Here is a 227501-nt window from a genome sequence, read left to right as displayed (position 1 = left end):
AAGGAAGGGATGTTTCGCCTGCGCCGACAGGCCGCCGAGGATGTCGGGATTCTCGGCCAGCTGCAGCACCAGATCCGCGCCCGCCTTCTTCTTGAGCTTGCGCTCGGCCACTTCGAACGGCCGGTAATCGCCTACCGCCGCCGCACCGATGTAGATCTGCGCCTGCGCACACGCATCTAGCACCGCGGCATGCATCTGCGCCGCGCTGCGCACGTCGACGCGGTTCGCCACGCCCGGCGGCGTGACCATGCTTACCGGGCCGGCCACCAGGGTCACCCGCGCACCCGCATCCGCAGCGGCCTGCGCCACCGCGAACCCCATCTTGCCGGAGCTGCGGTTACCGATGAAACGCACCGGGTCGATGTCCTCGTAGGTCGGTCCGGCGCTGACTACCACGCTCATGCCGACCAGCGCGCCGCCGCCGAACGAGGCGGCCAGCGCGTCGCGCAACTCGTGCGGTTCCAGCATGCGGCCCGAACCCACATCACCGCACGCCTGCTCGCCCGCGGCCGGACCCAGAACCTGCACTCCGCGTTGGCGCAACAGACCGATGTTCGCCTGCACCGACGGATGCGCCCACATCTGCTGGTTCATCGCCGGCGCCACGGACAGCGGCGCGGCGCTGGCCAGGCACAGCGTGGTGAGCAGGTCGTCGGCATGGCCGTGCGCGAGCCTGGCGAGGATGTCCGCGCTGGCCGGAGCGATCAGGATGCGCTCGGCCCAGCGCGCCAGCTCGATGTGCCCCATCGCGGCCTCGGCGTTTTCGTCCCACAGCGTGGTACGCACCGGCTGGCCCGACAGCGCCTGAAAAGTGGCCGCACCCACGAAATGCTCCGCGCCCGCCGTCATCACCACGCGCACCTCGGCGCCCTGTTCGCGCAGGCGACGAACCAGTTCGCAGGACTTGTAGGCGGCGATGCCGCCGGACACTCCCAGCAGGATGCGGCGTTGGGCAAGACTCATGTAGGCAGGGCCTGACGTACGGGCAGACGGTTAGCTTACCGGAATCGTGCCGCGCGACTGCTGCCTCCGTCACTCCCACGCCAGCACGCTAGCGGCATGAGCATCCGTGACTGGCCTGTAGGCGAACGCCCCCGCGAAAAACTCCTGGCGCGCGGCAGCAGCGCCTTGTCCGACGCCGAACTGCTGGCCGTGCTGCTCGGCAGCGGGGTGCGCGGCAAGGACGCGATCGCGCTGGGCCGCGAGCTGCTGACCGGTGCCGGCGGCCTGGGCGCGTTACTGAGCCGGCCCGATGCTTCGGTGCGCACGACCGGACTCGGTCCGGCGAAACGCGCCCGCATCAACGCCGCGCTGGAACTGGCACGGCGCAGCCTTGCCGAGCGTCTACATCAGCAACCCGTACTCGCCAACCCGCGCGACAGCGGCGATTTCCTCCATGCCCGGCTGCGCCATCTGCCCTACGAGGTGTTCGCCTGCCTCTACTTGGACAACCGCCATCGCGTGCTGGCTTTCGAGGAGCTGTTCCGCGGCACGGTCGACGGCGCCAGCGTCCATCCCCGTGAAGTCGTACGCGCCTGTCTCGCCCACAATGCCTGCGCGGTGATCTTCGCCCACAACCACCCCAGTGGCATGGCCGAACCCAGTGCGGCCGACCGCGCCGTCACCTGCGAACTGCGCGATGCCCTGCAACTGGTGGGCGTGCGCGTACTCGACCATCTGGTGATCGGCCATGGCGTGCCGGTATCGATGGCCGCACGTGGCCTGATCTGAGCCAGCCGCAAGGCAACGCCACGGCAGCAGCCGAAGGGTGACCGCCAAAGTGGCGATCGCAAAAAAACGGCGCGGGATGAGCCGCGCCGTGGATGCCGATTCCGGGGAGGGGAATGTCCGGCATATCCGCGTGTCAGTTAGGAGGGGAGTTCCACCGACACCCGGGCAGTGTGGCCATGTTGCATGACAGCACCATGACGATGTTGCACTGCAGCCGTGACCGCCAAGTGACCCTTTACTTATGCACAACTGCATGGAGCGGGCACTTGCGGGCACCTGCGCAGCAATGGTCTTAAACATGCCTCACATTTAATTGATTTATAAATCTTTTTTCCAAAGAATGCCGCGTGGCTACACAGACGATGCCGCTGCAGTCGCCTTGGCCCGTTTTTTCCTCACAGACTTATCCACAGATACGCAGCCATACCGCGCTTTGGCTGTCGCGACTCCGCGGCGAGCCGCCCCGGCTGGCCTCTCTGCTAGGATTGCCGGTTCCGTTTCCCGAAGCCGCCGCGCACGTGAAAGCCCAGCTGCACGAACTGATCCTCGGGGCCATTGAGGCCCTGCAAACCCAGTCCGCCCTGCCCGCCGACCTGGCACTCCCCGGCTTCGTGATCGAGCGCACGCGCAGTCGCGAACACGGCGACTTCGCCTGCAATGCCGCCATGCTGCTGGCCAAGCCCGCACGTGCCAAGCCGCGCGAACTGGCCGAAAAGCTGGTGGCTGCGCTACCGGCCAACGATTTGCTGGCCAAGGTCGAGATCGCCGGCCCCGGTTTCATCAATTTCTTCCTCGCTGCCGACGCCAACCAGTCGCAGGTGCGCCGCATCCTTGAACAAGGCGCCGGCTACGGGCGCAACGCGCTGGGCGCGGGCCGCACGGTGGGCGTGGAGTTCGTTTCGGCCAACCCCACGGGCCCCTTGCACGTGGGCCATGGCCGCAACGCGGCGCTGGGCGACTGCGTGGCGCGCCTGCTGGAAGCCAGCGGCTGGAACGTGAAGCGCGAGTTCTACTACAACGACGCTGGCGTACAGATCGCCAACCTCGCCGTTTCCACGCAGGCGCGGGCGCGTGGCCTGGCTCCCGGCGACACCGGCTGGCCGGAAGACGGCTACCGCGGCGACTACATCGCCGACGTGGCCAAGGCTTATCTCGCCGGCAGCAGCGTCACCGTGGAAGGCCATACCGTCACTGGCGCGAAGGACGCGGAGAACCTCGACGCGATCCGCGCCTTTGCCGTGGCCAGCCTGCGCCACGAACAGAATCTCGACCTGCAGGCCTTCGGCGTGGGCTTCGACGTGTACTTCCTCGAATCCTCGCTCTACACCGACCGCAAGGTGGAGGAGACCGTGCGCGAACTGGTCGCCCACGGTCACACCTACGAGGAAGGCGGCGCGCTGTGGCTGAAGACCACCGACTTCGGCGACGACAAAGACCGCGTGATGCGCAAGTCGGACGGCACGTACACCTATTTCGTGCCGGATGTGGCTTACCACCTCAGCAAGTGGCAACGCGGCTACGGCAAGGCGATCACCGTGCTGGGCTCCGACCACCACGGCTCGCTGGCGCGCGTCAAAGCCGGCCTGCAGGCGCTGGATGCCGGCATTCCCAAGGGCTATCCCGACTACCTGCTGTACCAGATGGTCACCGTGATGCGCGGCGGCGAGGAGGTGAAGATCTCCAAGCGCGCCGGCAGCTACGTCACCCTGCGCGACCTGATCGACGAGGTGGGCCGCGACGCCACGCGCTACTTCCTGATCTCGCGCAAGGGCGACTCGCAGCTGGTGTTCGACATCGACCTCGCGCGCTCGCAGACCAACGACAATCCGGTCTACTACATCCAGTACGCCCATGCCCGCGTGTGCAGCGTGCTGCGCCAGGCCGGCGAGAAAGGGTTCACGCTGGATCAGGACAATGGCCTCAAGCAACTCGCGCGGCTGGACAACGAGCATGAACAGGTCCTGCTGACCGAGCTGTCGCGCTACCCTGAAGTGGTGGAAGCGGCGGCAGCCAATCTTGAGCCGCATCTGCTCGCCGTATGGCTGCGCGAACTGGCGAACGCATTCCACACCTACTACAACTCGCACCAATTCCTGGTCGAAGACAAGGATCTACGCGACGCCCGCCTCGCCCTCGTGGTGGCAACCAGGCAGGTATTGCGCAACGGTCTGGATTTGCTGGGCCTGGGCGCCCCGGAGAGCATGTGATGGCAGCACGCAAAGGCAAAGGTCGGCAGGCGGTACGCAACAGCGGCGGCGGGTTTCCCACCTGGGCCGCGGTGCTTGTCGGCGTCCTGATCGGCGCGGTGGCGCTGGCGGTACTCATGCGCCACTCGCTGATGCCGATGGCGCCGAAGGACGGTCCACAGGCCAATCCTCAGGCCACGGCCGCGGCGCCCAGCGACGCCGGCGCGGTGGCGCCGGGCAATGCCGAGAGCGCGCCGAAGAAGCCGCAGTTCGACTTCTACTCCGTGCTGTCGGAGAAGGAAGTGCGCATCCCGGATGCCGAGCTCAGCGCGCAGGCCAAGGCCGAGCAGCAACAGAAGCAGGCAGCGGCCACGCCGACGCCCAATGCCGCGCCTACTGCGCCGGCCGCCTCGCCCGCACCCACCGGCAATGCGCCGGTCGCCACCCAGAACGTGGTGGCGGCACCCGCTGCCGCCATACCGAAGCCTTCGGCGAGCAGCGGCTACTTGCTGCAAGTCGGTGCCTTCCCCAATCCCTCCGATGCGGAAACCATGAAGGCCAAGCTCGCCATGCAGGGCTTCGTGGCCAACGTGCAATCGGTCACCATCAACGGCCAGACCTTCCATCGTGTGCGATTGGGGCCGTTCCCCAGCGCCAGCGCGCTGGAGGCGACCAAGCAGCGCCTCAGCGGCGCCGGCATCAGCTCGATCGCGCTGAAGGAAGGCAAGTAAGCCACCCGCTTCGTCGAGGCACACCCGCATGAGCATCAAGACCGCCTGGATCACCGGCGCCACCGCCGGTTTCGGCGCAGCCACGGTGGAACGCTTCGTGGCCGGCGGCTGGCGCGTCGTCGCCAGCGGCCGCCGCGCCGAGCGCCTGCAGAAGCTGGTGGACGCGCATGGCGCCGACAAGGTGCATGCCGTCGCCTTCGACATCCGCGACGAAGCCGCGTTGCACACTGCCGTGGCCGGCCTGCCGGCGGATTTCGCCGATATCGACCTGCTGGTGAACAACGCTGGCCTCGCACTGGGTACCGCACCGGCACAACAGGCCGATCTTGCGCAGTGGAAGCAGATGATCGACACCAACGTCACCGCACTGGCGACGATGACCCATCTACTGCTGCCCGGGCTGATCGCGCGCCGCGGCGCCATCGTCAACATCGGCTCCATCGCGGGCACCTACCCGTACCGCGGCGGCAACGTGTACGGCGGCACCAAGGCCTTCGTCAGCCAGTTCACGCAGAACCTGCGCGTGGACCTGCATGGCACCGGCGTGCGCGTCACGGCCATCGAACCGGGCATGGCCGAAACCGAGTTCACGCTGGTTCGCACCGGCGGCGACCAGGGCGCCTCGGACACGTTGTACGCCGGCGCCCATCCCATCGTCGCAAGCGACATCGCCGAGACGATCTGGTGGATCGCCAACCTGCCGCCGCATCTCAACATCAACCGCATCGAGGTGATGCCGGTGAGCCAGTCGGCGGCGGGCCTGCAGGTGCATCGCGGCTGAGGCAAGCCTCGCACGGAAGTGTGCGCGACGACGAGTCGGCCACGGGAGCGGTGTTCCCTCGTCCTGTTCCGGTACGTGAATCCGATGCTCAACCAGAGCCGCGCTTTGCGCGGGTAATCGCGATCAGTCGATCTCGGCCACCGGAACTCCGTACTCAGCGCCCAGCGCACGATGATGATCCTTGCCCCAGGTCGCCAGTGCGTTTAACGCTGGCCGCAGGCTACGGCCGAATCCGGTCAATCGGTAGTCCACGCGTTGCGCGTGCGCATCGCGCACGCCGCGGCATATCAATCCGTCCGCCTCGAGTTGCCGCAACTGCTGGCTGAGCACCTTGTGCGCCACCTGCGGCATCGCCGCCTGAAAATCGCTGAAGCGACGATGCCGTGTCGACAGCAGCCACAGAATCATCGGCTTCCACTTGCCGTGAATCAGGCTCAAGGTCACGTCGACAGGACAGGCAAAGGTTTTTCTGCGGGTAGTGATCAAGCGAAACCCTCGTGATGGCGAGCAGGTAACTTTTCGGTGCGTATCTTTCCGCATGCAGGCGGACGGAGAATGCAACGCGGTTCCCACGATTCATCTGCGAGGGCAAAGCATGATCGTCGAATACATCCGCTACAAGATTTCCCCGTCGGACGCGCCACGCTTCGAACAGGACTATGCGGAAGCTGGACAGAGCCTGGATGCCTCCACGCACTGCCTGGGCTACGAGCTGGCGCGCTGCATCGACGAACCAGGCAGCTACATCCTGCGCATCCAGTGGGACTCGGTGGAAGGCCATATGCAGGGCTTCCGCGGCAGCCCCGAATTCCGCGCGTTCTTCGCGGCCATCAAGCCCTACGTCGGCATGATCGAGGAGATGCGCCACTACAACGTGACGGCGGTGCAGCGGGCGAAAGCGCCATGAGCGACGGCACGACTCCCACCCTCTACGAATGGGCCGGCGGCCTGCCTGCCCTGGAGCGTCTCACCGACATCTTCTATCAGCGGGTGCCGGACGATCCACTGCTGGCTCCCTTGTTCGCCCGCATGGATGCGCACCATCCACGCTTCGTGGCGCTGTTCCTGGCCGAAGTCTTCGGTGGCCCGGCGTCCTATAGCCAAGAGCGCGGCGGTCACCACGGCATGCTGTTGAAGCATGTGGGACGACACCTGGACGAGGCGCAGCGTGCGCGCTGGATGGCGCTGCTGCTGGAATGCGCCGACGCCGCCGGTCTGCCGGACGATCCGGAATTTCGCTCCGCTTTCGTCGGCTACGTGGAATGGGGCACGCGACTGGCCGTGCTCAACTCGCACCTCGACCAGGCACCAGCCGATCAGGCACCGATGCCCCGTTGGGGCTGGGGCGAGACCGGCGGTCCCTATCAGGGCTGATGCACGTCGTGTGACACGAACGGCTGTTCGGCCGCCGGCAGGTCCAGCCATCCGGGCTGCGCCAGGCTGCGGTGCATGTCGTCCAGCCCGCTCTGCCAATGGCTGCGCATGCTGGCGGCGCTGAACTCGTAATCCCGGTAATGCCCCTCGCAAGGCCGGTCCTGGTAGATCAGGTGGACCAGGTTCACCAATGCGCCGCGCGCCTCGCGTTCGGCGCGGCGATACTCGGGATCATCGCGACGCTCGGGCGGCACCAGCGCCATCAGCTCCTTCAGCAGGCGCTGGCGGCGGCGGTTCTCGCGCATGTATTCCGTCATCAGCCGGGTGCGGCTGGAATACTGGATCTCCTTGCTGCGCTCGGCCACCCCGGCCAGGTCACGCGGCAACTCGCCCTGCGCGCTCCACAGGTCGACCTGGAACACCAGCATGTCGCGCTGCGGCCGCTCGGTGAGCACCGCGTAGAGCGGTGTGTTGGACACCACGCCGCCGTCCCACCAGAACTCGCCGTCGATCTCCACCGCGGGGAAGCCCGGCGGCAGTGCGCCGGAGGCCATGAAGTGCTCCGGCCGCAGGCGTTCCTTGGTGTTGTCGAAATAGGTGAAGTTGCCGCTGCGCACGTTCACCGCGCCCACCGACACGCGCATCGCGCGCGCGTCGTTGATGCGGTCGAAGTCGGCCAGTCGCTCCAGCGTGGCGCGCAGCGGCGCGGTGTCGTACCAGCTCGCGGTGGCAGGCGTGGCATGCGTCTGCAGGAACGGCGGCGGCACGCGCGGATGGAAGAAACCCGGCTGGCCCTCGACCAGCGCCCGCCACGCGGCAAGACCGCTCAAGCCGCTCTGCAGCGGCAACGGCCAATGCCCGGCATCGAGCCATGGCGATGTCGGCCAGATGGCCGGCTGACTGATCGCGTCCCAGAACGCATGCAAGCATTCGACGCGGCGCTCCGGCGGATTGCCCGCGATGATCGCCGCGTTCAATGCACCGATGGAGATGCCGGCGATCCAGTCTGGGCGCAGCTGCGCCTCCTCCAGCGCCTCGACCACGCCGGCCTGGTAGGCGCCCAGGGCGCCACCGCCCTGCAGCACCAGGGCCACGCATGCATAGTCGCGCGCCACCTGTGCGGCAAGCGACTTCGCTACCCCGCCTGCCGCGCGGCTCACTGCATGTACCAGCCGTGGCTCACCACGATGCTCTGCCCGGTCAGCGCGGCGCTGGGAAAGGTGGCGAGGTAGAGCGCGGTCTGCGCGATGTCCTCGACCGTGGTGAACACGCCGTCCACGGTGTCCTTCAGCATCACGTTCTTGATCACCTCGGCCTCGCTGATGCCCAGCTCCTTCGCCTGCTCGGGGATCTGCTTCTCCACCAGCGGCGTGCGCACGAAGCCCGGGCAGATCACGTGCGAACGCACGTTGTGCGCCGCCCCCTCCTTCGCCAGCGTGCGCGCCAGGCCCAGCAGGCCGTGCTTGGCGGCGACGTAGGGCGCCTTGAGCTTCGACGCCTCGTGCGAGTGCACCGAGCCCATGTAGATCACGATGCCGCCGCGATCGCCCTTGTACATGTGGCGCAGCGCGGCGCGCGTGGTGAGGAAGCCGCCGTCGAGATGGATCGCCAGCATCTTCTTCCAGTCCGCGTAGCTGAACTGGTCGATGGGATTGATGATCTGCACGCCGGCATTGGAGATCAGGATATCCAGGTGGCCGAACGTCGCGACCACCTTGTCGGTACCGGCATCCACCGCGGCTTCGTCGGTGACGTCCATGGCGACACCGATGGCCTTGCCGCCGGCGGCGTTGATTTCCGCGGCAGCAGCGTCCGCAGCCTGCTGATTGATGTCGCAGATCGCCACCGCGGCACCCTGCTTCGCGTACAACTCGGCAATCGCCTTGCCGAGGCCGCTGGCCGCGCCGGTGATGAGGGCAACCTTGCCGTCGAGACTGCTCATGGGGGAACTCCGGGTGGGGGAGTCCGCATTGTAGGCAGTGTGTGTGACGGTGCCATCAGACTTTCGCGCAGGGACGCACGTCCTGCGACAGAGCTTGGCGTGGCCCATGGATCCGAGCCAGCGCGCATAGGGCGCACTCTATGGAGCGCGCCCTATGAAAACGGACTCAGTGCGTATCTTCGGCGAGATAGGTGTACGCCGTGAGGCCGCCGTCCAGCGTGGCGTACAGCGCATCGGCGTCGCTGCCCGCAATGCCGGCGGCGGCGATGCGCTCGCGGTAGCTGGCGCGCAACGTGGCGAGGTCGTAGCCCACGTAGTCCAGCATCAGATCGGTGGTGTCGCCGCGGCGCTTGTGCGCGAACACCCAGCCGTCGCCGTCCGCGCGCACGTTCACCGCGTCGGTGTCGCCGAACAGGTTGTGGATGTCACCCAGCGTTTCCTGGTACGCGCCGACCATGAAGATGCCGAGGCGGTAGCTCTCGCCGTCCTTCAGCGCGTGCAGCGGGAGCGAAACGTCCACACCTTCGGCGTCCACGTAGTGGTCGATGCGGCCGTCGGAATCGCAGGTGAGGTCGACGATCACGCCGCGTCGCGTGGGCTGCTCGTCCAGCCGCGCGATGGGCGCGATCGGGAAGATCTGCTCGATCGCCCAGATGTCGGGCACCGACTCGAACACCGAGAAATTGACGAAGTACTTGTCCACCAGCTTCTCGTCCAGCTCGTCCAGCGCGGCGCGATGCGAGCGTTCGCCGGGCAGCAGGCGCCCGCGCACCGCGTTGGCGATGGCGTAGTACATCTCGTCCAGCCGCGCGCGGTCGGCCAGCGTGAGTTGGCCCAGCGCATACAGCGCCTGGCCTTCGGCGAGGTGGTGCTGGGCCTCGTGGAACAGCTCCAGCGGCGGCCGCTGGTCGAATTCATCGTGCACTTCGCGCAGGCGACGCAGCACGGCCGGCTCGTCGGCGCCCGGCGCGGGGATCGCGCCTTGCGGCACCTCTTCCACCTCGCTCACGTTGACCACCAGCACGGCATGGTGCGCGGTCATCGCGCGGCCCGCCTCGGTGAGGATGTGCGGCGCCTTGAGGCCTTCCGCCTCCACCGCCTCGGCCAGCGACTGCACGATGGTGGCGGCGTACTGCTCGATGGAGTAGTTGATCGAATTGTGGCTGCGCGAGCGCGAGCCTTCGTAGTCCACGCCCAGGCCGCCACCCACGTCGACGATATCCAGCGGCACGCCCATGCGGGTGAGCTCGACGAAATAGCGGGTGGCCTCGCGCATGCCGTTGGCGATGTCGCGCACGTTGGAGATCTGCGAGCCCATGTGGAAATGCTGCAGCTTCAGCGTGTGCTTGAGGCCGGCCTGGTCCAGCCGCTCGATCAGGGTGAGCACCTGCGCCGGCGAGAGACCGAACTTGCCCTTGTCGCCGCCGGTGTTCTGCCACTTGCCGGCACCGATGGAGGCCAGGCGCACGCGCACGCCGAGCAGTGGCTCCACGCCCAGGGTCTTCGCCTCGGCGAACACGTGGTCGAGCTCCGATAGCTTCTCTATCACGATGTGCACGCGCAGGCCGAGCTTCAGCCCGATCAGCGCGAGGCGGATGTATTCGCGGTCCTTGTAGCCGTTGCAGATCACGATGGAGCCGGGCCGCGCCATCGCCAGCACGGCCATCAGCTCGGGCTTGGAGCCGGCCTCGAGGCCGAAACCCTCGGTCCCCGCGGCCACCAGCTCGCCGGCCACGCCGCACTGCTGGTTCACCTTGATCGGATAGATGGCCGTATAGCCGCCCGCATAGCCCCACTCGCCGATCGCCTTGGCGAACGCGGCCTGCAGGCGCGCAAGGCGGTCGGCGAGGATGTCCGGGAAGCGCACCAGTAGCGGCAGGCGCAGGCCCTCGGCACGGGCACGCTCCACGATGGCCGGCAGCGACAGCGCCGGGCCGCGCGCACCGTGCGGGCGTATCGCGATCTCGCCGGTATCGCCGACGTCGACGTAACCGTCGCCCCAGTGGGCCACGGCATAGGTGTGGCGGGCATCGGCCACGGTCCAGGGCTTCGACATGGGAAGTCTCCTTGTGCAAACGGAAAGAAGGCATGTCGTCGCAGCGGCGAGCCTTGACGCAGGTAAGCACGAAGGGCCGGAAGCCTCGCACGCCGCGGGGCCCATCGCACCAGCCGGCGCGCGCCGCGCACCGGAATCGCCATTGTAACAGCCCATCCACGACAGCTCGGCTACAATGGGCGGCCAAACTTCGCGTCCGACCCCAGGAACACCCATGTCGCAGCAGATCAGCTGGTTCACCGAGGCCCACCAGGCTTCCGGCTCCTCCATCGGTTTCCGCACCGAGCAACTGCTGCACGCGGAGAAGACCCCGTTCCAGACCATCGAGATCCACCAGACCACCGACTGGGGCAAGCTGATGGTGATCGACGGCTGCGTGATGCTGACCAGCCGCGACAACTTCCTCTATCACGAGATGATGACCCACCCGGCCCTGTTCACCCATGCGCGCGCCAAGCGCGTGGTGGTCATCGGCGGCGGCGACTGCGGCACGCTGCGCGAGGTGCTCAAGCACGAGGAAGTCGAGCACGCCGTGCAGGTAGAGATCGACGAGCGCGTCACGCGCCTGGCCGAGCAGTACTTCCCCGAGCTGTGCGAGTCCAACAACGACCCGCGCGCCGAGCTGCTGTTCATCGACGGCATCAAGTACATGGCCGAGGCAGAGCCGGAGTCGATCGACCTGGTGATCGTGGACTCCACCGACCCGGTGGGTCCGGCCGAAGGCCTGTTCAACGCCGCGTTCTACGCCAGCTGCTTCAAGGCACTGCGCCACGGCGGCCTGCTGGTGCAGCAGAGCGAATCGCCGCTGGCGCACATCGAACTCATCAAGTCGATGCGCGCGGCCATGCGCACCGCCGGCTTCAGCGCCGTGAAGACCCTGCCGTTCCCGCAGCCCTGCTACCCCACCGGCTGGTGGAGCTGCACCATGGCGCGCAAGGGCGGCGACCTCAGCGGCTTCCGCGAGCGCGGCGCGCTGAGCAAGAACTTCCCCACCAAGTACTACAACGCCGAAATCCACAAGGCCGCGTTGGCCCAGCCGGAATTCATGCGCGAAGCCCTGGGCGAATAAATCCGGGCGGGGCAAGTCCGCTCAGAACAGCTTCGCGCGCTCCTTGGGCAGCAGCACCAGAACCAGCGTCGCCAAGGGACCGAACAACAAGGACACCAGGAACCACAGCAGGCCGCTGCGGTTCTTGCCTTGGGCCAGTCCCGCGTTGATGAGCGCCAACGTGCCCCAGCCGGCAAACCACGGCGCGCCATCGGCAAAACTCGAAAAATGATCCACAGCTGTCCTCCGCCCCCTGTATGGGTGGAGCGCGCGTGTGCGCGAACGAGCGGCCATCCTAGCAACCAAGCCGCGGGCGAAGCCGCCATGCCCGACCGCGACTCAGAAACCGTTCAGAGCATCCTCAAGGCACCGCCGCTAAGCTGGCGGTTCCGTGATCGCTGGAGCACCTCATGCGTGGATGGCACCGCTTCGCCCTTGCCGGCGCCCTGTCGCTGATCGCCGCCACGGCGGCGGCGGACGATACGAACCCGCCCGCCGCGGCTTCGTCCCCGGCGCCAGCCGCCGGCAATGCGCGCGACCAGGCGTTGCAATCGTTCCAGCGCGACATGGTCAGCGTGCTGGCGCTGCGCGCCACGGCGCAGCCCCTGCTGGGCGCCGCCTTGCTGGCGCGTCCCTTGCCGAACCAGACCAAGACCAGCAGCTTCCACGCGCTGATCAACCGCGCCGCCGCCGCCAGCGACTCCGGCGCCCCCGTACAGTGGGTGCGCCTTGGCGACTGCGACTCGAAGGCAAACACCTGCCCCAATGACAGCGCGCTGCGCAAACTGACGGTGGAAGCGCCGGACAACGCCGCGGTGTGGCTGCTCAAGCTTGGCATCGACACCCGCGACATGAAGCCCGCCGCCGCGCGCGCCGACCTGGCCGCGGCCGCCGCCGGCAAGATCTACGACGACTACACCGGCAGCAGCATCGCCGCACTCGCCAGCGTGGTGGATGCGCTGCCGCCGCCACCGGCCACGCAGGGGGCAGCCGGCCCGGTCGGCGTGCAGGCCCTGATCGTGCTGGCCAACGCCCGGCTGCAACCGCAGCCCGCGCTGCCGCCGGTGGCCAAGATGTGCGAGAACGCCGGCAGCGACGCCGCGCTCAAGGCCGACTGCCTCAAGGTCGCCAAACTGCTCGAATGGGGCTCCAGCCCGCTGTCTCGCTCGCTGGGCCTGCATCTGTACGAGGTGCTCGGCGACTCGGCCGAACAGGCCAACGCCCAACAGCAGCGCCGCGACCTGATCTGGCAAGTGCAGAACTATTCCCAATTGGCGCTGCGCGCGCAGGACAACGCCGCGTTCGCCCAGCAATTGCTGGCCACCGCCAAGCTGGGGGGCACCGAAATGAGCCAGGTCATCGCCGTGCTGCGCGCCAGCGGCATCTCGACCACCGCACCCAGCAGCTGGCAACCGCCGTCGTCCGGAGCCGCGCAGTCCGCCCCGGCATCGGCACACTCCCCATGAGGAGCCGCACCAGTTAGGCTTGGCCCACCTTCGCGATGAGGTGACCCCATGCTTACGACGCTGGTGGCAAGCAGCAAGGGCGGGTGCGGCAAGAGCACACTGGTGACGCAGCTGGCGTCGCACTGGGCGCAGGCTGGGCAGAACACCGCCATCGTGGATGCCGACCGCCAGGGCTCCAGCTACCGCTGGGCCGGCCGCCGCCCCGACAACGTGCCCGGCGTGCTCGGCCTGGAAGGCGGCCGCAAAGGGCTGCAGAAGGTGCCTTCGGACACCCAGCAGCTGCTGATCGACACCCCCGCCGGCGTCAGCGAGCGCGAGCTGGAGCCCTTCATCGACGTGGCCAACGTGCTGCTGGTGCCGGTGCTGCCGTCCAGCTTCGATCTCGACGCCACCACGCATTTCCTCGGCGAACTGCAGGCCATCAAGCGCATCCGCAACGGCAAGCTGCCGGTGGCGCTGGTGGCGAACCGGCTCAAGCCGTGGACGCGGGCCAGCCAGGATGCGGTGGAGCAGCTGGCCGCCGAGTCGCCCTTCCCCGTCGTCGCCCAGCTGCGCGACAGCCAGGCCTACGTGCTGCTGGCCGCGCTGGGCAAGGGCATCTTCGATTACCAGTCCGAACAGGTGCGCAGCCACCAGGAAGACTGGAAGCCGCTGCTGCGCTGGATCAAGCGCCAGGCCTGACCCTCATTCACCGGAGCCATCCATGCACGAACTGATCCTCCTGCGCCATGCCGAAGCCTTGCCCGCCGACGACGGCGACGACTGCCAACGCCCGCTGAGCGAGCACGGCCGGCGCGAGGCGCAGGATGCCGGCACGTGGCTGGCCAGCCACGGCGCGCGACCACAGCGCGTGCTGTGCTCGCCGGCCCGCCGTACCACGGAAACCGCGCAGCTGGCACTGGCCGCCATGGCCAACCCGCCGTCGCTGCAGGAGGCCGCCGAAATCTACGACGCCACGCCCGGCGAACTGCTGGCCCTGCTCGACCAGCACGCCGATGCCGGTACCGTGATGCTGGTGGGCCACAACCCCGGCATCGAGCGGCTGGTGGCACTGCTGGTGGAAGGACGTTCGGACGAGTTCCGCGGCATGCCGCCGGGCGGACTCGCGGTGCTGCACCTCGGCAGCCCGCTGGAGCCGGCCTGCGCGCGGCTGGATGCGTTCTGGTCGCCGCGCTGAATCCTCCCCGCACCCTACGCGGAAAAGCCGTTCGCGCCGAACCCGGATGAACGGCATTCCACAAAATCGAAAGGCTGCCGCAACCCGCACTCTCGACCCTTCGATTGCCCACACTTGGCGCTACACCCAGGACGAACGGATTTTGGGATAGCTTCCACCCTACGCCCGGGGCATGACGCCTCGCCCATGCCATCGTTCATGTCGTTCCGCCGGTTACCGCTGCTTTCCGTCCTGCTGCTCGTCGCGCTGCTGCAAGGCTGCACGCTGAGCCGCGCGCACATCCGCGAGGCCGGCGACATCGTCGCCGCCAGCCCCGGTCGCGCGGACACCTGCCAGCAGGCCGACCGCTGCGCCAAGCCCTCGCCCCTGCTGGCCGCCGCGCAACAGGCGCTGGCCGATTCCACCCCCGACCACCCGGTCAACACCGTCGCCCTGCTCGATGACAGCGAAGCCGCGCTGGCCGCACGCATCAGCCTGATCCGTGCCGCGCAGCACAGCATCGACGTGCAGACCTACATCTGGGACGAGGACGACATCGGCCAGCTCGTGCTCGACGAACTGGTGCAGGCGGCCCGGCGCGGGGTCAGGGTGCGCATTCTCGCCGACCAGCTGTTCTCCTTCGGCGACCTCGCGCTGCTCGACCGCCTCGCCCGGGTCAGCCCCCATCTCGAGGTGAAGCTGTACAACCCCACCTTCCACGATGCGCAGACGCCCCCGCTGCAGTTCGCCGCTGGCGTCGTGTGCTGCTTCATGAAGTTCAACCAGCGCATGCACAACAAGCTGCTGCTGGTGGACGACACCATCGGTATCACCGGCGGCCGCAACTACCAGAACCGCTATTTCAACTGGGATCCCGACTTCGACTACCTCGACCGCGACGTGATGGCCGGCGGCCCGGTGGGCAGGGAAATGGCCGACAGCTTCGAGCTGTTCTGGAACCACAAGCGTTCGGTGCCGCTGATCCGCCTGCGCGACGTCAACCGGCGCATCCGCAGCGACGCCTCGCCGCCCGGCTGGCTCGCACCGCACTACACCGATCCCGTGCGCGTGGCGCGCGCGCAATCCGAGGCGGAAAACCCGGACTGGTTGGCCGCGTGGATCGGCGACGACACCTTGCGCGTGAGCCAGGTGAACTACTTCAGCGACCTGCCCGCCAAGACCGACGAACCGCACAAGCGCGATGCCCGCGACTTCACCGCCCAGCTGATGCACATGGTCGCGGACGCCAAGCACGAAGTGGTGCTGCAGACGCCTTACCTCGTGATGAGCCGCCGCGCGCAGGACATCTTCAAGAAACTGCACAAGCAGGACCCGGCGCCCGACATCATCGTCTCCACCAACTCGCTGGCCGCCACCGACGCGTTCGCGGTCTACGCGCTCTCCTACAAACACCGTCGCCGCTACCTCACCGAATACGGCTTCCAGATCCACGAACTCAAGCCGCATGCCGACAGCGCCGAGGAAGCGTTCGAGGAAGCCAACGAGACCGAAGACGACGGCCCCGCCGGCACGCCCCTCGCGCTGGCGGACAAGACGCGCCGCTACCCCGGCAACGAGCGCCGCCCCGGCGTGTTCGGCCGCGGCGGCAAGCGCAACCGCCCGGCTCCCCTCCACAGCGGCGGCCGCCGCTACAGCCTGCACGCCAAGTCGATGGTGGTGGACGACAGCTTCGCCATGGTCGGCTCGCACAACTTCGACCCGCGCTCCGACCACTACAACACCGAGGCCGGCGTGATCGTGCAGGACCCGCGTTTCGCCAGCGAAGTGCGCGACTCCATCCTCGACGACACCCTGCCGCAGAACGCTTGGACCATCGGCAAGCGCGAGCCCACCATTCCCGTCCTCGGCGACATCAGCCTGGCCATCGGCGACATCTCCGCGCGCCTGCCGCTGTTCGACCTGTGGCCGTTCCGCTACGCCACCAGCTACGAGATCAAACCCGGCTGCATTCCGCTCGCTCCCGACAACCCGAAGTTCCGGCAGTGCTACACGGCGGTGGGCGACTTCCCCGACGTGGCGATCTCGCCGAAGCTGATCTATACGCGGCTGATCACGGCGTTCGGGGCAGGCGTGAAGGGCGTTTTGTGAGGGGATAGGGCGGCTCCGGCGCCTCCCCTGCTTCGGCAGGCGGCTGGACGCCTGCCGCGGAGAATCCTTTGCCGCAAAGGGCAAAGTCACCCAGTCACAGCGCCTGGGCTACCTGCTGTCCGCTTCCCGTGGTGAACCGCATCGGCAGATCCCCGCTGAAGCCCTCCGGATGATCGGCCGGCACGGCGAAGCGCCAGTTGCGCACCGTGGCGAGGGCATGGGCGTCGAGCACCGGATCGCCGCTGGACTCGGCCAGCGACGCATCGATGACGCGGCCGCCGCCGTCGATGGCCAGATGCAGCAGCACGCGGCCCTGCAGATGGCCTTCCATCTGCGACCACGATGCCGCTACCTCCGGCATGGACACCGGCACCAGTTCCGGCGGCGGGACGACCGGCGCCGCCTGCACGACATCCACCACGGGCGGCAGCACGGCGCGGTGCACCACCGCCACGACATGCGGTTGGCTTGATGCGCGGCGGCGCGCCGCCCGCGCAGCCGCGATGCGATGCGCCGGAGGCGCAAAACCCGCCACGCGCTCGCTGGGACCGGACCAGCCGGTACCGAAACCGCTCAGCCATTGCGTGCCGGCGACGCCGACGCCCAGGGCGAGCAGACTCAAGGTGACGGTGGTTCGCAGACGCAACATGCGGCCTTTATGCCCCAGCGCGGGCTAATCGCGGCTGAAGGCGCCCCGCCGTCAGCGTTCGAGGATCGCCGTAACGCCCATGCCGCCTGCCGTGCAGATCGAGATCAGGCCGCGCCCCGAACCCTTCTGTTCCAGCATCTTCGCCAGCGTGGCGATGATGCGCGCGCCGGTGGCCGCGAACGGGTGGCCGGTGGCGAGGCTGGAGCCGTGCACGTTGAGCTTGGCGGGATCGATCGCACCCAGCGGCGCATCCAGCCCCAGGCGGTTCTTGCAGTAATCCGCGCTCTCCCATGCGCGCAGCGTGCACAGCACCTGCGCGGCGAAGGCTTCGTGGATTTCGTAATAGTCGAAATCCTGCAAAGTGAGACCGTTGCGCTTGAGCAGGCGCGGCACCGCCACGGTGGGTGCCATCAGCAGGCCCTCGCCGTGCACGAAATCCACCGCAGCCACCTCGGCGTCGCGGAACCAGGCCTGCACCTTGAGGCCGCGCTGCGCCGCCCACTCCTCGCTGGCCAGCAGCACGGCAGCGGCGCCGTCGGAAAGTCCGGTGGAGTTGCCAGCGGTGAGCGTGCCCTGGCCCGAGGTTTTGTCGAACGCGGGCTTGAGCGAGGCCAGTTTTTCCAGCGTGGTGTCGGGGCGCAGGAAACCGTCGCGCGCCAGGCCGCGGAACGGCACGATCAGGTCTTCGAAGAAGCCGGCCTCGTAGGCGGCGGCCAGCTTGTGGTGGCTGTCCAGCGCCAGCCGGTCCTGCGCCTCGCGCGCGACCTGCCACTGCTTCGCCATCTGCTCGCAGTGGTCGCCCATCGACTTGCCGGTGCGCGGCTCGGCCACGCCGGGAAAGGAGGGCTTGAGTTCCTTCAGCGAGAAACGATGCAGCGCCACCTTCAGCTTGTCCAGCGGCGTCTTGGCGCGGTTGATCGCCAGCAGGCGCTTGCGCAGCCGCGCGCCGTACACGATGGGCACATCGCTGGTGGTGTCCGAGCCGGCGGCGATGCCGGCATCGATCTGGCCCACCGCGATCTTGTTCGCCACGATGATCGCGTTGTCCAGCGAGGTGCCGCAGGCACGCGCCGTGGTGATGCCCGGCGTCGTGGGCGCCAGGCCGGAGGAAAGCAGCGCCTCGCGTGCGAGGTTCCAGTCCGAGGCGTGCTTGATCACCGCACCCAGCGCCACCTCGCCCAGCTCCAACCCATGCAGGCCGAAACGCTCCACCAGCGACCCCAGCACCTTGACCGACATGCCGAAGTTGCCCACGTCGGCGTAGGCGGTGTTGTTGCGACAGAACGGGATCCGCACGCCGCCGATTACGCCCACACGCCGTTGCATCTTTTCCATTCCGGAAATCCGCCAGAGATTGCCTGCAAGGCTAACGCGCCCCGCCACGACGCGGAAGCGCAACGGGCCACGCAAACGGAAATTCGTTCACCGGGCCCGATCGGCGCGCTACCGGGGCTTGGCGGGCCCGCTTGCTAGAATGGCCGTTTTCCCTCGCGGATTTCCCTGCCGTGGAAACCTCCCCTCTGATCGCCCTGCCCATCGTGCTCGCGCTGGAGCCCGTGGCCGGCAGCGCCCCCAGCGCCACCCTGAGCCGCGACGAAGCGGACGCGCTGGCCAGCCTGGTCGCCGCCGACCTGCATGCGTTGCTGCCGCAGGTGGAGCAGGCGCGGCTGGTGCTGGCCGGCGCGTTGTTCGATCCGGTGGAACTGCTGCGCCCCGGCTTTCCGGTATGGGCGACGCTGGACGAGCTCGGCCGCCGCGTGCCGCGCGCCGGCGTGGCGCAGGTGGTGGCGTTCGGCAGCCATGAGGGCCACATGCCCGCGCAGCCGCTGGAGCCCTCGCCGCATTACGCCGATGGCCCGATGCGCCTGCTGCCGCTGTCGCTGCTGGCGCCGCAGGAGCTGGCCGAGGAACTCGCCGAACAGATCGAAGTGCAGCTGGTCGGTCGCGGCGAAGCCGGCGCGCACACCGCCGACTGGCTGATGCGCACGCTGGGCGTGCGGCTGGAACACGCGCGCTACCTCAGCCGCAACGACCTGCTGGCGCTCACCTGCGTGCAGTACGAACACGTCAACCTCGCGCCGCTGTGGAGCCTGCTGGAAACGGCCCTGCTCACGCCGTACCGCGAGGAAAGCGTGCTCAGCGCACGGGGCCTGGCACTGCGCTACGAGAACGGCCGTGTGCTGGCGCAATCGCCCGCCGAATGGCTGGCGGCGCAAAGCGGCGACATGTCGGAACGTGCGCACGATTTCGCCGGCATCGTGTTCGAGCTGCGCCAGTACGCCGCCCTGCTGGACGCCCACGTGCTGCCGCTGTGTCTGCAGTCCACGCCGGACGGGAAAGGCGAAGCCGGTTGGCTGCTGGAACCCATGGCCGACGCCGACCCGCGCCACGAAGCGCCGCAGCTTTATGCCCATGAAGCACCCGGCCTCGGCGTGGTGGCCGTCACCGCGGCGCAGCGCGGCGAAGGCATCCGCCCCCGCGTGCTCGCCCACGGCTATCCCCTGCAGCCGCGCGCCCTGGGCCCGCTGCTCGCCGCGCTGACCACCCGCTACGGCTGCGTCGCCGAATTGCAGGCGACCGGCCGCATCGTGCTGGATGAGCATGGTCAGCTCGCTGCACCTTCCGCCTCGGTGCACTGAAACCGGACAGCAGCCCTCAAAGCACCTGCTCGTACATCTCGTAATGGCAGCGCCGCATGCCGAGCCGTTCGTAGGTCGCCTGCGCGCGCCCGTTCTCCGTTTCCACGTACAGCCGCAGGCTCGCCGCCTTCGCAGCACGGGCACGACGTTCCACTTCCGCGTACAGCGTACGGAATGCGCCGTCGCGCCGCGCGTCGGGCACCACGTACACGCTCTGGATCCACCAGTAGTCGCCGTTGCGCCAGTCGCTCCATTCGAACGTGACCAGCAGGCCGCCCACCGCTACGCCATCGCGCTCGGCGACGAGATAGAAGCCGCGCTGCGGCTGCTCGAACACGCCGCGCACCCCGCGCTCCAGTACCGCCGCGTCGAGTTCGAGACCTTCGGTCTCGCGCGCCATCGCGGCATTCCAGGCGCACAACGCAGGCGCATCGGCGAGCGTGGCGGGACGGATCGACAGTGTCATCGCGGCGTTTCCGGCATGGCAAGGTCTGCATCGTAACCTGCGCCGCGAACGACCCAGCCGCGGCCCATCAATCTGCTTCGCGCGGAAGAGACCTGAGTGCAATTCCCCGATGACTCTTGCATCCGACAGCTGGGTAACATGTTGCCCAGCTGCCCGTGCAAGGCAGCCGGCCCCGCCCAATCCCACCAGGCAACCCAGCCCATGTCCTCACCCGATCACGTTTCGGTGAATCCGCGCGGTATTGCGAGCTTGAACAGCCCGTTCTCCTTCCCCGTCACGGTGCAGCGCTTGCTCGACACGCTCGCCGAACATGGCATCAAGGTGTTCGCCACCTGGGATCAACAGGCCGAGGCGAACGCAGTCGGTTTGGCCATGCCGCCTACCACGCTCATCGTGTTCGGCAATCCCAAGGCGGGCACGCCGCTCATGCTGGCGCAACCGCAATCCGCTCTCGACCTGCCTCTCAAGGTTTTGGTGGTTGAGACAGCGGCCGGCGAAGTACTCGTTCACTTCAATACAGCCGAATACGTTATCCAGCGCCACGCCCTTCCGGAGCATTTGTCCGCCAATCTCGCGCCTGCGTTCGCGCTTATCGAGCGCGCGCTGCAATCGTAGGGCTCAATGGCGCCCAGTCATTCGGTGGCTGCGCTGCTCTAGGCCTCTACCGTTCGATCCAACGCAAACCGCACACCTCGGGAAAACCCATGTTTGACCACATCGTGTTCGGAGTCAGCGACTACGCCACGAGCAAGGCGTTCTTCCTCAAGGCGCTTGAACCGATCGGCATGACGATCGTTTCGGAGGGCCCGCTCGGAGTCGAACTCAGTGCGGATGGCAAGTCTTCGCTGTGCCTGCGCCGAATCGAGGAAAAGACTGCGCATCTCCACCTCGCATTCGTGGCCCAGAATCGCCAGCAGGTCGAGGCTTTCCATCGCGCGGCCCTGCAGGCGGGTGCCAAGGACAACGGCGCGCCTGGCCTGCGCCCGAATTACAGCGGGAGGTACTACGCGGCTTTCGTCATCGGCCCGGACGGGCACAACATCGAAGTGGTCTGCCACGAATCCGAGGCCTGACCGCTCGTCCCGGCAGGCCATCGCCGGGCATTTGCCCGCGATGACCATCCTGGCCCAGGTTGTTCGACCGGTCGTTCAAGGGAGGCGGCTTCGCCTCCGTTCCAGCGTGAGGTTCCTTTCATGCGCCTGTGGTCGCTGCATCCCCGTTACCTGGATCCGCAAGGGCTGGTCGCCTTGTGGCGTGAGTCCCTGCTGGCCAAGGCGGTTCTTCGCGGCGAGACGCGAGGGTATGTCCATCATCCACAGCTGTTGCGGTTCACGGAGCATCCCCAGCCGCGCTGGGCCATGAATGCGTATCTGGCGACGATCCACGATGAGGCCACGCGCCGGGGCTACCGCTTCGACCGCTCCAAGATCGGGCCGGTGCGGAAGGTTCAGCCGATCACGGTGACGTCGGGCCAACTCGCGCACGAATGGCATCACCTCCAGCGCAAGCTGGCGGCGCGCAGCCCTAACGTCCTGTCGCATTGGGCCGACGTGGCGACCCCGGGCTGCCATCCGCTGTTCCGGCGGCGACCCGGACTGATAGCCTCATGGGAACGGGCATCGGGCGAGGATTGATCCTTCACTTCTGCCCGATGCCGCGCCACTGTTCCACTCCCATGCCGGGTCCGCATGTTTCATCTGATCGTCACCATCGCGCCCAAGACTTCGGACGACGTCGTGCCGGTCTTCGACGCACTTTCGCGCAGGCGCGCTCTCTGCCTGTCGGAGCCGGGCTGCGTGCATTGGGAAGCCTACCAATCGCTGGATAGCCCGCAGGAATTCGTGCTAGTGGAGCACTGGGAGAGCCGCACCCATGGGGAAGCCCATGGGCATTTGCCGGCCATCCAGGACATCCACCTGCCGGAAGTGCTCCCGCGCGTCACCCGGATCGCCCGCCCATCGAAGCCACTGGGACACGCCGCATGACCTGCCGCTTACCGGCTCGGGCAGGATGAGCCGCTTCACCGTCATCTGATTCAAACTCCGGACGCAACAACCCATTCTTGTTGGAGGCGAGCATGAAACGAGTCACCGGCATCGGCGGAATCTTCTTCAACGCCAAGGATCCCGTGGCGCTGCGCGCCTGGTACCAGCGCCATCTGGGCATCGACGTGCAGAAGTGGGGAGGCGCGGCCTTCCGCTGGACGGACGGCTCGGGCAATCCAACGCACGGAACCACCGCATGGTCCATCGGCTCGGCGGACAGCGACCATTTCGCGCCGGGCACGGCGTCCTTCATGGTGAATTACCGGGTGGAAGACCTGGACGCCCTGCTGCAGGCGCTGCGCGACGAAGGATGCAACGTGCTGGAAAAAGGCGACGATTCCGAGTTCGGCAAGTTCGGCTGGGTCATCGATCCGGAGGGGAACAAGGTCGAACTCTGGGAGCCTCCGGCAGGGCAATAGCCCGGCCGGGTCCGGCCATTCGTTCAACACCCTGCGGCCGATCGTCGCGAAATTCCGACGCCCGGTCTCTCCGGCGTTTTGCGCAAGTTTCACCCCTCTCCCGGCAATCTGCCCTGCGCTGGTTCCCGCTTCCGCATCGTGAGAACCTGACCGCTTCGACACGCGCCGTCCGCGGCGCGACCTTCTGACAAGGAGCCGTTCCATGCCGAATCCCGCTTCCGACGCCCTGGTGTTTTTCGGCGCCACCGGCGACCTGGCCTACAAGCAGATCTTCCCCGCGTTGCTGGCGATGGTGGCGCGCGACGGATTGGCCGCGCCCATCATCGGCGTGGCGCACGCCGGCTGGTCGCTGGAGCAGTTGCGGCAGCGTGCGCACGACAGCGTGACGGCCGCGGCGAAGAGCAGCGGAGGCAGCGTGGACGAAGCCGCGTTCGCCAAGCTGTCCGGGCTGCTGAAGTACATCGACGGCGATTACCAGGACGCCGCCACCTTCACCCAACTCAAGCAGGCGCTGGGCAATGCGCAGGCGCCGCTGCATTACCTCGCGATCCCGCCGTCGCTGTTCGGCACGGTGGTGACCCACCTCAAGTCCGCGGGCTGCGCGGACAACGCACGGGTGGTGATCGAGAAACCCTTCGGCCACGACCTCGCCACCGCGCAGGAACTCAACACCACGCTGCACGAGGTGTTCCCCGAGCACGCGATCTTCCGCATCGACCACTACCTCGGCAAGGAGGCGGTGCAGAACCTGCTGTATTTCCGCTTCGCGAACAGCGTGCTGGAGCCGGTGTGGAACAACCGCTACGTGGACAGCGTGCAGATCACCATGGCCGAGCAGTTCGGCGTGGACGGCCGCGGCAGTTTCTACGAGGGCGTGGGCGCGATCCGCGACGTGCTGCAGAACCACCTGCTGCAGGTGACCTCGCTGCTGGCGATGGATGCGCCCATCGGCCACGACCCCGCCGCGTTGAACGCGGAGAAGCTGCGGCTGTTCCGCGCGATGCGTCCGCTACAGCCGCAGGACGTGGTGCGCGGCCAGTACAAGGGTTATCGCGACGTGCCCGGCGTGGCGCCCAACTCCGACGTGGAAACCTTCGTGGCGCTGCGCCTCGCCATCGACACCTGGCGCTGGTCGGGCGTGCCGTTCCTGATCCGCGCGGGCAAATGCCTGCCGCTCACCACCACGCAGGTGATGGTGGACATGAAGAAGCCGCCGATGTCGGTGTTCGACGACGTGAGCGCGCAGCAGTCCAACTACTTCCGCTTCCGGCTCAGCCCGCAGGTGGTGATCGCCGAGGGTATGCGCGTGAAGCGCGCAGGCGAGGCCATGCAGGGCAAGCCGGTGGAACTGGTCGCGCACCACCACCCCGAATCGGACATGTCGCCCTACGAACGCCTGCTCGGCGATGCGCTGCGCGGCGACAACTCGCTGTTCACCAGCGACGAATGCGTGGAAGCGGCGTGGCGCGTGGTGGACGACATGCTGGAACACGAGGACGCGGTGCACCTCTACGAACCCGGCAGCTGGGGCCCGGCCGAGGCCGCGGCATTGGCCGGCGACGAAGGCTGGCACGACCCGCAGCCGGAGGCCGCTCCGTGACGGGTGCCGAGCCGCTGGTCATCCTGCTCGACGTCGACGACACCCTGCTCGACAACGACCGCTTCGGCGCCGACCTGGGCGACGAGCTGGAACGGCGCTTCGGCGCCGCCGAGCGCGAACGCTACTGGAACATCTACAATGCGCTGCGCGAGGAGCTGGGCTATGCCGACTACCTGGCCAGCCTGCAGCGCTTCCGCAGCGGACTCGAGAACCACCCTGCGCTGCTGGACATGTCCGGCTTCGTGCTCGACTACCCGTTCGAGCAGCGGCTGTTTCCCGGCACGATGGAAACGCTGGCCCATCTCCGCACGCTGGGCCGCCCGGTGATCCTTTCCGACGGCGACGTGGTGTTCCAGCCACGCAAGGTGCACCGCGCCGGCCTGTGGAACGCGCTGCAAGGCGACGTGCTGATCTACCTGCACAAGCAGCAGATGCTGGACGGCATGCAGCAGCGCTATCCCGCCGCGCACTACGTGATGGTGGACGACAAGCCGCAGATCCTCGCCGACATGAAGCGCCAGCTCGGCGAACGCCTCACCACCGTGTGGGTGAAGCAGGGGCATTACGCTGCCGCCGCCGCAGGCCAGCGCATCGAACCCGCGCCCGACATGGCGATCGCGTGCATCGCCGAACTGCGCGGGCGTAAGCTTGAGGACTTCGTGCAAGCTTGAATGAATCGCACGCCGCGGCTCCGGCCGCGGCGATCAAGAATCCACCTCCACATCCCCGGGAGCCACCATGAAAGCAACCCAGCAACTCCACAATCTCGGCCAGAGCCTATGGCTGGACAACATCACCCGCACCCTGCTCGACAGCGGCACGCTGGCGCGCTACATCGCGGAGCTTTCGGTCACCGGCCTGACCTCGAACCCCAGCATCTTCGATGCCGCCATCGGCGACGGCGAGGCCTATGACGCCGGCATCCACGCCAAGTCGCTGGCCGGACTGTCGGGCGAGCCCTTGTTCATGGAGCTGGCGCTGGAGGATCTGCGCCGCGCCGCCGACCTGTTCAAGCCGGTGTTCGACGCCACCCACCAGGTGGACGGCTGGGTGTCGATGGAAGTGTCGCCGCTGCTCGCCGCCGATACCGACGGCACCATCGCCGCCGCCGAAGCGATCCACGCGCAGGCGGATCGACCGAACCTGTTCGTGAAGATCCCCGGCACGCCCGAGGGCATCCCCGCCATCGAGGAAGCCATCTTCCGCGGCATTCCGATCAACGTGACCCTGCTGTTCTCCTGCGAGCAATACCTTGCCGCGGCGGGGGCCTATCTGCGCGGCATCGAGCGCCGCATCGCCGCAGGCAAGGATCCACAGGTGGCCTCGGTGGCCTCGGTGTTCCTCAGCCGCTGGGACGTGGCCGTCAATCCGCAGCTGCCCGCCGATCAGCACAACCGGCTCGGCATCGCGGTCGCCAAGCAGACTTACCGCGCCTACCGCGAGCTGCTGGCTTCGCCGCGCTGGCTGACGCTCGCGGCCGCAGGCGCGCGGCCGCAGCGCGTGCTGTGGGCCAGCACCGGCAGCAAGGATCCCAACGCCTCCGATACGCTGTACGTGGATGCGCTGGGTGCGCCCGACACGGTGGACACCATCCCCGAGAAGACCCTGCTCGCGGTGGCCGACCACGGCAAGCCCGGCCCGGCGATGCCGATGGACGGCGGCGACGCGGAGGCGGTGCTGGCCTCGGTCACCGCTGCCGGCGTCGATCTCGACGCACTGGCGACGAAGCTGCAGCAGGACGGCGCCGCCGCTTTCGTGAAGTCATGGACCCAGCTTCTGCAGCGCATCGCCGATAAACAAGCTGCACTGTCGGCCAAGCACTGAGGAGCCGATGTCCCGATGAGCCGCGCCAACCTCACCCTGCTGCCCGAGTGGCAAGCCCTGCAGCAACACTGCAACCACGTCGAGACCCGCCACCTGCGCGAACTGTTCGCCGCCGACCCCAAGCGCGGCGAGCGCCTCGTCGCCGAGGCGGTGGGTCTGTATTTCGACTACTCCAAGCAACGCGTGGACGACGAAGCGCTGCGCCTGCTGCACGCATTGGCCGAGGCGCGCGACCTCAAGGGCCGCATCGCGGCGATGTTCCGCGGCGACCACATCAACACCACCGAGAACCGCGCCGTGCTGCACGTGGCACTGCGCGCGCCGCGCGATGAGCGCATCCTCGTCGACGGTCGCGACGTGGTGCCGGACGTGCACGAAGTGCTCGACCGCATGGCCGCATTCGCCGACGCCGTGCGCGGCGGCACGTGGAAAGGTCATACCGGCAAGACCATCCGCAACGTGGTGAGCGTGGGCATCGGCGGCTCCGACCTCGGCCCGGTGATGGCTTACGAAGCGCTACGCGACTACAGCCGGCGCGACATGACGTTCCGCTTCGTCTCCAACGTGGACGGCGTCGATTTCGCCGAAGCCGTGCACGATCTCGACGCCGGCGAAACGCTCTTCATCATCTGCTCCAAGACCTTCACGACGCTGGAAACGCTCACCAATGCGCACGCCGCACGCGCGTGGTGCGTCAAGGCGCTGGGCGACGACAGCGCGGTGGCCAAGCACTTCGTGGCCGTCTCCACCAACGACGAGGGCGTGGCGAAGTTCGGCATCGACACCGCCAACATGTTCGGCTTCTGGGACTGGGTGGGCGGGCGCTACTCGATGGATTCGGCAATCGGCCTGTCCACCATGATCGCCGTCGGGCCGGACTCTTTCCGCGACATGCTCGCCGGCTTCCACGCCATGGACGAGCACTTCCGCAGCACGCCGTTCGAGCGGAACCTTCCCGTGCTGATGGGCCTGATCGGCCTGTGGAACGCCAACTTCCTCGATGCCGCCACCGTGGCGGTGCTACCCTACGAGCAGTACCTCAAGCGCTTCCCGGCGTATCTCCAGCAGCTCACGATGGAGAGCAACGGCAAGCACGTCACGCTGGATGGCGCGCACGTGGACTATGCCACCGGCCCCATCTACTGGGGCGAACCGGGCACCAACGGCCAGCACTCGTTCTACCAGCTGATCCACCAGGGCACGCGGCTGGTGCCCTGCGATTTCATCGGCTTCGGCCAGACGCTGCAGGCCGTGCCCGCGCAGGGTGGCGGCGACCAGCACGACCTGTTGATCGCCAACCTGATCGCGCAGGGCGAGGCACTGGCTTTCGGCAAGACCGCCGAGGAAGTGCGCGCCGAAGGTACGCCGGAAGCACTGGTGCCGCATCGCACGTTCGAAGGCAACCGGCCCAGCACCACCATCCTCGCCGAGCGGCTTACTCCTTTTGCGCTCGGCAGCCTGATCGCGCTGTACGAGCACAGCGTGTTCGTGCAGGGCGCGATCTGGGACATCGACTCCTTCGACCAGTGGGGTGTGGAGCTGGGCAAGCAGCTCGCCAAGACCACCATCGCCGAGCTGGTGGCCAAGGACGAACCCAAGCTGGCGCACGACAGCTCGACCAACGCGCTGATCCGCCGCTATCGCCAACTCCGTGGAAACAACCCATGAGCCAGGAGATCAGTCCGCTTGCCGGCAAGCCGGCGCCGGCATCCATCCTCGTCGACGTGCCACGGCTGCTGGCGGCCTACAGCGAGTTGAAGCCCGATCCATCCGTGCCCGCGCAGCGTGTGGCGTTCGGCACCTCGGGCCATCGCGGTTCGTCGTTCGAGCGCAGTTTCAACGAGGACCACATCCTCGCGGTGAGCCAGGCGATCTGCGAATACCGCAAGTCGAAGGGCATCGATGGTCCGCTGTTCATCGGCGCCGACACCCACGCGCTGTCGCAACCCGCGTTCGAGAGCGCGCTGGAAGTGCTGGCTGCGAACGGCGTGGAGACGATGATTTCCGCAGGCGGCGAGTTCACGCCCACGCCAGCGGTATCGCACGCCATCCTCGTCCACAACCGCGGGCGCAGCACGGGCCTCGCCGATGGCATCGTCATCACGCCCTCGCACAACCCGCCGGCCGACGGCGGCTTCAAGTACAACCCGCCCAACGGCGGCCCCGCCGACACCGACATCACCAAGTGGGTGGAAAACCGCGCCAACGCGCTGCTGGAAAGCGGCCTGCGCGAAGTGCGGCGCGTGCCGTATGCGCAGGCACGCCGTGCCGCCACCACGCATGAACACGACTACCTCGACAACTACGTCGCCGACCTCGCCAACGTGGTGGACTTCGACGCGATCCGCAGCGCCGGCGTGCGCCTCGGCGTCGACCCGCTGGGCGGCGCGGGCGTGCACTACTGGGCGGCGATCGCCGAGCGCCATCGCATCCAGCTCGACGTGCTGAGCGAAACGGTCGATCCGCAGTTCGCTTTCATGAGCGTGGACTGGGATGGCAAGATCCGCATGGACCCTTCGTCCAGCTATGCGATGCAGCGCCTGATCGGCCTGCGCGACAAATACGACGTGGCCTGTGCCTGCGACACCGACCACGACCGCCACGGCGTGGTGACCCGCTCGGCCGGCCTGATGCCCGCCAACCACTACCTCACCGTGCTGGTGGACTACCTCTACCGCCATCGCCCGCACTGGAACGCACAGGCGGCGGTGGGCAAGACCGTGGTGAGCACCGCGCTGATCGACCGCGTGACACAACGCCTAGGCCGCAAACTCTACGAAGTGCCGGTGGGCTTCAAATGGTTCGCGCCCGGTCTGCATGACGGCTCGCTGGGCTTCGGCTGCGAAGAAAGCGCGGGCGCTTCCCTGCTGCGCATGAACGGCGGCACCTGGACCACGGACAAGGATGGCCTGGTGCCCGGGCTGCTCGCCGCGGAAATCACCGCACGCGAAGGCCGCGACCCCGGCGAAGTGTACGCGCGCATCGCCGACGAACTGGGCCGGCCGTACAGCCGCCGCATCGACGCCGCCGCCACGCCTGCGCAGAAAGCGAAGCTCTCGAAACTTTCGCCCGGCCAGCTCAAGGCCGAGAGCATCGCCGGCGACAAGGTCGTCGCCGTGCTCGACAAGGCGCCCGGCAACGACGCCGCCATCGGCGGCATCAAGATCGTCACCGAAGGCGGCTGGTTCGCTGCACGCCCTTCAGGCACCGAGGCGATCTACAAGATCTACGCCGAGAGCTTCAAGGACGAGGCGCATCTCGACAGCCTATTGGCGGAAGCGCAGTCGGTAGTGGACAGCGCACTGAACTAGATCTTCCCCTCTCCTGCGCCAGGGAACCAACCTGGGCTCACCTGCAGGCCAGAACACGCTGCCAGCATTTCCCTGTACGCAGAAGGTTATCGGTCTTCAGCGATGCAGCGCCCGATGCGCGATGTCGCGGCGGCAGAACGCGCCGTCGAAGCGGATCTTCGCCACCGCGTCGTAGGCCTTATCGCGGGCTGCGGCAATGTCCTTGCCCAGCGCGCACACGGTGAGCACGCGGCCGCCAGCCGTGGTCGCGCGGCCCTCGGCATCGAGTTTGGTGCCCGCATGGAACACCTTGGCGTCGGCGCCGAGGTCGCCGTCCAGGCCTTCGATCACGTCGCCGCTGCGCACCTTGCCGGGATAGCCGCCGGCGGCCATCACCACGCCGATGGACGGGCGCGCATCCCACTGCACGCGGGTGCGGTGCAGCTCGCCGTCCAACGCGGCTTCGACCAGCTCCACCAGGTCGGACTTCAAGCGCATCATGATGGGCTGGGTTTCCGGATCGCCGAAGCGCACGTTGAACTCGATGACCTTCGGGTTGCCCTGCTTGTCGATCATCAGGCCCGCGTAGAGGAAGCCGATGAAGGGCGCGCCTTCCATCGCCATGCCGTGCAAGGTGGGTTCGATAACTTCCTTGAGGATGCGCTTCTCCACCTCAGGCGTGACCACCGGCGCGGGCGAGTAGGCCCCCATGCCGCCGGTGTTGGGACCGAAATCGCCGTCGTCGCGGCGCTTGTGGTCCTGGCTCGACGCCATCGGCAGCGCGTGCTGGCCATCGCTCATCACGATGTAGCTGGCTTCCTCGCCGTCGAGGAACTCCTCGATCACCACGCGCGCGGACGCGTCGCCGAACTGGTGCGCGCCCAGCATGTCGTGCAGTGCCAGCTCCGCGTCGGCCTGCGTGAGCGCCACCACCACGCCCTTGCCGGCGGCGAGGCCGTCGGCCTTGATGACGATGGGAGCGCCGTGCTGCCGCACATAGGCCAATGCGGGATTCAACTCGGTGAACACCGCATAGCGTGCGGTGGGGATGTTGTGGCGTAGCAGGAAGTCCTTGGCGAAGGCCTTGGAACCTTCCAACTGCGCGGCGATGGCGCGCGGCCCGAAGATGCGCAGGCCGGCATTGCGGAAGCGATCCACCACGCCGGCCACCAGCGGCACCTCGGGGCCCACCACGGTGAGGTCGACTTTCTCGTCCTTCGCAAGCTTCAGCAGGCCATCGAGGTCGGTCACGGCCACGTCCGCATTGCGCACGCCGCGCTCGCGGGCGGTGCCGGCATTGCCAGGGGCCACGATCACCTCATCGACGCGGGGCGACTGCTTGAGCTTCCACGCCAGCGCGTGCTCGCGCCCGCCGTTGCCGATGACCAGGACCTTCATGCCGATGACTCCGTGGGACGTTGCCGCGTGGAAATGGACGGCCATTGTAGCGGCAGCGGCACGAAAGCCATGCCCTGCGGTAGAGTCCGCACGTCGTCTGTCTCCGCGTTCACCGAGAGGGTGGCGCTTTCCCGGGCGGCGGCGGGTTGTCGACTGCGCAGGTCATGTCTCCTGATTGAAAACCGAGGGTGTTTTCCTTGCCGCTTGCCTCGACCAGCCCATCGTTGATCCACCGGCTATCGCTCACCCTCTGGGGACTGTTCCTGGCGTTGCTGCTGGTGCTGTCGGTGCTGTGCTATGCCGCCCTGCGGGTGACGGCGGACCGGGTGGCACCGCTGGTCATCCAGCAATGGGTGCAGCTCAAGGCGCAAACCAACGAAGGCCTGCTCGTGCAGGCCGACGCCAGCGTGCGCCGCCTGCGCCAGACGCTGGTGCAGCGGCTGGACAAGGCTCCGCCGGATACCGCCGAGCGCTTCGACAAGCTGTTCGCGCGCAGCCCCGACGGATTGTGGCGCGTGCGTCCGGAGCTGGTGGATACCTATGCCACCCCCTTGCTGTACCTGCACGAGGGGCCGCATGGCCTCTCCGACTCGGTACGCCTGCGTGCGGTCGTCAGCTACGACCTGCTGCGCGAGCAGGGCCCGGCGCTGGTGCCGCCGTTTTTTTCGACCTACCTGGACTTCGCGGAAAACGGGCTGATGGAGTATGCCCACGGCGTCGACTGGGGCGGCAACGCCGGCATGCAGGCCGGCAACGCCAACTACCCGCCCATGCAGGGCGCCGACCCGCGCCGCAATCCCGCTCGCAAGGTGTTCTGGACGCCGGTGTACCTGGACGAACAGGCCCATACCTGGATGGTGTCCGTCGTCGCGCCCCTGGATTGGCAGGGCCACTGGGTAGGCGCGCTGGGACACGATGTGGCGATACAGGCGCTGATCGATTCCGTGAACGACATCCGCCATCATGCGGCCGTACAGCAGCTCATCATGGACAGCGAGGGCAACCTGATCGCGCATTCGAAGCTGCGCGACCGCATCGCCGCCGCACACGGCCAGCTGCAGATCACCACCTTGGGGAACCACGCGCTCGACCAGGTGTTTCGCACAGTGCTGGCGGCCCACTCCGACATGGGCACGGGCCGCACGGCCGACGGCAGCCAGTGGGTGGCCTGGTCGCGCATCCGCGGGCCGGGTTGGTTCCAGGTGAACGTGCTGCCGCAGAAGCGCGTGGATCAGTGGGTCATGCTGGGCTGGCTGATGATGTGTGCCGTCTGCCTGCTGATCCTGGGGCCGTCCCTCTGGCTGCTGCGCCGCCGCGTCCATGCGCTGGTGACCTCGCCCCTGCTGCACCTGACCCGTGCCGTGGATGAGCTGGGCCAGGGGCGCACGCCCCAGCCCATTGCGCTGGACAGCCCCGACGAACTGGGACGGCTGGCAAACGCCTTCGACGCCATGGTGGCCGAACTGGTGCAGCAGCGCGAACGGCTCACCACGCTGGCCGAATGCGACACCCTGACCGGTCTGCACAACCGCCATTATTTCGAGGCCGAGCTGGCCCGCTTCTTCCGGGGCGGCGTGCGCACCGCCCGCCAGGGCGCCGTGCTGCTCTTCGACCTGGACGAATTCAAATACGTCAACGACACCTTCGGCCACATTGCGGGCGATACGTTGCTGCTTCGCGTGGCGGCCGAAGTCAAGGCGTTGGTGCACGAGTCGGACACCTTGTGCCGCCTGGGCGGCGACGAGTTCGCCGTGTTCATGCCTCACGCCACGCTGAACAGCGCACTGGTGCTCGCGGAACGCATCGTGGGCAACCTGGGGCGGTTGGCGCTGGAAATCGAAGGGCGCCCTCTGCGACTGACCACCAGCCTGGGCGTGGCGCACTTCCCCGACCACGGCCAGAACGCCGAAGAACTCGTGTCGCACGCCGACATGGCGATGTACCAGGCCAAGCGCCTCGGCAAGAACCGCTGGAACATCTACCGCTCCGACCGCGACGCCATGCAGGCCGTGGCCGCACGCCTGGCCTGGAACGAGCGGATCGAGCACGCGCTCGAGCGCGGCCTGCTTCGGCTGCATTTCCAGGGCGTGTACGGCACGGTCAGTGGCGAGCTGACGCACCTGGAAGCCCTGGTGCGCATGGTGGACGAAGCCGATCCCACGCATTACATCGCGCCGGACCAGTTCATCGGCTATGCCGAGAAAAGCGGCAAGATCGTCGACATCGACCGCTGGATGGTGCGCGAAAGCATCGCGCTGCTGGCCGAGCACCCGCGGCTGCCGGCCCTGGCCATCAACATCTCCGGACGCTCGTTCGACGATCCCGACCTGCCCGGTTTCATCACCACCGAACTGGCCACGCACGGCGTGGCGCCGAAGCGCCTGCTGGTGGAGCTGACCGAGACGGCCGCCATTTCGGACCTGCGCGATGCCGAGCGCTTCATCGATGCGCTGCGGCATGCCGGCTGCAGCCTGTGCCTGGACGACTTCGGCAGCGGTTTCGCCTCGTTCGCCTACCTCAAGCGCCTCAAGGTCGACGTGCTCAAGATCGATGGCCTGTTCATCCGCAACCTGCCGCACGAGCGCGACAACCAGGTGTTCGTGCGCTCCATCATCGAGGTGGCCCGCGGCATGGGTCAGCGCACCGTGGCCGAGTTCGTGGAAGACGAGGAGACCCTGCGCCTGCTGCGGGAATTCGGCGTGGACATGGTGCAGGGCTATTACCTGGACAAGCCCCAGGCGGATCATCCGGCACTGCGCGAGTGACGCAAAAGCTTCGCGCGGTCAGCCCAGCAGCGCCAGCAACGCCAATCGCGGCAGCTTGCCGGTGTCGTTGCGCGGCAACGCCGGCACGCGACGCAGCGGACGCGGCAGGAACACCGGGTCGATGGCGCGACGCAAGGCTTCGAGGATCGCCGCTTCGTCCAGCGCCGGCGCCACCGCGAGGGCGGCGATGCGGCGCACGCCGGCGGCATCCGCCTCGTCGAGCTGGAACACGATGCCGTCCTCCACGCCGGGAATGGCCAGCAGGCGGCGGGTAAGGTCGCCCAGCGAGGCGCGCTTGCCGGCGATTTCCAGCAGATCGGTGTTGCGGCCGCAGAGGCGGAAACGGCGACCGGCGGCGTGCAGGCTCACGATGTCGGCCAGCAGCACGGGGGCATCGAGCTGCGGCGCGTCGACCAGGGTGCCGTCCGGCTGCGGGTGCAGGTGTACGCCGTCGAACAACGCCCAGTCGGCATCGGCCACGACGCGGCGGCTGGCGAAGGCGCAGGTCTCGGTGGAGCCGAACACTTCCAGCAGCGGCGCGCCGAACGCCTGCTCGGCGGCCTGCGCCAGTTCCGGCGGCATCGGCGCCGTGGCGGAAAGCATGGCCGCCAACGGCGGCAGCGGCGTGCCGGCGGCGACCAGCGCGCGCAGGTGCACCGGCGTGGTCACCAGCACGCGCGGCGCGGGCACCTCGGCCAGCGCGGCGGCCACGTCGGCCGGAAAGAACGGGCGCCCCGCATGCACGCCCACGTCGCCCAGCAGCGGCAGCAGCACGCTCATCTCGATGCCGTAGATGTGCTGCGGCGGCACGGTGGCCACCACGTTGAAACGCTCTCCGGCCACGCTGCCCAGCATCGCCAACGTGCCGGCGCTGCTGGCGCGCAGGTTGCGCCAGCTCTTGGCGTTGGCGCGCGGCGTGCCGGTGGAGCCGGAGGTGTAGCCGATCGCCACCGGCTGTTCGGCGGGAATCTCCGGCACCGTCGCAGGCGGCGCACCGGGGCAGGCGTCGAGGGCCGGCAGCTTGCGGTAGCCGTGCGGCGCGGGCGACAGCGCCAGCTCGCCCAGCGCGTAGCTGCCCGGATGCGCGGCCATCACTTCTTCCACCGCCTGCGGTGCGCGCGACGGCGGCAGCAGGTTGGCCTGGCCGCGGCACGCGATGGCGCAGAACGCGACGAGGAAGGCATAGCGGTCTTCGCACAGATTCACCGCGGCGGGCGCCTCGGGCAACAGCGCGGCGACCTCCGCGACGTGGACCAGGAACTGCGCCGCGCTCACCGCCACGCCGTGACGCCAGGCCACGACGCGCTGCGGGTCGCGCGCGTTCAACAGCGGCAGCACGGCTTGCGCCGGTTCGTATCTCAAGCTGTCGTATACGGTGGACAAAGCCATCCTGCTCCCAAATCCACGGCTGCACGCCGCTGACCGCCCGATATGGGCGGCGTCCATGATGCTAGGGATGCCCCTTGTGCGCGCCGCTGAACCGCAGGAAGCCCCGCCAACCGTGATTCACCGACAAGTCAGGCGCGGATGATAGCGCCGGTGAGCGCATCGCGGATGGTCGTGGGGCGGTCCTGCGCGCCCAGCGGGGCGGCCAGCACCCCGTTCAGGGCATCGCCGAAGTAATCGCACACGGTCTGCGTGCTCTTCGCAGGCGGCTCGCCATGGGGGTTGGCGCTGGTGGAAACCAGTGCACCGCCGAAGGCGCGGCACAGCGCGGCGGCGGGTTCATGGGCGGTGACGCGCAGCGCGATGCCCGCATGCGCACCCGCCACCCATTCGGGCACGGCGGCGCTGCGCGGGAAGATCCAGGTATGCGGCCCCGGCCAGCTCGCGCGCACCTGCGTGAGCACGGCATCGGGCACCTTGGCGAAGTCGATATAGCGTTCGACCTGGGCGAAGTCGGCGGCGATCAGCAGCACCCCCTGCGTCGCCGGGCGCTGCTTGAGCGCGAAGATCTTCGCGAAGGCTGTCTGGTCGTGCGGGTCGCAGCCGAGTCCGAACACCGCCTCGGTGGGATAGGCGATCACGCCGCCGTCGCGCAACAGCGCGGAGGCGGCATCGAGGTCGGCCAGGGTGAAGGTTTGCGGCATCGGGCCAATGCTCCAGGCTCAGGCCATTTCTTCATGAGCGCCATGCCCGCGAAAGCGGACATGGCGCCGTCGGCAGGCGCGGTTGGCGGGCATCAGGCCGGCGTCTTCTTCGCCGCCGCTTTCTTCGTGGCCGTTTTCTTGGCCGCGGTTTTTTTCGTCGCGGTCTTCTTGGCGGCCGTCTTCTTGGCCGGCGCCTTCTTGGCGGCAGCCTTCTTCACGGCCGTCTTCTTCGCTGCCGGTTCCTTCTTCGCCGCGCTCTTGCGCCCGAAGCGGCCGCCCTTCTTCGCGGGCGCGGCGGCAAGCAGTTCGAGGCACTGCGCCTCGGTGAGCTCCTTCGGCTCCTGCTCCTTGGGAATGCGCGCGTTCTTCTCGCCGTCGGTGATGTACGGGCCGTAGCGGCCGTTGAGCACCTGCACGCCGTTGCCAAAGTCGAGGATGACGCGGTTGGCGAGCATGGTGAGCTTGTCTTCCACCAGCTGCAGGGCTCGCGGCAGCTCGATGGTGTAGGGATCGTCCTCGGGCTTGAGCGAGGCGTAGGTGCTGCCCTGCTTCACGAATGGCCCGAAGCGGCCGATGCCCACGCTGACCTCGTCGCCGTTCGGCGCGGCGCCCAGCTGGCGCGGCAGCTTGAAGAGTTCCAGCGCCTCTTCCAGCGTGATGGTGTGCATGCTCTGGCCGGGGCGCAGCGACGCGAACTGCAGCTTCTCGTCGCTGTCCTTGTCGCCGATCGCGGCATACGGCCCGAAGCGTCCCAGCCGCACGAACACCGGCTTGCCGCTCTTGGGGTCGCTGCCCAACTCGCGCGCGCCGGTGGCCTCGCTGCGGTCCACCGACTCGGTCTTCTCCTCCACCTGCTGCTTGAACGGCTGCCAGAAGCGCTGCATCAGCGGCACCCAGGCCTCCTCGCCACGGCTCACTGCGTCGAGCTCGTCTTCGAGCTTGGCGGTGAAGTCATAGTCCACGTAGCGGGTGAAATGCTGGGTGAGGAACTTGCCCACCGCGCGGCCGATGTCGGTGGGCTTGAAGCGGCGGTTGTCCAGCAGCACGTACTCGCGGTTGAGCAGCACCTGGATGATGCTGGCGTAGGTGGAAGGACGGCCGATGCCGTATTCCTCCAGCGCCTTCACCAGCGAGGCTTCCGAGTAGCGCGGCGGCGGCTCGGTGAAGTGCTGGTCGGCGGCGATGTCGTGCAGCGGCACCTGTTCGCCCTTCTCCAGCCGCGGCAGGCGGCGGCCTTCGTCGTCGTCGTCCGCGTCCTTCTGGTCGCGGCCTTCCTCGTACACGGCGAGGAAGCCGGGGTCGACCACGGTGGTGCCGGTGGCGCGGAACGCGGCGGGACCGCCGGCGGCGTGCGGCAGGTCGAAATCCACCGACACGGTGTTGAGCGTGGCGTGGATCATCTGGCAGGCCACGGTGCGCTTCCAGATCAGCTCGTACAGCTTGCGCTGCTCGTCGTTGAGGAAGGCGGACACTTCACGCGGCGTGCGCATCGCCGAGGTGGGGCGGATCGCCTCGTGCGCTTCCTGCGCGTTCTTGCTCTTGGCCTTGTAGGACTGCGGGTGGTCGGGCAGCGCCTTCTGGCCGAAGTCGCGCGCGATCAGCGCGCGCAGTTCGCCCAGCGCGTCGTCGGACAGCGCCACCGAGTCGGTACGCATGTAGGTGATCAGGCCGACGTTGCCTTCGCTGCCCAGGCCCACGCCTTCGTACAGGCCCTGCGCCACCTTCATCGTGCGGCTGGTGGTGAAGCCGAGCTTGCGCGCGGCCTCCTGTTGCAGGGTGGAGGTAGTGAACGGCGGCGCGGGACGGCGCTTGCGCTCCTTGCTGCCCACTTCGCTGACGGTGAGACGGCCATGCGCGGCCTCCTTCAGCGCGGCGCGCGCGGCCATCGCATCGGCCTCGTTGGTGAGGTCGAACTGCTCGAACTTCTTGCCGTTGAGCTTGGTGAGCCTGGCGCTGAACTCGCCTTCGGCGTGGCGCAGCTGCGCCTGCACCGTCCAGTATTCGCGTGCGACGAAGGCCTCGATCTCCTCCTCGCGCTCCACGATCATGCGCAGCGCCGGCGACTGCACGCGGCCGGCGGACAGGCCGCGCTGCACCTTGCGCCACAGCACCGGCGACAGGTTGAAGCCCACCAGGTAATCCAGCGCGCGGCGCGCCTGCTGGGCGTCCACCAGGTCGTGCGAGAGCTGGCGCGGCGCGGCCACCGCGGCCTTGATCGCCTTGGGCGTGATCTCGGAGAACACCACGCGGTGCAGCTGCTTGCCCTTGGTGAGGCCGCGGTCCTTGAGGATCTCGCTGATGTGCCAGCTGATCGCCTCGCCTTCGCGATCCAAGTCGGTGGCGAGGTAGATGTCGTCGGCGACCTTGGCAGCCTTGGCGATGGCGTCGACGTGCTTCTCGTTGCGCTCGATGATCTCGTAGTGCATAGCGAAGTGGCGCTCCGGATCGACCGCGCCCTCCTTCGGCTTGAGATCGCGCACATGGCCGTAGGAAGCGAGGACCTGGAAGTCCTTGCCGAGGTATTTGTTGATCGTCTTGGCCTTGGCGGGCGACTCGACGATGAGCAGGTTCTTGGCCATGAATCTCTTTGGTGGGTGGAGCGAATTCATGCCGCACTGCGGCATGCCTATATATCTAGTCAGACCACGCCGACCGTTGGACTGTCAAGCCGGGCGGCGTGAAAGCGTGGTGCGGCGCGGGTTTGGGACGCCTGGCTAGCCGGGCATCCGCTGGTAACGGTTGCCCGGAAGGCCGGCCACGCGGCCGTCCAGTTCCAGCATCAACAGCATAGAGGACAGCGCCGCGGCAGCCAGTCCGGTGCGCTCGGCCAGTGCGTCCATGGTGGCCGGGTCATGGCCCAGTGCGGCGAGCAGGCGTGCGTAATCCGGATCATCGCCCGGGGCATCGGCACCCGCCGGCGCTGGCGTATCGGGGCGGCCCAGCCTGGCGGCCAGCTCCAAGCCCTGGGCACGTGCCGCAGGGACCAGCGCCTCGATCACCTCGCCCGGCTCTTCCACCAGCCGCGCACCGTCGCGGATCAACCGGTGGCAGCCGCGCGCCAGCGGATGGTCGATGGAGCCGGGCAGCGCAAAGACCTCGCGGCCTTGTTCGCCGGCCAGCCGTGCGGTGATCAGGGAGCCGGAGCGCAGGTCCGCCTCCACCACCAAGGTGCCCAGCGACAGACCGGAGATGAGGCGGTTACGGCGCGGAAAATGGTCGGCGCGCGGTGCGGTGTCCGGCGGAAACTCGCTGATCAGCACCCCCTGCGCCGCGATGCGATGCGCCAGCGCGTGATGCTTGCGCGGATAGATCCGGTCCGGCCCCGTGCCGACCACCGCGACGGTCGCGCAACCCGCATCCAGCGCGGCCTCGTGAGCGGCACCGTCGATGCCGTCGGCCATGCCGCTGGTGACGATGAAGCCCGCCAATGCCAATGCACGAGCAAAGCTGCGCGCATGGGCCAGGCCCGCCGGGCTGGCGCCCCGCGCGCCCACGATGGCCACCTGCGGACGAAGCAACAGCCCGGCGTCGCCGGCCGTGAACAGTACGGCGGGCGGTTGCGGAATGGCTTCCAGCAGCGGCGGGAAATCCGCCTCGGTGCAACGCAACAAGCGATGGCCGGGTTCGGCAAGCCACGAGAGATCGGCAGCAAGACGCGCCTCGTCGGGGGCATCCAGCCAGGCGGCCGCGCCTTCGTCCAGCGCCGCAGCTTGCCGGCGCAGCAGCGCGAGCGCGCCGTCGATGCGGCCGCCGGCCGCCACCAGCGCCTCGCGCAGGCCGCCCGGCCCCAACCCCGGGGTACGCAAGGCGATCAGCCACGCGCGCAGTTCGTCGGTTTCGCTCATGCGGCGACTCTAGCCAGCGCCACAAACGACAACGGCGCGGGATCGCCGCGCCGTTGTGTGAGCGAATGCCGCGAGGGTTATTCGGGCATCTGCAGCTGGTCGCCCTTCTTCACCGGACGCAGGCCATCCATCACCAGGGCATAGCTGACGTGGTCGAAAGTGCGGAACACCATCACGTGGCCGATGTACTCGGACGGCAGGGTCACGTGCGGACCCACGCCGCGGCGCCAGAAACTGCCGGCCACGTCGTCGTGCGTATAGGCGCCGGGCTCCCAGACCGCGAAGGTAGTGCCGTTGTCCACGCCGTCCTTCGATCCCACCGACAGCGCCACCACCTGGTGCGGGCCCACCGCGTCCATCGCGTCGGTGAACGCGATCACGCGGGCTTGCTTGGACAGGCTCTGCGGCGCATGCGGGAAGAAGTACGGATCGTAGGGGTTGTCGTCCACCGGCATGAGCCGGTCACCCTTGTGGACTTCGGTGGTGGAATCCAGCACCAGCAGGGTGGACGGATCACCCGTACGCAGCATCTGGGCGGTACCGATCACCTTGACCTCGAGCCCCATGTCGGTGCCGCGGAGGTAGTGGCCGGAACCGTTGTCGAAGTCCTCTTCCCACGGCGACTTCACAACCGCCGCGTTGGCGTACAGCTCATCGCCGTAGACCGCGTTGTTCTTGCCGCCGTCCGCATCGAAACCGCGGAACACGTGCTCGGGCCGCACGATCGCCCAGCGCTGGCCGGGCTGGCTGTCCAGGCCGCGCACGTAGATGTTCTGGCCCGAGGTGCCTTCCAGCTGGTCTTCTTCCAGACCGACCACGTAGGGAGCCTTGTCGACCACGCTGGAATCCATCACGCGCAGATCCTTCAGGAAGGTCTTCACGGCATCCAGCGGTATCGCCGGCACCGCATCGCCCTCGGGATGCAGGCCGGGCTCCAGCTTCATGCCTGCCCCTCCATTGATGAAGGACAGGTTGAGCACGTCGCCCGGATAGATCAGATGCGGGTTGCGCACCTGCGGGTTCGCCTGCCAGATCTCCGGCCACAGCCAGGGCTTGACCAGGAACTTCGCCGAAATCCCCCACAGCGTGTCGCCCCTGCGCACGGTGTAGGAATCGGGATGGCCGCTGCGCAGCTGGGCAGCGCCGGCGGCGCACACTGCCGCGGCAACCATGGTGCCAGCCAGCACCGTGAAAGCTTTTTTGAACATGGGTGGGACCCCCTTCCCGCGGTAAAGGCGAGTGTAACCGAAGCATTAAGCCGCGCAATCGGCAGCGCTTCGCAGAATTCGCAGCCATCGGCACGGCAGGCGGCGTATTAGAATAGGCGCATGTCCCTGCTCACCATCCTCGAATTCCCCGATCCCCGCCTGCGCACCAAGGCCGCGCCGGTCACCGTGTTCGACGCCCAGCTGAAACAGTTCGTCGCCGACATGTTCGAAACCATGTACGCCGCCAACGGCGTGGGCCTGGCCGCCACCCAGGTGGACGTGCACCAGCGCGTGCTGGTGATCGACATGAGCGACGAGCGCAACCAGCCGCTGGTGCTGATCAACGCCGAGATCGTGGAGAAGGACGGCGCCCAGGTGTACCAGGAGGGCTGCCTGTCCTTCCCCGGCCTCTACGCCGACGTCACCCGGGCGCTGAAGGTGAAGGTGAAGGCGCAGGACGCCGACGGCAAGGAATTCTTCTACGAGGCCGAAGGCCCGCAGGCCGTGGCGGTGCAGCACGAGATGGACCACCTCGCCGGCAAGGTGTTCGTGGACTACCTCTCGCCGCTCAAGCGCTCGCTGCTGCTGAAGCGCCTCGAAAAGCAGCGCAAGCAGGCGGCCAGCGCTTGATTGCACGGCCAATGCGGGTCGTCTTCGCCGGCACCCCGGAATTCTCCGTACCCTGCCTGGAAGCCTGCCGCGCCAGCGGCGCCGAGGTGGTAGCCGCCTATACCCAGCCCGACCGGCCCGCCGGCCGCGGCCGCAAGCTCGCGCCCAGCCCGGTGAAGCAGGCGGCGCTGGCCGCCGGGATCGCGGTCGAGCAGCCGGAAACGCTGAAAACCGCCGAAGCACAGGCCACGCTGGCCGCCTACCGGCCCGACCTGATGGTGGTGGTCGCCTACGGCTTGATCCTGCCGCGCAAGGTGCTGGCCATCCCGCGCCTCGGCTGCTGGAACGTGCATGCCAGCCTGCTGCCGCGCTGGCGCGGCGCCGCGCCGATCCAGCGCGCCATCCTCGCCGGCGATACCGAGACCGGCGTTGGCCTGATGCAGATGGAAGCGGGCCTGGACACCGGCCCCGTGCTACTGGAAAGGCGCACACCCATCACCCGCGACGACAGCGGCGGCTCGCTGCACGACCGGCTAGCCGCACTGGGAGCCGAGGCCCTGGCCGAGGGCCTCGCCCGCGTGCTGGCCGGCGAAACGCCGGCGGCCACGCCGCAGGCAGCCGACGGCGTCGTCTACGCGCACAAGCTGGACAAGGCCGAGTCGGTGCTGGACTTCGGCCGTCCCGCCATCGCGCTCGAACGCCAGGTGCGCGCCTTCGACCCCTGGCCCGGCAGCGATGCCGAGATCGCCGGCGAACGGGTGCGGATCTGGGCCGCACGTGCCATCGAGCACCCGCGCACTGCCGATGCCGGCAGCGTGATCGGCGCGAGTCGCGAAGGCATCACGATCGCCTGCGGTGACGGCGCTTTGCGCGTCACCGCGCTGCAGCGCGCGGGCGGGCGGCGCATCAGCGCGGCGGATTACCTCAACGCGCGTCCCGAACTGCGTTCCCCGCGCGCGTCATGACCGACACCCGCGCCCTGGCCGCGCAATCCCTTGCCGACATCGCCCTGCACGGCGCCTCGCTGCGCGAAGCGATGGACCGCCACGCGCAAAAACTGCCCGATGCGCGCGACCGCGCCCTGCTGATGGCGCTGGTCAGCGACGGCGCACGCTGGTGGCCGCGTTTCGACGCCGCGCTGGACCGCCTGCTGGACCGTCCCCTGCGCAAGAAGGAACCGGCCGTGCACGCGCTGCTGGTGCTGGGCCTGGTGCAGCTGGAAGTGCTGGAGCTGGCCGACTACGCCGCAGTGGCAGCCACCGTGGAAGCCACGCGCGCATTGAAGCGTCCGCAACTCGCGGGGCTAGTGAACGCGGTGCTGCGCCGCTGGCAGCGCGAGCGCAGCACGCATCTTGCCGCGCTCGATGCGCAACCGGAAACCCGCCATGCCCACCCGCGCTGGCTGGCCGAGGCCATCGCGCGCGACTGGCCGGCACAGGCCGAGGCGATCCTGGCGGCGGACAACCGCGAGCCGCCGCTGATGCTGCGCGCGAACCGCCGCCGCACCGACCGCGACACCCTGGTCGAGCGCCTGCGCCTGGACGGCCAGGCAGCCGAGCCGCATGCATGGCTGGCCGATGCCATCGTGCTGCCGCACAGTACCGACGTGACGCGCCTGCCCGGCTTCGCCGATGGCCTGTTCGCGGTGCAGGACGGCGCCGCGCAGGTCGCCGCCGACCTTGCCGAAGTACGCGCTGGCCAGCGCGTGCTGGACGCCTGCGCCGCACCCGGCGGCAAGGCCTGCCACCTGCTGGAACGCGCCGATATCGCGCTCACCGCGCTGGAGTTCGAGCCCAAGCGCGCCGGGCGCATCCGCGAAAACCTCGGCCGCCTGCATCTTCAGGCCAGCGTCGTCGTGGGCGATGCGGGCCAGCCTTCCGCGTGGTGGGACGGCCAGCCCTACGACCGTATCCTGATCGACGCGCCCTGCTCCGCGACGGGCGTGCTGCGCCGCCGCCCGGACGTGCGCCTGCACCGGCGCGCAGACGACATTCCCGCGCTGGCCGCGCAGCAGCAGCGTATCGTCGAAGCGCTGTGGCCCTTGCTCGCACCGGGCGGCCGGCTGCTCTACATCACCTGTTCGCTGCTGCGCGCGGAGAACGAGGCCGTGGTGGCGCCGTTCCTCGCCGCGCATGCCGATGCATGCGCCGTGCCGTCCACGCTGCCCGCCGGGCAGGCCGCCGCCGTGGGCTGGCAGATCCTGCCGGGCGATGGCGATCTCGACGGCATGTACTATGCGGTGCTCGAAAAGCGCTGATCCGTTCGCATCGCGCTCGCGCAGGAACGCTCCATGTCCGCTTTCTCCAAGGCCACTCCCGAGGAACGCCGCCGCTTCTGGCTGCTGCTGCTGATCGCGCTGGTGATCCTGGGCGCCGGCATCGGCCTGCGCGATCCGTGGCCCTCGGACGAGCCCCGCTTCACTCTGGCCGCGAAACAGATGGTGGAGAGCGGCGACTGGCTGTTCCCGCACCGCGGCACCGAGCTCTACGCGGACAAGCCGCCGATGCTGATGTGGACGGAGGCCGCCAGCTTCGAGTTGGTGCGTTGGTGGCGGCTGGCCTTCATGCTGCCTTCGCTGCTGGCCGGGCTGGGCACGCTGCTGCTGGTATACGACCTGGGGCGCCGCCTGTGGAACCGCCGCACCGGCCTGTACGCGGCGGGCGGCCTGCTGCTGGCGTTCCAGTTCGTCTACCAGAGCCAGCGCGCACAGATCGATCCGCTGGTGGTGTTCCTCATCACCGCGGCGAACTGGGGACTGCTGCGGCATCTGCTGGCGCCGCCCGACGGCGGCGCGAAAGCGAACTGGCCGATGTACTGGCTCGGTTGCTTCTGCGCGGGACTGGGCGTCATCACCAAGGGTGTGGGCTTTCTCGCGCTGCTGATGCTGCTTCCCTATGCCTGGGCAGCGTATCGTGGCTGGGGCGGCATCGCGCGACCGGGACGCGGCGCGTGGTGGCGCTGGCTGCTGGGCCTGGCAGCGGCGCTGGCCGCCATCGCGCTGTGGCTGGTGCCGATGCTGCTCGCGGCACGCGCGCGCGCCGGCGATCCCGCATATCCGGCCTACGTCAACGACATCCTGTTCCACCAGACCGCGAAGCGCTACGCGAACGCATGGCACCACATCCATGCGTGGTGGTACTACATCCCCATCCTGTTGTTCAGCTGGTTGCCGCTGTCGCTGCTTTACCCCGGCTGCCTGCCGCGCTGGCGGCAGGCATGGCAGCAGCGCGAGGCGCGCGTGCTGCTGCCGCTGGGCTGGGTGCTGCTGGTGCTGCTGTTCTTCAGCGCCTCGCCGGGCAAGCGCGACGTGTACATCCTGCCTGCGCTGCCGATGCTGGCGCTGGCCTGCGCGCCGTTCGTGGAGGAGCTTCTGCCGAAACGCTGGCTGCGCGTGGCGGGCCTCGTGTTCATCACCGTGCTGGGTACGGCGATGCTGGGCCTGGGCGGTTACGCGTTGCTGTCGCATGCACCCAGGGTGGCGCAGTTCGCCAGTGACCGCGATCTCGCCGATCGCGGCGCCGCGCTGTGGTGGATGTGCGTGGTGCTGGGCGTGGTGCAACTGGGCCTGGTGGTGGCGTTGCGCGTGCGCCGTGCCGTGTGGGCGGTGGCCGGCGGCATGGCCGCGCTGTGGCTGGCATGGGGGTGCTGGGCGGTACCGCTGCTCAATCCTTCCAGTTCCGCATCCGCGCTGATGGCCGAGGTACGCGGCCATCTCGCGCCCGGCGAGCAGCTGGGCCTGGTGGCGTGGACCGAACAGAACCTGCTGATGCTCGATCGTCCCGCCGTTGATTTCGGCTTCAAGCAGCCTTGGCATGTCCAGTTCGCCCGCGCGGTGCAGTGGCAGGCGCAGGCGCCCGCCACGCGCTGGCTGTTCGTGCAGCAGCCGGCGATGGGCGACTGCGTGGATCGCGCCAAGGCGATTTCCCTCGGCCATGCCAACCAGCGCGACTGGTGGATGTTCAAGGCCGATGCCCTGATACCGGGCTGCCTGCCCGGCGCCAAGGTGGATGAAGCGCCGGACGCCGATCCGGACGCCACGCCATGACGGCGCGCATCCAGCTGCTGGGCCGCGACAACGGTGCCGGCCTCAGCCGCGACATGGCCCTGCTCGCCTTCGCCTTGGGCGAAGCCGGCGCGCAGGTGACCGGTACGCCGCTGCCGCACCGCGGGCGCTTCGCCGAAGCACTGACGCGCCTGCGCCTCGCCCTGCGCGCTTCGGCCTTCGACGCGAACGTGATGCTGGAACGCGTGCGCCCCGAGTTCGCCCGCGCCGCACGTCGCAACGTACTGGTGCCCAATCCCGAATACTTCCGCACGCAGGACCGGGCGGCGTTGTCCTGCATCGACACGGTCTGGGCCAAGACCCGCCATGCCGAACGCCTGTTCGCACAGCTCGGCGTGCGCACGCGCTACATCGGCTTCACCAGCCCGGACCGGCTCGATGCGCAGGTGCCGCGCAGGCACGCCTTCTTCCACGGCCCGGGCCGCAGCGGCAACAAGGGTACGACGGCGCTGCTGCGGCTATGGGCCGCGCATCCCGAATGGCCCATGCTCACCGTGGCGTGGCGGCGCAAGCGGGTGGAGCTGGAGACGCTGCCCGCCAACGTGCGGCTGATCCGCGAACACCTGGACGACGACACCTATCGGCGTCTGCAGAACGAACATCGCTTCCACCTCTGCCCTTCGCAGACCGAAGGCTATGGCCACTACCTGGTCGAGGCGATGAGCTGCGGCGCGGTAGTGCTGACGCTGGACGCCGAACCGATGCGCGAACTGGTCACTCCGGCGCGCGGGGTGCTGGTGCCGGCGCAGGCCACGGGCACGCAGGACCTGGCCACGCTGTACGGCTTTCGTGACGAAGATATGGCGCGCGCCATCGAGCACTGCGTGGCGATGCCGGAGACCGAGGCCACCACGCTTGGCGCGGCTGCGCGGGCGTGGTTCGAGGCCGAGCGCGATACATTGCCGTTGCGGCTGCGCGAAGCGCTCGGCGCCATTTAGCCGTCCAGATTCTCCGCTGTCGCGAATTCTGCGAAATGGCCGTCGATACCGCGCTCGCAGCGCACGATGCCTTCGGTACGCGTGGCGTGGAACAGGCGATTGTTGGGCAGGCTCATGTCGTCCACGTCGGGCTGGGCGCGCGAGCGGTGCCACAGGTGCACGGCCAGCGCAGCCCACTTCAGCGCGCGGCGGTGCAGGCCGGCATTCTCCAGTCGCGCCGCCAGTTCGCGATCCTCGGCGCCGTAACCTTCCATGCGCTCGTCGAAGCCGTTGACGCGCAGCAGGTCGTCGCGCCAGAAACTCATGTTGCAGCTCATCACGCGGCCGCCGTTGCGCGAACGCGATTTCCAACTCGCCAGTTGCGGCTGGCGGAAGGCGTAGAGGCGCTTCGTGCCGTCGAATTCGTGGAAATCCGCGCGCGACCACGGCGCGAACACCGGCTTGCCGCCCGCCAGCAACTTCGCGGTTTCGTCGCGCGTGGCCTTGATCCGGCCGCCCTGCAGGAAGAACCCGCGTTCGGCCAGCATCAGGTGGTCGGCGATGAAACGCGGATGCAGCAGCATGTCGCCGTCGAGCAGGATCACGTAGTCGCCGCGGCTGGCGGCGATGCCGCGGTTGCGCGCGCGCGCGGCGCGGAAACCGCGATCGTCCTGCCAGACATGGCGCAGCGGCACCGGGAAATCGCGCGCCATGCGCTCGACCAGCGCGCGCGTGGCCTCGCCCGAACCGTCGTCGGCCACGATCACTTCGTCGGGCAGCCGCGTCTGCGCAGCCAGGCTGGACAGCAGGCGCTCCAGCGCCTCGGGCCAGTTGTAGGTGATCGCGACGACGCTGGTCTTCATGGCGCGGTCAACGCCCGCGCAAGCCACGGCGCAGGATGGACAACGCGCGCTCGGCACGCTTCCACCACGGCGACGGCCCGCGCATGGCGATGCCGGCGTAGCGGCGCGCCTCGGCCCAGTCGGGACGTTCGCGCGTCTTGAACTCGGCGCGCGCCAGGTCGAGCGCATGCGCGTCGAGATGCATGCGCTGCGCGTAGAAATTGATCAGGCAGCGCGAACGGAACTGCGCCGGGAACTCGCGCATGCGCGCCTGCTCGTGCCACCAGCCGTTGCGTCCGTGGATGCGGTAGTCGACGTTGCCGGTGGGCAGGAAATACTTGCGCGCGCCGAGGATGCTGGCGCCGAACACCAGGCAGTTGTCGGCGCTGATGCGCCAGTTCGCGGTGAACTCCGGCGGCAGGTCGAGCACGCGTTCGGCCAGCCCGCGGCGCAGTGCCAGCGCCGAGGTGGGCGCGCCGTACCAGCGCGCGAAGACCCAGGTGCCGAGCACGGTGTGGCCGAGGTCCGTCGCTTCCTTCGCATAACCCTGTACGCCGGATTCGTTGCCGACCAGGCGCACATCGGAAAACACGAAATCCACATCTTTGCGGGCGGCGAACAGCGCGGCGAGCTGGCGCAGGTGGTCCGGTCCCCAGCGGTCGTCGGCGTCGAGGAAGCACACCACCTCGCCGCGGGTCGCGGCGAGGCCGCGCTGGAAAGCGGCGAGCTGGCCGCCGTTCTCGCCGCACAGCAACTTCACGCGCGGCTCGTTGCCGTAGCGTCCGCGCAGGTAGTCGGGCGAGCCGTCGGTGGAACCGTCGTCCACCACGATCACTTCCAGCGGCGCGTGGGTCTGCGCCAGCGCGCCATCCACCGCCTCGGCCACGAAGTCGCGGTAGTTGTAATTGGTGACGACGACCGAGAACGTGGGCGCGACGCTCACCTCACGCCTCCAGCAACTGGCGGAAGTAGGCGATGGTTTCCTTCAGACCGTCCTCCAGCGCCACCTTGGGCTGCCAGCCCAGCTTCTCCTGCGCCAGCGCGATGTCGGGCTGGCGCTGGCGCGGATCGTCGGCGGGCAGCGGACGGAACACCAGCTTCGATTTGCCGCCGACCAGGGACAGCACCTTTTCCGCCAGCGCCAGCATGGTGAACTCGCCGGGGTTGCCGATGTTCACCGGGCCGGTGAAACCGCGCTCCGACTCCATCATGCGCACGAAGGCCTCGATCAGGTCGTCCACGTAGCAGAAGCTGCGCGTCTGGCTTCCATCACCGTAGATGGTGATGTCCTCGCCCTTCAGTGCCTGCACGATGAAGTTGCTCACCACGCGACCGTCGTTGGGATGCATGCGCGGGCCGTAGGTGTTGAAGATGCGCACCACCTTGATGTCCAGCTCGTGCTGGCGGTGGTAATCGAAGAACAGCGTCTCGGCACAGCGCTTGCCCTCGTCGTAGCAGGAGCGGAATCCGATCGGGTTGACCCGGCCCCAGTACTCCTCGCGCTGCGGGTGCACCTCGGGATCGCCGTACACCTCGCTGGTGGAGGCCTGCAGGATGCGCGCCTTCACGCGCTTGGCCAGGCCCAGCATGTTGATCGCGCCGTGCACCGAGGTCTTGGTGGTCTGCACCGGGTCGTGCTGGTAATGCACCGGCGAAGCGGGGCAGGCCAGGTTGAAGATGCGCTCCACCTCCACGTACAGCGGGAAGGTGACGTCGTGGCGCATCAGCTCGAAATACGGGTGGTTCAGCAGGTGCGCTACGTTGCGCTTGCTGCCGGTGAAGAAGTTGTCCACGCACAGTACGTCGTGGCCGTCGGCCAGCAGGCGGTCGCAGAGATGCGAGCCGAGAAAGCCGGCACCGCCGGTCACCAGTACCTTGTGCATCAGTCGTCGTTCCGCAAGGCGAGGCGCCTAGTGTAAGCGAGGCGCCCCGGTCGCACGGCGGCGCGCGTCCAGCTCCAGCCACAATGCCAGCGCCAGCGGCAGCCACACCAGCAGCCAGCCGGGGCGCGGGCTGTCCAGCAACTGCGGCATGTCGAATTGCAGCACCACGCTGGCATAGATCCACAGCGCCAGTACCAGCCGCCCGGTGGCCTCGCGCCGATGCCGCCAGCCCAGCCAGGCGGTCATCAGCCACAAGGCGACCAGCAGCAGCAGGCCGGGCAGGCCCAGCTCGATCGTCGTCTGGGTCAGCACGTTGTGGCTGTGCGTGTAGCCCTCCCCGGCCACGGTGAGCGTGAACGGCTCGCCCTGCCCCAGGCCCAGCCATGGATGCTGCGCGATCAGGTGCATGGACTGCATGAAGAGTTGCGGCCGCAGCGAAGCACCGCGTTCCATGAGCTCCTGCGAAGGCCAGAGGCAGCAGGCCAGCACGACGACCAGCATCGCGCCGGCCAGCCAACGCGCCACGCGCGCACGGCACCACAACGGCGCCGACAACGCACACAAGGTCAGTGCGAGCCACACGCTACGGGTATTGGTGAGGGCGATGAAAGCCAGCAGCACCAGCACGGCCAGCCAGCGCAACGCGGTAACTCGGCGGCCGGCAACCGGCAGCATGGCCAGCCAGATGCAGGTCGCACCCATCACCGCGGCCGCGTAGTTCGCGGTGGCGATCACACCCTCGCCCACGATGCGACCATCCGCCGGTGGCTGCCACAGGTATTGCAGGCAATAGAAGGCCGCGAACAGCGCGATGCCCAACCCACCCACCAGCAGCAGGCGCTGCCCGCGCTTCTCGTCGTCGCCCAGCCAGAGCGGCCATGCCAGCACGAAGGCCAGCACGCTCAGCAGGCGGCTGAACTCGTCGCCCACATGCCGCGCCTGCGTCCATGCCAGGGACAGCGCGGCCCAACCGAGCAACAGCAAGAAGATGCGGAATGCCGGCAGCGGCAGCAGCTGTCTCCAGGTCGCCGCACGCTGCGTCAGCGCAAGACACCAGGCCGGCAGGTACAGCAGTACGATCAGGATGCCTTGATACAGCTTGCCCGGGTTGTACGACACGCCCGACGGCATCGCGACGAGGCCGAGCATCATCCACACCAGGCCCGCGCCAAGCACGGCCCGCCAGAAGTTGCGACGCCGGAAAAACGCCGGTGCGACAGTCGGCTCGGCCGACGGCTGCGAGCTGGAGGGGAGATCCCGCGCTGGCGGGAGAGTGTGGTTCGTGTGATCCATGCAGCCTTCAAGAAGAACGATTCGCCACCGCGTTTCCTACGGGAACTCAGCATAAGCAGTGTGCCAGCAACGTCAATCCAACGGCGATCCTGCAGTTGGACCGGACTATGCCTACCCCATGCTTGCCCACGCCTGAAACGCGTATCACCCGTCGATGCCCGGTGCGGCGTGCGCCAACCCCATCACACGCGAAGGCGCGGCGCGGGCCAGTTAGAATCCGCTTATGCCCACCCTGCCTCTCACCTTAGCCGTCATTGCCCGCAATGAAGCCGCCGTGATCGCCCGCTGCCTGGACAGCGTGCCGTTTGCGGCGGAGAAACTGGTGGTGGATTCCGGCAGCGACGACGGCACCGTGGCCGTGGCGCAGACGCATGGCGCGCGCGTGGTGCACCAGGACTGGCTGGGTTTCGGGTTGCAGCGCAACTTCGCGACCACGCAGTGCAGCCACGACTGGATCCTGGTGCTGGATGCCGACGAATGGTTGTCGCCGGAGCTCGCCGCCGAGCTGGAGCGCGAGCTGCCCGCCTTGATGGCCAGCGACGCGGCCGGCGCCGTGCTGCGCCGGCGCACCATCTACATGGGCCGGCCGCTGCGCTGGTACCGCCCTAGCGTGGGCGAGAAGCTGGCGCGCTTCTATCACCGCGACCGCGGACGCTGGACGGATGCGCGCGTGCACGAATCGCTGCGCTTCGACGGTCGCGCGCCGGTGTTCGACGCGCCCTTCGAGCACGCCAACAATCCCACGCTGGTGCACAAGCAGCTCAAGGTGCTGCGCTACTCGGAACTGAAATGCCGCGACTGGCTGGACAAGCGCAAGCCGGTGCGGATGTGGCAGGCGCCTTTCGTGTACCTGCTGGCCTTCCTCAAGGACTATGTGTTCCGGCTGGCCTGCCTCGACGGCTGGCGCGGTTTCATGATCGCGCAGACGGCGGCCAGCTACGCGCTGTACAAGCGCATGCGCTACTACGAGATGGTGAACAACCCCGCGTCGGTCGCGGAAGCGACCGACGCATTGGAAAAACACCACATCGAGCGCTGATCGCAACGTGACCGCGAGGCTGGAGCCTGCGAACCGGCACGGCACGTTCGCCTCCTCTCCCCTCCGGGGAGAGGATTGAGGTGAGGGGTCAAGGCTTGCCTTGCCTTTGTCGAAGCGCGCTTTACTCACGATGAAAAGCCTTCGCTAGAACCGCCCCTCACCCCAGCCCTCTCCCCAAAGGGGAGCGGGAGACAAGCGCCAGCAAGCTAAGCTATGCGCATCATCTAGGCGCACGCCCCATGCCCAAGCACTACCTCCTCTACGGTTCCGAGCGCTACGCGCTGGCGATCCTGCGTCCGATCCAAGCGGCGATCCGCGCGCGCGGCGACGAGGCGGCATGGTTCTTCGACGGTCCGGGCGCGGAAGACCTGCACGCCGACGAACGCCTGCTGACGGTGCAGGAAGTGCGCGCGTGGAAGCCGCTGGCGGTGATCACCTCGTCCAACGCCGTGCCGCACTTCTTTCCCGGCGTGAAGGTGGAAACCTTCCACGGCTTCGACGCAGGCAAGCCACGACACATCTACGTGCGCGGCTTCTTCGACCTGTACTGCACCACCGGACCGCGCGACACCGCGCAGTTCCAGGCGCTGGCCGACCAGCTCGGCCACTTCAGCGTGATCGAGACGGGCTTCCCCAAGATCGACCCCTTCATGCGCGAACTCGGCGGCGCCATACCGCCGGTGCACGCGCCGCCGGTGATCCTCTACCACTCCACCTTCTCGCCCTCGTGGAGCGCGGCCGAGACGCTGTACGAGGAAGTGAAGCGGCTGTCGCGCGACGGCCGCTGGCGCTGGATCGTCAGCTTCCACCCGAAGATGAACCCGGAGACGGTGGCGAAGTTCAAGGCACTGCAGAACGAGTACCTCGCCTTCGCCGAGAACGACAACATCCTGGAACTGTTCGGCCAGGTGGACATGATGTGCTCGGACACCAGCTCCGCGCTCAACGAGTTCCTGCTCACCGGCAAGCCTGTGGTGACTTTCGACAACCGCCGTCCTGGCCCGCAGCTGATCGACATCCACGACGCGAAGGATTTCGAACCCGCCATCGAACGCGCCCTGAGCCGACCGCCCGAGCTGATGCAGGCGATCCGCGACTACGCCGACGCCATCCATCCGTATCGCGACGGCCGCTCCAGCGAACGCGTGCTGGATGCCATCGATACCTTCGTCGCCCGCGGCGGCAAGAACCGCCGCGCCAAACCGGGCAACCTGTGGCGCAAGCTGAAAATCCGTCGCCGCATCGGCTACTGGGGACCGGCACGCTGGCCGCGTTGAACCCGCCAGGGCACGGCCTGCACGAATACGGCGGCGCCTGATCACAACTGCACCGCCGCGTACAGAATGCGTTCCCGGCATGGCCTTGGCGGCTAGAATCGCGCCGTTCCCTCGCGCGAGCCTGCCCGTGACCCTCAGCCCCTACAGCCGCTCCGAACACCTGCGCTCGCTCTGGCCGTGGCTGCCGCTGTGGACGCTGGTGGCGCTGCTGGCGATCTTCGCGCATGGCCCGATGCCGCTGTATTCCACGCGCACGCTGGCGGTGGCCTGGGAGATGTGGCACGGCCACTACTGGCTGGTGCCGCACATCAACGGCGCACCGTACAGCGAAAAGGCGCCGCTGCTGTTCTGGCTGATCCATGCCGGCTGGTTCGTGTTCGGTGTGAGCGACGTGTGGCCGCGCGTGCTGGAGGTGATCTTCGGCGGTACCGAACTGGTGCTGATCTCGCTGATCGCGCGCCGCCTGTTCCCCAACCGTGCGTGGATGGCCAAGGCTGCGCCATGGACGTTGCTGGCGCTCGGCTACAACTTCCTGTTCGGCCTGCAGATCATGTACGACGTGCTGCTGGCCGTGTGGGCGCTGGCGGCCCTGCTCTGCCTCACGCCCACCGCGCGCCGCGAGGAGCCTCGCTGGTGGCTGTTCGGCCTGTGCATCGGCTTCGGCCTGCTCACCAAGGGACCGGTGATGCTGCTGCACGTGGCGTTCCCGTGGCTGCTCGGCCCGTTCTGGAGCGGTTTCGCGCGCACGAATCGCGCACGCTGGTACGGCCGCGGCGTACTGGCCGTGCTGTTGGGTCTGGCGATGCTGGTGGCATGGGCGGTGCCGGCAGGTTTCGCGGGCGGTCCGGCCTACATGCACCGGCTGCTCTTCAGCCAGACGGCGGCGCGCGTGATCCACGGTGTGCAGACGGCCGAACCGCTGCAAAGCCACGCCCGCCCCGTGCTGTGGTACGTACTGATGCTGCCCGCGCTGCTGTTCCCGTTCTTCGGCTGGCCGCGTGCGTGGGTGGCGCTCGCCACGCTGCGCAGGCCGCTGGAACCGGGCGTGCGCTTCGCGCTCGCCTGGGTGCTGCCCACCTTCCTGGTGTTCTCGCTGGTGCGCGGCAAGCAGATGTACTACCTGCTGCCGGAGCTCGCCGGCGCCATGCTGCTGCTCACCGCAGCCATCGCGGTACTGCGCGAACGCAGGCCGCGGCTTGCGAACACAGGCTGGCTGGGCACGTGGCCATTGGGCGTCGGCAGCCTCGCGTTCGCGCTGCTGCTCTTCGTGCTGCCAAACCTGGTGGCGGGCAACCACCTGCACGGCGAATGGCCCGATGCCTGCGCGCCGTACAGCCGCTACTTCGCCGTGGTGTTCCTGCTGCTGGGCCTGCTGCTGTTGCTGCGCGGGCGCGGCGAGCTGCGCCGCCTGGCGGTGGCCGGGCTGGTCGGCACGCTGGCGCTCAACACCTTGTTCACCCTCACCATGTGGCCGCGCTATGAGCTGCGTCCCACCGCACAGCTGCTCGGCGAGACGGAACAGGCGGGCCACGCCATCGGCTACATCGGCAACTACGAAGGCGAGTTCCACTTCCAGGGGCGGCTGACGCAGCCAGTGCAGGAGATGAACAACACTCCGCAGATCGCCGCTTTCGCCGAGGCCCATCCCGATGGCGTCATCGTGGAGCACCCGGAGAAACTCGACGCGCAGGCCCTGCGCTATGCGTTGCTGATCCAGCCGTTCCGCTCGTCGTGGATCGTGGTGTGGCCGGCCGCCGCCCTCGCCGATCTGCGCGGCGGCGCCAATCCGCCCGAGCCGTTGCAGCCGCCGCAGATCTATTCCGCCGACGGTACGCGGTCGCACTCGCTGCCGTGAACAGAGAGGCTCTGATCGCCAGCCTGCGCAGCCAATGCAACGGCCCGCGCGACGGCGCCTTGCTGCGCTACGCCCTGGGCGACGCATTGCTCGACAGCGGCGATGCCGCCACCGCCGCCGAAGAATTCCGCCACGCCCTCCGCTTCGACGCGCGCTACTCCGCCGCGTGGAAACTGCTGGGCAAGGCATGCCATGCCTTGAACGACCGCGAAGGCGCCGCCGCCGCATGGCGGCAAGGCATGGCCGTGGCGCAAGCGCGCGGCGACAAGCAGGCGGAGAAGGAAATGGCGGTGTTCCTGCGTCGGCTCGAACGCGCCGCGGAAAGCTGAGCCGCGGAACGGCTACCGGTCGATCTTCAGGCTCGCGAAGCGCTCGCGCAGCCATGTCGCGGCCGGCCCCGACGGTCGCTGCTTGTGCCAGACCACCTCGAGGGCCACCGGATGGGTGCCTTCGTCGAAGCTGAGTTCCGGCGTCGCCAGATGCTTCGCCAGCGGCGAATGCTCGACGATATGCGCCGGGATGAGCGCCCAGCCAATGCCCTGCCTGAGGATCTGCAGGATGAGCCAGTGGCTCTCCACCCACCACACCTCGGCGGCGACCCGCAATCGATGGCGCTCGGTGCCCTCGTTGCGCACCGTCACCATGATCTGGCGATGCCGCTTTAGCTCCTCCCACTCCACGCGCGTATTCGCGAGCGGGTGGGTCTTGCCGCAGACCAGCTTCAGCGGCACCCAGCCAATGGCCTTGAAGCCCAGCTCCGTCGGCAGGTCTTCCTGGCGCCACATCACGCCGACGTCGGCCTTGCCGTCCAGCACCAGCCGGCTGACGTCTTCCATGACGGGAACCAGCAACTCGACCTCGACGAAGGGAAAGCGCGCCGCGAACTCCGCGAGCAGCTCGCCGACCGCGCTCTCCGGGTAGAGCTCGTCGACAGCGATCACGATGCGTTTTTCGACGTGCGTTTCGAAACTGCCGGCCATGCCGACGAAGTGCGTGCGCCGTTCGAGGATCACCTTCGCCTCCGGCAGCAGGCGCACTCCGGCCTCGGTCAGGACGGGATTGCGCCCGACGCGACTGAATAGGGCGATGCCGAGATCCGTTTCGAGGTTCGACACATGGGTGCTGACCGCGGACTGCGCTTTCCTGAGCGCGCGCGCAGCCGCCGAGAACGAGCCGTGCTCCGCCGCGGCGACGAAGCACTCCAGTTGATCCATGGAAATATTCATCTATCTCTTTTCAAGATGGATTCCAACTTTCTCGTAAAATCCTAACAGATAGGATTTCGGCATCGATGACTCTATTGAGGGTTACATCATGCCCACGCGCACCTTCCCCGACCGCATCCGGCACGCCGTGCTGTTCGAACTGATCGGACTGGCGGCTTTCATCCCGGCGGCCGCGTTCCTGTTCGGCCAGCCGGTGGCCGACATGGGGGTGATCGGCGTCGTGGCCGCCACGGTGGCCACGGTCTGGAATTTCCTCTTCAACCTCGGCTTCGATCATGCCCTGCTGCGACTCACGGGGCGCATCACCAAGACGCTGCCGATCCGCATCGTGCATGCCGTGCTGTTCGAAGCCGTCCTGGTCGCGCTGCTGCTGCCGCTGTCGGCCTGGTATCTCGGCATCACGCTGTGGAATGCCCTGACGATGGATCTCGCCATCGTGGCCTTCTATCTGGTCTACGCCTTCGTCTTCAACATGGCCTACGACCGCGTTTTCCCGGTTCGACCGCGGACGGCGCCGCATGCCGTCCGCTCGATGCCAGCCTGAAAGGATGAACACACTGCGCCGACGGTTTGCGATGACCGCCATGCCGATGGCCGAAGTCGGATATCAGCGTTTGCGCTGGCGCGATGCACCCAGCTTGCGCGTGAGCGTATTGCGTCCCACGCCCAGCGCCGCCGCCGCGTTTTGCCGATGGCCGCCATGCGCGGCCAACGCAGCTTCCAGCAGCACGCGATCCAGCGCTTCGCGGGCACGGGCGTGGATGTCGGCTTCGGCATCGGCCAGGGCTTGTGCGGCCCAGCTGCGCAACATGTCGCTCCAGTCGCCCGTGGCACCGGATGTAGGCGATGTCCCGAGGTCGGCAGGCAGGATTTCCGCACCGGGGGCGATGACCGCGAGGCGCCGGCAGAGGTTTTCCAGTTCGCGCACGTTGCCGGGGAAATCGCGCTGCGCCAGCGCTTTCAGCGCGGCCTTGGCGAAGCGTTTGGGCGGCAGCTTGAGCTCCTGCGCCGCAGCGGCGAGGAAGTGCTGTGCCAGCAGCGGAATGTCCGCGCGGCGTTCGCGCAGCGGCGGCAGCGCGATGCGCACCACGTCGAGGCGATGCTTGAGGTCGGCGCGGAATTGGCCGCCGGCCACGCGCGCGTCGAGATCCTGGTGCGTGGCCGCGACGATGCGCACATTGCAGCGGATCAGCTCCCGTCCGCCTACGCGGTAGAACTCGCCGCCGGCGAGCACGCGCAGCAGGCGCGTCTGCAGCGTCAGCGGCATGTCGCCGATTTCGTCGAGGAACAGCGTGCCGCCTTCGGCCTGCTCGAAACGGCCCGCCACGCGCCGCGCGGCCCCGGTGAACGCGCCGGCTTCATGGCCGAACAGCTCGCTCTCCAGTAGTTCCGACGGAATCGCCGCGGTGTTGAGCGCCACGAACGGACGATCGCGCCGCGCGCTTTCCTCGTGCAGCGCGCGCGCCACCAGCTCCTTGCCGGTACCGGTTTCGCCGGTGATCAGCACGTTGAGGTCGCTGGCCGCCACACGGCCTATCAGGCGGAACACTTCCCGCATCGCCGCGCTTTCACCGAGCAGCGCATGCGTGGGCGTCGCCGCGCTGCCGGCGGGTTCCACCGGCTGAGCGCCGTCGGCCAGCGCGCGCCGCACGATCGCCACGGCCTGATCGAGGTCGAAGGGCTTGGCGAGGTAGTCCACCGCGCCGGCGCGATAGGCTGCCGCAGTGGTGGCCACATCGGTGAACGCGCTCATCACGATCACCGGACCGATGCCCTTTGCCCTGAGTTCTTCGAGCAAGGCCAGGCCGCTTTCGCCCGGCATGCGTACATCGGTGAGCAGCAGCGCAGGGCGCGATTTGCGCAGGGCGATGCGTACCGCATCGGTCGCATCGAACTCGCGTACGGCCAGCCCGGCATCGCGCAATGCCGCCGCCAGCACGAAGCGAACGCCGCGGTCGTCGTCGGCGATCCAGATCTCGTCATTCATGGCCACGCTCCAGCGGCAGGTACAGCGAAAACACCGTCTCGCCCGGGCGGCTGGTGCAGCGCAATTCGCCGCCATGCTCGAGGGCGATCTCGCGCGACAGCGCCAGGCCCAGTCCCGTGCCGTCGGCGCGACCGGACACCAGCGGCTCGAACAAGGTGTCGCGCAGCTCCGCGGCCACACCGGGGCCGTCGTCGATCACGTCCACGCGCAAGGCGCTGCGCAGCACGCGCGCCCCGGCACGCACGCCATGCTCGGCGCGCGTGCGCAGGACCAGCGTGCGTGCGCCCGCTTCCACCGCATTGCGCGCGAGATTGAGCAGCACCTGTTGCAGGCGGTCCGCATCGCCGTGCACGTCGGGCAGGCTGGGGTCGTAGTCGTGGCGCAGACGCGGCGGCGAAGGCTCCGCCTGCAGCAGTTCGCTCAGCCGGTCGAGTAACTGGTGGATGCCCACCGCACCCAGCCGCGCGGCGCCATCGTGGTGCAGCAGCCGGTTCGCCAGTGCGGCGAGGCGATCTGCCTCGTCGATGATCAGGCCCGCGAGTGCCTGCAGCTCCGCGCCATCGACGCGACGCTGCAGCAGCTGCGCCGCGCCGCGCAGGCCGGCCAGCGGGTTCTTCACCTCATGCGCGAAACCGCGCAGCGTGGCGGACAGCGGCGATGCCGTGCGCGACCGCTCGGCCAGCGCATGCACTTCGACCAGCAGGCCGCCATCGCCGTCGGGCTGCAGGGCGATATCGGCCTGCAGCATGCGCTCGTCGAACGTGGAGAGCGTGGCCTCGCGCAATTGCACGAAGCGCGATTCGACCAAGGCGCGCCGTGCCTGCGCCAGATCGTCCGGCGAACGCAGCCACAAGGCCAACGGCTGCCCGACCGCGCTGCGCATGCCGCTGCCCAGCCACTCGGCCAGCGCGCCATTGAGCCAGCGCACGCGCAGCCCGGCGTCGACCCGGGCCACCCCGGTCGCCAGCTGTTCTGCCCATGTCTGCCATGGCTGTCCGCTCATTGCACCATCTTGATGGTTGCCCCATTTTGGGGCAACAAGGGGCACGGCATTCCTCGCACCCATTGAAAAGACGAAGGGGAGGGCTCGCGCCCTCCCCTTCGCATGCTGTGCACGGCGCGCGCGTGCTTACAGCGCGTAGTACATCTGGAACTCCAGCGGATGCGTGCTGGCGCGGTAGCGGGTGACTTCCTGCATCTTCAGTTCGATGTAGGCGTCGATGAAGTCGTCGGTGAAGACGCCGCCGGCCTTGAGGAAGTCGCGGTCCTTGTCCAGCGCTTCTAGCGCCTGGTCGAGGCTGGAGCACACCTGCGGGATGTTCTTCTCTTCTTCCGGCGGCAGGTCGTACAAATCCTTGTCGGCCGGCGCACCCGGATCGATCTTGTTGAGGATGCCGTCGAGGCCGGCCATCATCAGCGCGGTGAACACCAGGTAGCCGGAGTTCATCGGGTCGGGGAAGCGCACCTCGATGCGGCGGCCCTTGGGGCTGGCCACGTAGGGGATGCGGCAGCTCGCCGAGCGGTTGCGCGCGGAATAGGCCAGCATCACCGGGGCTTCGAAGCCAGGCACCAGGCGCTTGTAGCTGTTGGTGGTGGAGTTGGCGAAGGCGTTGATCGCCTTGGCGTGCTTGAAGATGCCGCCGATGTACCACAGCGCGGTCTGGCTGAGGCCGCCGTACAGGTCGCCGGCGAACAGGTTCTCGCCGTTCTTCGCCAGCGACTGGTGCACGTGCATGCCGCTGCCGTTGTCGCCCACGATGGGCTTGGGCATGAAGGTGACGGTCTTGCCGTTCTGGTGGGCCACGTTCTTGATGACGTACTTCATCGTCATCAGTTCGTCGGCCTTCTGCACCAGCGTGTTGAACTTCACGCCGATCTCGCACTGGCCGGCATTCGCCACTTCATGGTGGTGCACTTCCACCACCTGGCCCAGCGACTCCAGCACCTTGCACATGTCGGCGCGCAGGTCGCCCAGCGTGTCCACCGGCGACACCGGGAAGTAGCCGCCCTTCACGCCGGGGCGATGGCCCATGTTGCCGTCTTCGTACTTGAAGCGCGTGCTCCAGGCGGCCTCGTTCGACTCGATTTCGTAGAACACGCGGCCCATGTCGTTCTGCCAGCGGACCGAGTCGAAGATGAAGAACTCCGGCTCCGGCCCGAAGAAGGCGGTGTCGGCGATGCCGGTGGACTTGAGGTAGGCCTCGCCGCGCTTGGCGATGGAACGAGGGTCGCGGCCGTAGGCCTGCAGGGTGCTCGGTTCCAGCACGTCGCAATGCAGGACCAGCTGGGTGTGCTGGCTGAACGGGTCGAGGTAGGCGGTGTCCGCGTCGGGCATCAGGATCATGTCCGACTCGTTGATGCCCTTCCAGCCGCTGATCGACGAACCGTCGAACATCTTGCCGTCCTCGAACGTGCTCTCGTCGATGGCGTGCGCCGGGAAGGTGACGTGATGGTGCTTGCCGAGCATGTCGGCAAAACGGAAGTCGACGAACTCGACCTCGTGTTCAACGATCAGGTCGAGCACTTTCTTGGCGGACATGGTGGAACCTCTGTGGTGGTTGATGTGCTGTGGAAGGCAAGGGTCGTGCCACACTGTAACCCATAGAAAAACAGTGACTTACTGGAGAGCCGGTTATCGCGAAAATCCATCGTGGAGCAAAAGGCAATGTATTTTGCACCATCCTGGACATCAGGCGCGCCCCGACATCCGATTCGCGGCGAAGCGCGCGGATCCCCGCACCGGGGACACCCTGAAGTCACGAACTGCCTCTAAGCTACGCCTCAATTTGCCGTGGCCTAGACGCGGCCCCACCGATGGAATCCATCCATGACCGATCTGCTCAACATCATCCTGCTTGGCATCATCGAAGGTATCACTGAGTTCCTGCCGATCTCCTCCACCGGCCATCTGCTGATCGCCGAGCATTGGCTGGGCGCGCGCTCCGACCTGTTCAACGTGGGCATCCAGGCAGGCGCGATCCTGGCCATCACGCTGGTGTACTGGAAGCGCATCTGGCAATTGCTGACGCAATGGCGCGACCCTGGCACGCGCGACTACCTTTTCAAGCTGACGGTGGCGTTCCTGATCACCTGCGTGCTGGGCCTGTTCGTCACGCATTACGGCTTCAAGCTGCCGGAAACGGTGACGCCGATCGCCTGGGCCTTGATCATCGGCGGCTTCTGGATGATCGGAGCGGAAGCGCTGGCCGCACGCCAGCCGGATCGCCGCGAGGTGACCTGGACGGTGGCGATCCTGGTGGGTATCGCGCAGATGGTGGCGGGCGTGTTCCCGGGCACCTCGCGCTCCGGCGCCACGATCTTCGCTGCCATGCTGTTCGGCACCAGCAACCGTGCTGCCGCCACCGAATTCGCCTTCCTGGTCGGCATCCCCACCATGTATGCGGCCACCGGCTACGAACTGCTGAAGGTATGGAAGAGCGGCGGCGCGGCGCACGAGGACTGGACCGCGCTGGGCGTGGGCTTCCTCGTCTCGCTGATCGTCGGCTTCATCGCGGTGAAGTGGCTGCTCGGCTACATCCGCACGCACCGCTTCACGGTATTCGCCGTCTACCGCATCGCGCTGGGCGCAGCCTTGCTGCTGTTGATGCCGGCTGGCATGTGAGCGGTATCGACATCGCCGGGCGCCTGGACGGCGCCCTTGCGCGGTAGCGCCATGCCCAGCTTGCACGCGGGCAGGTTGGTACGCTCGAACAGCTCGTGCACCCATTCCAGGAAGGCCTGCACGCGCGCGGAGAGATGCTTCTTCTGCGGGTAGACCAGCCACACCGGCGAGCCGGTGCAGATGGTGTCCTCCATGATCACTTGCAGCTTGCCCATGCTGATGGCGCATGCGGCCAGCCAGTGCGGCACCTGGATGATGCCCAGCCCGGCCATCGCCGCCTGGATCACCGATTCGCCGTCGTTGATCAGCAGGTGTGCGTCGATGTCCAGCGCGATGCGGCCGTCCGGCGTGTCGAATTGCCACTGGTAGGGGCGGCCACTGGTGGGATAGACGTAGTTGATGCAGCGGTGCTGCGCGAGGTCGGCGATGGTGACCGGCGCGCCATGGCGCTCCAGATAGGCAGGCGCGGCGCACAGCACGTTGCTGAAATAGCCGAGCTTGCGCGCGATCAGGTTGGAATCCTCCAGCTCGCCCATACGGATCGCGCAGTCGATGCCCTCCTCGATCAGGCCGATGTTGCGGTCGCTCATCGACAGCTCGAGCCGGATGTCGGGATAGCGCGCCTCGAAGTCGGCGAGGTTGGGAATCAGCGCGGCGCGCCCCACCGAGACGTTCACCGCCACGCGCAGCTTGCCCTTGGGCTTGTTGCGGGCGTAGTTAAGCGCATCCACCGCCTCGCCGAGGTCGGCGAGGATCGCCTTGCAGCGCTGATAGAACGATTCGCCGTCGTCGGTGAGCCGCAGCGCACGCGTGCTGCGGAACAGCAGACGTACGCCGATCTGCTCCTCCAAGCGCGATACGGCACGGCTCACCCCGGACGGGGTCATGCCCAGTTGCACGGCGGCAGCCGCAAAACTGCGGGCCTCCACCACGCGGACGAAGCTCGTTATTGCTGAAAAATCTTCCATGCCTGACATTGTGACGTCATTCGTGCCTGGCTGTCACGAGTGGAGTTCACGAAATAGGATTTTTCTGTACTAATCGGTACATCTATTATTCGCCTCCCCCATCGTGCTGCAACGCCGCACGACCCACTCCAGGGAGAGTGAACATGAAGAAGAATCTGATCCTGTCCGGACTCGTCGTTGCGACCGTCGCCGGCAGCTGGGCCCTGCTTGGCGAACATGGCGGCACCCACGCCCAGGACGTTGGTGCCGGTGCCGCCCTGCCCGAGGTGACTGTAGCCCGTGCCCTGCTGCGCCCGGTGAGCAACAGCGCCGACTTCACCGGCCGCGTGCAGGCGGTGGACAGCGTGGAACTGCGCCCGCGGGTGGGCGGCTACGTCGAATCCGTGGCGTTCAAGGAAGGCGCGCTGGTGCACAAGGGCGACGTGCTGTTCCGCATCGACCCGCGTCCCTTCCAGGCCGAAGTCGACCGCCTTACCGCCACCCGCACCCAGGCGCTGGCGGAACATGCATTGGCCGAGGTCAACGCCCAGCGTGCGCGCCGTCTGCTCGACCAGCGTGCGATCTCGCAGCAGGAAGCCGACAGCCTGGCCACGGCCGCACAAAGTGCCGACGCGGCACTGGCCGCCGCCGATGCCGCGCTCGCCACGGCAAAACTCAATCTCGGCTACACCGAGGTGCGCTCGCCCATCGACGGCCGCGTCAGCAACGTACGCATCACTCCCGGCAACCTGGTCGGCAGCGGCGACGTACTGACCAGCGTGGTCTCGGTGAACCCGGTGTACGTGTACTTCGACGTGGACGAACACACCTGGCTGAAGCTCGACCATGTGCGCGCCGATGCCACGCACGGCGGCAACAGCCCGCACATCGAAGCGGCGATGGAACTGTCCGACGAGAACGGCTACCCGCACGCCGGCCGCATCGACTTCGTCGACAACCAGCTGCATACCGATTCCGGCACCATGCGGCTGCGCGCGGTGTTCGACAACAAGGACAGCCTGTTCACTCCCGGCCTTTACGCGCGCATCCGCCTGCAGAGCGGCCAGCCCCAGCCACGCCTGCTGATCGACGATCGTGCGGTGGGCACCGACCTCGGCAACCAGTTCGTCTACGTGGTCGACACCCAGCACAAGGTGGAGTACCGCAAGGTCAGCACTGGCGCGCTGTTCCACGGCCTGCGCGTGATCGACAGCGGCCTGGCGCCCGGCGACGTGGTGGTGGTGAACGGTCTGCAGCGCGTGCGCCCCGGTGCCGAAGTGAATCCGCAGCAGGTGGCGATGGACTACCAGCTCGACAAGCAGGACAAGGCGGTAGTCGACGCGACCGCTCCCGCCTCGCACGACGCCGACACGGCGCAGGCCGGCCGAGCCGCAACCACTTCCATCGCAGCATCCCTCTCTTCCCGCGAGAGGGCGCCGGCAGGCGGATGAGGACAAGGCCAGCACGCCCCCTCGAAGCTTCGCCGAACCCTCATCCGCCCTGCAGGCACCTTCTCCCGACGGGAGAAGGACGGGCCCGTGCGGCGTGACCACAAGGTAATCCCATGAAAAACATCGCCCAGTTTTTCGTCGACCGGCCCATCATGGCCGCGGTGCTTTCGCTGCTGTTCGTCATCACCGGCAGCATCGCGGTCTTCCAGTTGCCGATCAGCGAATATCCCGAAGTGGTGCCGCCCACCGTGGTGGTGCGCGCCAACTATCCCGGCGCCAACCCCAAGGTGATCGCCGAGACCGTCGCCACGCCGCTGGAAACCCAGATCAACGGCGTGGAAGGCATGCTCTACACCTCCTCGCAAGCCACCAGCGACGGCGTGATGACGCTCACCGTGACTTTCGCGCTGGGCACCAATCTCAACGACGCCCAGGTGGAAGTGCAGAACCGCGTGTCGCAGGCGCTGCCGCGCCTGCCCGAGGAAGTGCAGCGCCTCGGCGTGACCACGCAGAAGAGTTCGCCCGACCTCACCATGGTGGTGCACCTCACCTCGCCCGATCAGCGCTACGACATGCTGTACCTGTCGAACTACGCACGGCTGCACGTGAAGGACGTGCTGAGCCGGTTGAACGGTGTCGGCGACGTGCAGATCTTCGGCGCCGGCGAATACTCCATGCGCGTGTGGCTCAACCCGGACCGGCTGGCCCAGCGCGGCCTCACCACCGGCGACGTGGCGAACGCGATCCGCGAGCAGAACGTACAGGTGGCCGCCGGCGCGCTGAACGCACCGCCGGTGCGCAGCAACGCCGACTTCCAGCTCAACATCAACACGCAGGGCCGCCTGAGCACGGTGGACGATTTCCGCAACATCGTGCTGCGCACCGACGCCGACGGCGCCGTGGTGCACCTGGGCGACGTGGCGCGGGTGGAGCTGGGTTCCGACCAGTACGCGCTGCGCAGCCTGCTGGACAACCAGCCCGCAGTGGCCATTCCGATCTTCGCGCGGCCCGGCTCCAACGCCATCCAGATCTCCGACGAGGTGCGCGCCACCATGGCGCAGTTGAAGAAGGAGTTCCCGCAGGGCATCGAGTACCACATCGTGTACGACCCCACGGTGTTCGTTCGCGGCTCCATCGAGGCGGTGGCGCACACCCTGCTGGAGGCGATCCTGCTGGTGGTGCTGGTGGTGATCTTGTTCCTGCAGACTTGGCGCGCCTCGGTCATTCCGCTGATCGCGGTGCCGGTGTCGCTGATCGGCACCTTCGCGGTGATGTACGTGGTGGGCTTCTCGCTCAACGCGCTGTCGCTGTTCGGCATGGTGCTGGCGATCGGCATCGTGGTGGACGACGCCATCGTGGTGGTGGAAAACGTGGAGCGCCACATCGAGCTCGGCCAGACGCCGAAGGAAGCCACGCGCAAGGCAATGCGCGAGGTCACCGGACCGATCGTGGCAACGGCGCTGGTGCTGTGCGCGGTGTTCATCCCTACCGCTTTCATCAGCGGCCTAACCGGCGAGTTCTACCGCCAGTTCGCGCTGACCATCGCGATCTCCACGGTGATCTCGGCGTTCAACTCGCTGACCTTGAGCCCGGCGATGGCAGCCATCCTGCTGCTGCCGCACGGTGCGCCAAAGGACCGCCTCACCCGCGCCATCGACCGCCTGTTCGGTTGGCTGTTCCGTCCGTTCAACCGCCTGTTCCATCGTGGCGCGGAGCGCTACGTGGAAGGCACGCGCAAGCTGCAGGGCAAGGGCGGGGCCGCGCTGGTGGTGTATGCAGCGCTGATCGCGCTCACCGCGTTCGGCTTCTGGCACGTACCCACCGGCTTCGTGCCGACGCAGGACAAGCAATACCTCGTGTCGTTCGCGCAGCTGCCTGACGCCGCTTCGCTGGACCGCACCGAAGACGTGATCAAGCGCATGAGCGCAATCGCGCTGAAGCAGCCCGGCGTGCAGAGCGCGGTGGCCTTCCCCGGCCTGTCGGTGAACGGCTTCACCAACAGCAGCAACGCCGGCATCGTGTTCGTGACGCTGAAACCGTTCGAGGAACGGCGCAGCGCGGACCTTTCCGCCGGCGCCATCGCGGGCGCGTTGAATGCGAAGTTCGCCTCCATCCAGGACGCCTACATCGCGATCTTCCCGCCGCCGCCGGTGATGGGCCTGGGCACGATCGGTGGTTTCCGCATGCAGGTGGAAGACCGCGGCCAGCTCGGCTTCGACGAGCTGTACAAGCAGACGCAGAACCTGATCGCGGCGAGCCGCAAGGACCCCGCGCTGGCTGGGCTGTTCTCCAGCTTCCAGGTCAACGTGCCGCAGGTGGACGTGGACGTGGACCGCGAGAAGGCCAAGGCCGAAGGCGTGAACCTGGGCGACGTGTACGAGACCATGCAGGCCTACCTCGGCTCGCTCTACGTCAACGACTTCAACCGCTTCGGCCGCACCTACCAGGTGAACCTGTCCGCCGAGCCCTCGTTCCGCCACGATCTCGAAGACATCAACCAGCTGAAGACGCGCAACGCGCGCGGCGAGATGGTGCCGCTGGGCTCCTTCGTCACCGTGGCGCACGGCGCGGGTCCCGATCGCGTGCAGCACTACAACGGCTACCCCACCGCCGAGATCAACGGCGGCCCGGCGCCGGGCTACAGCTCGGGGCAGGCGCAGGCGGCCATCGAGAAGCTGGCGCAGCAGATCCTGCCGAACGGCATGAGCTTCGAGTGGACCGACCTCACCTACCAGCAGATCCTCGCCGGCAACACCGCGGTGCTGGTGTTTCCGTTGTGCGTGCTGCTGGTGTTTCTGGTGCTGTCCTCGCTGTACGAGAGCTGGTCGCTGCCGCTGGCGGTGATCTTGATCGTGCCGATGGTGCTGCTCTCCGCGATCGCCGGCGTGTGGCTGTCGGGCGGCGACAACAACATCTTCACCCAGATCGGCCTGATCGTGCTGGTGGGCCTGGCCTGCAAGAACGCGATCCTGATTGTGGAGTTCGCCCGCGAACGCCAGCACGAAGGCATGAGCCGCCACGAGGCGGTGCTGGAAGCCGCCCGCCTGCGACTGCGCCCGATCCTGATGACGTCGATCGCCTTCATCATGGGCGTGGTGCCGCTGGTGACTTCGCACGGCGCCGGCGCGGAAATGCGCCACGCGATGGGCGTGGCGGTGTTCTCCGGCATGCTCGGCGTCACCCTGTTCGGGCTGATTTACACCCCGTTGTTCTACGTCGTGATTCGCGCGCTGGTGGAACGCCGCGAAGCGCGCAAGCACGCGCAGGCGAACGGCTTGCCGGCGCTGGAGGGACATTGAGATGAAAAGCTTGCTTCGCAATACCGCGTTGTTCGCCGCCCTGGTGCTGGCCGGTTGCGCCAGCATCGGCCCCGACTACAAGGCGCCGACCACGCCCGCGCCACAACTGCAGGGCATCGACGCGGCGCGCGAAAGCGCCACGCAGTTCCAGGCCCAATGGTGGAAGCAGTTCGGTGACCCGATGCTCGACGCGCTGATCCAGCGCGCCGCCGCCGGCAACCTCGATCTGCGCATCGCGCAAGCGCGGCTGGCCGAATCGCGCGCCCTCCTCGGCGGTGCGAAATCCCAGTACCTGCCCGACGTGCAGGCCGGTGTTTCGTACAGCCGCAGCCGTGAGCAGACGCCGGGCTTCGATACCCAGCGCAGCACGGTCACCGCCTACCAGGCCGGCTTCGACGCCAGCTGGGAAATCGACGTGTTCGGCGGCGTGCGCCGCTCGGTGGAAGCCGCGCACGCCGACCTCGGCGCCAGCGAAGCGGGACTGCAGGATGCGCAGGTGAGCCTGTTCGCCGAAGTGGCGCGCAACTACTTCGACCTGCGCGGCACGCAGCAGCGGCAGGCGATCGCCAACCGCGACATCGCCAACCAGCAGGACACGCTGAAGCTGATCCGCGCCCGCGCCGAAGTGGGCACGGCCTCCGACCAGGACGTGGCCAGCGCCGAGGCGCAGCTCAGCGCGGCACAGGCGCAACTGCCCCTGCTCGACATGCAGGCGCATGCCGACGAGTACCGACTCGCCGTGCTCCTGGGCGAACAGCCCGGCGCGCTGGACGTCGACGTCTCGCCGCAGACGTTCAAGCCCATCGATGCCGTGCTGCCCATCGGCGCCGCGGGCGACGTGCTGGCGCGGCGGCCCGACGTGCGCATCGCCGAACGCGAATACGCCGCCGCCAACGCGCGCATCGGCGTGGCCAAGGCGGATTTCTTCCCGCATGTCTCGCTGGGCGGCTTCCTCGGTTTCCTCGCCGGGCGCAGCAACGATTTCGGCGGCCCGTCTTCGCGTGCCTGGTCGATCGCGCCCAGCATCACCTGGAACGGCCTCAACGTGCAGCGGGTACGCAGCGAACTGCATGCCGCCGAAGCGCGCACCGATGCCGCGCAGGCCAACTACCAGCGCACCGTGCTGGAAGCCGTCGAAGACGTGGACAACGCCGTGGTGGGCTACAACCTGCAGCATGATCGCGTCGAGAAGCTGCTCGCGCAGGCACAGCAGAGCCAGCGCGCTGCCGAGCTGGCCAAGGTGCGTTACGAACAGGGCGCCACCGGCTACCTCGAACTGCTCGACGCCCAGCGCGTGCAGCTCGCCGCGGATGACGCGCTGGCACAGGCACAAGCTGCCATCGACACGCGTGCTGTGGCGCTCTACAAGGCGCTGGGCGGTGGCTGGCAGGCCTGCGGTGACGACGCGCATTGCGCGCCGGTCGCCACTCCGGTGGCCGCCGTGCCATGAGCAGGACGCGCCAGCCCGCGGCGCAGGACGCGCCGCCCATCTCCGGTGTACATCGCGTGGCCCTGGTCAGCGGTGCGAACCGCGGGCTGGGTTTCGAAGTGGCGCGCCAGCTCGCTGCGCGCGGCTACAGCGTGCTGCTGGGGGCGCGCGATCTCGCCAAGGGTCGGCACGCCGCGAAGCAGATCGCCGGTGACGTCACGGCCGTGCCGCTGGACATCACCGATGCAACGCAGATCGCCGAACTCGCCGCCTGGATAGAACGCGAACACGGCCGCCTCGATGTGCTGGTGAACAACGCCGGCGGCTACGCCGACAGCACCGCACGTGCCGAGAGCGCCGGGGCCACCGACGTTCGCGCCGCGCTGGAAACCAACCTGCTCGGCGCATGGCAGCTCAGCAGCGCGGTGCTGCCGCTGATGCGCCGGCACCGCTACGGTCGCATCGTCAATGTCACCAGCGGCTGCGCCGGCGTCACCGCACCCGACGCCATCGGCTATCCCGCCTACCGCGTCTCCAAGGCTGCGCTCAACGCCTATACCCGCGCGCTCGCCGCCGAACTCGCCGGCAGTGGCATCCTGGTCAACGCGGTCTGTCCCGGCTGGCTAGCCACCGGCCTCGGTGGCCCCGGCGGCGGACCGGTGGAACGCGGCGCCGCCAGCGTGGTCGCCGCTGCCTGCCAGCCCGAACCCGGCATCAACGGCGCGCTGCTGCGCGACGGCCAGCGCATCGCGTGGTAACACGCACCCTTTCCCACAGAGGAGCCACCCCATGCCGCAAACTCCCCAGGTCAATCGTCGCGTGCTGCTCGCCGCGCGTCCGCACGGCAAGCCCGCACCGCAGGATTTCCGTCTCGATGAAGCGCCCGTACCCGAGCCGCAGGACGGCCAGGTGCTGCTGCGCACCCTGTACCTCTCGCTCGATCCCTACATGCGCAACCTGATGAACGCCGCAGGCGCCAGCTACGCGCCCGCGGTAGCCGTGGGTGCGCCGATGGCGGGCGGTACGGTGAACCGTGTGGTGGTCTCGCGCCATCCGGATTTCCGCGTCGGCGACCTGGTACTTGGCAACGCCGGCTGGCAGGACTATGCGTTGTCCGACGGCAGTGGCCTCACACCGCTCGGCGACATGCCGCAGCCTTCGCTGGCACTGGGCGCACTGGGCATGACCGCGTTCACCGCCTATGTCGGTCTGCTCGACATCGGCCAGCCGCAGCCGGGCGAGACCGTGGTGGTGGGCGCCGCCACCGGTGCGGTGGGGGCCGTGGTGGGCCAGCTCGCCAGGCTCAAGGGCGCGCGCGTGATCGGCATTGCCGGCGGTGCGGACAAGTGCCGTCTCGCGGTGGAAGAACTGGGCTACGACGCCTGCCTCGACCGCCACGCACCGCAGTTGGCCAAGCGCCTCGCCGAAGCCTGCCCGGACGGCATCGACGTCTACTTCGAGAGCGTGGGCGGCGAGGTGCTGGACGCCGCGTTGCCCCTGCTCAACAACCATGCCCGCGTGCCGGTGTGCGGCATCATCGCGCACTACAACGACGACGCGGCGCCGGCCGGCCCCGACCATCGCCCCGCCCTGCTCTCCACCGTGCTGCAGAAGCGCATCCGCATGCAGGGCTTCGTGATACTCGACCACTACGCCACGCGTTTCGCCGATTTCCGCCGCGAGATGGGCGAGTGGATCGCGGCAGGCCAGGTGAAGACGCGCGAGGATGTGGTGGACGGCCTCGAGCAGGCACCGGACGCCTTCATCGGCCTGCTCGAGGGACGCAACGCAGGCAAGCTGGTGGTGCGCGTAGGCGGGGACTGAACCCCGCCGCGCTCAGCTCTTGCCGAGTTCCGTGTGCGCCGAATACAACGCGTGCCAGTGGCCGTCGACGTAGGTGAACACGTCCGAGGAATACAGCTTGCCCTTGGTCGCGGGCGCGTTGCTGACGAAGCTGAGGATCGCGGTATCGCCCTGCAGCGTCACCTGCTGGTCCACCGGATGCGCCTGCTGCCACGCTGTCACCTGCTGTTTCATCGCCGGCGAGCCGTGGTTCTTCGCGGCATGGGCCATGATGGCGGCCTTCGTGGCGAAGGTGCCGGTCACGCCCACCGACCGGTAGTCCGGCAGCAGCATGCCGTCGAGCCAGGCGGTATCGCCGCTCTCCTCGGCTTCCAGCCAGTGCTGGTCCACCGCTATCACGGCGGCGGCGGTGCGCGCGGTTTCGTCCGTGGCGGAAGTGCCGCCCTGCGGTGCCGCGATGGCCTGCGTACCAACCACGCCGACGGCTAGCAACAAACCGGCGCACGCAAGGCTGGTACGGAGGGGGTAATAAGTGCGGTAAGGCATGTTGTCGTCCCGTTGGCGCGGCGACAGTGCCGCAGGAGCAGCCTGCGCGGTGCATGCGGTGCGCGCTTCGGTTGCGGGGCGAGCGATGTCATCGCGGTGACGAACGGTCGCCATGAGTGTGTCGGCGGCGAGCGGGCACCTCCCGTCCGGCTGCGCATGCCGCTGGTCACGTCGAACGCCCCGGCCATCACATCCTGCACGACGGCCACGGATGCCTGCGCCAGCCTGCATCGATGGATGTGTCCACGCACGGGCACACCACCGATGAGGAGGGATGGCGATGCGCCTGTCGACAGCGTTCGCGGCATGGATGAGTTTTGCGCCGGTCGCGGCCATGACCAGTCACGTGCCGGCGCCAGTCGTGCCAGCGGTCTTTGCACCGGATACCGTTCCCGCTGACGCCGACGATGGCGCAGCCGCGTTTACGCCGGACGGTGCCACCGTCTATTTCATGCGCGGCACCGGTGACGGCTCGACGCTGATGGAATCGCATCGTCGCGACGGACGCTGGTCGTCGCCGACGGTGGCGCCATTCTCAGGCCACTGGCACGACCTCGACCCGGCAATGGCTCCGGACGGTTCTTTCCTCTTGTTCGCGTCCAACCGCCCGGCCACGCCGGGCGATCCGCCACTCGACGCGGTCCATGGTGGCAAGCGCCATGTCGGGCAAGGCATGAACCTGTGGCGGGTGGACTGGCGGGGCGACCACTGGAGCGCACCGGTGCGCCTGCCCGACGTCGTCAACCGCTGTTCGCTGATCGCCTCCCCGAGCATCGCCGCCGACGGCAGTCTCTACTTCATCGGCTGCGCGGGCCCGCACGGCGACTTCGCACTGCTGTACTCCTCCTATCGCGATGGCCATTACGCGACGCCCCGCGTGGTGCCGCTGGGCGATGCAAACGCCACCATCCGCGATCCCGCCATCGCACCCGACGGCTCCTTCATCGTGGTCAGCATCAAGCACAGCGCGCAGCAACCGTACCGCCTCGCCATAGCGTTCCGCACACCAGACGGCTGGAGCGCGCCGCAAGACCTCGGCGATGCGGTCAACGGCGGCAAGGAAAGCATGGGCGCCCAGCTCGGCCCGGATCGCCGCACGCTGTACTTCTACAGCGACCGCAGCGCCACCGGCACGCAAGCGGGTACAGCGTGGAGCAACGGCCACGACCATATCTGGCAGGTGTCGCTGGCGCCGTGGCTGGATGCGCGCGCCGGAAGCGGACGTTGATGTCCTGGCGATCGTTCCATCCCCATGAGGAGCCATTCATGCTTTGCCGACACCTGGTTGTAATCGTCGCCCTGGCTTTAGGTGTAGTCGTCTGCGCACCGCCGGCGCGAGCGGCAGCGAACGACACTGCGACGCCCCCGGCCGAAGGACCGTGGATGGCGGCCCACGACGCCTCGCCCGCCTTCGCACCGGACGGCGACACGGTGGTGTTCACCCGTGGCAGCGGCACGGCGCGCCGCCTCTACATCGCCCAACGCCATGACGGCGCGTGGTCGGCGCCGGTGCGAGCGCCGTTCTCGAACCAGTGGATGGACTTCGAACCGACGATGGCGCCGGACGGCTCCTACCTGGTTTTCGTCTCCAATCGGCCGGCGAACGGCACCGGCAAAGCGCTGGACGGCAACTGGGGCGGCAAGGCGTATCCCGCCCGCGGCGGCAACCTGTGGCGGGTGGATCGTGCCGGCGACGGCTGGGGTACGCCGCAGCGCCTGTCCGAGGTCGTGAATGCCGGCACGTCGATCTTTTCGCCGACGGTGGCGGCGGATGGCAGCCTCACCTTCGTGCGTGTCGATCCGGCCAACGGCACGTTCCGGCTTTACCGCAGTCGCCAGATCCATGGCCGCTATCAGGCGGCGCAAGCTCTGGCACTAGGCGGTGGTGACGCGAACTCCGATTACGACCCCACAGTGGCGGCGGACGGGTCTTTCCTCGTCTTCAGCTCTGACCGCCCGCCGGCGCCGTCCAACGGTGGCGACCTGTTCATTGCCTTTGCGACGCATAACGGTTGGAACACACCGACCGACCTCGGCGTCGTCGGCGACGAGGCGCGCCTGGGTCCGGATCACACCACGCTTTATTTCAGCGCCGCCGACCATCGCATCCATCGTCTCATGCTCGCCCCTTGGCTGGCTCAGCGCGCGACGGCAAAGCCATGACCCGCCGCGACCATTCCGCAACACCTGCCTCAGGAGCACATCGATGAGTCCATCACCCCGCACGCAGCACGCAGCATCCATCGCCTTCGCCGTGCTGGCAGGTGCCGCGGGCCTGTTCGCCATTACCGCACCGGCGCATGCCGAAATGACGCCGGCACTGACGTCGCTGACCTGGTTCGCCGGGCACTGGCACTGCAAGGGTCAGTTCGCGAACGGCAAGCCGGTCCGCTCAAGCGAGACCTTCACCGTCGAGCTCGGCGGTCAATGGCTGCACATGCGGCATGCGGACGATCCACCGAATCGCTACCTCGCGGATGCGTGGTGGGGCTATGACAAGGTCGCAAAGCATTTCACCGCGACGGTGTTCGACAACTTCGGCGGCGACAGGCGCTACACCTCGCCCGGATGGGTGGACGGCACGCTGACGCTGGAGAACGTTGCGACGAGCGGTTACCTCGATCGCTTCGCATTCCAGCGCCTCGACGACGACGCCTACCGCGTGACCTACACCTATCGGAACGGCAGCGGTGCGTGGAAGCTGGGCGACGAGCAGTCATGCACACGCGACGCGTCGATGCCGCAATCCTAGGCCCGACGTCGGCAATGCCTTCAGGCACTGTCGCGGACGGCCGCAGCCGCGCACACTGGCCCGCCATCGGGTGGTACGCCAGCGAGGATCCCGTGCTCGACCGCAGCGCAACGCAGCGACTGAAGACCTGGGGGCTGATCTTCGGCTTCTGGACGCTGCTGGCGTTGTCCTACGCACTCAGCGGCGGACTCGCTTCGATCAGCGAGGGCTATCCGCCGGACTGGCTGCGCAACCTGGCCTGGAACCTCGGCAACTTCTGGGTTTGGATGGCGCTGATGCCGCTGGTGGGCTGGCTGGGACAGCGAAGCGCGGGGCATGGCTGGCGGCGCTTCTTCGCCATGCACGTGCCGGCTTCGCTGGCGGTGGCGCTGGCGCAGATGATGGTGCACCTGGTGGTGTTCTGGTACCTGTGCGGCCCCGGACGCATGCCCGGAGTGCACACGCTGAGCCAGTACGTGCGCATGGAGTTCGCCTACAGCTACCACCTGGCCGTACTCACCTACTGGATCGTGCTGGTAGTGCTGCGCGGCATGGAGTCGCGCCGCCGGCTGCGCGACGAACGGCTGCGCAGCGCCCTGCTGGAATCGCAGCTGGCGCAGGCGCAATTGCAGGCGCTGCGCATGCAGCTGCAGCCGCATTTCCTGTTCAACACGCTCAACGCGATCTCCGCGCTGGCGCTGGCCGACCCGCTGCAGGCGCGACTGATGATCGCGCGGCTCAGCGACTTCCTTCGCCTCACGCTGGAGGAGCGCCACGCGCCGCAGGTGCCGCTGGCACGCGAGCTGGAGTTCCTGCGCTGCTACCTCGACATCCAGCAGGTGCGCTTCCAGGACCGGCTCAGCACGCGGCTGGACGTGGCCGACGACGCGCTGCGCGCCGCCGTGCCGAATCTGATCCTGCAGCCGCTGGTGGAAAACGCGCTGCGCCACGGCCTGCTGGCTAAGGCCGAACCGGGCAGTCTGCAGGTGACCGGCCACCGCGAGGGCGACGAGCTTTACCTGCGCGTGGACGACGACGGCCTGGGCCTGCCGCCGGACGGCGCAAACGAGGGCATCGGCCTCACCAACACCCGCGCCCGGCTGGCGATGCTGTTCGGTAGCGACGCGCGGCTGGAACTGCAGCGCCGCGATGGCGGCGGTACGCGGGTGGAGCTGCGCCTGCCGTTCCGCGAGCACGCCGCATGAGTGCCGCGATCCGTGCACTGCTGGTCGACGACGAGGTGCTGGCGCGCCTCGCGCTGCGCCAGGCACTCGCCGCGCATGCCGACGTGGCGATCGTCGGCGAGTGCGGCAATGCCGTCGAGGCGCTGCAGGCAGTCAAGGCGCTCGCACCGGACCTGCTCTTCCTCGATATCCGCATGCCCGGCATGGACGGTTTCAAGCTGCTGCACCAGCTGCGGCCGCAGGCGTTGCCGATGGTGGTGTTCACCACCGCCTACGGCCAGCACGCACTGCGCGCGTTCGACGCCGGCGCGCTGGACTATGTGCTGAAGCCGATCGACCAGGCGCGCTTCGACCAGGCCATGGATCGCATGCGCCGGCACTGGCACGGCTTGCAGGCGCCCGTGGCGAATCCGGCGTCCGTAGGTCACCTGCAGCGCATCAGCGTGCGCGTGGGCGAGCACATCCGGGTGATCGCGGTGGATGCCATCGACTGGATCCGCGCTGACGGCAACTACGTGCAGATCCATGCCGACGGCACCCGCTACCTGCACCGCGAGGCGCTGAGCCACCTGCTCGATGTGCTCGACCCGGCGCGTTTCCTACGCATCCATCGCGGCGTGATCGTCAACGTGGAACGCATCCGCGAAGTGCATCCGCTGTTCAACGGCAATGCCGAGATCGTGCTGCGCGATGGCACCCGGCTGGATCTCAGCCGGCGCTTCCGGGCCGGTGCGCGCGCGGTGCTCGGCCTGCCCTGACCGTTCGCCACGCAGCAGCGACCGCTGATCACGGGCCCTTTCCGCTCGTCACTAGATAGCGGCGACGTGGCACGGGCACCACGAGACTCCACGGCATGCGATCCCGCCGCGACGGTCCGCGGCCCATCAGGAGCAGACATGTCCCCACGTCATTTCGTCCTGGCCGCCTGTCTCGCGGCCGCGCTGGCCGCACCACTCACCGCGCGGGCGCAGGCTCACGGCGAGCTGGTCGGCCCCGGCGTGATCTCCACCGGGCTGCAGGAAACCTCGGCCGCGCTGACGCCGGACGGCAACACGCTGTACTTCATGCGCTCCGACTTCGCCGAACGGGACGACACCATCCTCGTCTCGCACCGGGCGGACGGACACTGGGGCATGCCGCAGGTGGCCTCGTTCTCGGGGCAATGGCACGACTCCGAGCCCACGCTGTCGCCGGATGGCCAGCGGCTGTACTACGTCTCCAATCGCCCCCTTCAGCCCGGCGGTGCATCGCTGACGACGGAAATGGGCGGCCATCATTTCGCGGGCACCAATCTCTGGTTCGTGCAACGCCAGGCCGACGGCCGCTGGAGCGAACCCGTGCACGTGGACGGCGCGCTCAACGACGGCGCGATGATCTACAACCCCTCGGTGGCGGCGAACGGCGACATCTACTTCTCCGCGCACCGGCCGGATTCCGGCGCCGCCTACCAGATCTACGTGGCGCGCCGCACCGCGCAGGGCTACGCGGTGCCGCAGCGCGTGGACCTGGGCGACTTGGCACACAACCGCATGGACCCTGCCATCGACCCGCAGCAGCGCTTTCTGATCTATGCCAGCGACGAGGGCGATTCGCTGGGCAGCGCCGATCTCTACATCGCGTTCCGCCAGCCGGACGGCCACTGGAGCAAACCGCTGCATCTGCCGGGCGACGTCAACAGCACGGCGCTGGAGAACGCGCCTTCGCTGGGGCCGCGCTTCGGCGAGCTGTTCGTCTCCAGCAGCCGCCGCGACGAGATGACCTTTCCCAAGCCGCGAGACAACGCGACCACGCTGCAGCAGCGCCTCGAGCAACCCTTGAACGGCTCGCGCAACCTGTGGCGCTTCGACATTTCCGACGTGCTGCGCGCACACGGCATCACGCCCTGACCCGGAGGCCGCATGATCCGCATCTACCTGTGCCCGCTCCTGCTGGCCGGCTTGTCGTGGTCCGGCATGGCCGCCGCCGCGGCTTCCGCCACGGCACCCGCACTGACTCCCGCTTTCCACACCGGCGCGAGCTTCGGCAACGTGTTCTCGCGCACCGTCGCCGTCCAGGCGCCCGGTTTCGATGAGGCGGTGCACCGTATCAGCGGCACCGCCATCTACCGCGTGACCGACGCCGCACTGCCGGCACGCCTGCATATCGACTACCGCTACGACGGCCGGACGTCTGGCAGCGGTGCCGTGGAACTGTCCGATGGCGGCGCCACCAACTGCTACGAGGGCAAGTGCACACCCAACACCGACGCCAGCGGACTGGCCTACAACCCTCGTCTGTGGGGAACGCCGCCGACCACGCTCAAGCTGGGCCAGCACTGGACCGTGGACATCGCCGAGCCGTGGGAACTGGGCCCGGCCGGAAAGCAGACGGTGACCGTGGTGGCACTCGACACCGGCAGCCACACCGTCACTCTGGAACGCGAAGGCAGCGGCGACGGCGCATGGCTGGGCGAGAAGTCGCAGCTCACGATGACCCGCGACGGCAAGCCCTGCGACATGACACGACAGGCCGGGCACGCGCACTGGCACGGCTACACCACCTTCCGCGACGGCATCGTGCTCAGCGACGAGCTGGTCAGCACGCGGCAGATGTCGCTGAGCTCCGCCCGCTACGGCCGCATCGAGGCCAACGAACGCCAATACATCCTGCTCAACGCCATGCCGGTGGAGGCCGCACGATGATGCACACCCTGACCCGTTTCTGCCTGGCCTCCGGCCTGCTGCTGATTGCGGCTGGAGTACAGGCCGCCACCACGGCGACTGCCGTACCGCAGCCTGTCACGCTGGGCGGCATCCTCCATGCCGACAGCGACGACACGCTGGCCTTCACGCCCGACGGCAAGACCGTCTTCTTCGACCGCAGCGCGGGCAAGCAAAAGACCATCATGGTGTCGCACAAGATCGACGGACGCTGGTCGCAGCCCGAGGTGGCGGGTTTTTCCGGCCATTCGTTCGATCAGGATCCGGTGATGGCGCCCGACGGCAGCTATCTGTTGTTCGATTCGGACCGTCCGCCGACAAAGGACAGCCAACCGCTGATGCAGGACTATTTCGTCGGTGGCAGCGGACCGGGCTCCAACATCTGGCGGGTGAATCGCGAGGGCAACGGCTGGGGCCAGCCGACCTGGCTCGGCGCCGTCGTCAACAACGACGTATTCATCGACTTCGCCAGCATCGCCGCCGACGGCAGCCTGTACTTCATCCGCTGGGACAAGCAGGCGAAGGTGATGCACACCTGGCGCGCGGCGTACCGTGACGGCCACTATTCGACGCCGGTGCGCGCAGGGCTGGGCGACCCGGATGTTTCCACCCACGACCCCGCCGTGGCGCCCGACCAATCCTTCATCGTGTTCGACTACGGCAAGACCAAGGGCGGCCTCGGCCGACTGTGCATCGCCTTCCGCGAAGGCGACCACTGGGGCAAACCGATCGACCTGGGCGCGGTCGTCAACAAGGACATCCCCTGGGGCTCCCACATCGCACTCGACGGCCACAGCGTCTACTTCACCGGGCAATCCGGCATCTGGCAGCTCGATCTGACTCCCTGGCTGCGCCAGCACGCAGCAGCCATCGCGTCGATGTGATGCAGCGCTAGCGCTGCACCATGTGCGCGAACCACTGCCAGCCGCGCACGTGCTCGGCGATCAGCTTGACGCTGGTGAGCATGGGCACCGCGAGCAGCGCGCCGGGGATGCCCCATAGCCAGCCCCATACCAGCAGCCAGATCAGGATGGCGATGGGGCTGAGGCGCATGCGGCGACCGAGGATCAGCGGCGTCACCAGGTTGCCTTCGAACGCGGTGAGCCCGGTGAAGCACAGCGCGGGCAGCAGGGCGTGGGTGAGGTCGTTGAAATGCGCCAGGCCCACCAGCAGCAGCACGGAGGTGGTGACGATGGCGCCCACGTAGGGGATGAAGTTGGCGAGCATCGCCACCGCGCCCCACAGCAGCGGATCGGGCATACGCAGCTGCCACAGCAAGATCGCGGTGAGCGTGCCCAGCGAGAAGTTGATGAGCAGCGTGGTGAGGATGTAGCGCGATACCTCGTGCTGGATGCCCCGCACCACCGACACGGCCTGGCGCTTGTAGCTGAAGCCGGGCGTGATCTCCACCAGCCGGCGCAGCAGCAGCTCGCCGTAGACCAGGAAGAAGAACACCAGCAGCACCACGGTGAGCACCGCCGCGAGCACCTTGGGTGCGGTGGACACCACATCCCAGGCGCTCACCGCCACATCGACCGGCTGCGGCCGCGTATATACGGGGTGGCCGTTCACCAGGGTCTGCGTGGCGGTATTGGCCGCTTCCAGCGGCCGCGTGAAGTGTTCCAGCTTGGGCACGAAGCTGCGGATGGTGGCGGGCGCCTCGTGAAACCATTCCAGCGCCGGCGGCGTGACCATGCTGATGCCGGTGCCGATGCCGCCGATCAGCGCCACCATCAGCACGCTGGCGCCCAACCAGCGCGGCAGGCCGTGGCGTGCGACGCCGGCCACGATGGGATTCAACGCCAAGCCGATGAAGGCCGCGAGCACCAGCGGAATCAGCAGCGCCTTGCACAGCGTCACCGTGTAAAGCAGCGCCAGCAGCAGCAACGCGTTGAGCAGTACGCGGATGGCCCGCAGGTGGCGACGCATGCCGCGTGCATTGCGGCGCGCGAAGCGGCCCCGCGATAGAAGCGGCGCGCTCACCGGCGCGATGCCGCCGGGCTCGCCGGTATCCGATGCGCTCATGCGGAGGCGTCGTCGGCCGTGGCCTCGCCCAGCTCGGCGAACAGGCGGACACCCTGCGCCACCAGGTCCGCGACGCCGCTGCGCAACAGCATGCCCACCCCGGGCACGCGCAGCGGAGAGGCATCGAGGCTGCCCAGCACGAAACCCGTACCGCCGGCCGCGCCCAGCATCAGCCACGGATGTTGCCGACCGCGCACCAGCAGCGCCGCAGCGGGCGTCGCCAGTTCCGCGCGATGCACGGCCACCCGCGCCTGCGCCGCCTTTACCTTGCCGATCTGCCTGAACAGGCTCATGGTTCACCCTCCCCTGCATCCCCGCTGTCGCGCTCCGCACGCTGCAGCGTTTCGCGCATCATCGCATTCCATTCGTGGCGTGTGGCAGGCAGGCTCATCCAGTGCATGCAGCGGCGGAACAGCAGGATCGCGCCCGCGAGCAGCAGCCCCTGCAGCAGGGCCAGCGCCAGCAGCGCCCAGATCCACGAATGGAACCACAGCGCCAGCAAGGCACCGACCAGGCCCAGCAGGGTCAGGCCCAATGCCACGGCCGCCACGGTAGCGACCAGCGCGGCCACCAGCAGCCAGGACACCGCGCTGCGCGCCAATCCCAGTTCGGCAGCGAGCAGATGCAGCTGCGCACCGAACAGCCGTCGCACCGCATGCACCAGCTGGTTGAGTTCGCCCAGCAGAGACGAGGACGGCGCCGGGGACTCCGGCGCCGTCACGCGATCCTGCCCGCGTGCTGATTCCTCTGGCATGTCCGATCAGCGCCTGAGCAAGCGGCCGAGCAGCCAGCCCGCGCCCAGCGCGATGGCCACCGACTGCACCGGCTTTTCGCGCACGTAGTCGCGCACCTGCGCCAGCCATTCGTCGGCGCGGTCCATCGTGGCATCGTAGGCCGCCCGGCCGCGCTCGCTGGCGTCGGCGATCTTGTCGTTAGCCTGGTGGGCACCGGCAGCCACCTTGTCGGTGGCGTGATGCAGGCTGGCCTCGACGTGATCGGCTGCACGAGTCACGGCTTCCTTGGTGCCCGCCACGGCGTTGGTGGTGGCCTGCTTGATGCGCTCGGCGCTCTCGTCGATGCGGCTGGAGCCGCCGTTGTCGGTGCTGACCGGATTCTTGCTCATGCTTCCTCCATGTAACTCATGTTGTGGAACGTCGATCACTTCGCGCGGCGCAGGAAGGAAATGATCGCCAGGATAAGGAACACGACGAACAGAACCTTCGCGATCCACGCCGCCGTCCCCGCAATGCCACCGAAACCGAGTACCGCGGCAACGACCGCGACGATCAGGAAAATCAGCGCGTAGTGAAGCATGGCCTTGCCCTCTTGAACGAATGCCGACCGCAGCGCCTCGGGCTGCCTGCCGTTCATCATCCACATCGGGTGCCATCTGTGCGTGAAGGCGGCGCGCTTACGTCGCCTTCACGGCCCGGTTCACAGCGGGCGGATGGCGTATGTCCCGGTCAGCTTCGCTTCGGCCAGCACGTGGCCGCGCATCGCGTCGCGCAGCTCGGCCAGCGTGAAACCGTTGCGTAACTCCAGCTTCGCCACGTCCAGCGCGTAGATGCTGAAGTGGTAGTGGTGCACGAGGGTGTCGTTCCACGGCGGACACGGGCCGTCGTAGCCGAGATAGTCTCCGCCCATTTCGGCGTCGCCGGCGAACCAGCCGGTGTAATCGTTCATGCCCTGCACACTGCCCGGCGGCCCGATCGGATCGCGCTTGCCGCGCGGCGTGATGCCGTCGCAACAGGCGCCCTCGTCCAGCTCGCCGCATTCCTCGGGAATGTTCGCCATCAGCCAGTGCACGAACTCCACGCGGGGCAGGTCGGCAGGCACCACGCGACCCGCCTTGTTCACGTCGTCGCCGCGGCTGGGCACGTCGGTATCGATACAGGTGAGCACGAAGGAGCGCGTGCCCTCCGGCGCATCCTTCCACGCGAGGTGCGGGCTGCGGTTGTCGGACAGCGCCACCGGCGCGCCGGGCTTGCCGAAGGCGTTGGCGGCGGGGATGGGCTGGTTATCGCTGATGTTGTCGCTGCGCAGTTGCATGGCGGGTCCGGTTGGTGGCTGGTTTGCTTGTCGCGGGGCAGAAGGTGCAGGCAGGGTGTGGCCAGATTGCTCGCCTGCGGCGGGGCCGTCGGCCATCTATCGGCACCCAAGCGATTTCACTTTGCCGGCCTGGAGAAAGCCACCAAGAGAAATGGCCTCGTTCAATATACCGAAAGCCTATACCCATGACGTCCGACACGCCCCCTCTGCTAACGTGCGCCCGACATGAGCGAAGCCGAACCGTTGCAAGCCGAGGATCTCAAGCAGCTGGTAGTCCTGCGCATGCCGTTCGGCAAGTACAAGGGCCACCTGATCGCCGACCTGCCCGGCGCCTACCTCGCCTGGTTCGCGCGCAAAGGTTTTCCGCGCGGCGAACTAGGCAGGCTTCTCGCGCTGATGCTGGAGATCGACCACAACGGGTTGAAGCGCCTGCTCGATCCGTTGCGGGAGCGCTGAGCGGACTTGCGTGTTATCGGCCGGACGCCGCGTCCGCCACCGCGTTGAAGCGCGCCGCGATGTAATCGTCGGTGAAGCTGGTCATGTCGCGGCCGCGGATGAAGCCGCAATGGCCACCGTAGTCGGCGATGTCCAATTCGACGCTCGGCGGCAGACGCAGTTGTTCGAACGCATCCACCGGAATCACCGGATCATCGCGCGCGGTGAGGATGGTCGCGGGAATCTGCATCGCCATCAGCGCGTCGCCGGCCACCGAATAGCCGTCCAGGTATGCCTGCAGCGAACCGAAGTCGGTATGGCGCATGACCAGCGATTCGGTAAGGCCGCGCAAATCCTGTTTCAGTTCGGTGAGTTCGAAGTAGCTGTGCTGCGGAAACGCGCTCTGCTTGGCGAGCAGCGATTTGCGCCATTTGCGCACGAAATAGGCCCGGTAGAACCACGGCGCCGATTCCTCTAGCGAGAACAGGCCTTCGCCCGGATCGATGATCGGGCACACCGCCAGCGCATAGCTGAGCGGGATGCCGAGCCGCGGAGTGTGCAAGGCTGCACGCAGCGCGAAATTGCCGCCCAGTGAAAAACCCGCCAGCGCCATCGGCCGCGCAGGCCAGCGCTCGGCGATGTCGGCGAGGGCATGCACCACTTCGTCGAGCCGGCAGGAATGGAACAGCGCTTCGTTCAGCGCATGGCTGTCGCCATGGTCGCGGAAGTTGAGGCGGAAGATGTCCCAACCTTCGGCGAGCAGGCGGCTGCCCGTCTGCAGCACGTAGGTGGAGTCGACGCTGCCCTCCCAGCCATGGAACAGCACGGCGAGGCCGCGCGCTTCCGCACGGGCTTTCTGCGCGGTGAACGCACCCGTGAGGCGCACGCCGCTGCCGCCGTCCACCATCACCGCTTCGGCACCCTCCTGCACCGCGTGCGCGGCGCGCGGCAGCAGCAGGCGGCGCACGCCGCTGGAGGAAAGCATGGTCTGGATATGTCCGCTGGTGAGCGGCCACGCCGGACGGAAATCCTTTCCGTACGGCAGGCTCATGCGGGGTGGTCTTCCAGCGCCGCAGCAATGCGTTCGCGCGACAGTTCGGCCATCTTGCGGCGCGCATCGGGACTGGCCGGCACGGGCTGCAGGAAATGCACTTCCGCATCCATCGGCGCACTGCCGAGCAGGCGCAGGAAGTTGCCCATGAAGCTCTCGTTTTCGCGGAAACCGGCATCGGTGACGCGCTTGCCGTCGCGCGCGAAGCGCAGCGCCACCGGCTGCAGCTGCACTTCGGCATCCAGCGCGGCCTGGAAGATGCGCGCATGGAACACCTTGAGTACGCCATCGTGTCCGGTGCCGCCCTCGGGAAACACCGCCACCGAACGGCCGTCGCGCAGGCGCTCCACCATCACCTGCATCACCGCCGCCAGCGAATGGTTGCTTCCGCGGCGGTGGAAGATGGTGCCGCCGCTGGCCGCCAGCCAGCCCACCAATGGCCAGCGCGCGATTTCAGCCTTGGCCACGAAGCACACCGCACGCTGCGAATGCAGCAGCACGATATCTATCCACGAGGTGTGGTTGGCCACGAACAGCACCGGGTCCGCCAGCGGCTGGCCCATGCGCACCGAACGCAGGCCGAAGATGCGCATCAGCGCGGTGGACCACCAGCGGATCAGCCGGTGCGCGAACGGCTCGCGGCCGTCCTTCATCACGCGGTTGCGATTCCAGCTCATCACGAATGCGGCGAGCATGATCGCCAGCACGATGTGCAACAGCAACAGCGGCACGCGCCACAGATAACGCAGCGGTTGCACTGAGTCGCGTCGGGGAACGGTGGGGGCGTCGGTGCTCATCAGTCGGCTAGTTTAGCCCCAGACGACGGCGTGTTTGACCATGCCGGTGCGCATGTTGCGGGCGGCCGGTTCAATCGCCGAGGCTGGCCTCGATCAGTGTCCGCGCTGCCTTGCCGAGCGCCTTCGCGGGACCGCCGCGGCCGAAGGCCTGGCCGGACACGTAGCTCCCTTCGATCAACAGCAACAGGCCGTCGGCCAGCGTCTCCGCATCGCGCGCGCCCATCGCGCGGCACAGCTCGCGCAGGCGCTTGCGCAGGCTGCGCTTGCTCTCCACCGCCACCTTGTGCGCCGGATGCTCGCGCTCGGGATATTCGATCACCGCGTTGGTGAGACCGCAGCCGCGGTAGCCGTCGCTGGAGGCGCGTGCGGCCAGTCCGTCGAGGTAAGCCAACAACTGGGCCTTGGGATCGCCGGGGTGCTCCGCCGACGGCGCTTCGAAGACGCGGCAGAAACGTTCGTTGTAGTCGCGCAGGTAATCCGCCGCCAGTTCGTCCTTGGACTCGTAGGCGCGGTACAGGCTGGGCTTGGTGACGCCGGCGCGGTTGACGATCTCTTCCACGCCGATGGCGCGGATGCCTTCGCGGTAGAACAGCTCGAAGGCCGTGTCGCGGATGCGGTCGGCGGCGCGGGGGCGCGCTTCGGCACCTTGGGCGGGTTTGTTGCGGACAGACATGTGCGGTACTCGTTGACAATGTTACCGATCGGTACGTATGCTGCGCGAATCATTCCGTACCGATCGGTAACATGACTATATCGCGCCCTCGCCTTCGCGGCCAGAACTACGCCTTCGTGGTGGTGGCCGTGGTCTTCCTGGCCCTGCTGGTCTCCGCCGGCATGCGCGCCACGCCGGGCGTGCTGATGCTGCCGCTGGGCCGTGCGTTCGGCTGGAGCCGCGACAGCATCTCGGCCGCCGCCGCGGTGGGCATCCTGCTGTACGGCCTGATGGGGCCGTTCGCGGCGGCGCTGATGCAGCGCTTCGGCATCCGCCGCGTGTTGATGGCGGCGCTGGCGGTGATGGGCCTCGCCGCCGCGTCCAGCGCGTTGATGACGCAGCCGTGGCAGCTGGTGGCGAGCTGGGGCGTGCTGTCGGGCGTGGGTACCGGTTGCGTGGCGGTGGTGCTCGGCGCCACCGTGACGGGCCGCTGGTTCAGCACGCATCGCGGCCTGGTGATGGGCCTGCTCACCGCCAGCACCGCCACCGGCACGCTGATCTTCCTGCCCGGCCTGGCGGCGATCTCGGAACATGCCGGCTGGCGCGCCGTGGTGCTGCTGCTCGCCGCGTTGTGCGCGGTGCTGATTCCGGTGGTGCTGTGGCTGCTGCCAGAGCGCCCGGCCGATATCGGCCTGACCCGCTACGGCGCGCCGCCCGGCGAACCCGCCGACGTCGGCATGCCTACCGGCAACCTGCTCGCGCTCACGCTGGGCGCCTTGCAGCGGGCCAGCCGCAGCGGCGCGTTCTGGCTGCTGTTCGCCACCTTCTTTGTATGCGGTTTCACCACCAACGGCCTGATCGGCACGCACTTCATCGCGATGTGCGGGGACCACGGCATCCCAGAAGTGCGCGCGGCCAGCCTGCTGGCGATGATGGGCATCTTCGACCTGGTGGGTACCACGGCCTCGGGCTGGCTCACCGACCGCGTCGACCCGCGCAAGCTGCTGTTCGCCTATTACGGCCTGCGCGGCCTGTCGCTGATCTACCTGCCCTATTCCGATTTCTCGCTGCAGAGCCTGTCGCTGTTCGGCGTGTTCTACGGGCTGGACTGGATCGCCACCGTGCCGCCCACGCTGCGCCTCACCACCGAGGCCTTCGGCGAGCGCGACGCGCCGGTGGTGTTCGGCTGGGTGGTGGCGGGCCACCAGGTCGGCGCTGCGGTGGCGGCCTTCATGGCCGGCGTGCTGCGCGTGCAGCTGGGCAGCTACCTGATGCCGTTCGTGATCGCCGGCGCGAGCGGCGTAGTGGCGGCCTTCCTCGCACTGCGCATCCGCCGCGCGCATCGCGGCCTTGCGCCGGCGATGGAAGCGGCCTGAGCACCTGCCCGCGATCTAGCGCTCCAGCTGAGCCAGCGGCAGCGACGACGAGCGCTTCACCGTGCGCAGCACGAAGCTGGAATTGACGTCGGCCACGCCGGCGTCGTTGAGCAGGCGGTCGAGCAGGAAGCGCGAGAAATCCGCGAGGTCGGCCACGAAGATGTGCAACAGGTAGTCCATATCGCCGGTGAGCGCATGGCAGGCCACCACCTCGTCCCAGCCGTTGATGCGGTCCACGAAGCGCTCGATCATCGCCGCCTCGTGCTTCACCAATTGCACGCGCACGAAGGCCTGCAGGCCCAGCCCCACCACCTGCGGATCCACCTGTGCGGCGTAGCCCGTGATGACCTTGTCCGCCTCCAGCCGCTGCAGGCGGCGCAGGCATGCCGAGGGCGAGAGGTTCACCCGTTCGGCCAGCTCGGCATTGGTGATGCGGCCCTCGGTCTGCAGCACGGCGAGCAGGCGCAGGTCGATGCGATCCAGTGCAGTCATGCACGATACCTCGACATATTCACTATCGAACGCATGAATATTGCGTCCATTGACCCATGGTACGCAATATTGCAAGTTTCATGCAGCGGCTTCGCCGTATGCTTTTGTTAACCATCCCACCCGGTCGGCCACCATGGAAAACACCACTCCCCGCAAGGTCGAACACCAGCAGACCGACCGCGGCTACATCCCGGTCTACGCCACCGGCGTGGTGGAGCAGCCCTGGGACAACTACACGCGCACCGACCACGAGGTGTGGGACACCCTGTACAAGCGCCAGCGCGAGCTGCTGCCCGGGCGTGCCTGCAAGGAGTTCCTTGCCGGCGTGGAGCGCTTCGGCCTGGGCGACGGCGGCATCCCGAAGTTTTCCGAGCTCAACAAGGTGCTGGCCGAGGCCACCGGCTGGGAGCTGGTGGCGGTGGAAGGCCTGCTGCCGGACGAGGTGTTCTTCGATCATCTCGCCAACCGCCGCTTTCCGGTGAGCTGGTGGATCCGCAAGCCTGATCAGCTCGACTACCTCAGCGAGCCCGACCTGTTCCACGACCTGTTCGGCCACGTGCCCTTGCTGCTCAACCCGGTGTTCGCCGACTACATGCAGGCCTATGGCCGCGGCGGCATGAAGGCATTCGCGATCGGTCCCGAAGCGCTGATGAACCTCACGCGCCTGTACTGGTACACGGTGGAATTCGGCCTGATCCATACCGACGAAGGCATGCGCATCTACGGCGCCGGCATCGTCAGCTCCAAGGGCGAATCCATCTACTGCCTCGACTCGCCGGCGCCGAACCGCATCGGCTTCGGCCTGGAGCGCGTGATGAGTACGCGCTACCGCATCGACACCTACCAGCAGACCTACTTCGTGATCGACAGCTTCGAGCAGCTGTTCGAAGCCACCCATCCCGACTTCACGCCGATCTACGCGAAGCTCAAGGCCGAGTCCGCGCATGCGGCCGCCGACGTACTGGACGGCGACCGCGTCTTCAATCGCGGCACGCGCGAGGGGTTCGCCACCGGCGCGGATACCTGAGCTGCATTTGCACGCACGCGGATCGAGCCGGCCCTGTGCCGGCTTTTTCGTGTCGCGGCCTTGCATCGGATCGGCGATGCCTCCATGCGATGGACTTGCCCACCCGCCATGCAGGGAAGCCATGCTCGTCGAATCGCTCGCCTGCCTCGACCTTGCCTCCATCGACACCCTGATCTTCGCCGGCGGCGGCAACCGTTGCTGGTGGCAGGCAGGCGCGATCTCGCACCTGTTGGCGCAGCACTGGCGATTGCCCACGCAACTCGTGGGTACCAGCGGTGGCGCCGCCGTGGCCGCCGCCTTCCTCACCGCCGGGCCGCAAGCTGCGCTGGCGAGCTGCCAGCGCCTGTATGCCGGGCAGGTCCGCATGTTCGAATGGCGCGGCCTGTTGCGCGGGCGACTGCACTATGCGCATCGCCGCATCTATCCGGCATGGCTGGCCAGTTTCGTCGATGCCGAGCATTTCCAGGCGCTGCGGCAGTCGAGGCATCGTCTGCAGGTGGCGATCACCCGGCCGGCGCGCTGGTTGGGACTGCGCGGCTCCATTGGAGTCGCTACGCTGGCCTACCTTGCGGACAAGTTCCTGCGCGGGCCATTGCATCCAGGGCTGCCGCGCCGGCTCGGCCTGCGACAGGAATTCCGCGCGCTGCACGATTGCAGCAGCCTCGGCGACGCCCACGCATTGCTGGCCGCTGCAGGCGCCGCACTCCCTTTCATCCCTGCGCGATGCATCGATGGCGAATACGCCTTCGACGGCGGCTACATCGACAATGCGCCGCTGCCGCCGCAAAGCGACAGCGAGAAAGCGCGAACGCTCGTGCTATTGACCCGCCACTATCCGAAGTTGCCTTCCCTGTTCCGCGTCAACGGGCGCAACTACTGGCAACCCGGCACACGGGTACCTGTGGGCATGCTCGACTGCACGGTGCGCGCCACGGTGCTCGACGCATGGACGCTGGGGGAGCGCAACGCGCAAGAAGCGCTCATGAACGGCAGTCTACGCATCGCGTGAGCGCAGCCGATGCTGCGCGCCTATCCCGGCGACAGGTGAAGCCCGCTATCGGTCGAAAGCAGGCGCTTCACTCAGCACCACCCTCGAGAGGCGCCTCATCGCTGACCGAACGGATGAAGCGCGCCGGATTTCCTGCCACGAAGCTATTCGGCGGCACGTCCTTGGTGACGACGGAACCAGCGGCCACGACCGAGTTCTCGCCCACCGCCACCCCGCCGATGATGATTGCGCCAGCCGCGACCCACACGTTTCGCTCGATCACGATGCGCTTTCCGACCGTGACGGATCTGCGCTGCGACGGGGCCAGCGGATGGCCTACCGTGATGATGCTGACATTCGGTCCGATCATCACGTCGTCCCCGATGTGAATACCGCCGAGGTCATAGAAGGTGCAGTTCTGATTCACGAAGACATTCCGGCCGACGCGAATTTCGTCGCCGCCGGCCGTGTAGAAAGGCGGGATGAGCATGAAGCTCTCGTCCACCGTCTGGCCCGTGAGTTCGCTGAACACGGCGCGGACTTCGTCGGCGTCGTTGAACGTCAAGCGGTTGAGCACGGCGGTGATCTGCGCCGCCCGTTTGACGTTGGCCACCATCTTCGCCGACTCCGGTGTTCGCCGATGGACTACCTTGATGCGACAGTCGCCTTCCATTCGGTGCTCTGTATCCACGCTGCCCGCCATCATGGAATGATTTCGCAATATCGGTCTTGGGTCGAATGCAGAGCTCGCTAAAACACGGTCAAATCTCATGCGAGCCCGGCATCAATGCCCGTGTGCATCCACCCACGGCCGCACGATGCCTATCCACAACTCGTAGCCACTGCGATTCATGTGCAGCCCATCCTGGATGAACCATTTGGCTTGCGGCTGGCCGTCCGGACCCAGCATCGGCGTGAAGATGTCCAGGTAGGCCACCTGCTTCTGCGTGGCTGCGTAATCGCGCACCAGGGCGTTCGCCTCGCGGATCTTCGGCAGCAGAGCCTTGCGCGCCATGCTGGGCTTGATCGCGATGAAAGCGATGGGCACATTGGGGTCGACCACGCGTGCCTTGCGCACGAAGGCCGCGAAATCGTCGCGCACCTGCTGCGGGCTGTTGCCCGCCTCGATGTCGTTGTCACCCGCGTACATCACGATGGCGCGCGGGTGGTACGGCGCCACAATGCGATCGGCGAAGAACGTGCTGTCGGCAATCTCCGAACCACCGAAACCGCGGTCGATCGTCGGCACTTCGGGGAAATCGCTCGCCAGCGTCTTCCAGAAGCGGATCGACGAACTGCCGATGAACAGTACTGCGCCGGCTGGTGGCGGCTGGGCGCGGTCAGCCTGCTCGAATGCCGCGATATCGGCATTCCACTGCGTGTGATCGTTGGTCGTGCGCGCGAAAGCGCACAGCGGTAGCAGGGCGAACAGCAGGATCAGCCAGCGTTTCATCGTGTCTCCCGTGGAATGTTTCGTGCGAGTTCCGACACTTCCAGCACCTGCGCGATGCGCGTGCCGTCCCAACGATAGATCAAATGTTGCGCCTGCACGCAGGGCGCCACCACGTCGGGTTGGAACGCGGCAACGCATTCGCCGCCACGGTCGCGCACGCTGTCGTAGACGATGCCGTTGGAATCGGCGTCGCGCAGCATGCGCGCGAGTCTGACACTGGCCGTATAGACGTCCGCATCGTGCTCCTTCTTCCAACCGCCGCGGATGTCGTGCAGGCGGCTGTCGATGCGCGTGCGATAGCAGCGCATCTGGATTTCGCAGGCCGGTTCATGGGTGGCCGCGAGGAAGCGTTCGCGGTGGTAGACCGTCTCTTCCACTGCCGTGGCCACGCTGTGCGCGGCGTAGAACACGCCCCAGGTCCCGTCGGAAAAGCGGCTGCCTTCCGGATTCAGATGCGTGAACGCCGCCATTACAGGCGTCGAACCCGGGCCACTGATGCGGTGCTCCTTCGGCACCAGCTTCAGCACGCCCGCCTCTTCGCGCAGGCGCGGATTGGTCAGCGCCTCGATGGCGAACACCGCGTCGAGGTCGGCCGGATCGGCAATGCGGTCGTACACGCCCACCGGCGGAAAACGACTGGGCACGATGCGATACGCATGGCTCCAGCGGATGCGGCGGACGGGAGGCAGATCGGCGGGCATCGCGGTGGTCCGTGTCGTTCCTGCGGGTGGGGAAACGAGCGTGGCGGCAAGCGGTCTCGCGGAACGCGACTGGCGCCGCGTCAGCCGCGCTGTGCATCCAGGTACTGGCGCACCACGAACAAATCGGCCACGTTGCCCGACAGCATGCGCTCCAGCGCCGAGTGGCCGCCGAACAACGACGCCGTATTCGGCTTGCGCAGCCAGGCGTCGGCCTGTGCCGGGTCGGGGAAGAGGATCTGCAGCGCCTTCCAGATGCCGAGCAGGTAGCTGATGCGCTCCAAGGTGTCGCGACCGAGGCCACCGGTCTGCTCGCGCTTCCACTTGTAGAACGTGGACTCGGGTGGATCGCCGAGCAGCTTGCGCTGTTCGGCGACCCGCAGATCCCAGTGCTCGGCAAGGCGGAAAAAGCTGCGCAGCGCTGGCGCCCCCCATGCCGCGTCAGCAGGGAGGTAACGCGATGCGGCTTCGGCGATGTGGCCGGCATGTGCGTTCATGTCGAAACTCTCCATGTGAAGCACATGTGCAATTTACTGCAAAATGGCAGAAACGTCCAAAACGGCCCGTATCGGGTTCAGGAAGCACCCGACGTGCTTTTGCCTTTGGCGCAATCGCAACCGAAATCCGGCTCCGGGCCGCCGTCCTGGATGAACTTGTCGATGCGCTGTTCCAGCACCGGCAGCGGCACCGAACCGGCGGAAAGCACGGTGTCGTGGAAGGCGCGGATGTCGAACTTGTCGCCCAGCGCCTTCTCCGCCTTGGCCCGCAGCCGCAGGATGGTGAGGTAGCCCAGCTCGTAACTGTCGGCCTGACCGGGCCAGCTGATGTAACGATCGACTTCGTTGGCGATTTCCAGCGGGCTGAGCGCGGTGTTGCCGGTGAGGTAGTCGATGGCCTGCTGGCGTGTCCAACCAAGGTGGTGGATGCCGGTGTCGACCACCAGGCGGCAGGCGCGCCACATCTGGTAGGTGAGGTAGCCGAACTGCTGATAGGGCGTCTGGTAGATGCCCATCTCGTTGCCGAGGTATTCGGAATACAGGCCCCAGCCCTCGCCGTAGGCGGAGATGTAGCTGTCGCGGCGGAAGGCGGGGAAGCTGTGCTGCTCCTCGGCCAGTTCCAGCTGCAGCGAGTGACCGGGGTAGCTTTCGTGCAGGGTCAGCGCCGGCATGTTGTACAGCGCACGCGACTTCAGGTCGTAGGTGTTGACCAGGTACGCACCCGCGCCGCCGCGGCCGGAGGTGTAGTACGGCGCGATATCGGCCGGCACCGGCACGATGGTGAACCGCTCGCGCGGCAGGTGGCCGAAGAAGCGCGACATCTTGCCGTCCACTTCCTTCGCCACCCAGGCGGTCTTGTCCAGCAGCTCCTGCGGCGTCTTGGCGTAGAACTGCGGATCGGTGCGCAGGTAGTTGAGGAAATCGGCGAAGCTGCCCTTGAAGCCGGTCTGCTTCATCACGTCCAGCATCTGCGCGTGGATCTTCGCCACCTGGTCCAGGCCGATCTGGTGGATCTGGTCGGGCGACAGATCGAGCGTGGTGTATTCGCGGATCTGCTGGCGGTAGAACGCCTTGCCGTTCGGCAGCGCTTCGGCGGCCAGCGTGGTGCGCGCCTGCGGCACGTATTCGTCGTCGAAGAACTTCAGCAGGTTGGCGTAGGCTGGGATCACCTGGTCGCGGATGCGCTGCAGCGCTTCGCCGCGCAGCGCCTGCGCCTGGTCGTCGGGAATGCTCGCGGGCATCTGCTCGAACGGCGCGTAGAAGCTGCTGGTGGTGGGATCCGTGAGGTCGGCCACCGCCGCGATGGACTTGTCGCGGCCCGCAAGCACCTCGCGCGGCACGCTGAAGCCGCGCTTGAGGCCCAGCCGCATGTTGTCGATCTGCTGCTGGAAATAGTGCGGAATCTGGCCGAGGCGGTCGAGGTAGCGCCGGTAGTCGTCCAAGGTGCGCAGGCGGTCGCTGCCCAGGTCGTCGCCGATGTCGCTCCAGAACGCCGAGTCGCTGTTGAACGGCATCTGCCAGTTCATGAACTTCTGGTCGGCGACGAAGTTGCGGATCTGCTCGCGGTACACCGCATAGTTCTCGCGGTTTTCCGGCGAGAGCTGGATGGTGTCGATACCGTCGAGCTGCTTGAGCACGTGCTGCCAGTAATCGAGGCGCTGCTGCTGGCTGGCGGCGTCCACGCTGTCGAGGTTGCCGTTGTTGGGCTGCGCTTCGCCCGAGGTGCTGATGCCGGACTGGCCGGTGCGCCATGCCCACTCGTCGGTGTAGATCTGCTTGAAGCGCGCATCGGCGTCCTGCTGCGCTGCCCATGTCGGCGCGGCCAATGCCAGGCCCAGCACCAACCAATGCATGCTCGTAACGATTTTCTTCACTGCGTGGATGTCCCGTTCGGTTGCCGCATGGAGGCGACTGCGTCCTCCACGCTCCAGTAATCAAGTGCCTGCGGCGGAAGCTGGGGCAGCGCCGCACGCAGCAGCAGATCGTGCACCGTATCCTTGAGCCGCGCCACCCGCAACGCGATGCCGCGCGCCCCCAGCCATGCGGCGAAATCGGCCAGTGCCTCCAGCGCGGTGCTGTCCAGGTCGGGCGATTCCTCCAGGCTGAGCACCACCACCCGTGCATCGGGGTGGCCTGCGACCTGCTGCCGTGCCAGCGCCAGAGTCGATTCCGCGTTGGCGAAGAACAGCGGCTCCTCCGGCCGCAGGATCAGCATGCCTATGGGCGGCTGCGCGGACGGATGCTCGGCGATGCCTACGAAATCGTGGCTGCCAGGCAACTGGCCCAGCACGCTGAGCCGTGGCGTAGCGAGCTGGCGCAGCAGCATCGCCAGGCTGAAGGCGATGGCCACCAGCAAGCCATCGAGGATGCCCAGCGCCAGCACGGCAACCACCGCGGCCAGCGCCACCAGGCGGTCGCGCCGCCACTGCAGGTACGGCCTGAACACCGACAGCCGCCACGACTTGCTCACCGCATGGATCACGATGGCCGCCAGCGCCGGCTCGGGAATACGCTCAATCCAGCGCAACAGCAACAGCACCATCAGCAGCAGCGCCGCGGCCGCGATCAGCCCCGCCAACCGCGAACGCGCACCCGCGGCTTCGTTGGCCGAGGTGCCGGAATAACCCGCTCCCAGCGGCATGCCGTGCAACAGGCCGGAGAGCGCATTCGCCAGGCCGATCACCAGCAGGTCGCGGTTCGCGTCCACCGCATCGCCGTGCTTCAGCGCGAACGCGCGGATCGCACCGTACGATTCCGCATACAGCACCAGCAGCAGCGCCGCGGCCAGCTCGATGCTGGGCAGCCACTGGTTGCCTGTCGGCCACGTCGGCCAGCCCCACGTTGGCGCGAGATTGATCGCGCCGGTCAGTGCCACGCCATGCGCCGCCAGCCAGCCCGAAGCGGCCACACCCAGCACGATCACCAGCAGACTGCCGGGCAATCGCCGCACGCGTTCGCACAGGAACAGCAGCAACAGTGCGACCACGCCAGCGCCCGCCGTGGCCATCTGGACGCGGTCGATCAACTGCAGCAAGGTCGCCAGCAGCAGCGGCACGAAATCGCCGTGCAGGCCCGGCAATCCGAGCAGATTAGGCAGCTGCTTCAGCGCGATGACGCATGCCAGGCCGAAGGTGAATCCGCGCAGCACCGGCCGCGCGATCAGCTGCGACAACCCGCCCAGCCGCGCTGCGCCCGCCATCAGGAAACAGCCACCGGTGAGCAGCACCAGGGTCGCTGCCACCGCCGCGCGCGAAACCGCGCCGGGGCCGGCCAGCGCCAGGGTGCCCGCAGCCAGTACCGCCGCCGAAGACGAGGTGGCGGAGACAATCGCGTAGCGGCTGCGACCGAGCAGCCCGTAGCAGACCAGGCCGACGAACAAGGCGATCACGCCGGCCTGCGGCGGCAGGCCGGCGATGCCCGAGTACGCCACCGCCTCGGGCAGCAGCAGGCCGGCGATCGACAGGCCGGCCAGCACGTCGGCAGCGCGGTTGGCTCCCGGCGTGGCGGCGGCGGCCGGTGTCGCGCTCATTCGATCGTGCCACTCCAGCCCGGCAGGTAGGCCGTGTCGTGGCTGTGCGCGAGCAGCAGGGCCTGCTGCATCGTCTTTGCACTGATCTTGCCACCCGGCAATTTCAGGCGGCGACGGTAGAAATCGGCCCACAGGAATTCCGCGTACGGCACTGCGTCCTTGGCGCAGCCGCCGGCCATGCGCACCCGCGCGGCGAGCGTGCGATAGGGATCGTCCGTCAGACCGGTCAGCCTGGTGGGGATCGTGGCGTAGTCGACACGGTTGCCGTGCTGGTCGTAGGGATGCGCCCAGCGGTTGAACTCCATGGTGTGCCAGAACACCGCCGGCTCCAGCCAGGAGAAATCGCGCTGGATCATCACCGGCACGCTCTTCACGCCCTCTTCCAGCAAGGCCAGGCCGAGGTGGTGGTGGTCGACGATGTAGACGTTCTGCTTCGGTCCCAGCACGCCGGGAAACCAATGCATGGCGAGCAGCTCCTTGCGCTTTTTCTTGCCGAGCTCCTGCCAGTTCGCGCGCTTGGCCGCGACCTCGGCCTTGCCCACGGTCAACTGGGTCGGACGCAACTTGGCCGGCGCGACCGACAGCAGGGGATGGCGTGCGGTGGGCGACATGGCTCGGTTCCTTTCGAGGCTACGGTGTCGCGAGCGTAACCGAGCGCACGCACCGGCGGCGGCAGCGGGCACGCGAAATTTCTTGCGGGAAATGGACGGCTATTCCAGGCCCGAGTAACTGCCGCCCACCGCTTGCAGATAGGCATCGAGATTGCGGCCCGGACGGTCGTCGAAACACTCGCCGGATGCCGTGCACAGCACGATGCGATCGGGACGAAAATTGCGGAAGCCCTCGCGCAGGCGGCACCACGCGCCCAATGTCCACTTGCCGCCCCAGAACGCGAGGCACAGCGGTTCGATTTCGCGCGTGCTGGCATTGCCGGCTTCGTCGCTGTAGTCCATCCGCAGCACATGGCGTGCCTCGATGGCCGCGTGCAATGAATCGATGCGCGCAGCGAAATCGGCCTTGCCGCGGTCGCGCCACACCGGCGCGTAGATGCGTGTGCGCGCGGCGCGCTCGCGCAGCTCGGGCGGCAGCACCGCTTCGATCTTCAGCAGTGCCGCCTGTGCGCCGGCGGCCAATTTGTCGCCTGCGAAGGCACGCACGAAGCGCGTGCCCACCACCAGCGATTCGAGTTCGTCGGCGGTGAACATCAGCGGCGGAATGTCCGCGCCCTTGCGCAGGACGTAGCCCACGCCGGCCTCGCCTTCGATGGGCACGCCGGAGAGCTGCAGGTCGGCCACATCGCGGTAGACCGTGCGCAGCGAGACGCCCAGCGTCTCGGCGAGGTTGCGCGCAGGCAGCGCGGTACGGCGGCCACGCAGGGCATGGATGATGAGGAAGAGACGATCGGCACGACGCATCGTTTCATGGTGGCTTGCCTGCGCGCCGTCCGCCAGTGTCCGGACCTTACTCGCCGTCCCAGTAATCGCAGCCGTCGGACAGGCGGCCCGCGTGGCGGAAGCCTTGCGGCTTGCCGTCCGCATCCTTGCCGGCGAAATGCATCACGGCGAACTTGCCAGAATCCGGGTATTCGCAGATCTCCGGCGTCTGGCTGCTCGACACGGCGAGGTAGCGCAGCGTGGCATCGCCGGTGTTGACGATCTGGTGCGCGGTTTCCGGGCCGCCCGGCGGGCAGCAGATCACGTCGCCGGTGCGGACCGGCCAGGTCTCGCTGCCGATGCGCACTTCGCCGCTGCCTTCGATCACGAAGAACATTTCCTCGTTGACGCGGTGCGAGTGGAACGGGAACGCGCGCTTGCCCGGCGGCACCGTGGTGAGGTTGTAGCCGAGCTTCTGTGCGCCGAGACGCTGGCCTATCGGCGCCATCGCGCCGCCGAACTTCGCCGGCATCGGATTGCCGCCGTGCTGTTTGTTCAGCACTTCAAGCGGAATGGCTTCGAGTTCGTCGATGTTGAGCACGGGCTTGCTCATGGCATGTCCTCAGAGGTGCCGCGTTTCGGCGGGCTGATTCATCCAGTTGTTGGCTCGGCCGTCGCACCAGCGCAGCGGCGCCTCGATCAGTTCCTGCGGCTCGGCGTCGTCGAGGCAGGCCAGGTTGACCGACACGTAGTCGCCGCCGATTTCCTCTACATGGCCGCGCCCGAACGCGCGCACGCCGCAGTTCCGGCAGAACAGGTGGTGCGCGCTCAATGTGCCGAACTGGTAGTCGGACAGCGCGTCCTCCCCGCTCAGCAAGCGGAAATCCTGCGGCTTGAGGGTGATGCCCCACCAGCGCGTCTTGGCGCAGATGGAGCAGTTGCAACGGCCGGTGCCCGCGGCGAGGTCGAGGTCGGCCTCGTAGCGCACCGCGCCGCAATGGCAGCTACCGTGATACGTCTTCTTCATGGCTTGCTCCTCGTGGGCGCGATGATGTGGCGCAGGCCGGCCAGCGCCACCAGCAGCATGCGCCGCTTCGGCTTGGCGGATTCCGGCTTGGCGGCGGTCGCCGGCAGACGGTATTGCCCGTCCACGAGCAGGCCTTGCAGGTAGAGCGGGCGGTAGGCCTTCAGCACGCGGTCGATCATGGCTTTGTTCGTCATGGTGTGAGCCTTGCTGGAAAAGTGCGGTCATGGATGACCACAGCTGGATTTGCGAGTGAGGTGGCTTCCCGTGGCGGGAGTCCGATCGAGCGGCGCGCCGGGCCGGGTGCATGAGCACCCTTTCTTCAAGCCGCAACTGCCGTGGTGCCGGCCAGCCACGGCGGCGGCAACGCGTGCTTATAGAGGCGGAACCAGTACTCGCGGTCGCTGGCGTTGTAGAGGTCCAGCGTGCGGATCACTTCGCGCGCGAACTCCACGCTGCCGAGCTGGCTTGCTGTCAGCGTGCCGCCGTCGCTCACCGCCAGCACGGTGGCGTCGTACTGGTCGGCGCCGCGGTAGTCGGGCACGTGCGCGTCGATGTGGCCGGCGTGGTTGCCGGTGTGCCGGCAGTCGTCGAGCAGGCCGGCGCGGGCCAGGGCCAGCACACCGCCATCGATGCCTGCCACCGGCGCGCCGGCCGCGTGCACGCGGCGGGCAGCGGCCACCGCAGCCAGCCCTTCGCCACGCGCCCACAGGTGGCCGCCGGGCAGGATCAGCAGCGCCGCGCGGGCCAGGTCGACCTGCGCCAGCGTCGCCTCGGGCTGCACCACCAGGCCGCCCATCGAGGTCACCGGCGCCATCGAGAACCCCACCGCCTGCACGCGCCAGTCGCCCGGACGGCGGATTTCGCACAGCGCCAGCGCGGCCTGCCAGTCGGCATAGCCGTCGAAAACGAGGAAATAAACCGTGTCGCGCATGTCGTTCCCTCCGTGATTGGAGATACAGCTTGCGCGCCCCCTGCTGACAGCCTGGTGTCAGTAGAAGGTTCAGGCATGGCGCAGTTCAGGCGAAGCCCGGACAATGCGCGCACCACCCGACCACCATGGACACGCCATGAAACCCGTTTCGCTCATCCAGTTCCTGATCGAGGAACGCCGTGCCGGCCACATCAACACCGAACTTTCGCTGTTGATCGAGGTGGTTGCCCGTGCCTGCAAGCGCATCGGCGTGGCCACCGGCAAGGGTGCGCTGGGCGGCGTGCTGGGCGCGGCCGGCACCGACAACGTGCAGGGCGAGGCGCAGAAGAAACTGGACGTGATCTCCAACGAGATCCTGCTGGAAGCGAACGCCTGGGGCGGCCATCTCGCCGCCTGCGCGTCGGAGGAAATGGAAGACCCGCAGCCCATCCCCGACATGTACCCGAAGGGCCAGCACCTGCTGCTGTTCGACCCGCTGGACGGCAGCTCGAACATCGATGTGAACATCTCGGTGGGCACGATCTTCTCCGTGCTGCGCTGCCCGGACGATGTGACCGACCCGAAGGCCGAGCACTTCCTGCAGGCGGGCACCACCCAGCTCGCCGCCGGCTACGTGGTGTACGGCCCGAGTACGCTGCTGGTACTCACCTTCGGCCACGGCACGCACGAATTCACGCTGGACCGCGAGATCGGCAGCTTCACCCTCAGCCGCCGCGACATCCGCATCCCCGAGCAGACCGGCGAGTTCGCCATCAACATGTCCAACCAGCGCCACTGGGAAGCGCCGATGCAGCGCTACATCGGCGAGCTGCTGGCCGGCAAGGACGGCCCGCGCGGCCGCGACTTCAACATGCGCTGGGTCGCTTCGATGGTGGCCGACGTGCACCGCATCGTCACCCGCGGCGGCGTGTTCTTCTACCCGCTGGACGCCAAGATCAAGAGCAAGGGCGGCAAGCTGCGCCTGATGTACGAAGCCAATCCGATGGCCTTCATCGTCGAGCAGGCCGGCGGCGCGGCCACCACCGGGCGCGAGCGCATCATGGACGTGCAGCCGACCGGCCTGCACCAGCGCGTGCCGGTGTTCCTCGGCTCCAGCCAGGAAGTGGAGCACGCCACGCGCTACCACCGCGAAGCGGACAGCGCGCAGGGCTGACAACGCGCACTGCCCCTCCCTGCAAAAGGGAGGGGCGCCTTGCCAACGCAAGAACGCCGCCTGTTCCGCGCCCCGGTCACGCCACGACCCAGCCATAGACTCGCAACCCAACCCATCCCCTGCCGCGTGGCATCCCGATGTCCTACCGCCGTCTCCTGCTGCCGTTGCTCGCCACGATCGCGCTGAGCGCCTGTTTCGGCCGTAGCAAGCCCACGGCGGCGCCACCGGTCATCGTGCCGCCACCGGCGCCGGCACCGGTGAAGCTGAAGATCGGCCTGGCCCTCGGCGGCGGCGCGGCGAAGGGCTTCGCGCACATCGGCGTGATCAAGATGCTGGAGGCCAGCGGCATCCATCCCGATGTCGTGGCGGGCACCAGCGCGGGCAGCGTGGTGGGCGCGCTGTACGCCAGCGGCATGGACCCGTTCCAGCTGCAGGAGACCGCGTTCGGGCTGGACGAGACGAAGATCCGCGACGTCCGGCTGTTCTCCGGCGGCCTCGTGCAGGGCAAGGCCTTGCAGGACTACGTGAACCAGCTGGTGCACGGCCAGCCCATCGAGCGCCTGAAGCTGCCGTTCGCCGCGGTGGCGACGCAGCTGGAAACCGGCCAGCGCACGGTGTTCGTGAGCGGCAACACCGGGCAGGCCGTGCGCGCCTCCTCCAGCATCCCCGGCGTGTTCGAGCCGGTGGAGATCCGCGGCATGCACTACGTGGACGGCGGCGTGGTCAGCCCGATCCCGGTGGACGCCGCGCGCCAGCTCGGCGCCGACTTCGTGATCGCGGTGGACATCTCGGCCAAGCCCGGCGGCAAGAACCCGCAAGGCATGTTCAACATCATGGGCCAGTCCATCACCATCATGGGCCGCGAGCTGGCCAAGCAGGAAATCGCCCGCGCCGACGTGGTGATCCGGCCCGACCTCGGCAGCGTGGGCGCCGCCGACTTCGAACAGAAGGACGAGGCCATCCTCGCCGGCGAGAAGGCCGCCCTGGCGGCGATTCCGGAAATCCGGGCCAGGCTCGCGGCCCGCGAGGCCGCGCAGATCGCCGCCAGACCCTGACGATACGCACATGGTGCGCCGCCGCCCGGGGTTGTAGCGTGGCGGTTTCCCCCCGCACACGGGTCCGCACCATGCCGAAGTCTTCCCATCTGATCGTTTCGCTGGCGCTGTTCGCCGCGCCCCTGCTTGCGCAGGCGGCGCCGGACGCGCGCACCGCCCAGCCCGACGCACACGCCGCCATCCCGTTGCCCAAGCTCGGCAAGGTGCAGCGCATCGGCGACGTGGCCCTGTCGCCCGACGGCACACGCCTCGCCTGGGTGCAGGCGGGCAAGCAGCCGGTGATCGAACTGGCCGATGCCGACGGCCGGCACGCGCAGGTGCTGGACGTGGGCACAAAGCTCGCCGAGTGCGGCAAGAGCGACCTCGCCTGGTCACCGGATTCGCACCAGCTCGCCTTCATCGCCAATTGCGGCCACGACCTCACCAATACCGAGGCGATGCATACGGACGTCTATCTCGCCGACGTCGCGGGCAAGGCCGCGCCGCGCGAACTCGCGCAGCTCGCCGGCTACGCGCGCGCACTGGCATGGACGTCCAACGGCCAGTCGCTGGGCTTCCTCTACGTACCCGGCGCCACCCGCCACGCCAGCGCCACCGCCGCGGGCAAGCCGCTGGTGGGCGTGATCGGCGAGGAGCCGGAGGAAATCCAGCGCATCGCCAGCCTCGACGTGGCCAGCGGCACGCTGCACACGCTCACGCCGGATTCGCTGTACGCCTATGAATTCGGCTGGTCGCCCGATGGTTCACGCATCGCCTATACCGCGGCGCCGCCGCCCGGCGACAACAACTGGTGGGTGGCCAAGCTCTACGTGCAGGACGCGAAGGAAGGCGCCGCGGCGCGGGCGGTCGTCGATCCGTCCACCGTCACCGGCTCGCTGCACGGCCTGCAGATGGCGCTGCCGCGCTGGTCGCCGGACGGTTCGCGCATCGCCTTCATCGGCGGCCTGATGAGCGACCAGGGTTCCACCGGCGGCGACCTCTACAGCGTGTCGCCCAACGGCGGCGAACCGGCCAACCTCACCCCCGGCATCACGGTGACGCCGGAGTGGTTCGCCTGGGCCGGCAAGGATGCGCTGACGGTGAGCCAGAACGCCAAGGGCAAGGTGCAGCTCGCCCGCTACGACATCCACGGCGACCGCGCCTCCGCGCAGGCGCCTTACTTCACCGTGCCCGCGATGATCGGCGCGGGCGGTGCGGTGCTCTCGGTGTCGCTGTCCGCCGACCACCGGCGCGTGGCCTTCGAGCAGAGCTCCGACGACAGCGCCTCGGAAGTGCACGCCGGACCGCTGGGTGATGCGCCGCCGCCCGCCGTCACCTCGCTCAATGCCGGACTGAAGCCCGCCTGGGGCAAGGCCGTGTCGGTGGAGTGGAAGAGCGAAGGCCACGACGTGCAGGGCTGGCTGCTGTACCCGGCCAACTACGATCCGCACAAGACCTACCCGATGATCGTGACCGTGCACGGCGGTCCGGCCTGGGGCGTGCTGTCCAGCTGGCCCGGCATGGGCGCGATGTATGCCGCCGAAGGCTACTTCCAGTTCATGCCCAACCCGCGCGGCAGCTTCGGCCAGGGCGAAGCCTTCGTGCAGGCCAACCGCAAGGACTTCGGCTACGGCGACCTGCGCGACGTGCTCGCCGGCATCGATGCGGTGGAAAAGATCGCGCCCGTGGACGACCGTCGCCTCGGCCTCACCGGCTGGAGCTACGGCGGCTTCATGAGCATGTTCGCGCCCACCCAGACGCAGCGCTTCCGCGCCGTGGTCGCCGGCGCCGGCATCTCCGACTGGCAGAGCTACTACGGCGAAAACCAGATCGACCAGTGGATGATTCCCTACTTCGGCGCCAGCCTGTACGACGACCCGGCAGCTTATGCGAAGAGCTCGGCACTGAGCTTCATCAAGCAGGCCAAGACCCCTACCCTCATCATCGTCGGCGATCGCGACGAGGAATGCCCCGCGCCGCAGTCCTTCGAGTTCTGGCATGCGCTGAAGACCCTGGGCGTACCTGCCCAGCTGGTGGTGTACCCGAACGAAGGCCACCACTTCGAAAACCCGGAACACACCCGCGACGTGCAGCAGCGCTCGCTGGCGTGGTTCGCGAAATACCTGCCGGCGTCGAAGTAGGCCGGCGGCACGGCCGGCCTTCCCGCGCGGGAAGGTCGGCCGGTCACTCCTCGACACCTGTTCTTGCAACCACGATGTCGCGCGCAAGGCCACCGCGTTGGCCGGCTTGCAACGACGGTGCGTGATCGCCAGCGCGGGTATCCGCAGCGATTTCCGCCATCTCACCGAACCTGCGTTGCCACTGCATCAGCAGCAGCGCTTCGCCACGGACGACACTGCATGAATCTCGCCCTGTTCGACTTCGACGGCACCGTCACCACGCGCGAGACGATGTCCGATTTCGTGCGCCGGGCGGCGACGCCGCTGCGACGCGTCTTGGGCATCCCCGTATTCGCACCGATGCTCGCCGGCTACAAGATGGGACTCGTCGCGGGCACGACGATACGCCATACGGTGACGGCTTTCGGCTTCCGCGGCATGCCGGCCTTGCACGCCCACGCCGCCGGCGGACGCTTCGCCGACGAGTACATTCCCGGCGTGTTGCGGCCCGAAGCCATGCAGCGCATCGCCTGGCATCAAGCACAGGGCGACAAGGTGGTGCTGGTTTCCGGCGGTTTCGATTTTTACCTGGCGCCATGGTGCAGGCAGCACGGCCTGGAGCTGATCTGTTCCACGCTGGAAATCCGCGGCGATCGCCTCACCGGCCGCTACCGGGGCGCGCAATGCGTAGGCGAGGAAAAAGCGCGGCGCGTGCGCGAACGCTACGACCTCGCCGCCTACGGCCAGTGCTACGCCTATGGCGACACGCATGAGGACGAAGCCATGCTGGCGCTGGCGCAGCGGAAGTTTTACCGCGGCGTGGAGAGAACCTGAGTCGTCACGGACCGCAGTGATAGCGCGCGGCCATCTCTTCGATGCGCGCATCGTCGATATGTCTGGCAATGCGTTCGGCAACCGTCATACCGCGCCAGACATCCACGTCCACGCAATGGCTGTCGGGTATGCCGAACAGCCGCTGCACCGTGCGCACGGCGCCGGCAATGCCTTGCATCTTCGGATCGGCCATCTGGAGCACCGGAGCCCCACGCACGCGCTGCGCGCTGCCGGGCAGATGCACGTTGTCCCGCACGTAGGTGGAGTCAGCACCGAACCGGCCACCACCTGGGACAAAGGACGGGAGGCTGTTGCCGCTGTCATTCACCGGCGGCGGGGGAATGTTGGTGTCCGGCACGGGTGACGGTGGCGATTGAAGGTTTCGCGCAGCGACCGGTACCGCGACCCGCGGCCGGTGCATGGGCGGCGGAGCATGCGCGGACGGAAGCATCCGCGGGCGCGTCAGCGTGGGGCGCAGCGGCGGCATGGCAATGAACCGCAACGACAAGGCATCCGGCCGTACCGACGACCGCTTCGCACCCCGCCACCGCCATGCACCCGTCGGCAACAACAGCAGGACGACGAAGCCGGCATGGATGAGGAGGACCGCCACCATCGTGGCAACACGCGACCAGCGAAACGCTTCCGCCCTTTCCAAGACCTCCATCATCGCGCGCCCCGTCCCTGCTTCGAGTCATGCAAAGACACACCGGCGAATTATTGGTTCCGCACTGTCAGCGACTCGGAACAACTCTCCTTGAGGGGATGGGTTTGCGCGGCGGCACGAAGCGTGAAATGTCGAGCCGCAGTTCGCGGGCGAGGCCGTGGCAACGGCAGGCGATCTCGAAGCACCTTTGGTAACACCCGCGAAGACGAAGCGATGCTGGCGGTGGCACGGCGACGGTATTACCGCGGGCGGAAAGTAGCGGGCTGACAGCTTGAGATCTAGCGGAACATTCTGCGGCAATCGCCGGCCATGTTCGTGTTCCGCGATTTCATCGGCCTATCACGTGCCGCACACACCGTTGGCCACATTGTCCTTTGACTTCGACCACGTGCGTGGCCGGCGAACTACCCGCCAGAGCGGCTCGCGCCTCATGGAAGCAGAAAAGCCCAAAGAAGAAGAAGACGATGGCGGCGCCAAGGACAAGCCGGCCCTGCCCGGACTGCTGCTGGGCGCCATCGGCGTGGTGTTCGGCGACATTGCCACCAGTCCGCTGTATTCCATGCAGCAGGCCTTCGGCAAGGACGGCATCGCACCGCGGCACGACAACATCCTCGGGCTGCTGTCGCTGATTTTCTGGGCGCTGGTGCTGGTGATCAGCGTCAAATACGTGCTGTTCGTGATGCGCGCGGACAACCGTGGCGAAGGCGGCATGATGGCGCTGGCGGCGCTGGCACGAAACGCGGTGCGCAGGCATCGGCGCGCCGGTTGGTGGGTGGTCATGCTGGGGTTGGCTGGCGCGGCGCTGTTCTTCGGCGACAGCGTGATCACGCCTGCGATCTCCGTGCTCTCGGCAGTGGAGGGGTTGAAGCTGGTCTCGCCGGATTTCGGTCGCTGGGTGCTGCCGATCGGTGCCGCGGTCATCGTGCTGCTGTTCCTGCTGCAGAAGCGCGGCAGCGCGCTGGTCGGCACGCTGTTCGGGCCGGTGATGACGCTGTGGCTGCTGAGCGTGGCCGCGCTGGGCGTGCATGGCCTGCTGCGCCATCCGGAAGTGCTTGCGGCGGCCAATCCGCACTGGGCGGTGACGTACATGCTGCACAACGGCTTCAAGGGGTTCGCCTCGCTCGGCGCGGTGGTGCTGGTGATGACCGGCGGCGAGGCGCTGTACGCCGACATCGGGCATTTCGGCAGCCTGCCCATCCGCCTGTCGTGGTTCGGCCTGGTCCTGCCGGCACTGCTGTTGAGCTATGCCGGACAGGGTGCCCTGTTGCTGACCGATGCCTCGGCGGCGCAGCACCCGCTGTACTCGTTGACGCCGCATGCATTGCTGTATCCGATGATCGCGCTGGCCACCGCCGCCACGGTGATCGCCTCGCAGGCGGTGATCTCCGGCACCTTCTCGATGGTGCGCCAGGGCATCCAGCTCGGTTATCTGCCGCGTTCGCGGGTGGAGCACACGTCCGGCGACATGGAAGGCCAGATCTACCTGCCCACGGTGAACTTCCTGCTGTTCGTCGCGGTGATGGCCGCGGTGCTGGGCTTCCGCAGTTCGGACCGACTGGCCGGCGCCTACGGCATCGCGGTGAGCGGCACCATGCTGCTGACCACGCTGCTGTTCCTCGTGGTAGTGCGCATGCGCTGGCGATGGGGGCCGCTGCGGCTCGGCGCGTTCGGCCTGGTCTACGTGCTCGTCGATGCCACGTTCTTCGGCGCCAATTTGCTGAAGCTTCCCGATGGCGGCTGGTTCCCGGTGGTACTGGCGCTGGTGATGATGGTGGTGATGACGGTATGGCGCCGCGGCCGGCACCTGGTCAGCCGGCAGCTGCATGCCGAGGGCGAGAAACTGGTGGACTTCATCGGCCACCTGCAGGAGAAGCCGCCGTTGCAAGTACCCGGTACGGCGGTGTTCCTCACCGGCCACCGTGCATGGGTGCCGCAGGCGCTGCTCCACAATGTGGAGCACAACCACGTGCTGCACGAACGCAACGTGGTGCTCACGGTGGACGGCCTGGACCAGCCGCGCGCCGACGGCGGGGAGCGCAGTGACGTGGAGAAACTGGAGCATGGCTTCTGGCGCGTGACATTGCGCTTCGGGTTCGCCGAGCACATCGACGTGCCGGCCCGGCTGCGCCAGCTAGAGCTCGATTCCACGCTGGAAGCGGACGAGGTCGTCTGGTTCCTCGGCCACGACAAGGTCAACGCCGAGGACAAGCAGCCTTACCGCATCGCGCGCTGGCGTGCGCGCCTGTTCGCCTGGATGGCACGCAACGCAACGCCCGCCACCACCTATTACGGCATACCCTCACGGCGACTGATCGAGATCGGGGCGCGCATCGACCTGTGAGCCACGAGTCGGACACCCCTTCGGCGACCGCAAACAGCAAAGATGATTTGCGCGCTAGCCCGCAGCGGCGGGGCCGGGCGACGGCTTCGCGTGTGCCGCCACATCGTCGACCAGCGTTGTCGCGGCTTGCTGCAGCCCGACCTTGCCTTCGATGCGTGGTAGCCAATCCCGTGCGATCAGCTCGCGGTCAGGCGCCGGCCACGCACGCTGCCACAGGCCGTTCTTCTCGGCATAGGGAACGTAGCCCGGCATCTGCCGCGCCGCCAGCTGACCCGCGGTATAGAACAGCACGGCATGCCACAGCGTCTTCGACACCAGCGAACTGGCGCCGGGGCGACGATTGTCCAGTGCTTTTTCAGCATCGGCCATCGCTGCGGTCAGTTTGTCGACCATGCCGTGCGAGGCCTCGTGGAAGATCATCTCGAGCGCGGCCTGCCCTTGGTAGGACGCCAGGGCGGAAGAGACCGTGGTGCGCACCGGGTCGAGCGTGGTGTAGGCGCCGGCCCAGTTGGCGTAGCCCACTACGTCGACCCGCACAGGTTGCGCCGGCCACGCTTGCTCGTAGATGTTCGCCAGCGCCTCGCACATCGCCGTGCCATGCGCCGCCACCAGGGGTTGCACGGCGGCAATCCAACGATGGTTGCGCGCGTCCTGCGCCGTCCACCAATACTTGCGATAGATCGGCGCCGCGCGCAGCAACACTGCCTTCAGTGCAGCCGGGATATCCGTATGCGCCAGGTCTGTGGAGTCCCCGGCGTCTTCCAGCTGATTCTTGATCTCCCCCATGCCCTGATCGAACAGCAGATCGCGCGACACCACCGAACGTTCGTAGTAGGCGATGGCGGCATTCCATGCGCTGCCTTCAGCGGTGTCGAGATGCTGCAGTGGTGCCGTATCTTCAGCCTCCAGCCGGCTCGGATGCGGGCCGTTCCGGCTGGCCTCCGCGACGGCCCCGGCATACAGGAAGTGGTGCAGGTTGACCCAGAACCCGCTGTGGAAGCCAAACAAAGCCGCCGGGTTCGCGCAACTCGCACCCGATGCGACGGCAGGCTCCGGAGTGTCTTGCCGCGCGCGTGCCGTGCCGGTCATCGGCAAGCAGGCCAACGCGGCACAAACACCCACTAGCAACTTCGACAGCGACTTGCCGAGCCAATGACGCAGCATGTTCCCACTCCCGAGCAAGGATGAGGCCTCACGCACGATTCTCAGACGGATATTTCGTTCAGAACAATGTGCCTTGCGGCCCTTGCGGTGAAAGTTTCCGCGGCGGTACAAAGTGCGTGGTGTCAAGTTGCAACTCGCGGGCGCGGCCGAAGCCGTATCGGCGGCAGGCGATTTCGAAGCGCCTGCGCAACAATTCGGCGAACACGCCTTGGCCGCGCATTCGGGTGCGAAAGTCGCTGTCGTAGTCGCGGCCACCGTTCATCTGCTGCACCAGGCTCATCACGTGCGCCGCGCGATCCGGCGCGTGCAACGCCAGCCATTCGCGGAACAGCTGCTTCAGTTCCCACGGCAGGCGCAGCACGGTGTAGCCGGCGCAGCGCGCGCCGCCTTCGTGCGCCTGCTCTAGCACGGCCTCCATGTATTTGTCGTTGAGCGCGGGAATGATGGGCGCGACAAGCACGCCGACTGGCACGCCCGCTTCGGCCAGCGCGGCGATCGCCTTGAGGCGTCGGTGCGGCGCACTGGCGCGCGGCTCGAGCTTCGCGGCGAGGTGGTTGTCGAGCGAATTCACCGAGACGAACACCTGCACCAGTTTTTCGCGCGCCATCGCGGCGAGCAGGTCGAGGTCGCGCTCGACCAGCGCGTTCTTAGTGACGATCGTGCATGGATGATGGCTCTCGGCCAGCACTTCCAGCGCGGCGCGGGTGAGCCGCCACTTCTTCTCGATCGGCTGGTACGGATCGGTGTTGCTGCCGATGTTGATCGGCTTGGGCACGTAGCTTGGTTTCGCCAGTTCGGCGCGAAGCACTTCGGCAAGATTGCTCTTGGCGCGCAGCTTCGTCTCGAAATCGAGGCCTGGCGAAAGATTGAGATAGCTATGCGAGGGGCGCGCAAAGCAGTAGACGCAGCCGTGCTCGCATCCACGAAACGGATTCAACGCCTGGTCGAAGGCGATGTCCGGCGAATCGTTGCGGGTGATGACGCTGCGTGCGCGCTCCTTGGTGACGCAGGTCAGCGGGCGCGGCGCGGCTTCGTCCAGCAACGCGCTTTGCCAGCCGTCGTCCTCGGCGTGGTGGCGGATGGTTTCGAAGCGCCCTTCCGGATTGGAAGCGGCACCGCGGCCCTTGATCGCCTGCAACGGAAGAAAGGAATCGCTCATCCGTACAGTGTGCCGTGCGCGCATCTCACCGCGCGCGACACCTGCACCAGGACATCAACCGATCGGCAATACGGTGCGCTGCTGGCTGTCGTTGACGATCTCGGCGGCGGACAGGTAGAACGCGAAGATGGCGGTGAGCAGGCCCATGTAGCCACCCGTCTGGTGCAGCCCCGCCATGCCGGTCCATTCGCCCGCGGCGAGCAGGAAAAAGGTGATCCACAGCGCGAGGAAGATCAGCTGCAGCGCACGCGGCGCGCGGAACGTGCCCAGCCACATGTAGAAAGTGAACACGCCCCACAGGCATAGATACCAGCCCACGAAGGCGGCAGGCACCTTGTCGTGCAGGAACAGCACGAACAACGCGAACGACCACCAGAACGCGCCGTAGCTGAGGAAGGCGGTGGCGCCGAAGGTGTTGCCGCGCGGCAGCTCCATCACCCCGGCGATGGCTTGTGCGGTGCCGCCATAGGCCAGTGCGCAGGCCAGCACCAAACCCATGCCGTCGGCACTGAACCAGCCGGCGTTGATCATGCTGAGCAGCCAGGTGGTCAGCGCGAAGCCGGCCAGGCCCAGTGGCGCTGGGTTGGAAAATTTCGTTTGCGTGCTTGCGTCGCTCATCGTGCAACTCTCCGGTGGACGAATGGCGATGGCCTTATGCAGTGTGCGGCGGGCCATCACGCGCCGCGCTACGGTGCGTGGATCAAGCGGGCGTGCCCGCGTGCGGATCGGTCTAGCGATGGCGCTGAGCGCATCTCGCCGTCGTCACGAGACTCAGAAGTGGTACAGCGCGCTCAAACTGAGCTGGTTGCCGCTGGTGGTCTTGGTGTCGATGCCGTTGGTGGTGCTGTCGAGCCAGCCATACAGCCATTCGATGCCGAGCTCGTAGCTGCCCGCCGCGTAAGTCAGGTTCATGCCGGTCTGGCGGCTGCGCAGCAGCCCGGTGGCGCCGTTGCCCATCCAGCGGATCACGTCGTCCTTGTTGGGTTTGCTGGTGGCGTAGATCGCGCTGAGGTTCCAGTTTTTCGTGAAGTTGTAGCCGGCCTGCACGTAACCGCCGGTGTCCTTGATGTCGCCGAATTGCGAAAGGTCGCCGAACACCTGGCCAAGCCCCTTGCCGGTATAGGCATTGGCGCGGAACACCCACGGGCCTGGCTTCCACTGGCCGCCCACTTCGTAGCCCACGCTCTTCACGCTGGACTGCACCGGCGTCGCCACCGTGCCGCTCACGCCGCGCAGGTCCACCGTGCTGTAGTGCGCCACCGCGTAGCCCAACCAGTCCACGCCCTGCACGTGCAGGCGCGCCTCCACCTGCGGGCGGAAACCGGCGTTGCCGGCCGTGAGGTAGTTGGTATTGTTGACCGCGCCATCGGGACCGTTCCACGAGCCCTCGAACGCGCCTAGGTCCAGGCGCCACTGGATACCGCCGCTGCCGTGGTTGAGATCCTGCATCCACACCACGCCGGGATAGCGCCAGCCAATCATGCCGGTGCCGAAGCCCAGCGGGAATGCGATGTGCGACAGCGAGGTGGTCACGCTGTCGAGCGGGAACAGCAGATCCCATTGCTGGCCGATGCGCACCGTGGTGCCGGTGTCCGGATTGACCAGATCCATGTAGGCCTGGCGCAGGCGCGGAATCGGCTGCTGCTGCGCATAGGCGCCGGTGCCGTTGTAGCCGCCGAAGAAATCCATCTCGATGCGACCGCCGCCGATCCAGTCGCCGGCGAGCTGGGCGCCGCTGAAGTCGAGCCAGAAGCGCGTGTTGCGCACGTCCATACCGCTGAGCGAGCCGTTCGAACCGGCCACCGGATACTCCGCGTTCTGGCCGTTGCCGTAGGTGAAACTCTTGCTCTGGTCGAAAGCGCTGACGTCGATGAAGCCATGCAAGGCCACCGACAGGCCGGGGGCGGTGGTGAACACCGGTTTGCCCGTGCTGGTGGCGGGCGCGGCGGCGACCGCCTGCGTCGCGATGGCCGGCGCGGCCGGTGCGGGCTGGGCCGCGGCCTGCTGCTGCGCCTGGATCATCGACTTCAGCTGTTCCACTTCCTGTTGCAGCTGATCGACCCGCTGCTCCAACTGCTGCTCGCGCGCGGAGGCCGCACCGGTGTCGGTGGTCTGCGCCTGCGCCGCCCACGGCAGCGCCAGTGCGACGGCAACACCCAGCGCCAACGGCGCACGGCGACGGCGAACGGATGTCGGGCTCATAAGGGCTTCCCCGGGATGACCTGGGGCGAGCATGCTCACGCCATCGCATGCATGACTATTCGCCGATGGTCGCGCCTCGACCAAAGTCGATGAGCGCGACCCTTCGGCACAGTTACACTCGAAGTTCAGCCTCGCCATACGCCCACTTGCCTTCCAGGAGAGCCGCATGTCCACGATCCATCCCGTCGATCCCGCGTTCGCCGCCGAGGCACGCATCCGCGAGGACGATTACGAACGGCTGTATGCCGAGTCGGTGAAGGATCCCGAGGCGTTCTGGGCCAAGGTGGGCGAGCGGCTGGCATGGGCGAAGAAACCCACGAAGATCAAGGACGTCTCCTACGATCCGAAGAACCTGCACATCCGCTGGTACGAGGACGGCGCGCTCAACGTGGCCGCGAACTGCCTCGACCGCCACCTCGCCGAACGCGGTGACAAGGTGGCGATCATCTTCGAGGGCGACGACCCGAACGAATCGCGCAAGCTCACCTACCGCGAGCTGCACGCCGAAGTGTGCAAGTTCGCCAACACGCTGAAGCACCTGGGCGTGGCCAAGGGCGACCGTGTGGCGATCTACCTGCCGATGATCCCCGAGGCCGCGGTGGCGATGCTGGCCTGCGCGCGCATCGGCGCGGTCCACTCGGTGGTGTTCGGCGGCTTCTCGCCCGACTCGCTGGCCGGGCGCATCGCCGACTCGCAGTGCAAGGTGGTGGTGACCGCCGACGAAGGCGTGCGCGGTGGCAAGAAGATCCCGCTGAAGGCGAACGTGGACGCCTCGCTGGAACGCCCCGGCACCAACAGCGTGGAAACCGTGGTGGTGGTACGCCGCACCGGCAGCGCGGTGCCGATGCAGTCGCCGCGCGACCGCTACTGGCACAACCTGATGGACGGCCAGAGCGCCGACTGCCCGGCCGAGCCGATGGAAGCCGAGCACCCGCTGTTCATCCTCTACACCTCCGGTTCAACCGGCAAGCCGAAAGGCGTGCTGCACACCTCGGCCGGCTACCTCGTCTACACCAGCTACACCCACGAATGCGTGTTCGACCTGCGCGACGACGACGTGTACTGGTGCACCGCCGACGTGGGCTGGGTCACCGGCCACAGCTACGTGGTGTACGGCCCGCTGGCCAACGGCGCCACCACGGTGATGTTCGACGGCGTGCCCAACTACCCCGACTTCAGCCGCTTCTGGCAGGTGGTAGACAAGCACAAGGTATCGCTGTTCTACACCGCGCCCACCGCGATCCGCGCGCTGATGCGCGAAGGCGAGGCGCCGGTGAAGAAGTGCTCGCGCGCCTCGCTGCGCGTGCTCGGCACCGTAGGCGAGCCGATCAATCCCGAAGCGTGGGAGTGGTACCACCGCGTGGTGGGCGACAGCCGCCTGCCGATCGTGGACACCTGGTGGCAGACCGAAACCGGCGGCATCCTGATCACCCCGCTGCCCGGCGCCATCGCCACCAAGCCCGGCTCCGCCACCAAGCCGTTCTTCGGCGTGAAACCCGCCATCGTCGACGCCAACGGCGAAGTGCAGCAGGGCGCCTGCGAGGGCAACCTGCTGATCACCGATTCGTGGCCCGGTCAGATGCGCACCGTGTACGGCGACCACCAGCGCTTCATCGAAACCTATTTCAGCGCCTACCCCGGCAACTACTTCACCGGCGACGGCGCGCGCCGCGACGAGGACGGCTACTACTGGATCACCGGCCGCGTCGACGACGTGATCAACGTCAGCGGCCACCGCATCGGCACCGCCGAGGTGGAAAGCGCGCTGGTGTCGCACCCCAAGGTGGCCGAGGCCGCCGTGGTCGGCTGCCCGCACGAGATCAAGGGCCAGGGCATCTACGCCTACGTCACGCTGATCGCCGGCGAGAACGGCAGCGACGAACTGAAGAAGGAACTGGTGGCCTGGGTACGCAAGGAGATCGGCCCGATCGCCACGCCCGACTACATCCAGTGGGCGCCGGGTTTGCCCAAGACCCGCTCGGGCAAGATCATGCGCCGCATCCTGCGCAAGATCGGCGAGAACCAGCCCGACCAGCTGGGCGACATCTCCACACTGGCCGACCCCGGCGTGGTGAAGAACCTAGTCGAAGAACGCCTGATCAAGTAACACCGCATCTCTCCCCTCCCCCTGCGCGCAGGGGGAGGCCGGGAAGAGGTTGGATTCCGCATGCCCGACATCCTGATCGCCGACGACCATCCGCTGTTCCGCGATGCCCTGCAACGCGCGGTGCTCGCCGCCCTGCCACAGGCGCAGGTGCGCAGCGCCGACAGCGTGCATGGCCTGTACACGCTGATCGAGCAGTACCCCGACGCCGACCTGCTGCTGCTCGATCTGCACATGCCGGGCGCACGCGGCTATTCCGCCTTGGCGCACATCCGCGGCCAATACCCCGGCCTGCCGATCATCGTGGTTTCCGGCCACGAGGAAGCGCAGGTCGCGCGACGCGCGCTGGCCCACGGCGCCGCCGCCTACATTCCCAAGTCCACCGCCGGCGAAGAGATCGTCCACGCCATCCGCGCCGTGCTCGACGGCGACGTGTGGGTACCGCCGCAGCTCGTCGGCGGCAGCGCCGAACTCAAGCCCGACGAAGCCGATATCGCCGCCCGCGTCGCCGCGCTCACGCCGCAGCAGTTCCGCGTGCTGACCATGATCGCCGAGGGCCTGCTCAACAAGCAGATCGCCTGGGAGCTCAGCGTCTCCGAAGCCACGGTGAAGGCGCACATGACCGCCATCATGCGCAAGCTGGGCGTCAACAACCGTACGCAGGTCGCCCTCGCCGCCAGCCATCTCGCCGTGGAGCCCGGCGCGATGCAGCCATTGCCGATGGACGAAGATGGCGACTGAGAGCCGCGGGTGCCGCGCGCGCCCAAGTAGATATCGGCACTCACCGTGCGGCACACGGAAAGTCTGTACGCCCTAGCCACCGCGGCCCGGGCGTCTGCAACGGCATGCCATTGCCAAAAGAGAGCCCTCAAACGTCTATGTCCTTATGGACCATTCCGCCCGGAAACGGGCGGACATGCAGGGACGCGACAAAAAATCCAATGCACATAGACCGTTTGGGGAGAAACGTTACGTGAGCAAGCTGAATCTGCGGCCCTTGCCGCTGGCAGTGGCCTGCCTGCTGGCACCGTTCCACACCGCACTCGCCGCCAACACCAGCAGCACCACCATTCCGCTGGACCTGATCCAGGAAAACTACGGCGGCGGCCAGTACGGCTACCGCCTGGGCATCAATGTCGGCGTCAACGGCGCCACGCCGGAGGAATACCTGTTCGACACCGGCTCGGACTCCTTCAACATCGATGTGGGCCACGGTTCGCCCGCATGGTTTCCCAACCAGCCTGGCGCGGCGAAGAGCGCCCCCTATGCCTATCTGTACGGCAACGGCACCTACGGTTACTGGCAGGCTTCCACCACCGTCGCCAGCCTGCAGTTCTACAACTCCGCCACCGGCGCCCAGGCCGCAAGCTATGCCACGTCGAAGGGCCTGCCCGTGGCGGCGGCCACCGACTGGATGGTCACCCCGCAGAGCGCGGGTGGCGATACGCTGGGGCCGGCCATCACCACGCAGAATGGCGTGACGCTGTACCAGGACCTCACCTGGCAGCAAAACCTCGACAAGGGCATCCCGCCCGAGGAAGGGATCTTCTACGGCACCTTCGGTGCGGGCGACTTCGGCAACGGCGTGCCCGGCATGCTCACCAGCAGCGGCTACATCGTGGAAGCCAACGGTACCGGCAAGGCGCCCGGTACCTGCGCCCAGGCCTGCCTGATCGTGGGCCTTACGCCGGCGCTGCGCGCGCAGTTCCTCAGTGTGGTGCCGTGGCTCCCCACCCAGGGGCAGACCACTCCGTTCCCGCTGTCGGGCGCGCCCTCGGCGTACCAGTTCGACACCGCCTTCCTGTACACGCTCACCGGCGGCGGCGTGCATGCCAGCGCGCCGATGATGACGCTGTTCGACACCGGCACGCCGAACATCGTGCTGATCGACAACGGCGACCTCGGCATCGCCAGCGCCGAACAGGCGGCCGGCAACATCAACCAGAACGGCGACCTGGTGCCCGGCATCACCCTCACGGCCACCGGCCTGGCCGTTACCGCGAATGGGCTGGCCATCTCCGGCCTGCCGACTTCGGTGACCAGCGGCAACGACAGCCAGGGCGATTACAGCAATGTGGTCTCGGTGGGTCCGTACGGCGGCTTCCCGGACGCGATGATCTACGGCCTGTCGTTCTTCATGCACAACGCGGTGATGTACGACCTGGCGAACCAGGCCACCGCGTACACGCCGTTCTACATTTCCACCGCCAATATCACGACCGGCTTCACAGTGACGCCGGGCATGGGCCCGCTGGGCCTGGCGGGCACGATTTCCGGCCGCGGCGCGTTGCAGGTCGCCCCAGGCGGCATCGCCGATCTCAGCGGCACCAACACCTATACCGGCGCCACTGTCGTTGCCAACGCCGGCTGGTTGGCGCTGGCTGGACCGGGCAGCATCGCGGCTTCGTCCAGCGTGAACGTGAATGGCGTTTTCGACATCTCGCGCACCTGGCAGACCACCATGGTGCAGTCGCTCTCCGGGACCGGTCACGTGCTCCTGGGCGACGCCACGCTGGACCTCACCCATGCGAGCGGCAGCTTCGGCGGCCAGATCGCGGATGGTGGCATCGGTGGCGGTACCGGTGGCCGGTTGCTCGTGTCCGGCGGCCACGAAACCCTCACCGGCAGCAACACCTTCACGGGTGCCACCGGCATCGGGGCAGCTGCCGCGCTGGACGTGGAAGGCTCGCTGGCCAGCGGCGTGGCCAACCTTGGCACGCTCACCGACAACGGCAAGATCCTCGGCAATGTGGTCAACGGCGGCCTGCTGCTCGGCCACGGCGAAATCGGCGGCAGCCTGGCAAGCACCGGCGTCGTGGCTGCGGGCAACGGGCCTGGGCAGTACCGGACGCTGACCGTGAGCGGCAACTACACGCAAGCTGCCGGCTCGGCGTATCTGGTGCAGCTCGATCCGGCGCAGCCTGGCGTGTCCAGCCTGCTTGCGGTGGGCGGCAGTGCGACGCTGGCCAACGGCGCGAGCCTCGGCCTTTCGGCATCTTCCGGCGGCCTGTACCAGACCGGCGCACGCTACACCGTGCTCGACGCGGGCAAGGGTCTCAGCGGCCAGTACCAGCTGGTCGGCGACACCATGCTGAGTGCCGTGCTCGGTCTTGCACCCAGCTACGACGCCAACCACGTCTACCTGACCGTGGCACAGACTCGTCCGCTGACTGCCATCAGCGGCACGCAAAACGAAGGCGCCACGCTGGGCGGCGTACAGAGTCTTGCACCACAGGCCTCTGGCGCGGGCCAGTCCGAAAGCTTCGCCATCCGCCCTGCGGCCTACGTCGCCACGCCTGCCAGCGCGGTGTACACCGTGCTCGCCAACCTGCCCAGCGATGCAGCACTGCGCGCCGCGGCCGACCAGCTCTCCGGTGAAATCCACGCCACCACGCAAGGCGTGCTGCTGGAAGACAGCCGCTATGTGCGCGATGCCGTCATCGACCGCCTGCGTCAGGCAGGCGAGGACGGGTCCGCCGATGCTGGTGGTCCGAGCGTGCAAGACGGTGCGGGCGGTCTGGCCTGGTGGGGTCAATTCGTGGGCGAGTGGGGGCAGCAGGACAGCAACGGCAACGCCGCCTCGACCAAGCAGACCAGCGGTGGCCTGCTGCTCGGCGCGGATCATGCGCTGGGCGACAACACGCGCCTGGGTCTTTCCGCCGGCTACACGCAGACCTCGGTGAACACGGCGGCGCGCGCCTCCTCGCTCTCCAGCCACGATGTCGATCTCAGCGCCTACATCGGCACCCAGCTCGGCAATCTGGGCCTGCGTGCAGGAGCCGCGTACGGCTGGCACTCGCTGGACAGCACGCGCTTCGTCACCGTGCCAGGACTGGCCGGGCACGAGCTGGGCAGCTACGACGCCGACACGGCCCAGGTTTTCGGCGAAGCCGCCTATCGCTTCACGTTCAAGCGCGCGACGCTGGAACCCTTCGCGCAGGCCGCATGGGTGCGTCTGCACACGGACGCCTTCCAGGAGCACGGCGGTGCGGCAGACCTGACCGGCAACAGCGAAAGCCATACCCTCGGCTACAGCACGCTGGGTGCGCGCCTGGCTTCCAGCCTCCCGTTCCACGACAACCAGCGCCTGAGCCTGCATGCCATGCTGGGTTGGCGCCGTGCATGGGGCCGTACCGACACGACGACCTCGGTGGCTTTCGCCGATGGTGCGCCGTTCGTGGTGGACGGCCTGCCGATTGCACGCAACGCGTTGGCCAGCGACGCCGGCCTCACCGTGCAAGTGGCGAAGGACGCCGCGTTCGATCTGTCCTGGCAGGGCCAATTCGCCCACCAGGCGGTGGACAGCGGTTTCCGCGGCAGCTTCAACTGGCGTTTCTGAGCAACACCGCCCCGGCGCACGAAACGTGCGCCGGGGCGTCTCGTCTAGACATCGCGAGGCGCCATCCGACGGCATCGTGCTTCGGTGTCCGCAGTCGCACTCATCACGAAGCAAAGCCTTCGGCGAAGGCCCCTGCCAGAACCCTCAAGCGCTCCTGCTTCCTTCACCCTGTTTCCTGACCAGCGCCGTCAGCAAAGCCCGCAGCGCCGCCGGCTTCACCGGCTTGTGCAACACCGGATAGCCCAGCTCGCGCACGCGATGCTTGAGTTCGCTGCTGCCGTCGGCGGTGATGAGGGCGGCAGGAGGAAGCGTGCCGCGGGCCGCATGCAATTGCTGCAGAGCTTGCAGGCCATCGCTGCCGGCGGCGAGATGATAATCGGCGAGGATGAGATCCACCGGGCCGCGTTGCAGTTCGGCGGCGGCGGCGGCGACGTCGCGCGCGATGCGGCAATCCACGCCCCAACGACCCAGCAACAGCCGCATGCCGTCGAGGATGGCGGGATCGTCGTCGAGGCAAAGCACGGTGAGCGGCAACTGTTCGTTGCTTCCCCCGCTGGCGCGGTGCACGCCTTGCCGGCGGCTGGGTGCGGCGGCGACGCGCGGCACGACGATCGCGAAGCAGCTGCCGTGGCCGGGGCGCGAGTGCAGGTCGAGCCGATGGTCGAGGATGGCGGCGATGCGGTCGCAGATCGACAGGCCCAGGCCCAAGCCCTTCTCGTCCCATGGCGATGGTTGCTCCAGCCGCTGGAACTCGCCGAAGATGCGCGCGCGCTGCTCGACGGGAATGCCCGGACCGGTGTCCCATACTTCGATGCGCACTTCCCCGCCGACGCGACGCGCGCCCAGCAGCACGCCGCCTTCGCGCACGTAGCGCAGCGCATTGGAAAGGAAATTCTGCAGCACGCGACGCAGCAGCTGCGGATCGCTGCGCACGGCGAGCCGGGTGGGTGCAACGCGCAGACGCAGGCCGCGCTGTTCGGCCAGCGCAGCGAACTGGCTTTGCAGCGAGTCGAACAGGTCGGCCAGCGCGAAATCGGCGATTTCCGGCCGATACGTGCCCGTGTCCAGGCGTGACGTATCCAGCAACGCGTCGAGCAGGTTCTCGGCGGCGCGGAAAGAGGCGTCGATGCGCTCGGCGAGCTGCAGCGCCTCCGCATCCAACCCAGGCTGCTGACGCAAGGCGGAGGTGAACAGGCGCGCGGCGTTGAGGGGTTGCAGCAAGTCGTGGCTCGCCGCTGCGAGGAAGCGCGTTTTCGATGCGTTGGCGGCTTCGGCGGTGCGTTGCGCTTGCGCGGTGGCGGCCAGCGCCTCGCTCAACTCGACGGTGCGCTGATCCACGCGCTGTTCCAGCGTTTCGTTCGCCTCGATCAACGCCCGTTCGACACGCTTATACGCGGTGACGTCGGTATAGGTGGTGACGTAGCCGCCGCCGGGCAGCGCACTGCCGCGCATCTCGATGGTGCTGCCGTCGGCGCGCACGCGCTGGAACACATGCGGCGTGCCGACGCGCAGGTGGGCGAGGCGCTTGGCCACGTGCGCATCCACTTCGCCGGGACCGCACTCGCCGTGCTCGGCATTCCAGCGGATCAGGTCGGCCACCGGCACGCCCACGTAGACCATGCCGCCGGGGTAATCGAACAGCTCGATGTAGCGCCGGTTCCACGCCACTACGCGCATGTCGGCGTCGACCACGCTGATGCCCTGCGTGATGTTTTCCAGGGTCGAGGAAAGCAGCTCGCGGTTGAAGCGCAGCTCCTGCGAGGCTTCGTCCATCAGGGCCATCGCTTCGGCAATGTCCAGGCCCGAGCCGGAAAGCATGCCCATCAGGATGCGCCGCGCACTGGCCGCGCCCACGGCGCCGGCGAGCAGACGCTCGGTGTGCTGGATCAGCGCGCGGTCGGCTGCCTCGCCTGCCAGGAACGGCTTGCCGCGGCGCTGCGCGTAGTCCTCGAAGGCGCGTTGCGTGCTGCGCACGCCGACGATGCGTTCGGCGATGGTGCGCAGGTCGGCGACCCGCACCCGGCCGCGCCAATCGCCGGTGCCGGCCTGGCTGGTGGTACGTGGATCGATGAACATCGACGCATGCAGCCGTTCTTCCAGGCTGGACCGCCAGCGCAACGAAACGAATACCAGGCAACCTGCGTTCAACAGCAGCGACCAGAACGCGCTGTGCACCACCGGATCCCAACCCTGCACGCCGAACAACGCCTGCGGCCGCAGCCACTCGATGCCGAACGGCCCATGCTGCAGCCATGGCGCGTGGCTCATCTCCGGCAGCAGCAGGGTGTAGATCCATATCGCGAATCCGGCAAGCAGACCGATGATCACGCCACGCCGGCTGGCGCTGCGCCAGTACAGCGCCGCCAGGATCGCCGGCGCGAACTGCGCCACGGCAGCCAGCGATAGCAGGCCCGTGGCTGCGAGATCCTCCTCGTCCGCTGCGAGCCGGTAATAGGCATAGGCCATCAGCGCCAGCGCCAGGATCGCGCAGCGACGCACGCGCAACAGCAGGGTGGACACGTCGCTGCGCTGCTCCAGCCGTAACCGTCGGATGCGCAGCAGTAGCGGCATCGCCAGATCGTTGCTGATCATCGTGGACAAGGCCACCGTAGCCACGATCACCATGCCGGTGCTGGCCGAGAACCCGCCGAGATAGGCCAGCAAGGCCATGCCGTGGTTGCCGTAAGCCAACGGCAAGTTCAGCACCCACGCATCGGGCGCGCCGTCGCGGACCTGCGGCAGCAGCGCACCGGCAGCCACCATCGGCAACACCGCCACGCTGACCACCGCCATGTAGCCGGGGATCAGCCAGCGTGCGCAGCCGAGATCGTCGGGATCCTCGCATTCCACCACGCCGATCTGGAATTGCCGCGGCAGGCAGAACATCGCGCAAAACGCCAGCAGCGTCTGCGTGACGAAGGTGGGCTGCACTATTTGGTCCGCATGTTGCTGCGGCAGGGCGAACATGGCCTTCAGGTCGGGAGCGTGCCAGTACGCATAGAACGCCAGCGCGGCAAATGCCAGCAGCTTGATGAGCGACTCCAGCGCGATCGCCAGCATCAGGCCGTGATGGTGCTCGCTGGCGTCGATGCTGCGCGTGCCGAACAGTATCGCGAACAGCGCCAGCAGCAGTGCGCACCACAACGCAGTGTCGCCCATCGGCGTCATCGCGACCTGCGTGCCGCCCAGCATCGCGTAGGACATCGCCACCGCTTTCAGCTGCAACGCCAGATACGGCACCACGGCCACCACCGCGATCACCGCCACCAGGGCCGCCAGCCCGTGCGACTTGCCGAAGCGCGCGCCGATGAAGTCGGCGATGGAGGTGATGTTGCGCTGGGTGGCCACGCGGACCAGCCGCTGCATCAAACCATAGCCGGCGAGGAACAGCAGGATCGGCCCAAGATAGATCGGCAGGTAGGCCAGGCCGGACCGCGCCGCCGTACCCACTGCGCCATAGAACGTCCACGAGGTGCAGTACGTGGCCATCGCCAGCGCATACACATAAGGCCGCAATCTCGGCTGGCGCGGATAGAGCGGTCGACGATCGCCCATCCAGGCCACGCCGAACAGCAGGCCCACGTAAAGCAACGCGACGAGCAGCAGCGAGCCGGCGATCACGTGCCCTCCCGTCTTCGTTATCGCGAACCTACCGCTTGTTAGCGGCGGTACCTGTCCGTCAACATGCACCTATGCGAGCCATTGACGGATTCCCGCCCGCGAAAGTACCAGAGCCTCTGCAGGCTGACGAGATTCATGTCTGGCGCCTGCAACGCCCCAAGGGAACGGGCCGCGAACCGCTGCTGGCCCTGCTCGCCCGCTATCTCGACGCAGCCCCTGCAGCGGTTCGGCTGGTGGAAGGCGAACATGGGCGCCCTGCGCTGGATGCCATCCACGGCGGCGTGTTCGACTTCAACTGGTCGCATTGCGGCGAACAGGCCTTGGTGGCGCTGGCCCGGGGCTTGTCGCCAGGCATCGATCTGGAACGGCTTCGCCCGCGCGCCAACGCACTGAAGATCGCGCAGCGCTTCTTCACCGCAGCAGAAGCCGCGTGGCTGGAGACACTGGACGAGGACGAGCGGGACGAGGCCTTTCTCGATCTGTGGACCGCACGCGAAGCCGTACTGAAGGCATTGGGTCGCGGCATCGCATTCGGTTTGGACAGGCTGTCGTTCCAGCGCGGCCCGGACGGGCTCGTGCTGCACCGGCTCGATGGCGACGATCCCGCTGCCTGGCAATTGCACCGGGTCGACAGCGGAAAAGATGCATTCGCCAGGCTTGCTTGGCGCGGCGCCCCCCGCCGGATTCGCCTGTTCGCGCTTGCCGACGACGCGTGATCGCGGCAGTGTTGCATTCTTCCCCTCGTGACGGATCGCCGCCGTGACCCTGCTCAGCGTCAACCTCAACAAGATCGCCGTCCTGCGCAATTCGCGCGGCGGCACCGAGCCCGACATCTGCCATGCGGCGCAGACCTGCATCGAGAACGGTTGCGGCGGCATCACCGTGCACCCGCGGCCGGACATGCGCCACGTGCGGCCGGACGACGTGCGCGCACTGGCTGCGATGTTGCGTGGCCGGGTGGAATACAACATCGAAGGCAATCCGTTCGCCGCGCCGCGCGGCGAATATCCCGGCTTGATCGAACTCGCACGCGAAGTACGCCCGACCCAGGTGACTCTGGTTCCCGACAGCGACGGGCAGATTACCTCCGACCATGGCTTCGACCTTGCACGCGATCTCGATCGCCTGCATCCGCTCGTGGACGAACTCAACGCCATCGGATGCCGCGTCAGCCTGTTCGTGGACGCCGGCCCGCAGGACTTTGCCGCGGCGAAAGCCATCGGCGTGCAGCGCGTCGAGATCTACACGGGCCCTTACGCCGAAGCCTTCGCCGAGGGCGAACCCGATGCCGTGCTGGCAGGCTGTTCCACTACCGCGCGGCTGGCGCAGCAAGCCGGTCTCGCCGTGAACGCGGGCCACGATCTCAGCCAGGCGAATCTGGGCACGTTCAAGGCGGCCATTCCGGGATTGGCCGAAGTGTCGATCGGCCATGCGCTGATCGGCGAGGCGCTGTACGAAGGGTTGGCGACGACGGTGCGGAACTACCTGCAGATCCTGCGCTAGTAGTGCGCATCCTTCGCACGCATCACTGTGCACGCTGATCCACGCCGAAGCCAACGCGCATAGAGCGCGTTCCCAAGAACGCCGTCGCGAACGGCATACGGACGCCCGAATGCCGCCGCTTCCAGAGCCACCTGCAAAAACGCCAACCCCCGCATAAGGCGGGGGTTGGCGCGGGTAACGCTTTTCAGGTTTGCCGCTTACTGGCCGCTGCTGTCGGTGAATCCGATCTTGACCAGGTTGTACTGCTTGGCGTCGGCCAGCACGGTAGCGACGTACTGGTAGGCGACGGCATCGGCAGCCTTGATCTGGATTTCCGGCTGCTTGTCCTGTGGCTGCTGGGCAATCACCGCGAACTGCGCCTTGAGACCCGATTCGTCTACCGGTGTATTGTTCCAGGACAGCGCACCGGACTGATCGATGCTGAGATTGACCGGCTCCGGCGGGTTCAGATTCGTCGGCGGATTCGGATTCGGCTGCGGCAGATCGATCTTGATCTTCAGCAGCGGGATCGGCGCAGTCACCATGAAGATGATCAGCAGCACCAGCATCACGTCGATCAGCGGCGTGATGTTGATGTCGGCCATCGGGCCGCCCGTGCTCTTGGTGGAGAAAGCCATGACTCGTTACTCCTTGCCCGGGGTAGGAGCAGTGGTCATGAAGCCCACATGCACCATGCCCACGCTCTTGGCATCACCGATGGCCTTGAACACCGTTTTCCACTCGATGCCCTTGTCGGCGCGGATCTGCAGTTCCGCTTGTTCCGGCTTCTGCGCTTCCACCGCCAACTGGGCCTTGAGTTCCGCTTCGCTGACCTCGTGATCCTGGTAGTACATCGAGCCGTCTTCCTTGATGGCCAGGTCCAGTGGCGGCACCGGTACCTTCGTCTCGTCGCTCTTGGGAGCTGCAACCGGTACCGTGATCGTGACCGGATGCGACATCAGCGGCGCCGTGATCATGAAGATAATCAGCAGCACCAACATCACGTCCGCAAGCGGCGTGACGTTGATTTCCGAAACCGGACCGCCGGTATTGCCTCCGACGCTCATTGCCATGGTTCAGATCCTCACTTGCTCTCGACGCGTGCACCGGTCGCGAAGAAGTCGTGCAGGTCGTGCGCGAATTCGTCGAAACGGGCAAAGATAACGCGGTTCGAACGGTTGAAGAAGTTGAACGCAAGCAGCGCCGGGATAGCGGCGCCCAGACCGATGGCGGTCATGATCAGCGCTTCACCCACCGGGCCGGCCACGGCGGTCATCGAGGCGTTGCCGCTCTGGGCAATACCGGTCAATGCACCGTAGATACCCATCACGGTACCGAGCAGGCCGACGAACGGAGCCGACGAACCCACGGTGGCGAGCAGGGTCTGGCCGCCTTCGAGGCGCAGGCTCTCGCGGGCCACGGCCTGACGCAGGGCGCGGTCGACGAACTCGGAGCGGGTCAGCGACTCAGCCAGGCCACCCTTGTTGGCCTGCTGGTGGTGTGCCACGGCCGAAGCGGCGTCCAGCGCGATCTTCGAGAAGGGTTCGCCCTTGGGCTGGGCTTCCAGCTCACGGATGGCGTCCTGAGTGGAGGGATTCCCCCAGAAGCCGTTGATGACCTTGTCGGCGCGGCCGCGCACCATCGAGTTGCGGATGGCGTTGGCGATGATGAAGTACCACGACAGGAAGGACATCACCACGAGGGTGATGAACACCACCCAGCCCACCCAGTTGAAATGGGTGACGAGGTTGGCGAAGCCCATCTGCTTCATGGCTTCGGCGTTGGAGTTACCGCCCATGGCGGCATCGGTCGGTGCAGGAGTCTGTAGGAACATAACGCTACCCTTGGGAAGTCAAGCGTGAACTGTGATGACAGTAACGGGGATTACAATTGGTTGAGGTTGAAGGTGACCGGAACGCGTGCGTAGCCTTCCACCTTCTGGCCGTTCTTGACCTCGGGATTGAAACGCCATTTTTCAGCCGTTTCGATCGCGGCGCGATCAAGTTCGTGGTATCCGCTGGACTTGTCGACCTTGATGTCCTTAGGCGCACCGTCGGTACCGACCAGGATCAGCAGGATCACCGTGCCCTCGTGCCGTTGGCGGATAGCCTGCGGCGGATAGCGCGGCGTGATTCGGTTGTTGTAGCTGAGATCCGAACCTGCAGCGATATCGGTCGGCGGAGCCGGCGGTGCGGGCGGAGCCGGCGGCGCAGCGGGGGTCGCGTTCTGCGACACCTCGTTCACCGGCGGCGGCGGTTCCGGCGGCGGCGGCGTCGGCGGCGGGACCACCTGCTGGATGATCTTCGGCGGCGGCTGCTTCGGCGGCTCCGGCGGCGGCGGCGGCGGCGGCGGCGGCGGCGGCGGCGGCTCGATGAAGTTCACCTGCACGATCTGTTCTTTCTTCTCGTGCTTCTGGCCCGGAGGTGCCAGGGGCGCGAGCAGGATGAGGAACGCAAAGGCGTGCAGGCCGATGGCGAATGCCAACGCCAAGGTTCGTTTCCAACTGAACCCCTCTTCGCGTTCTGTGTCTTCGGTACTAGAGGCCATCTGTCACTATCTGGAGCTGGGAACGGAGAAAGCGTCACCGCAGACTTGGCTATGTTCCGTCTGGCATATGGACGAAACGCGCCGTAGGGGTTACGCAGGGAAGGTTTGAAGGTACAACAGCATCTGGCATTTGTATAGCGTTCACATGGCAATCAGATGGACGTCCATCTGATTGCTTTGCCCCGTCCGGCGGTTACTTGCCGGCGGCAGCCTTGTTCAGCCATTCCTGGGCCTTGTCCGCGGTTTCCGGGTCCTGCGCGGCCTGTTTCATCGCGGCCATTGCACCCGGCTTGTCCTTAAGCTGACGATCCGACTCGGCCAGCATCATGTAGGCCCGACCCTTGTGCTGGACACCTTTGCTGATGCCCTGGGTGAGGTACTTGCGCGCGTCGGAGAATTTCTGGTCCTGGAAGTACATGCGACCGAGCGCGACGTCCAGCTCGCCGTCGGTGGCCAGCGGCGCGCCCTTCTGGTAATAGCTGATCGCCTTGGCATCGTCGTCGCCGATCGAGGCTGCATCGCCGGCTAGCTTATAGTTCGCGGCGCTCGGCTTGATCGCGCCCTTGGCTACACCGTCGTCGAAGGCCGCCAAGGCTTTGGTGCTGCCGGTCTTGGTATCGCCGCCGTTCTGCGCTTGCAGCAGGTAGGCCTTGACCAGATTGACCCAGTCCGCCTCGTCCTTCAGTGCGCCGTTGCTGCGGCCTTCTTCCAGCACCTTGATCGCGTTGGCGTAGTCCTGCTGCTGCAGCAGGATGGCGCTCGCGTTGTGCAGCATGCTGCTGTCGGTGGGATTCTTTTCGTACTCGTCCACGGCCATCTTCGAAGCGTCGCCGCCCTTGCCGGACTCGGCATAGCTGGCCATCAGGACCTGGTTCCAGGAATCCTTCGGCTTGTCGGTGAGCGATTTGGCCTTCTGGATGGCGGCAATCGCCTCCGGATACTTCTCGAGGCGGTAGTAATCCATGCCGGCCAGGCCATAGGAGTCGGCCGTCTCCAGCTTGCCCTCGGCACGCCACTTGGCGATGGTATCCAGCGAAGCCTGGAACTGCGAATCGGCGGCGTAGAGCTGCGCCAGTTCGAACATCAGCTGGTAGTAGGTATCGTTCGGCATCACGCCGTCGTCGATCGCGCGCTGCAGCAGCGGGATCGCACCCTTCACGTCGCCCGCGTTGTAGGTGACGTTGGCCAAACCCTGCAGCGCAATCGCCTGCGCGTACTTGCTCTTGCTGCTGTCGACGATGGGTTGCAGGATCTGCTGGGCCTTGGCCTTGTCGCCGCTGTTCACCGCGTCCAGACCCTCGTTGAGCGCCTTCTGCTCCTTCGGATCGGTCAGGTCGAGCTTCGGCTCGGCGCGCGTCGCATTCGGATACATCACGGTCTGCTTGTTTTTCGACGCATCGTCGGCATGGACGGGAGCAGCGGCGATGGTGAACGCCAGCGCCGTGCCGGCCAGCATCGTGAACAAGAGCGTGTGCTTCATGACGATCCTCGATATCAGGGTTTACGCTGGTGCATCGCGCAGGGGATCGTTGAGACTACCCTGACAGATGTGTCAATGACAAGCTGCAGCGCGACAACAAAGCCTCTTTCAAATCAATAAGTTGCGTGAAATACACCCATACGCGGCTGAATTGACCGACATTTTCTTGCTCCGTCGGGAAACCCGACCGGAACCGCGAGGCCAAAGTTGACCGTTCCGGCCACGCATCTCCGCATTAATGCACTAATGCATTGGTAATTTCGATGCGCGAAGCCGCGCGGCAGGATTGCCCTGCCGCGCCATGGTTCAGATGTCGAGGTTGGCCACCTTCAGGGCATTCGCTTCGATGAAGTCGCGGCGCGGTTCCACCGCTTCGCCCATCAACATCGAGAACATCTGATCGGCGGCGAAAGCATCTTCGACGCCTACCTGCAGCATGCGGCGGGTTTCCGGGTTCACCGTGGTTTCCCACAGCTGCTCCGGATTCATTTCGCCCAGGCCCTTGAAGCGCTGGATGGTACGGCCCTTCTTTGCCTCGTCCAGCAGCCAGCTGCGCGCGTCGGCGAAACGGATGACCCCGCGCGACGCATTGCCTCGCCGAACCACCGCCTCGGCCTGGATCAGCCCGGCAAGCTGCTGGCTCAGATGCAGGATGGGGCGGAACTCGGCTCCAGCAAAGAACGGTTGCGGCAACAGCAGGGTGTGGCTGAGGCCGTGTTGCTCACGTACCACCTCGATGGCCGCCGGTTGTTCGCCTTGGGCAGGGCGCAGCGCCAACCTGTAGCGCGGCTTGCCCAAGCCGCTGGCGGCGAGGCGGGTGGCGATGCCATCAAGCCAGGCTTGCATGGCCGAAGCATCGGCCCACAGTTCCGGTGTGATCGGCGTGTGTTCAAGCAGTGCGGACAGTACGCTGGTGTCGAAGCGGTGACCGAGGCGTTCGATCTGGTCGAGAGCGGCCTGGTAATCGCGCAGCAGCTTTTCCAGCGCTTCGCCGGTAATGGCCGGAGCGACCGGGTCGGCCACCAGCTCGGCGTTGTCCACCGCACTGGAGATCAGGTAGGCGTTGAGCGCTGCGTCATCCTTCAGATACAGCTCCTGCTTGCCCTGCTTAAGCTTGTACAGCGGCGGCAAGCCGATATAGACGTGGCCGCGCTCGATCAGTTCGGGCATCTGGCGATAGAAGAAGGTCAGCAGCAGGGTGCGGATGTGCGAGCCGTCCACGTCCGCGTCGGTCATGATGACGATGCGGTGGTAGCGCAGCTTGTCGGGGTTGTAGTCCTCCTTGCCGATGCCGGTGCCCAGCGCGGTGATCAGCGTGCCGACTTCGGCGGAGGACAGCATCTTGTCGAAGCGGGCCTTCTCGACGTTGAGGATCTTGCCCTTGAGCGGCAGCACCGCCTGGGTCTTGCGGTTGCGGCCCTGCTTGGCCGAGCCGCCGGCGGAGTCACCCTCGACCAGGAACAGTTCGCACAGCGCGGGATCCTTTTCCTGGCAGTCGGCGAGCTTGCCGGGCAGGCCGGCGATGTCCAGCGCGCCCTTGCGGCGGGTCATTTCACGCGCCTTGCGAGCAGCCTCGCGGGCGCGCGCTGCGTCCACCACCTTGGAGGCGATGGCCCTGGCTTCGTTGGGGTGTTCCAGCAGGAATTCGCTGAGCTTTTCGTAGACCGCCTGCTCCACCACCGTCTTCACTTCGGACGAGACCAGCTTGTCCTTGGTCTGCGAGGAGAACTGCGGGCCGGGCACCTTCACCGAGAGCACGGCGATCATGCCTTCGCGCATGTCGTCGCCGGAGAGCGCGACCTTGGCGTTCTTGGCCAGTCCTTCCTTCTCGATGTAGCCCGTGAGCGCGCGGGTAAGCGCCACGCGGAAACCCGTGAGATGAGTACCGCCGTCGCGCTGCGGGATGTTGTTGGTGAAGCAGAACATCGTCTCGTTGTACGAGTCGGTCCACTGCATCGCCACTTCCACGCTGATCTTGTCCTGTTGGGCGTACAGGCTGATCACGTTCGGATGCAGCGCCGTCTTGAGCTGGGCAAGGTGCTGCACGAAGGAGCGGATACCGCCTTCGTACACGAAGGTGTCGTGGCGCCCTTCCCCGCGCTCGTCGCGCAGCTCGATGCGGACGCCTGAATTGAGGAAGGCCAGCTCGCGCAGGCGGCGGGCCAGCACGTCGTAGTGGAACTCGGTCAGCTTGAAGATCTGCGGGCTGGGCAGGAAGCGCACGGTGGTGCCGCGCTTGTCCGAGAGACCCACTTCCTTCACCGCGTACTGCGGCTCGCCCAGCGCGTATTCCTGCTGGTATTCGTGGCCATCGCGATAAATGGTCAGCCACAGATGATCGCTGAGTGCATTCACCACCGACACGCCCACGCCGTGCAGGCCGCCCGAGATCTTGTCGTCGTCGAACTTGCCGCCGGCATGCAGCACGGTCATCACCACCTCGGCGGTGGAACGGCCCTCTTCCGGGTGGGTATCCACCGGAATGCCGCGGCCGTTGTCGCTGACACTGACCGAACCGTCCTCGAGGATGGTCACGGCCACGTGGTCGCAGAAGCCCGCCAGTGCTTCGTCGATGGAGTTGTCCACCACCTCGAACACCATGTGGTGCAGGCCGGTGCCGTCACCCACGTCGCCGATGTACATGCCTGGGCGCTTGCGGACCGCTTCCAGGCCTTTCAGCACCTTGATGTTGCTGGAGTCGTACTGCGATTCGTTGGTGGGTTCGTTCATGCGGCTACCGGTTCCTGTGCCTGCGCAGGCGTGAAAGGCAGGCAAACTGCCGTTTCTGCGCGGAATTGTCGATTATAGCAGGGGTGTCAGTTGCCCCTGTTCCACGTGGAACATTCGATGTGGAAACCCGCGCAAGGGCCCGGGCAGCTCAGTACCTGTCACCAGGACCTGCGCTCCGCTCTCGGCGAGTTGGGCGATCACTGCGGCCTGGTGCGCCTCATCCAGCTCGGAAGCAAGATCGTCGAGGCAGATGATGGGCCAGTCACCGTGCTGGTCTGCATAGAGTCTCGCCTGGGCCAACATGCAGCCTAAGGCGGTGAGCTTTTCCTGTCCGCGGGAAAGATGCTCGCGTTGTGGGGCATGCTCGAATGCCAGCGACCAATCCGCGCGATGAGCACCCAAGCTGGTGTGCCCGCGGGCGAGATCCCTGCCCCGCTGCGCCTCCAGCTGCTCGCCAAGCACCCTATCCTCGGCCCAGCCTCGCCGGTAGCGCAGCTCCGGTTCGCCGAGTTCGGGCAATAGGGCGATTACGCAAGCATGCAAGTGTGGCTTCAAGCGTTCCAGGTAATCGCGGCGCTGTCCGTCGATCCAGTCTGCAAGGTTGGCCAGTTCGGCCTCCCAAGGGGCATACAGCGGAGAACCAGGTTCCGTTCCCGAACGCAGCAGACTGTTGCGTTGCTTCAAAGCACGCTGATAGCGGCGCCATGTGTCCAGGAAAGCGTGTTCCACGTGGAACACGCCCCAATCAAGGAAGCGTCGACGCTCCTCGGCACCGCCCGCGATCAACGCGTGGGAACCGGGTTCGAAGCAGGTCACAGCGCATTCGGCGATCAGTTCGCCCAGATTTGCGCCCTCGCCTTCCATGCGCGCTTCCCAGCGTGAGGTCTCACGCCCCAGCCCCAGCCGCAACAAGCGCCCGCCGGACTGACGCAACTCCGCAAACACGGACAAGCGCGCTGCACCGCGTGCTAACAGGGCTTCGCGGGCACCGCTGCGGAAGGAGCGTGCGTGCGACAGCAGAAAAACCGCTTCCAACACGCTGGTCTTGCCTGCCCCGTTGGCCCCCACGAACACATTGATGCCCGGAGCGAGCACCAATTCGGCTTCGTGCAGGCAGCGCAGATTCTGGATGCGCAGGCGATCCAGCCTCATGCCCGTGGTTTCCCTAAGCAAGAACGCCGGAGCGTCTCGCGACGGCTCCGGCGTTGCATGCTGTCACGGCGCTTGCCGAAGGGCATGCGTCAGAGGCGCAAGGGCATGATGACGTGACGGGCTTCTTCGCTGTCGTGCTCCTGCACCAAGCAGCTGGATTGGGCATCGCGCAGGCTCAGGCGTGCCTGTTCGCCACGCAGGGCGGAAAGCGCATCGAGCAGATAGCCCACGTTGAAGCCCACGGCGAGGTCGGAAACGTGGGTTTCGGCTTCCACCTCTTCCACTGCTTCTTCCTGTTCCGGGTTGTGCGCCACGATGCGCAGCTTGCCCGGCGACAGCTCCAGCTTTACGCCGCGGTACTTCTCGTTGGAAAGGATGGCGGCACGCTGCAGCGCGCCCCGCAGCACTTCGCGATCCAGCGTGGCGGTCTTGTCGGCGCCCAGCGGAATCACTGCCTCGTAGTCCGGGAAACGACCGTCGATCAGCTTGGAGGTAAAGGTGACTCCACCGCGGCGCACGCGCAGGTGGTTGCGACCGAATTCCAGTTCTACCGTGCCTTCGCCAGGTTCCAGCAGTCCGACCAGCTCACCCACGCCCTTGCGCGGAATGATGATCTGACGGCGCGCCTTTACCGAAGTGGCCAGGCTGGTTTCCTTCATCGCCAAGCGGTGACCGTCGGTGGCCACACAGCGCAGGCTGTGTTCCTGAAGGTCGAGCAGCATGCCATTCAAGTAGTAGCGCACGTCCTGGTTCGCCATCGCGAAAGCGGTGCGCTCCATCAGGTCGCGCAGGACTTCCTCGGGCAGACTGACCTTTTCCACCAGCTCGATCGAATCGATGGTGGGGAATTCGCTGGCCGGCAAGGTCGTCAGCGTGAAGCGGCTGCGCCCTGCATTCAGGGCAACGCGGTCGCCATTGAGCTTCAGTTCGACGTTCGCGCCATCCGGCAGCGCACGCACGATGTCGAAGAACTTGCGCGCGGGAATGGTGATTTCGCCTTCCACCAGCTTGTCGGCCGTGGAGGTGGCGATCATTTCCACTTCCAAGTCGGTACCCGTCAGCGACAGTTGGCCGTCGGCGACCTTCACAAGCAGGTTGGCCAGCACTGGCAGTGTCTGGCGGCGTTCGACCACACCGACGACCTGCTGCAGGGGCTTGAGCAGAGCTTCTCGTTGGATGCTGAATTGCATATCGGACGACCCCTATGCCTGCTGTTCTGTCTTTAAAGAAGAAAGTTGGTAGTTGTTGTAGGCGCCGTGGATAACTTTTTTGCGCCGATTACTTTTTTAAAATCAGTAACTTGAACGATTTTTGAGGTGTGCGGAAAACGGTGCTTTCGAGGTGGGTCGATTGTGGATAACTTGACCGACCGCTTCATCCACGCATTATCCACAGCTTCCCGCCAAGCTTATCAAGAAGTTGTGCCCGTGCAGCCTGGAAAACTCAACCGGTGAGGGTACGAATCAGCTTTTCCCAGTTCTGCCGCATGCTCACGTCGGTTTCGCAGAGTTTCTTGATCGTGCGGCAGGCGTGCAGCACCGTGGTGTGGTCCCGCCCGCCGAAGGCCTCGCCGATTTCCGGAAGGCTGTGGTCGGTCAGTTCCTTCGACAGTGCCATCGCAATCTGCCGCGGCCTCGCCAGCGAACGCACGCGCCGCGTGGAAAGCAGATCCTGCAGGCGGATGGTGAAGTAGTCGGCCACCACCTTCTGGATGTTGGGCACGGTGACCGCCTGTGCGTGGGTGGCCAGCAGATCGCGCAGGGTTTCCTCGGCGAAGTCGGTGGTGATCGGCTTGCCGTAGAAGTTCGCGCGGGCGGCCAAGGTGTTCAGTGCACCCTCGAGGTCGCGCACGTTGGAGCGGATGCGCTTGGCCAGCAGCATCGCCACGTGTTCGTCCATGGCCACGCCCTTGTCCTGCGCCTTGGAGAGCAGGATGGCTGCGCGCGTCTCGAAGTCCGGCGGTTCGATCGCCACCGAAAGGCCCCAGCCGAGGCGCGATTTAAGACGCTGCTCCAGCTTGTCCACTTCCTTGGGATAGCGGTCGCAGGTGAGGATGACCTGCTGCTTGGACTCGTAAAGCGCGTTGAAGGTGTGGAAGAACTCTTCCTGCGTGGTGTCCTTGCCGGCGAAGAACTGGATGTCGTCGATCAACAGCGCGTCCACCGAGCGGAAGCGCTGCTTGAATTGATCCATGGTCTTGGTGCGCAGCGCCTCGATCATTGCGCCGACGAACTGCTCGGAACGCAGGTAAAGCACCTTGCAGTTCGGGTTGTTCTGCCGCATCAAATTGCCCGCGGCGTGCATCAGATGGGTCTTGCCGAGGCCGGTGCCGCCGTACAGCAGCAGCGGGTTGTAGGCGCGTCCCGGGTTCTGCGCCACCTGCATTGCCGCGGCTTTGCCCAGCTGGTTGGACTTGCCTTCCACGAAGGTTTCGAACGTGTAGTGCGGATCGAGGTTGTGGCTGAAGGAGGGCGCCGGCGTCGGCGCGGTTTCAGCCGTCACGCCGGCCGTGGGCTTGGTGGCAGGCTTGGCGTGGCTGCGGGGCGTGCTGGAACCGACGTCCAGCCGCACCGTCAAGGGATGGCCGGCCAGCTGGGCCAGCATCGTGCTGATCTGCGGCAGATAGCGCTCGCGCACCGTGTCCAGGGTATAGGGGTTGGGGGCGAACAGAGCCAGTCCGGTTTCGTCCTCGCGGGCCTGCAATGGCATCAGCCAGGTGTGCAGATCCTCGGCGCTCAATTCGCCTTCCAGACGCTCCAGGCAGCGCCGCCACAGCTCACTCATGAAATCTCTCGTCCACAGGCAGGGGGCGCTGGTGCGCCGGGTGGATCGGCAAGTCTAGCAGCAGGTCCCCGGACCTTGTCCCCAAACCATCCACACGGCTGCGCACAAGCTGCGATGCGACATCGGGTTCGGGGCGGAAAGCCTTGATTTGACACCATGCCGCAGCGCAATGCATACTTTGCGGCCTTTTTCCCAACATTCATTCCCTTCGGAGCCTCGCCATGAAGCGGACCTTCCAGCCCAGCAAGCTCAAGCGCGCTCGCACCCACGGCTTCCGTGCCCGCATGGCCACCGCCGACGGTCGCAAAATCCTCAACGCCCGTCGCGCCAAGGGCCGCAAGCGCCTGATCCCGTAATCGGCGCGACAGCCATGCGCCCTGCCGGCTTGCCGCGTGAGTTGCGGCTGCGACTGGCCGGTGACTTCGCAGCGTTGCGTACGAGCAGCGGCCGCCTCGGTGGCCGCTGTTTTCATTTGCGCTACCGGCCGAATGGCTTGCCGCATGCGCGGCTGGGCCTGGCCATTTCCAAGCGGGCGTCCAAGCTCGCGGTGGAACGCAATCGCCTGAAACGCCTGCTGCGCGAATCGTTCCGTCGTGTGCGCGACCGGTTGCCGCCGGTGGATGTGGTGGTGATGGCGCGCGAACAGGCCGTGCACTTGTCAGGCGTGGAGTTGCTGGCCGAGGCCGATGCGTTGTGGCGCCGCCTCGCCGCCATCCGGCCGGAACCGGCCGAACCTGCGCCCGATGCCACCCCGCGCCATTGATGCCGACCGATGCCGCCGCCACAATCGTGCGTTGACCTTCCCCTTTTCCCTGTGGCCGCGTGCCGCGTGGCGTCGTCCGGATCCGTGAGCCGATGAACCAAACACGCAACTTCCTCCTGATCGCCCTGATTGCCGTGGCCTATTTCCTGTTCATGGCCTGGGAGAAGGACTACATGATGCCGCCGCCGGCTCCGGCTGCCGCCGCCAGCGCGGCAGGCGTGCCGGACGCGCAGTCCGGCGCCACGCCGAGCGTCAGCAATGCCACCGGCGACCACGCGTCTTCGTCGCTGGTCACCGTGACCACCGACTTGCTGCGCCTCACCATCGATACACGCGGCGGCAGCATCGTGCATTCCGAGTTGCTGGACTATCCGGTGACACCGCGCACGAAGAAGGATCCGAACCCCGCGCCGGTGACCCTGTTCGACAACAGCGACGCGCATTACTTCGTGGCGCAGAACGGCCTGGTCAGCAGCAGCGATGCCGACGCGGCCGACCAGCCCAACCACCTTGCCGTGTTCCAGAGCGTGCAGGCCGACTATACGCTCGCCGCCGGCCAGAGCGAACTCGACGTGCCGCTGACCTGGCAGGATGCCAAGGGCGTCAAGGTCACCAAGACCTACCGCTTCACCCGCGGCAGCTACGTGGTCGCGCTCGACCAGAAGATCGACAACGGCGGCAGCACGCCGTGGCAAGGCAATGCCTATACCCAGTTGCTTCGCACCGAACCGTCGCACGACGGCAACTGGCTGACCAACATGTCCAACCCGGAAGTGCGCAGCTTCCAGGGCGCGGCCTGGTATACCGGCGAGAAGTTCGAGAAGCTGTCGTTCAAGGATCTCGGCGAACCCAAGGACAAGCTGGACGCGTCGTTCAAGGGCGGCTGGGCCGCGATGCTGCGGCTGTACTTCTTCGCCGCGTGGATTCCGCCAGCCGACGAAACCGCCAGCTACTCCACCGATACCGTGAACCCGGGCAGCGCGCATCCGCGTTATCTCATCCGCACCATGGGTCCCACGATCAGCGTGGCGCCGGGGCAGAGCGCGGACACCAAGGCGCGCCTCTACGTCGGTCCCAACCAGCAAGGCCAGCTGGATGCGGTGGCACCTGGACTGGATCTCACCATCGACTACGGCATGTTCAAGGCGATCGCCGTGCCGATGCACGGCATCCTGTCGTTCTTGCACTCCATCGTGAAGAACTGGGGCTTGGCCATCATCCTGCTGGTGCTGCTGATCAAGGGCGTCACATGGAAGCTCACCGCGATGCAGTTCCGCTCCGGTGCCAAGATGCGCAAGCTGCAGCCGCGCATCCAGGCGCTCAAGGAGCGCTACGGCGACGACAAGGTGAAGCTGCAGCAGGCGCAGATGGAGCTGTACAAGAAGGAGAAGGTGAACCCGATGGCCGGCTGCCTGCCGGTGCTCATCACGATGCCGGTGTTCTTCGCCCTGCTCTACGTGCTGGAGTACTCGCTGGAACTGCGCCAGGCGTCGTTCCTGTGGATCCCCGACCTCAGCGCGCACGATCCGTACTACATCCTGCCGGTGATCTTCGCGGCGGTGCAGATCGGTACGCAGCTGCTGAATCCCGCGGTAGGCATGGATCCGGCGCAGGCGAAGATGATGAAGGTGATGCCGCTGATCTTCTCGGTGATGTTCGCCTTCTACCCCGCGGGCCTGTGCCTCTACTACGCAGTCAACGGCCTGGTGGGCCTTGGCCAGCAGTGGTGGATCACCCACCACGTGGAGCGCGAGGACGCGGCGGCCAAATCGGCCTGAGTTCTCACGCACCCAACAGCAAAGACGGCCGCGCCGGGCAACCGCCGCGGCCGTCTTCGTCGTAGGCTCACGTTATGTCTCAGAACACCGACACCATTGCCGCCATCGCCAGTGCCCCAGGTGCTGCCGGCGTCGGCGTGCTGCGCGCATCGGGGCCGCTGGTGCCGGCGATTGCGCAAGCCTTGCTTGGTCGCGCCCCGCGTCCGCGCCATGCGCATTTCGCCAGCTTCCGTGATGCGCAGGGCGAAGCCATCGACCATGGCCTGCTGTTGCACTTCCCCGCGCCGGCCTCCTATACCGGCGAACATGTGTTGGAACTGCAGGGCCACGGCAGCGCGGTGCTGCTCGATGCTCTGCTCCGTCGCGTGTGCGAACTCGGCGCACGGCTCGCGCGTCCCGGCGAATTCACCGAACGCGCTTTCCTCAACGGTAAGCTCGACCTTGCCCAGGCCGAGGCTGTAGCCGACCTGATCGCCGCACGTTCGCAGGCCGGCGCACGCGCTGCGCTGCGTTCGATGGAAGGCGTATTCTCGCGCAAGGTCGATGCCTTGCTGCAGTCGCTGATTGCCTTGCGCGTGCACGTCGAAGCCGCGATCGATTTCCCCGAAGAGGAAATCGACTTCCTCGCCGACCCTGCCATCGCCGAGCAACTCGCGGCGCTACGCGTGCAACTCGATGGACTGCTGCGCGAAGCGCAACGCGGCCTGCGCCTCAACGACGGCCTACGCGTGGCCATCGTCGGCCGTCCCAATGCCGGCAAGTCCAGTCTGCTCAATGCGCTTTCGGGCAGCGAACGCGCCATCGTCACGTCCATCGCCGGCACCACGCGCGATGTGCTGCGCGAAAGCGTATCGCTCGATGGCGTGGCGCTGGAGCTCGCCGATACCGCTGGCCTGCGTGAAACCGAAGACGAAGTCGAACGCGAAGGCGTCCGCCGCGCGCATGGCGAACTGCAGCGCGCCGACGCGGTGCTGTTGGTCACCGATGCTGTGCATGCCGAAGCCGACCTCGCACTGCTCGAGCATTTGCCTGCGGGTACCGAGCGATTGGTGCTGGTCAACAAGATCGACTTGGCCGACGTCGCGCAACACGCGGAAATCCGCGGTGGCATCCGTTGGCTATGGGCTTCCGCGAAAACCGGCGAAGGGCTGGATGCGCTGCGCGATCACCTCAAGCAGCTGGCCGGTGCCGGCAGCGGCGAAGGTGCCTTCAGTGCACGCCGCCGCCACGTGCTGGCGCTCGAAACCGTGCGCGGGCATCTCGACCGCACCGCCCATGCCCTCGCCGCCACTCGTGCCGGCGAACTGGCTGCCGAGGAACTGCGCCAGGCTCAGCAGGCCCTCGGGGAAATCACCGGGAACTACACCAGCGACGACTTGCTCGGCGCGATCTTCGGGTCGTTCTGCATCGGCAAGTGAGCGGCGGCATCGCGCAACCGCACCCAGTGCCGCCACGACACCAGCGCGTTGATCCAGTACACCGCGTACAGCACCGAGGTGAGGTACAGGCCGCGGCTGGCGTACAGCGGCACCGCGATGGAATTGACCAGCAGCCAGAACGGCCAGTTCTGCACGTGCCGGCGCATCATCAGTAATTGCGCCACGATGCTGAAGGCCAGCACGGTGGAGTCGAGGAAAGGCGAATACGCGTTGGTGAAGCGGCGCAGCAGCAAGCCGTAGCAGACGGCGCCGATCGCGCCGGACAGCAGCTGTAGCCACAGCTTGCGTGCCGGCAGGTCGGTGACCGGGAGTTCCTCGCCGTGGTCTCCATGCAGCCATTGCCACCAGCCCACGATGCTGGTGATGACGAAGAAGGCCTGCAGCACGGTGTCGGCGTACAGGCGGCTGTGCAGGAACACGAAGGCGAACAGGCCGCAGCCGACGATGCCGGTCCACCAGGTGTGCACGCTGTTGCGCCCGGCCAGGATGATGGATGCGCCGGCCAGCAGGTTGGCCGCGATCTCCAGCGGGCTCATGCGTGCGGCCTGTTCGCGAGGAATGCGTCCAGTTCTGCCTGCTGCGGCATGCCGCCCTGCGCGCCCAGCTTGGTGACCGACAGCGCGGCAGCGGCGCAAGCCTTGCGTACGGCCTCCGGAAGGCCTTCGTGCAGGAATACGGCAAGTGCGCCGTTGAAAGTGTCGCCGGCGCCGGTAGTGTCGATGGCTTCCACCGCGAAGCCAGCCTGCTTCGTGGGTTCGGGGTGTACGGCGTCCCGGTACCACGCGCCTTCGCCACCGCGGGTAAGTACCACGGGACAGGGCGCGCGACGCATCAGGTCGCGGAAATCGGCATGTGTGTCTTCGCCGAGGGCCGTGGCCAGCTCGTGCTGGTTGGGTGTGAGGTAACCGGCCAGTTGCAGCCATTCGCGCGGCAGCTTTTGCGCAGGCGCAGGATTGAGGATCACCGGTACGCCGAGCGTGTGGCCGAGGCGCAGCGTGGCCTCGACGGCATCGAGCGGGATTTCCAGTTGCACCATGACGGCGTTGGCATGCGCGATGGTTTCGCGCGCGGCTTCCACCTGCGCCGGGGTGACGCACGCGTTGGCGGCTGGCACGACGATGATCTGGTTCTCGCCGTCGGCCACGGTGATGGACGCGGTGCCGCTGCCCTCGCCATCGAGCCGGGCGACATGGGCGAGGTCGATGCCTTCGCGTGCCAGCCCCGCATGCAGCTGGTCGCCGAAGGCGTCGCGGCCCAGCGCGCCGACCATGCTCACCCTGGCGCCCAGTCGCGCCGCGGCGACCGCCTGGTTTGCGCCCTTCCCGCCATGCGCGGTCAGGAAACGGCTGCCGAGCAGGGTTTCGCCGGGACCGGGGAAACGCGGCGCGAGCGTGACCAGGTCCATGTTGATGCTGCCGACGACGACGATGCAGCTCATGCGGTTTTCCGTGGCGAAGGAAGCCGCAGGGTAAACGCTGCGGCACCCGTTGTGGCAAGCCAGGCCTCACGCCACCAGCATCAGCACGGACTCAGTGGCTGTCGGACGAGTCCTGGTCGGATGTCTTCTGGGCCTGATGCTGCGCCTTCATGGCCTGCTGCAGCTGCGCGTATTGCTGTTGCTGCGTTGGCGTGAGCAGCGCCTGTATCTGGCTTTCGCTGTCCTGGTGGATGGCGAGCAGCTTTGCCCTGCGGTCGTGCTTCGACAGCGTGGTGTCCGCACGCACGGCGGCGACCTGCTGCTGGCGGCTGCCGAAGATCGTCGCCAGTTTCGATTGCTGGTCGGCATCAAGGCCAAGCTTCTGCGCCAGTCGATGGGCCTGCTTCTGCGGATCGGGCAGATGGTGGGTCGCCGCCGGCGCATCGGATGCGGACGCCGTGCTGTCCTGCGCCGATACGGTGCCAAGTGGCGCGGCCATCAGCAAGCCAAAGGCCAGGGCGCAGGCAGTCAGTCGCAATGGGATCGTGTGCATGGAAAGTCTCCGTAGCAGGCATGAATCGCGCAGGATGTGTCGCACGGTGTCGCCTAGCCGGTAACGGGGCTGGCCAGAGCGGGTTTACCTGCGATGCGCGGCGGGGAGTCCACGGGATTCGCCGGGGCGGAAACGAAAACGCCCGCCGGATCAGCGGCGGGCGTCGTCATTCCACCTTACGGGCGGACTCAGTTCATGTGGCCGATGCCCGCATCGCCGGGCTCCAGCGCAGGCGCGGGTCCCGCCACGGTGAGCAGGGCCTGCGCGTAGCCGTCGCCGATGCTGAGCGTGGAGACTTCGTCCCAGGCGAAGAACGAGGCCTGGCGCATCCATTCCGCGTCGGGGCTGAGTTCCTGCAGGTAGAAGCCGTCGTCGTCGAGGCTGGCGAGGCGGCCTATGTAGCAGACCTCCTCCTCTTCCTCGGTGTCCACGTGCACGGCGATCACCGGCGACACCTCGCCGGCGGCCTTCACCACATCGCGGATCGAGTCCAGCGGGAAGTTGGCCAGCACGCGGGGGGCGATGCCCTTGAGCGCCAGCGCCTTGGCCATGAAGGCATGGTGGCGCTCCGGCGACTCCAGCTCGGTGATGTCGCGGTGGCGCATCACGTAGACGCCGTCGTCGGTGATGCCGTCGCCGACCACCCATAGCAGCACGAACTCGCTGCCCACGCCGCCCACGTAGCCGCAGAAGCTGCCGTGCTCCAGCTCGGTGCGCCACAGGCGCACCATGATTTGCTTTTCCTGTGCCTCGCGCAGCTGGGCGCGCAGGCCGTTGGTCTTGAACTCGAGAATCTTTGCCATGGTGGGCATTTTAGCAGAGCGGTCGTGAAGGCTTGTTCAGGGGATGTTTTCAGGCATCTTCGGCGAATGTGCACTCAAAATGCGCCATCTGTCGAAATTGGCGCATTTCATGCCGGTCCGAGCCTTACAGGATGTAGCGGCTCAGATCCTCGTTGTGCACCAGTGTGCCGAGGTTCTTATCTACCTGTTCGGCGTCGATAAGGTATTTTTCGCCGGACTTGTCTGCAGCTTCGTAAGAAATGCTTTCCAGAAGCCGCTCCATCACGGTGTGCAGGCGGCGGGCGCCGATGTTTTCGGTGCGCTCGTTCACCTGGTAGGCCACTTCGGCCAGACGGTCGATGCCGGTGTCGGTGAATTCCAGGCTGACGCCTTCGGTACTCAGCAAGGCCACGTATTGCTTGGTCAGTGCGTTGTGCGGTTCGCGCAGGATGCGCTTGAAGTCGTCCACCGACAGGGCGCCGAGCTCCACGCGGATCGGCAGGCGGCCCTGCAGCTCCGGGATCAGGTCGGAAGGCTTGGCCAGCGAGAAAGCGCCCGAGGCGATGAACAGCATGTGGTCGGTCTTCAGCGGCCCGTACTTGGTGGAAACGGTGGAGCCTTCCACCAACGGCAACAGGTCGCGCTGCACGCCCTCGCGGCTGACACCCGCGCCGCCCCATTCGGAGCGCTGCGCCACCTTGTCGATCTCGTCGATGAAGACGATGCCGTTCTGTTCGGCGACTTCCACCGCCTGCGCGCGGATCTCCTCGTCGTTGAGCAGCTTGCCGGCTTCCTCCTCGATCAGCATCGGACGCGCCAACTTGATCGCCAGCTTGCGGTGCTGGGTCTTGGCGCCGCCGATGTTCTGGAACATCTGGCGCAGCTGCGCGCCCATCTCTTCCATGCCGGGCGGCGACATGATCTCCACGCCCACGTTCATGGCGAAATCCAGCTCGATCTCGCGCTCGTCCAGCGCGCCTTCGCGCAGCTGCTTGCGCAGCTTCTGGCGGGTGTCGCTGTCGATGGCAGGCGCGGGCGATGCGTCATGGCTCCAGTCGCTCGGCGTCTGCCGGCGCGGCAGCAGCGCGTCGAGGATGCGGTCTTCCGCGCGGTCTTCCGCCTGCGAGCGCACGCGCTTGATCGCCTGCTCGCGGGTGAGCTTGTAGGCCACGTCGGCGAGGTCGCGGACGATGGACTCCACGTCCTTGCCGACGTAGCCGACTTCGGTGAACTTGGTGGCTTCCACCTTCACGAACGGCGCGTTGGCCAGCGTGGCTAAGCGGCGCGCGATCTCGGTCTTGCCCACGCCGGTGGGGCCGATCATCAGGATGTTCTTCGGCGTGATCTCGTTGCGCATCTCCGGTGCGAGCTGCATGCGCCGCCAGCGGCTGCGCAAGGCCACCGCCACGGCGCGCTTGGCGTCGTGCTGGCCGATGATGTAGCGATCGAGTTCGTTGACGATTTCGCGGGGAGTCAGTTCGGACATGGGGATACCGGAAGGTTGGATTCTTTGTCCGTCGTCCTGTCGAGGTTGGAATCCAGTGGCGTTGTCGCCTGCTCAGGTAACGAGGCCGTGGATTCCGGCCTGCGCCGGGATGACGTTATCGAAGCGAGCTGCTCACAGCTCCTCGATCGTGGTGTTGTGGTTGGTGTAGATGCAGATGTCGCCGGCGATCTTCAGCGCGCGCTCCACCACGGCGCGGGCGTCCAGCTCGGTGTTCTCCAGCAGCGCCAGCGCAGCGGATTGCGCGTAGGGGCCGCCGGAACCGATGGCGATCAGGCCGTGCTCGGGCTCCAGCACGTCGCCGTTGCCGGAGATCAGCAGCGAGGCCTCCTTGTCGGCCACCGCCAGCATGGCCTCGAGGCGGCCGAGGCGGCGGTCGGTGCGCCATTCCTTGGCCATCTCCACCGCGGCGCGGGTGAGGTTGTTGCCGTGCTTGTCCAGCTTCTGCTCGAACAGTTCGAACAGCGTGAAGGCGTCGGCGGTGGCGCCGGCGAAACCGGCCAGCACGTCGGCATTGCGGCCGAGGCGGCGGATCTTGCGCGCATTGGCCTTGGCCACGATGTTGCCCAGCGTGACCTGGCCGTCGCCGCCGATCACGACCTTGCCGTTGCGGCGCACGCTGACGATGGTGGTGGCGTGGAAGGGTTCCATAAAAGCTCCAAGGTTGAGCGAACCAGATGGGGTCGGATAGCCGGAGCTTCAATGCGGAACAGACCTGCTGGGCCCGTTCGCTCCCTCTCCCCGCCGGGAAGAGGGTTGGGGTGAGGGGCCAAGCGGGCGGAGGACCTTGTCGAAGCGAGCTTCAAGAAGCCGCGCCCACGCAAGCACCCGCCCCTCATCCCAGCCTTCTCCCCAAAAGCGAGAAGAGGCAAACGCAAGAAGCGCGCTTACTTTCTCCGCGCCCTTGGATGCGCCGCGTCGTACACCTTGGCCAGGTGCTGGAAATCCAAGTGTGTATAGATCTGCGTGGTGGCGATGTCGGCATGGCCCAGCAGCTCCTGCACGGCACGCAGGTCGCCGGAGGATTCCAGCATGTGGCTGGCGAAGGTATGGCGCAGCAAATGCGGGTGCACGTGCTTGGCGAAGCCGTTGGCGAGCGCGAGCTTGCGCAGCCGGATCTGCACGGTGCGCGGGTTGATGGCCGCGCCGCCGCGGCCGCGGAATACCGGCGACTCCGGCGCCCTGCCCGTCGCATCGCCCAGCGCGCGCAGCGCTGCCACGGCGTGACGGCCCACCGGCACGATGCGCATCTTGCGGCCCTTGCCCAGCACGCGTACCTCGCCGCCGTCGAGGTCGAGGTCGCTCCAGCGCAGGCCGACCAGCTCGGACAGGCGCAGGCCGCTGGAATAGAACAGCTCCAGCATCGCGCGGTCGCGCGGCGCCAGCGCACCGTCGCTGCCCGATTCCACGAGCGTGGTGGCCTCGTCCACGTCCAGCACCACGGGCAGCTTGCGATGCACCTTGGGGCCGCGCACGCCGGCCAGCGGATCGTGCGCCAGCGCGCCTTCGCGGCTGAGCTGGCGGAACAGGCTGCGGCAGGAGGAAAGCAGGCGCTGCAGGCTTTTCGGCGCCAGTCCCGCACGGTGCTGCGTGGCCACGAACTGGCGCAGGCGGTTCGGTTCGAGGGCGGTGAAACCCTCGATGCCCTGCGCCTCCATCCATGCGGTGAGCTTGGCGAGGTCGCGACGGTAACCGTCCACGGTGTGCGGCGAAGCTTGCCGTTCGCCGGCGAGACGGGCGAGCCAGGCTTCGACCTGTTGTGCAGGTTTCATGTTTCGCTCAGGCGAGGTCCCGTGCCCGTGCCAGTGCGGCAGTGACGGCGGCGGCGATCATCTTGAGGAACAGCGTGCCCATGCCTGGCTGGAAGCGGTCGGGGTCATGGCTGCCGATGGCAAGGATGCCGGCGTCGCCCAGAGGTACCAGCGCCGCCGAACGGATGGCGGCGGCTTCGTCGCCGAACAGCTGCGCCAGTTTGTCGGTGGACAGGCGGCCGGAAACCGGCTCGCGCCGCTGCAGCAGTTCGGCCAGTTCGGGCAGTTCCGAGGCGCCGCCGCCCACCTGGCGCAGCCACTCCGAGCGCGGCAGGTCGGCATGGTTGCCGAACAGCAGCAGGCGCACCTGTTCGGTGTGGAAGTCCTCGTTGAGCTTGGCGATCACGGTGCGCGTGGTCACTTCCAGCGTGTTCGCGCGCAGCAGCGCCACGGTGAGCACGTGCACGCGCTCCATCAGCTTTTCGTTGTCGCTGGCGATGGTGGCCAGTTCGCCGAGGCGGCGTTCCAGCTCGGCGTTCTTGTCGCGCAGCTGCTGCAACTGGTACGCGGCAAGCGAGGCCACCGCACCTTGCTCACGCGGCATGGTGAGCTGCGCGGCCAGTTCGGGGTAGTCGTTGAGGAAGGACGGGTGTTGCTTCAGATAGGCTGCGACAGCGCCGGCGTCGATGGTGTCGTCGGACAAGGGGACGTTCATGCGCGTTCTCCTCCTGCGGTCATGCACCGAGTGTGCGATGGACGCGCGGCGGGATCAATCCGTGGGCCATTCACCTTCGAACGCGAACGCGGCCGGACCGGTCATCCACAGCGTATGGCCGGGGCCGTGCCAGTCGATGCGCAGCGAACCGCCCGGCAGGTCCACGCGCACGCGTTCGTCCACCTCGCCCCGCCGGTGCAACACTGCCATCGCCGCGCAGGCGCCGGTGCCGCAGGCCTGCGTCCAGCCTACGCCGCGCTCGTGCACGTGCAGACGCACATGGCCGCGGTCGAGCACTTCGGCAAAGCCCGTGTTCGCGCCTTGGGGAAAGCGCGGATGCATGGTGATGGCGGGGGCCTGGCGAGCCATGCCACGCGAAGGCGAGACCGGCACCTGCACCACCGCGTGGGGATTGCCCATTGATACCGCACCGATTTCCAGCGGTTCGCCATTCACCTCGATCACGTAACGCGCCGCTTCGGCCGCGGCCTCGAACGGAATCCGCGCCGGTTCGAACACCGGCTCGCCCATGTCCACGGTGACTTCGTGCGCCGATAGCAGGCGCACGGCCACCGGGCCGGACGGGCTTTCCAGTCGCACCGGTTCGCCCAACGCCAGCGCGCCGGCGCGATGCAGCCAGGCCGCCACGCAGCGCACGCCGTTGCCGCACTGGCGCGCGGGTGAGCCGTCGGTGTTCCAGATGCCGTAGTAGAACGCGCAGGTCGGATCGCGCGCGGGTTCCACGCTGAGCAGCTGGTCGAAACCCACGCCGGTGTGGCGGTCGGCCAGCGCGCGGATGGTCGTCTCGTCCAGTGCGAACGGCGTGGTGCGGCAATCGAGCACCACGAAGTCGTTGCCCAGGCCGTGCATCTTCGAGAAGCGCAGCATCGGCAGGGCTCAGTGCGTGGCGTTGCCGTTCGCCGGGGTCGGCGCGGTGGCCGACGAGATGGGCGCGCTGCTTGCCGACGTCGGCGCATTCGGGGCCGGCCCGGTCGCCGTGGCGGACGGGGCGGGTACGGGCTTGGGCGGCACGTACACCGGCGGGTGAGGGTTGTTCGGCATGTACAGCGGGCCCTTGTTGCCGCAGCCGGCGAGCGTGGCGGCAACGAGGCAGAGCGGCAGCAGCAACAGACGGCGCATGGTCGGATACCCTGGCGAAAGCGTGACGGCGCAGTATAGCGAGCGCGCCGCAGCGCTTATCATGCGCCGGTCCCTACCCCCGGAAACACCGATGAACCCGATCGAGTTGCTGCGCCTGCCCGCCACCGTGCTGCTGGTGCTGGCCGCGATCCTGCTGTTGATCTGCCTGATGCAATTGGTCCTGCTGCGCCGCCGCCTCGATGCAGGCGCGAAGTTGTCGGCAGGCTGGCATGGGTTGCTGTGCCTGGGATGCCTCGTGCTCAGTGTGATGCTCGGCGTCGGCGGCTGGGCGTTGCGCGGTTATCGCCTGCTGGACGAGGAAACCCCGGTGGCCGAGGTCGATGCACACATCCTCTCGCCCCAGCAATGGGCGGTCACCTTGAGCTGGCCCGACGGCGCCACGCGCCAGGTGCAACTGGCCGGCGACGACTGGCGCATCGAAGCCGTGGTGCTGAAGTGGAAGCTGCTCGCCGGTCTGCCCCCGCTGTATCGCCTCGACCGCATCGACGGCCGGTACGACGACGTGGCACAGGAACAGACCGCACCGCGCACGGTGATCGCCCTCGGTTCGTCCGACGGGTTCGACCTGCTCGACCTGCATCGGCAGTACCCGCGTGCGTTGCCGATGGTGGATGCGGTCTACGGCAGCGGCGCCTTCCTGCCGCTGGTCGACGGCGGTCACTACACCCTGAGCCTTTCGGGTGCCGGAGCGCTGGTGGCACGGCCGGACGCGGCCACCGCGCAGCGCATCAGTTCGCCGCTGGGCGGCTAGCCATCCGCCGGCTGAACCCGTCGCAGGAACTTGTGCGGCGACCGCGCTAGATTCGCCTCGCCATGCGACGCGACATCGGCAGTCCGCAGCCATGGCATCCACTCAACCCGGGAGAGGTCCATGAACAAGCTCACGCAAGCCGCTTTGACCGTCGCACTCGCCATCGCTGCCGGCGCCGCCTTTGCCACGCAGCCGGTTCACAACGTCAGCGGCAGCCGCCATCCGAATATCTCGGCGGCGCAGAAGCTCACCGACAAGGCCTACCAGCGCATCGTCGCCGCGCAGCAGGCGAACGAGTGGGACATGGACGGCCACGCGGCCAAGGCGAAGGATTTGCTCGACCAGGCCAACCGGGAACTCAAGGCGGCGGCGGAAGCGGCGAACCAGAACCACAAGTGATGCCCGCACTGCGGGCGTGAGCGATCGCCGGCCTCGCCGCATTGCGGCGGGGCCGGTGCATTTTTATCCGAGCAGCTTCTCGTAGCGCCACCCGTCGGCGCCATCCTCGTAGTACTTCGCGAGCGTGGCGATCCGGCGGTAGCCCAGGCGCTCGTAGAGACGGATCGCGCCGGCGTTGTCGGCGCGCACTTCCAGGCGCAGCGCGCGGCAACGGCGGCGACGCGCCAGGTGTTCGACGGCATCGAGCAGGACCGATCCCACGCCCTGCCCGCGCGCCGCGTGGTGGGTGGCAATGGAATACAGGCGCGCCACGCCGCTGCGTTTGCGGAAGAACATCACCGCGGTGCCCAGGAAACGATGCGGGCCCGTGCTGGCCACCAGCACCTTCGCGCTGTCGCTGTCGAGATGGCGGCGGAACTGCGCGCGGCTCAAGCGGTCGCTGGTGAAGCTGTGTTCCTCCAGCGCCACCAGGTCGTCGAGATCGGAAAGCTCGGCAGAGCGGACGCGCACGTTGGCTGGCGGCATGGCGATGGGCTCCTTTTATCGAACACGTGCACGGCGGCAAACGGGGCGGACTGTAGTGGCCAGCCGACGATGCGGCAATTGTGGCGGGGCGCGCGCTTAGCAAGGGTTCAGTGCCGCGGGCCGGGAAGCGGCCTTGCTGTGCCAAACTTCGTGCTCGTCGCCTTGCACGCAAGGCACCCCAGCAACCGCAAGCCTGAGTGGTGACATGGCCCGTCTGGTCATCGTGGTCGAGAAAGCCTCCGACTGGAGCGTGTACTACCCGTCCGCGGACGTGGTCACGGCTGCGGACTACCTGCGCGAGGCCGTGGGTGTCGATGATGAGCGCACGCATGTCATCAACCTCTGCCGCAGCTACAAGTACCTCGGCACCGGCTACTACGTGTCGTTGCTGGCCGAAGCGCGCGGGCACAAGGTGATGCCGTCGGTGCGCACGGTGAACGACCTGCGCCGCCGTTCGCTGTACGGCCTGGAGATCGAGGATCTCAGCGCCAAGCTGACCCACTTCCTGCCGGCGGGCGGCCGCGACACCACCGATTTCGGCATCCTCGTCTACTTCGGCCAGACCTCGCAGCCGGCCTTGCAGGATCTGGCGCGCCAGGTATTCGAAATGTTCCCCTGCCCGCTGCTGCGCATCGAGTTCGAGCGCGACCGTGTGTGGCAGGTCAGCGCGATCAAGCCGGTGGGCCTGCAGACACTGGATGACGCGCAGGAAGATGCCTTCGCCGAGGAGCTCGACCGCTTCAGCAAGAAGCTGTGGCGCAAGCCCAAGGCGCGCAAGCAGTTCCGCTACGACGTCGCCATGCTGGTGGACCCGCACGAGTCCATGCCGCCGTCGAACAAGAAGGCGCAGAAGGCCTTCATCGCGGCCGGCAAGGAGCTGGGCATCGAAGTCGACCCCATCGGCAAGAACGACTACCAGCGCCTCGCCGAATACGACGGCCTGTTCATCCGCGAGACCACCGCCAGCGACAACCACACCTACCGCTTCGCGCATCGCGCGGAGAAGGAAGGCATGGTGGTGATCGACGATCCCACGTCGATTCTGCGCTGCACGAACAAGATCTTCCTCAACGACCTGATGGTGTCGCGCAAGCTGGCCGTGCCGCGCACGGAAATCCTCTACCGCGACGACACGAAGGGCCTCAAGGAGGTCGCCGGAAAGCTCGGCTATCCGCTGGTGCTGAAGATCCCCGACGGCTCGTTCTCGCGCGGCGTGGTGAAGGTGGAAGACGAAGCTGCGCTCACCAAGGCCACGGCGGAACTGTTCCAGCACAGTGCGCTGCTGCTGGCGCAGGAGTTCGTCTACACCGAGTTCGACTGGCGCATCGGCGTGCTCAACGGCGAGGCGCTGTATGCCTGCAAGTACTTCATGTCGCGCGGCCACTGGCAGATCTACAACCACGGCGCGAAAGGCGCGTCCAAGACCGGCGAATCGGAAACCTTGCCCATCGAAAACGCGCCGGCCGACGTGGTGAAGCTGGCACTCAAGGCTACCCAGGCTGTCGGCAACGGCCTCTATGGCGTGGACATCAAGCGCGTGGGCGACAAGCCGGTGGTGATCGAGGTGAACGACAACCCGTCCATCGACGCCGGCGTCGAGGATGAATGCCTCGGCGAGGAGTTGTACTTGCGCGTGATGCGCGAGTTCCTCCGCCGGATGGAACTCAAGCGGCAAGGCATCAAGGATTGAGGTGCACCGAACGCCGCGTCCCTGCGGCGACGGGCCCTTCCACTGCCAGATGGAATCAATGGCGGCGCGTGCGCTTCAGCGTGAGCAGCGCGCGCGGCAGGCCGGGTTCGAGGATCAGCAGCAGCGCCAGTGGTGCCGCGAACAACCACAACAACGGTGCCCAGCCCAGCAGCGCGGTGTGCGCGGGTACCAGGGTGGTCAGGAGTAGCGTGCCGCCGACCGCGAGCCACAGCAGGGCGATAGCCAGCAGGTGTTCGTGGTGGCGGTGGTCGATGGTGGTGGTGCGCATGGCTGCTTTTCCGGGGGCGATGGATGCAGCATGCCGGCGTCACATCTCACGGCTTGCGACGCGCGGAAACGCTGCGCCCTTGCGCTTCCCCGTTTTCGGAAGCAAGGACCCTGAGGCCCTTCCCCGAGTCCGCAGGCGGGCCTCAAAATGGCCATCCACCCCCAGGAGCAATGCATGAGCCTGCCTTCCCAGTTCGCCGTGTTCGGCCATCCGATCGCGCATTCGCTGTCGCCGCGCATCCACCAGGACTTCGCGCGGCAGTTCGGGATCGCGCTGGAGTACCGCACCATCGACGCGGCGCCGGAGGCTTTTGCCGAGTCGGTGCGCACGTTCTTCGCGGCAGGCGGCGCGGGCGCCAACGTCACCCTGCCGCACAAGGGTGCGGCCTTCGCTCTGGCGGACGAGCGCAGCGAGGCGGCTACCCGAGCCGGTACGGCGAACGTGCTGACTCGCCTGCCCGATGGCCGGCTTGCCGCGCACAACACCGATGGCGCGGGCCTGGTACGCGACCTTACCGAGCGTCATCGCGTGGACTTGCGCGGCCACGACACGCTGCTGCTGGGTGCGGGAGGAGCTGCGCGCGCCGTGGCGTGGTCGCTGCTGGACGCGGGCGTGCAGACGCTCACCATCGTCAACCGCACGCCGGAAACCGCCGACGCGCTGGCCGACGCGATCGGCGAACCCGCCCGCGTGCACACCCGCTACTGGGACGATCTCGCCAGCCTGGGCAGCTACGACCTGATCGTCAACGCCACTTCGGCCGGCGTGCTGGGCGGCGGCCTCAGCCTGCCGATGTCGCTGGTGGGTGCCCGCGCGCTCTGCTACGACCTCGCCTATGGGGCGGCAGCCATCGATTTCGTGGCGTGGGCCAGGGCCGCGGGCGCACGTTACGCCTGGGACGGCCTCGGCATGCTGGTGGAGCAGGCGGCCGAGGCGTTCGATGCGTGGCACGGCCGGCGACCCGATACCGAGCCGGTCTACCAGGCCCTGCGCATGGCGGTCTGAGCGCCCCTTGCCTGCCGCATTTCCTTGTATGCAGGCATTTGACCCCGTCTAAAAATCCGGGTGCCAGCATGCCCGGCACAGGGGCGGCCAGAGCCTGCCCGGGACGCCATGGCGCCCGCGGGTAGGTTCCTACACGAGGGGTAATCACATGCTGCGGATGGGGATGTATGTTCGAAGCCTGGCCATCGCCAGGTTGATGGGGTCTGCCTGCAATGTTTTCGTCGCTGGCGGAAGTGCGGCCGGTTCGTCCGATACGACGGCTGCCGACTTGGCGGCGCGAGGAATGGGAGGTGGCGCGATACCGACTCGGCGGCATTCGTTCCGGAATCTGAAACATCCCGTCGCGCAGTGCGTCTTGGCCGTTCTGGCATGCGTCGGCGTGTCGAATGTTTCGGCGCAATCCTTGACGGTCGGTTCGCACAACGTGGCCGTCGCCGATCCGGCGGTGCCGCGGCCGCCAACGACGCCGTGTGTCGTGCCGCTGTACACCAATGCGTCGTTCGACAACCCCAGCGGTCCGACGCCGATCAACTACACCCCGCCTGCCGGATGCCCCGGTCCCTGGCAGAAAGTCGTGCTCACGGTCGATGTCAGCATGCTGGGCACCAACCAGTTCGATCGCACCGGTTCCATCTGGCTGGGTGGCGCGATCCTCTATTTCGGCACCACGCAGGAACCCAGTGTCGCGCCGCCCAGTGCCACGACCTGGCACATCGAGCGCGACGTGACCGATTACAGCGCCGTGTTCGCAGCTGCCCAGAGCGGGCATTCCGACTTCGTCAACTATGTAGAAGGCCCCTACAACGGCAAGCTCAGCGGTTCGGCAGCCCTTTATTTCTATCCCGTGGTCCATGGCGATGCGCACGAAAACCATGGCAATGAGCAAGGGAACGATGACAACGGCAACGGCCACCTGCAGCCTCGCCCGGACGTCGTATTGTCGATGAATGCGAATCCGGCGAACGGCACCTATGCCCTGAACACGACGGCCGACCAGTACACGGCGACTTACACGTTGCTGCCCAGGAATATCGAACGCGCCTATCTGGACGTCTACGCGCAAAGCCAGAGCAACGACGAGATCTGGTACTCCTGCAATCCGAACGACCAGGGCACCCTGAGCTTCTTCGGCTGCAACAACACGGCGTTCCGCGAAACCGAGGTCAGCATCGACGGCCAGCCGGCCGGCGTCGCGCCGGTCTACCCGTGGATCTACACCGGCGGCACCGGCAACCCGTGGCTGTGGGAGCCGATACCGGGCGTGCAGACGCTGTCCTTCACGCCCTACCGCGTCGACCTCACTCCGTTCGCCGGCCAGCTCGATGACGGCAAGACGCACACCGTCTCGCTGAGCGTGTTCAACGCGAACCAGTACTTCAGCGTAGCCGGCAATCTGCTGCTGTACCTCGACCACGGTTCGAAGCAGGTCAGGGGCTCGGTGCTTTCGAATACGCTGACCGCCGCGCCCACGCCCAAGGTCGTCGAGAACCTCACCACCGATGCCAACAAGAACCTGACGGGCGGCAACATCACCGTCACCTCGAAGCGCAAGTTCGCCATCACCGGCGTGGTGGTCACTTCGCACGGCGTGGTGCAGACGCAGGTCGCGCAGGACGTCGCCTTCTCCAACTCGCAGGACTATTCCCTGCCGGCCAACAGCGAAGGCGAGAACATTCTGCAGGCCTCGACGGTGGATTCGACCACGACGCGCACCGACGGGCGCCATACGGCCATCCTCCGTGAGCATTTCAGCTATCCGCTCAAGCTCGACCTGGGCTATTTCCAGCAGCCCGACGGCAGCTACCAGCAGTACTCCGACGTGAAGGAACAGGGTTTCCGGCAATCGGTTTCGTTGTGGCCCTTACTCTCCCCGCCCGTTTCGGCCACGCTCGACAACACGTTCGACGGAAACAACACCATCCTGATCAATTCTGCCCAAACGGCGATTACCGGCGTGACGAACACGTACAGCGACCAGGATTACCGCTACAAGGATTCTTTCGGTGAGTGCTACAGCCGCAAGATTTCCTCGAAGAACAACGCACTCACGGGCTGGGTGGATGGAGCGGCATGCTGGATGGGTTCCAACAACCTTTCCTGGCGCGATCGTTTCTCGCAGTTTGCGTCCCGTGCCTACGGAGCGACCGTACAGCTCCTACCTTGATGCAGTTAAAGCACGATGCAGGCAAGAAAGGACCGGTCTCCCGGTCCTTTCTTTTGGCCGGATCGTGGCGAGTCATCGCCCTGACATGATGGGCCGCTAGTTTGCCGCCCGATCGCGGCCGTCCCGAAGGGTGGCTGTTTCGCCGTCTTGGTCAGGCACGGGTGCCATGCAAAATCTCGCTTCGTTCTTTTCGCGCCGTCCGGTATGGCTGGGCGGTCTGTTGGTGTTGATCATGCTCGGCGGTGGCTGGTGGCGCTGGAATGCCCATGCCGCCACGCAGCCATCGTCCGACGACAGCGGCGTGCACATCATGCTCGGCCTCGCATCCACCGCGCAGCACGAAGGCCGCCTCGTGGCGCCAGTGGGCAGCAACGCGTTCGAGTTCTACTTCAGCGTGCTGCAGCTCGAACCGGGCAACCACACCGCGCTGGCTGCGCTGCGCGACATGTTCAAGCCGGCCTGCGCAGACGTGGAACACAGCATCGCCGACGGCGACCTCGACGAGGCGCAGCGCGAACTGCAGCTGCTGCGCGCCTACGATGCCGGTAACTACCGGTACGACCCGGCACACGACGAGTTGAACGCCAGCGACTACAAGCTCGCCCTACTCGGCGGTTATCTCGACGCCCAGCGCACGCTGCTGGGACGCAAGCATGCGGCGCAGGCTGCGGCCTTGGCTGCGCGACAGACGGCCGCGTTGCAATAAGGGCCGTTGGACAGCCTCGAAGGGCACTCAGGCCGTCAGGTAATCGTCCTTCACCCGCACGTAGTGCGCGGCGGAATACATCAGCTGCTCGACCTGGACGTCGCTGAGCACGCGCACGAGCTTGGCCGGGTTGCCCAGCCACAGTTCGCGTTCGCCCACCACTTTGCCCGGCGGGATCAGCGCGCCTGCACCGACGAAACCGTGCTTCTTCACCACCGCACCGTCGAGCACGCTGGCGTGCATGCCGATCAGGCAGCCGTCTTCGATGGTGCAGGCATGCACCACCGCGGCGTGGCCGATGGTGACGTCGGCGCCGATCAGGCAGGGGTAGCCCGGACCGTAGGGGCCGGCATGCGCCACATGCACGATGGCGCCGTCCTGGATGTTGGTGCGTGCCCCCACGCGGATGTGGTTCACGTCGCCGCGCAGCACCGCGCCAGGCCAGACCGACACATCGTCGCCCAGCACCACGTCGCCTATCACGGTGGCGGTGGGGTCGAGATAGACGCGATCGCCGAGGACGGGGCTGATGCCCTTGTAATTGCGCAGGTTGGTCATGCGCGCATTGTAGTGGCCTCCTGCATCGCCGGCTCTTGCGTTTAGCTGGCGGTGCTTGATTTCGCCCGGCGCGCTCGCCACGCTTCGCCTCGACAAGGAGCCGCCATGAACCACGACAACCCGCTGCTGGCCGACGATACGCTGCCGGCGTTTTCCCGCATCCGCCCCGAACAGATCGCGCCGGCCATCGACGGCATCCTCGCCGACGACGATGCGGCGATAGCCGCGCTCACCGCCCCCGGCGCGCCGCGCGATTTTGCCCACGTGATGCTGACGCAGGAGCGCCTGGGCCAGCGTCTTGCACGCGCCTGGTCGCCGGTGTCGCACCTGCATTCGGTGGCCGACAGCCCTGCGCTGCGCGAGGCCTATGGCCCGGCCGAGGAAAAGCTCACCGAGCACGCGATCGCGCAGGGCCAGAATCGCGATCTCTATGCAGCCGTGCAGGCCGTGGCCGACGAACCGGGTTTCGCCACGTTGCCGCGGCCCGAGCGTGCGCTGGTGGAACACGCGCTGCGCGATTTCAAGCTCTCCGGCGTGTCGTTGGAAGAGCCCGCGCGCACGCGTTTCCGCGAGATCGGGGTGGAGTTGTCGAAACTGTCCACCGAATTCTCCAATGCCGTGCTGGACGCCACCGACGCGTGGCACGAGCACGTCACGGACGAGCGCGACCTCGCCGGCATCCCCGAATCTGGCCTAGCGGTGTTGCGCCAATACGCGAAAGACCAAGACCTGGACGGCTACTTGGTCACGCTCAAGCAGCCCAGCGTGCAGGCCGTGCTCACCTACGCCGACAACCGCGGCCTGCGCGAGCGTGTGTACTGGGCCTACCAGACGCGTGCTTCCGACCAGGGCCCGCATGCGGACAAGTACGACAACTCCGCACGCATCGAGAAGATCATGGCGCTGCGCCACGAAGGCGCGCAGCTTCTTGGCTTCGCCAACGCGGCCGAAGAGTCGCTGGCCACCAAGATGGCCGCCTCGCCCGCCGAAGTGATGGAGTTTTTGCGCGACCTTGCTACGCGCGCGAAGCCGGTGGCGCAGCGCGAGCTGGCCACGCTGCGCCAGTTCGCGCACGACGAACTCAAGCTCGACAACCTCGAATCCTGGGACGTGGGCTACGCCTCCGAAAAGCTGCGCCAGCAGAACTACGCGCTGGACGAGGAGCAGCTCAAGCCCTACTTCCCGTTGCCCGCGGTGATCGACGGGCTGTGGGCCATCGTGCGCAAACTCTACGGCATCACGCTCGCCGCCCGCGATGGCGTCGACGTGTGGCATCCCGACGTGCGCTATTACGACGTGATGGATGCAAACGGCAGGGTCTTCGCCGGCGCCTACGTCGATCTCTATGCGCGCAACGGCAAACGCGGTGGCGCATGGATGGACGTGTGCCGCGCCCGCTTCGACGACGGCGCCACCAAGCAATTGCCGGTGGCCTTCCTCACCTGCAACTTCGCTCCGCCCACTGAAGGCAGACCCGCGCTGCTCACGCACGACGATGTACTCACGCTGTTCCACGAATTCGGCCACGGGCTGCACCATCTGCTCACCGAAATCGCCCTGCCCTCGATCGGCGGCATCGATGGCGTGGAGTGGGACGCGGTGGAACTGCCCAGCCAGTTCATGGAGAACTTCGGCTGGAACCGCGAGGCGCTGGACCTGTTCGCGCGCCACTGGCAGACCGGCGAGCCGCTGCCGGAAGAATTGTTCCAGCGCATGCTCGCCGCACGGCATTTCCATGCGGGCCTGTTCCTGGTGCGCCAGCTCGAATTCGCGCTGTTCGATTTCAGCCTGCACCTCGGCTACGACCCTGCCGAAGGTGCGCGTGCGCTGGCCGTGCTGGAACAGGCGCGCAAGCAAGTGGCGGTACTGCATCCGCCGGCATGGCAGCGCTTTCCGCATGCGTTCTCGCACATCTTCGCGGGCGGCTACGCGGCGGGTTACTACAGCTATTTGTGGGCCGAGCTGCTCAGCGCCGATGCGTTCGGTGCGTTCGAGGACGCCGCGAAGCAGGGCAACAGCGTGATCGATCCCGCCACCGGCGCGCGTTTCCGTCGCGAAGTGCTCTCCGTGGGCGCCAGCCGCCCCGCACTGGAAAGCTTCACCGCCTTCCGCGGCCGCAAGCCCGAGCCGGAGGCGCTGCTGCGCAGCCACGGCCTGCTGGACTGACATGCCGGAGCCGCTGTTGCGCCAGGCGCACCCCGAAGACGCCGATGCAGCGGTGCCGCTGTTGGTGGAGGCGATGGATGCGCAGGCGTTGCAACTGGCTGGCGCGGGGTCGTTGCGCGCGGCGTGGCCACTGTTCCGCGAGCTGTTCGTGGGGCGCGACAACCGCTACAGCCACGCGCATGTGCGGGTGCTGGATCAAGGTGGCGGGGCAGTGGCCGCGATCCTCGCCTATCCCGGCCGCGACGAGCCGGCGCTGTTCGCGGCGACGCGGGCATTGCTGCGCGGCCGTGATCCGTCGCGTGTATTGCCGTACGAGCCGGAGAGCGCTCCCGACGAGTACTACCTCGACGCGCTGGCGGTGGCCCCGTCGCAGCGCGGCCGTGGCGTCGCCGCACAGATGATCGAGGCGATGTGCGCCGAAGCGCTGGGCGCCGGGCATGCGCGCATCGGCCTGCTGGTGGACGAAGCCAAGCCAGGCGTGAAGCGGCTCTACGAGAAACTCGGTTTCGCCGTGGATGGCGAGCGCATGCTGGCTGGGCGCCGCCACGAGCATATGGTCAGGCCGCTGCGCTGAATGTCGCCTGCCGCGCTGTCCGGTGCATGTCCCGGCATGTCGTGTTGCCGCCAAAGAAAAAGCCCGCCTTGCGGCGGGCCTTCCCAGGCGGCGGAGTACCGAAGGCTTAGGCCTTCTGCACTTCCTCGGCCTGCAGGCCCTTCGGGCCCTTGGTGACGACGAAAGTGACGCGCTGGCCTTCCTGCAGCGACTTGAAGCCGTTGCCCTGGATCGCGCGGAAATGCACGAACAGGTCTTCACCGCTTTCCGGCGTGATGAAGCCGAAGCCCTTGGCATCGTTGAACCACTTGACCGTACCGCTCTGACGTTCCGACATGACACATACCTTTGAAACATGAATGAATCGCGGCCTGGCGGGTGTGCCTGACCGCAACATGGAGCAGGAAATCCGAGTCCTCCCCGGCTCTTGCCGTCGCGAGCATACATGGAAAACGCGCGCGGCGACGGTTGTGGCTCCCATCGGTTCAGCCGCGAGGCATCCCGTACAATATCCGCATGAAGATCGCCTCGTGGAACGTGAACTCGCTGAAGGTGCGCCTGCCGCAGCTTCTGCAGTGGCTGGAGGACGCCAGCCCGGACATCGTGGCGCTGCAGGAAACCAAGCTGGAGGACACCAAGTTTCCTGCCGCCGAACTCGCTGCGGCCGGGTACCGGACGGTGTTCTCGGGGCAGAAGACCTACAACGGCGTGGCCATCCTCGCACGCGAGGAACTGGGCGATTTCGCCGACGTGGTCACCGACATCCCGGGGCTGGACGACCCGCAGCGGCGCATTCTTGCCGCCACCGTGGGCGGCCTGCGCATCGTCGATCTCTACGTGGTCAACGGCAAGGCGGTGGGCGACGAGAAATACGCCTACAAGCTGCACTGGCTGGAGCGCGTGCGCGAATTCCTCGCGGGCGAGATTGCACGCCATCCGAAGCTCGTGGTGCTGGGTGATTTCAACATCGCGCCCGACGACCGCGACGTGCACGATCCCGCCGCCTGGGGCGAGGACATCCTCTGCTCGCCGCCCGAACGCGCCGCGCTCAAGGCCATCACGGATCTCGGGCTGCACGACAGCTTCCGGCTGTTCCAGCCGGAGGGCGGCCACTTCAGCTGGTGGGACTACCGGCAGGCCGCGTTCCGGCGCAACATGGGCCTGCGCATCGATTTGATCCTGCTTGGCGAGATCTTGAAACCCGTCGCCACCACCGCGGCGATCGACCGCGAACCGCGTCGCTGGGAACGGCCTTCCGACCACACGCCGGTGACGCTGCAACTGGATATCTGATGAACACAAGCAAGTCCGACTGGCCCAGCTCGCTCACCGACGAAGAGCTCGACGAATTGGATCGCTACCTGCGCGCCCATGTGCAGGAGGGTGACGGCCGCCTGCTGCTGGATGGCGTGCACGGCCTGCTCAGCGCGCTGGTGATCGGCCCGCTGCAGGTGTTGCCGGACGAATGGCTGCCCGAGGTGCTGCACGAACCCTTCGATGACGAGGCGGAAGGCAACCGCGTGCTGGCGCTGCTGGCCAAGCTCAACGATTCCATCAGCGCCGAACTCGACGTGGATGCCTACGAACCCATCCTCGGCGAGGTCGATACGGATGCCGGTCCTGCGCTCTCCGCTGCCGGCTGGTGCGAGGGTTTCAGCCGCGGCATCGACCTGCGCGCCGCACTGTGGGAAAGCCGCCTCGCCGACGATCCGCAACTGATGGAACTGCTGGGCCCGGTGATGGCGCTGGCGGTGGACGACGGCGTGCTCAGCGCCGAGGCCGAGTTCGAGAAGCTCAGCGACGAGGAATACGACGACTGCCTCGCGCAGATTCCCGCCGTGCTCGACGCCGTCGGCCAGTACTGGCAGGCCAAGCCCGTCACCGAGGCCGAACTGGAAGCGATGGTGCAGCGGCACGACGAGCCGGCCGGCCACGACGGTACGGCACCGCGCCAGCGCAGCGGGCATTGGGTGCATTGATCCCCGATACGTGGAGGTGAACAGACGCATGCACGTCGCCTCACCACTCTACGAGCCGCTGAATACGCTGAAGTCGGTCGCGCCAGGACTGTGGATCGCCGACGGCCCCATCGTGCACATGGCCGCGCTGGGCGGCAGCGCGCCGTTCCCCACCCGCATGACCGTGGCGCGGTTGACCGACGGCGGCCTGTGGTGCCATTCGCCGATCGCGCCCGACGCGACGCTTTTCGCCGAGATCGATGCGTTGGGCCCCGTGCGCCACCTGGTCTCGCCGAACAAGCTGCACTACGCGCATATCGCCGCGTGGAAGCGGCGCTATCCCGACGCGGTTGCCTGGGCCTCGCCCGGCGTACGCGAACGCGCGGCAAGCCAGAAGATCGAGGTTGCCTTCGATGCCGATCTGGGCGACCTGCCCGAGCCGGCATGGGCCGCGGATCTCGACCAGCTGCATTTCCGCGGCAGCCGCGCGATCGAGGAAGTGGTGTTCCTGCACCGCGCCAGCGGCACGCTGATCCTCGCCGACCTGATCGAGAACTTCGAGCCGGCAAAGCTGGGCCTTGCGATGCGCTGGATCGCAAGGCTGGGTGGCGTGCTCGATCCCGACGGCAAGACGCCGCTGGACATGCGTTTCACCTTCCGCGACAAGGCCCGTGCCCGCGCCTGCCTGCAACAGGTCATGGCTTGGCGGCCACGGCGGATAATCCTTGCCCATGGCCGCTGCTATCCGGAGAACGCCGAAGCGGAGGTACGCCGCGCGTTCCGCTGGCTGGGGTGAGATCGTCGCACCGGGGGAACGATCCGTTCCTGGCGTGGCGCTTGGGTAATGCGCGCCGCGCGCGCATCTTAGGCGGCATTCCATCAACCGGAGCATCGTCATGAGCGAACGCCGCATCCTCCGCCGCATCCGCGGCATCGACACCGCCGACGGCGCGGGCGTGAAGCTGAAGCGCGTCATCGGCCAGCCCGGGCTGGACATGCTCGATCCTTTCCTGCTGCTGGACGAGTTCCGTTCCGACAGCGCAGACGACTACATCGCCGGCTTCCCTGAGCACCCGCACCGCGGCTTCGAGACGGTCACCTACATGCTGGCCGGCCACATGCAACATGGCGACAACCATGGCAACCGCGGCGACCTCGTGCCCGGCAGCGTGCAGTGGATGACCGCCGGGCGCGGCATCCTGCATTCGGAAATGCCGCAGCAGGAGAACGGCCTGATGTGGGGCTTCCAGCTGTGGGTGAACCTGCCTGCCAGCGACAAGATGGCCGCGCCGCGCTATCAGGACATCGGGCCCGAACGCATCCCCACGGTGCACCCGGCGGATGGCGTGGCAGTAAAAGTGATCGCGGGCGAACTGGCCGGCGCCACCGGTCCGGTGGCCGGCATCGTCACCGACCCGGTGTACCTGGACATCGCGGTCGAGCCGGGCGCGCAGGTCGAGATCCCGCTGCCGGCAGGTCACCATGCCTTTGCCTACGTGTTCGACGGTACGGATGCGCAGGTGGCCGGCGACAAGCTTGCGCGCAGCGAGCTGGCGGTGCTGTCGCCGGGCGAGAGCGTGCGCATCGGCGGCCGCGAGGCCCCGGCGCGCGTGCTGCTGGTCGCGGGCCGGCCGCTGGGCGAATCGGTGGCGCGCTACGGGCCGTTCGTGATGAACACGCCCGAGCAGATCCACGAAGCGATCGCCGATTTCCGCGCCGGCAAATTCTGACGCCCCGTGTCCGTCATTGCCCCGGCCATGCTGGCCGGGGCTTGGCCGTGCGCGCATGCAGATGCGGCTTTGGCGGTGGGAAAAGCAAACCGGATCGATGCGCGACATCCAGCTGCCAGCCCGGTTCAGGCGTTAGCCCCGGTGATAGCCGCCTTCGATGGTGCCCGCTGGTACGACTGATGCTTGCCTTTGGATTGGGCCAGCCGGCGACGATAAAAGTCGCGATTTCAGGGGCTTGCAAATGACCCGGCATAGGCGTTAAATAAAAATTAATCTTCGAGCTTCAATTGGCTGTATCCTGAACCTCTAGTCAAAGCGCAACAATTCATAGATAACTCACTGATTTTTCGAGCCATGTTTGCCCTGATTCTTGCCGCCATCGTCTGCCTGTCCCTGTTCGCCGTCGTGACGGTGAAGCGCGTGCCGGCCGGCCAGGTCTACAGCCTGTACCGCCGCGGCAAGCCGGTACGGCTGCTGCAGACGGGCATCCACCTGGTGCTGCCGTTGCTGGACCGGGTAGGGCATCGCATCGATCTCGGTGGCCGCGTGCTGCGTTTCGAGGAGCCGATGGCCGAGGCGGGCGACGTACGCGGCACGGTGTATTGGCAGGTGCTGGAACCCGAGCGCGCCGACGCCGTGATCGAACAGGCCGACCAGCTGATCCGCCGTGGTGCCGTGGAGGCGCTGCAGGGCAAGGTCGAGGCAACCGGCGACCAGCGGATGCTGGGCCAGCAGCTCAAGCAGAGTCTCAACGGTATGCTGCGTCCGCGCGGCGTGATGGTGACCCGCGTCGAGCTGGATCTCGCCGCCTGAGCCCGATGCCGTGTCGCGCAGGGCCGCCCGAGAGCGCCCGCGCACAGGGGAGTTGAGCAAGCCTTGAACCCGCCGCCCGGCGGGTTTTCCTTGTCTGCTGCCGCCATCTTCGGCAACAGCCCTTCCGGCCATCGCTGGCTCGACGTGGCGGCTGTTGCAGGCGATTTTTCCCGGGCGACCCTGGATACTTGCCCACCCATCACCGTTTCAAGGGACACCCCATGACCGCCCGCGCCGCCCTGCAGCAACGTCTGGAACAGGGCATCGCCGCGCTCGGCCTTGTCCTGCCGGCAGAAGCGGTGGAGCGCCTCTTGGACTATCAGGCCCTGCTGGAGCGCTGGAACGCGGCCTACAACCTCACCGCGATCCGCGATCCGGCGGAGATGATCACCCGGCACCTGCTCGACTCGCTGGCGATCCTGCCTTACGTCCAGGGCGAAACGCTGGCCGACCTCGGCACCGGCCCCGGCCTGCCCGGCATCGTGCTGGCCATCGCGGCACCTGGACGGCAGATCCTGCTGGTGGATTCCAACGGCAAGAAGGTGCGCTTCCTGCGTGAGGCGATCCGTGCGCTGAAGCTCGACGGCGTGCGTGCCGTGCAGTCGCGGGTGGAAGAAGTGGAAGGCCGGTTCGACTGCATCACCGCGCGGGCCTTCGCCAGCCTCGCCGACATGCTCGGTTGGGGCGGCCACCTGCTGGCGCCGGACGGCATCTGGCTGGCGATGAAGGGCAAGGCGCCGGACGAGGAATTGCCCGGCGTGCCGCCCGGCTTCGCGGTGCGCGGCATCCACGCGCTCGCCGTGCCGGGATTGGACGCCGAGCGCAGCCTGGTGGTGCTCGGTCGCAGCGCAAGCTGAATCCGGCTGCTAATCTAGGTCCCCTTTCGCGCACACGAAACGACGACATGGCACGCATCATCGCTGTCGCCAACCAGAAGGGCGGCGTCGGCAAGACCACCTCGGCAGTGAACCTCGCGGCAGCGCTGGCCGCGGCGAAGCGCCGCGTGCTGCTCGTCGACCTCGACCCGCAGGGCAACGCCACCACGGCCTCCGGCGTGAATAAGCACGAGGCGCGGCCCAACGGCTGCGCGGTGCTGTTGGAGGAGGCAACAGTGGCCGATGCGGTGGTCGCCACCGACGCCCATTACGACCTGCTGCCCGGCAACGGCGACCTCACCGCCGCCGAGCTGAAGCTGATGGACACGCTGGCGCGCGAGCATCGCCTGAAGGAACAGTTGGCCCCGGTGGCCAGCCGCTACGACACCATCCTGGTCGATTGCCCGCCCACGCTGAACCTGCTCACGCTCAACGCGCTCACCGCGGCGGACGGCGTGCTGATCCCGGTGCAGTGCGAATTCTTTGCGCTGGAAGGCCTTTCCAGCCTGCTGGAAACGGTCAAGGCGGTGCGTCAGCGGCTGAATCCCAAGCTGGAAATCGAAGGCTTGCTGCGCACCATGTACGACGTGCGCAACAACCTCGGCAACGAAGTGTCGGCGCAGCTCACCGCGCACTTCGGCGACAAGGTGCTGCGCTCCATCATCCCGCGCAACATCCGCCTCGCCGAGGCGCCCAGCCACGGCCAGCCGATCCATCTCTACGATCGCAGTTCGCGCGGCGCGATCGCCTATATCGGGTTGGCCGGCGAGATCATCCGCCGCGAACGCGGCCTGCCGCCGGCGCCGGTCGACGCCGGCGAGGCGGTCGAAGCCGACGACATCACCGAGCCGCCCAAGCCGGGCGTGCATGGCATGGCGCTCAAGGCGCCCGCCGCCAACCATCAGGATTGAGCATGGCTGCTGCAAAGAAGCGTGGGCTGGGTCGCGGACTGGACGTGTTGCTGGGTGGCGAAGGCGCCGCCGCGCCGGTGCTGGAGCAGGAGGGCGAGCTGCGCACGCTGCCGATCCAGCAGATCCAGCCCGGCAAGTACCAGCCTCGCCGCCATTGGAACGACGAGGCGCTGGACGAGCTCGCCGCCTCGATCAAGGCGCAGGGCCTGATCCAGCCCGTGGTGGTGCGTGCCATCGGCAAGAACCAGTACGAACTGATCGCCGGCGAGCGCCGTTGGCGCGCCTCGCAGCGCGCCCAGCTCGCCGAGATCCCCGCGCTGGTGAAGGAGGTGCCGGAAGTCGCGGTGCCGGCGATGGCGCTGATCGAGAACATCCAGCGCCAGGACCTCACTCCGCTGGAAGAAGCCGATGCGCTGAAGCGCCTGATCGAGGACTTCGAACTTACCCATCAGCAGGCTGCCGATGCGGTGGGCCGTTCGCGCGCCGCGGTGTCCAACCTGCTGCGTCTCACCGAGATGGCCGAGTCGATCAAGAAGCTGCTCGACGAAGGCAAGCTGGAGATGGGGCATGCGCGCTGCTTGCTCACCCTCGACGAATCCGTCGCCGTGCAGCTCGCCCGCCAGGCGGCGACGCTAGGCTGGTCGGTGCGCGAACTGGAGGACGCCGCCCGCCGCGCCCAGGCCGCCCCCAAGGGCAAGGCCAAGCGTGCCCCTGCGCGCGACCCCAACATCGCCGCGCTGGAACGCGAGCTGGCCGAACGCTTCGCCACCCGCGTCGAACTCGCCGTCGGCAGCGGCGGCCGCGGCAAGCTGGTGATCCACTACCACAGCAACGACGAGCTGGAAGGCATCCTCGGCAAACTGCGCTGAAGCTGCTTCGGCGCGCACCGGGTTAAAATGCGCCCCTGCCGTCGCATCGCGGCATCTGTCTCCGCAAAGGCTCTCCCATGCCCCAGCTCTCCGTCGTCGTCCCCGTGTTCAACGAGCGCGACAACATCCCGCCGCTGCTTGCCGAGATCGCCGCGGCCCTGCGCGGCAAGGTCGACTACGAAGTGGTCTATGTCGACGACGATTCCAGCGACGACAGCCGCGCCGTGCTGAATGCGCAGAAGGCGCAGCATCCCGAACTGCGCGTACTGCACCACGTCACCCGCAGCGGCCAGAGCACGGCGGTGTGGAACGGCGTGCGCGCGGCGCGTGGCACCTGGATCGCCACGCTGGACGGCGACGGCCAGAACGACCCCGCCGACATTCCGAAACTGCTGGCCGCGCGCGATGCCGCTGCGGCGGAAACGAAGCTGTTCGCCGGCTGGCGCACCACGCGGCGCGACAGTTTCAACAAGCGCATCTCCTCGAAGATCGCCAATGCGGTGCGCTCGCGCATGCTCAGGGACGCCACGCCCGATACCGGCTGCGGGCTCAAGCTGTTCGAGCGCGAGGTATTCCTGCGCCTGCCCTATTTCGACCACATGCACCGCTACCTGCCCGCGCTGGTGAAGCGCGCCGGCTTCCAGAGCACCAGCGTGCCGGTGGGCCATCGTCCGCGCACCGCGGGTGTTTCCAAGTACGGCATGCTGGATCGCCTGTGGGTGGGTCTGGCCGACTTGCGCGGCGTGGCGTGGCTGATGCGGCGCGGCAAGGTGACGAAGGTCGAGGAGATCTGAGCCGCATCACGCCCATGTGACCATGGAAGCGTATGCTGGGTGCATCCCTTGCGGGACCTGCGCTCATGAGCATCACCATCAAGCGTGTCTACGAGCCGCCGGCCAGGTCCGACGGCTACCGCGTGCTGGTCGACCGCCTGTGGCCACGCGGCCTGAAGAAGGACGACGTGCCGCTGGATCTATGGGTCAAGGAACTCGCGCCCTCGGCGGAGTTGCGCCAGTGGTTCGGCCACGATCCTGCGCGCTGGGAAGGTTTTCGCCAGCGCTACGCCGGCGAGCTGGACAAGCGTGGCCAGCACTGGCGGCCGCTCGCCGAACGCGCGGCGAAACATCCCGTCACCCTGCTCTACGCGGCCCGCGACGAAGAACACAACAACGCAGTGGTGCTGAAGTCCTACCTGGAAAACTGGCTGCGCACGCACGGGCCGCGCTAGCGCCTTCATCAGCCGCACACCCCGCATGCCGTGGCGGGCCCTGCGGCATACTGCGCGCATGCGCCTGCCTGCCTTCGGCACCACCGACGAACCCAGCCCGTTGCCGGATTTCTGCAGCGTCCCGGTGCTGTTCACCTTGCTGGTGACCGGCGCGCTAGCGGCCACCGTGATGTGGCTGGCCGTGGGCGATCATCGGGATCTTTCCGGCTACAGCGTGGGCATCTTGTTCGTGAGCTGGTTGGTGCTGGCCATCGTCGTGGTGCTGTGCCTGCTGCGGACATCGTTGCAGCGGTTGCCGGGCCACCTGCCCTACCTCGTCGCGTGGCTGCTCATCATGCCGATCGTGGGCATGGCGAGCTGGGTGGCGCACGGGTTGGACGGCGCCCTGCACATGAGTCTGGTGGGCGACGGCATGGCGGTCTTCGTGCGCGACAACGTGTTGATCGCCGCCCTGCTCGGTGCGGCGATCCTGCGCTACTTCTACGTGGCCGCGCAGTGGCGCCTGCGCCTCGCCGCGGTGGCGCGCGCGCAGGTGGAGGCGTTGCAGGCGCGCATCCGTCCGCACTTCCTGTTCAACAGCATGAACACCGTGGCGGCGCTGATCCCGCTCGACCCGGCGGCGGCGGAGCGCACGGTGGAGGACCTCGCGGAACTGTTCCGCGCCGCGCTGGGCCAGCACGAGCAAGGCGACGGCACTTTGGGCGAAGAGCTGACGCTGCTCGACCGCTATCTGGCCATCGAACAGCTGCGCCTTGGCGCGCGCCTGCATGTGCAGCGCGAACTGGAAGGCTTGCCCCAGGAGTTCCCGCTGCCGCGCCTGCTGCTGCAACCGCTGGTGGAGAACGCCGTGCATCACGGCATCCAGCCGCTGCGCGAAGGTGGCGTGGTGAGCCTGCGAGGACTGCGCGAAAGCGACGCCATCGTGATCGAAATCGCCAACCCGCTGCCGTCTGCGCCGACCCGCGGCGGCCACGGCCATGGCCTGGACAGCGTGCGCCGGCGCGTGGCTTTCCGCTACGGTCCGCGCGCCGCGGTGCAGGCCGGGCCGCAAGGCGAGCGCTACGTGGTGAGCCTGCGCCTGCCGCTGCCAGACAAGGGAAAGGACGATGCGCGTACTGATCGTCGATGACGAACCCCTGGCACGCCTTCGCCTGGCCGCGTTGCTGGGCGAGTGCGAAGGTGCCGAGCTCGCCGGCAGCGTGGGCGACGGCGAAGCCGCGTTGGCGGCTCTCGCCGCGCTGAAGCCGGACCTGCTCTTGCTCGACATCAACATGCCAGGGCTGGACGGCATGGCGCTGGCCGAGCGTCTGGCTGGCCACGGCCGCCCTCAGGTGGTGTTCTGCACCGCCTACGAAAACCACGCTCTGCGCGCCTTCGAGCTGGACGCGGTGGACTACGTCCTGAAACCGGTGCGACTGGAACGCCTGCGCGAAGCATTGCAGCGCGCGCGCAAACGGATGGCGGACGCGCCACGCACCGCCACGGCATGGCTGCACGCGCGCGTGCGCGACGAGCAGGTGCGCGTGGCGTTGGACGAAGTCATCTGTCTGCTCGCCGAAGAGAAATACGTGCGTGTGCGCCATGCCGGCGGTGAACTGCTGATCGACGAATCGCTGCGTCAGCTGGAGGATGCCTACCCCGACCAGCTGATCCGCCTGCATCGCAATTGCCTCGTGCCGCCCGCGCGCCTGCTGGGCTTGAAGTCTCTGGCCGACGGCCGCGTACTCGCGCGCCTCGCCGGCACCGACTTCAGCCCCGAAGTGAGCCGCCGCAACCTGCCTGCGCTGCGCAAGCTGCTGCGCATGGGCTGAGTGCCCTGTCTGCGCATCGGTTGCGGCATGGGCGACAATGGCGCACGAATCCTTTCCTGGAGCCCGCATGATCCCCAACACGCTGCGCATTGCCACCCGTCGGAGCCCGCTCGCGCTGTGGCAGGCCGAGCACGTGGCGGCGTTGTTGCGTGCGGCGCATCCGGGACTGGCGGTGACGCTGGTACCGATGACGACGCGCGGCGACGAGATCATCGATCAGCCACTGGCGACGATAGGTGGCAAAGGTCTGTTCCTGAAAGAACTGGAAGTGGCGATGCTGGAGGGCCGCGCCGATCTGGCCGTGCATTCGCTGAAGGACGTGCCGGCGGAGCTGGAGCCGGGCTTCGTGCTGCCGGCGATCCTTCCGCGTGCTGATGCGGCAGATGCCTTCGTCAGCAACCGCTATGTCGGTCTCGCCGATTTGCCGTATGGCGCGAAGGTGGGTACGTCCTCCCTGCGCCGGCAAGCGCAGTTGCGCGCGCTGCGGCCGGACCTGGAGCTGCTGGATCTGCGCGGCAACGTAGGCACGCGTCTGGCCAAGCTGGACGCCGGTCATTACGACGCGATCGTGCTGGCCTGCGCAGGACTCGAACGGCTGGATCTCGCTGCGCGCATCCGCAGCCGCCTCGCCGCGCCGGGCTGGCTGCCGGCGCCGGGTCAGGCAGCCATCGCCATTGAGGCGCGTGCCGACCAGTTGCATGTGCTGACTCTGCTTTCAGCGCTGGACGATGCCGACACCCGGTTGGAGGTAAGCGCGGAGCGTGCGATGAACCAGGCGCTCGGCGGCAGCTGCACGGTGCCGGTGGGTGCATGGTGCACGGTTACCGAGCACGGCCTGCATCTGTGCGGCCTCGTAGGCGATGCATCGAGCGGCCACCTGCTGCGCGCGCAGGCGGAAGGCACAGATGCCGAGGCACTGGGTCGAGCTGTAGCCGATGAGCTGTTCGCACAAGGGGCGGCCAAATTTCTTGGTGCAAACGTTTAGACGCCCAAATGATGTTGCGCAAAGAAAACGGCCCCTGTGTGCAGGGGCCGTTTCGCATGCGCGGGGCGACTCATCGCCACCGAAGAGGCTTCAGAAGTTGTAGACCAGGTTTGTGGTGGTCAGCGTGTCGGTCTTCTTGATGCCCGGCAGCACGGTGCTGTTGTGGCGCACCTGGAAGCCCACCTTCAGCGCCAGCTTCTTGGTCATGCTGACGGCCAGGCCGGCATCGTTCTGGATGTAGGTGTCCTTGGAGCCCGCTTCCGTGAGGAACGTGTCCTCGAACGAGGTGTTGTCGGTGATGCGCAGCTTGTAGTTGACCAGGCCACGGGCGATTGCTTCGTGTTCCACCGGCTGCGTCTGGTTGACGGTGACGCCATTGACGAGGATGGGGAGTTCCGCTGGGCGGTATTCCTTGTAACCAGGGCCGATTTCGAACGACAGCTCGTTGCGCGCGTCCTTCACCGCGATGTAGCCGTAGCCCAGCGAAACCACGCCCTGCCACAGGTTGGCGCCGAAGTCGTCGTGGTCATAGCGCGCCGCACCCACGATGTAGCTGCGCGGGTCGAGCTTGTAGCCCACCGAGGCACCGCCGTCGTAGCGGTTGGCGGTGGTATCGAACTGGTCGATGGTGTTGCCGGCCGGAGTGACCACTTTCTCCTGCACCTTGGTGCGCAGCACGTCGAGGAAGAAATTGTTCTTCCACTGCTCGTTTTCCTGGTTCAGGCCCAGCTTGGCGTTGACGTTCTGCGAGCGGGTGTTGCCGGTGGCCGAGGCGTAGCCGAACTCGCCCGAGCCGGTCCAGCCACCGTTGTTGGAGTTGGAGCTGGAGCTGGAATCGGAGCTGCTGCTGCCATTGCCTGCATCCTGGGCATGTGCGGCAAAGCTGGCGCAGGCCAGCACCAGGAGGGAGACCATCAGAGTCTTCTTCATCGGTAGGGCTTCCATTTGTTAAGCAGATGTAAGTCGTGACCTTAAAACGGAACCGTTTGAATTTGCAAATGAATCCGGGGAATCTGTTCACCGGGCAGACATTTTTCAGGCACGTTGCGGGCTGATCGTGGTCGCCAATGTGAACTGATACAGGTGGCGCTCCAGCGCCAGACCCAGGGCACAGCCCGGTGCGGCGATCGCGGCGACCGGCAGGTTGCCCGTCATGCCGCCCAGCAGCAATGCCGTGCAAGGCAGTGCGTAGGTCAGCAGCGCCGCCACGAGTCGTGTCGGGAGCCAACCGCGGTCGGGTGTCGTCTCGCCGGCGAATGCCTCGGGTTCGCGCAGCGATTGCCATAGCGCGCTTTCGAGCAGCCCCAGTCCGAGCGCCAACGCCAACAGCAGCAGGATCCACAGGTAAGTGCCGTGGTCGCTGACGAACTTGCCCTGCGCCAGCACGCTCAGCCACAGCCAGAGGCCACCGGCATAAGCCGCCGTGGTGATACGGCAGGCCGGCAACAGCGCGGTGGCGCGTTGCAGCAGGGTAGGCAGGCGGGTGCGATCGTCATGAGTAGCCTGCAGCAGGCTGACGAGGCTGCACAGCATCAGCAATGCGCCGGCAAGCCGGGTGATCCAGAAACTGTTGCTGCTTTGTGCCAGCGCGGCCGCCGCCAGCATCAGCAGCCATGTCGCCAGCGCCATCGGCATGGAGCGCGGTGGGCGATGGTCCGAAGCTGTGTTCTGGCCATGCCGGGTCGTCGACTCGGATAGGCGTGGACGGGCCAGCAGCAGGCCGATGCCCACCAGCGCCGCGCTCAGCGCCAGCGGTATCAGGGTTCCACGGCGCCCCAACGGACTCAAGCCCAGCAGCAGGGACAGGCCCAGCCACAACCACATGCCATAGCCACCGATCGCGAGCACCTGCAGCAGTACGGTGCCCCGCGAAGGATGATCCATCGCTGGTGCCGCCCTTATCGATTCGGCGTCGACCGCGGCGGGCTGCAGGCGGGTAGGCTGCATGGACGGATCCGTTCGAGAGGATGGGGGTTTCAAGAGTAAGCCATGCGAACGTTCGGCAGGCTTGCGGGTACGACCTGGCGTACCCATAGTTCCTATCTGCCCGCCGTGACTGCCGAGCCCCCATGGATCGCTACGAACGCACCCTCACCCTGCATCGTCTGCTGAAGTCGGCGCATTACCCCGTGTCGCTGGACAGGCTCAAGGAGGAACTTGGGTGCTCGCGTGCCACGGTGTATCGCGACATTGGTTTCCTGCGCGATGCGCTGGGCGCCCCTATCGAGAGCGTCGGCAGCGAGCAGAATGCCGCCTGGCGCTACGAGCAGGTCGAAGGCGAGCGCTTCGAATTGCCGGGCCTGTGGCTCACTTCCGACGAGCTGGCTGCACTGCTCGCGCTCAATGAATTGATCGGCCGCAGCGGCCCCGGCGTGCTGGCCGGGGCGCTGGCTCCGTTCAAGTCGCGCATCGAGCACCTACTGTCGGATCGCGGCAGCGGCAAGGCGCTGCCCATCGAACGCATCCGCGTGATTCCGTGGGGTGCGCGCAAACTCGACCAGCAAGCATTCCGTATCGTGGCCGGCGCGGTGCTGGAGCGGAAACAACTTCGCTTCCGTTATCGCGCGCGCACCACCGGTTCCGACAGCCGCCGTACCGTGTCGCCGCAGCGGCTCACGCATTACCGCGACAACTGGTACCTTGACGTGTGGGACCACGACCGCGAAGCGCTGCGCAGCTTCGCGGTGGATCGCATCGCGGAGGCTCAGGCGTTGGACGCGTCTGCGCGCGACGTGCCAGAGGCGGAACTCGATCAGGCACTGGCCTCCAGCTACGGCATATTCGCCGGCCAGCCCAAGGCCTGGGCCACCATCCGCTTCTCCTCGCATGCCGCGCGCTGGGTGGCCGACGAACACTGGCATTCGCAGCAGAAGGGCGCGTGGCTGCCGGACGGCCGCTACGAATTGCAGCTGCCTTATTCCAACTCGAAAGAGCTGCTGATGGACGTGCTCAAGTACGGTCCGGATGCCGAGGTGATCGCGCCGCTGCCGCTGCGCGAAGAGATGAAGATCCTGCTGCAGCTGGCCCAGGGCGCATACCAGGGACCACCGCGCTGAAGCGCTACAGCAGCGTCGCTTGCGGCGCCGCGTAGCTCAGCTCGCCGTTCTCGACATGCGCGGCCGATGTCCACGGATGCAACGTGCTGTGGCGCAGATCGAGGATATGGATCACCTCAATGCCGCGTTGCTTCAGCACGTCGGCGATGATCGAACGGTGGCAGCGCCACCACACCGCTTCGGCGCACATCACGGCGGTACGTTGCTTTGCCGCGAATGCCAGCAGCTCGGCCAGCCCTTGGGCGAATTCGGTGCTGGCGAGATGATCGGCGTAGCCGCGGAACGCGGCATTGCGCCAGGCGGTGTTCGGCGAATCCGGTTGCACCGAGCGGCGTCCTCCGAGCTGGGGAAACCATTGGTATCCGATGCCGTGCGAGGGCAGGCTGGCGGCCAGCGCGTCGCGCGCGAACTGCGGCCAGCGACGCGAGCCGGGAAAGCGGCGTACGTCGGCGACTGCCTCGATGGAGTACGCCACGAGCAGGGCGAGGAATTCCTCTAGCGTGCGGGTGGAGTGGCCAATCGTCCAGATCGTGGCGGGAGAGGGGGTATTCACGTGATTTTCTGGAGCGCAGCGCCTTTGTGCATGGCGATGTGATCGGTCCGGTCGCTGTTGATCTCGTACTGCGGGTCGTCCGGGCTGCAATGGCGCGGGTAGCCCTTGTACAGTGTGTCGGCCGTGTGCACCTTCACGATGCGGCCGGTGACGTAGCCGGCCTCGGAATTCCAGCGCACGTGGTCGCCGACGTGGAACTGCGAGCTCATGGTGGCGATCTCAGTCAGTTGATGATGTCCCTCATCTTCGCACCCGCAGCGTGCAGGCGAAGTAGCCGCCTGCAAGAGTCTGGCAGCCGGCCAGGATGACGAAAGCCCAATAGAAGCACGACTGCAAAGCGGAAATCCCGCACTCAACAAGAACATCTTCCTCGACGCGGCCAGCGGCGCGGTGTTCAGTCGCGACGGCAACGCGATGACCTTGAACGGCACGGTCAACAAGACCGGCTTGCTGCTGGCGCTCGTGGTGATCGGCGCGATGTTCAGCTGGAGCCGTTTCGCCGGCCCGGCCAGCCTGCCCGCACTGGGGCCGCTGGTGCTCGCCGGTGCGCTGGTGGGTTTCGTGCTGGCCATGGTCACCACGTTCAAGAAAACCTGGGCGCCGGTTACCGCACCGCTCTACGCGCTGGCCGAGGGCGTGTTCGTGGGTGCGCTGTCGGCGGTCTTCGAGATGCGCTACCCGGGCATCGTGATGCAGGCGGTGGCGCTGACCTTCGGCACCATGGCGGTGCTGCTGCTGGGTTATCGCAGCGGGCTGATCCGCGTCACCGACAAGTTCCGCGCAGGCGTGGTCGCCGCCACCGGTGGGGTGCTGCTGGTGTACCTGGCCAGCTTCGTGATGGGCTTCTTCGGCCATTCCTTCGGCTTCATAGGCGCCAGCAGCGGCGTCGGCATCCTGTTCAGCCTGGTCGTGGTGGCGATCGCGGCGCTGAACCTGGTGCTGGACTTCGACATGATCGAGCAAGGTGTCGGCGCGGGCGCACCGAAGTACATGGAGTGGTACGGTGCCTTCGCGCTGGTGGTCACCCTGGTGTGGCTGTATCTGGAAATGTTGCGCCTGCTGTCGAAGCTGCAGTCGCGCAACTGAGTTCGCGGGTGGACGCCCCCCCTTGCGGGCGGGGGGTCGCTGTGGGACTCGGCGCATCGGCTAAGCTGATCGCCGACTCCGCCGCCATGGATCTGCATGAGCCAGTTCGCCCTGTTCGGCCAGCGCCGATTCGCGCCGTTCTTCTGGACGCAGGCGCTGGCGGCGTTCAACGACAATGCGTTTCGCAATGCGTTGCTGATGCTGGTGGGATTCCAGCTCGGATCGAACGATCGCGTTGCGGGCCTGTACGCCAATTTCGCCCCGGCGCTGTTCATCCTGCCGTTCTTCCTGTTTTCGGCCAGCGCGGGGCAACTGGCGGAGAAGTTCGAGAAGACGCGCATCATTCGCTGGGTGAAGCTGTTCGAGATTGCCGCAATGACGATCGCGGCGGTCGGCTTCATCACCCATCACATCACGTTGTTGCTGGTGGTGCTGTTCATGATGGGCCTGCACTCCACTGTGTTCGGGCCGATCAAGTACGCGATCCTGCCGCAGGCGCTGAAGCCGGCCGAGCTGGTGGGCGGCAACGGCCTGGTGGAGATGGGCACGCAGCTGGCGATGTTGCTTGGCATGATCGCTGGCAACGTGCTGATGAGTGCGGCGCATGTGGGGCCGTGGCTGTCGGCCACCGCGACCATCGCGGTTGCGGTGGTGGGCTATCTTGCCAGCCGCGCGATTCCGCCGGCGCCAGCGACCGCGCCGGAACTCAAGATCAACTGGAATCCCTTCGGCGAGACGGCGCGCGTCATCGATATCACGCGTGCCGATCGCACCGTATGGAATGCGGTGCTGGGCATCTCCTGGTTCTGGTTCTTTGGAACCGTGCTGATCGCGCAGCTGCTGAATTACACGCGGCAGACGCTGGGAGGCGATGGCTCGGTCTACACCCTGGTGCTCACGCTGTTTTCCGTGGGCAGCGGCATCGGCGCGCTGTTGTGCGAGAAACTGTCGAGCCGCCGCGTGGAGATCGGCCTGGTGCCGCTGGGCGCGTTCGGGCTCACCGCGTTCGGCGTGGACCTGTATTTCGCGCGGCACGGCTTCGCATCCGTACGTGGACTGAACTGGCTCGGCTTTCTGCATACGGCAGGCAGCTGGCGCGTGGTGCTCGACCTCACCCTGATCGGCGCCTTCGCCGGACTGTACGTGGTGCCGCTGTTCGCCTTCGTGCAGGCGCGTGCGCCACGCGAGAAGCTCTCGCGCATCATCGCCGGCAACAACATCATGAACGCGGTGCTGATCGTGGCCGCGGCGCTCTTCGGCATGGGTCTCGGTGCGCTCGGACTGCATGCCGTGCAGATCTTTCTCGTCGCGGCGCTGCTCAATGTGCTGGTGGCAGCCTACATCTTCACCCTGGTGCCCGAGTTCATCCTGCGCTTCGTCACCTGGCTGCTCACCAGCACGCTGTATCGCGTGCGTGCGGACGGGCTTCGGCACATTCCGGAGGAAGGCCCGGCGCTGCTGGTGTGCAACCACGTCAGCTACGTGGATCCCTTGCTGCTGATGGCTAACCTGCGCCGTCCTGCGCGCTTCGTGATGTATTACAGGATCTTCAACATCCCGCTGCTGAAGTTCCTGTTCAAGACGGCCAAGGCCATTCCCATCGCGGGGCAGAAGGAAGACCCGGCGGTGCTGCAGCAGGCTTACGACGCAGTGGACGCGGCGCTCGCCGACGGGGAACTGGTGTGTATCTTCCCCGAAGGCGCGCTTACTCAGGATGGCGAGATCGCATCGTTCCGATCCGGCGTGGAAAGGATCCTTGCGCGTCGTCCGGTGCCGGTGGTGCCGATGGCGCTGCGGGGACTCTGGGGCAGCATGTGGAGCCGGCGCGACTCCGCCTTGCATCGCGCCCGCCTGCCGCGGCGCTTCCGCGCCCGCGTGGAACTGGTGGTGGACGCGCCCCTGCCGCCGGAATGCGCCAGTGCGGCGGCATTGGAGGCGCGAGTACGTGTGTTGCGCGGCGAGATGGCCTGACGTGCCGCGGTAGGAGCGTTCCTGCGTATTGCCTAGTGCAGCCAGCCACCGATCACGATCAGTGCCACCACGCTCAGCCACGCCAACAGTGCGCGCAGCAGAGTGCCGCGAAGGCGGCGCAATTCCAGCAGGGCGTCGCTGCGTTCTTCCGCATAGCCTTCGCCGCCTTCGATGTCGACCTGGATGTCCGCGCGCGCCGCGGCGCCGAGGAAGCCCGGACCCTCGTTGAGCCAGCTGTTCGGCAGGGCCTGCTGCTGCCAGCGGCGCCACGCGCCGATCACCGCATCCCAATGGCCCACGAGGGCCAACGTGAACACCATCAGTTGCGCAGGGATCCAGTCCAGTGCGTTGGCGAACTGGCGGGCGATGCCTCGCGCTTCGGTGTCCAGCCGCAACGCGTCGTCGTGGGCCAGAGCGCGCGTCAGCCGATATAGCAATGCGCCCAGCGGTCCGAGCAGGAAGAACCAGAACAGCACGCCGAAGCGCCGGCGCAACGCGGCGTAGACCGTGGCCTCGCCCAGCTCGATCGCGCGCCACGGCACGTGCTCGCCGTCCTCGGACAGCGCCTGCGCGGCGGTTTCGCGGGTGGCGCCGTCCGGGGCATGGAGGATCGCTTCAAGATCGGCCTCGAATGCGTGCGGACCGAAGCAGAACAGCAGCACCGCCAGCACGAACAGCAGTTCCAGCAGGTCGGACAGCGGCGAGTGCCGCAGCAGCCACATCACCAGCGCGCACAGCAGCAAAGGCAGCAGCAGCGCCAGCGTCACGCGGCCGGCTCCGGCGGTATCGCTCAACTGCGCGACCCAGCGACGGAAGCCGCCATCGTTGCGCCAATGCGCGAGGCGCGGCTGCCAGTGCAGCAGTCCAAGGGCGATCAGGGCGGCGAGCAGACGAAGGGCCATGCGCGGGGACTCCGTGAAATCGCCTCGCATTGTATGCGAGGCGTCTTGCCGTCACATGGCTGCGCGCGCAGCGGCCAGCGCGTCCAGTTCCATGCCGGCACGTTCGCGCAGCCAGTGCTGCAGCAGTCGGTAGGACACCGACAAAGGGGGGGAAGGTATGAAGCTGCCATCAGCGATGCCGTCGGCGATCTGCTGCGGCGTGAACCAGCGGGCCTCTTCCAGTTCGCCGTCGCGCAGGCGGATCGTGGGGTCGAGCGCCACGGCGGTGAAGCCCACCATCAGCGAAGCCGGCATCGGCCAGGGTTGCGAGGAGTGGTAGTGCACCGCGCCCACGCGCACGCCGGACTCCTCCAGCACCTCGCGGCGCACGGCATCTTCCAGGGCTTCGCCCGGCTCGATGAAGCCCGCCAATGTGGAGTAGCGCCCTGGCGGCCAGCCGCTCTGGCGACCTAGCAGGCAGGCGCCTTCGTGCTCCACGATCACGATGATCGCCGCGTCGGTGCGCGGAAAATGCATGCGGCCGCAGGCGGCGTTCGTGCAATGCAGGCGGTGGCCGGCGGAAACGACGAGGAGCGGCGAACCGCAGTACGCGCAATGCCGTGTCTCGCGATGCCAATGGGCCAGGCCCTTGGCGTAGGCGAACAGGGCCGCCTCGTCGGCGGCCAGCAGCAGGCCGGTCTCGCGCAGGCCGGCGCGGCGTGCGTGCAGTTCGGTGGCCAGCGCGTCGGCGTGAATGTCGTTTTCCAGCGTCAGCAGGAAATACGGGCGGTCACCGGCGATGCCGAGCAGGTAGGGCGTCACGTCGGCGCACAGGCGCTGGTGTTCCGCGGCATCCAGCCAGCGCAAGGCATCGCGGTCGGCATGCAGGAAGGCGCGACTCGTGGCATCGAGCAGCAGGTAGCGGGCTGTCGGAGCTTCGGCCTGCGCCGCCAGCCATGCCGCGTCGTCGCGGCGTTCGGCCATGCGGTCGAGGATCAGGCTGAGTCCGGCGAAGATATTGGGCGGCGTCGCCGACATGGGTATGCGGCGCTCAGGTCGAGAACGAGGAGCCGCAGCCGCACGTGGTCTTCGCGTTCGGGTTGCGTATCACGAACTGCGAGCCATTGAGGCTTTCGCTGTAATCGATCTCGGCGCCGGTGAGATACTGCAGCGACAACGGGTCGCACAGCAGGGTCACGCCCTCGCGCTCCAGCGCGAAATCGTCCTCGGCCTGGGCCTCGTCGAAGGTGAAGCCGTATTGGAAGCCCGAGCAGCCGCCGCCGGAAATGTACACGCGCAGCTTCAGACCGGGATTGCCTTCCTCCGCGATAAGCTCGTGCACCTTGCGCGCGGCCGCCTCGGTGAACACCAGCGGTGCGCCGCTGCTGCGGTAATCGGGGACGGTGGGGAACGGAACGACGGTATCCATGGCACTCACATGGGGATGCTGGCGGGCGGTACAAGGATACTTCGCCCGCCTTGCGATGGCATGAACTCTCGCCCGGGTCAGCTCTGCATCTTGCTCTGCAGGTAGCGCTCCGTGCCGATGTCCTTGATCAGGCTCTGCTGGGTTTCCAGCCAGTCGATGTGCTCTTCCTCGTCGTGCAGGATGCCCTTGAACAGGTCGCGGCTGATGTAGTCCGCGATGCCTTCGCTGTATGCGATCGCTTCGCGCAGGTCCTTGGAGGCCACCAGCTCCAGGTCGAGGTCGCCCTGGATGCATTCCGGCACGTTCTCGCCGATGCGCAACTTGCCGAGATGCTGCAGGTTGGGCAGCCCTTCGAGGAACAGGATGCGCTCGATCAGGCGATCGGCATGCCTCATTTCCTCGATGGATTCCTTGTACTCGTGCTCGGCCAGCTCACCGTAGCCCCAGTTCTTGAACATGCGGGAATGCAGGTAGTACTGGTTGATCGCGGTCAGCTCGTTGTAGAGCACCTTGTTGAGGAATTCGATGACCTTGGCGTCGCCTTTCATGGCCGTCTCCGTGTGCAGGGGAAGGAGCGACTATACGAAGTTCACCGGGGCTGCGGCGGAACGCTAATGGCAATGGTTCGCGCGCACGAACGGCGCTGCAGAGGTCAGGCGACCGCGACGAAGGCGGGCAGGGCGGTTTGCTCTAGCGCCTGCGAAAGGCAGGCGCGGGCCTCGGACTCGCAGCAACCGCAGCAATCCGAGCAACCGGTGCGCGCCTGCAGTTCGCCGAACGAGCGCACGCCGTCCGCGACTTCGCGGCGGATGTCGTGATCGGTAACGGCGTTGCACAGGCAGATGTACATGCCGCGCATAAGAACGCAAATGCGAATGATTGTCAACTGTACGGAGGGCGCCGATTCCGCGCCGTTCAGGCAACCCGCCAGCCGTGGTCCGCTTCGCCGGGCGCCTCGTCGCCGGCCTCGCGCGGCGGCGCGTTGCCCAGTTCGACCTGGCACAGGCCTTCCACCAGCGGCGCGAAATGGCGCAGGGCGCGCTCGTACACCTGCCGCTTGAAGTTCACCACGTGGGCGGCCGGGTACCAGAAGTCCACCCAGCGCCAGATGTCGAATTCCGGCTTTTCGCTCGCATCCAGGCGCAGCGTATCTTCGGCGCCGACCAGCTTGAGCAGGAACCACACCTGTTTCTGGCCGATGCAGGTGGGGCGCTGGTGCTGGCGCACGTAGCGCTGCGGCAGCTTGTAGCGCAGCCAGCCGCGGGTGGCTGCCAGCACCTCGACGTGCTCGGGGGCCAGCCCGGTTTCCTCTTCCAGCTCGCGGTACATGGCTTCCAGCGGCGTTTCGTCGCTGCGCATGCCGCCTTGCGGGAACTGCCAGCCGTCGCGGTTGATGCGGCGCGCCCAGAACAGGCGGCCGTCTGCATTCAGCAGCACGATGCCCACATTCGGACGGTAGCCATCGACGTCGATCATCTCGTCAATCCTGTGGCCAAGCCGCGCAACGGCGGCAGCCGGTGCGTGCGAGGCGATGGACCGATTCAACCACGCAGGCCGGACCGCGGCAAGCCGGACGGCTTGAACATGGGCGTGCGCGCCATTAAACTGCCGCGCCCCGCCTCCGGCATCGTTGCGATCCGGCACGGCGACCGCCCCATGGCTATGTAGCTCAGCCGGTTAGAGCACAGCACTCATAATGCTGGGGTCGGTGGTTCGAGTCCACCCATAGCCACCATGCAATTCCGGAAAAGCCCATGCAGCGCATGGGCTTTTTTGTTGCCCGCAGCAGAAACGGGCTCAGCCGCACTCCATTCATTTGCAGTTGACATCGGCGCTGACAGGCTTGACGGCTACGGTGACGCTGGCACAACTTCACGTATCCCGCGAAGATTCCATCGATGGCCGGAGCCGTCGACGCACCGGCTTTGCAAACCTGCGCTGAAAGGAGTTTTGCGATGCAAGGCATGATCTTCACATCGAGGTGGCATGGCTGGGTATGGGAGCCGGACGCGATCCGCCGGGTCGGGGAGACAGCCGCGTGAGCCCGCTGCGCGCAAGCCCGGCCTGGAAGGCGCTGCAGTCCCATTACGCATCGGTGTCGAAGCTCCATCTGCGCGAGCTGTTCGCCAAGGGCGAGGCGCGGGCCGAACGCTTCACGGCCGAAGGCGCCGGCTGGCGGCTGGACTATTCCAAGCATCGCATCACCGCCGACACCATGAAGCGCCTGTTCGCGCTGGCCCGCGAGCGCGGGCTGGAAGCGAAGCGCAACGCGATGTTCGCCGGCGAGAAGATCAACAGCACCGAACATCGCGCCGTGCTGCACGTGGCGCTTCGCGCGCCGGCCGACAGCGTGATCCTGGTCGACGGCGTGAACGTGGTGCCGGAAGTCCAGGAAACACTCAAGCGCATGGGTGAATGCGCCGGCGCGATCCGCGCGGGCGAGTGGAAGGGCTATGGCGGCCGGCCGATCCGCAACATCGTCAACATTGGCATCGGCGGTTCCGACCTCGGTCCGGTGATGGCTTACGAGGCGCTGCGCCACTACAGCGACCGCGGACTGCAGCTCCGCTTCGTCTCCAACGTGGACGGCACCGATTTCGCCGAGGCCGTGCGCGACCTGCGTCCGGAGGAGACGCTGTTCATCGTCGCCTCCAAGACCTTCACCACGCTGGAAACGATGACCAACGCGCACACCGCACGCGACTGGTTGCTGGCCGCGGCCGGCAAGAAGAACGCGAAGGCGGTGGGCCGGCACTTCATCGCGCTGTCCACCAACGAGAAAGCGGTGAACGCCTTCGGTATTCCCACGGAGCAGATGTTCGGCTTCTGGGACTGGGTGGGCGGGCGCTACTCGATGGACTCGGCGATCGGCCTGTCCACCATGATCGCGATCGGCGCCGAGGCGTTCGGCGAGATGCTGGCCGGCTTCCACGCCATGGACACGCACTTCCGCACCACGCCGCTCGAGCGCAATCTGCCCGCGATCATGGGCCTGCTCGGCGTGTGGTACGCCGATTTCTTCGATGCCGCCACGGTGGCGGTGCTGCCCTACGAGCAATACCTCAAGCGCTTCCCCGCCTATCTCCAGCAGCTCACGATGGAGAGCAACGGCAAGCACGTCACGCTGGAAGGCAAGGCGGTGGACTACGCCACCGGGCCGGTCTATTGGGGCGAGCCAGGCACCAACGGGCAGCATTCGTTCTACCAGCTGATCCACCAGGGTACGCAGCTCATTCCGTGCGACTTCATCGCTTTCGGCGCGGCACTGAATCCGCTGGGCAACCATCATGATCTGCTGCTGGCCAATGTCATCGCCCAGGCCGAGGCACTGGCGATGGGCAAGACGCTGGCCGAGGTGAAGGCGGAAGGCGTGCCGGCCAAGCTCGCGCCGCACAAGGTGTTCGAAGGCAACCGGCCGTCCAGCCTGCTGCTGGCCGAGCGGCTCACGCCCGCTGCGCTGGGCGCGCTGGTGGCGCTGTACGAGCACAGCGTCTTTGTGCAGGCGGCGATCTGGGACATCAATCCGTTCGACCAGTGGGGCGTGGAACTGGGCAAGCAGCTCGCGCTGCGCGTGGCCGAGGAGATCGAATCGCCGCGCAAGCCGCTGGCGCACGATGCATCCACCAACGCGGCGATCCGCTGGTACCGCCGAGCACGCGGCAAGACACCGGCAGCCGGTACGACGGCGACGGGCCGGCGCGTGCTGGTGCTCGACGTGGGCGGCACCCACGTCAAGGCCATGTGCACCGGGCGCAAGCAGGAAGTGAAGATCCCTTCCGGGCCGGATATGACGCCCGAGCAGATGGTCGCTGGCCTGCGCAAGAGCCTGCGCGGCTGGAAATACGACGCGGTGAGCATCGGCTTCCCCGCGCCGGTGGCGCACGGGCGCATCGTGCATGAGCCGGCCAACCTCGGCAAAGGCTGGGTGGGTTTCGATTTCGCCAAGGCCTTCGGCTGCCCGGTGAAGCTGGTCAACGACGCCGCGATGCAGGCGTTGGGCAGCTACGAAGGCGGCCGCATGCTGTTCCTCGGCCTTGGCACCGGGCTAGGTTCTGCGATGGTCGTGGATGGCCTGGTCGAACCGATGGAATTGGCGCACATGCCGTACCGCAAACACACTTACGAGTACTACGTCAGCGAGGCCGCCCGCGAGCGCCGCGGCGGCAAGAAGTGGCGCGCGCACGTGCTCGAGGAGATCGAGACCCTGCGTGCCGCGCTGGAACCCGATTACGTGGTGCTCGGCGGCGGCAACGTGGATCGTCTGGACACCTTGCCCGAAGGCGTGCGCCGCGGCGACAACACCAACGCTTTCATCGGCGGATTTCGACTTTGGAACAACGAGGCATGAGCATGACAACGGATGCAAATAGCAAGCTGCAACTGGGTTTCGTCGGCCTGGGCCGCATGGGCCTGAACATGGTGGGCCGCATGCAGGCGGCCGGCGTCGACTGCGTGGCCTTCGACACCAATGCCGATGCGCGCGCCGCCGCCGCCAAAGCGGGTGCGCAGGCCGCCGATTCGATCGAGGCGATGGTGGGCAAGCTGTCCAGCCCGCGTGCCGTGTGGCTGATGCTGCCCACCGCCGTGGTCGACAAGGTGCTGGACACGCTGGTGCCGCTGCTCAGCCCGGGCGACATGGTGATCGACGGCGGCAACTCGCATTACGTCGAGGATCTGCGCCGCGCCAAGGCACTGGACGAGAAGGGCATCCAGTACGTGGACGTGGGTGTTAGCGGCGGCGTGTGGGGCCGCGAGCGCGGTTACTGCCAGATGATCGGCGGCCCGGATGCAGCCTACCGGCACCTCGAGCCCGCCTTCGCCGCGCTGGCGCCCGGCGTGGCCACGGCGGAGCGTTCGCCTGGCCGTACCGGCGAGCCCACGCCGGCCGAGCAGGGTTATCTCCACTGCGGTCCGAACGGTGCCGGCCACTTCGTGAAGATGGTGCACAACGGCATCGAATACGGCCTGATGGCGGCTTACGCCGAGGGCCTCAACATCCTGCATGGCGCCAACGTGGGCAAGCAGGAGCAGGTCGCCGACGCCGAGACCTCGCCGCTGGAATACCCCGAGCGTTACCAGTACGAGTTCCCGCTGGGCGAGGTGGTGGAACTGTGGCGCCGCGGCAGCGTGATCGGCTCGTGGCTGCTCGACCTCACCGCGATCGAAATGGGCAAGGACCCCACGCTCCAGCATTACGCGGGTCGCGTGTCCGACTCCGGCGAGGGGCGCTGGACGGCACTCGCCGCCATCGAGGAAGGCGTGCCCGCGCCGGTGCTCACGGCGGCGCTGTTCGGCCGCTTCACCTCGCGCGGCAACGACGAATACGCCAACCAGGTGATGTCGGCGATGCGTCACGCCTTTGGCGGCCACGACGAAAAACCCGCGAAATGAACATCGCCAACGCACCGGGCTGGCCGGGGCTGTCGCCTACTTGGGCGAGCAGCGACAAGGACCTGGTCGGTACCGCGCTCGGCCCGGCGCGCGTCTGGTACACGCTGGGCCGCGGCATCCTCGACGAGGTGTACTGGCCTTCGTGCAGCACGCCGCAGATCCGCGACCTCGGCTTCATCGTCGCGGGCGACGGTTTCTGGGCCGAGGTGAAGCGTGCGAACCGGTATGAGCTGACCACGCCTGCGCCTGATTTGCCGCTGCCGAAAATCGTCCACCAGCACGAGCGTTACCGGCTGGAACTGGAAGTGCTGGCCGATCCGCAGCGCGACGTGGTGCTGGTGCGCTATCGGCTGGATGGCGAAGGCCTAAAGCTTTACGCGTTGCTGGCGCCACACCTGGACGGCTCCGGCCACGGCAATACCGCCGAGGTGCAAGCGCAGGGCCTGGCCGCGATGAAGCCCGGCGCCGCGTTGCTGCTCGCGGCCGACCGCGGTTTCACTCGCGCCAGCGCCGGCTATGTGGGTGCGTCGGATGGCTGGCAGGACTTCCAGCGAAACGGTGCGATGACCTGGCAGTACGACACCGCGTCCAACGGCAACGTGGCGCTGGTCGGCGAACTGGCCGGCAACGATGGCGTGCTTGCGCTCGGCTTTGCCGGCACCGTGGAAGGCGCACGCACGCTGGCACTCTCATCGCTGGCCTGCGGTTTCGAGGCGGCGCGTACGGATTTCATCGACGGCTGGCAGCGCTGGTCGGAAAACATCCGGTGCGACGGCCTCGAACCCACGCTGCAAGAGGCGGTGCGCCGCGCTGCCATGGTGCTCAAGACCCATGGCGACCGCGACTTTCCCGGCGCGATGATCGCCAGCCTCAGCGTGCCGTGGGGCGATACGCACGACGATCCCGGCGGCTATCACCTGGTGTGGCCGCGCGATGCGGTGGAATCGGGCTTCGCCATGCTGGCCTGCGACCATCATGCGGAAGCACGCGCGCTGCTCGCGTATCTCATCGCCACACAGCAGCCGGATGGGCACTGGCTGCAGAATTTCTACGCCGACGGACGTCCCTATTGGGGCGGCGTACAACTCGACGAGGCAGCCTTTCCGGTGCTGCTGGCAGCGAGGCTGGACGAGATCGACGAACTCGGTGACCTGCGTCCGCAGGCCATCGCCATGGTGCGCCGCGCCCTCGGTTTCGTGGCGCGTACCGGCCCTTTCAGCGCCCAGGATCGCTGGGAGGAAAACCCCGGCATCAATCCGTTCACCCTCGCCGTCGCCATCTCGGCGCTGGTCGCTGGCGCCGCGCACGGTTTCCTCGACGCGGACGATGCGGAGCACGCACTGTCGCTGGCCGACGACTGGAATGCTCGCATCGAGTCATGGACCTACGCGCGCGACACCGAGCTCGATCGCCAGCACGGCACGCGCGGCCATTACGTGCGCATTGCACCGCCCGGGCAGACCGCGCAGGACGGCGACGTGGCCCTGCGCAACCGCGGTCGCGCAACCGTGGCCGCGAAGGATTTGCTGGGTCTGGAATACCTCTACCTGGTGCGCATGGGCCTGCGCGCGCCGGACGATCCGCGCATCCGCGACACCACCCGCCTGGTCGATGCCGTGCTGCGCGTGGACCTGCCCGGCGGCCCGTACTACCACCGCTACAACGAGGACGGTTACGGCGAACACGACGACGGCCGTGCCTTCGACGGCGAGGGCGTAGGCCGTGCTTGGCCGCTGCTCAGCGGCGAGCGTGGGCTCTGCGCGCTGCTCGCCGGCGAGGATCCCAAGCCCTACCTCGCCGCGATACTCGCCTCCGCCAGCCAGGGAGGCATGTTGCCAGAGCAGGTGTGGGATGCGGCGCCGATTCCCGAACGCGGCCTGGAACCCGGCCGCCCCAGTGGCAGCGCGATGCCGCTGGCGTGGGCGCATGCCGAACTGATCAAGCTGGTCGCCGCGATCCGCCTCGGCCGCCCGGTGGACCGCCTGCGCGCAGTGGCCGACCGCTATGCCGCGCCCCGCGTGCCGGCGGTGACGCATTGGCGCGAGCAGGCGCCCTGCCGCACGGTGAAGCGCGACGGCACGCTGCTGGTCGAAGCCGACGCGCCCTTCGTGCTGCACCTGGGGCGCGACGGTTGGAAACAGGTGGACGACCACCCCAGCCAACCCATCGGCTTCGGGCTGCATGGCGTGCAGCTGGACGTGGCGGCGCTGGGTGCGCAGCGCACGCTGGAGTTCACCCGCCGCTTCCTCGACGAACGTGGCTGGGAAGGACGCAACTGGCCGCTCCTGCTGTTGCCGCTGGCGGCAACCAAAGACGGATGAGCAGGCTGCGCGCAACGAACGAACGGAACGCATACGCATGACTTCGCAACGCCACGGTTCCGTGCGCGTGCTGATGCTTGGTTGGGAGTATCCGCCGCGCTACGTGGGTGGCCTGGGCAAGGCCAGCCAGGGCATCGCGCGTGGCCTGGCCGACCTCGGTGCGGACGTGCTGTTCGTGCTCCCGCGTTTCCGCAAGGCGCAGGGCGAGACGCGGCTGCAGGTCAGCGGCGCGCGGGAATGGCTGCTCGAGCACGGCGCCACGCCACGGGGGGAGCGCGTGCCGCGCTGGCTTGGCGTGACGTCCAGGCTGCAGCCTTATGCGCGACCTTCGGAGAGAACAGCGCGTGATGTGGATGCGTACGGCTCCGGCGATGCGGCAGCGTTGTACGGCAGCGACCTCGGTCACGAAGTGGCTTCTTTCGCTGCCCGCGTGGCGGCGATCGCCGACGATGCGCAGGCCGATGTCGTGCACGCGCACGATTGGATGACTTTCCCCGCCGCGATGGCCGCCGCCGACCGGCATGGCCTGCCGCTATTCCTGCACGTGCACTCCACCGAATACGACCGCAGCGGCGACGGAGCGAATCCCGACATCGCGGCGATCGAGCGCATCGCCTGCGAACGCGCGGACCACGTGTTCGCGGTGAGCGACTACACACGCGGCCTGCTGCTGGCGCGCTACGGCATCGATCCGGCCAAGGTGAGTGTGGTCTACAACGCGCCGGACGAGGACGCGCTGCCGCCGGCGCCTCCATCGGGGTCGGAAATCCGCCAGCCATGGGTGGTATTCCTCGGCCGGCTCACTTTCCAGAAAGGGCCGGACCATTTCCTGCGCGCAGCCGCCGAGGTGGCGCGGCTCGATCCCGCCGCCCGTTACCTGATCTGCGGCACCGGCGACATGCTGGACGCACTGAAGCGGCAGGCCGGCGAGCTGGGCATCGCCGACCGCGTGGAATTCCGCGGCTTCCTCGCCCCGGGCGCAGTGGACCGGCTGCTGGCGCGCTCCAGCCTGCTGGTGATGCCCAGCGTGTCCGAACCGTTCGGGTTGGTCGCGCTGGAAGCGTTGTGTGCGGGCACGCCGGTGATCCTGTCGCGGCAATCCGGCGTGCGCGAGGTGCTGGGGCACAGCCTGCAGGTGGATTTCTGGGACCACGAAAAACTGGCCGACCAGATCCTCGCGGTGCTGCGCCTGCCGGTGCTGGCGCGGCAGCTGGTGGAAGAAGGACAGGCGCAGCTGGCGCGGTTGTCGTGGGACGAGTCGGCGCAGCGCATCGCGGAGGCTTATGCGCATGTGGCCGGCGTCGATCTGGCTACCCTCGCCGGGGGTGGCCTATGAGTCTGGATGTCTGCTTCTATTTCCAGGTGCATCAGCCATGGCGGCTGAGGCCCTACCCGTTCCGCGACGTCGGCCGTCGGCACGATTATTTCGACGACGAAGCGAATGCACGGATCCTGCGGCGGGTGGCCGAGAAGTGCTACCTGCCGATGAACGCCCTGCTGCTGAAACTGATCGCGCGCCATCGCCCGCATTTCCGCGTCAGCTTCTCGGTCACCGCCACCGCACTGGAGCAGATGGCCGCGTTCGCGCCCGAGGTGCTGGTGTCGTTCCGCCGCCTGCTCGCCACCGGCCAGGTGGAGCTGCTGGCGGAAACCTCGCACCACAGCCTGGCCGCGCTCTACAGCCCGCGCGAATTCGCCGCGCAGGTACGGCACCACCGTGCGGTGTGCCGCCGTCTGCTTGGCGCACCCGGCCGCGTATTTCGCAACACCGAGCTGATCGTGAGCGACGCGGTGGCGAGCCAGGTGGCGGCGCTGGGCTACAGCGGCCTGTGCCTGGAAGGCGCCGACCGCCTGTTCGGCACGCGCAACGTGGCCGCGCCGTGGCGCTATGCCGCGGCGCTGTCGTTGGTGGCGCTGCCCCGGCACTACCGGCTCAGCGACGACATCGCTTTCCGTTTCTCCGACCGGCAATGGGCGGCCTGGCCGCTCGGTGTAGAGCGTTACGCCGACTGGCTGCAGGGCGAAGCCGCTGCGCTGCCGCCCGAGGCTGATGGCCGCGGCTTTCTCGGCTTGTTCATGGACTACGAAACCTTCGGCGAGCACCAGTGGGCCGATACCGGCATCTTCGATTTCATGCGTGCGCTGCCGGGCGAGCTGCTTAAGCGGGGCGGGTTCCGTTTCATCACACCCTCGCAAGCCTTGGCGCGGGTGCCTGTGGGCGCAGCGACGTTGAGCCTGCCCGATCCGGTGTCCTGGGCGGACCTGGAGCGCGATACCTCCGCATGGGACGGCAACGCGATCCAGCGCGCCGCGCTGGCCGAAGCCTTCGCGCTGGAGCCGTTCGTGCGCCGGCACCATGCGCGCCATGCGGCGGATGCGGTGCGCGTGGTGGAGGATTGGCGCCGGCTGCTCACCAGCGACCACGCCTACTACATGTCCACCAAACACTGGGCCGACGGTGACGTGCACCAGTATTTCAGCCCGTTCGAATCGCCCTACGACGCCTGCATCAATTACATGAACGTGCTGGCCGATCTCGCGCAACGGGTGGGGGCGCCGGCACCGCGGCCGGCGTGAGATGTCCGCAGCGCTTACAATGCGCGCCATGCGTATCTTCAAGATTTTCCAGATCGAAGCGGCCCACCGTCTGCCCAACGTGCCGCCTGGGCACAAATGCGCGCGTCTCCACGGGCATTCCTTCCGCGTGGAAGTGCACGTGGCGGGCGAACCCGATGCGCACAGCGGCTGGGTGATGGACTTCGCCGATGTGAAGTCGGCTTTCGCGCCGCTGTTCGAGCAGCTCGATCACCACTATCTCAACGACATCGAAGGCCTGGAGAACCCCACCAGCGAAATGCTGGCGCGCTGGATCTTCCAGCGGCTCGCGCCGCGCCTGCCGGGCCTGGACGAGGTGGTGGTGCACGAGACCTGCACCTCCGGCGCCAGCTATCGCCGGACACCGGTTTGACGCGACGCGACGAGAGTTTCGTTTGCGCAAAGTATTGTGTTACATAAATATTTCAACACTGGTCTGGTCGTTCAGCAAAAAATATATTGCATCGCACAAAAAAGCTTGCTAGAGTGGCTTCCACTAACCGCACACCCCAGCGAGGGCAAGCTCATGACTCAGCAGCTCAACAACCAGTTTTTCGCTTACACCAAGCAGGCCACCGAGAATGCGTTCAAGGCGCAGTCGCTGGCTCTGAAGGGCCTGGAGGCCGTTGCCGGCCTGCAGCTCAAGGCGCTGGAACAGCAGGCCCGTGATTCGGCCGCGTTCGTGGCCGAAGTGCTCGAGACCCGCGACGCCGAAGCGCTGCGTGGTCTGTGGGAAAAGGGCACCACGCTGAGCCGCGAGCAGGCCGAGCGCACCGTGGCCGTTTCGCAGGAAATCGTCGCCGTGGCGCAGAAGACTGCGGAGTCGCTGCAGGCGCTCGCGCAGGAGCAGCGTCAGGCCGCGAACGAAGCGGTAGCCGCGCCGGTGGCCAAGAAGGCCGCCAAGTAAGTTCAAGCAGCATCCTGCCGTCGGTTTCCCCTCCCGCGCGGCAGCAAGGGCCGGACTCTCCCCAAGTCCGGCCCTTTTCTTTTGGCGAATCAAGCGGGCGACGACAGCCGGTCGACCGGTTGCGGACAAGCCTGGACGGCGTTCGTGGGTTGTCGCTACAAGCGGGGCGCTGATATACTTTTACGGATTGGATCGCGTTCGTGGCTGGTATCGGTGCCGCCTGGCGGGGCCGATGCGGAGGGGTCGCGTGCTCAACAGTCTCGACGCCGGTCGGCGCCTCGCGTTGCGCATTGTTCTGCTGCAATTCGTGGTGTCGGCATTGGTTGGCGCGGTGTTCCTGCTGAAGGGACATCGGGAGGCGGTTTCGGCCGCCGCCGCAGGTTTCACGGTAGCGCTGGGTACCGCGCTGTTGTCCGTGCAGACCTTCGGTCGACTGGTCGGCGGTGCGGTGGCTTTCTTCCGGCTGCTGCTCGGCATGCTGCTGAAATGGGCAGTGGTCGTGGGCGGGCTCGGATTGATCCTGTTCAAGTACAAGTTGCCGCCGCTGGCTGCCGTGACGGGGCTGGTGGCTGCCTATACGGTTTATCTGGTGGCATTCAGATTCAAGGGTTGATGCATGGCAAGCGAGCCGGGCGGTCTTACCGAATACATCCAGCACCACCTTACCCACCTCGTTCCGCAGACGAGCAAGGAAGGTTTCTGGGCAGTGCACATCGACTCGATCACCGTGTCGCTGGTGCTGGGCGTGCTGTTCTGCCTGTGGTTCTGGTCCAAGGCGCGCAAGGCCACTGCTGGAGTGCCGAGCAAGGGCCAGGCCTTCGTCGAGATCATCCTCGAATTCGTCGACGGCCAGGTCAAGGACGTGTTCCATGGCGATCGTCGCTTCCTCGGTCCGCTGGCGCTGACCGTGTTCGTCTGGGTTTTCCTGATGAACGCGATGGATCTGCTGCCGGTCGACCTGCTGCCGTGGATCACCCAGAAGTTCGGTATCGGCCACTTCCGCGCCGTGCCCACCGCCGACACCAGCATGACGTTCGCGATGTCGATCACGGTGTTCCTGTTGATCATCGTCTACAGCTTCAAGGCCAAGGGCTTCAACGGCTACATGCACGAGCTGTTCACGGCGCCGTTCGGCAAGCACCCGTTGCTGTGGCTGCCCAATTTCGCGCTGAACCTGGTCGAGCTGCTGTCCAAGCCGGTGAGCCTGGCGATGCGACTGTTCGGCAACATGTACGCGGGCGAGCTGGTGTTCATGCTGATCGCCGGCTTGTTCAGCGCAGGCGCGGGTGTGGCCGGCTGGGCGCTGTACGGCGCCGGCATCATCGGCTACACGGTGTGGGGCATCTTCCACATCCTGATCATCTCGATCCAGGCCTTCATCTTCATGGTGCTGACCATCGTGTACATCTCGATGGCGCACGATCATCACTGATTCCGTTTCAACCCTTCAACGCAAAACCGTTTTTTCGAGGAGACCACCGTGGAACTAGTCGCTCACATTGCTCAAGTCCAAGGCTTCACCGCCATCGCGCTCGGCCTGATCATCGGCCTTGGTGCGCTCGGCGCCTGTATCGGTATCGGCGTCATGGGTTCGAAGTTCCTTGAAGCCGCTGCTCGCCAGCCCGAGCTGGTGCCGCTGCTGCAGGGTCGCATGTTCCTGCTGGCCGGCCTGATCGACGCGGCGTTCCTGATCGGCGTGGCGCTGGCCATGTACTTCGCCGTGGCGAATCCGCTGCTGGCGAACCTGACGGCCGCGGCGGGTCACTGATCGCCCTGGCTCACGGCGCCGTCCCGGCGGCGCCGTTGCCTCGTGCGGGAGCTTTGGCGCCCGTACTCGTAAATCCACGTTACAGGTAACGCAGCGATGCTTCCCAACGGCACTCTGATCGGCGAAATGATTGCTTTCGCCATCCTCATCTGGTTCTGCGTCCAGTTCATCTGGCCGCACATCAACAAGGCCATCGAGGAACGGCAGATCAAGATCGCCGAGGGCCTCAGCGCCGCCGAGCGCGCGCATGCCGAGCTGAAGGACGCCGACACCAAGGTGGCGGACGAGATCCGCAAGGCGCGCCAGCAGGCGTCGGAGATCATCGACAAGGCGCAGCAGCAGGCCAACGGCATCCTCGACAAGGCCCGCGCCGACGCCATCGTCGAGATCAACCGCCTGAAGGCCGTGGCGCAGGACGACATCGCCGCGATGGCGCAGCAGGCGCGCGAGCAGCTGCGCGAGCGCGTGGGTGCGCTGGCCGTGCAGGGCGCCTCGAAGATCGTGCAGCGCGAGGTGGATGCCTCCACGCACAAGGCGCTGCTCGACCAGCTCGCCGCCGAGGTCTGATCCATGGCCCAGGCAATCACCCTCGCCCGTCCCTACGCCCGCGCCGCATTCGAGCTGGCCCATGCCGGCGGCACGCTGCCCGCGTGGTCGCAGGCGCTGGCGTTCGCCGCGGCGGTGGCGCAGGACGCGCGCGTGGCCGTGCTCGGCACCGACCCGCGCGTGCAGCCCGACCAGCTCGTGGCGCTGCACCTGCCCGCCGGCATGCCGGCGGATGCGCCGTTTGCGCATTTCCTGGGCGAACTGGCCGAGAACCGCCGCATGGCCCTGCTGCCGGAAGTGGCGGCGCTGTACGAGCAGTATCGCCGCGAGTCCGAGTCGCAGCTGCTGGTCAAGGTGACCAGCGCGATGGCGCTGGACGCGACGCAGGCCGAACAGCTCAAGGCATCGCTGAAGCGCCGCTTCAAGCGCGAGATCGAACTGGAAACATCGGTCGATGCCTCGCTGCTGGCCGGCGTGGTGGTCGATACCGGCAGCGAAGTGATCGACGGTTCCGCGCGCGGGCGTTTGGAACGCCTGGGCAGCGCCCTAATTTAAGTTTCAAGCGAAATCCATTTCGCAAAAGAGCAAAAGCCGGCCAACCATGGCCGGACTCTTAAAAAAGCTTTCAAATTTCAGGATATCGACCCATGTCCAGCACCACCCTGAACCCGTCCGAGATCAGCGAACTGATCAAGAGCCGCATCGAGCAGTTCAAGCTCGGCGCGGAAGCCCGCAACGAGGGCACGATCATCAGCGTGTCCGACGGCATCGTGCGCATCCACGGTCTGGCCGACGTGATGCAGGGCGAAATGATCGAACTGCCGGGCAACGCGTTTGCGCTGGCGCTGAACCTCGAGCGCGACTCGGTCGGCGCCGTGGTGCTGGGCGAATACCAGCACCTGCGCGAAGGCGACATCGCCAAGACCACCGGCCGCATCCTCGAAGTGCCGGTCGGCCCCGAGCTGCTCGGTCGCGTGGTGGACGCGCTGGGCAACCCGATCGACGGCAAGGGCCCGCTCAACGCCAAGCTCAGCTCGCCGATCGAGAAGGTCGCGCCGGGCGTGATCTGGCGCAAGTCGGTCGACCAGCCGGTGCAGACCGGTTACAAGTCCGTCGATTCGATGATCCCGATCGGCCGCGGCCAGCGCGAGCTGATCATCGGCGACCGCCAGACCGGCAAGACCGCGCTGGCCATCGACGCGATCATCAACCAGAAGGACTCGGGCATCTTCTCGATCTACGTCGCGATCGGCCAGAAGCGCTCGTCCATCGCGAACGTGGTGCGCAAGCTCGAAGAGAACGGCGCGCTGGCCAACACCATCGTGGTGGTCGCCTCCGCTTCCGAATCGGCCGCGCTGCAGTACATCGCGCCGTACTCCGGCTGCGCCATGGGCGAATACTTCCGCGACCGCGGCCAGGACGCGCTGATCATCTATGACGATCTGTCCAAGCAGGCCGTGGCCTACCGCCAGATCTCGCTGCTGCTGAAGCGCCCGCCGGGCCGCGAAGCCTATCCGGGCGACGTGTTCTACCTGCACTCGCGCCTGCTCGAGCGCGCCTCGCGCGTCAGCGAGGAGTACGTCGAGAAGTTCACCAACGGCGAAGTGAAGGGCAAGACCGGTTCGCTGACCGCGCTGCCCATCATCGAGACTCAGGCCGGCGACGTGTCCGCCTTCGTGCCGACCAACGTGATTTCGATCACCGACGGCCAGATCTTCCTCGAGACCGACCTGTTCAACGCGGGCATCCGTCCGGCCGTGAACGCCGGTATCTCGGTGTCGCGCGTGGGCGGTTCGGCGCAGACCAAGATCGTGAAGAAGCTGTCCGGCGGCGTGAAGCTGGCGCTGGCGCAGTACCGCGAGCTGGCTGCGTTCGCGCAGTTCGCCTCCGACCTCGACCCGGCTACCCGCGCCCAGCTGGACCGCGGTCAGCGCGTGACCGAGCTGATGAAGCAGTCGCAGTACGCGCCGCTGTCGATCGCCGAGCTGGCGCTGTCGGTGTATGCCGCGGAGAAGGGCTACCTGGACGACCTGCCGGTGAACAAGGTGCTGGCGTTCGAGAAGGGCATGCATGCCTTCTTCCACCAGAACTACGCCGAGCTGATGAAGAAGATCGTGGCGACCGGCGACTGGAACAACGACATCGAGGCCAGCTTCAAGGCAGGCCTGGACGAGTACAAGAAGACCGGCAGCTGGTAATTCCCGGAACGGCACGCCGGTGTTGAGCCGGCATTGCACAGACCCGACAGGTTGAGGCACACGTGGCTAGCGGACGCGAAATCAAAACCAAGATCAAGAGCACGCAGAACATGCGCAAGGTGACGCGCGCGCTCGAAATGGTCTCGGCCTCGAAGATCCGCAAGGCGCAGGATCTGATGAAGGCCTCGCGCCCCTATGCGCGCTCGATGCGCAAGGTGATCGCGCACGTGGCGCAGGCCAGCACGGACTTCAAGCATCCGTTCCTGGTCGAGCGCGAGAACGTGGCGCGCGTGGCCTACATCGTGGTGTCCACTGACCGCGGCCTGTGCGGCGGCCTGAACTCCAACATGTTCCGCCGCCTGCTGCCCGCGATCCGCGAGTGGCAGGACAAGGGCGTGCAGGTGGACGTGCTGGCCATCGGCCAGAAGGCCGTGCAGTTCTTCCGCCGCATCAAGGGCGTGAACCTCAGCGGCAGCGTGACCCATCTCGGCGAGCGTCCGAAGCTGGAACAGCTGATCGGCGTGATCAAGGTGGTGCTGGATGCCTATACGGCGAACGCACTCGACCGCGTGTTCCTCGCCTATAACGACTTCGTCAACACCATGACGCAGAAGCCCACCATCGACGCGCTGCTGCCGCTGCCGCTGGTGGCCGCGGAGATGGAGGCACAGCAGGCGTCCGGCGATTCGGCGTATGCCGGCATCAAGCTGGAGCAGACCCACGACTGGGACTACATCTACGAACCCGATGCGCAGACCGTGCTGGAGCACGTGCTGGGCCGCTACATCGAGTCGGTGGTGTACCAGGGCGTGCTGGAGAACCTCGCCAGCGAGCACGCCGCCCGCATGGTCGCGATGAAGAGCGCGTCGGACAACGCGAACAAGGTGATCGACACGCTGACGCTGGTCTACAACAAGACCCGCCAGGCGGCGATCACGCAGGAAATCAGCGAAATCGTCGGCGGTGCAGCGGCGGTGTAAGAGTTACTAGTGCGGTCATCCCTGACCGCGAAGATCAAACGGGCGGCCATCCGTGGCCGCACTCCCAACAAGAGCGACGCTTCGGCGGCGCTGATACGAAATCACAAAGATCCATCCGGAGCACATCCATGAGTCAGGGCAAAGTTGTTCAGATCATCGGCGCGGTCATCGACGTCGAGTTCGCACGCGATCAGGTACCGCAGGTGTACGACGCGCTGAAGATCGACGGCACCGAGATCACGCTGGAAGTGCAGCAGGTGCTGGGCGACGGCGTGGTGCGCACCATCGCGCTGGGCTCCACCGACGGCATGAAGCGTGGCCTCGTGGCGCGCAACACCGGCGAAGGCATCAAGGTGCCGGTGGGCAACGCCACCCTGGGCCGCATCATGGACGTGCTCGGCAACCCGATCGACGAAGTCGGTCCGATCGATGCCGAAGACCGTTGGGTGATCCACCGCGAAGCTCCGTCCTACGACGAGCAGGCGCTGGCCAACGAGCTGCTGGAAACCGGCATCAAGGTGATCGACCTGGTGTGCCCGTTCGCCAAGGGCGGCAAGGTCGGCCTGTTCGGCGGCGCCGGCGTGGGCAAGACCGTGAACATGCTCGAGCTGATCAACAACATCGCGACCCAGCACTCGGGTCTGTCGGTGTTCGCCGGCGTGGGTGAGCGCACCCGCGAAGGCAACGACTTCTACCACGAGATGCAGGATGCCGGCGTCGTGAAGCTGGACAACCTGCCCGAGTCGAAGGTGGCGATGGTGTACGGCCAGATGAACGAGCCGCCGGGCAACCGCCTGCGCGTCGCGCTGACCGGCCTGACCATGGCCGAATACTTCCGCGACCAGAAGGACGCGTCCGGCAAGGGCAAGGACGTGCTGTTCTTCGTGGACAACATCTACCGCTACACGCTGGCCGGTACCGAAGTGTCCGCGCTGCTCGGCCGCATGCCGTCCGCCGTGGGCTACCAGCCGACGCTGGCCGACGAAATGGGCGTGCTGCAGGAGCGCATCACCTCCACCAAGACCGGTTCGATCACCTCGATCCAGGCCGTGTACGTGCCCGCGGACGACCTGACCGACCCGTCGCCGGCCACCACCTTCGCGCACCTTGACTCCACCGTGACCCTGTCGCGCCAGATCGCCTCGCTGGGCATCTACCCGGCCGTGGATCCGCTGGACTCCACCAGCCGCCAGCTCGACCCGCAGGTCGTCGGCCAGGAGCACTACGACGTGGCCCGCCGCGTGCAGGGCATGCTGCAGCGCTACAAGGAGCTGAAGGACATCATCGCCATCCTCGGCATGGACGAACTGTCCGAAGAGGACAAGCAGGTGGTGGCGCGCGCCCGCAAGTGCGAGCGCTTCTTCAGCCAGCCGTTCCACGTGGCCGAAGTGTTCACCGGCGCGCCCGGCAAGTACGTGTCGCTGAAGGAAACCATCCGCGGCTTCAAGATGATCGTGGAAGGCGACGTGGACCACCTGCCGGAGCAGGCGTTCTACATGGTCGGCGGCATCGATGAAGCGATCAAGAAGGGCGAGGAGATGGGCGCCAAGAAAGCCGCCTAAGCGGCTTTCGCAAAGGCATGGACATGCCGGCCAAGGCGCCGCGGTTCGAGCCTTTACCCACCCCATCGTTTCCCGCGAACGTGACGAGTAACCAACCATGACCACCCTCCGAGTCGACATCGTCAGCGCCGAGGCCGAGATCTTCTCCGGCGAGGCCACGATGCTCGTCGCCACTGGCGAGCTGGGCGAGCTGGGCATCACGCCGCGCCATGCGCCGCTGATCACCCGCCTCAAGCCCGGTCACGTCGAGGTGGTGCTGGCTGCTGGCGAGCGCCAGCAGTTCTATGTATCCGGCGGCATCCTCGAAGTGCAGCCGCAGGTGGTCACCGTGCTGGCCGACACCGCGATCCGCGCGGCTGACCTGGACGAGGCCGCTGCACAGCGCGCCAAGAAGGAAGCCGAGGACGCGCTGGCCAACCGCACCGACGCGCTGGAAGTGTCCGAGGCGCAGGCCAAGCTGGCCGAGGCGATGGCCCAGCTGCAGGCGCTGGAGCGGTTGCGCAAGAACCTCAAGCACTGAGGTTGCTTGCTGTTTGCTCGTGCGCTTCTTTCTGGGCGCAGAGCAGGATCAAGCAGTGGCCATCCATGGCCGTGCTTTCAAAAAGAAGCTGTGGCTTCGATGGACACTGCGGATAAAGAGCGCCGGCCTCGTGCCGGCGTTTTCGTGTCCGGGCTCTTTTGCCGCGAGGCGCGACCGGCGCTTTAAATTACAAATGTAATCTGATAGCGTCTCCTGTATTCGCCCCATGGAGACGGATCGGCATGACACGCAAGCATTCGCTGTTTCCGGGCCTGCTCGCGGCAGGAATCGCGGGTTGCGCCACTGTCGCCAAACCGCCCGTCAAGGCCCCAAACGAGGGCTCGGCCAGCTATCACATGATCGACGATGGCCAGATGGTGCATTACAAGCTGGCCCTGGGCGATGTAGCGACGGGCGGCGGGACGATCCAGCGCGTGTTGCCGGTTTACCCGCCGGCACTGCTCGCCGCGTGCCAGCCGGTCGTGGACGTGCAGGCGCAGGTGATCGTGGGTGCCACAGGCATGGCGAGCGACGTGCGGCACTATCCGCCGGCCGGGGACCCGGGCGCATCCATTCCGCCGCAGTTTTTCGATGCCGTGCGCACGGCAGTGATGCAATGGCAGTTCGCGCCGCTGCAGATCAGCCATTGGGCAGCCGATGCGGACGGCAACACCCACGAAGTGGACAGCGAGACCAAGCCGTTCAGCCTGGTGTATGCGTTCCGTTTCGAATGCCGCGCCGGCAAGGCGACGGTGTCGTCCGCACCGGCCCGAGGCTGAACCGGCGCGCCAGTCTGCCGTCATGCGCGCGGCCGGAGTTCGACAGGAGGGGCTGATAGACTTCCCGGTCAACATAAGTCACGGCCGACACGCATGAACCAGGCACCTCTCCACGTCATCGTCCTCGCCGCCGGCGCCGGCACGCGCATGAAATCCACGCGCCCCAAGGTGCTGATGCCGTTGGCCGGTCGGCCGCTGCTGGGGCATGTGCTGGCCACCGCGCGCGCGCTGCGGCCGGCCGCGGTGCACGTGGTGTACGGTCACGGCGGCGACCAGGTGCAAGCCGCATTCGCGGGTCAGGCCGACCTGCATTGGGTCCTGCAGGCCGAGCGCCTGGGCACCGGCCATGCGGTGGAGCAGGCCTTGCCCGACGTGCCTGACGGCGCGCAGGTGCTGGTGCTGTACGGCGACGTGCCGCTGACCCGCGCCGAGACCCTGCAAAAGCTGGTGCAGGTGGAAGGTGGCTTCGGCCTGCTGGCGATTCGCGTCGCCGACCCGCGCGGCTACGGGCGCGTGCTGCGCGACGGCAACGGCCACGTACGCAGCGTGGTCGAGGAGAAGGACGCCAGCGACGAGCAGCGCGCCATCGATCTGGTGAACACCGGCATTCTTGTCGCCCCGGCCGCCGCGTTGCGCCAGTGGATCGGCCAGCTCGACCGCAACAACGCGCAAGGCGAGTACTACCTCACCGACATCTTCGCGATGGCCGCGGGCGAAGTGCGCCCCGCGCTCAGCGTGGAATGCAGCGATCCGGTGGAAGCCTCGGGCGCGAACGACGCCCTGCAGCTCGCCGGGCTGGAGACCGAATACCGCCAGCGCGCCGCGCGCGCGCTGATGCTGGCCGGCGTGCGCCTTGCCGATCCCACGCGCGTCGACGTGCGCGGCGAAGTGAGCCACGGCCGCGACGTGGAGCTGGACATCGACGTAATCCTCGAAGGCGAAGTGAGCCTCGGCGACGAGGTGCGCGTCGGCCCGTTCTCCCGGCTGAAGGACGTCAAGCTGGCCGCCGGCACCGTGGTGCTGGCGCATTGCGACCTGGAAGGCGTGGTCACCCACGGCCCCTGCACCATCGGTCCGTTCGCACGGCTGCGCCCCGGTACCGAACTCGACGCCGGCGTGCACGTGGGCAACTTCGTCGAGACCAAGAAGACCCGCATCGGCGAGAACAGCAAGGCCAACCACCTCACCTATCTCGGCGATACCGTGATCGGCCGCGGCGTCAACGTCGGCGCCGGCACCATCACCTGCAACTACGACGGCGTGAACAAGTTCGTCACCTACATCGAAGACGGCGTCTTCGTCGGCTCCAACAGCTCCCTCGTGGCGCCGGTGACCATCGGCGCGCAGGCCACCATCGGCGCCGGTTCGGTGATTACCCGGGACGCGCCCGCGGGCGAGCTCACCGTGGCGCGCGGTCGCCAGCTCACGCTGGTGGGATGGACTCGGCCGACGAAGAAAGAGCCGTGATATAGGCCGCGCCTTGCGTGATTCCCGCCCACGTCGTGGCGGATGGAATCGCGCCGGCTAGGCGTAACGCCACCCATCCAGTTCCACCAGCAATTCGCTGCGGCACACGTCGCCGTGCAGCAGCAGCACGGGCACGCCGGGCAGGCGCTGCTGGAGTTTCTCGCGCACGTGCGCCGCATCGGCGCCGTGCCGCACGTAGGCTTTCAGCGGCGCGTGGGTATCGAAGCCGGCCGGCATGCCGGCGCTGGCGAGCAGGGCTTCGAGATTGACGAGGATTTCGTCCAGCTGCGCGGCGGTATCGCCCTCATGCGCGGAGGCGTGACCCACCACGGCGGCGGTGCCGGAGATCGCCAGTGCGTCCTGCGCAGGCAGGCGCATGGCGCGGGCGAAGCCGGGCGAAGTGCGGCCGTATTGGCGCGGGTAGCGCCAGGCGCTGACCTGGCGCGGGTTCTCGACCGGCGTGCCGGCGTGCGCGCTGGCGAGCATATAGATCTGCAGGAGGTGCGGGTTGCCGTGGTGTCCGATCGCGGTGGCGGCCGGGTAGCCCTGGGCGAACCAGTCGCCGCAACCTTCGGCCCGGCCGTCGCAGAACAGCTTGTAGCGCTCGGTGTCGCCGGCACCCTCGTTGATGGCGCCCTGGTAGTTCCAGATGCGCAGCACCTGTTGTTCGTCCCGGCCGCGGATGAAGTCGCGCAGGTGCGCGTAGGCGGTACGGGCCGCGCCCGCCGGGCCGCCGTGCTCGCGTTCGTCCAGTTCCAGCGCGGCGAACAGCCAGCCGCCGCCAGCCGACCAGTGCAACGCGCCGTGGCTGCCGCATTGGACGGGACCATCCACTTGCCACAGCTCGCAGCTGGCGGGTGCGTCGAAAGCTTCCAGCGGCACGCGCAGCCAGCGCGGATCGTCGCTGCCGGCGGCATGGCCGCCGAAACCGAGCACGGCCAGTGTGCCAGGCTCGGCAAGCAGAGCAGGGGCGTCGTCCATGCGATAGGAAATGCGTGGCGCACGCACCGGGTCGTTCCCGACCCTCCTGCTTTCACGACCCTCGATCATGCTCGCAACCAGGAATGACAAGGACGCCATGTTACACTTTGCCGACGCTTTCCACCGTTTCGACGACGTTTCCAGAGTTTTCGCGCGCATGGCCGAATTGACTGCTGACCAGCATGAGCTGGCCATCCTCATTGTGGAAAGTCTGAACCTCGAAGCGGTCGATCCCGCAAAGCTCGATCCGGACGCGCCGTTGTTCGGCGGCGAACTGGGGCTGGATTCCATCGATGCGCTGGAGATCGCGCTGGCGATATCCAAGCGCTACGGTTTCCAGCTGCGTTCCGACCATCCCGACAACAAACGCATCTTCGCCAGCCTGCGCGAACTCAGCGCGTTTGTCGAAGCGCATCGCGCGCACGGCTGAAGAGCCGACTGCACATGGGGGAGGCCACGCACTGGCGCGAGCAACGCGAAGGCGGCAGCCGCTTCGGTCTGTGGTTGGTTCTTACATTGGCCCTGCATGGCGGTCGCCGTTTCGGCCGGCTGCTGTTGTATCCGATCACGCTGTACTACTTCCTGCGTCGGGGCACCGAGCGGCGCGCTTCGCGGCAATACCTCACGCGCGTATTCGGCCGTCCGCCGAGCGTGTGGGCGATGCTGCGCCAGTTCCATGGCTTTGCCGTCACCTCGCTGGATCGGATCTATCTGCTGGCGCACGGCGAGCGCGGTTTCGACATCGAAGTCGAAGGGCTGGCCGAACTGGAACGTTGCCTTGACGGAAAGCGTGGCGTGTTGCTCGTGGGCTCGCACCAGGGCAGCTTCGAAGCCTTGCGTGCGCTGGGCGCGCGTCGCCCCGATGCGCAGCTGCGCGTCGTGCTGGACAAGGGCAAGACGCCGGCGATGACCGAGCTGCTCGAAGCTCTGGCCCCCAGCGTCGGCAACGCCGTGATCGATGCTTCGCATGGGGGCGCCCACGTGGTGCTGACCGCCGCCGAGGCCTGCCGGCAGGGCGCGATGGTGGCGCTGCTGGCCGATCGCGCCGGCAAGCACGAAGCGCAGCGCTCGGTGGATTTTCTCGGCGCGCCCGCGCCGCTGCCGGTGGGGCCGTGGCTGCTGGCCGCCGCGCTCAAGGTGCCGGTGCTGCTGTGCTTCGGCCTTTATCTCGGCGGCAACCGCTACCGGCTGGTGTTCGAACCGTTTGCCGAATGCGTGACGATCCCGCGCGAGCAGCGGGGCCCTGCACTGGACGCCCTGCTGGCGCGCTATGCCGCACGGCTGGAGCATTACGTGCATGTGGAACCGTACAACTGGTTCAACTTCCATGATTTCTGGGCACAGCCGCCTGCGCCGGAACGTCACGGCGCCGGCTGAATCCGGCGCGTGTCGTCGAGCACGCGTGGTGCGGTGTGCGAGCGGCGGTAGCTTTTCACCATGTGTCCATAATGCACCACACGGCCTATCGTGTAGAGCGTGATGCGGCTGACATCCAGCACCGGGCGCAAATGGCTGGGGCGCGCGTTTGACGGATAGCGCGAAGCGATGGGTACCGACACCACGCCCATGTGCAGTTCGCGCGATGCCGCGATGAGGATGGCGGCCTCGAACACGAAGTCCTGTGCCGGCAGGTCGACCAGGTCCAGCGCGGCGCGCGGATACCAGCGCTGCCCGCTCTGCGTATCGGCCACCGGCTGGCCGCAGCCCCAGGAAATGCCCCAGTCGGCGACGGCGTTGGCGCGGCGGCGGCCGTTCGGCTGCTGCGCTTTGTCCAGCAGGCGCGCGCCGATCACCATTTCGCCGGGATGCGCGGCGGCGGCGGCCACGAGGCGCGGGATATCGGCAGCCAGATGCTGGCCGTCGCCGTCCATGGTCAGCACGGCCTCGTAGCCCTGGCGCAGCGCCTCGCGGAAACCGTCGCGCAGCGACTGGCCCTTGCCCTGGCGCTGCGCATGGCGGATCAGGGTCACCGGCAGCGCGGCGAGGATGTCCGGCGTGCGGTCCGTCGAGCCGTCGTCCACCACGATCACGGGGACGTTCAATGCGAGCACGGACTCGACCACGTGACGGATCGCCGCCTCTTCGTCGAGGCAGGGGATCAATACGCACCAGCGGGGTAATGCGACGTTCAAGCGGCGGCCTCCACGGTCGTGAGCAGATCCATCTCGGTGGCGCAGCCGATGCGGCAGGCGCCAGCGCCGGCGACGAGCGATGCGAGCAGGGGTAGCGCGGCAGTGGCCGGATTGCCGACGGCATCGCCGGCGAGCGCCACCGGTGCCGGCGTCGGTGCGGCATGTTCGTTCGCGATTTGCAGCCGCAGCTGCGCCAGCGTGTTCACGCCGGCCTCGGGCGTCAGCAGCAGTGCGCAGCCGAAGGCGCGGTCGCAACCGGTCATCTCCAGCAGCGGCCCGCGTCCTGCGATGTCGCTGCACACCAGCAGCACCGGCCGTTGTTCGGCCAGCGCCTGGGTGGCTGCTTCCAGCAATGCGGCGCCGAAAGTGTGGCTGCCCGCGCATGTCGCGCTGGATGGAGCGCGGCAGCCGGTGGCGATGGTCCAGTAGCCTGCCGGCGCGTTGTGCACGGAGTGGTGGAAGCGGGTGGGCGACAGTTGGGTGGGCGCTTCGACCAGCGTGCTGCAGATCGCATCCGTGATCGACTGGTCGCCGTGCGCCGAGGCGAACACGCAGGCCAGCGTGGTGGGGTCGCGGCCGCTCATCGCGAGCGCCTGTCCGGCTACTTCCACTGCGAGGCGTACGCTTTCGGGAGCGCGGCGGCGCTCGTTCGCTGGCAGCAGCGCCGCGACGGGCGCGTCGTTTTTGGCAGTGGCTTGGCCAGCCAGCATGGCGCGCAGTGCAGCGAAGTCGCCGAGGTGCGGCGACCACACGCCGATGCCTTCGACGTACAGGCACAGCGCCGTCATGGCGCGCGCCCGAACACGAGGCAGGCATTGTTGCCGCCGAAGCCGAACGAGTTGCTGAGCGCCACGTCCACGGGGCGTTCCTCGCATGTCCAGGCGAACTGCGCACCGCAGGCAGGATCGGGCGTGGTGGCGCCGACATTGCCGGGCACGAAGCCGTGTTCGATCGCCTGCAGCGCGATGGTGGCTTCCACGATGCCCGCCGCACCCAGCGTATGGCCGGTGCAGCCCTTGGTGGAACTTGCGCGCGTGCCCGCGGGGAAACGGCGCGCCACCAGCGCGGCTTCCATCGCGTCGTTCGCGCGGCTGGCAGTGCCGTGCAGGTTGACGTAATCGACCTGAGATGCCCGCAGGCCGCCGCGCGCCAGCGCAGCTTCCAGCGCGAGTTCCGCACCGTGGCCGTCGGGATGGGGCGACGACATGTGCCATGCGTCGCTGGCCTCGCCGTAGCCGAGCAGGCGCGGTGCATGCGGAGCAGCGTCGATGCGTTCCAGCAGGGCGAAGCCGGCCGCCTCGCCGATCGAGATGCCGTCGCGCGCCGCGTCGAACGGGCGGCAGGCGGCAGGCGAGATCAGTTCCAGCGCGTTGAAACCGAACAGCACGTTGTCGCACAGACTGTCCACGCCGCCGACCACCACCGCGTCCGCCAGGCCCAGGGCGAGCATGCGCGTGGCACTGGCGAATACCTTGGCGCTGGACGAACAGGCGGTGGAGAGGGTGAGGCTCGGCCCTTCCAGCGCCAGCGCCGCGCGGGCGAACGCGCTCAGCGAATCCGGGGCGTGCAGTGCGGGGCGGCGCAGGTCGACCGGAAAGCGGCCGTCGGCATCGAGCCGGCAATACGCCTCCTCGGTGGCGCCGATGCTGGCGGTGGACGTGCCCAGCAACAGCGCCACGCGATGCGCGCCGTAGCGTTCGCGGGCAGCCTGCACGCGGTCGACGAAGCCATCCTGCTGCAGCCCAAGCCACGCGAGACGGTTGTTGCGGCAATCCCAGTCGACCAGTGCAGGAGGCAGCGTTACGGCTTCCACGCCGTCCACGCGGCCGACCCAGCCCAGCCACGGCGCGCTGCCGAAATCGTTGCGGCGCAAGCCACTGCGGCCCTCCCGCAACGCATCACGTTGCGCCGCCAGCCCGCAACCGAGTGCTGAACTGACGGTGCTGGCGCTGACCGCCAGTGGGGTCATCGGTGTCGTCATGACCCAAGGGTAGCAGGCGCGCGGACCGGGCCAGGCTTGCGCGCGGCGAGCGTTCAGGCATTCGATCCGGTGCAAGTTAACGCGCGGCCTCCCAAGGCGGCAACGACGGCAGCTCTTGCTAAGCTCACGCTGATGAAACCGGAGCAGCTGCAATGAGCGAACAAGCCGACCGTGCCGAAACCTTCCTGCGCGCATTGCAGGACCGCCTCTGCACGGAACTGGAGCAGCTGGATGGTTCCGCACGCTTTGTGGAGGATGCGTGGACGCGCGCCGCGGGCGGCGGCGGACGCACGCGCGTGCTACGCGACGGCGCGTTGTTCGAGCAGGCGGGCGTGAACTTCTCGCGCGTCAGCGGCAAGCAGCTGCCGCCCAGCGCTACCGCGCACCGCCCCGAGCTCGCCGGCGGCGGCTTCGTCGCCACTGGCGTGTCGCTGGTGCTGCACCCGAAGAATCCCTACGTGCCCACCACGCACGCCAACGTGCGCTATTTCGAAGCCAGCAAGGACGGCGTTGAGCCCGCGTGGTGGTTCGGCGGCGGCTTCGACCTCACGCCGTTCTACCCGTTCGAGGAGGACGTCGTGCACTGGCATACCGTGGCGCGCGACCTCTGCGCGCCGTTCGGTGCGGACGTCTATCCGCGCTACAAAAAGTGGTGCGACGACTATTTCTACCTCAAGCATCGCGCCGAAACGCGCGGCGTGGGCGGCCTGTTCTACGACGACCTCAGCGAGGGCGGCTTCGAGCGGTGCTTCGATTTCATGCGGGCGGTGGCCCAGGGGTTCCTCGACGGCTATCTGCCTATCGCCGCGCGCCGTCGCGACACGCCTTACGGCGAGCGCGAGCGCGAGTTCCAGCTCTATCGCCGCGGCCGTTACGTGGAATTCAATCTCGTCTATGACCGTGGCACGCTGTTCGGCCTGCAATCCGGCGGCCGTACCGAATCCATCCTGATGAGCCTGCCGCCGCGCGTGCGTTTCGAGTATGCATATCAGCCGGAGCCGGGCTCAGCCGAGGCGCGGCTGCCGGATTATTTGCGGCCCAGGGATTGGCTGTAGGCACGCGTCCTTCGACGCAACCCGCAGGCGCCGGTCAGCGCTTGGTCGGCGTCCCGCGCAGCGGCGCCGTGGAACCGCGCACCACGAGCTCCGGGCTGAAACCCTCGTTGCCTTCTTCCAGCGGCTCGCCGTTGGCTTCGCGCTGCAGGTTGCCGATCAGCCGCTGCGCGGCGTGATGGGCGATTTCCTCGGTGGCCTGGCGCGCGGTGGTGAGCGCGGGCCAGGACTGCTTGGAGAACGGGCTGTCCTCGAAGCCGGCGATGGAGAGTTCCCACGGCACGCTGATGCCGCTGGAATGCGCGGCGGCGAGCACGCCGGCGGCGATCTCGTCGTTGGAGCCGAAGATCGCGGTGGGGCGATCCTTCAACGCCAGCAGCTTGCGCGCGCCGCGGAAGCCGTCGTCGAACGAGTAGTCGCCCTGCAGGATCAGCTTGCGGTCCAGCGCGATGCCGTAGTCCTTCAGTGCATCCTCGTAGCCCTGGTAGCGCTCGGGGCTGGAGCGATGGTCGCGGCCGCCCCACAGAAAGCCGATGCGGGTGTGGCCGAGCTGGATCAGGTGTTCGGTGATCGCGTAGGCCGCATCGCGGTCGTCCACGTACACGCACGGGTAGCCGTCGCGCGGGTCCTTGCGCGCGGAGATGATGCGCATGAAAGGAATCTTCGCCGCTGCCAGCTTGCGGATCAGCTCCGGCTTCTCCGACATCGGCGGCGCCAGCACCATGCCGGCCAACCGCGCCTGCGCGGCCAGCGACACCAGTTCCTCGGCCAGCCGCGGCGACGTGGAGTCGCAGGGATGGATCTGCAGGCCGTAGCCGCTGGCGCGGCAGGCCGCCAGCACGCCGCTCTGCATGCTGATGACGTAGTGCGCGTTGGGGTTGTCGTAGACCAGGCCCACCGCGTAGGCGCGTGTGCTGCGCAGGCTGCGCGCGGAAGGATCGGGCCGGTAGTCCAGCGCCTCGATCGCCCGCTGCACTTTCTCGCGCGTGCGCGCGTGCACCGAGGGCTCGTTGTTGATGACGCGCGAGACGGTCTTGAGCGAAACACCCGCCTGCTCGGCTACATCCTTGATGGTGGCGCTGCGCAACCGCTGATCCTCAGGGCAATGGGACAACGCAAGGCACGGCCGCGAGGCCGTGCCGACGGGTGACAAAGTCTAGCGGATGACGGCGCAAGCGCATGCGTCGCTCAGCCCGCCTGCTGGCCCACGCGGTGTCCGCGCAGGCCGTAGTACAGGATGTACAGGTAGCACGGCACCATCAGCAATGCGAATGCGCTTTGGAAGTTGACCGTGTCCTTCAGATGTACGAACACCTGCGGGATCAGTGCGCCGCCTGCGATACCCATGATGAGCAGGGCCGAGCCAGCTTCGGTGTGCCGGCCAAGCCCTTTGATCGCCAGCGGAAAGATCGCCGGCCACATCATCGCGTTGGCAAAACCCAGTGCGGCCACGAACATCACCGAAATGTAGCCCGTGGTGGCGAGCGCACCCAGCACGAACACTACGCCCAGCACGGCCGACACCGCGAGGTAGCGCTGCTGCGAGATGAATCGCGGAATCAGTACCAAGCCGGCGAAATAACCGAGCAACATGGCACCCAGCGTGAACGCGGTGAAGAACTTGGTCTGATCCAGCGGCAGGCCGAAGCCCTGGCCGTAGGTGCCGATGGCATCGCCTGCCATCACCTCCACGCCCACGTAAAGGAACAGGCACAGCACGCCCAGCCACAGATGCGGGAAGCTGAAGATGCTGTTGCCGGTGTGGCCGATCGCGTGTTCGTCGTTCGCGCCGGCCGGCTTGATTTCCGGCAACGTGGAACGCACTACCCAGATAGCTATCGCGACCAGCACGGCCGCCATCACCATGTAAGGCAGATGGACCTTGGCGGCGAAGTCGTTGAGCAATATTTCCTTGGCGGCTGGATTGGCGCTCTTTGCCTGCTCGGCGATATCGCCAATGCCGTGCAGCACGAGACCAATGGCGATCGGCGCCAGGATGCCCGCAAACTTGTTACACACGCCCATGGCGGCGATGCGCTGCGCAGCGCTCTCTATCGGTCCCAGGATGCTGATGTACGGGTTCGCTGCGGTTTGCAGCAGGGTGAGGCCGGCGCCGATCACGAACAGTCCGGCCAGCGCGCCGGGGAACACGCGCATCGTGGCGAACTGGCCGAACATCGCCGCGCCGAAGGCCATCACGAACAATCCCAGCGCCATGCCTTTCTTCATGCCGGTACGCCGCAGGATCACGGCCGATGGCAATGCCAGCACGGAGTAGGAGATGTAGAACGCGAACGTGACCAGGAAGGCGTAAGCCAGAGAAACCTGGAAGGCGACCTGCACGAAGCTGATCAACGTGCCGTTGATCCACGTGAAGAAGCCCATGATGAAGTACAGCACGCCGACGATGATCATCGGCCCGATGTAAGAAGATCCGGACGGTGCGGCCGCCTGCGTGCTTGCCATGAAATCTCTCCCCGAGGAATGGCGTGGACGACCGCGAGCATAACGGCACAGGCGGCGCCAGAAGAAAGCTCTTTATTGGCCGCAAAGTACAACGTTGTCAACCGGCAGGCGCATCGGCCTTGCCCGAACCGGACATCGAGCCTCCTGCAACGGGCCATGCCGTGCCTGATGGCTCTTCACCGCGGACAACGCGCGCGGCGTCTTCGCACGGAAGGCCCTGACGTCCGTGCTTTTCGTCCCTTCCACAACGGACAAGCGGATCCGATGCGCCAAAAATGGCCGCGCCGAAAAATTTAAATCGATCCAATGTCTTAGACCCTGCCAACGGTCATGTTGCATGGCTCCGTGCCCCGTGATGAAAATTTCGGGACATCCACTTGACAACGTTGTCATGACGATTCCAGACTCCGCCGCACTCGCCTTCCGATGGACGCGCACACAGCGCGTATCCCGTCGGTCGGCCGCAGCGGACAAAGGGGGAATCCACGTGGGAGAGTTCGCCAGCCAGCGTCATGTCGCGCAGCCGGTGCCGCAGTCTTCGGCACCGAGTGGAGCGCATGATCGCGGTGAGCCGTTTCTCGCCGCCGATGTCGGTGGCACCCACGCGCGCATCGGCCTGGTGCTCGGTACGCCCACCGAGCGGTATCCGGTCAGCCTGCTGCACTACCACCGTTACCACTGCGCCGACTGGGCCGACCTCGGCAGCGTGCTGCGCGATTTCATGGGCCAACTCCCTTCCGCCGGGCATGCCGCGCTGGCCGGGCGGGTGCACCGTTGCGTGGTGGCCAGCGCCGGCGTGGTGCTGGACGACCGCATCGTCAACGAGAACCTGCCCTGGCCGGTATCCATCGGCGCGCTCCGCGAGCAGCTCAGGCTGGCGCAGCTGGAAGTCATCAACGATTTCGAGGCGGTGGCCTGGGCCACCCAGTTCCTGGGCGCGGACGAAACGCTGCCGGTGATCGACACCGCACAGCCGGCGTCGCACGGTCCGGTGCTGGTGATGGGGCCGGGCACGGGCCTGGGCTCGGCGGTGCTGTTGCCGCGCGACGGCCATGCGCAGGTGCTGCCCACCGAGGCCGGCCAGATCGCGCTGGCGCCCGGCAACGAACGCGAGATCGAGATCCTGCGCGTGCTGGCGCGCGGCCGCGCCTACGTCTCCTGCGAGGACGCGCTTTCCGGTCCCGGCCTGCTCAACCTCTACCACGCGCTGTGCGAATTGCGCGGCACCCCGGTGTCGTTGATGACGCCGGCGGAAATCACCGGCGCCGCGCTGGCCGGCCACGATGCCGCGGCGCTGGAGGCGCTGGAGGTGTTCTGCGGCCTGCTCGGCAGCTTCACCGGCGACCTCGCGATGCTGTACGGCGCGAGCGGCGGGGTGTTTCTCGCCGGCGGCATCCTGCCGCAAATCCACGCTTTCCTGCGCACCAGCAGTTTCGCCCAGCGCTACTTCAACAAGGGCGTGATGCGCGCGTATCTGCAAAAGGTTCCCGTACGACTGATTGAGCACGGCCAGCTAGGTGTCATCGGCGCCGCCGGCTGGTTTCTGGAAGAGCGGCAGGGAGAACAAACCATGCCACCGCTCTAGCAGCGACACGGCGCCGAACACCGCACCAGGCAAGACATCCACACCACGGTTACACCAACCGATCCAACCTCTGAGGGGAGGCCCCATGAACCATCGCAAGACACTGCTCGCCGCGAGCATCGTCGCCGGCTTGTGCCTGTCCGTCGGCGCGTACGCGCAGGACAGCACGCAAAACCAGCAGACCACCACGACCAACCAGGGCAGCAAGGCGAACAAGAAGGAGGTGACGCAGCTCAACGCGGTCACCGTCACCGGCATCCGCAACAGCGAAGCCTTGTCGATCGACACCAAGCGCGACGCCGACTCGCACGTCGAAGTGGTTTCCGCCACCGACATCGGCAAACTGCCGGCCAAGAACGTGGCCGACACCATCGCGCAGTTGCCGGGCGTGAACATTTCTGACGCGGCGGGCTCCGAAGGCGGCTTCGACGAAGCCGACCGCGCCAGCCTGCGCGGCAGCGCGCCTTCGCTCACCCTGACCACGGTTGACGGCCACAACATCGGCTCGGGCGACTGGTTCATCACCGGCGGCGGCGGCACCCGCAGCGTCAGCTACGCCATGCTGCCGTCGGAAATCGTCAGCCAGGTGGTGGTGCACAAGACCTCCGAAGCCAGCCTGCTGGAAGGCGGCGCTGCCGGCACCATCGACATCATCACGCGCAAGCCGCTGGAGTTCTCCAAGCAGTTCTCCGCCGAAGCCAGCGTAGGCGGCGTGTACTCCAGCCTGCCGAGCAGCACCAAGCCGCAGTTCAACGGCCTGGTCAACTGGAAGAGCGACGACGACAGCTTCGGCGTGCTGGCCCAGGTGTTCTACGAAGATCGCGAGCTGCAGCGCGACGGCCAGGAAATGCTGGGCTATTCGTACATCCCCACCGGTTCGGCAGCCGCCACGCAGCTGGGTCTGCCCAACCACGCATCGGGCAGCACAGGCGTGTTCTACCCGAACCTGCCGGGTTCCGTGCTGTTCACCCAGGAGCGCAAGCGCAAGGGTGGCTCGATCGACCTCGAGTGGAAGCCGCTGGACAACCTGACCCTGAACCTCGATGGCTTCTATTCCCATATGCAAGCCACCGACTACAACCGCAACTACATGCTGCGCCTGCGCGATCGCGTGCCGACCAGCACGCTGTCCAACTACGACATCAACGGCAACATCCTCACCAGCGCCACGCTGGCGGGTGCGCCGGGCGTGTCGCAGGGCATCTACGACATGATCTCGCGTCCAGGCGAAAGCGAGTCCAGCCAGTACGTCACGCTGGACGCCAACTGGCAGGCCACGCAGAACCTGAACTTCAAGTTCCAGCTGGGCACCACCAAGGGCACGGGCAACACGCCGGTGCAGGACATCATGGAGATGGACACCGGCTACGGCGCGTCCTCCAGCTATTCGATGAACGGCCTGAGCTCGCCGATGGGCGTGTCGCTGGGCGGCAACAACGGCACCTACAACCCGGCCACCGTGGGTCTGGACTGGATCTTCGGCGACCAGGGCATCCACGTGGTGGACAAGGAAAACTGGTTCACGGCCGATGGCGAATACGACTTCGACGATGCCGGCGCGCTGTCTTCGTTGCAGTTCGGCATCCGCGATTCGCGCCACACGCACAACAGCCTGTTCGCGATCAGCCAGGGTCCCAACTGGGCCTCGGCCATCAACTTCAGCCCGAACTCCACCCTGTGGCCCGCCAGCACCCAGAGCTATAGCAACCCCCTGGCCAGCGGCCTCGGCAATGTCTGGTACTGGACGCCCAGCCAGCTGTCCCAGCTGGATGCCACCTACGCCAATCGCGCCAGCAGCGGTCCGAATTCGCGCTTCTATCCGAACGACATCTACCAGATGACGGAGACGAACAAGGCCGCCTATCTGCAGGTCAACTTCGCCGGCAGCAACTGGAGCGGCAACGCGGGTGTCCGCCTGGTAGGCACGGACGAGAACATCGGCTACACCGCCGGTTCGGCGCAGCAGGCCGACTACAGCGGCCCGTACTGCAACTCGCCGTGGTATCCGTGCGACGCCACCACCGGCACGGGCGGCTGGTACTGGAACTTCTACAAGGCCCACTACACCAAGGCGCTGCCGAGCTTCAACCTGAAGTACAACCTCAATAGCGACGGCAGCCTGATCGCACGCTTCGCCGCTTCGCAGACGCTGACCCGTCAGGATTACGGCCAGCTGGCCGGCTTCCTGACGCTGGCCGATCCGGAGAAGGTGGGTTCCATGGGCGCTGGCCTCGGCCCGAATCCGGAACTGAAGCCGCTGGTGTCCACCAACTTCGACGCCTCGCTGGAGTGGTACTTCGCGCCGCGCGGCCTGTTGTCGGCCAGCGTGTACGCGATGGACCTCAACAACTACTACGACTATGGCACGGTCACCCGCACGTACCTCAACAGCTACCTCACCTTCAACAAGACGAACAACCCCAGCGGCGCGCCGATCTACAGCCAGTACCTGATCAGCCAGCCGGTGAACGTCAACGGCACCCTGAAGGGCGTGGAGCTGAACTGGGTGCAGCCGATCGGCGAGCACTTCGGCACGCAGGTCAGCTACACCTATGCGAACGGCCATTCGTCGGGCGGCACCTATCTGTACAACGCCGACGGCACCTTCGCGAACAACGTGGCCGCGGGCACCCGTCCGCTGTACGGCACCTCGCGCGACACGGTCAACCTGTCGGCGTTCTACGAAGACAAGCAGTGGAACGCGCGCATCAACTACACGTACCGCTCCTCGTTCTACGACGGCATGATGCCGGTGCAGGCGGGCACCCTGTCCAACACGGTCACGGGCCAGTCGAACACCATGCCGCTGCTGCCGTACTACCAGGCGGGCACGGGGTATCTGTCGTTCTCGCTGGGCTACACGCTCAACGACAACGTGAGCTTCTCGTTCGACGCGATGAACCTCAACAACCCGAAGCTGCGCTACTACGACTACGGCTACCAGGCCGGCCTCGGCTTCGGCAAGGTGCCCGAGGCGTTCTACCAGAACGGTCGCCAGTACTACCTGACGGCGAACTTCAAGTTCTGATCCATCGCTTTACTGAAACAACCCGCGGGCCACGGACGGCTCGCACTCTCCCCGAGCGGGCCCGGCTTCACTTTGCGGGCCCGTCTTTTTGCCCGGCTAGGTCGCGACGATGGCATGCTGTGGCCGCTACCGCAGGAGATGCCGATGATCCGCCGCCACTTGCTGTCCCGTTCATGCCTGCTGCTCGCGCTTGCCGCGTTGCCGATGTGTGCCGCATGGGCCAGCGATACGACGACACCTTCCCTGATTCCATTGCCGGCGCAGCTGCAGTTGCAGCACGGCGGCTTCACCGTGGATGCAAACACGCCCATCGTGGCCGCAGGCAGCGATGCCGCGACCAAACAGACGGCGACCTACCTGATCGATCTCGTGGCGCGTACGCGAGGCTTGCACCTGCGGCTGTCCGATGACGGCAACGCGGCACATGCCATCGTGCTGCAGCGCGACCCGCAGGTCGCCGTGACGCAGGCCGAAGGCTATGCGCTGGACGTCACGCCGCAGGGCATTCGCGTCACGGCGCGCGACGATGCCGGCCTGTTCCATGGCGCGATCACGCTTGCCCAGCTGCTGGCTCCCGATGCCAAGCAAGGGCCCGTGGACGTACCCGCGCTGGCCATCCGCGACTGGCCGCGCTTCGCCTGGCGCGGATTGATGCTGGACTCCGCGCGCCATTTCCAGAGCGTGGCCGAGGTCGAGAAGCTGATCGACCAGATGGCCCAGCTCAAGCTCGACGTGCTGCACTGGCACCTCACCGACGACCAGGGCTGGCGCATCGAGATCAAGCGCTACCCCGAGCTCACCAAGACCGGCGCATGGCGCACGCCGCCCGATGCCGGCCGGGACGGCGAGCCGCAGCGTTACGGCGGTTTCTACACGCAGGAGCAGATCCGCGCCGTGGTCGCCTACGCCGCCGCGCGCCACGTCACCATCGTTCCCGAGATCGACATGCCCGGCCATGCGCAGGCGGCGGTGGCGTCGTATCCGCAGATCGGCGTCACCGGCCAGCGCCCGCAGGTGTCCGTCGACTGGGGCGTGAACCCCTGGCTGTACAACGTCAACGACGACACCTTCACCTTCATCGACAACGTGCTCGACGAAGTGATGGCGCTGTTCCCATCGCAATACATCCACGTGGGTGGCGACGAGGCGATCAAGAACCAATGGAAGGCCTCGCCGGCGGTGCAGGCGAAAATGCGCCAGCTCGGCATCACTGACGAAGACGCGCTGCAGGGCTGGTTCATCGGACGCATCGGCCAGTACCTCGAAAAGCACAACCGCAAGCTGATCGGCTGGGACGAAATCCTCGAAGGCGACAACGTGCCCACCGACGCCGCGGTGATGTCATGGCGCGGCATCGATGGCGCGATCAAGGCTTCGCTGCTCGGCCACGACGTGGTGATGTCACCCTCGCCCGACTTGTACTTCGACCACGTGCAGGGCGATCTGCCCGACGAATTCGCCGGCCGCCTCGGCGTGGAATCGCTGAAGGACGTCTACGGCTTCCAAGCCGTGCCGGACGTGCTGGGTCCGGCTCAGGCCAAGCACGTGCTGGGCGTGCAGGCCAACGTGTGGACCGAGCATCTGCCGACCATGGAGCTGGTGGAGCACACCACCTTCCCGCGGTTGGACGCGCTGGCCGAAGTGGCGTGGTCGCCGGCCGCCACCAACGACTGGCACCGTTTCCTCGAGCGCCTGCCGGCGGAGCTCGCACGCCAGCGCGAGCAGCACGTCGCCGTCGCCGACAGTGCCTTCGCCGTGGACATCGCCACCGACCGCAACGTGGCGCTGGCCACCGGCAACGCCACGGTGACACTGTCGAACCAGGCCGGCTTCGGTGCGATCCACTACACGCTGGACGGCAGCGAACCCACGATGGCCTCGCCGCTCTACCGCACGCCGTTCAACGTGACGTTGCCCACCACCGTCCGCGCCGCAAGCTTCGCCGCCCATGGTTACGCACTCGCCGCGGCGCGCATGCGCACGCTGAATCACGCTGCCCTGCTCAGCCTGTCCGGCACCGAGCTGGCCAATTGCGCAGGCAGCGACTTCCGCCTGCGCCTGCAGCCCACGCCCGATGCCACCAGCACGCAGCCGGTGTATGCGGTGAACATCTTCGACAACTGCCAATTGTTCCCCGCCACGCTGATGGACGGGGTCACTGCCATCCACGTGGATGCGGTGCGCCTGGTGCGCAACTACGCGCTTGCCGGCGACGAGAAGCTGGTGGTGGCGCGCCCGCACGACACGCCCTTCGGCGAACTGGTGGTGCATGCCGACAGCTGCGATGGCGCCGTGCTCGCCCGCATGCCGCTGCCCGACCCCGCGCACGGCCCCAGTCGGTTCAAGCTGGAAGCCAAGCTTTCCGCGCCAAGCGGTGTGCACAGCCTGTGCATGGCTTACGCCACGCCGGTCGACGGGCCGTTGTACGGCGTGGGGCACGTGTCGCTGGAAGCAGGCAAGCCCTGACGCTTTCCGCTTCCCGCATGCGCGGGAGGTCTAGCGACAGCCAGTAGTGCTCACGCACTTCCGGCCTCCTCCTGTCAGAAACAGGAAGAGGCCTATCTGCCGCGCAATTGCAGCGCCTGTCGTGCCGCCTGCGTTTCGATGGCGGACAGTTCGGCCAGCGGCACGAACTTGCCCGCGATCTGCGCCGCCAGCGGCAGGCCATCGCGATACAGCACGCGCGAACCCGGCACCGCGGGCACCTTGTCGCCGGCCAGCACGCTGCCCACGAGGTTCAACGGATCGCAGCCGCCCACCACGGCCATTTCGCCGTCGTCGGCGCGCTGGCGGATGGCGCGTAGCGGTGCGATCGCCTCGGGCAGCGCGAACTGCTCGCCCACCAGCCCTTCCACGAAGCGGCCGCCGCGAATCTCGCCGCGCGCTTCCAGCCTTCGGTACACGCGCAACAGTTCGCGCCACGAAGGCAGCCATGGCGCCTCGCGCTCCAGCAGCTGCCAGAACACCACGCCGTAACGGGCGAGCAGGCTACGCGCCACGTGCTCGATGCTGCCGTCGCCCTCTTTCCGTTGCGGGGATGGTGGGCGCGATGGATCACTCTTGTCGCCGTCCACATCGGATGCTGCTTCCGCGGACGTCCTCTCTCCGATGGCACGAAGAGGTGGACGGATCAGCGACCAGCGCCCGGCGTCCTCGATCCCACCGAAAACGTGCCGCCGCATGCGCCGGTGCCGCGGTGCCTCGCGCTTCGCCGCGGGTAAAAGCAGGGCGCGTAGGCCGGCGAAACTGTCTGCACTGATGCGGCCGGCGGCGACCAGTTCGCCCAACGCGTCCTCCAGCTCGGTACGCAGCAGATGGACGATGGATTGCAGCTCGTCGAAGAACAGTGCGCCGTGCTGGTGCAGCGCATCGACCACCGCCTGTGCGCGCGACGACAAAAGCCCATGCTGCGGCGACGCTTCTTGTGCAATGGACGTCCAGACGGCCATCTGTCTGCGCGGAAGCAGGACGATGGGTGTGGCGCGCACCGGGCCGCTGCCGCCGCCCGAGCGCAGGCGGCTCCACCCCGTGCGGCCGGAACGGCAAAGTTCGTCCAACCAGGTGGCCGAGTAATCGGCGATGCGTGCAGGCAGGATCTCCGTTTCCCACGCGCCGGCCGCCGCTTCGTAGCCTTCCAGTTGCGCCAGCACGGCCGGCAACGCGTCCGGGCCGCGCAGCTGCGTGGCTGGACTGGCGTGTTGCCAGTCCAGCAGGAAGCGCAGCAACTGACGCCGGCTCACCGGTTCGATCTCGCGCCGCAACCTGCCCAGCGTGTACCGGTGGATGCGCGCCAGGAGATGACGCTCGCACCACTGCGTTGCATCGACTGCGGAATCGAAGCGGCCTTGGATTACGTAGCCTTCGCTCTGCAGCCGCAGCAACGCACCCTCCACTTCGGACGAAGTCACGCCCAGCGGTGTAGCCAGCACATCCACCGTGACCGGGCCGAGGCCGAGCAGCCGGCCGCGCACCAGTTCGCGCAGGGCGTCTTCACGCGTCCAGGCTTGCGCGGCGTACTCGGCAGGCGCGGCGATGGCGGGTTGCAGCGGCGCGGCCGGATGAACAGCCTGCCAGAGCGGGAGTTTTTCGGCGGTGGTCCACACACCCTGGGACACGATGCCAAGCTGGGTAGCACGTTGATCGCGTGCCAGCGCATGCAGCCGGTCGTCCCAGCCTTCGTTGGCCATCGCCTCGTGCGCCGTGATGCCGCCCAGCGCATCCAGCGCCTCGTGCATTTCGTCGGGGCTGCGCACTTCGGGCCAAGCCTCGGCGCGAACGGCGGCGATGGCGTCGGGATCGAGCCGGCCGAGATCGCCCGCACTCACCGGCTCGCCTTGCCGCACGGCACGGGTGCGGCGTTCTTCCAGCGGTGCATCGTCGAGGAAGGCGTAGGGTGCGGCGTTGAGCACGGCACCCGCGAGCGGGCTGGGTGCGGCGAGGTCGCGCGCCACCAGGCGGATGTCGCCGCTTTCGAGTTGCCGCAACAGGTGCAGCAGGCCGTCCACGTCCATCGCTTCGCGCAGGCAGTCGTGCAGGGTCTGCGCTACCAGCGGGTGATCGGGGATCTGCCGTTCGCCGACGATGTTCTCCAGGCAGGCCACCTGGTCCGGGAATACCGCGGCGAGCAGGTCCTCGCTCTTCATGCGTTGCAGCTGCGGGGGCACCTTCTTGCCGCCGGTGAAGCGCGGCAGCGCCAGCGCGGTCACCGCGTTCCAGCGCCAGCGCGCAGGGAACAGCGGCGCGTCGAGCAGGGCCTGCACCAGCACGTGCTCGGCGCTGTTCGAATGCAGGTAGCGCGCCACCTCTTCCAGCGGAAAGCTGTGGCTGGTGGAGAGCGACAGCACGATGGCGTCCTCGGTGGCCGCGGCCTGCAGTTCGAAGTTGAACTGGCGGCAGAAACGCTTGCGCAAGGCCAGGCCCCACGCACGGTTGATGCGGCTGCCGAACGGCGCGTGGATCACCAGCTGCGTGCCGCCGGATTCGTCGAAGAAGCGCTCGAACACCAAAGTCGATTGCGTGGGCAGCACACCCAATGCCGCCTTGGCCGCGGCGAAGTAATCGACCAGCTGCTGCGCAGCCGCTTCGCCCAGGCCCAGGCCGTCGCGCAGCCATGCCAGCGCCTGCGTCTGGCCGCCTTCGTCGAGTTGCAGTTCGATTTCTTCGCGCAAGCGCGATACCGCAAACGAAAGTTCATCCGTGCGCCCCGGCGCCTCGCCCAGCCAGAATGGAATGCTGGGCGGCACGCCGTGCGCATCTTCCACGCGGAGCCGGTCGCGCTCCACGCGCAGGATGCGGTAGCTGGTGTTGCCGAGCTGGAAGATGTCGCCGGCCAGGCTTTCCACCGCGAAATCCTCGTGCACCGAACCGATCACGGTGCCTTGCGGTTCCAGCACCACGAGGTAGTCGGCGGTGTCGGGGATCGCGCCGCCGGAGGTGAGCGCGACCAGCCGCGCGCCACGGCGCGCGCGCACCTGGCGATGCACCGCGTCGCGATGCAGGTAGGCGGCGCGCGCACCGCGCCGGGTGGTGAAGCCTTCGGCCAGCATGCGTATCACCGCGTCGAAATCCGCGCGGGCCAGGGTGCGGTAGGGGTGGGCGCCGCGCACCAGCGCGTACAGCGCATCCTCGTCCCATTCGCGACAGGCCACTTCGGCGACGAGCTGCTGCGCCAGCACATCCAGCGGTTGCGGCGGCTGCACCAGCGCGTCGAGTTCGCCGCGGCGCACGGCATCCAGCAGAGCAGAACATTCCACCAGGTCGTCGCGCGTGGTGGGAAACAGGCGTGCCTTCGGCGTGCCGCCGACGTGGTGGCCGGAGCGCCCCGCCCGTTGCAGAAAGGCGGCAATGGAGCGCGGCGATCCGAGCTGGCAGACCAGATCCACGTCGCCGATGTCGATGCCCAGCTCCAGCGAAGCGGTGGCGACCAGCACCGACAGCTCCCCGCGCTTCAGCCGTTGCTCGGCGTCGAGGCGCTGTTCCTTGGCGAGGCTGCCGTGATGCGCGGCCACGGCTTCCTTGCCCAGTCGCTCGGAAAGATGTCGCGCCGCGCGCTCGGCCAGCCGCCGCGTGTTGACGAACACCAGAGTGGTGCGATGCGCCTGTACCAGCTGCGCGATGCGGTTGTAGACCAGCTCCCACGCATCGTTGGACATCACCGCTTCCAGCGGCAGCGGAGGGAGCTCGAGGGCGAGGTCGCGTTTCCGCACGTGGCCCGTGTCGATGATGGTGATGTCGCTTTTCGCGCTTGCGTTCTCTCCTTTCTGATGAGAGGAGGGAGGTGAAGGACGCGCATCTGTGGAGGCTTCACCAGGAGGAGATGCTAGGGCAGCGGATCGCGCGTGCGGCCCTTCATTTCGCCCCCCTTCGGGGGACTCAGGGAGGGGCTCTCCCCAGAGAGGAGCAGAAGCCGCACCCACCAGGAATTTCGCTACCTCCTCGATCGGCTTCTGCGTCGCCGACAGGCCGATCCGCTGCAGGCGCCGCTGGCACAGCGACTCCAGCCGTTCCAGTGTTAGCGCCAGGTGCGCGCCGCGCTTGCTGCCGGCAACGGCGTGGATCTCGTCCACGATCACGCTGCGCGTGCTTTTCAGCATCTCGCGCCCGGAAGCGGAGCCGAGCAGGATGTACAGCGATTCCGGCGTGGTGACCAAGATGTGCGGCGGCGTCTTGCGCATCCACGCGCGCTCGACCTGCGGCGTGTCGCCGGTGCGCACGGCGGTGCGGATCGTCACCTCGGGCAGGTCGAGTTTTTCCAGTTCGCCGCGGATGCCTTCCAGCGGCTCTTCCAGGTTGACGTGGATGTCGTTCGAAAGCGCCTTCAGCGGCGACACGTACACCACCCGTGTCTCGTCCGGCAGTGTGCCGCCGTTCGCCACGCCTTCGCGTACCAATGCGTCGAGTGCGGCGAGGAAGGCGGTGAGCGTCTTGCCCGAACCGGTAGGCGCGGCCACCAGCACGTGACCGCCATCACGGATCGCCGGCCACGCCTGCGCCTGCGCCGAGGTGGGCGCGTCGAAGCGGCCCCCGAACCAGGTGGCGACGGCGGAATGGAAACCGGTCAGCGGGGAAACATCCGCGGGCATGCAGGCAAGATAATTGATGCTGGAATGCCCGATTCTACGCGCACCGGCTTGCCCGAAAATCGCCATGCACGCCGATGCGCCAACGTGCCAAGATGCGCATCACCGCCGCCTGTGAGGATGCCTAGGGGAGTCCGCAGGCGGTGCGTTCATGCGAAGGAAACGTATGCGTACCTGGTGCGATTGGGCGGTCCGCCATCTCGGACGGATCGGGATGCTGGCGCTGGTGTCGGTGGTGGGCGTATCGACGGTGCAGGCGGAGAGCCTGGATGCCGCGCTGCTGCCGAAGATCCAGGCCGCCACCTTTGAAGTGGTACAGGCCAAGACGGCCAACGATCCGACGGTTTACGAGAAGCCGTTGCCGCTGGATCTGCTGCCTTACCAAGAACGCACCGACAAATACCACTCCATCGGTACGGCCTTTGCGATCGGCCACGGCCAGTACGTCACGGCGGGCCATGTGCTGCTGGTGGGCGCGAACAGTCTGTGGGGTCCGCCCGAGCTGCGCGACAGCGCGGGCCACGTCTATCCCATCGCCAAGGTCGAGAAATTCTCGCTGCGGCAGGATTTCGTGGTGTTCACGCTGGCGCAGCAACCGGCCGGCGACGCCGCGCTGGAAATCGACCGCACGCCTGCGCTCAACCAGGCCGTCTATGCGGTAGGCAACGCGCTGGGCACCGGGGTGGTGATCCGCGATGGCTTGTACACCTCCGACACGCCGGAAGAGCAGGATGGTGCATGGAAATGGATGCGCTTCTCCGCGGCGGCCTCGCCCGGCAACAGCGGTGGTCCGCTGCTGGACAAGGACGGCAAGGTCATCGGCGTGGTGCTGATGAAGTCCGCCAACGAGAATCTCAACTATGCGCTTCCGATCAGCGGCGTGCTCGATGCACCGGATAACACCGCGGTGATCGATCGCCGCGTCCCCTACCAGTTCGATCTGTTCGACACCACCAACAGCGACACCTTCAAGGCCCGGTTTGCGTTGCCCATGAGTCTCGGCGACTTCTTCGCGCGCTACGAAAAGCTGCAGGGCGACTATGTGGACGGCCAGCTCAAGATCCTGCTGGCGAAAGAGCCGGACAAGGTGTTCCCGAACGGCAGCGGCTCCAATCGCCTGTTGCACAGCACCGTTCGCATGAGCAGTACCCCGGCGCTTATCGACCGCGGCAGCACCGGCATTTGGAGCCCGGCGTCCGGGCAAGGCAGGCAGTTTCCGCTCGCCAACAACGGCTTTGCGAGCATGCACCTTGCCGGAGCAAACATCCTGTTCCTGCTGCGCAAGCCTGACGATGTCGCCGCTGCCCAGCTCTACGGCGATCCCCAGAAGCTGATGGACATGCTGCTCAAGACCGGCTTCATCCATCGCACGATCGGCACCGAGCAGATCAGGGCCACTTCGCTGGGCAAGCCTTTGCTGGATGCTTCGCACACCGACCGCTGGCAACGCCGCTGGCAGGTGTTCGCGTGGCCGGTGTCCTTCGCCAATGCGGAGGTTATGGTGCTGGCGCTGCCTGTGCCCGAAGGCTATGTAGGCATCATGCGCATACTGCCCGCCAGCGAACAGCACGATTTCCAGATCAATCTCGAGGCCATGACCGATTTCTTCGACGTGGCCTACCGGGGCAGCCTTGCGCAGTGGCAGGACTATCTGAAGAACTCGGCGCTTTTGCCGGCAGCTTTCACCGACATCAAGCTCGGCATCGATATCGGCCACCGATTCAGCTATACCTCGCCTCGCGTTTCATTCTCTTTCACGCCCGAACTGCAGCAGATCGCTACCGACAGCCAGCTGACGTTGGGCTTCGGCTTCCTGTCCGACCACGGCAAGGTGGCATGGGACGTCGGCGACGTGCAGGTCAGCGACCATGCCGATGGCCACGCCATAGTCAACGTTCAGCGTGATGTAGCGCCATCGGGCGATCTGGAAGACGACTTCAAGACCCGCTGGAACAAGATCGTGCAGCAGAAGCACCCCTTCGATGGTGTGTCGCGCGTTGACGACGACGTTACGAAGATCACTGCCGTAGCCGGCACTCCCGCCGCGAATCCGACGGTGATCTGGACGGCGTTCTACAGCCTCGAAGGCTCGCAGCCGCAAGCCGACATGAAGGCCAAGCTCGATCTGCTGATGAAAAACCTGCAGGTGACGGAGCACTGAGCGCGATGGCAGGTGCAGCGATATGGCTGGAGATGCCCGACGGCCAGCCGCTGCGCCTGCACGACTGGCCGCTGCCGCAAGCGCAACGCGGCGGCGCGCTGCTTGTGCATGGGCTGGGCGAGCATGCCGGGCGCTACGATCAGCTTGCGCAATGGTTCAACGCACGCGGCTATTCGGTGCGCGGCTACGACCAACGCGGCCACGGCGAGAGCCCCGGACCTCGCGGGGTGCTCAAGCATCCGGATGATCTGCTTGCCGACCTCGCCGTGGTGCATGCTGACTACGAGCGCACACTGGGTGCCGCGCCGCTGCTGCTCGGCCACAGCATGGGCGGCCTGGTGGCCTTGCGCGCCGTGCTGGACGAACGCATTTCGCCGCGCTCACTGGTGCTTTCCTCGCCTGCGTTGCGCAGCCATGCGTCGCAGGGCCTGCAGCGGCTGGCCGCCACGCTCGCGCACCTGCTGCCCAGCCTGCGCTTGCGCAACGGCCTCGACCTGCAACGCCTCAGCCACGATGCGCGTGTGGCGACTGCCTACCGCGCCGATTCGCTATGCCACGACCGGGTCAGCCCGCGCCTCGCCGACTTCATCTTCCGTGCCGGAGCCTCGTGCATCGCGGATGCCAGCCGCCTCGAAGTGCCGACGCTGTTGCTGGTGGCCGGCGACGACGCGCTGGTCGATGCCAGCGGCAGCCGCGATTTCTCCGCCGCGGCCGTGCGCACGAAACAACTCACCACACGCTACTTCGCGAACCTGTACCACGAGTTGTTCAACGAGGCGGAGCCCGGCCGCAGCCAAGTGCTGAGGCAAGTGGAAGATTGGTTTGAGCGATTGGTGGGCCCACCAGGATTCGAACCTGGAACCAAGGGATTATGAGTCCCCTGCTCTAACCGTTGAGCTATAGGCCCGTCGTTGGCTGCGCAAGGCAGGCCGGCATGGTAACGGCGGGGGGAGCGGGCGTCGAGCGATCGAGGCTGCTGACAGCATGCTGTCAGTGTGGTGGGCCTAGTCTGGGGGCTCCTATCCCCGTGGAGAGTGTCCATGAATACCGAAGCCGTGGCGAAGCGATTGGTCGAACTGTGCCGCAAGGGCGAGTACGAACAGGCGCAGCGGGAGCTGTACGCGCAGGATGCGGTGAGCATCGAGATGCCGGGCTCACCTGGAGGCGCGATGGGCGATGCGAAGGGATTGGAGGCGATCTACGAGAAGGGCCGCCAGTTCACCGCGATGGTGGAGACCATGCATGGAGGCACCGTCAGCGATCCGCTGGTGGCCGGCAACTGGTTCAGCGTGGTCATGTCGATGGACGTGACATTCAAGGGCCGTGGCCGCGAGCAGATGTCCGAGGTCTGCGTGTACCACGTGCGCGACGGCAAGGTGGTCAGCGAGCAGTTTTTCTACGACATGGGCTGAGCGTGGCCCGGATGCGACGACGGCCGCTTGCGCGGCCGTCGTCGTTGCCCTGCCCTGTGGGTGGATCAATCCACGTCGAGGAAGGAGCGCAGCTGCTCGGAGCGGCTGGGGTGGCGCAGCTTGCGCAGCGCCTTGGCTTCGATCTGGCGGATGCGCTCGCGGGTGACGTCGAACTGCTTGCCGACTTCTTCCAGCGTGTGATCGGTGTTCATGTCGATGCCGAAGCGCATGCGCAGTACCTTGGCCTCGCGCGGGGTGAGGCCGGCGAGCACGTCGCGCACGGTTTCCATCAGGCCGGTCTCGGTGGCCGAGTCGATCGGCGAGGACGCGTTGCTGTCCTCGATGAAGTCGCCGAGGTGGGAATCCTCGTCGTCGCCGATCGGCGTCTCCATCGAGATCGGCTCCTTGGCGATCTTCAGCACCTTGCGGATCTTGTCCTCGGGCATGTCCATTTCCTTGGCCAGCTCTTCCGGCGTGGCCTCGCGGCCGTACTGCTGGAGCATCTGGCGGGAAATGCGGTTGAGCTTGTTGATCGTCTCGATCATGTGCACCGGGATACGAATGGTGCGCGCCTGGTCGGCGATCGAGCGGGTGATCGCCTGGCGGATCCACCAGGTGGCGTAGGTCGAGAACTTGTAGCCGCGGCGGTATTCGAACTTGTCCACCGCCTTCATCAGGCCGATGTTGCCTTCCTGGATCAGGTCGAGGAACTGCAGGCCGCGGTTGGTGTACTTCTTGGCGATGGAGATGACCAGACGCAGGTTGGCCTCGACCATTTCCTTCTTGGCGCGGCGTGCCTTGGCTTCGCCGGAAGCCATCGCGCGGTTGATTTCCTTGATGTCGGTGAGCGGCAGGAACAGCTTCTGCTCGATGGCGGCGAGCTTCTCCTGCTCGCCGTCGATCGCCTCGCGGTGGGTCTTGATGTTGGGCGACCACTTCTGGCGCTTGCGGCCCAGCTCGGCGGCCCACTCGGGGTTGCCTTCGTTGCTGGGGAAGGCCTTCAGGAATTCGGCCTTGGGCATCTTCACCTGCTTGACGAAGATCTCCATCAGCGCGCGCTCGTGATGGCGGATGTCGCCCACCACTTCGCGCAGCTTCTTGACGAAGCCGTCGATCAGCGCGCTCGGCAGCTTGAGCTTGAGGAACTCCTCGGCCATCTGGTCGCGCAGCTTGACGATCTTCTTGTCGGTGATGCCGGCGGCCTTGGGCGCGGCCTTCTGGAACTTGGCGTAGTGGTCGCGCAGCAGTTCCATGCGGCGCTTGACCTCTTCCGGGTCGGGGCCGCTGGAGCCGGCTTCCTCTTCTTCCGAAGCGCCCTCTTCCTCTTCGTCCTCGTCGCCTTCGCCCTCGCCTTCCTCGGCGGCAGCGGCGGCGGCTTCCTCGGCTTCGAGGCGTGCGGCGTCGGCGGCGGCTTCCAGGTCGAGGAAGCCGGCGAGGATCTCGCTGAGGCGGCGCTTGCCGTCCAGGTGCTGGTCGTACTCTTCCAGCAGCAGTTCGATGGTCAGCGGGAAGCTGGCCAGCGCGGTCTGCACCTGGGCAAGGCCTTCCTCGATGCGCTTGGCGATGGCGATTTCGCCCTCGCGGGTCAGCAGCTCCACCGTGCCCATCTCGCGCATGTACATGCGCACCGGATCGGTGGTGCGGCCCACCTCGGCGTCCACGGCGGAGAGCAGGGCGACGGCTTCCTCGGCCGCGGCTTCGTCGTCGGTGCCGGTGCCCGGGGCGTTGTCGGCCAGCGGGTCGGCATCCGGCGCAGCGTCGTGCACCTCGATGCCCACGCCCTTGAGCACGGCCATGATGTCTTCGATCTGCTCCGCATCGACGATGTCGTCGGGCAGGTGGTCGTTGATCTCGGCGTAGGTCAGGTAACCCTGCTCAAGACCCTTGGCGATCAGCGCCTTGATTTCGGACTGTTGCTCGTGGACTTTGTTGTTCATTCAATGACCGCCGCAGGGTTCAAGAACCGGACATTATAACGATGTGCTGCTTTTTTGACCAGTTTTCAAGTCGGAAAAGTTCACCGGACCAGACGCAAAAATCGCGCCAGATCGCGGGTTTGCGCAGCACTGGGAGCAAAAAGACGTTCAGCCGGTGTCGAGCCGGAAAGTCACCGGCCCGTCGTTGACCAGGCTTACCACCATATGGGCGCCAAAGCGCCCGGTTTCCACCCTTGGATGCGCGGCGCGCGCCAGTTCCAGCAACCGCTCGAACCAGTGCCGGCCGTGTTCGGGCGGTGCGGCGCTGGTGAAGCTGGGGCGCATGCCGGAACGCGTGTCGGCGGCAAGGGTGAACTGGCTGACCAGCAGCAGGTCCCCACCGGTGTCGGCCAGCGAGCGGTTCATCCGGCCGGTCTCGTCGCTGAACACGCGGTAGCCGAGCAGGCGCTGCAGCATGCGTTGCGCCTCGCGCTCGCCGTCATGGGGCTCCACCGCCACCAAGGCGAGCAGCCCGGGGCCGATCTCACCCACGGTTTCGCCTGAGACCTCGACCCGGGCGGAAAGCACACGCTGGATCAGGGCGATCATGGCGGTCTGATGGCGGAAGGGATGCGCAGCATAGCTCGCGATCCGGGCCGGTGGCGGCAGGGCAATCCCGTACACTGCATGGATGCGTGCCGACATGTTCCTGATCTACCTGCTGCTGCGCCTGCTTGCCCTGCTGCCGTTGCGTACGCTGCATGCCGCCGGCGCCCTGCTGGGGCGCATCGCGCTGTGGCGGCGCACCCGCACCGCGCACCACGTGGCGGTGAACCTCGCCATCGCCCGGCCCGGCCTCGACGAGGGCGCGCGCAATGCGCTGCTGCGCGAGGCGCTGGCCGAGAGCGGCAAATCGGCCACCGAAATCATCAAGATCTGGGGCTCAGGCGCGGAGCGCGCGCTGCGGCTGGTGCGCGAAGTGCGCGGCGAGGCTTTGTTCGACGCCGCGCTGGCCTCTGGCAAGGGCGTCGTCATCGCCGCGCCGCATCTTGGCTGCTGGGAGCTCCTCAACTACTGGCTGTGCCGCAAGACGCCGATGGCGATCCTGTATCGCCCGCCGCGCATCGCCGCGGTGGAGGGTCTGCTGCGCAAGGTGCGCGGCGCGCTGGCGCCGGAGCAGGTGCGCGCCGAGGGCGCGGGTGTGCGCACGCTGTACAAGCGGCTCGCCGGGGGCGGCACGGTGGGCATCCTGCCCGACCAGAAGCCGCGTGCGGGCGAGGGCGAATTCGCGCCGTTCTTCGGCCGCGATGCGCTGACCATGGTGCTGCTGCCGCGGCTGGCTGCGCGCACCGGCGCCGCCGTGCTGTACGCCTTCGCCGAACGCCTGCCGCAAGGTGCCGGCTACCGCATCCACCTGCTGCCCGCGCCGGACGGGTTGGCCGACGCCGACCTTGCCACCGCCTGCACCGCGCTCAACCGCGGTGTGGAGGCGTGCGTGGACCTGGCCTTCGCCCAGTACCAGTGGCAGTACAAACGCTGGTCGGCCGACGACCGGCCCAGTCCTTACGATCGCGAGCGCGGCGTGGGGTGATGCGGGACGCCGAGCACTCATGAAACTCGGCGCGCTCAAGTCGGTTGGGCACAACGTTGCCCATTCCTTGGCCAGTGGAGTCGGCTTCCTGATCGGTGTCTATGGAACAGATGTCTTTGCCGAGGCTGCCGCGGACGAGCCCGGCTTCATTGTCATCGATTTTCTTGCAGCAACCGCGTCCGGAAATCGAGCCTCGCCGGGCCTGCTGAAGGCTATCGGCTTGTACCGGGCGGCGCTCCCCGAATTCTGTGAAAAGCATGGCGTCGACCACGCGCTCATCAAGACGCTGTCGGCAAGGTTCGGTACCGATCCGGCCTATGGCCCTCACTTCACGGTCACGGTCGAGGACGTTGACGGCCGTAAATCAGTCGATCAATACATCGGCTTTGATGGCCGGCATCTGCGCACGCTTGCGACGGAGAAGCCAGTTTTGGCCGCCAAGATTTGACGCTGCGACCACCATTCATGGCCCGGGATCAGAACGGCCAGAACTTCGGTATCAGCCACATCGACAGCCCGCAGAACAGCGCAATCAGCGGGATGCCCACCTTCATGAAGTCGGTGAAGCGGTAGCCGCCGGCGTAATACACCATGGTGTTGGTGGGGTAGCCGACCGGGGTGGCGAATGAAGTGGCGGCGGCAAAGGCCACGGCCACTACGAAGGGGTGCGGGTCGGCATGCATGGCGTGGGCCACGCTGATGGCGATGCCCACCATTAGCACCACGGACGGGTTGTGGCCCATCAGCTCCGTGAGCAGGGCGGTGAGCAGATACACCATCAGCAGCGCGGCGAGCGGGCCGTGGTTGCCGATGAGGCTGAGGCCTGCGTGCACCACGGCGTGCGAAAGGCCGGTGTTCTCGATGGCGGTGCCCAGCGGCAGGATCGCGCCGAGCAGCACGATGATCTTCCAGTCCATGCCCTCGTAGACGTCCTTGCGGCCGAAGCAGCCGGTGAGCGCCATCGCCGCCGCGCCGCAGATCGCGGCCACCGGGATCGGCAGCCAGCGCAGGCCGGACGTCACCACCACGCCGGCCATGATCGCCGCCGCCACGATGGCCTTGCGCGACATGCGCCGCGAATCGTCGCGCTCGCTGAGCACGATGAAGGTGTCGTCGGCGCGCAGCTGCGGCATGCCGTCTTCGTCCACCAGCACCAGCAGTACGTCGCCCACCGCCAGGCTGGTGTCGCTGAGCTTGTCGCGCAGCACCTGGCCGCGGCGATGAATTGCCAGCACCACGGCGCCGGGCCGGCGTCCGAGGTCGGTCTCGGCCAGCCGCCGCCCCTCGGCGAGGCTGGCCGGGGCCACCATGATCTCGGTGAGCACGCGCGGATGGTCGGCATCGCGCACATAGCGGCTCTCCGGCACGTTCTGCAGGTGGGCGCGGCGCTGGAAATCCTCGATTTTCTCCCAGTCGCCGCGCACCAGCAGTACGTCGCCGGCTTCCATCTGCTGCGAACGCGGCGACCACATCCGCCGTTCGCCGCGCAGCAGCTCCAGCGGATACACGCCGTAGCGCTCGCCCAGCTGCGCCTCGCCGATGCTCTTGCCCACCAGCGGCGACTGCGCGGTGAGTGCCAGTTCGGTGACGTATTTGCCGATCTCCACTTCCTCGATGTCGTCCGCCTCGATGTGGCGCGGCAGCAGCCAGCGTCCCACCAGCATCAGGTAGGCGATGCCGGCCGCAGCCAGCAGCACGCCCATGCCGGTGAACTCGAACACGCCGAAACCGGGCAGCCCGTTCTTCTGCGCCAGCGAATCGGCGAGCAGGTTGGACGAGGTGCCGATCAGCGTGCACACGCCGCCCATCTGCGCGGCATAGGCCATCGGCATCAGTACGCGCGCCGGCGAGGTGCCGGTGCGCTGGCACACGCGCAGCGCCAACGGCAGGAAGGTGGCGACCAGCGCGATGTTCTTCACGAACGCGCCCAGTGGGGCGATCGCCAGCATCATGGTGAGCGTAAGCAGCCATGGCTGGCGGATGCGCATCAGCAGGCGGCTCAGCGGTTCCAGGACGCCCGAGCGCTCGATGCCGATGCTGAGCGCGAACATCGCCGCCACGGTCACCGTGGCCTCGTTGCTGAAACCCGACAGCGCCTCGGCGGGACTGACGATGCCCAGCACCACCAGCGCGGCCAGCACCAGCAGCGCCACCAGATCGATGCGCAGCTTCTCGCTGGCGAACATCGCCATCGCGGCCGCGATGATGGCCACCACGGCCCAGGCCTGCCAACTCATGCGCAGGCTCCGGTTCGTGCGGCCGGCGGCGACGGCGCGCGTGCTGTATGCATCGGTTTCACCCTTGCGCCTGAACGGCGTTCTACCCGCATGCTACGCGACGGTGGTCCGCACGCAAACCGCGCACGAGACGTTAACCCCGGTTCGGGACACAATGCGCCGATGAATACGCCGCTCTCGACCGAAACCGACGACGCGTCGCACCGGCCCACCGTGGCGCTGGCGCTGGGCGCCGGGGGCGCCAAGGGCCTGGCGCACATCGGCGTGATCGAGGAGCTGGAAGCGCAGGGCTACCGCATCGCCGCCATCGCCGGCAGCTCGATGGGCGCGCTGGTCGGCGGCATCCACGCGGCAGGCAAGCTCGATGTGTACAGCGAATGGGTCTGCGCGCTGGCCAAGTTCGATGTGCTCAGGCTGGTGGACTGGACCTTCTCCGGCGGCGGCCTCATCAAGGGCGAGAAGATCATCGGCACGCTGCGCACGCTGGTCGGCGACGCATTGATCGAGGAACTGCCGCTGGCCTTCACCGCCGTGGCAGTGGACATCGACCGCGAGCGCGAAGTGTGGCTGTCGCGCGGCTCGCTGTTCGACGCGATCCGTGCCTCGATCGCCATTCCCACCATCTTTCGCCCGCACCACATCGGTGGCCGCCGGCTGGTGGACGGCGGTTTGCTCAACCCGGTGCCGGTGACGCCGCTGATCCGCGAACCGGTGGATTACCTGATGGCGGTGAGCGTGGACGGCGCGGCCATCGAATCCGCGCCGGCGACACCGATCGAAGTGGAGGCGGGCGATGCGCCGGGCTACCGCCAGCGCGTTGGCGCCTTCATCAGCCGCCTGATGCCGCACGGTGGCAACCCCGACGTGCCGCGCGAACCCGGCGCGCTCGAACTGCTCACGCAGGCGATGGACCTGATGCAGGCCAATCTGGCGCGGCTGCGCCTCTCCGCCTACGAGCCGGACCTGCTGATCCAGCTGCCGCGCAACATGGCTAGCCCCTACGAGTTCTACCGTGCCCGCGAGCTGATCGAGCTGGGGCGCCAGCAGGCGCGCGAGGCGCTGGAACACTGGCCGCGTCGGCGGGAACCTTCGAACAAGCTCTGAATTCGAGCTGCGATGGGCGCGCCGTCAGTCGACGAAGCGCCGGCCCAGCCACGCGCGGAGGTCGGCGATCTCCTCGCCGCAGAC

The 227501-nt window shown here is 67.0% G+C and carries 216 protein-coding genes and 2 tRNA genes (2 of these 218 cut by a window edge); 120 read left to right on the top strand and 98 right to left on the bottom strand.

The window, feature by feature from the left end:
- Positions 1-963, bottom strand: partial view of a bifunctional phosphopantothenoylcysteine decarboxylase/phosphopantothenate--cysteine ligase CoaBC gene (gene coaBC, locus IHE46_RS07845; RefSeq protein ID WP_192164071.1) — the 5' portion only. Its footprint begins 243 nt before the window's first position; only the first 963 of its 1206 coding nucleotides appear in the window; it begins with the start codon at positions 961-963; its stop codon lies beyond the left edge, outside the window.
- A 96-nt stretch (positions 964-1059) separates the two neighbouring features.
- Here coaBC and radC point away from each other — a divergent pair, with 96 nt between their 5' ends.
- From radC to IHE46_RS07825, 4 genes are all read left to right on the top strand, one after another.
- A complete protein-coding gene (radC, locus tag IHE46_RS07840) occupies positions 1060-1731 on the top strand; it encodes a DNA repair protein RadC (protein WP_192164070.1) in 672 nt (223 codons plus the stop codon).
- A gap of 518 nt (positions 1732-2249) precedes the next feature.
- Complete coding sequence (gene argS, locus IHE46_RS07835; RefSeq protein ID WP_192164069.1) at positions 2250-3938, top strand: arginine--tRNA ligase; 1689 nt, start codon at positions 2250-2252, stop codon at positions 3936-3938.
- Positions 3938-4648, top strand: coding sequence for an SPOR domain-containing protein (locus tag IHE46_RS07830; protein ID WP_192164068.1), 711 nt, complete (start codon positions 3938-3940; stop codon positions 4646-4648). The genes argS and IHE46_RS07830 overlap by 1 nt, the downstream gene beginning before the upstream one ends.
- A gap of 28 nt (positions 4649-4676) precedes the next feature.
- Positions 4677-5429, top strand: a complete 753-nt coding sequence (locus tag IHE46_RS07825; protein ID WP_192164067.1) for an SDR family NAD(P)-dependent oxidoreductase — start codon at positions 4677-4679, stop codon at positions 5427-5429.
- 123 nt (positions 5430-5552) lie between these two features.
- Here IHE46_RS07825 and IHE46_RS07820 read toward each other — a convergent pair whose 3' ends face one another.
- The gene (locus IHE46_RS07820) at positions 5553-5915 is read right to left on the bottom strand and encodes a helix-turn-helix domain-containing protein (protein ID WP_225562874.1); all 363 of its coding nucleotides are present in this window, start codon (positions 5913-5915) and stop codon (positions 5553-5555) included.
- Positions 5916-6024: 109 nt separating this feature from the next.
- Between IHE46_RS07820 and IHE46_RS07815 the strand changes: the two genes are divergently transcribed.
- Together IHE46_RS07815 and IHE46_RS07810 are read left to right on the top strand one after the other, a co-directional pair.
- Positions 6025-6336, top strand: a complete 312-nt coding sequence (locus tag IHE46_RS07815; RefSeq protein ID WP_192164066.1) for an antibiotic biosynthesis monooxygenase family protein — start codon at positions 6025-6027, stop codon at positions 6334-6336.
- A complete protein-coding gene (locus IHE46_RS07810; protein WP_192164065.1) occupies positions 6333-6803 on the top strand; it encodes a group II truncated hemoglobin in 471 nt (156 codons plus the stop codon). Before IHE46_RS07815 ends, IHE46_RS07810 begins: the two co-directional genes overlap by 4 nt.
- Here the strand turns inward: IHE46_RS07810 and IHE46_RS07805 are convergent.
- The 3 genes from IHE46_RS07805 to speA form a co-directional block, all read right to left on the bottom strand.
- A complete protein-coding gene (locus IHE46_RS07805) occupies positions 6794-7963 on the bottom strand; it encodes a patatin-like phospholipase family protein (RefSeq protein ID WP_343229999.1) in 1170 nt (389 codons plus the stop codon). The genes IHE46_RS07810 and IHE46_RS07805 overlap by 10 nt on opposite strands.
- Positions 7960-8745 carry a 3-hydroxybutyrate dehydrogenase gene (locus tag IHE46_RS07800; RefSeq protein WP_192164064.1) on the bottom strand — a complete coding sequence of 262 codons (786 nt, stop codon included), beginning with the start codon at positions 8743-8745 and terminating at the stop codon, positions 7960-7962. The genes IHE46_RS07805 and IHE46_RS07800 overlap by 4 nt, the downstream gene beginning before the upstream one ends.
- 166 nt (positions 8746-8911) lie before the next feature.
- Positions 8912-10801, bottom strand: a complete 1890-nt coding sequence (gene speA / locus IHE46_RS07795; protein WP_192164063.1) for an arginine decarboxylase — start codon at positions 10799-10801, stop codon at positions 8912-8914.
- A 214-nt stretch (positions 10802-11015) separates the two neighbouring features.
- Here speA and speE point away from each other — a divergent pair, with 214 nt between their 5' ends.
- Positions 11016-11870 (top strand): polyamine aminopropyltransferase, encoded by an 855-nt coding sequence (gene speE, locus IHE46_RS07790; protein ID WP_192164062.1) that lies wholly within the window; start codon positions 11016-11018, stop codon positions 11868-11870.
- Positions 11871-11891: 21 nt separating this feature from the next.
- Here speE and IHE46_RS07785 read toward each other — a convergent pair whose 3' ends face one another.
- On the bottom strand, positions 11892-12086 hold the full coding sequence (locus IHE46_RS07785) for an antitermination protein NusB (protein ID WP_192164061.1): 195 nt from the start codon (positions 12084-12086) through the stop codon (positions 11892-11894).
- Positions 12087-12259: 173 nt separating this feature from the next.
- Between IHE46_RS07785 and IHE46_RS07780 the strand changes: the two genes are divergently transcribed.
- The 4 genes from IHE46_RS07780 to IHE46_RS07765 all read left to right on the top strand — a co-directional run bounded on the left by IHE46_RS07780 (position 12260) and on the right by IHE46_RS07765 (position 16580).
- A complete protein-coding gene (locus tag IHE46_RS07780) occupies positions 12260-13315 on the top strand; it encodes a hypothetical protein (protein ID WP_192164060.1) in 1056 nt (351 codons plus the stop codon).
- 48 nt (positions 13316-13363) lie between these two features.
- Positions 13364-13996: a ParA family protein gene (locus tag IHE46_RS07775; protein ID WP_192164059.1), complete on the top strand. Its 633-nt coding sequence runs from the start codon at positions 13364-13366 to the stop codon at positions 13994-13996.
- A gap of 22 nt (positions 13997-14018) precedes the next feature.
- Positions 14019-14492 carry a histidine phosphatase family protein gene (locus IHE46_RS07770; protein WP_192164058.1) on the top strand — a complete coding sequence of 158 codons (474 nt, stop codon included), beginning with the start codon at positions 14019-14021 and terminating at the stop codon, positions 14490-14492.
- A gap of 198 nt (positions 14493-14690) precedes the next feature.
- A complete protein-coding gene (locus tag IHE46_RS07765) occupies positions 14691-16580 on the top strand; it encodes a phospholipase D family protein (RefSeq protein ID WP_192164100.1) in 1890 nt (629 codons plus the stop codon).
- Positions 16581-16674: 94 nt separating this feature from the next.
- On the opposite strand, the gene IHE46_RS07760 is transcribed toward IHE46_RS07765, so the two are convergent.
- Both IHE46_RS07760 and IHE46_RS07755 read right to left on the bottom strand, forming a co-directional pair.
- Positions 16675-17229: an energy transducer TonB gene (locus IHE46_RS07760; protein ID WP_192164057.1), complete on the bottom strand. Its 555-nt coding sequence runs from the start codon at positions 17227-17229 to the stop codon at positions 16675-16677.
- Positions 17230-17280: 51 nt separating this feature from the next.
- Positions 17281-18564, bottom strand: a complete 1284-nt coding sequence (locus IHE46_RS07755) for an acetyl-CoA C-acetyltransferase (protein WP_192164056.1) — start codon at positions 18562-18564, stop codon at positions 17281-17283.
- 170 nt (positions 18565-18734) lie between these two features.
- Between IHE46_RS07755 and IHE46_RS07750 the strand changes: the two genes are divergently transcribed.
- The gene (locus IHE46_RS07750; protein ID WP_192164055.1) at positions 18735-19868 is read left to right on the top strand and encodes a hypothetical protein; all 1134 of its coding nucleotides are present in this window, start codon (positions 18735-18737) and stop codon (positions 19866-19868) included.
- A 16-nt stretch (positions 19869-19884) separates the two neighbouring features.
- Here the strand turns inward: IHE46_RS07750 and IHE46_RS07745 are convergent, their stop codons facing one another.
- The gene (locus tag IHE46_RS07745) at positions 19885-20334 is read right to left on the bottom strand and encodes a GNAT family N-acetyltransferase (RefSeq protein WP_192164054.1); all 450 of its coding nucleotides are present in this window, start codon (positions 20332-20334) and stop codon (positions 19885-19887) included.
- Positions 20335-20535: 201 nt separating this feature from the next.
- On the opposite strand from IHE46_RS07745, the gene IHE46_RS07740 reads away from it, so the two are divergent.
- From IHE46_RS07740 to pgm, 10 genes are all read left to right on the top strand, one after another.
- The gene (locus tag IHE46_RS07740) at positions 20536-20949 is read left to right on the top strand and encodes a DUF302 domain-containing protein (RefSeq protein WP_192164053.1); all 414 of its coding nucleotides are present in this window, start codon (positions 20536-20538) and stop codon (positions 20947-20949) included.
- 89 nt (positions 20950-21038) lie between these two features.
- On the top strand, positions 21039-21407 hold the full coding sequence (locus IHE46_RS07735) for a VOC family protein (protein ID WP_192164052.1): 369 nt from the start codon (positions 21039-21041) through the stop codon (positions 21405-21407).
- 120 nt (positions 21408-21527) lie between these two features.
- Complete coding sequence (locus IHE46_RS07730) at positions 21528-21968, top strand: pyrimidine dimer DNA glycosylase/endonuclease V (protein ID WP_192164051.1); 441 nt, start codon at positions 21528-21530, stop codon at positions 21966-21968.
- A gap of 54 nt (positions 21969-22022) precedes the next feature.
- Positions 22023-22319, top strand: coding sequence for an antibiotic biosynthesis monooxygenase family protein (locus IHE46_RS07725; RefSeq protein ID WP_192164050.1), 297 nt, complete (start codon positions 22023-22025; stop codon positions 22317-22319).
- A gap of 92 nt (positions 22320-22411) precedes the next feature.
- Positions 22412-22798, top strand: a complete 387-nt coding sequence (locus tag IHE46_RS07720; RefSeq protein WP_192164049.1) for a VOC family protein — start codon at positions 22412-22414, stop codon at positions 22796-22798.
- Positions 22799-23000: 202 nt separating this feature from the next.
- A complete protein-coding gene (gene zwf, locus IHE46_RS07715) occupies positions 23001-24398 on the top strand; it encodes a glucose-6-phosphate dehydrogenase (protein ID WP_192164048.1) in 1398 nt (465 codons plus the stop codon).
- Entirely contained in the window at positions 24395-25069 is a 675-nt protein-coding gene (locus IHE46_RS07710; protein ID WP_192164047.1) for an HAD family hydrolase, read from the top strand. The genes zwf and IHE46_RS07710 overlap by 4 nt, the downstream gene beginning before the upstream one ends.
- 67 nt (positions 25070-25136) lie before the next feature.
- On the top strand, positions 25137-26222 hold the full coding sequence (tal, locus tag IHE46_RS07705) for a transaldolase (RefSeq protein WP_192164046.1): 1086 nt from the start codon (positions 25137-25139) through the stop codon (positions 26220-26222).
- A gap of 15 nt (positions 26223-26237) precedes the next feature.
- The gene (gene pgi, locus IHE46_RS07700) at positions 26238-27890 is read left to right on the top strand and encodes a glucose-6-phosphate isomerase (protein ID WP_192164045.1); all 1653 of its coding nucleotides are present in this window, start codon (positions 26238-26240) and stop codon (positions 27888-27890) included.
- Positions 27887-29533: a phosphoglucomutase (alpha-D-glucose-1,6-bisphosphate-dependent) gene (pgm, locus tag IHE46_RS07695; protein WP_192164044.1), complete on the top strand. Its 1647-nt coding sequence runs from the start codon at positions 27887-27889 to the stop codon at positions 29531-29533. The genes pgi (IHE46_RS07700) and pgm overlap by 4 nt, the downstream gene beginning before the upstream one ends.
- 96 nt (positions 29534-29629) lie before the next feature.
- Here pgm and purD read toward each other — a convergent pair whose 3' ends face one another.
- The gene (purD, locus tag IHE46_RS07690) at positions 29630-30910 is read right to left on the bottom strand and encodes a phosphoribosylamine--glycine ligase (RefSeq protein ID WP_192164043.1); all 1281 of its coding nucleotides are present in this window, start codon (positions 30908-30910) and stop codon (positions 29630-29632) included.
- Between the two features lie 197 nt (positions 30911-31107).
- Here purD and IHE46_RS07685 point away from each other — a divergent pair, with 197 nt between their 5' ends.
- Positions 31108-33675, top strand: coding sequence for a GGDEF and EAL domain-containing protein (locus IHE46_RS07685; protein ID WP_192164042.1), 2568 nt, complete (start codon positions 31108-31110; stop codon positions 33673-33675).
- Between the two features lie 18 nt (positions 33676-33693).
- Here the strand turns inward: IHE46_RS07685 and IHE46_RS07680 are convergent, their stop codons facing one another.
- The 5 genes from IHE46_RS07680 to IHE46_RS07660 all read right to left on the bottom strand — a co-directional run bounded on the left by IHE46_RS07680 (position 33694) and on the right by IHE46_RS07660 (position 40818).
- Positions 33694-35058, bottom strand: a complete 1365-nt coding sequence (locus tag IHE46_RS07680; protein ID WP_192164099.1) for an AMP-binding protein — start codon at positions 35056-35058, stop codon at positions 33694-33696.
- Between the two features lie 134 nt (positions 35059-35192).
- Complete coding sequence (locus IHE46_RS07675; RefSeq protein ID WP_192164041.1) at positions 35193-35765, bottom strand: Sua5/YciO/YrdC/YwlC family protein; 573 nt, start codon at positions 35763-35765, stop codon at positions 35193-35195.
- A gap of 92 nt (positions 35766-35857) precedes the next feature.
- A complete protein-coding gene (locus IHE46_RS07670; RefSeq protein ID WP_192164040.1) occupies positions 35858-38344 on the bottom strand; it encodes a DNA topoisomerase I in 2487 nt (828 codons plus the stop codon).
- Positions 38345-38479: 135 nt separating this feature from the next.
- The gene (gene dprA, locus IHE46_RS07665) at positions 38480-39610 is read right to left on the bottom strand and encodes a DNA-processing protein DprA (protein ID WP_192164039.1); all 1131 of its coding nucleotides are present in this window, start codon (positions 39608-39610) and stop codon (positions 38480-38482) included.
- A gap of 77 nt (positions 39611-39687) precedes the next feature.
- Entirely contained in the window at positions 39688-40818 is a 1131-nt protein-coding gene (locus IHE46_RS07660; RefSeq protein ID WP_192164038.1) for a LysM domain-containing protein, read from the bottom strand.
- 120 nt (positions 40819-40938) lie between these two features.
- On the opposite strand from IHE46_RS07660, the gene def reads away from it, so the two are divergent.
- From def to IHE46_RS07635, 5 genes are read left to right on the top strand one after another with little or no spacing between them, the layout of a single operon-like run.
- On the top strand, positions 40939-41448 hold the full coding sequence (def, locus tag IHE46_RS07655) for a peptide deformylase (RefSeq protein ID WP_192164037.1): 510 nt from the start codon (positions 40939-40941) through the stop codon (positions 41446-41448).
- A gap of 11 nt (positions 41449-41459) precedes the next feature.
- Positions 41460-42392: a methionyl-tRNA formyltransferase gene (fmt, locus tag IHE46_RS07650; protein WP_192164098.1), complete on the top strand. Its 933-nt coding sequence runs from the start codon at positions 41460-41462 to the stop codon at positions 42390-42392.
- Positions 42389-43684, top strand: a complete 1296-nt coding sequence (gene rsmB / locus IHE46_RS07645; protein ID WP_192164036.1) for a 16S rRNA (cytosine(967)-C(5))-methyltransferase RsmB — start codon at positions 42389-42391, stop codon at positions 43682-43684. Before fmt ends, rsmB begins: the two co-directional genes overlap by 4 nt.
- A gap of 33 nt (positions 43685-43717) precedes the next feature.
- Complete coding sequence (locus IHE46_RS07640) at positions 43718-45472, top strand: glycosyltransferase family 39 protein (protein WP_192164035.1); 1755 nt, start codon at positions 43718-43720, stop codon at positions 45470-45472.
- Complete coding sequence (locus tag IHE46_RS07635) at positions 45469-46428, top strand: glycosyltransferase (protein ID WP_192164034.1); 960 nt, start codon at positions 45469-45471, stop codon at positions 46426-46428. The genes IHE46_RS07640 and IHE46_RS07635 overlap by 4 nt, the downstream gene beginning before the upstream one ends.
- On the opposite strand, the gene IHE46_RS07630 is transcribed toward IHE46_RS07635, so the two are convergent.
- The 4 genes from IHE46_RS07630 to IHE46_RS07615 are packed head-to-tail and all read right to left on the bottom strand — an operon-like array spanning position 46425 to position 50425.
- The gene (locus tag IHE46_RS07630) at positions 46425-47270 is read right to left on the bottom strand and encodes a glycosyltransferase family 2 protein (protein WP_192164033.1); all 846 of its coding nucleotides are present in this window, start codon (positions 47268-47270) and stop codon (positions 46425-46427) included. The genes IHE46_RS07635 and IHE46_RS07630 overlap by 4 nt on opposite strands.
- 7 nt (positions 47271-47277) lie before the next feature.
- Positions 47278-48192, bottom strand: a complete 915-nt coding sequence (locus IHE46_RS07625) for a glycosyltransferase (protein ID WP_192164032.1) — start codon at positions 48190-48192, stop codon at positions 47278-47280.
- A 1-nt stretch (position 48193) separates the two neighbouring features.
- A complete protein-coding gene (locus IHE46_RS07620; protein WP_192164031.1) occupies positions 48194-49132 on the bottom strand; it encodes a UDP-glucuronic acid decarboxylase family protein in 939 nt (312 codons plus the stop codon).
- A gap of 27 nt (positions 49133-49159) precedes the next feature.
- Positions 49160-50425 carry an O-antigen ligase family protein gene (locus IHE46_RS07615; RefSeq protein ID WP_192164030.1) on the bottom strand — a complete coding sequence of 422 codons (1266 nt, stop codon included), beginning with the start codon at positions 50423-50425 and terminating at the stop codon, positions 49160-49162.
- 223 nt (positions 50426-50648) lie between these two features.
- Between IHE46_RS07615 and IHE46_RS07610 the strand changes: the two genes are divergently transcribed.
- The 4 genes from IHE46_RS07610 (at position 50649) to IHE46_RS07595 (ending at position 54925) form a co-directional block, all read left to right on the top strand.
- Positions 50649-51464, top strand: a complete 816-nt coding sequence (locus tag IHE46_RS07610; protein WP_192164029.1) for a glycosyltransferase family 2 protein — start codon at positions 50649-50651, stop codon at positions 51462-51464.
- Between the two features lie 239 nt (positions 51465-51703).
- Entirely contained in the window at positions 51704-52741 is a 1038-nt protein-coding gene (locus IHE46_RS07605) for a CDP-glycerol glycerophosphotransferase family protein (protein ID WP_192164028.1), read from the top strand.
- Between the two features lie 127 nt (positions 52742-52868).
- Entirely contained in the window at positions 52869-54596 is a 1728-nt protein-coding gene (locus IHE46_RS07600; protein ID WP_343229998.1) for a glycosyltransferase family 39 protein, read from the top strand.
- Positions 54593-54925 (top strand): hypothetical protein, encoded by a 333-nt coding sequence (locus tag IHE46_RS07595; RefSeq protein ID WP_192164026.1) that lies wholly within the window; start codon positions 54593-54595, stop codon positions 54923-54925. The genes IHE46_RS07600 and IHE46_RS07595 overlap by 4 nt, the downstream gene beginning before the upstream one ends.
- A gap of 12 nt (positions 54926-54937) precedes the next feature.
- On the opposite strand, the gene IHE46_RS07590 is transcribed toward IHE46_RS07595, so the two are convergent.
- The gene (locus tag IHE46_RS07590) at positions 54938-55810 is read right to left on the bottom strand and encodes a LysR family transcriptional regulator (protein ID WP_225562873.1); all 873 of its coding nucleotides are present in this window, start codon (positions 55808-55810) and stop codon (positions 54938-54940) included.
- A 100-nt stretch (positions 55811-55910) separates the two neighbouring features.
- On the opposite strand from IHE46_RS07590, the gene IHE46_RS07585 reads away from it, so the two are divergent.
- A complete protein-coding gene (locus IHE46_RS07585; RefSeq protein ID WP_192164024.1) occupies positions 55911-56366 on the top strand; it encodes a PACE efflux transporter in 456 nt (151 codons plus the stop codon).
- A gap of 63 nt (positions 56367-56429) precedes the next feature.
- Here IHE46_RS07585 and ntrC read toward each other — a convergent pair whose 3' ends face one another.
- The 3 genes from ntrC to glnA all read right to left on the bottom strand — a co-directional run bounded on the left by ntrC (position 56430) and on the right by glnA (position 60348).
- Positions 56430-57809 (bottom strand): nitrogen regulation protein NR(I), encoded by a 1380-nt coding sequence (ntrC, locus tag IHE46_RS07580; RefSeq protein ID WP_225562872.1) that lies wholly within the window; start codon positions 57807-57809, stop codon positions 56430-56432.
- On the bottom strand, positions 57802-58812 hold the full coding sequence (locus tag IHE46_RS07575) for an ATP-binding protein (protein ID WP_192164022.1): 1011 nt from the start codon (positions 58810-58812) through the stop codon (positions 57802-57804). Before IHE46_RS07575 ends, ntrC begins: the two co-directional genes overlap by 8 nt.
- A 126-nt stretch (positions 58813-58938) precedes the next feature.
- Positions 58939-60348: a type I glutamate--ammonia ligase gene (glnA, locus tag IHE46_RS07570; RefSeq protein ID WP_192164021.1), complete on the bottom strand. Its 1410-nt coding sequence runs from the start codon at positions 60346-60348 to the stop codon at positions 58939-58941.
- A gap of 288 nt (positions 60349-60636) precedes the next feature.
- On the opposite strand from glnA, the gene IHE46_RS07565 reads away from it, so the two are divergent.
- Positions 60637-61431 carry an undecaprenyl-diphosphate phosphatase gene (locus tag IHE46_RS07565; protein ID WP_192164020.1) on the top strand — a complete coding sequence of 265 codons (795 nt, stop codon included), beginning with the start codon at positions 60637-60639 and terminating at the stop codon, positions 61429-61431.
- Here IHE46_RS07565 and IHE46_RS07560 read toward each other — a convergent pair.
- The gene (locus tag IHE46_RS07560; protein ID WP_192164019.1) at positions 61377-62399 is read right to left on the bottom strand and encodes a LysR family transcriptional regulator; all 1023 of its coding nucleotides are present in this window, start codon (positions 62397-62399) and stop codon (positions 61377-61379) included. The two genes, IHE46_RS07565 and IHE46_RS07560, sit on opposite strands and share 55 nt — an antisense overlap.
- 143 nt (positions 62400-62542) lie before the next feature.
- On the opposite strand from IHE46_RS07560, the gene IHE46_RS07555 reads away from it, so the two are divergent.
- The 5 genes from IHE46_RS07555 to IHE46_RS07535 all read left to right on the top strand — a co-directional run bounded on the left by IHE46_RS07555 (position 62543) and on the right by IHE46_RS07535 (position 70381).
- Positions 62543-63829 (top strand): efflux RND transporter periplasmic adaptor subunit, encoded by a 1287-nt coding sequence (locus IHE46_RS07555; protein WP_192164018.1) that lies wholly within the window; start codon positions 62543-62545, stop codon positions 63827-63829.
- 113 nt (positions 63830-63942) lie between these two features.
- Entirely contained in the window at positions 63943-67128 is a 3186-nt protein-coding gene (locus IHE46_RS07550) for an efflux RND transporter permease subunit (RefSeq protein WP_192164017.1), read from the top strand.
- Position 67129: 1 nt separating this feature from the next.
- The gene (locus IHE46_RS07545) at positions 67130-68578 is read left to right on the top strand and encodes an efflux transporter outer membrane subunit (protein ID WP_192164016.1); all 1449 of its coding nucleotides are present in this window, start codon (positions 67130-67132) and stop codon (positions 68576-68578) included.
- Positions 68575-69315 (top strand): SDR family NAD(P)-dependent oxidoreductase, encoded by a 741-nt coding sequence (locus tag IHE46_RS07540; RefSeq protein ID WP_192164015.1) that lies wholly within the window; start codon positions 68575-68577, stop codon positions 69313-69315. The genes IHE46_RS07545 and IHE46_RS07540 overlap by 4 nt, the downstream gene beginning before the upstream one ends.
- 31 nt (positions 69316-69346) lie before the next feature.
- On the top strand, positions 69347-70381 hold the full coding sequence (locus tag IHE46_RS07535; RefSeq protein WP_192164014.1) for an NADP-dependent oxidoreductase: 1035 nt from the start codon (positions 69347-69349) through the stop codon (positions 70379-70381).
- Positions 70382-70393: 12 nt separating this feature from the next.
- Here IHE46_RS07535 and IHE46_RS07530 read toward each other — a convergent pair whose 3' ends face one another.
- Entirely contained in the window at positions 70394-70906 is a 513-nt protein-coding gene (locus tag IHE46_RS07530; protein WP_192164013.1) for a nuclear transport factor 2 family protein, read from the bottom strand.
- Between the two features lie 280 nt (positions 70907-71186).
- On the opposite strand from IHE46_RS07530, the gene IHE46_RS07525 reads away from it, so the two are divergent.
- The 8 genes from IHE46_RS07525 to IHE46_RS07490 all read left to right on the top strand — a co-directional run bounded on the left by IHE46_RS07525 (position 71187) and on the right by IHE46_RS07490 (position 78404).
- Positions 71187-72134, top strand: coding sequence for a PD40 domain-containing protein (locus IHE46_RS07525; RefSeq protein ID WP_192164012.1), 948 nt, complete (start codon positions 71187-71189; stop codon positions 72132-72134).
- Positions 72131-73069, top strand: coding sequence for a PD40 domain-containing protein (locus tag IHE46_RS07520; RefSeq protein ID WP_192164011.1), 939 nt, complete (start codon positions 72131-72133; stop codon positions 73067-73069). The genes IHE46_RS07525 and IHE46_RS07520 overlap by 4 nt, the downstream gene beginning before the upstream one ends.
- A 43-nt stretch (positions 73070-73112) precedes the next feature.
- On the top strand, positions 73113-73658 hold the full coding sequence (locus IHE46_RS07515; protein ID WP_192164010.1) for a DUF1579 family protein: 546 nt from the start codon (positions 73113-73115) through the stop codon (positions 73656-73658).
- A 14-nt stretch (positions 73659-73672) separates the two neighbouring features.
- A complete protein-coding gene (locus IHE46_RS07510) occupies positions 73673-74842 on the top strand; it encodes a histidine kinase (RefSeq protein WP_192164009.1) in 1170 nt (389 codons plus the stop codon).
- Positions 74839-75579: a response regulator gene (locus tag IHE46_RS07505; protein WP_192164008.1), complete on the top strand. Its 741-nt coding sequence runs from the start codon at positions 74839-74841 to the stop codon at positions 75577-75579. The genes IHE46_RS07510 and IHE46_RS07505 overlap by 4 nt, the downstream gene beginning before the upstream one ends.
- 138 nt (positions 75580-75717) lie before the next feature.
- The gene (locus IHE46_RS07500; protein ID WP_192164007.1) at positions 75718-76707 is read left to right on the top strand and encodes a PD40 domain-containing protein; all 990 of its coding nucleotides are present in this window, start codon (positions 75718-75720) and stop codon (positions 76705-76707) included.
- A gap of 12 nt (positions 76708-76719) precedes the next feature.
- Positions 76720-77502, top strand: a complete 783-nt coding sequence (locus IHE46_RS07495) for a hypothetical protein (protein ID WP_192164006.1) — start codon at positions 76720-76722, stop codon at positions 77500-77502.
- Complete coding sequence (locus tag IHE46_RS07490) at positions 77499-78404, top strand: hypothetical protein (protein WP_192164005.1); 906 nt, start codon at positions 77499-77501, stop codon at positions 78402-78404. Before IHE46_RS07495 ends, IHE46_RS07490 begins: the two co-directional genes overlap by 4 nt.
- A gap of 7 nt (positions 78405-78411) precedes the next feature.
- Here IHE46_RS07490 and IHE46_RS07485 read toward each other — a convergent pair whose 3' ends face one another.
- The 6 genes from IHE46_RS07485 to IHE46_RS07460 form a co-directional block, all read right to left on the bottom strand.
- Positions 78412-79449 (bottom strand): AI-2E family transporter, encoded by a 1038-nt coding sequence (locus tag IHE46_RS07485; protein WP_225562893.1) that lies wholly within the window; start codon positions 79447-79449, stop codon positions 78412-78414.
- A 92-nt stretch (positions 79450-79541) separates the two neighbouring features.
- Positions 79542-79838, bottom strand: coding sequence for a hypothetical protein (locus IHE46_RS07480; RefSeq protein WP_192164003.1), 297 nt, complete (start codon positions 79836-79838; stop codon positions 79542-79544).
- Positions 79835-80299, bottom strand: a complete 465-nt coding sequence (locus IHE46_RS07475) for an ABC transporter ATP-binding protein (protein ID WP_225562871.1) — start codon at positions 80297-80299, stop codon at positions 79835-79837. The genes IHE46_RS07480 and IHE46_RS07475 overlap by 4 nt, the downstream gene beginning before the upstream one ends.
- A 6-nt stretch (positions 80300-80305) precedes the next feature.
- A complete protein-coding gene (locus IHE46_RS07470; RefSeq protein WP_192164002.1) occupies positions 80306-80668 on the bottom strand; it encodes a DUF883 family protein in 363 nt (120 codons plus the stop codon).
- A 35-nt stretch (positions 80669-80703) separates the two neighbouring features.
- Positions 80704-80859 carry a DUF1328 domain-containing protein gene (locus IHE46_RS07465; protein WP_192164096.1) on the bottom strand — a complete coding sequence of 52 codons (156 nt, stop codon included), beginning with the start codon at positions 80857-80859 and terminating at the stop codon, positions 80704-80706.
- 120 nt (positions 80860-80979) lie between these two features.
- Positions 80980-81594 (bottom strand): YbhB/YbcL family Raf kinase inhibitor-like protein, encoded by a 615-nt coding sequence (locus tag IHE46_RS07460; protein WP_192164001.1) that lies wholly within the window; start codon positions 81592-81594, stop codon positions 80980-80982.
- A gap of 243 nt (positions 81595-81837) precedes the next feature.
- Here IHE46_RS07460 and IHE46_RS07455 point away from each other — a divergent pair, with 243 nt between their 5' ends.
- Entirely contained in the window at positions 81838-82050 is a 213-nt protein-coding gene (locus IHE46_RS07455; RefSeq protein WP_192164095.1) for a DUF3820 family protein, read from the top strand.
- Positions 82051-82063: 13 nt separating this feature from the next.
- Here IHE46_RS07455 and IHE46_RS07450 read toward each other — a convergent pair whose 3' ends face one another.
- The 3 genes from IHE46_RS07450 to IHE46_RS07440 all read right to left on the bottom strand — a co-directional run bounded on the left by IHE46_RS07450 (position 82064) and on the right by IHE46_RS07440 (position 84550).
- A complete protein-coding gene (locus IHE46_RS07450; protein WP_192164000.1) occupies positions 82064-83080 on the bottom strand; it encodes an alpha/beta fold hydrolase in 1017 nt (338 codons plus the stop codon).
- Positions 83077-83877: a lysophospholipid acyltransferase family protein gene (locus IHE46_RS07445; RefSeq protein WP_192163999.1), complete on the bottom strand. Its 801-nt coding sequence runs from the start codon at positions 83875-83877 to the stop codon at positions 83077-83079. Before IHE46_RS07445 ends, IHE46_RS07450 begins: the two co-directional genes overlap by 4 nt.
- Positions 83878-83947: 70 nt before the next feature.
- Entirely contained in the window at positions 83948-84550 is a 603-nt protein-coding gene (locus IHE46_RS07440; RefSeq protein ID WP_192163998.1) for a TetR/AcrR family transcriptional regulator, read from the bottom strand.
- Positions 84551-84621: 71 nt separating this feature from the next.
- On the opposite strand from IHE46_RS07440, the gene IHE46_RS07435 reads away from it, so the two are divergent.
- On the top strand, positions 84622-85905 hold the full coding sequence (locus IHE46_RS07435; RefSeq protein ID WP_192163997.1) for an MFS transporter: 1284 nt from the start codon (positions 84622-84624) through the stop codon (positions 85903-85905).
- Between the two features lie 15 nt (positions 85906-85920).
- On the opposite strand, the gene IHE46_RS07430 is transcribed toward IHE46_RS07435, so the two are convergent.
- Positions 85921-86397, bottom strand: a complete 477-nt coding sequence (locus tag IHE46_RS07430) for an Lrp/AsnC family transcriptional regulator (RefSeq protein ID WP_192163996.1) — start codon at positions 86395-86397, stop codon at positions 85921-85923.
- Between the two features lie 133 nt (positions 86398-86530).
- On the opposite strand from IHE46_RS07430, the gene phhA reads away from it, so the two are divergent.
- Positions 86531-87424: a phenylalanine 4-monooxygenase gene (gene phhA / locus IHE46_RS07425; RefSeq protein ID WP_192163995.1), complete on the top strand. Its 894-nt coding sequence runs from the start codon at positions 86531-86533 to the stop codon at positions 87422-87424.
- Between the two features lie 121 nt (positions 87425-87545).
- A complete protein-coding gene (locus IHE46_RS07420) occupies positions 87546-88433 on the top strand; it encodes a patatin-like phospholipase family protein (protein ID WP_192163994.1) in 888 nt (295 codons plus the stop codon).
- Between the two features lie 67 nt (positions 88434-88500).
- On the opposite strand, the gene IHE46_RS07415 is transcribed toward IHE46_RS07420, so the two are convergent.
- From IHE46_RS07415 to IHE46_RS07360, 12 genes are all read right to left on the bottom strand, one after another.
- Positions 88501-89118 carry a sugar O-acetyltransferase gene (locus IHE46_RS07415; protein WP_225562870.1) on the bottom strand — a complete coding sequence of 206 codons (618 nt, stop codon included), beginning with the start codon at positions 89116-89118 and terminating at the stop codon, positions 88501-88503.
- Between the two features lie 78 nt (positions 89119-89196).
- Positions 89197-89865: an SGNH/GDSL hydrolase family protein gene (locus IHE46_RS07410; RefSeq protein ID WP_192163993.1), complete on the bottom strand. Its 669-nt coding sequence runs from the start codon at positions 89863-89865 to the stop codon at positions 89197-89199.
- Complete coding sequence (locus tag IHE46_RS07405) at positions 89862-90566, bottom strand: RES family NAD+ phosphorylase (RefSeq protein WP_192163992.1); 705 nt, start codon at positions 90564-90566, stop codon at positions 89862-89864. Before IHE46_RS07405 ends, IHE46_RS07410 begins: the two co-directional genes overlap by 4 nt.
- A gap of 80 nt (positions 90567-90646) precedes the next feature.
- Positions 90647-91060 carry an MbcA/ParS/Xre antitoxin family protein gene (locus IHE46_RS07400; RefSeq protein WP_192163991.1) on the bottom strand — a complete coding sequence of 138 codons (414 nt, stop codon included), beginning with the start codon at positions 91058-91060 and terminating at the stop codon, positions 90647-90649.
- Between the two features lie 77 nt (positions 91061-91137).
- Entirely contained in the window at positions 91138-92913 is a 1776-nt protein-coding gene (locus IHE46_RS07395; protein WP_192163990.1) for a DUF885 family protein, read from the bottom strand.
- Between the two features lie 17 nt (positions 92914-92930).
- Complete coding sequence (locus IHE46_RS07390) at positions 92931-94589, bottom strand: SulP family inorganic anion transporter (protein WP_192163989.1); 1659 nt, start codon at positions 94587-94589, stop codon at positions 92931-92933.
- Positions 94586-95200 (bottom strand): ParB-like protein, encoded by a 615-nt coding sequence (locus tag IHE46_RS07385; RefSeq protein ID WP_192163988.1) that lies wholly within the window; start codon positions 95198-95200, stop codon positions 94586-94588. The genes IHE46_RS07390 and IHE46_RS07385 overlap by 4 nt, the downstream gene beginning before the upstream one ends.
- Positions 95201-95299: 99 nt before the next feature.
- Positions 95300-96004: a YafY family protein gene (locus IHE46_RS07380; protein WP_192163987.1), complete on the bottom strand. Its 705-nt coding sequence runs from the start codon at positions 96002-96004 to the stop codon at positions 95300-95302.
- 46 nt (positions 96005-96050) lie between these two features.
- A complete protein-coding gene (locus IHE46_RS07375; protein WP_192163986.1) occupies positions 96051-96575 on the bottom strand; it encodes a cupin domain-containing protein in 525 nt (174 codons plus the stop codon).
- Positions 96576-96584: 9 nt separating this feature from the next.
- Positions 96585-96989: a GFA family protein gene (locus IHE46_RS07370; protein WP_192163985.1), complete on the bottom strand. Its 405-nt coding sequence runs from the start codon at positions 96987-96989 to the stop codon at positions 96585-96587.
- Positions 96986-97183: a hypothetical protein gene (locus IHE46_RS07365; protein WP_192163984.1), complete on the bottom strand. Its 198-nt coding sequence runs from the start codon at positions 97181-97183 to the stop codon at positions 96986-96988. Before IHE46_RS07365 ends, IHE46_RS07370 begins: the two co-directional genes overlap by 4 nt.
- A gap of 125 nt (positions 97184-97308) precedes the next feature.
- Positions 97309-97920 (bottom strand): DJ-1/PfpI family protein, encoded by a 612-nt coding sequence (locus IHE46_RS07360; protein WP_192163983.1) that lies wholly within the window; start codon positions 97918-97920, stop codon positions 97309-97311.
- 136 nt (positions 97921-98056) lie between these two features.
- On the opposite strand from IHE46_RS07360, the gene IHE46_RS07355 reads away from it, so the two are divergent.
- The 4 genes from IHE46_RS07355 to IHE46_RS07340 all read left to right on the top strand — a co-directional run bounded on the left by IHE46_RS07355 (position 98057) and on the right by IHE46_RS07340 (position 103061).
- The gene (locus tag IHE46_RS07355) at positions 98057-99073 is read left to right on the top strand and encodes a class 1 fructose-bisphosphatase (protein ID WP_192163982.1); all 1017 of its coding nucleotides are present in this window, start codon (positions 98057-98059) and stop codon (positions 99071-99073) included.
- A gap of 137 nt (positions 99074-99210) precedes the next feature.
- Entirely contained in the window at positions 99211-100128 is a 918-nt protein-coding gene (locus IHE46_RS07350; RefSeq protein WP_192163981.1) for a patatin-like phospholipase family protein, read from the top strand.
- 71 nt (positions 100129-100199) lie between these two features.
- Entirely contained in the window at positions 100200-102248 is a 2049-nt protein-coding gene (locus IHE46_RS07345; protein WP_192163980.1) for a S9 family peptidase, read from the top strand.
- Between the two features lie 219 nt (positions 102249-102467).
- Positions 102468-103061, top strand: a complete 594-nt coding sequence (locus IHE46_RS07340; protein WP_192163979.1) for an HAD family hydrolase — start codon at positions 102468-102470, stop codon at positions 103059-103061.
- A 4-nt stretch (positions 103062-103065) separates the two neighbouring features.
- Here IHE46_RS07340 and IHE46_RS07335 read toward each other — a convergent pair whose 3' ends face one another.
- Complete coding sequence (locus IHE46_RS07335) at positions 103066-103731, bottom strand: hypothetical protein (protein ID WP_192163978.1); 666 nt, start codon at positions 103729-103731, stop codon at positions 103066-103068.
- A gap of 427 nt (positions 103732-104158) precedes the next feature.
- Between IHE46_RS07335 and IHE46_RS07330 the strand changes: the two genes are divergently transcribed.
- Entirely contained in the window at positions 104159-106069 is a 1911-nt protein-coding gene (locus tag IHE46_RS07330) for a potassium transporter Kup (RefSeq protein ID WP_192163977.1), read from the top strand.
- Between the two features lie 54 nt (positions 106070-106123).
- On the opposite strand, the gene IHE46_RS07325 is transcribed toward IHE46_RS07330, so the two are convergent.
- From IHE46_RS07325 to IHE46_RS07310, 4 genes are all read right to left on the bottom strand, one after another.
- On the bottom strand, positions 106124-107359 hold the full coding sequence (locus IHE46_RS07325) for a hypothetical protein (protein ID WP_225562869.1): 1236 nt from the start codon (positions 107357-107359) through the stop codon (positions 106124-106126).
- Positions 107292-108392, bottom strand: coding sequence for a PA0069 family radical SAM protein (locus tag IHE46_RS07320; protein ID WP_192163975.1), 1101 nt, complete (start codon positions 108390-108392; stop codon positions 107292-107294). Before IHE46_RS07320 ends, IHE46_RS07325 begins: the two co-directional genes overlap by 68 nt.
- Positions 108393-108446: 54 nt before the next feature.
- Positions 108447-109010, bottom strand: coding sequence for an acetate uptake transporter (locus IHE46_RS07315; protein WP_192163974.1), 564 nt, complete (start codon positions 109008-109010; stop codon positions 108447-108449).
- Between the two features lie 153 nt (positions 109011-109163).
- Complete coding sequence (locus IHE46_RS07310; RefSeq protein WP_192163973.1) at positions 109164-110594, bottom strand: hypothetical protein; 1431 nt, start codon at positions 110592-110594, stop codon at positions 109164-109166.
- A gap of 166 nt (positions 110595-110760) precedes the next feature.
- Between IHE46_RS07310 and acs the strand changes: the two genes are divergently transcribed.
- The 3 genes from acs to IHE46_RS07295 all read left to right on the top strand — a co-directional run bounded on the left by acs (position 110761) and on the right by IHE46_RS07295 (position 117037).
- Positions 110761-112701 (top strand): acetate--CoA ligase, encoded by a 1941-nt coding sequence (acs, locus tag IHE46_RS07305; protein ID WP_192163972.1) that lies wholly within the window; start codon positions 110761-110763, stop codon positions 112699-112701.
- Between the two features lie 60 nt (positions 112702-112761).
- Positions 112762-113439, top strand: coding sequence for a response regulator transcription factor (locus IHE46_RS07300; protein ID WP_192163971.1), 678 nt, complete (start codon positions 112762-112764; stop codon positions 113437-113439).
- A gap of 232 nt (positions 113440-113671) precedes the next feature.
- Positions 113672-117037, top strand: coding sequence for an autotransporter domain-containing protein (locus tag IHE46_RS07295; protein WP_192163970.1), 3366 nt, complete (start codon positions 113672-113674; stop codon positions 117035-117037).
- 144 nt (positions 117038-117181) lie between these two features.
- Here IHE46_RS07295 and IHE46_RS07290 read toward each other — a convergent pair whose 3' ends face one another.
- Positions 117182-120658: a NahK/ErcS family hybrid sensor histidine kinase/response regulator gene (locus IHE46_RS07290; protein ID WP_192163969.1), complete on the bottom strand. Its 3477-nt coding sequence runs from the start codon at positions 120656-120658 to the stop codon at positions 117182-117184.
- Positions 120659-120693: 35 nt separating this feature from the next.
- Here IHE46_RS07290 and IHE46_RS07285 point away from each other — a divergent pair, with 35 nt between their 5' ends.
- Positions 120694-121374: a 4'-phosphopantetheinyl transferase superfamily protein gene (locus tag IHE46_RS07285; RefSeq protein WP_225562868.1), complete on the top strand. Its 681-nt coding sequence runs from the start codon at positions 120694-120696 to the stop codon at positions 121372-121374.
- A 43-nt stretch (positions 121375-121417) separates the two neighbouring features.
- A complete protein-coding gene (locus tag IHE46_RS07280) occupies positions 121418-122161 on the top strand; it encodes a pyridoxine 5'-phosphate synthase (RefSeq protein WP_192163968.1) in 744 nt (247 codons plus the stop codon).
- A gap of 197 nt (positions 122162-122358) precedes the next feature.
- Here IHE46_RS07280 and IHE46_RS07275 read toward each other — a convergent pair whose 3' ends face one another.
- The 9 genes from IHE46_RS07275 to dnaA all read right to left on the bottom strand — a co-directional run bounded on the left by IHE46_RS07275 (position 122359) and on the right by dnaA (position 132833).
- Positions 122359-122778 carry a biopolymer transporter ExbD gene (locus IHE46_RS07275; protein WP_192163967.1) on the bottom strand — a complete coding sequence of 140 codons (420 nt, stop codon included), beginning with the start codon at positions 122776-122778 and terminating at the stop codon, positions 122359-122361.
- A 6-nt stretch (positions 122779-122784) separates the two neighbouring features.
- Positions 122785-123213, bottom strand: coding sequence for a biopolymer transporter ExbD (locus IHE46_RS07270; protein ID WP_192163966.1), 429 nt, complete (start codon positions 123211-123213; stop codon positions 122785-122787).
- A gap of 11 nt (positions 123214-123224) precedes the next feature.
- The gene (locus IHE46_RS07265; protein WP_225562867.1) at positions 123225-123974 is read right to left on the bottom strand and encodes a MotA/TolQ/ExbB proton channel family protein; all 750 of its coding nucleotides are present in this window, start codon (positions 123972-123974) and stop codon (positions 123225-123227) included.
- Between the two features lie 50 nt (positions 123975-124024).
- Positions 124025-124687 carry an energy transducer TonB gene (locus tag IHE46_RS07260; RefSeq protein ID WP_192163965.1) on the bottom strand — a complete coding sequence of 221 codons (663 nt, stop codon included), beginning with the start codon at positions 124685-124687 and terminating at the stop codon, positions 124025-124027.
- A gap of 193 nt (positions 124688-124880) precedes the next feature.
- Positions 124881-126167: a tetratricopeptide repeat protein gene (locus IHE46_RS07255; protein ID WP_192163964.1), complete on the bottom strand. Its 1287-nt coding sequence runs from the start codon at positions 126165-126167 to the stop codon at positions 124881-124883.
- Positions 126168-126473: 306 nt separating this feature from the next.
- The gene (gyrB, locus tag IHE46_RS07250) at positions 126474-128897 is read right to left on the bottom strand and encodes a DNA topoisomerase (ATP-hydrolyzing) subunit B (RefSeq protein WP_192163963.1); all 2424 of its coding nucleotides are present in this window, start codon (positions 128895-128897) and stop codon (positions 126474-126476) included.
- A gap of 72 nt (positions 128898-128969) precedes the next feature.
- The gene (recF, locus tag IHE46_RS07245; RefSeq protein WP_192163962.1) at positions 128970-130049 is read right to left on the bottom strand and encodes a DNA replication/repair protein RecF; all 1080 of its coding nucleotides are present in this window, start codon (positions 130047-130049) and stop codon (positions 128970-128972) included.
- Between the two features lie 89 nt (positions 130050-130138).
- Positions 130139-131239, bottom strand: coding sequence for a DNA polymerase III subunit beta (dnaN, locus tag IHE46_RS07240; protein WP_192163961.1), 1101 nt, complete (start codon positions 131237-131239; stop codon positions 130139-130141).
- 253 nt (positions 131240-131492) lie between these two features.
- Positions 131493-132833 carry a chromosomal replication initiator protein DnaA gene (gene dnaA, locus IHE46_RS07235; protein WP_192163960.1) on the bottom strand — a complete coding sequence of 447 codons (1341 nt, stop codon included), beginning with the start codon at positions 132831-132833 and terminating at the stop codon, positions 131493-131495.
- 221 nt (positions 132834-133054) lie between these two features.
- On the opposite strand from dnaA, the gene rpmH reads away from it, so the two are divergent.
- The 4 genes from rpmH to mnmE all read left to right on the top strand — a co-directional run bounded on the left by rpmH (position 133055) and on the right by mnmE (position 136792).
- Entirely contained in the window at positions 133055-133189 is a 135-nt protein-coding gene (rpmH, locus tag IHE46_RS07230; RefSeq protein WP_008211413.1) for a 50S ribosomal protein L34, read from the top strand.
- 14 nt (positions 133190-133203) lie between these two features.
- Positions 133204-133596: a ribonuclease P protein component gene (rnpA, locus tag IHE46_RS07225; RefSeq protein ID WP_192163959.1), complete on the top strand. Its 393-nt coding sequence runs from the start codon at positions 133204-133206 to the stop codon at positions 133594-133596.
- Between the two features lie 92 nt (positions 133597-133688).
- A complete protein-coding gene (gene yidC, locus IHE46_RS07220) occupies positions 133689-135374 on the top strand; it encodes a membrane protein insertase YidC (protein ID WP_192163958.1) in 1686 nt (561 codons plus the stop codon).
- A gap of 74 nt (positions 135375-135448) precedes the next feature.
- Entirely contained in the window at positions 135449-136792 is a 1344-nt protein-coding gene (gene mnmE / locus IHE46_RS07215) for a tRNA uridine-5-carboxymethylaminomethyl(34) synthesis GTPase MnmE (RefSeq protein ID WP_192163957.1), read from the top strand.
- Here mnmE and pnuC read toward each other — a convergent pair.
- The 10 genes from pnuC to IHE46_RS07165 all read right to left on the bottom strand — a co-directional run bounded on the left by pnuC (position 136735) and on the right by IHE46_RS07165 (position 144675).
- Positions 136735-137349, bottom strand: a complete 615-nt coding sequence (gene pnuC, locus IHE46_RS07210) for a nicotinamide riboside transporter PnuC (protein ID WP_192163956.1) — start codon at positions 137347-137349, stop codon at positions 136735-136737. The two genes, mnmE and pnuC, sit on opposite strands and share 58 nt — an antisense overlap.
- Positions 137346-138251 carry a ribokinase gene (rbsK, locus tag IHE46_RS07205; RefSeq protein WP_192163955.1) on the bottom strand — a complete coding sequence of 302 codons (906 nt, stop codon included), beginning with the start codon at positions 138249-138251 and terminating at the stop codon, positions 137346-137348. The genes pnuC and rbsK overlap by 4 nt, the downstream gene beginning before the upstream one ends.
- 91 nt (positions 138252-138342) lie before the next feature.
- Complete coding sequence (locus tag IHE46_RS07200) at positions 138343-138783, bottom strand: hypothetical protein (protein ID WP_192163954.1); 441 nt, start codon at positions 138781-138783, stop codon at positions 138343-138345.
- Between the two features lie 188 nt (positions 138784-138971).
- Positions 138972-139586: a hypothetical protein gene (locus tag IHE46_RS07195; RefSeq protein ID WP_192163953.1), complete on the bottom strand. Its 615-nt coding sequence runs from the start codon at positions 139584-139586 to the stop codon at positions 138972-138974.
- 124 nt (positions 139587-139710) lie between these two features.
- Complete coding sequence (gene hslU / locus IHE46_RS07190) at positions 139711-141051, bottom strand: ATP-dependent protease ATPase subunit HslU (RefSeq protein WP_192163952.1); 1341 nt, start codon at positions 141049-141051, stop codon at positions 139711-139713.
- A gap of 132 nt (positions 141052-141183) precedes the next feature.
- The gene (gene hslV / locus IHE46_RS07185) at positions 141184-141720 is read right to left on the bottom strand and encodes an ATP-dependent protease subunit HslV (RefSeq protein WP_192163951.1); all 537 of its coding nucleotides are present in this window, start codon (positions 141718-141720) and stop codon (positions 141184-141186) included.
- Positions 141721-141956: 236 nt separating this feature from the next.
- Positions 141957-142841 (bottom strand): tyrosine recombinase XerC, encoded by an 885-nt coding sequence (gene xerC, locus IHE46_RS07180; RefSeq protein WP_192163950.1) that lies wholly within the window; start codon positions 142839-142841, stop codon positions 141957-141959.
- Between the two features lie 7 nt (positions 142842-142848).
- Positions 142849-143535: a DUF484 family protein gene (locus IHE46_RS07175; RefSeq protein WP_192163949.1), complete on the bottom strand. Its 687-nt coding sequence runs from the start codon at positions 143533-143535 to the stop codon at positions 142849-142851.
- A gap of 54 nt (positions 143536-143589) precedes the next feature.
- Positions 143590-144423: a diaminopimelate epimerase gene (dapF, locus tag IHE46_RS07170; protein WP_192163948.1), complete on the bottom strand. Its 834-nt coding sequence runs from the start codon at positions 144421-144423 to the stop codon at positions 143590-143592.
- A 9-nt stretch (positions 144424-144432) separates the two neighbouring features.
- The gene (locus IHE46_RS07165; protein ID WP_192163947.1) at positions 144433-144675 is read right to left on the bottom strand and encodes a lipoprotein; all 243 of its coding nucleotides are present in this window, start codon (positions 144673-144675) and stop codon (positions 144433-144435) included.
- Between the two features lie 91 nt (positions 144676-144766).
- Between IHE46_RS07165 and IHE46_RS07160 the strand changes: the two genes are divergently transcribed.
- Together IHE46_RS07160 and IHE46_RS07155 are read left to right on the top strand one after the other, a co-directional pair.
- Positions 144767-145447 carry a hypothetical protein gene (locus IHE46_RS07160; RefSeq protein ID WP_192163946.1) on the top strand — a complete coding sequence of 227 codons (681 nt, stop codon included), beginning with the start codon at positions 144767-144769 and terminating at the stop codon, positions 145445-145447.
- 120 nt (positions 145448-145567) lie between these two features.
- Positions 145568-145846: a hypothetical protein gene (locus tag IHE46_RS07155; protein ID WP_192163945.1), complete on the top strand. Its 279-nt coding sequence runs from the start codon at positions 145568-145570 to the stop codon at positions 145844-145846.
- A gap of 63 nt (positions 145847-145909) precedes the next feature.
- Here IHE46_RS07155 and IHE46_RS07150 read toward each other — a convergent pair whose 3' ends face one another.
- Positions 145910-146371 carry a GNAT family N-acetyltransferase gene (locus IHE46_RS07150; RefSeq protein WP_192163944.1) on the bottom strand — a complete coding sequence of 154 codons (462 nt, stop codon included), beginning with the start codon at positions 146369-146371 and terminating at the stop codon, positions 145910-145912.
- Between the two features lie 205 nt (positions 146372-146576).
- On the opposite strand from IHE46_RS07150, the gene IHE46_RS07145 reads away from it, so the two are divergent.
- Positions 146577-148061, top strand: coding sequence for a RimK family protein (locus tag IHE46_RS07145; RefSeq protein WP_192163943.1), 1485 nt, complete (start codon positions 146577-146579; stop codon positions 148059-148061).
- Positions 148062-148116: 55 nt separating this feature from the next.
- On the opposite strand, the gene IHE46_RS07140 is transcribed toward IHE46_RS07145, so the two are convergent.
- A complete protein-coding gene (locus IHE46_RS07140; RefSeq protein ID WP_192163942.1) occupies positions 148117-148350 on the bottom strand; it encodes a hypothetical protein in 234 nt (77 codons plus the stop codon).
- A 180-nt stretch (positions 148351-148530) separates the two neighbouring features.
- Here IHE46_RS07140 and aroE point away from each other — a divergent pair, with 180 nt between their 5' ends.
- The 3 genes from aroE to IHE46_RS07125 all read left to right on the top strand — a co-directional run bounded on the left by aroE (position 148531) and on the right by IHE46_RS07125 (position 152225).
- On the top strand, positions 148531-149355 hold the full coding sequence (gene aroE, locus IHE46_RS07135; protein WP_192164091.1) for a shikimate dehydrogenase: 825 nt from the start codon (positions 148531-148533) through the stop codon (positions 149353-149355).
- A gap of 403 nt (positions 149356-149758) precedes the next feature.
- Positions 149759-151519: a peptide-N4-asparagine amidase gene (locus IHE46_RS07130; RefSeq protein ID WP_192163941.1), complete on the top strand. Its 1761-nt coding sequence runs from the start codon at positions 149759-149761 to the stop codon at positions 151517-151519.
- 166 nt (positions 151520-151685) lie between these two features.
- Positions 151686-152225, top strand: a complete 540-nt coding sequence (locus IHE46_RS07125) for a hypothetical protein (protein WP_192163940.1) — start codon at positions 151686-151688, stop codon at positions 152223-152225.
- A 27-nt stretch (positions 152226-152252) separates the two neighbouring features.
- Here IHE46_RS07125 and IHE46_RS07120 read toward each other — a convergent pair whose 3' ends face one another.
- Positions 152253-152783, bottom strand: a complete 531-nt coding sequence (locus tag IHE46_RS07120) for a gamma carbonic anhydrase family protein (protein WP_192163939.1) — start codon at positions 152781-152783, stop codon at positions 152253-152255.
- Between the two features lie 105 nt (positions 152784-152888).
- On the opposite strand from IHE46_RS07120, the gene IHE46_RS07115 reads away from it, so the two are divergent.
- Both IHE46_RS07115 and IHE46_RS07110 read left to right on the top strand, forming a co-directional pair.
- Positions 152889-154949 (top strand): M3 family metallopeptidase, encoded by a 2061-nt coding sequence (locus tag IHE46_RS07115; RefSeq protein ID WP_192163938.1) that lies wholly within the window; start codon positions 152889-152891, stop codon positions 154947-154949.
- A gap of 1 nt (position 154950) precedes the next feature.
- Complete coding sequence (locus IHE46_RS07110) at positions 154951-155523, top strand: GNAT family N-acetyltransferase (protein ID WP_192163937.1); 573 nt, start codon at positions 154951-154953, stop codon at positions 155521-155523.
- A 106-nt stretch (positions 155524-155629) separates the two neighbouring features.
- Here IHE46_RS07110 and IHE46_RS07105 read toward each other — a convergent pair whose 3' ends face one another.
- Entirely contained in the window at positions 155630-155839 is a 210-nt protein-coding gene (locus IHE46_RS07105; RefSeq protein ID WP_192108075.1) for a cold-shock protein, read from the bottom strand.
- A gap of 179 nt (positions 155840-156018) precedes the next feature.
- Between IHE46_RS07105 and xth the strand changes: the two genes are divergently transcribed.
- The 13 genes from xth (at position 156019) to hemC (ending at position 166682) form a co-directional block, all read left to right on the top strand.
- On the top strand, positions 156019-156795 hold the full coding sequence (gene xth, locus IHE46_RS07100; RefSeq protein ID WP_192163936.1) for an exodeoxyribonuclease III: 777 nt from the start codon (positions 156019-156021) through the stop codon (positions 156793-156795).
- Positions 156795-157481 (top strand): YecA family protein, encoded by a 687-nt coding sequence (locus tag IHE46_RS07095; RefSeq protein WP_192163935.1) that lies wholly within the window; start codon positions 156795-156797, stop codon positions 157479-157481. Before xth ends, IHE46_RS07095 begins: the two co-directional genes overlap by 1 nt.
- 28 nt (positions 157482-157509) lie before the next feature.
- A complete protein-coding gene (locus IHE46_RS07090; RefSeq protein WP_192163934.1) occupies positions 157510-158256 on the top strand; it encodes a DUF4336 domain-containing protein in 747 nt (248 codons plus the stop codon).
- Positions 158257-158356: 100 nt separating this feature from the next.
- Entirely contained in the window at positions 158357-159190 is an 834-nt protein-coding gene (locus tag IHE46_RS07085) for a pirin family protein (RefSeq protein ID WP_192163933.1), read from the top strand.
- Positions 159191-159544: 354 nt separating this feature from the next.
- Complete coding sequence (locus IHE46_RS07080) at positions 159545-160003, top strand: SPFH domain-containing protein (RefSeq protein ID WP_192163932.1); 459 nt, start codon at positions 159545-159547, stop codon at positions 160001-160003.
- Positions 160004-160224: 221 nt separating this feature from the next.
- Positions 160225-160860, top strand: coding sequence for a 16S rRNA (guanine(527)-N(7))-methyltransferase RsmG (gene rsmG, locus IHE46_RS07075; protein WP_192163931.1), 636 nt, complete (start codon positions 160225-160227; stop codon positions 160858-160860).
- 47 nt (positions 160861-160907) lie between these two features.
- Positions 160908-161789, top strand: coding sequence for a ParA family protein (locus IHE46_RS07070; RefSeq protein WP_192163930.1), 882 nt, complete (start codon positions 160908-160910; stop codon positions 161787-161789).
- 2 nt (positions 161790-161791) lie between these two features.
- Positions 161792-162658, top strand: a complete 867-nt coding sequence (locus IHE46_RS07065; RefSeq protein ID WP_192163929.1) for a ParB/RepB/Spo0J family partition protein — start codon at positions 161792-161794, stop codon at positions 162656-162658.
- 77 nt (positions 162659-162735) lie between these two features.
- A complete protein-coding gene (locus tag IHE46_RS07060; protein ID WP_192163928.1) occupies positions 162736-163452 on the top strand; it encodes a glycosyltransferase in 717 nt (238 codons plus the stop codon).
- 65 nt (positions 163453-163517) lie between these two features.
- Positions 163518-163886, top strand: coding sequence for a DUF488 domain-containing protein (locus IHE46_RS07055; protein WP_192163927.1), 369 nt, complete (start codon positions 163518-163520; stop codon positions 163884-163886).
- Between the two features lie 58 nt (positions 163887-163944).
- The gene (locus IHE46_RS07050; protein WP_192163926.1) at positions 163945-165015 is read left to right on the top strand and encodes a histidine kinase; all 1071 of its coding nucleotides are present in this window, start codon (positions 163945-163947) and stop codon (positions 165013-165015) included.
- Positions 164993-165697 carry a LytTR family DNA-binding domain-containing protein gene (locus IHE46_RS07045; RefSeq protein WP_192163925.1) on the top strand — a complete coding sequence of 235 codons (705 nt, stop codon included), beginning with the start codon at positions 164993-164995 and terminating at the stop codon, positions 165695-165697. The genes IHE46_RS07050 and IHE46_RS07045 overlap by 23 nt, the downstream gene beginning before the upstream one ends.
- Positions 165698-165764: 67 nt before the next feature.
- Positions 165765-166682 carry a hydroxymethylbilane synthase gene (hemC, locus tag IHE46_RS07040; RefSeq protein ID WP_192163924.1) on the top strand — a complete coding sequence of 306 codons (918 nt, stop codon included), beginning with the start codon at positions 165765-165767 and terminating at the stop codon, positions 166680-166682.
- A 90-nt stretch (positions 166683-166772) separates the two neighbouring features.
- Here the strand turns inward: hemC and IHE46_RS07035 are convergent, their stop codons facing one another.
- Both IHE46_RS07035 and IHE46_RS07030 read right to left on the bottom strand, forming a co-directional pair.
- A complete protein-coding gene (locus tag IHE46_RS07035) occupies positions 166773-167612 on the bottom strand; it encodes a DUF481 domain-containing protein (protein WP_192163923.1) in 840 nt (279 codons plus the stop codon).
- Between the two features lie 105 nt (positions 167613-167717).
- The gene (locus tag IHE46_RS07030) at positions 167718-168629 is read right to left on the bottom strand and encodes a hypothetical protein (protein WP_192163922.1); all 912 of its coding nucleotides are present in this window, start codon (positions 168627-168629) and stop codon (positions 167718-167720) included.
- 122 nt (positions 168630-168751) lie between these two features.
- Between IHE46_RS07030 and IHE46_RS07025 the strand changes: the two genes are divergently transcribed.
- A complete protein-coding gene (locus tag IHE46_RS07025) occupies positions 168752-169738 on the top strand; it encodes a YafY family protein (protein WP_192163921.1) in 987 nt (328 codons plus the stop codon).
- A gap of 4 nt (positions 169739-169742) precedes the next feature.
- On the opposite strand, the gene IHE46_RS07020 is transcribed toward IHE46_RS07025, so the two are convergent.
- Both IHE46_RS07020 and IHE46_RS07015 read right to left on the bottom strand, forming a co-directional pair.
- Complete coding sequence (locus tag IHE46_RS07020) at positions 169743-170291, bottom strand: DUF488 domain-containing protein (protein WP_192163920.1); 549 nt, start codon at positions 170289-170291, stop codon at positions 169743-169745.
- Complete coding sequence (locus tag IHE46_RS07015) at positions 170288-170500, bottom strand: DUF2945 domain-containing protein (RefSeq protein ID WP_192163919.1); 213 nt, start codon at positions 170498-170500, stop codon at positions 170288-170290. Before IHE46_RS07015 ends, IHE46_RS07020 begins: the two co-directional genes overlap by 4 nt.
- A 121-nt stretch (positions 170501-170621) precedes the next feature.
- Here IHE46_RS07015 and IHE46_RS07010 point away from each other — a divergent pair, with 121 nt between their 5' ends.
- On the top strand, positions 170622-171377 hold the full coding sequence (locus IHE46_RS07010; RefSeq protein WP_192164090.1) for a Bax inhibitor-1/YccA family protein: 756 nt from the start codon (positions 170622-170624) through the stop codon (positions 171375-171377).
- 96 nt (positions 171378-171473) lie between these two features.
- Positions 171474-173348: an MFS transporter gene (locus IHE46_RS07005; protein ID WP_192163918.1), complete on the top strand. Its 1875-nt coding sequence runs from the start codon at positions 171474-171476 to the stop codon at positions 173346-173348.
- Between the two features lie 32 nt (positions 173349-173380).
- On the opposite strand, the gene ampE is transcribed toward IHE46_RS07005, so the two are convergent.
- From ampE to IHE46_RS06975, 6 genes are all read right to left on the bottom strand, one after another.
- A complete protein-coding gene (gene ampE / locus IHE46_RS07000) occupies positions 173381-174250 on the bottom strand; it encodes a regulatory signaling modulator protein AmpE (RefSeq protein ID WP_192163917.1) in 870 nt (289 codons plus the stop codon).
- A gap of 51 nt (positions 174251-174301) precedes the next feature.
- Entirely contained in the window at positions 174302-175267 is a 966-nt protein-coding gene (gene nudC, locus IHE46_RS06995; RefSeq protein ID WP_192163916.1) for an NAD(+) diphosphatase, read from the bottom strand.
- A gap of 13 nt (positions 175268-175280) precedes the next feature.
- A complete protein-coding gene (erpA, locus tag IHE46_RS06990; protein ID WP_192163915.1) occupies positions 175281-175658 on the bottom strand; it encodes an iron-sulfur cluster insertion protein ErpA in 378 nt (125 codons plus the stop codon).
- A 77-nt stretch (positions 175659-175735) separates the two neighbouring features.
- Complete coding sequence (gene bfr, locus IHE46_RS06985) at positions 175736-176206, bottom strand: bacterioferritin (RefSeq protein WP_192163914.1); 471 nt, start codon at positions 176204-176206, stop codon at positions 175736-175738.
- A gap of 104 nt (positions 176207-176310) precedes the next feature.
- Entirely contained in the window at positions 176311-176517 is a 207-nt protein-coding gene (locus tag IHE46_RS06980; RefSeq protein ID WP_192163913.1) for a (2Fe-2S)-binding protein, read from the bottom strand.
- A 56-nt stretch (positions 176518-176573) separates the two neighbouring features.
- On the bottom strand, positions 176574-177134 hold the full coding sequence (locus IHE46_RS06975; protein WP_192163912.1) for an RNA pyrophosphohydrolase: 561 nt from the start codon (positions 177132-177134) through the stop codon (positions 176574-176576).
- 182 nt (positions 177135-177316) lie between these two features.
- Between IHE46_RS06975 and IHE46_RS06970 the strand changes: the two genes are divergently transcribed.
- From IHE46_RS06970 to glmU, 19 genes are all read left to right on the top strand, one after another.
- Positions 177317-177393: transfer RNA gene (locus IHE46_RS06970), tRNA-Met, on the top strand.
- Positions 177394-177696: 303 nt separating this feature from the next.
- Complete coding sequence (pgi, locus tag IHE46_RS06965) at positions 177697-180006, top strand: glucose-6-phosphate isomerase (protein WP_192163911.1); 2310 nt, start codon at positions 177697-177699, stop codon at positions 180004-180006.
- Positions 180003-181049 (top strand): phosphogluconate dehydrogenase (NAD(+)-dependent, decarboxylating), encoded by a 1047-nt coding sequence (gene gnd, locus IHE46_RS06960; protein ID WP_225562866.1) that lies wholly within the window; start codon positions 180003-180005, stop codon positions 181047-181049. Before pgi (IHE46_RS06965) ends, gnd begins: the two co-directional genes overlap by 4 nt.
- Positions 181046-183370, top strand: coding sequence for a glycoside hydrolase family 15 protein (locus tag IHE46_RS06955; RefSeq protein WP_192163910.1), 2325 nt, complete (start codon positions 181046-181048; stop codon positions 183368-183370). The genes gnd and IHE46_RS06955 overlap by 4 nt, the downstream gene beginning before the upstream one ends.
- Before the next feature lie 37 nt (positions 183371-183407).
- A complete protein-coding gene (locus IHE46_RS06950; protein WP_192163909.1) occupies positions 183408-184706 on the top strand; it encodes a glycosyltransferase family 4 protein in 1299 nt (432 codons plus the stop codon).
- The gene (locus IHE46_RS06945) at positions 184703-185947 is read left to right on the top strand and encodes a glycoside hydrolase family 57 protein (protein WP_192163908.1); all 1245 of its coding nucleotides are present in this window, start codon (positions 184703-184705) and stop codon (positions 185945-185947) included. Before IHE46_RS06950 ends, IHE46_RS06945 begins: the two co-directional genes overlap by 4 nt.
- Positions 185948-185975: 28 nt before the next feature.
- Positions 185976-186338 (top strand): 6-carboxytetrahydropterin synthase QueD, encoded by a 363-nt coding sequence (gene queD / locus IHE46_RS06940; protein WP_192163907.1) that lies wholly within the window; start codon positions 185976-185978, stop codon positions 186336-186338.
- 153 nt (positions 186339-186491) lie between these two features.
- Entirely contained in the window at positions 186492-186872 is a 381-nt protein-coding gene (locus tag IHE46_RS06935) for a phasin family protein (protein WP_192163906.1), read from the top strand.
- Positions 186873-187119: 247 nt separating this feature from the next.
- Complete coding sequence (locus IHE46_RS06930; RefSeq protein WP_343229997.1) at positions 187120-187485, top strand: hypothetical protein; 366 nt, start codon at positions 187120-187122, stop codon at positions 187483-187485.
- Positions 187486-187488: 3 nt separating this feature from the next.
- The gene (gene atpB / locus IHE46_RS06925; RefSeq protein WP_192163904.1) at positions 187489-188304 is read left to right on the top strand and encodes a F0F1 ATP synthase subunit A; all 816 of its coding nucleotides are present in this window, start codon (positions 187489-187491) and stop codon (positions 188302-188304) included.
- 48 nt (positions 188305-188352) lie between these two features.
- On the top strand, positions 188353-188640 hold the full coding sequence (gene atpE, locus IHE46_RS06920; RefSeq protein WP_192163903.1) for a F0F1 ATP synthase subunit C: 288 nt from the start codon (positions 188353-188355) through the stop codon (positions 188638-188640).
- A 96-nt stretch (positions 188641-188736) separates the two neighbouring features.
- Positions 188737-189207 carry a F0F1 ATP synthase subunit B gene (locus IHE46_RS06915; protein WP_192163902.1) on the top strand — a complete coding sequence of 157 codons (471 nt, stop codon included), beginning with the start codon at positions 188737-188739 and terminating at the stop codon, positions 189205-189207.
- A gap of 3 nt (positions 189208-189210) precedes the next feature.
- Positions 189211-189741: a F0F1 ATP synthase subunit delta gene (locus tag IHE46_RS06910; protein ID WP_192163901.1), complete on the top strand. Its 531-nt coding sequence runs from the start codon at positions 189211-189213 to the stop codon at positions 189739-189741.
- 92 nt (positions 189742-189833) lie between these two features.
- Positions 189834-191384 (top strand): F0F1 ATP synthase subunit alpha, encoded by a 1551-nt coding sequence (atpA, locus tag IHE46_RS06905; protein WP_192163900.1) that lies wholly within the window; start codon positions 189834-189836, stop codon positions 191382-191384.
- 62 nt (positions 191385-191446) lie between these two features.
- Positions 191447-192364: a F0F1 ATP synthase subunit gamma gene (atpG, locus tag IHE46_RS06900; protein ID WP_192163899.1), complete on the top strand. Its 918-nt coding sequence runs from the start codon at positions 191447-191449 to the stop codon at positions 192362-192364.
- A 128-nt stretch (positions 192365-192492) separates the two neighbouring features.
- The gene (atpD, locus tag IHE46_RS06895) at positions 192493-193926 is read left to right on the top strand and encodes a F0F1 ATP synthase subunit beta (RefSeq protein WP_192163898.1); all 1434 of its coding nucleotides are present in this window, start codon (positions 192493-192495) and stop codon (positions 193924-193926) included.
- Positions 193927-194023: 97 nt separating this feature from the next.
- Positions 194024-194446, top strand: coding sequence for a F0F1 ATP synthase subunit epsilon (locus IHE46_RS06890; protein ID WP_192163897.1), 423 nt, complete (start codon positions 194024-194026; stop codon positions 194444-194446).
- A 242-nt stretch (positions 194447-194688) separates the two neighbouring features.
- Complete coding sequence (locus IHE46_RS06885) at positions 194689-195225, top strand: hypothetical protein (RefSeq protein ID WP_192163896.1); 537 nt, start codon at positions 194689-194691, stop codon at positions 195223-195225.
- Positions 195226-195318: 93 nt separating this feature from the next.
- The gene (glmU, locus tag IHE46_RS06880; RefSeq protein ID WP_192163895.1) at positions 195319-196692 is read left to right on the top strand and encodes a bifunctional UDP-N-acetylglucosamine diphosphorylase/glucosamine-1-phosphate N-acetyltransferase GlmU; all 1374 of its coding nucleotides are present in this window, start codon (positions 195319-195321) and stop codon (positions 196690-196692) included.
- A gap of 57 nt (positions 196693-196749) precedes the next feature.
- Here the strand turns inward: glmU and IHE46_RS06875 are convergent, their stop codons facing one another.
- A complete protein-coding gene (locus IHE46_RS06875; protein ID WP_192163894.1) occupies positions 196750-197742 on the bottom strand; it encodes a pteridine-dependent deoxygenase in 993 nt (330 codons plus the stop codon).
- Positions 197743-197830: 88 nt separating this feature from the next.
- Here IHE46_RS06875 and IHE46_RS06870 point away from each other — a divergent pair, with 88 nt between their 5' ends.
- Together IHE46_RS06870 and IHE46_RS06865 are read left to right on the top strand one after the other, a co-directional pair.
- The gene (locus IHE46_RS06870; protein ID WP_192164088.1) at positions 197831-198103 is read left to right on the top strand and encodes a phosphopantetheine-binding protein; all 273 of its coding nucleotides are present in this window, start codon (positions 197831-197833) and stop codon (positions 198101-198103) included.
- Positions 198104-198117: 14 nt separating this feature from the next.
- On the top strand, positions 198118-199050 hold the full coding sequence (locus tag IHE46_RS06865) for an acyltransferase (RefSeq protein WP_192163893.1): 933 nt from the start codon (positions 198118-198120) through the stop codon (positions 199048-199050).
- On the opposite strand, the gene IHE46_RS06860 is transcribed toward IHE46_RS06865, so the two are convergent.
- Genes IHE46_RS06860 through IHE46_RS06850 form a run of 3 tightly spaced genes read right to left on the bottom strand, consistent with a single transcriptional unit; the run spans position 199035 to position 201774 of the window.
- Positions 199035-199805, bottom strand: coding sequence for a glycosyltransferase family 2 protein (locus IHE46_RS06860; protein ID WP_192163892.1), 771 nt, complete (start codon positions 199803-199805; stop codon positions 199035-199037). The genes IHE46_RS06865 and IHE46_RS06860 overlap by 16 nt on opposite strands.
- The gene (locus tag IHE46_RS06855) at positions 199802-200593 is read right to left on the bottom strand and encodes a beta-ketoacyl synthase chain length factor (RefSeq protein ID WP_192163891.1); all 792 of its coding nucleotides are present in this window, start codon (positions 200591-200593) and stop codon (positions 199802-199804) included. Before IHE46_RS06855 ends, IHE46_RS06860 begins: the two co-directional genes overlap by 4 nt.
- Positions 200590-201774 carry a beta-ketoacyl-[acyl-carrier-protein] synthase family protein gene (locus tag IHE46_RS06850; protein ID WP_225562865.1) on the bottom strand — a complete coding sequence of 395 codons (1185 nt, stop codon included), beginning with the start codon at positions 201772-201774 and terminating at the stop codon, positions 200590-200592. Before IHE46_RS06850 ends, IHE46_RS06855 begins: the two co-directional genes overlap by 4 nt.
- Before the next feature lie 164 nt (positions 201775-201938).
- Here IHE46_RS06850 and hemF point away from each other — a divergent pair, with 164 nt between their 5' ends.
- The gene (gene hemF / locus IHE46_RS06845; protein ID WP_192163889.1) at positions 201939-202841 is read left to right on the top strand and encodes an oxygen-dependent coproporphyrinogen oxidase; all 903 of its coding nucleotides are present in this window, start codon (positions 201939-201941) and stop codon (positions 202839-202841) included.
- Positions 202842-202875: 34 nt separating this feature from the next.
- Here hemF and IHE46_RS06840 read toward each other — a convergent pair whose 3' ends face one another.
- Positions 202876-203925 (bottom strand): LacI family DNA-binding transcriptional regulator, encoded by a 1050-nt coding sequence (locus tag IHE46_RS06840; protein ID WP_192163888.1) that lies wholly within the window; start codon positions 203923-203925, stop codon positions 202876-202878.
- Between the two features lie 101 nt (positions 203926-204026).
- On the bottom strand, positions 204027-205304 hold the full coding sequence (locus IHE46_RS06835) for a sugar MFS transporter (protein ID WP_192163887.1): 1278 nt from the start codon (positions 205302-205304) through the stop codon (positions 204027-204029).
- A 526-nt stretch (positions 205305-205830) separates the two neighbouring features.
- Between IHE46_RS06835 and glk the strand changes: the two genes are divergently transcribed.
- The 3 genes from glk (at position 205831) to IHE46_RS06820 (ending at position 212383) form a co-directional block, all read left to right on the top strand.
- Entirely contained in the window at positions 205831-206889 is a 1059-nt protein-coding gene (glk, locus tag IHE46_RS06830) for a glucokinase (protein ID WP_343230001.1), read from the top strand.
- An 85-nt stretch (positions 206890-206974) separates the two neighbouring features.
- Entirely contained in the window at positions 206975-209917 is a 2943-nt protein-coding gene (locus tag IHE46_RS06825; protein WP_192163885.1) for a TonB-dependent receptor, read from the top strand.
- 144 nt (positions 209918-210061) lie between these two features.
- On the top strand, positions 210062-212383 hold the full coding sequence (locus tag IHE46_RS06820; protein ID WP_192163884.1) for a family 20 glycosylhydrolase: 2322 nt from the start codon (positions 210062-210064) through the stop codon (positions 212381-212383).
- A gap of 92 nt (positions 212384-212475) precedes the next feature.
- Here IHE46_RS06820 and IHE46_RS06815 read toward each other — a convergent pair whose 3' ends face one another.
- Positions 212476-216999, bottom strand: coding sequence for a DEAD/DEAH box helicase (locus IHE46_RS06815; RefSeq protein ID WP_192163883.1), 4524 nt, complete (start codon positions 216997-216999; stop codon positions 212476-212478).
- A gap of 211 nt (positions 217000-217210) precedes the next feature.
- Between IHE46_RS06815 and IHE46_RS06810 the strand changes: the two genes are divergently transcribed.
- Both IHE46_RS06810 and IHE46_RS06805 read left to right on the top strand, forming a co-directional pair.
- Complete coding sequence (locus tag IHE46_RS06810) at positions 217211-219157, top strand: serine protease (protein WP_225562864.1); 1947 nt, start codon at positions 217211-217213, stop codon at positions 219155-219157.
- A gap of 5 nt (positions 219158-219162) precedes the next feature.
- Positions 219163-220032, top strand: a complete 870-nt coding sequence (locus IHE46_RS06805; RefSeq protein ID WP_192164087.1) for an alpha/beta hydrolase — start codon at positions 219163-219165, stop codon at positions 220030-220032.
- Here the strand turns inward: IHE46_RS06805 and IHE46_RS06800 are convergent.
- Positions 219989-220064: transfer RNA gene (locus IHE46_RS06800), tRNA-Ile, on the bottom strand. The genes IHE46_RS06805 and IHE46_RS06800 overlap by 44 nt on opposite strands.
- A 133-nt stretch (positions 220065-220197) precedes the next feature.
- Between IHE46_RS06800 and IHE46_RS06795 the strand changes: the two genes are divergently transcribed.
- Complete coding sequence (locus IHE46_RS06795; RefSeq protein WP_192163881.1) at positions 220198-220569, top strand: nuclear transport factor 2 family protein; 372 nt, start codon at positions 220198-220200, stop codon at positions 220567-220569.
- Between the two features lie 65 nt (positions 220570-220634).
- Here IHE46_RS06795 and rpoD read toward each other — a convergent pair whose 3' ends face one another.
- Together rpoD and dtd are read right to left on the bottom strand one after the other, a co-directional pair.
- Positions 220635-222506 (bottom strand): RNA polymerase sigma factor RpoD, encoded by a 1872-nt coding sequence (gene rpoD, locus IHE46_RS06790; protein WP_192163880.1) that lies wholly within the window; start codon positions 222504-222506, stop codon positions 220635-220637.
- Between the two features lie 147 nt (positions 222507-222653).
- A complete protein-coding gene (gene dtd, locus IHE46_RS06785) occupies positions 222654-223094 on the bottom strand; it encodes a D-aminoacyl-tRNA deacylase (protein ID WP_192164086.1) in 441 nt (146 codons plus the stop codon).
- Between the two features lie 82 nt (positions 223095-223176).
- Between dtd and IHE46_RS06780 the strand changes: the two genes are divergently transcribed.
- Together IHE46_RS06780 and IHE46_RS06775 are read left to right on the top strand one after the other, a co-directional pair.
- Complete coding sequence (locus tag IHE46_RS06780) at positions 223177-224076, top strand: lipid A biosynthesis acyltransferase (protein ID WP_192163879.1); 900 nt, start codon at positions 223177-223179, stop codon at positions 224074-224076.
- Positions 224077-224095: 19 nt separating this feature from the next.
- A complete protein-coding gene (locus IHE46_RS06775; RefSeq protein WP_192163878.1) occupies positions 224096-224524 on the top strand; it encodes a hypothetical protein in 429 nt (142 codons plus the stop codon).
- A gap of 28 nt (positions 224525-224552) precedes the next feature.
- On the opposite strand, the gene IHE46_RS06770 is transcribed toward IHE46_RS06775, so the two are convergent.
- Positions 224553-226313 (bottom strand): SLC13 family permease, encoded by a 1761-nt coding sequence (locus tag IHE46_RS06770; RefSeq protein WP_192163877.1) that lies wholly within the window; start codon positions 226311-226313, stop codon positions 224553-224555.
- A 162-nt stretch (positions 226314-226475) separates the two neighbouring features.
- Between IHE46_RS06770 and IHE46_RS06765 the strand changes: the two genes are divergently transcribed.
- Complete coding sequence (locus tag IHE46_RS06765) at positions 226476-227417, top strand: patatin-like phospholipase family protein (RefSeq protein ID WP_192163876.1); 942 nt, start codon at positions 226476-226478, stop codon at positions 227415-227417.
- Between the two features lie 24 nt (positions 227418-227441).
- Here IHE46_RS06765 and IHE46_RS06760 read toward each other — a convergent pair whose 3' ends face one another.
- Positions 227442-227501: the end of an alpha/beta hydrolase fold domain-containing protein gene (locus IHE46_RS06760; protein ID WP_192163875.1), read on the bottom strand. The gene runs 612 nt beyond the window's last position; the window shows 60 of its 672 coding nt (coding positions 613-672); its start codon lies off the right edge, out of view; the stop codon is at positions 227442-227444.

It is taken from the genome of Rhodanobacter sp. DHG33, from assembly GCF_014843005.1.
In the GTDB taxonomy this organism is placed as follows: domain Bacteria; phylum Pseudomonadota; class Gammaproteobacteria; order Xanthomonadales; family Rhodanobacteraceae; genus Rhodanobacter_A.
This window is presented reverse-complemented; position numbering and strand designations above follow the sequence as displayed.

Excerpts from the sequence above, each read along its gene's own strand:
- IHE46_RS07720 (WP_192164049.1), top strand. The coding sequence starts at position 22,412 with ATGAAACGAGTCACCGGCATCGGCGGAATCTTCTTCAACGCCAAGGAT.
- IHE46_RS07830 (WP_192164068.1), top strand. The coding sequence starts at position 3,938 with ATGGCAGCACGCAAAGGCAAAGGTCGGCAGGCGGTACGCAACAGCGGC.
- IHE46_RS07340 (WP_192163979.1), top strand. The coding sequence starts at position 102,468 with ATGAATCTCGCCCTGTTCGACTTCGACGGCACCGTCACCACGCGCGAG.
- IHE46_RS07755 (WP_192164056.1), bottom strand. The coding sequence starts at position 18,564 with ATGGAAAAGATGCAACGGCGTGTGGGCGTAATCGGCGGCGTGCGGATC.
- IHE46_RS07475 (WP_225562871.1), bottom strand. The coding sequence starts at position 80,299 with ATGCCAGAGGAATCAGCACGCGGGCAGGATCGCGTGACGGCGCCGGAG.
- IHE46_RS07380 (WP_192163987.1), bottom strand. The coding sequence starts at position 96,004 with ATGCGTCGTGCCGATCGTCTCTTCCTCATCATCCATGCCCTGCGTGGC.
- IHE46_RS07495 (WP_192164006.1), top strand. The coding sequence starts at position 76,720 with ATGATCCGCATCTACCTGTGCCCGCTCCTGCTGGCCGGCTTGTCGTGG.
- IHE46_RS07270 (WP_192163966.1), bottom strand. The coding sequence starts at position 123,213 with ATGGCAATGAGCGTCGGAGGCAATACCGGCGGTCCGGTTTCGGAAATC.
- IHE46_RS07465 (WP_192164096.1), bottom strand. The coding sequence starts at position 80,859 with ATGCTTCACTACGCGCTGATTTTCCTGATCGTCGCGGTCGTTGCCGCG.
- IHE46_RS07275 (WP_192163967.1), bottom strand. The coding sequence starts at position 122,778 with ATGGCTTTCTCCACCAAGAGCACGGGCGGCCCGATGGCCGACATCAAC.
- phhA (WP_192163995.1), top strand. The coding sequence starts at position 86,531 with ATGGAAAACACCACTCCCCGCAAGGTCGAACACCAGCAGACCGACCGC.
- ampE (WP_192163917.1), bottom strand. The coding sequence starts at position 174,250 with ATGGCCCTTCGTCTGCTCGCCGCCCTGATCGCCCTTGGACTGCTGCAC.
- tal (WP_192164046.1), top strand. The coding sequence starts at position 25,137 with ATGAAAGCAACCCAGCAACTCCACAATCTCGGCCAGAGCCTATGGCTG.
- rnpA (WP_192163959.1), top strand. The coding sequence starts at position 133,204 with ATGCGCCCTGCCGGCTTGCCGCGTGAGTTGCGGCTGCGACTGGCCGGT.
- IHE46_RS07025 (WP_192163921.1), top strand. The coding sequence starts at position 168,752 with ATGGATCGCTACGAACGCACCCTCACCCTGCATCGTCTGCTGAAGTCG.
- IHE46_RS07195 (WP_192163953.1), bottom strand. The coding sequence starts at position 139,586 with ATGGCAAAGATTCTCGAGTTCAAGACCAACGGCCTGCGCGCCCAGCTG.
- IHE46_RS07640 (WP_192164035.1), top strand. The coding sequence starts at position 43,718 with ATGTCCGCTTTCTCCAAGGCCACTCCCGAGGAACGCCGCCGCTTCTGG.
- IHE46_RS07560 (WP_192164019.1), bottom strand. The coding sequence starts at position 62,399 with ATGGAAGATTTTTCAGCAATAACGAGCTTCGTCCGCGTGGTGGAGGCC.
- IHE46_RS07470 (WP_192164002.1), bottom strand. The coding sequence starts at position 80,668 with ATGAGCAAGAATCCGGTCAGCACCGACAACGGCGGCTCCAGCCGCATC.
- IHE46_RS07420 (WP_192163994.1), top strand. The coding sequence starts at position 87,546 with ATGCTCGTCGAATCGCTCGCCTGCCTCGACCTTGCCTCCATCGACACC.
- IHE46_RS06780 (WP_192163879.1), top strand. The coding sequence starts at position 223,177 with ATGCGTGCCGACATGTTCCTGATCTACCTGCTGCTGCGCCTGCTTGCC.
- IHE46_RS07745 (WP_192164054.1), bottom strand. The coding sequence starts at position 20,334 with ATGACACTGTCGATCCGTCCCGCCACGCTCGCCGATGCGCCTGCGTTG.
- queD (WP_192163907.1), top strand. The coding sequence starts at position 185,976 with ATGCGTATCTTCAAGATTTTCCAGATCGAAGCGGCCCACCGTCTGCCC.
- IHE46_RS07500 (WP_192164007.1), top strand. The coding sequence starts at position 75,718 with ATGTCCCCACGTCATTTCGTCCTGGCCGCCTGTCTCGCGGCCGCGCTG.
- IHE46_RS07035 (WP_192163923.1), bottom strand. The coding sequence starts at position 167,612 with ATGAAGAAGACTCTGATGGTCTCCCTCCTGGTGCTGGCCTGCGCCAGC.
- IHE46_RS07540 (WP_192164015.1), top strand. The coding sequence starts at position 68,575 with ATGAGCAGGACGCGCCAGCCCGCGGCGCAGGACGCGCCGCCCATCTCC.
- IHE46_RS07155 (WP_192163945.1), top strand. The coding sequence starts at position 145,568 with ATGAACAAGCTCACGCAAGCCGCTTTGACCGTCGCACTCGCCATCGCT.
- rsmB (WP_192164036.1), top strand. The coding sequence starts at position 42,389 with ATGACCGACACCCGCGCCCTGGCCGCGCAATCCCTTGCCGACATCGCC.
- IHE46_RS07765 (WP_192164100.1), top strand. The coding sequence starts at position 14,691 with ATGTCGTTCCGCCGGTTACCGCTGCTTTCCGTCCTGCTGCTCGTCGCG.
- IHE46_RS06975 (WP_192163912.1), bottom strand. The coding sequence starts at position 177,134 with ATGATCGACGTCGATGGCTACCGTCCGAATGTGGGCATCGTGCTGCTG.
- zwf (WP_192164048.1), top strand. The coding sequence starts at position 23,001 with ATGCCGAATCCCGCTTCCGACGCCCTGGTGTTTTTCGGCGCCACCGGC.
- speE (WP_192164062.1), top strand. The coding sequence starts at position 11,016 with ATGTCGCAGCAGATCAGCTGGTTCACCGAGGCCCACCAGGCTTCCGGC.
- xerC (WP_192163950.1), bottom strand. The coding sequence starts at position 142,841 with ATGAAACCTGCACAACAGGTCGAAGCCTGGCTCGCCCGTCTCGCCGGC.
- IHE46_RS07140 (WP_192163942.1), bottom strand. The coding sequence starts at position 148,350 with ATGCGCACCACCACCATCGACCACCGCCACCACGAACACCTGCTGGCT.
- IHE46_RS07780 (WP_192164060.1), top strand. The coding sequence starts at position 12,260 with ATGCGTGGATGGCACCGCTTCGCCCTTGCCGGCGCCCTGTCGCTGATC.
- glmU (WP_192163895.1), top strand. The coding sequence starts at position 195,319 with ATGAACCAGGCACCTCTCCACGTCATCGTCCTCGCCGCCGGCGCCGGC.
- pnuC (WP_192163956.1), bottom strand. The coding sequence starts at position 137,349 with ATGAGCCCGCTGGAGATCGCGGCCAACCTGCTGGCCGGCGCATCCATC.
- acs (WP_192163972.1), top strand. The coding sequence starts at position 110,761 with ATGTCCACGATCCATCCCGTCGATCCCGCGTTCGCCGCCGAGGCACGC.
- IHE46_RS07360 (WP_192163983.1), bottom strand. The coding sequence starts at position 97,920 with ATGCGCGACACGGTTTATTTCCTCGTTTTCGACGGCTATGCCGACTGG.
- IHE46_RS06835 (WP_192163887.1), bottom strand. The coding sequence starts at position 205,304 with ATGGCAAGCACGCAGGCGGCCGCACCGTCCGGATCTTCTTACATCGGG.
- IHE46_RS07330 (WP_192163977.1), top strand. The coding sequence starts at position 104,159 with ATGGAAGCAGAAAAGCCCAAAGAAGAAGAAGACGATGGCGGCGCCAAG.
- IHE46_RS07405 (WP_192163992.1), bottom strand. The coding sequence starts at position 90,566 with ATGCCCGCCGATCTGCCTCCCGTCCGCCGCATCCGCTGGAGCCATGCG.
- IHE46_RS07505 (WP_192164008.1), top strand. The coding sequence starts at position 74,839 with ATGAGTGCCGCGATCCGTGCACTGCTGGTCGACGACGAGGTGCTGGCG.
- IHE46_RS07050 (WP_192163926.1), top strand. The coding sequence starts at position 163,945 with ATGCGCCTGCCTGCCTTCGGCACCACCGACGAACCCAGCCCGTTGCCG.
- rpoD (WP_192163880.1), bottom strand. The coding sequence starts at position 222,506 with ATGAACAACAAAGTCCACGAGCAACAGTCCGAAATCAAGGCGCTGATC.
- IHE46_RS07630 (WP_192164033.1), bottom strand. The coding sequence starts at position 47,270 with ATGAAGACCAGCGTCGTCGCGATCACCTACAACTGGCCCGAGGCGCTG.
- IHE46_RS07435 (WP_192163997.1), top strand. The coding sequence starts at position 84,622 with ATGACTATATCGCGCCCTCGCCTTCGCGGCCAGAACTACGCCTTCGTG.
- IHE46_RS06910 (WP_192163901.1), top strand. The coding sequence starts at position 189,211 with ATGGCCCAGGCAATCACCCTCGCCCGTCCCTACGCCCGCGCCGCATTC.
- IHE46_RS07620 (WP_192164031.1), bottom strand. The coding sequence starts at position 49,132 with ATGCACAAGGTACTGGTGACCGGCGGTGCCGGCTTTCTCGGCTCGCAT.
- xth (WP_192163936.1), top strand. The coding sequence starts at position 156,019 with ATGAAGATCGCCTCGTGGAACGTGAACTCGCTGAAGGTGCGCCTGCCG.
- IHE46_RS07385 (WP_192163988.1), bottom strand. The coding sequence starts at position 95,200 with ATGTCGCCCACCGCACGCCATCCCCTGCTGTCGGTCGCGCCGGCCAAG.
- IHE46_RS07735 (WP_192164052.1), top strand. The coding sequence starts at position 21,039 with ATGTTTGACCACATCGTGTTCGGAGTCAGCGACTACGCCACGAGCAAG.
- IHE46_RS07670 (WP_192164040.1), bottom strand. The coding sequence starts at position 38,344 with ATGGCCAAGAACCTGCTCATCGTCGAGTCGCCCGCCAAGGCCAAGACG.
- IHE46_RS07300 (WP_192163971.1), top strand. The coding sequence starts at position 112,762 with ATGCCCGACATCCTGATCGCCGACGACCATCCGCTGTTCCGCGATGCC.
- purD (WP_192164043.1), bottom strand. The coding sequence starts at position 30,910 with ATGAAGGTCCTGGTCATCGGCAACGGCGGGCGCGAGCACGCGCTGGCG.
- IHE46_RS06865 (WP_192163893.1), top strand. The coding sequence starts at position 198,118 with ATGGGGGAGGCCACGCACTGGCGCGAGCAACGCGAAGGCGGCAGCCGC.
- IHE46_RS07810 (WP_192164065.1), top strand. The coding sequence starts at position 6,333 with ATGAGCGACGGCACGACTCCCACCCTCTACGAATGGGCCGGCGGCCTG.
- IHE46_RS07400 (WP_192163991.1), bottom strand. The coding sequence starts at position 91,060 with ATGAACGCACATGCCGGCCACATCGCCGAAGCCGCATCGCGTTACCTC.
- IHE46_RS07120 (WP_192163939.1), bottom strand. The coding sequence starts at position 152,783 with ATGACCAACCTGCGCAATTACAAGGGCATCAGCCCCGTCCTCGGCGAT.
- IHE46_RS07590 (WP_225562873.1), bottom strand. The coding sequence starts at position 55,810 with ATGGATCAACTGGAGTGCTTCGTCGCCGCGGCGGAGCACGGCTCGTTC.
- IHE46_RS07825 (WP_192164067.1), top strand. The coding sequence starts at position 4,677 with ATGAGCATCAAGACCGCCTGGATCACCGGCGCCACCGCCGGTTTCGGC.
- IHE46_RS07115 (WP_192163938.1), top strand. The coding sequence starts at position 152,889 with ATGAACCACGACAACCCGCTGCTGGCCGACGATACGCTGCCGGCGTTT.
- IHE46_RS07480 (WP_192164003.1), bottom strand. The coding sequence starts at position 79,838 with ATGAGCCTGTTCAGGCAGATCGGCAAGGTAAAGGCGGCGCAGGCGCGG.
- IHE46_RS07490 (WP_192164005.1), top strand. The coding sequence starts at position 77,499 with ATGATGCACACCCTGACCCGTTTCTGCCTGGCCTCCGGCCTGCTGCTG.
- IHE46_RS07815 (WP_192164066.1), top strand. The coding sequence starts at position 6,025 with ATGATCGTCGAATACATCCGCTACAAGATTTCCCCGTCGGACGCGCCA.
- IHE46_RS06955 (WP_192163910.1), top strand. The coding sequence starts at position 181,046 with ATGAACATCGCCAACGCACCGGGCTGGCCGGGGCTGTCGCCTACTTGG.
- IHE46_RS07335 (WP_192163978.1), bottom strand. The coding sequence starts at position 103,731 with ATGATGGAGGTCTTGGAAAGGGCGGAAGCGTTTCGCTGGTCGCGTGTT.
- IHE46_RS07390 (WP_192163989.1), bottom strand. The coding sequence starts at position 94,589 with ATGAGCGCGACACCGGCCGCCGCCGCCACGCCGGGAGCCAACCGCGCT.
- IHE46_RS07315 (WP_192163974.1), bottom strand. The coding sequence starts at position 109,010 with ATGAGCGACGCAAGCACGCAAACGAAATTTTCCAACCCAGCGCCACTG.
- IHE46_RS07395 (WP_192163990.1), bottom strand. The coding sequence starts at position 92,913 with ATGCATTGGTTGGTGCTGGGCCTGGCATTGGCCGCGCCGACATGGGCA.
- nudC (WP_192163916.1), bottom strand. The coding sequence starts at position 175,267 with ATGTCGGCGACGCCGCCCAATATCTTCGCCGGACTCAGCCTGATCCTC.
- fmt (WP_192164098.1), top strand. The coding sequence starts at position 41,460 with ATGCGGGTCGTCTTCGCCGGCACCCCGGAATTCTCCGTACCCTGCCTG.
- IHE46_RS06885 (WP_192163896.1), top strand. The coding sequence starts at position 194,689 with ATGACACGCAAGCATTCGCTGTTTCCGGGCCTGCTCGCGGCAGGAATC.
- IHE46_RS06980 (WP_192163913.1), bottom strand. The coding sequence starts at position 176,517 with ATGCGCGGCATGTACATCTGCCTGTGCAACGCCGTTACCGATCACGAC.
- gyrB (WP_192163963.1), bottom strand. The coding sequence starts at position 128,897 with ATGAACGAACCCACCAACGAATCGCAGTACGACTCCAGCAACATCAAG.
- IHE46_RS06805 (WP_192164087.1), top strand. The coding sequence starts at position 219,163 with ATGGCAGGTGCAGCGATATGGCTGGAGATGCCCGACGGCCAGCCGCTG.
- IHE46_RS07165 (WP_192163947.1), bottom strand. The coding sequence starts at position 144,675 with ATGCGCCGTCTGTTGCTGCTGCCGCTCTGCCTCGTTGCCGCCACGCTC.
- IHE46_RS06850 (WP_225562865.1), bottom strand. The coding sequence starts at position 201,774 with ATGACCCCACTGGCGGTCAGCGCCAGCACCGTCAGTTCAGCACTCGGT.
- IHE46_RS07080 (WP_192163932.1), top strand. The coding sequence starts at position 159,545 with ATGTTTGCCCTGATTCTTGCCGCCATCGTCTGCCTGTCCCTGTTCGCC.
- IHE46_RS07430 (WP_192163996.1), bottom strand. The coding sequence starts at position 86,397 with ATGACTGCACTGGATCGCATCGACCTGCGCCTGCTCGCCGTGCTGCAG.
- IHE46_RS06820 (WP_192163884.1), top strand. The coding sequence starts at position 210,062 with ATGATCCGCCGCCACTTGCTGTCCCGTTCATGCCTGCTGCTCGCGCTT.
- IHE46_RS06870 (WP_192164088.1), top strand. The coding sequence starts at position 197,831 with ATGGCCGAATTGACTGCTGACCAGCATGAGCTGGCCATCCTCATTGTG.
- ntrC (WP_225562872.1), bottom strand. The coding sequence starts at position 57,809 with ATGAATGACGAGATCTGGATCGCCGACGACGACCGCGGCGTTCGCTTC.
- IHE46_RS07585 (WP_192164024.1), top strand. The coding sequence starts at position 55,911 with ATGCCCACGCGCACCTTCCCCGACCGCATCCGGCACGCCGTGCTGTTC.
- IHE46_RS06795 (WP_192163881.1), top strand. The coding sequence starts at position 220,198 with ATGAATACCGAAGCCGTGGCGAAGCGATTGGTCGAACTGTGCCGCAAG.
- IHE46_RS07125 (WP_192163940.1), top strand. The coding sequence starts at position 151,686 with ATGCAAAATCTCGCTTCGTTCTTTTCGCGCCGTCCGGTATGGCTGGGC.
- IHE46_RS07310 (WP_192163973.1), bottom strand. The coding sequence starts at position 110,594 with ATGAGCCCGACATCCGTTCGCCGTCGCCGTGCGCCGTTGGCGCTGGGT.
- IHE46_RS07030 (WP_192163922.1), bottom strand. The coding sequence starts at position 168,629 with ATGCAGCCTACCCGCCTGCAGCCCGCCGCGGTCGACGCCGAATCGATA.
- IHE46_RS07635 (WP_192164034.1), top strand. The coding sequence starts at position 45,469 with ATGACGGCGCGCATCCAGCTGCTGGGCCGCGACAACGGTGCCGGCCTC.
- dnaN (WP_192163961.1), bottom strand. The coding sequence starts at position 131,239 with ATGCAATTCAGCATCCAACGAGAAGCTCTGCTCAAGCCCCTGCAGCAG.
- atpB (WP_192163904.1), top strand. The coding sequence starts at position 187,489 with ATGGCAAGCGAGCCGGGCGGTCTTACCGAATACATCCAGCACCACCTT.
- bfr (WP_192163914.1), bottom strand. The coding sequence starts at position 176,206 with ATGAAAGGCGACGCCAAGGTCATCGAATTCCTCAACAAGGTGCTCTAC.
- speA (WP_192164063.1), bottom strand. The coding sequence starts at position 10,801 with ATGTCGAAGCCCTGGACCGTGGCCGATGCCCGCCACACCTATGCCGTG.
- hslV (WP_192163951.1), bottom strand. The coding sequence starts at position 141,720 with ATGGAACCCTTCCACGCCACCACCATCGTCAGCGTGCGCCGCAACGGC.
- IHE46_RS07440 (WP_192163998.1), bottom strand. The coding sequence starts at position 84,550 with ATGTCTGTCCGCAACAAACCCGCCCAAGGTGCCGAAGCGCGCCCCCGC.
- IHE46_RS07060 (WP_192163928.1), top strand. The coding sequence starts at position 162,736 with ATGCCCCAGCTCTCCGTCGTCGTCCCCGTGTTCAACGAGCGCGACAAC.
- glnA (WP_192164021.1), bottom strand. The coding sequence starts at position 60,348 with ATGTCCGCCAAGAAAGTGCTCGACCTGATCGTTGAACACGAGGTCGAG.
- IHE46_RS06875 (WP_192163894.1), bottom strand. The coding sequence starts at position 197,742 with ATGATCGAGGGTCGTGAAAGCAGGAGGGTCGGGAACGACCCGGTGCGT.
- IHE46_RS07145 (WP_192163943.1), top strand. The coding sequence starts at position 146,577 with ATGGCCCGTCTGGTCATCGTGGTCGAGAAAGCCTCCGACTGGAGCGTG.
- IHE46_RS06915 (WP_192163902.1), top strand. The coding sequence starts at position 188,737 with ATGCTTCCCAACGGCACTCTGATCGGCGAAATGATTGCTTTCGCCATC.
- IHE46_RS06825 (WP_192163885.1), top strand. The coding sequence starts at position 206,975 with ATGAACCATCGCAAGACACTGCTCGCCGCGAGCATCGTCGCCGGCTTG.
- yidC (WP_192163958.1), top strand. The coding sequence starts at position 133,689 with ATGAACCAAACACGCAACTTCCTCCTGATCGCCCTGATTGCCGTGGCC.
- IHE46_RS07265 (WP_225562867.1), bottom strand. The coding sequence starts at position 123,974 with ATGTTCCTACAGACTCCTGCACCGACCGATGCCGCCATGGGCGGTAAC.
- IHE46_RS06945 (WP_192163908.1), top strand. The coding sequence starts at position 184,703 with ATGAGTCTGGATGTCTGCTTCTATTTCCAGGTGCATCAGCCATGGCGG.
- erpA (WP_192163915.1), bottom strand. The coding sequence starts at position 175,658 with ATGGATACCGTCGTTCCGTTCCCCACCGTCCCCGATTACCGCAGCAGC.
- dnaA (WP_192163960.1), bottom strand. The coding sequence starts at position 132,833 with ATGAGTGAGCTGTGGCGGCGCTGCCTGGAGCGTCTGGAAGGCGAATTG.
- IHE46_RS07610 (WP_192164029.1), top strand. The coding sequence starts at position 50,649 with ATGCCCACCCTGCCTCTCACCTTAGCCGTCATTGCCCGCAATGAAGCC.
- IHE46_RS07550 (WP_192164017.1), top strand. The coding sequence starts at position 63,943 with ATGAAAAACATCGCCCAGTTTTTCGTCGACCGGCCCATCATGGCCGCG.
- dprA (WP_192164039.1), bottom strand. The coding sequence starts at position 39,610 with ATGAGCGAAACCGACGAACTGCGCGCGTGGCTGATCGCCTTGCGTACC.
- IHE46_RS07200 (WP_192163954.1), bottom strand. The coding sequence starts at position 138,783 with ATGCACACGATCCCATTGCGACTGACTGCCTGCGCCCTGGCCTTTGGC.
- IHE46_RS07260 (WP_192163965.1), bottom strand. The coding sequence starts at position 124,687 with ATGGCCTCTAGTACCGAAGACACAGAACGCGAAGAGGGGTTCAGTTGG.
- IHE46_RS07070 (WP_192163930.1), top strand. The coding sequence starts at position 160,908 with ATGGCACGCATCATCGCTGTCGCCAACCAGAAGGGCGGCGTCGGCAAG.
- IHE46_RS07085 (WP_192163933.1), top strand. The coding sequence starts at position 158,357 with ATGAGCGAACGCCGCATCCTCCGCCGCATCCGCGGCATCGACACCGCC.
- IHE46_RS07365 (WP_192163984.1), bottom strand. The coding sequence starts at position 97,183 with ATGACGAACAAAGCCATGATCGACCGCGTGCTGAAGGCCTACCGCCCG.
- IHE46_RS07730 (WP_192164051.1), top strand. The coding sequence starts at position 21,528 with ATGCGCCTGTGGTCGCTGCATCCCCGTTACCTGGATCCGCAAGGGCTG.
- hemC (WP_192163924.1), top strand. The coding sequence starts at position 165,765 with ATGATCCCCAACACGCTGCGCATTGCCACCCGTCGGAGCCCGCTCGCG.
- IHE46_RS07320 (WP_192163975.1), bottom strand. The coding sequence starts at position 108,392 with ATGAGCGATTCCTTTCTTCCGTTGCAGGCGATCAAGGGCCGCGGTGCC.
- IHE46_RS06765 (WP_192163876.1), top strand. The coding sequence starts at position 226,476 with ATGAATACGCCGCTCTCGACCGAAACCGACGACGCGTCGCACCGGCCC.
- IHE46_RS07005 (WP_192163918.1), top strand. The coding sequence starts at position 171,474 with ATGAGCCAGTTCGCCCTGTTCGGCCAGCGCCGATTCGCGCCGTTCTTC.
- rbsK (WP_192163955.1), bottom strand. The coding sequence starts at position 138,251 with ATGAGCTGCATCGTCGTCGTCGGCAGCATCAACATGGACCTGGTCACG.
- IHE46_RS07255 (WP_192163964.1), bottom strand. The coding sequence starts at position 126,167 with ATGAAGCACACGCTCTTGTTCACGATGCTGGCCGGCACGGCGCTGGCG.
- IHE46_RS07545 (WP_192164016.1), top strand. The coding sequence starts at position 67,130 with ATGAAAAGCTTGCTTCGCAATACCGCGTTGTTCGCCGCCCTGGTGCTG.
- IHE46_RS07415 (WP_225562870.1), bottom strand. The coding sequence starts at position 89,118 with ATGATGGCGGGCAGCGTGGATACAGAGCACCGAATGGAAGGCGACTGT.
- IHE46_RS07015 (WP_192163919.1), bottom strand. The coding sequence starts at position 170,500 with ATGAGCTCGCAGTTCCACGTCGGCGACCACGTGCGCTGGAATTCCGAG.
- IHE46_RS07110 (WP_192163937.1), top strand. The coding sequence starts at position 154,951 with ATGCCGGAGCCGCTGTTGCGCCAGGCGCACCCCGAAGACGCCGATGCA.
- IHE46_RS07410 (WP_192163993.1), bottom strand. The coding sequence starts at position 89,865 with ATGAAACGCTGGCTGATCCTGCTGTTCGCCCTGCTACCGCTGTGCGCT.
- IHE46_RS07095 (WP_192163935.1), top strand. The coding sequence starts at position 156,795 with ATGAACACAAGCAAGTCCGACTGGCCCAGCTCGCTCACCGACGAAGAG.
- IHE46_RS06810 (WP_225562864.1), top strand. The coding sequence starts at position 217,211 with ATGCTGGCGCTGGTGTCGGTGGTGGGCGTATCGACGGTGCAGGCGGAG.
- IHE46_RS07740 (WP_192164053.1), top strand. The coding sequence starts at position 20,536 with ATGTCCTCACCCGATCACGTTTCGGTGAATCCGCGCGGTATTGCGAGC.
- IHE46_RS07485 (WP_225562893.1), bottom strand. The coding sequence starts at position 79,449 with ATGCGTCGCCACCTGCGGGCCATCCGCGTACTGCTCAACGCGTTGCTG.
- IHE46_RS07615 (WP_192164030.1), bottom strand. The coding sequence starts at position 50,425 with ATGGATCACACGAACCACACTCTCCCGCCAGCGCGGGATCTCCCCTCC.
- IHE46_RS07605 (WP_192164028.1), top strand. The coding sequence starts at position 51,704 with ATGCCCAAGCACTACCTCCTCTACGGTTCCGAGCGCTACGCGCTGGCG.
- IHE46_RS06855 (WP_192163891.1), bottom strand. The coding sequence starts at position 200,593 with ATGACGGCGCTGTGCCTGTACGTCGAAGGCATCGGCGTGTGGTCGCCG.
- IHE46_RS07515 (WP_192164010.1), top strand. The coding sequence starts at position 73,113 with ATGAGTCCATCACCCCGCACGCAGCACGCAGCATCCATCGCCTTCGCC.
- IHE46_RS07575 (WP_192164022.1), bottom strand. The coding sequence starts at position 58,812 with ATGAGCGGACAGCCATGGCAGACATGGGCAGAACAGCTGGCGACCGGG.
- gnd (WP_225562866.1), top strand. The coding sequence starts at position 180,003 with ATGAGCATGACAACGGATGCAAATAGCAAGCTGCAACTGGGTTTCGTC.
- IHE46_RS07450 (WP_192164000.1), bottom strand. The coding sequence starts at position 83,080 with ATGAGCCTGCCGTACGGAAAGGATTTCCGTCCGGCGTGGCCGCTCACC.
- IHE46_RS07350 (WP_192163981.1), top strand. The coding sequence starts at position 99,211 with ATGTCCTACCGCCGTCTCCTGCTGCCGTTGCTCGCCACGATCGCGCTG.
- dapF (WP_192163948.1), bottom strand. The coding sequence starts at position 144,423 with ATGCTGCGCTTCTCGAAGATGCACGGCCTGGGCAACGACTTCGTGGTG.
- IHE46_RS07530 (WP_192164013.1), bottom strand. The coding sequence starts at position 70,906 with ATGCCTTACCGCACTTATTACCCCCTCCGTACCAGCCTTGCGTGCGCC.
- IHE46_RS07460 (WP_192164001.1), bottom strand. The coding sequence starts at position 81,594 with ATGCAACTGCGCAGCGACAACATCAGCGATAACCAGCCCATCCCCGCC.
- atpD (WP_192163898.1), top strand. The coding sequence starts at position 192,493 with ATGAGTCAGGGCAAAGTTGTTCAGATCATCGGCGCGGTCATCGACGTC.
- mnmE (WP_192163957.1), top strand. The coding sequence starts at position 135,449 with ATGTCTCAGAACACCGACACCATTGCCGCCATCGCCAGTGCCCCAGGT.
- IHE46_RS06770 (WP_192163877.1), bottom strand. The coding sequence starts at position 226,313 with ATGAGTTGGCAGGCCTGGGCCGTGGTGGCCATCATCGCGGCCGCGATG.
- IHE46_RS07150 (WP_192163944.1), bottom strand. The coding sequence starts at position 146,371 with ATGCCGCCAGCCAACGTGCGCGTCCGCTCTGCCGAGCTTTCCGATCTC.
- IHE46_RS07065 (WP_192163929.1), top strand. The coding sequence starts at position 161,792 with ATGGCTGCTGCAAAGAAGCGTGGGCTGGGTCGCGGACTGGACGTGTTG.
- IHE46_RS07725 (WP_192164050.1), top strand. The coding sequence starts at position 22,023 with ATGTTTCATCTGATCGTCACCATCGCGCCCAAGACTTCGGACGACGTC.
- IHE46_RS07800 (WP_192164064.1), bottom strand. The coding sequence starts at position 8,745 with ATGAGCAGTCTCGACGGCAAGGTTGCCCTCATCACCGGCGCGGCCAGC.
- pgi (WP_192164045.1), top strand. The coding sequence starts at position 26,238 with ATGAGCCGCGCCAACCTCACCCTGCTGCCCGAGTGGCAAGCCCTGCAG.
- IHE46_RS07675 (WP_192164041.1), bottom strand. The coding sequence starts at position 35,765 with ATGCCGCAAACCTTCACCCTGGCCGACCTCGATGCCGCCTCCGCGCTG.
- radC (WP_192164070.1), top strand. The coding sequence starts at position 1,060 with ATGAGCATCCGTGACTGGCCTGTAGGCGAACGCCCCCGCGAAAAACTC.
- IHE46_RS07375 (WP_192163986.1), bottom strand. The coding sequence starts at position 96,575 with ATGAGCAAGCCCGTGCTCAACATCGACGAACTCGAAGCCATTCCGCTT.
- hemF (WP_192163889.1), top strand. The coding sequence starts at position 201,939 with ATGAGCGAACAAGCCGACCGTGCCGAAACCTTCCTGCGCGCATTGCAG.
- IHE46_RS07345 (WP_192163980.1), top strand. The coding sequence starts at position 100,200 with ATGCCGAAGTCTTCCCATCTGATCGTTTCGCTGGCGCTGTTCGCCGCG.
- rpmH (WP_008211413.1), top strand. The coding sequence starts at position 133,055 with ATGAAGCGGACCTTCCAGCCCAGCAAGCTCAAGCGCGCTCGCACCCAC.
- IHE46_RS07760 (WP_192164057.1), bottom strand. The coding sequence starts at position 17,229 with ATGTTGCGTCTGCGAACCACCGTCACCTTGAGTCTGCTCGCCCTGGGC.
- IHE46_RS06950 (WP_192163909.1), top strand. The coding sequence starts at position 183,408 with ATGACTTCGCAACGCCACGGTTCCGTGCGCGTGCTGATGCTTGGTTGG.
- IHE46_RS07555 (WP_192164018.1), top strand. The coding sequence starts at position 62,543 with ATGAAGAAGAATCTGATCCTGTCCGGACTCGTCGTTGCGACCGTCGCC.
- IHE46_RS07355 (WP_192163982.1), top strand. The coding sequence starts at position 98,057 with ATGAAACCCGTTTCGCTCATCCAGTTCCTGATCGAGGAACGCCGTGCC.
- IHE46_RS06815 (WP_192163883.1), bottom strand. The coding sequence starts at position 216,999 with ATGCCCGCGGATGTTTCCCCGCTGACCGGTTTCCATTCCGCCGTCGCC.
- IHE46_RS07055 (WP_192163927.1), top strand. The coding sequence starts at position 163,518 with ATGAGCATCACCATCAAGCGTGTCTACGAGCCGCCGGCCAGGTCCGAC.
- hslU (WP_192163952.1), bottom strand. The coding sequence starts at position 141,051 with ATGTCCGAACTGACTCCCCGCGAAATCGTCAACGAACTCGATCGCTAC.
- IHE46_RS06935 (WP_192163906.1), top strand. The coding sequence starts at position 186,492 with ATGACTCAGCAGCTCAACAACCAGTTTTTCGCTTACACCAAGCAGGCC.
- IHE46_RS07045 (WP_192163925.1), top strand. The coding sequence starts at position 164,993 with ATGCGCGTACTGATCGTCGATGACGAACCCCTGGCACGCCTTCGCCTG.
- pgm (WP_192164044.1), top strand. The coding sequence starts at position 27,887 with ATGAGCCAGGAGATCAGTCCGCTTGCCGGCAAGCCGGCGCCGGCATCC.
- IHE46_RS07160 (WP_192163946.1), top strand. The coding sequence starts at position 144,767 with ATGAACCCGATCGAGTTGCTGCGCCTGCCCGCCACCGTGCTGCTGGTG.
- atpA (WP_192163900.1), top strand. The coding sequence starts at position 189,834 with ATGTCCAGCACCACCCTGAACCCGTCCGAGATCAGCGAACTGATCAAG.
- rsmG (WP_192163931.1), top strand. The coding sequence starts at position 160,225 with ATGACCGCCCGCGCCGCCCTGCAGCAACGTCTGGAACAGGGCATCGCC.
- IHE46_RS07510 (WP_192164009.1), top strand. The coding sequence starts at position 73,673 with ATGCCTTCAGGCACTGTCGCGGACGGCCGCAGCCGCGCACACTGGCCC.
- IHE46_RS07090 (WP_192163934.1), top strand. The coding sequence starts at position 157,510 with ATGCACGTCGCCTCACCACTCTACGAGCCGCTGAATACGCTGAAGTCG.
- IHE46_RS07775 (WP_192164059.1), top strand. The coding sequence starts at position 13,364 with ATGCTTACGACGCTGGTGGCAAGCAGCAAGGGCGGGTGCGGCAAGAGC.
- IHE46_RS07565 (WP_192164020.1), top strand. The coding sequence starts at position 60,637 with ATGACCGATCTGCTCAACATCATCCTGCTTGGCATCATCGAAGGTATC.
- IHE46_RS07525 (WP_192164012.1), top strand. The coding sequence starts at position 71,187 with ATGCGCCTGTCGACAGCGTTCGCGGCATGGATGAGTTTTGCGCCGGTC.
- def (WP_192164037.1), top strand. The coding sequence starts at position 40,939 with ATGTCCCTGCTCACCATCCTCGAATTCCCCGATCCCCGCCTGCGCACC.
- IHE46_RS07175 (WP_192163949.1), bottom strand. The coding sequence starts at position 143,535 with ATGAACGTCCCCTTGTCCGACGACACCATCGACGCCGGCGCTGTCGCA.
- IHE46_RS06775 (WP_192163878.1), top strand. The coding sequence starts at position 224,096 with ATGAAACTCGGCGCGCTCAAGTCGGTTGGGCACAACGTTGCCCATTCC.
- IHE46_RS07535 (WP_192164014.1), top strand. The coding sequence starts at position 69,347 with ATGCCGCAAACTCCCCAGGTCAATCGTCGCGTGCTGCTCGCCGCGCGT.
- IHE46_RS07370 (WP_192163985.1), bottom strand. The coding sequence starts at position 96,989 with ATGAAGAAGACGTATCACGGTAGCTGCCATTGCGGCGCGGTGCGCTAC.
- dtd (WP_192164086.1), bottom strand. The coding sequence starts at position 223,094 with ATGATCGCCCTGATCCAGCGTGTGCTTTCCGCCCGGGTCGAGGTCTCA.
- IHE46_RS07660 (WP_192164038.1), bottom strand. The coding sequence starts at position 40,818 with ATGTTCAAAAAAGCTTTCACGGTGCTGGCTGGCACCATGGTTGCCGCG.
- IHE46_RS07445 (WP_192163999.1), bottom strand. The coding sequence starts at position 83,877 with ATGAGCACCGACGCCCCCACCGTTCCCCGACGCGACTCAGTGCAACCG.
- IHE46_RS07770 (WP_192164058.1), top strand. The coding sequence starts at position 14,019 with ATGCACGAACTGATCCTCCTGCGCCATGCCGAAGCCTTGCCCGCCGAC.
- recF (WP_192163962.1), bottom strand. The coding sequence starts at position 130,049 with ATGAGGCTGGATCGCCTGCGCATCCAGAATCTGCGCTGCCTGCACGAA.
- IHE46_RS07105 (WP_192108075.1), bottom strand. The coding sequence starts at position 155,839 with ATGTCGGAACGTCAGAGCGGTACGGTCAAGTGGTTCAACGATGCCAAG.
- IHE46_RS06890 (WP_192163897.1), top strand. The coding sequence starts at position 194,024 with ATGACCACCCTCCGAGTCGACATCGTCAGCGCCGAGGCCGAGATCTTC.